A 230,686-nucleotide genomic window follows, 5' to 3' on the forward strand; every position below is an offset into this window, starting at 1 on the left:
ACCAATTGGGAACCAGTCAGACAAGCCGCAGTTGACAGCACTTAAGCTCAGAGAGCTCAAACTGATAGCAATTGCTGCTCGGTGGTGGATCTCGTCATTCAGCAATAACCATGATCCTGAAGGTATTGGCACAGCTTGGCCGCCAGCGATCACTATTTCATGCTCGAGGGTCTGCATCCCTTGCCAGAATAGTTCGCTATTAAACGAGAAATTATCAACCAGAATCAACAACACTTGGGTGTCGTCATTCACGATATCAGCAGCGATTTGTTGGCCGGCCTCATACAGGTCATCGGTCATCGGTTGCCAACTCGCAGCAAGGCGAGTGTTTTCAAACCAACTGATGATCACCGTGATACTGTGGATCTCTGCATCGGCATTGACGACGCCTTGCTGACTACTAGCCCCGGTGATTAGAGCAGTAGGAAGTTGCTGCTGGATTTGTTTCGCATACTGCTCAACATTACTGGTGTATTCATAGGCATATAGCTGCACCAAGACCGCAGAAGGATCTGCCGGCGCTTGCGCAGAGGCGACTTGTAACCATTGCTTGAGGTGCTCAATGGATTCTATATGACTCGATTGGGTATACACGATTGCTCGATCCCTAACACATCAACAGATTCTCAGTTGCGGATCATAAGCCGAGGATAAAAAATTGTGCAGTTGTGTGATCACTCTTTTGCCCGATTGTTATCAGGAAAACGCGCTAATCAATATCGCCATCACACTCTTGTGGTTTTGATATCGTTTTCGGTCTGAATTGCTATGGATCAACGTTTTGACCGGATGGAGCCTCTAGCTTCTCAGTATGCTGTTGCAATTATTAAGGAATAGGCCGATGTGGCGCCATAGTCGGCTGTTGTTTGCTCTTTGTAGTTTGTTTGTCGTCAATTTGTCGATTGGCTCAGCTTGGGCCAAAGAACCACCGATGTTAATGCCGACGGCAAAACAGTGGCATCAACATATCGAACACAATTTAGTTCGTTATTGGATGCAGCCTACCGCTTTCGGTGAACCAGAAGGCAATTTTCCAACTTATCGCTGTTTTGATGGCTCTTTGCCAGATCCCAAAGCCTTGTGTGAAGCGCTTGACCAGCCTTGGATCAAACCTTTGCTCGGACGCCAGTACACGCGGATGATCTCTAGGCAGGTCTACACCTATGGCGTGATTTATCACCTCACAGGCAATGAGCGCGCGTTGGCTTTAGCCAAATCAGGAATTGATTATTTGTTGGCGTATCACTACGACAGGACCAATGGCGGCTTTGTCAGTTATTTGGAACACGGTAAGCCGGGATTGAATTGGCGCCAAAGACCTTCTCAAGATCAATCGTACGCCCTGGTTGGGCTTGCTTTTTATTATTATCTGACTCGTGATTCCGAAGTTGAAAAAGTGTTGATCGACACTCAAAATTTCATCTTCGATAAGTATCGCAATGAGACCAACAATGAGCTCTATTGGGTGCTTGAGGACAGTGATGATAACAAAGCCAAGCAGCAAGAGTTAGTGGCACAGCTTGACCAAATAAATGCCTATATGTTGATGGCTGGGCCGTTGTTGCCGAAACAGCATGAGTTGAAATGGAAAACGGATCTGGCTTGGTTGACCGAGGTACTTGTCAACAATTACCACAGTACCGAACAAATGCGCTTCTATGGCGGTATCCATCATGCTGCGGCGAAAGCTAGTTTTGGTCGCCATAATGATTACGGCCACACGGTCAAAGCCTATTGGATGCTCTATTTGGCGGCCGATTACCTCGGTCGAGAGGATTGGATTGCACTGGCGACTGATGGTATCGAGTTGACCTTAGAGCGAGCTCTAAACTTTACTCCGATTCGGGCTCTTGCCGATACTGAAGCCAGACAACAATTGATCAGCCACTTTGGCGCAGATGGCGATACTTACTTTTGGCGTGGTGATGAGAATTCGATGTACGCTGCATGGTGGCAGTGGGCAGAGCTCGATCAAGCGGCCATGCTCTAGCTTTGGCCGATCGGTCGTTGCTGAAATATCTCAACCACACGGTTAATAACTTTGTTCAATTCAGGATGGATCCGCGCTATGGCGAAGATCGGTTCGGCAAGCAGCATCATTGGAAGAATGGATTCCATTCATTAGAGCACGCGCTGATTAGTTACATCGGCTTACAGCAACTCAGAGGTCAGCCGATCATCTTGTATTTTGCTTTACCTCAAAATAGTCCAGCGGACGTTAATCCCTACTACTTCAAAGCGGCTCAGGTGACGAGTGAGGCGGTCACTAATTCGACGTCGCAGCAGCAAAAACAACGATACCAGTTCTCCGGTGTGACTGCGCGTTGATGGTTGTCATCAAATAAAAAAGCACCTGATTGTAGGTGCTTTTTTGATTCTACTTTCGAGCTTCTGGGAAGCTGTTAATCCCAATCTGGATCGGAAGCTTCTTGGTAATCGAGGTAGTCGAAGTCAGCGTGTAAGTTTTGACCCGTAATATCGCAGGCAAATAAACCGACAAAGGTACCAGTAAAGCGAAACACATCCGGGCCACCTTCATCGGACATTGGTGTGCTATTGAGTTTCGGTCCGATCAAATACCATTGCTCGCCATCTAATGAGTAACTGAATTGATACCACTGTTTGTCGAGATTGACCTTCAAGTAAACTCGGCCATTGGATTCAATTTCTACCGCAGGTAATTCATCATAAGCATCGTCCTGATATTGGACAATTTGGAGGATGGTGTTGCCATCGTCATTAACAGTTTGCTTTAAAAAGTAGTGGCCTGTTCGTGAGTAATAAACCACTAATCCTGCCATTTGCATATAGCTTTGAGGGGCAAACTCCATTGCTGTTTCAGCACTAGCGTAAAAGCTTTGCCAACGACGCGCCACTAAGCTTTGTTGATAACGAGAGTATAGGTAGTGGCGCCCACGTAGTCGCAAAAAGCCCGGCCGTTCAGTTAAGCTCGCCCAACTCGGGTCCACTGGCTCGCGCAGAGTCTGTAGGTTGATGGATAACTCGGCACTATCAAAGTCATCTCGTTGTGGAGCCTTTGGCCAAGGGCAAGGTGGTAAATCGGGTGCGACAACTTCAACGAATGGGGTATTTCCGCCATCTTCCAAGTATGGCCAACCCTCATGCCAGCGTACTTTTTGTATGCATGATTCGCGACCAAGAATACTGCGACCGTTGCCCCATTTCGGGATGAACTGATAGCCCTCAGGATTTTTGATTTGTCGACCAGCAAGGTGGGTCATGTACCACTCGTCATTTTGAGTCGCAAAAAAGAAACCATGGCCTGCTCGTTGTAATCGCGCTTCCTCTTTAAAACGAGAAGTCAGCATTGGATTGTGCGGGTGGAGTTCGTATGGGCCCCAGATGTTTCTCGAGCGACAAACGGTGACTGCGTGGTAGTTTTCGGTGCCACCCTCGGCGGTAATTAGGTAGTAATAACCGTCTTTTTTGAGGATCTGAGGTCCTTCTGTGCAACCTAATTCGGTGCCTTTAAAAATAGTCTCAACGGGGCCAATTAACTGGCCCTCTGCTGGATCAAATTGCTGCATGATGATACCGCCAAAATAGTTGGTGCCTTTGCGGCCATCCCACACCATATTGACCATATACTTTTTGCCGTCGTCGTCATGAAACATTGATGGGTCAAAACCATAGTTTCCGATCGACACCGGCTCGCTCCATGGGCCTTCGATATTTTCTGCGGTCACCACATAGCAAGGAGTCGCCATCCAGCTGCCGCCCCGGCAACTGTGGGTATTGCTGAAACAGAGCCAAAACTTGCCATCGGCATAAGACAAAGTCGGCGCATAGACGCCCTCCGAGTTGTCCATGCCAATCATGTTCAAATGCGTCAAAGTACTCAGCGGGTGGGTGAGTAAGCGCCAGTTGACCAGATCTTTGGAATGGTGGATTTGAATACCAGGAAACCATTCGAAGGTAGAAGTGGCAATGTAATAGTCATCGCCAACGCGGCAAATGGATGGGTCGGGGTTAAAGCCACGAATGACAGGGTTTTTGATCAGCGTCATAAGAACTCCTTATTTTTATGATTATAAGGCTATTGCTTTATCTTGGCGATATATGTATCAAAGTGGTATGTTTATATAAATAAATTGTTGTTAAGGTGCCCTGGATGTGACGAATGTCAGCTTTGAGAACATTCATTTACCAGCCGCGACTCATTATGGGTTGCGTCATTACCAGTTACGGCCTGATCAGTGTTTCAGCATCGATGATCATTTTCATTTAATGTATGAGCTGATGTGGTTCCGAGATATTTCAGCCTCGGTCACCATTCAAGAACGCAGTTATTCTTTGCGAGCAAACAGTTTGCTTTTTGTGCCGTCTTTGATGGTGCATCGAATGAAGACTGAAGCCAAGCGTCAGGACTTTTTTTTGCTGCAATATGAAGCAGGATTGTATGCCGACCTCGATCTCCTGCCTCAGCAACAACCCATGTTGTTGCCTCTGATCACCGAGCTTGAGGAGCGTGATGCAGAGCGAATGAATCATCTAACTGGTTGGTTGGAGCAAGTTGAAGAGGGCCCACAGCAGTTGTTGCTCAAACAAAGCTTGATGCGGACCTTATTGTTGTTTGTGGCGCAATTGCAACACCAACAACGCCATTTGCAATCGAGTGAGTTTAGTGGCCACCGCGCTCAATCGGGAATGAACAAAGTATTCCCTTTATTGCAACGGTTGGAGTCGGATCCGAAATTGCAAATAAGCTTGGATGATGCGGCTTCATATTGCGGTATGTCGCGCTATCATTTTTCACGAACATTCAAGACGCTGCTCGGTCAGAATTTTAAAGACTACTTACTCAAACGGAAGATCAGTGCCGCCGTTGGCCTGCTGATTAATACAGAGCTTACGATTGCCGAGATCGCTTATCAGTGTGAGTTTACTGATAGCGCTTATTTCTGCGCCAAATTCAAACAGCAAATGGGGCAGACGCCACGGCAATTTCGCAATGGCGTGCTGCAAGCGAATGAGTTCGCTACCTCTGAGTGATGTTGCTAGCCCCTGTTACTTAGTTTCTGGCAACTGTTGCGGTTCCTCGGCAGCGGTATGAGTGTGATAAATGTGCACATCTCGTTGAGGGAATGGAATATTGATTCCCTCCTCATCAAACTTCAATTTGATTTGCCGTGTCAGGTCCCAATACACATCCCAATAGTTTTCTGTTCTGACCCAAGGCCGCACCCAAAAATCCACCGAAGACTCCCCTAAATTGGCCACTTTGATCACCGGTTCAGGATGCTTTAGCACATGCTCGTGAGCTTTAACGACGCTAGTGATCACCGCTTCAGCTTTGGCGATATCATCTTTATAGCCGATACCAAACACCAAATCGACACGCCGCACTCGCTCAGCGGTGACATTGGTGATGACGTCTTCCCAGATCTTGTTGTTGGGGACGATGATACGCTGGTTATCAATGGTTTTAATGGTTGCATTGACCAAACTAAGCTTTTCTACCGTGCCAGAGACGCCGCCTGCTTTAACCATGTCATTGACGTCGAATGGGCGATAAATCAGGATCATCAAACCAGATGCAAAATTTGACAGTGTTCCTTGCAAGGCAAAACCGATAACAATACCGGCCATACCAAAGCCTGCCAGTAGTGGCCCCACTTCGATTCCCGCTTGACCAAGTGCCACTAGAATACCGAACAGCATGATAATTTTATGGACGATGGAGGCAAAAAAGTCTTTCAGCAAGGCCGATAAATTGAGCTTTGAATTGTTGGTTGCTTTGAGCACCAACTTGCGTGCGGTTTTGGCTGCAAATGAAAACACCGCCAAAATAGCAATTATAAGCAACAGCTTGAATAGTAAGTCTGGGCCATATTCCAGTGCTGCCGACCAAAGCTTGGATGACCAGCGAGATATCAAACGGGATATCACGTTGACATTGAAAATGTCTTCGGTAACCGAACCGGTGCTAGCAATAAGCACCTCTTTGTATTTACTGGTATTGGTTCCAAGCTGATCGAGCAAATTTACCGTCAATTCCAGTGAACTGTTGTTACTGTCGATTTTTTGTTGGTAAGCACGAATCGCGGTATCGAGGTGTTCTTGTTCCGATGCCAGCGCTTCAGATTTCTCGCTGTCTAGTTCGGCAATCTGTTGTTCTGAATAGACCAATAGCAAGCTAATATCGTCGGCCCGTTCGACCAAAGCTTTGGAAAAGGTGACTCGATCACTGCTGGTGGTTAAACCCACTTTATCCTGCCAAAGAATGTTTTTCATGGTGAAGCTGAGCATGGCATCAAGCCGTTGCTGCAACTGAGCCATTTGGGTTTCCCATTCCAATAGCTTGTTGCTGTCTTCGGTCGTCCGATTGCTACGCTCTTCATTGATGTGGCGGTCAAGCTCAATCAATGCATCAGCAGATGCTGTCGCTTGTTCTTCTAAAATGTCTTTGATGGTTTCGAGTTGCTGTGCTGACAGTGCGGCAAGTGAATCCTCATCATTGAGCAATTCATTCATTTGTAACTCTTGCTCATCAACAATTTGCTTGACGCGTAGGCGAATCAGCAAGCGCTGTTCACCAGAAGCTTTCACTGGGTGAAGAATGTAGCGAGTTAAGCGTTCATGATTCGCTTCAAGTTGACTAATTTGTGGCGCCAGGTCGCTTGATGCGACGGCAGTTGGTATTAAACACAGTGCGATAATAATGAGGCAAAGCCGTTGGTAGCAATAACGAAGCATTGGGCATCCTTGTGGCAAGTCGTTTTTGTCTTAATCCAGTATCGAAGAAAAATGGCCAAAAAACGACACCAAACTCTCCATTTTATGTAGCGTATTTGTTAACTTCGGCCACTTGCTTTAATAATTGTCGAATAGGCAAGCGAACTCAGTAGTTGGTGGTAGAGCTATATGCGCGGATTTACTCTGATTGAATTAGTCGTCGTGATTGTCATTTTGGGCATTCTCGCCGTTGTGGCGGCGCCTCGTTTTGTCGACCTCAAATCCGATGCCATCGAAGCTGATTTGCAGGGCATGAAAGCTGCTGTCCAAGCGGGCAGTGAACTCGTTCACATGAAAGCACAAATCGCGGGCAAGACTGAAGGGGCCGATACGCTTGATATTGGCAATGGCGTTGTTATCAGCATTCATTCTGGCTATGCCACTGGGCATTGGAACAATGCGGTCAAGTATTTGATCAACCTCGATGCAACGACATGGACGCCGGCGAATACCGCGTGTCCCGACGAGTGGTGTGGTCGAGGCAATCAGCGTAATGTTCCAAGTGATGATCCAATCGCTGTTAGCGGCCGCGCCGCTAAGATTTGGCTTGGTGGTTATGAGTGGGGCGATTTGTGCGGTGTCCATTATGTCAACAATGAAGACGGCACCGCACCTATCATCGGTATTTCTACTTCTGAATGCTAACCATTGCCAATGAGTCGCCTACTGCGGCTGTTTTTCGTTGCTCTCCTGCTGCTCTTCCAGCTTAAGGTTGAGCTTTTTAGCCAACGGCTCTATCGCGCCGCCTTGGACAAAGATTGAGATGATGACGATAAAGAACACCATATGAATCATGATATCCGCCTCTTCCAAGCCCGCTGCAGCAGGAATTAAAGCAAATACGATTGGCGTGGCACCTTTGAGTCCGATTGATGAAATGAAAAGTCGCTTGCGCCAACTAGCCTGACGAAATGGCAAGTAACATAGCTGCACTGCCAGCGGCCTAGCGACAACGATTAATAGCAATGCTGGTAGTAGTGATTGCACCAACACTTGCAATAGTTCTTGAGGAAATATCTGTAGGCCCAGAACAATGAACAACAGCGCTTGCGCCACCCATGAAAGGCTGTTGAGAAAGTGACGACTTACTTCCATACCACGCTCAACGCCATTGCCAATAACAACCCCTACGACGTAAGAAGCGAGCAAAATATTGCCGCCAAGTTGTTCGCTACCGTAGGTCGCTAAAATAGCGCAGGCTAAGATAAACACCGGTATTAACCCATACTCACCGAGCTTGATGCGGTTTAACAGCCAACAGCACAACTTACCAATCAATAACGCGAAAACTAATGCCACAGTTATTTGCAACACTAGATCGATGCCGATGCTAGCTAGTGATGGCATGGTGCCCGGGGCAAGGGCCAATTCGGTCAACAGCACCACCAGAATCAATGCGACAGGGTCATTGGTTGCAGATTCAAACTCAAGAATGGTATCGGTTTTTTCTTTTAGCTTGAGCTTTTTCGATTCCAAAATCGAGAACACTGCCGCGGCATCGGTAGAAGAAACCACTGCGCCGAATAATAAGCAATGAATTGGCGGCAGCCCCAAAAGTAGATAAATGATGACGGCAAAAGCTATGGTAGATATCACCACTCCAAACGACGACAGCACACCTCCCTCTCGGTAGGCCACCTTAATGTTGTCGGTTGAGGTGTTGAGCCCGCCGACAAACACAATGATATTGAGCGCGATGGCGCCAACGGTGGACGTCAGCTGGAGGTTATCGTAAACAAAACCGAACTCGCCATTGCCAATGACCAATCCGACGGCCATGAAAATCAATAGAGAGGGCAATCCCAAATTGCGAGAAGGGTGATGCAGTAGGATGCCGATAGCGATAAGTAGCGCAAAGCCAAGAAGGGCCAATTCAAAACTCATGAGACGTCCTTATTTCTTCAGATCATTGGTAGTGTCGGCAACCGACGAGCCTTCCGGCGGATATTTGAGTGTCCCTTTCATGTCTGCTTTTGATTCACTGTCAAAATCAGGGAACGGGAAACGCTTTTCGTTGCGCCAGGTTTCGACTCGTTTGCTGGCCCGCTCTTGCTTGTCTGCTGCCAATTCAGGGGTCCGGCCGAGATATTCCTTTTGCGATGAAAAGGCGATTTGCGAGCCTGATTTTTCAACCAACTCTGCAACTAAAAATAAAATATCTTCTTGGATCGCCATAAAGGTATCTGTATCGCGACACGTCAGATAAATCATGAACTCGATATCCAGTGAGTATGGCCCGTAGCCAGCAAAGCGGATCCGAAAAGGCTCTTCTTCAACTTTTGGATGGCGCAGCGCCATCTTCCGCAAGTCTGCCAAGATCACTCTTAGCTGCTCCATCGTCGTGTTATGACGTAACCGAAGTATATGGCGCATGCGGCGCTTGTCGCGCTTCTCTAAATTGTCGAGTTGCTGCTGGGCAAACTCCGAATTGGGAATGGTGATCACCGAGCGTTCGAGGGTTCGTACCCGGGTTGAGCGCAAACCTATTTGCTCAATAAACCCCATTTGTTCGCCAAACTTTGTGAAGTCTCCGACCTTAACGCCGCCATCGGCGTAAAGAGTAAGGCCGCTGATGACGTTTTCCAGTAATGGCCGAATGGCCAGAGCAACAGCCAAGCCACTGATACTTAGACCTGCGACTAGTGGTGAGATAGAGAAGCCCATAAATTCGGTGGCGTAGATGACAATAAGAGCGACGGTGATGACGCCGAAAATTCGAGATAACACTCTGATAAGCGGCGCATTTCGGGCTTTAGCATTGTCTTCGTGATAGGACAGGGCAAGGGCTGCTCGGTCGAAACAAACCAAGGTAAACCAAGCAGCACAAATAAAGATCAGACACCAGCTAATGGCGGAGGCAATTTGATAAGCCATGCCATATAGCCACAACCCTTTGATCATGAAATTTAGTGCCAGAACGAGTAAGCCAATGACCGATAGAATCGCCAAGGGTTTACCGAATTGCCGCCAAGGCCTGCTGGCATCGACATGTTTGTCCCAATATTTGCCGACCGACAGCAATAGTTTCGCTGCCAAGTAAGTTGTAATGATCAATACTGTCAGGCTCAGCCACTGCCATAGCGGCAGAGTCAACAGAATGATTCGAGTCCATTCGGGGGCGCCCCAAATCAGTTGGTCGTCGATCCAAGGCCCCGGCTGCACCCTGAATCGATAAATCAAATCTTCTTCTGCTCCTTTGATATAGGGCAGGTGGCGCATCGCTAGCCATATATTTTCGAGCTCATTGACTGTTTTTTCGGTAAACAGGTATTGGCCCTTGCGATCACCCTCTTCGACTCTGGCAATCACGAGTTGGCCATTGGGCACCACCCAACGCTCTATGCCTTGCTCTTGAACTTGTTTATCGCCGGGTATTTGCTCCCACGGCGGTAATTCAATGCGGTTTAAGATGGCCTTCAACAGCATGATTCTTTCCATGGTAACCACGGATTGAGTGCGTTTGGGCAACTTGCCGTAATCAAGCGCTTGAGCCGCAAGCAAAAATGCCGCTTCTTTGCGCATATCGTTGGCGAGGTCGTAATCAAGTCCTCGACGTGTGTTGTCTAGGAAATTGCGCAGGGTATCGCGAGGACTGGAAGTGTCGGCACTGGCAAAATAATAGTGAGGTGGAAGATCTTGCTGATCCGATGCCATTAGCGGATTTGAGCAAGCCACCGCTAACATGATTGTTAGTAACGCCTTGTGTCCAAGCTTTGCCAGATGAGTGAACAACTGACATGCCCTCGATAAATTGCTTATGCCACTACTTCATCAACATAACTGGTTGTATATGGGTCTTAATGCGTTGACTTGAGCGTGACGTATCTTACGAAAGCGTAACGGTATTTTGGCTATTCGCAAGGTGGTCGCCAGTGTTGCTGAAGGCAAGCCCGGCGAGTTTGATAGTTATGGAGCAAAGATCAGAATCAAATACATAAAGAAAAGCGCCAAGTGAACAGCGCCTTGCAGCACACTAGTTTTGGTACCGCCAAAAGTAAGTGCGGCTGAAAACAGCGTCAATATGATTAATACAATGCCGGTTGGTCCTAGTCCCAACGTGACCGGTTGGCCTGCAAATAGTGAAATAGTGAGTACAGCTGGCACGGTTAAACCGATAGTCGCCAATACTGAGCCTAAGCATATATTAATGCTGCGCTGCAATTTATTGTTGCGGGCCGCTTTCAGGGCTGCTAATCCTTCAGGAGTTAACACGATTGCGGCGATTATGATGCCGCCAAGCGCCACCGGTAATTGCAACTCAACGGTGCCAAAATCCATGATGACCCCGAGTTTCTTTGACAACAAGACGATGGGGGTGATGGTGACCAGTAACATTAGCGTGTGATAGACCACTCCGTGATTATCGAGGTGGCGGCGCGAACTTTCTCCGGCTTGGTGATGCAACTGTGCAGCTATAGGTTGAACAAAATAGTGTTTTTGTTGGATCGTTTGCATTGCCAGAAAGACACCAAACAAAACAATGGTCATCAAGCCAAAGAGCATTTGCTGGCCTGTGGTATAAGTCGCTTCTGTGGTCGAAGTGGTAAAAGAGGGCAGTACCAGCGCAATCACAACCAGTGGCGTGATCACCGTCAGAAATGCTCGAGTTCCCTCCAATTGGTACTCCTGTTCAGAGTGCTTAAGCCCGCCCAGCAGTAGGGAAGCACCGACCAAACCATTCATCACAATCATCACCACAGCCATCATGGTATCTCTGGCGAGCAGAGGATTGGCATTGCCGGTCAGCATCACCGCTGCGATTAGCGATACCTCAATGACGGTGACCGTCAGGGTTAAAACCAAGGTGCCGTATGGCTCTCCCAGCTTTACCGCCAAAGCATCAGCGTGACGCACGACCTTAAATGCGCACCAAAGCATGGTGATCAGTAACCAAATAAAAAGTCCGATAGCGACCGAATGATCCGACAGATCGGCCAGCCAGTTGTCGCCAATGGTGAAGAAAATCACCATGGTCAACAAGCCAAATACCAGTGCTGCGTCTTGTTTGAACTGCTTTATCATACTGATTTCTCGAGTACTTGTACTGCTAACGGCAAGGGTAGGGAAGTATCTCTTTGATATTAGTTTCAATATCAACAATATAGTTCATTCGACTGTGAAAGGGTTGTCGGTGGAACTAACATTGCGACGTCACAGCCGAATGACGATTACTTCTGCTAATCGTCGTATCTCAACCGCTCGCGCTCAGATAAATGCGCTCAAAGTGATTGTTGAAGCGTTCTTTTGAGCTGTAATTTCTCCCTGCCGTTTAATTATCTTCGTCATCGATTTTGCGTTTTGAGTCTGGCTCTTGTTCCTCATCCACTTCCACTTGATTCGAATCACTGATTGCTTGCTCGACTTCGGCCATTGTTTTGCCATCGGGCGCCATTTCATCGCTAATTGGCGTTGCTCTAACTGGTCGAACAGCCTTTTCTCGAGCAGTGGGTGCGTGGCGTTCAGTCATACCAATATCCAACGGTCTCTCATTGTCACCTGCTAGATACAGAGTCTGGGTAGGGAACGCAAATTCAATTTTCTCTGCTGCAAATCGCTCCATGATTTGCATATTGACCCACTGCGCATGTGCAGAGTAGTCCCAATATTCTGGCGGGTGATACCAATAATTCACTGCGATGTTTAACGAGTCGGCGTTAAATTCATTGAAGAAAACTCGAGGTGGTAAGTCAGGTTGATTGATTGGCACGTTCGGGTGTTGATGGTCGTTTTGTTGATCAAAATTATCAGGCAGCGCGAGGATCTGTTGAATGAGCTCCACCGCGCGAGCGACTTTTGCCGGGGAAGTATCGTAAGTCACAGTGATGTGAAATGTTCTGCGGATATAGGGGCGCCTGCCGACGTTTTCTACCTTTGCATTGGCTGCGACTTCATTTGGAATTGTGATTTGGTGTCCTGTTAAAGTTCGCAGCCGGGTTGAGCGTAAGCCAACATCTTCGACGATACCATCCATGTCATCGACTTTGATTCGTTGCCCTTCGACAAATGGTTTATCCAATGATAACTCGATGCCAGAAATGATGTTCTTAAAGGTGTTTTGTGCCGCTAGTGCTATCGCTAAGCCACCAACGCCTGCACCAGCGACCAATGTCGCCAAAGAAAAGCCGATGCGTTGCATGCCTTCGATAACGACCACAACCGCGAACGCTAATGAGAGTAAACGACCAGCCAAACGAACGAGCTGCTGATTCATCGTACTACCAGTGTATCGCTCGGTTGATAGGATTAACTCAGATGACAAGTTGCCCAAGTTGATGATCCCGACAACCAAATAGAACAAGGTCAACGCGCGGGTGACAAAGACTGCTGATTGCAACACATCACCGGTTAGGAACACGTGATCGCGCAAAAACACCTCGAGAAAATAAGCCAAAATCAAACCGGACAAGGGATTAAACAACTCAAAAGTGCGTCGAACTAGCAAGCTACTCTCTGACGTGTGTTTACTGATTGCGCTTCTTAGGACTCGCAAAAGCACCAATGACAACACGGCAAGTGCGACAAAACACCATTGCCAAACAGTTTGTTCATAAAACTCCGAGTAAAACCAATTGGGCAGCGCCAGCATTAACTCGTGGGGTAACAGCGGGCCCGAGTAGAAAAAATAAGATTGATAAAGGCCGTTCACATATTGCTGCTTGGGAGCATAGGGCAGGTGTTTCACTTCGCCATACAAACTTCGGGCTTGGGCCAACGTGCTGGGGCGGAATTGATAGCGCCCAGTATCGCTCAAACCTATTTCAATGGGTGTGCCTGGCACACGGTAGATTGGCGCTTTGCCGATGGCGATGCGAGCGGCCATTTCATCTTCGTCTGGGATTAGCTTGAGCTTCGGCAGCACAACTCGGGCAAGAATTTCTCTAATGTGGACCGCTCCCTCCATTGCAACATGATTTCGAAAGTCTTCTGGTACTGTTCTTAAATCAAATAGCTTGTCGATTTGGGCGCTGAGGTTTTTGGTTTGCTCGGCGTTAGTCCAGGTATAACCGGTCTTTTGCACAGATTGCTGGTAAATGCGCATCACTCTGACAAAGCTCAGTAACACCATCCGAGGGCTGCTGGTATCGACCCTATACCAAAAAATCTCATTGGCAGCTTCGTCCCCCAACTCCAGCTCTAGCGACGATAGTGGGCTACTCGAAGGGACGGAAGCTTCCGCGCAAGGAGGGGCATATAGCGCAATGACCACTATTAACAAAATGCCAGCAAGTACTTTCACAGCCAAACTCCTTTTCGGTTGTTGCCATGTGCGGTTTGAACAAATGTTGTCTGTCGTTATGCCGATAACCAATCTCGGCCAAGCACCTGAATACCCAATCAATATAGCGCTTTTTACCAAGCTCTATTGCCGTGGTTGGAGGAAAAGGAAGTTAAATTGAGCTGAAACAAAAACACCATGTCGACTAAGAGTTCGAGACTCATAATTGTCATCCCTGTCCAATCTGACTAAAAGTAAAAGATTGTGATGGTTTTTGCGTGTTTGTGGTTGAGTCTGCCTCGGACCTCCGCGTACCATTGGCGTAGTGTTGATTTGACGTTAACCGGGATGTGGCTAGATACGCCACCAATGAAAGGAAGAAAGACGGATGAAAATGTTCAAGAATTTAGCCATTGCATTGGCTGTTGGCGCGATGAGCGTAACGGTATCGGCCACTGAGTTGGTGAAGCAAGTACCAGCGCTTACTTTGGATGGCGCCAAATTTGTTGCTCAAGCTGCTGTTGCTAAAGCTGAATCGGAAAATTGGAATGTTGTCATTGTGGTGGCCGATGCCGCTGGCCGCCCGATGTATCTCGAACACATGGATGGCGCCCAGCCATCAAGCCTAGAAACTGCCTTGAGCAAAGCCAAAACCTCGGTAATGTACAAGCGCCCGAGTCGCGTGTTTGCGGAGCGTGTTGGTGGCGGTGAGGTAGCGCTGATGTCGCTGACGGACATGCTGCCATTTGCCGGTGGAGTGCCCATTAAGTTAGATGGTCATGTCATTGGTGCTGTCGGAGTTAGTGGCGTGAAAGGCTTGCAAGATGAACAAATTGCACAAGCTGGCGTTGATGCGTTGCTGAAGTCGGTGAAAGACTAGCATTCCATCGGGAATAACCGGGTAGCTTGATGTCGAGGTTACCCGCCCCCAACATACAAAAAAGCCCCGACCAAATGGTCAGGGCTTTAAATTCTCTTAATCGCCACAGTTGATTCAATTGGGCTTTATTCCAAGCGGAATGCTCGTCTCGTCCTGAGACTCGGCCTTCGGCCCGCCCTGCGGGCGTCCAAAAACGTTCCAGACGTTATTGTCGAACCACGCTCGGCGCTTCTCATCCAGCCACAAATCGCACATACAAAAAAGCCCCGACCAAATGGTCAGGGCTTATTTGTAATGGTGCCCAGAGGCGGAATCGAACCACCGACACGGGGATTTTCAATGCGGTGTCGTTAGGAAATTCTTTAAAAATTAATTGATTATTTTACAATGAAGAGACTTTGCAAAAACTTTGCAGAAAAAGAGTTTCTTCATGGCGAATCAATTAGACAGACACGACATTTCTGACGAACTATACGTCTACCTTCAGGATAACAGCAAGCGCTGGTATGCCCGTATCAAGGTGGCTGGTAAGTGGTATAGCAAGACAACAAAGCAAAAGGAAAAAGAGAAAGCCATTGCGATGGCCTACCGACTGCAAATGGAGCTGGAAATTCTGTCCGAGAAAAACCAGTTAGTGAAGTCCAAGCGATTCAGGGACGTAGCCGAAAAAGCTATCGCCAGCATGCAGCAAGCCATCGATGATGGTGTTGGTAAGCAAATCTACCGAAACTATATCCAAGTACTCAACAAGTACCATATCCCTTTCTTTGATCGCATTTATGTCACGTCCATCGACATTACTAAGCTCAAGGAATTCAATACTTGGCGTATCGCTCAGATGAAGCGAGTACCAGCTAAATCGACATTGCTTAATCACAATGCTGCCATGCAGATGGTGTTCAAGGAAGCCATCGAAAACAAATGGATGTTGGCCAACCAAGTTCCCGATTTAAATACGTCAGAAGGGGAAGCACCTCAGCGCCGAGCCCACTTCACGCCACAAGAATATGAGCAGGTCATGGATTCCCTGTATGACATGATGGAAAACAGTCACAAAGAAGTAACTCGCCATATTCGACAGCTAACAGAAGACTATGCCGAGTTTGTGATTTACACCGGAATGAGGCCGGGCTCTGAGCTAGATAACCTAACTTGGGGAGATCTGCACATCGAGCGCCATGGTGACAAGGCAACGTTTCACATCTCAGTTAGAAAAGGTAAAACCACGCTCTACACTGGCACTCGAGAAATTGTGTGCAAGAAAGCCTTGGAAATGACGGTTAGGCATATGGTGAACCGATTTCCAAATCGCAAAGCAAGCGACAAGCTGTTTACTCTGCCTGATGGATCAACAACCTCACGAATTGGCCGCTCATTTGCTGAGGCGGTTAAAAAGGCTGGGCTGGAAAAATCACCGTCAGGTAATCGAACTCTCTATTCATTGCGACACTCTTACATAACGTGGGAATTGATTGCCCAAACGGTGCCGATTGAAGTACTTGCACGCCAATGCGGCACCAGTACCGAAATGATTGAACGGCATTACAGCCATGTTATTCCGCGAATGTATACCAAAGAGCTCTCTGGCGTTGACCTTCCTGCAAAAGAAGAAATCGAGAAGAAATGGACCAAACACAAGCAGGCTATTGGGGACAAATGGGTTGAAACGTACAAAACATGGGAAGCGAATTATAAGCAGCGAGGCTGTATCTAGCCTCCTTGGATTAGTCTGGACGTAATCTGGCACTCTTAGATTCGAGGCTAGATCCAACCTGATAAGTTGCTCTAACTCATTTCTGCCCCAAATCTTGTTTGATGTCTATCGTTTCCAAAATTGATTTTGATCAAATCAACCTACCCCTTAAAACTCCAGCAAAACGCCCACTTCATATACTCAACTGCGCAGTAACATCACGATTACCTAAAAGGAGAATTAGGATGTATGAGTCTATGAAGAAGTTATGCAAACGAAGGATTATGTGTTGTTTGTTACCTGTTGCACTGGCAGCTTGCGGTGGCGGAGATGGAAGCTCAGATAGCAATACTGTGAATCAAACCCCTTTGACTGGCGTGTTTGTCGGTCCTGTTGAGGGTATTCATTTTCGGACGGTAACGCAATCTGGAATGACTAGCGATGCAGGAGAGTTCCTGTATGAAGATGGAGAGTCAGTTACTTTTGCTATTGGCGGAATCGAATTGCCGGATACGCCTGCACAGTCCAGTATAACGCCTCTTGAAATATTTGAGGCAGCAGATATTGATGATCCTGAAGTAACTAATTTAGCACGATTGCTAATATCAATAGATGTTGACGGCGACACCGACAATGGGATAAACATTTCCCAAGAAGCTCACGATGCCGCCCAAAACATGACTGTCGATTTTGCTGATGAAGATTTCGACTCCGATGTAGTAGGTCTGGTGGCAAATAGTGGCTCACCCAATAGTGCTCTGGTTGATATCGATCAAGCCCAATCCTACTTGCTCGAAACCATACATGGCGTTGAGCTTCCTAGCCAATTTAGTTACGAGTGGCTTGGGGGACGAACTTTATACATCGTTTGGTTTGATGATGATTTAGGGGGAGTTGCAGAAGAGCTGACTGTAAGTGACGATGGCTCAGAGTTTTTTGTAACAGGGTTAATTAATAGTGATTCAGATTTTACACTTGAGATTTCAATAACTGAAGAAGGCTTGTTAGAAGTACATGACAATGAGTTTTTCAAAATAGTTTGCGGTAGTACAGAAAACTATCTCAAGACGCACTATATTGATAACGGTGAATATGGGGGCACAGATCTCTGGTTCTTTGACCGAGACGCGGCTCTAGATTTTTCCGTAGCTTTAACCGAAGATATTTCCCCTTGCGAATCTGCTTTAGAGTAGTTAGTTGAAGAGCGATTAATATCGATTTGAGCCAGCTAATAACCTAGCTGGCTTTTTCATATCTACTAAAAACCTCGTTAACACGAAAATGTCCAGAAATGAGTTCCGTCGTTTAGTGTGCCGGTTGTAAAGTTAGGTCACGCTGTGCAATCGACAGTGTCAGATCGTGTATGAGCTCGTACACCGCACTCTATTTTTTGGACGATTAAGTTTAGCCATTTTTCATCCCTGCTTGGCCTAGCATCTTCTGTATGCCAGAGCTCCACTACTTTCAGTTCCTTAAATGGATTTAGTAGTTGAGCCACTGTCGTCTCGTCCATATCTGTAAAGTCTCGCCCTCCTTTACTTCTCTCAGTATTTCCATACTTGAATGACAGATACCATGTTCCACCATTTTTCAGCGAGCGGGTTAATTTCTTGATGACTGTTGGTAGCTCTTTACGGGCGACGTGGAGAAGCGAGGCGCACGTCCAAATCCCATCATATTTTTCTGTTTCATCTATTTCTTGGAAAGTCTTATGCTCTACGTGTATTCCGGTATAAGTGCTAGCGTGCTTGACCATTTCAAGAGATGCATCCATTGCTTCGACGGTGTATCCCATAGCTATAAAAGCTTTCGAGTCTCTACCTGAGCCACACCCTCCATCTAGAATTAAGGCTCCTTCTTGTAATCGACTGCAAAATGGCGAGTACAAAGCTTGCATGTCTACATTGAGGGTACTTTCGACAAAAGCATTGGCGTTCTGGTTGTAGTAATCAATAGTCATTAGAAAGTCATTATGCCGCGTGGTTCAGGTTGCCACTCATGGATCAGTATGGATTTGGCTGAATCATATTGTTTTTGTAAAAAGCTCCTCCGAGCCAACTCTTCCAATCCCGTTTGCTGAATAAGCGTTTGTCGGAGCGGAAGATGGCTATTAATAAAATACTCATTTCTTTTGTGGAGTCGAGATAACAACTCAATTGTTGGTACTTTGGCAAATTTGCCGCCTTCGCCTCTGTTGCAGTCTTGGCATGCTAATACCAAATTCCAAACTCCGTTCACGTTATCAACATTCTCTTTCGCGGCCCACGGCAAGAAGTGATCGACATCCGCTAAGTTCGGTGATTTTTTATCAATGCTTATTTCGTCATAGCAATAAAAACAGCGACCTTTTTGATAGCCGTTCAAACTGTCTCTGCAACTGGTGATATCGACACGGCGCTCGCTGTCTGAGGTGAACAAGGTTTTCAATTTTGGATCGTATTGAACTGATACGAGGTTACGGGATACACCCATGCGCCACGCTTGTTCTACCAGTCGCCAGCGAGCTTCAGTTTCATAACGGAAATTTTCAAACTGGCCACTTTCGGTCAGTTGATAAAACTTATCCGTCAGTCGAATCCCTTTGTTTGTTCTGCGCTCGTCAATAAAAAATCGGTTAGGTAACTCTTCGTTGTTCACGTTGTGGAAGGCTTTGAGTACATGGTTAAAGCCCTGTTTTATCGTCGTATTAATTAAAGAGTCTTTTTCTATTTCCATTCGGTTATATGCGGAGCATGCATCGAGAAATTTGCTGGAAGAGGAGGTGCTTTGCTTAGGAGTGTGCTGGAGGTGGGTGCAAATATGTCGGCTAAATGGCTCAGCAAGTTTCTCCAAGGTTATTAGATCATTGGGCTTGGCATGCATATCGATGAGTGATTGCGCCAGTGCAAACTTGTATGTGGCAGAATTCTTTCCAAACAATATGATTGCACGCCAACAATTCTCATTGGTTACGTCGACCTGATAAAACTCCATTAACTCTAACTCGCACAATTTGACTGTTGATTATGCAGAGTTTACCAGATCTATACGGGGAGCCGATTAATGTTAATTTAATAGAGCATACAATCAGTTACTCGAGAGTTGTGCCAGCTGCTAATAGCTGGCTCTATTGAATAACAGTGAAGTTTTGATTTTATCCTATGGTGGTTTTAGTCAGGGGAAATCGTAAGAGTAAATGCCTTCATTTCCTGCCAATAGCTCAAGAAATTCGGCTCCCAGACCACATACATATCAGTTCCTTTCTCAATAGCACATTCGCCAATCACGGATTGGAAAATGCCGCAGCCAAAGTCGAAGTCGAGGCTTTTGGTCAGCTCCGCGAAGGGACCAATACCGACATAGCAGAACTCCGTAATGTACTGGATATGCCATTGGTTGAGATGGCGCTCTAGCCTGATTTCAACAGGTCGGAACCCACCTGATTCGGCATCATAGGATTCATCTCTGAAATTTAGGGTGACGGCATTGCTGGTGACGTCTTTGAGTTGCTCGGCTAAGAGGCTTGCGAATTGCTCCGATACAGGCAGTGGTAGTGAGGTGCTTACTGTGGTCATGGTGTGTTCTCTTGGGTGATTTAAGAAAAAGGCCAGTAGCGACAGTGCCGCTACCGGATTTTGAGTTGTTGGATTGGTGGCTTCGTTACTTGGTTGGCTCTAGGAAGTTATCCAGCTCGCCTGCCACAACAGCTTCAATGACTGTTTCGATAGTGGGAATGAGGTTTTCGGGTGAGCCCACTTCAAAGGCATGCATACCCTTGGCTATTTCCATAGGGGTATTGCCGCTTCGCACCTCGAAGTAGAGGCAGTTGTTGCGGGTGTAGAACCAAGGGCGAACGACTTTGGTGGTGGTTTTCGACACCATCTCGCCGGTTTCTTCATCCATGATGCGCTTGCTGACCTCACGCTGTAAGGGCTTACCGTCTAAGTGGCGTTTGGCCATGTCCAGTTGCGTGTTTAGCCGCTTTAACAAGCGCTCTCGGTTACGCAGTAACGGGTTATCTTTCAAATTCTCTGGGCGTGCAGATGCCTTGAGCTTACTCAATAGTTTTGTTGCCATGATGGGCTCCAGTTTGTGTTGGTTTGGGTGTGACTAAAACGTGTGGCTAGTTAATAAAGCCGATGGATTGGGGTTGTTGTTTTCGATTGTTCTCTTGCTCAAGGAGAGTCAATGCTTCTTGAGCGGTGAATGGTTTGGTTGCGTAGCGACTCCTTCTAGTCAAGATGGCGAAATCGCCGGGCGTTAAGTGTTTGAGCTGCTTTAGTTGGCGCTCTATTGCTGTGGTGGATTTGGATTTCAGCACTTGCTTGAACAAGTGAGCTGATTGCTCAGGCTTTAGGTATTCAAAGGCCAGCTTGAAATCGAATCGCCGTGCCACGGCATGGTCGAGGTTCTTGGCAAAGTTCGTGGCCGCAAAGAGCGGGTATTCAAACTGCTCGATTTGCTGCAAGAACTCATTTACTAGTTGGATTTCATGGCTTCGTTGCATTGAGTCTCGCGCCATGAGAAGGCTATCGACTTCATCCAAAAATAAGATGGCTTGGTTGTTGGTCGCTCGCTTGAACAGCTTGGCTACGTTTTGCTCGCTCTCCCCCACATACTTACCCAAAATATCTGAGCATTTGGCAGTAATGAGCTCTTGGTTAAGCGCATCGGCTAGGTAGTGGATATAACCTGTTTTGCCACAACCTGGGGGACCAGTCAGTAGTACCCGTATGTCCATCAATTGCGCGACGCCACGTTTGATTTGCTTGAGCTGATTAGGCGCTGTAGTCAGATTCACGTACCGCTCATCAAAGGCCATGGCATTTTTATATCGACTCGTTGGTGGTATGCCGGATGCCATATCAAGGTTATCCAGTACTTGACTGACAATGCCCTCAGCCGCTTTACCTTTTGAGCCAACGAATCGGGATACCTGACAGGCATTGGTGACGGTCGCAGGTGTGGCCGATGGGCTTTTAGCCAGCTCATTTACAAAGGGTTTCGATAACCTGAGTCCTTTGGCCGTGGATTGAATCAATTTGGCAATGGCATCGCGTGGAGGTTTATCAACGGCCATAACATAAGTGAATCGGCGCAAGTGGCTTGGCTCAAACACATCCACATCATTGGTTATCCAAATCGTCGGCAGCGCATTATCCTCCAACAAACTGTTGGTGGTCAGCTTTGATAACTTGGAGCCAAAGCGATATTCCGAGAAGATGTCTTCGCACTCATCGACAATCAGCATGCCTTGGGTTTGCGACGAGCAAAGCGATTGGATTAACTGCAAGTGCTGCAACCGTAAACAAGGGCTTGGCGTTAGCTCGTCATACTCTTGCTTGATGGCATTTGAGTCACCACCAATCGGGTGTACTTCATATAGCGGATAACTCAGAACCTCGGCCATGGCACGAACCAACTGAGTTTTACCTGTCCCAGCAGGACCATAAAGCAAGATGTTGAGCCCTTGGATGGGCTCGACTTTGGCCACTTCAAGCAAGCTTGCCATGATGTCAGTATCAACATGTTCAAAGTTGGATAACTGCAATTCCGCTTTGGGCGAAACCAATAAGATTTGCTGCACCAACTCATCATACGACTCAAACCGTTTGGTTGAGAGTTGTGCCACCAAGGCCGCATTTACTGGGTATAAATTGTCGAATGCAGAATTAGGCGCAAAGCGCTCTTTGTTGAACAATGGACATTGCTTAAGCTCGCGTGTTGCAGCAACGAGCGCCTCACAGGACAAGCTCACCGTATCGGCAATGAGCTGTGTCGCATCATCAGAGAGTGATGCGCGAGCAAGCGTATCGCCAAACTCAAAATTACAGCTCATCACAACGAGCAACTTGAGTAACTCAATACTTGCTGCTGAGAGCTTCATGTGGCGTCCTAGCAGCTCACAGTTGCTACTTAGCACATCAGTGTCATGCGTCTTGAAGCGAAAGCTTGAGAGCGTCTCTAGGAGCTTATCTTTGTCAAACAACTCGTCGTGCGAGAGTCGAACGTGATGACCTGTCATGCGCAAAAAGTCTTTGCAATTCACACTCTCAAGTGAATCTGCATCATAGTCAGAAGAGGTCAGCGCATTGATGAGATATTGAGTAATGAGCTGATGGTATTTGCGTGAAATAAACATGCCCTACCTCCGCTGACGACGATTGCTAGTGCCACCCGAAAAGCTCAGACCACGCCCTGATGCAATCAAGTTTTGCTCATCGCGTTTGTCATAGATTTGGGTGGTGGTGACACTTGAATGACCGGCCATCTTGCAGACCGTCAGCAAGTCCACGTTTTCATTGAGTAACTGCGAGATGTATGTACGCCGCATGTCATGGGGCGAGCAGCGAGAGTCCAACAAATCTTCGGTGGCCCGACTGACAATGTTGTAAATCGATGTGGCCGATAGCTTGCGATGCAATTGTGGCTCTTCACCTAAAAACGGGTTGAACAAGTAGCCCGATTCCAAACCGCGCACGTCAAGCCAGTTATCCAAATCATCTGCCGCCCACTGAGGCATGTACTGCACACGAGGTTTACCGCCCTTGCCGTGTTTGACTTCAATCGCTAACTCTTCAGCGCAGAAATGACAGAGCTTCAATGCCATTAGCTCAGAGCGTCGAAGGCCGGTCGATAGCAACATGGCTAAAATGGCGGTGTTGCGAACCGGAACCAATCGCTTGTTTTGTCGATACACCGACAGCAATTCACATACCTCATCAGCCGCTAACGCAGCGCCTTTGGTCGTTGGAAAGGTCTTCAACCGCTGGATACTTTGAACCTGTAGCCACTGCTTCTCAGTCACAAGGCCAGACAAGAACGCAATCTTGGTAATTGCCCGAATTGCACACAGTAAATGGTTAATCGAGCGAGCTGATGCGCCAGAAGTTATACGAGCTTGTTTCAGCGCTTCGATTTGAATGTAAGACAGTGAGTGAAACGGCTGTTTCTCAACAGGGCCGTGCCATTCAAAGAAGTCTCGCGCTTGCTTGAGCTGACTATTAATTGCTGCTCTGCCGGTCGCTTTTAAGCGCTCTAAATAGAGCAAAGTAGGGGATTTTTTCTGCATGAAAGATACCGCAAATCAATGAGTTGTTGATATAACGGTATCAGGAGGTATGAATGGTCTAAATGGCTGTTTTTGATGGGGATAGTAAAGTTGCTTGAGGGTGAACGGATCAAATTTGAGTGAATTTTTGATTGATGGGATCAATTTGCTTTTACTGTGAATTACTGTCTATATATACAGCTTCCTGTTGTCGTTCACTAAATGATGTGTTAGGGTTTGTTCATTAAATAATTAACTTAAGACATATTTTTATTTTTAACGTTCATAAATAAAAATGTACTTGTGAACTGCCGAGTTATTCATGACTTATGAAGAGTTTCAAAGACAATTGGGCAAAGCCGGTGTGACGATGAGAATGTTTGCTGAGCTGGTGAAAATGAATCATGTATCGTTAAGTAACTATTCAAAAAAAGGTACGGTGCCTACCCATATAGCCATCATCGCAGCATTGATGGGAGAGATGGCTGAGCATGGTCTTGACTATCGTAATGTGCTAGAAAATTTAGATATAAGCCGTAAGCGCCCAAGAGGTGCGGCTAGGAAAGGAAAATTTGGTGGGGACAAGCAAAGTGACCTTGATTTACCGCTGTAACTATCTGTGTATAAATAATGTTGTGGGGTGTTGTAAGTGACTTTCAATGAGAAAGCCGTTGAACCTGTGACTGGAAACGAAATTGCGAATTCCCCTGTATACGTTGGAGCCAGCAGGACCCGTTGTCACAAAATAGTTTCACTGTTTGCCGGTTGTGGAGGAATGGATTTTGGTTTCAAAGGCGGGTTTACCTTCCTGAATCACAAGTACCCAAAGCATCCTGTAGATATAGTTTGGGCGAATGAGTTGAATGAAGCTGCTTGTAGGACATATCGCCGAAATATTGGGGAGCACATTCATCAGGGAGATATTTGGGAAATGCTCGATGATTTGCCTCTCTCCGCTGACATCGTTATTGGTGGATTTCCCTGTCAGGATATTTCAGTCAATGGCAAAGGTGCTGGTATTGAAGGAAAACGAAGCGGGTTATACAGAGCCATGGTTGAAGCTGTGAGGCGAATTAGACCCAAGGCTTTTGTTGCCGAGAATGTTAAGGGCCTACTTATGAAGCACCATGCAGAGGCCTTGGAACAGGTACTGAGAGATTTCTCATCTCTTGGGTACAACGTCACGTATCATCTTTACCAATCTGCTGATTATGGTGTCCCTCAGACTAGGGAGCGCGTAATGATTGTGGGAACGTTACCTACTGTTGGGAATTTTGAACCACCTGCACCCACAACTCACAAGGGCAGTCACATAACTGCTAAAGAAGCTATTCATGATTTATCCAAACTTGATGAAGACGAAGGTTTTAATCACATTTGGAGTCGGGCTAAAAAGAGCCCAGAACAAGGCGACAGGCGACTTAAAGCGGATAGAGCTGGATATACAGTAAGAGCGGAGTGTCATGGTAACATTCACTGGCACTATGAATTGCCGCGAAGGATGTCAATGAGAGAAGCTGCGCGTATTCAGTCATTTCCAGACGATTTTATCTTTGAATCTAAGTTAAGAGAAACCGAACGACAGGTGGGTAATGCAGTTCCTCCAGTACTTGCTTGGCATGTTGCCAATGCAGTGCTGAACGCTTTAGATTAACTAAAAAAGGTGGACACAATCCCCACAAGCTCTTAGTCTAAATTAACCGATTTTAAGGATAAACTAAGAGCTTGTTTTTATTTTGAAAAGCGAAGAATTCGAAGAGCTGTTGGCTGCGATATGTAATCAATTAACTGACGAAGCTAGAGATACTCCTTTCATTAAAGCTAATGAGTTCGAGGAGAGAGTAAGAAAAGTTGCGGAACAGTTAGGCTCAAAAATACTCCCAGATATAGATTTCACTCCGCACCCACAAGCATTTCCTGACATAGACCTTGGTGATTTTGGGATCGAGGTTAAATTTACCAAAAACGACTCTTGGCGAAGTGTTGCAAACAGCGTGCAAGAGACCAATCGAATCGAAAGTGTTAAACATGTTTATCTGGTTTTTGGCAAAATGGGGGGGGAGCCAGAGGTTCGGTGGGGGAAATATGAACAGTGCGTAATGCATGTCCGAACTTCTCACGTGCCTCGGTTTGAAGTGGAAATCGGAGCTAAAGAATCACTATTCGACAGAATGGGGATCCAATACGATGAATTTCGAATTTCTGATATCCATAAGAAAATGGAGTACGTCAGGCTTTATGCTCGTGGAAGGTTAAAAAAAGGTGAGCGCCTTTGGTGGCTTGAAGACTCTGATGGTCAAGATCATACGTTGCCAATTCAAGCTCGCCTCTATACAAAATTGGAAGCCGCTGAAAAGAAAAAACTAAGGGCCGAAGCCGTGCTGCTATGCCCCCAGATAGTAAAAACAGGTAGGTCAAGAGATAAGTACGATGATGTCGTACTATACCTTCTTACTTATCATGGTGTTCTTTGCCATCAGGCACGGGATCTGTTTTCTGCTGGGAGTGTTGCCAACCCCAAAAACGATAATAAGGGTGGGATATACATACAACGTGCTATCGAGCTTCTTGAGGACGATATTTTGGTTGCAGCGCAGCAGATGGATGGTGCCCTCTTTAAAGAGTATTGGGGGAAGGATGTGGAGCCGCGAAACCGTATCAAAGAATGGTTACAAATTGCAGATTCACATGCTCGAGATTGGACCCCTTCGGAAGTGCTGTTTTTGGGGAAGTCTTAAGTCTTGGTGGCAATCAAGCAAGCCATCATGCTTGGTAATGTTATTTACGGGTTTCACAAACTCTGTGATCAACCATCTGTCTATGTGTGCAAGGGCGGCTTTGCTCGTGTTGATCTCAGCTAACTCTGTTAGCTCTAGTGCTAATTTTAACTCTTGGTTGCCCTCGCCAGACAGCACCAGAAGTACCTGCTCTTCGCTGTTACAGAATCTGCTGAAGCACAGCTCGTGAAGCTCAACCAATGAGTCGTATACAGAGCCTTCTAGTCTAAGGGAGTAGGTGTTGTCGTTTGACGACAATTTCATGAAAAGAGGGCGGTAAGGATCGCCTTCTGTACCACCACAATGGTTTATCGCATCGTTGATGGCGTCCTCAAATTTGCTGTTGAATTTGATCGGCAGGTTGTCTTGAAAAAGCTGATAGCGCATAGCGTAACTCGATAGTTGTTTTCACTAGCATCAAATTACTGTTTGCAAGTCGAGAGCTGAGCATTTTTAGAAATGCTGCTGAACAAGTGTAACTGCGCATTCAGAAAATAGGGTGACTTTAATGCACATTAAAGTCACCCATGTTCACAGTGTTCAACTGCATAGTACTCTTGAAAATAAAGATCTAAATCAATCAACAGTCAGTTGTCGTTGATTTTGAAAGGCTGTGGCGTACACTGGAACAAAGCGAAGGGATTCAATCAATTATACCTATCCGGCGAGGAACGCCAAAAGCGTGATAGGTATACCCTGTCTGAAAACCCTCCAAATATCCATTTAGGGATACATGTATACCTATTAAGAGTTGAGTGCCCACAAGGAAACTCATGGACGAGATTACCAAATATCACGAATTAGCCAAAGATGCCGGAAATAGGTTGCGAGCATATATTTTGTCTGTTTCATCAGGTGCTACGGGCATCTTCTTTTTGGCTCTAACTAAAACCGACAAAGCCCCTCTTTCTTGTTCAGAAAAGTGGCTACTTTCAATTGCGCTTGCTTCCTTTGTTTTAACAGTATTTTTGTGTCTTTATGAGTTGCGAATTGATGCTCAGCGCTTCTTTTCTTTAGCCAAAGAGCTTGGTAAACCAAAGGCTGAACAAAGCTGGGATAAAAATGAGCAATTCAAAAGCATACGGTATTGGCTTATTCATATGTCCTATGTGACATTAGGTGTTGCTATTGTCTCTACAAGTTTATATTTGGCTTCAAAGATCGTAGGCACTTAACAAAATGTTCAAGCAGGATGCCAAAACTATGCGGTGATTTAGTTTTGGTGCTTCGCAAGTTTAGCCCTAAATCGCCGCTACATTTTGTCACCCCCTAACAGGGAGTTATACGCACCAAGGAAGTCATGTGAAAAAAATCACATTAGATGAAAGGTTTGACGTAGAAATACGGCTTAATGAAAAGTTCGATAGCATTTATTCTCTTTGCTATGCGCTTATCGATCTTCAAGCAGTTGCAAACTCAACTGCCTACATCACATCTAAAAAAGAACTTAAAAATGAGAAAGTCCCAACCACTGTCAGATCTTTTGGCAAAAAATATAAGGATGAACTCAAGTTAAAGAAATTTTCAGAAGGCAGCTTTATCGCCACCGTCGCCGCAGGTGTTGCAACAGGCATTATTCTCAAGTTTCTCGATAAATACTTCGATAGCTCTCAAACTCGGCATATTCATAATCATGTTCATATACACAACGATGAACAACGACCTCCGATAGAAGTTAAATTTAATAATCCTCAGGTTGAGCAGCACATTAACGAGGTTCTAGATAGTGTTGAAATTGATCGCGAGAACGTTGAGGTCAGCCTAGAAAGGGCCATAGGTGCAATTAATGAGTCAGGTATTCTTGGTCAGCAACATATCGTGTATGCAAGCAACGGGCTAACTGTATTGGCGCATGACATTGAGCGGTTAGGTAGAAATATCAACATCAGCATTTAATAAATCAATCAACTACGCACGTTTGGCGCCGGAGCAGCCAAGATGCTGCCGGTTATTGAGGCGTAAAATGTCTTTTGGTGATTGTATAGCAATCAGGAGGAGCAATGGCTCTAAACATAACTAATATAACGATCAAAAATTACAAGTCATGCATCAATACTAGTTTGCAGCTTTCAGGGTTTACTCCTTTGGTTGGCTATAACAACGCTGGTAAATCAAATTGTTTATCGGCACTACAATGGTTACTTAGAAAGTCGAGTCTGTCTGAAAAAGACTTCAACGAGCCTGCCAATCCAATTGAAGTTGAGGCAGAGATTAAAGGTGTTTCACAGGCTTTGTTAGATAGCATGCCTGAAAAGCAAAAGAAGTCGGTCGAGAAGTACGTTGAAAATGATGTGCTTAGTATTAAACGAGTTCAGCTAGTGCCAGCAGCTAAAGCAGCTGAAATTAAACTATCAGTAAAAGACCCTGCCACTGGTCAATGGGTTGTTAACCCAACGGGAATAGACAATGCTATAAATGCATTACTCCCTGAACCTATCCGTATTGGAGCAATGGAAAACGCGGCCGAGGATGCATCGAAATCGAAAAATACTACAACCATAGGAAAACTATTAGCGCAGTTTCTTGAACCAGTTAGACAAGCTCATGAGCAAGATCTCAATACTCATTTATCCGAGGTTAGCAGAAGAATCTCAAGTGATGGTGACTTGAGGTTTGGGGAGTTGTCTAATATCGACACTACAGTTAATGCCAAGGTTGCTGAATTGTTCCCTGGAATGACTGTAAAGTTACATTTCGAAACGCCTACGATTGATGACTTAATCAAAGCTGGAACACTAAAGGTATTTGAGGGACAAGGTGATGGTCGAGACTTTGCGTCTTATGGCCACGGTGCACAACGGTCTATCCAAATGGCATTAGTCCAATACCTCGCAGAAATTAAACGTAATGTTCCTGAGCTAACTACTCTGCTACTAATCGATGAACCAGAGCTATATTTACATCCCTTTGCAATTGAGCAAGTTAGAGAGGCTCTATCTTCGCTGTCAAACTCAGGTTATCAGGTGCTTATTACGACTCACTCAGCACAGATGGTTACGCCTGAACTGGCTGAAACAACCTTACTTATGCGTAAGAATGATCAGCAAGGCACATATACTAGGTTGCGTCTATCTGACGCAATACAACAGGTTGTGCCAAATTCTGTTCATCAAATGGAGCAATTATTTAGCCTTTCCCACTCAACCCAAGTTCTCTTTGCTGAAAATGTTGTTCTTACTGAAGGCAAGACCGAACTTAGGCTACTTCCATTTTTGTATAAACAAGCCTGTTCCAAAACGATGGGGCAAGAGAAACATGCATTGGTAGCTCAAAGTGGTGTAAATGACACCAAGAAGTCATTAGAAATTTTGGCGGCAATGGATCTGCCCGCAAAAGCAATATGTGATTTAGACTATGGGTTAACAGGTGCTATTCGAGATGGTTTTGTTGGTGCAACATCACCTGAAGTAGTTGCAATTAAGTCGCGTTTAGCTCAAATCGCTCCTGCAAATAACATTGCTTTAAATGGTGTCGGTCTCCCTAAGAAAAGCGATCATTGTACAGCGGCACGAGCGTTTGAAATTCTGGCAAATGATGCCGTTGCAAAACCTCAAATACTCACTTTACATAATGCTCTAAAAGCTCAAGGGATTTGGCTTTGGACCTTAGGTTCAATTGAAGCTCATATAGGTATTCAATCTAAGGATGAAAGTGCATGGGCCCTATTCAAGAGTAATGTAAATCAAAATGGTTTAGCTGCGTCATGCCCAGATCACCAGTCAATATTAGATCTGGTTGAGTGGCTACGAAACTAGACATTTAACAAGTGACTTTGGCTTCCGCTCGTACTTCGATTTTGACCAGAAAAGAGTTTCAGAGGATTTGCTGCTCTCTGAAAGTTTCATAGATATCGATGAAGTAGGGTGACTTTAATAGAGATTAAAGCCACCTGAATTCCTTCTATCAATTATGCCGAGAGGGTCGTAGTAGCCCGCTTTGGTCAAGCCTAGTTATGCTATCAGCTCCGATGGCGCGTTCTTGTTTAGTCACTGGTTCTTAAACTTCTAGGAGGTGTTAAGCCAGCGCCCCATACATATGTTTTCTTGCTGGTAACATCTCGGATTTCACAGTACCGCTCAAATGCATCTTCAGCTTCTTCATAAGTATCGTATGATTTCCAGCTAGGCATTTGATATCCCGTTATATATTTCATAACGTTTCTGTAAGAGTTGTAAATTCCAGGCTTATTTCCCAAAAATACTACATACCACTTCTTTGGGTGGTCGTTATTTTCGTAAGAAGTACATTTCGACTGCATAGTTGCTCTCCTGCTATAGGTAGTTGCAAGGGGTTAAAATGATTCCCTTCAGCTGCTCTAAGACTTGAATCTGGCTACGCATAAGGGGTTGGTGGTTGACATGTAGTTGATACAAAGGCATCAGCTCTAGGACTGCTTGCCGTGTTTGCTCTTTAGCAATGACATGGAGCCAGTAAACAAACCCGTATTGGCGCACAAACTTGCGCTGCTTTTTGTTGAGTTCGCGCAATAGCGTTGGGCTGTAAAACTGAGTGTCACTCAGTATGTAGGGGGTTTTCTCAAGCGTATCGATAATGATGGCTTTGCCGCCGTTAGTCTTGTAGTGACGTTCAAAGCGAGTAATGTTGATATCGTTCCCATTGAAGCCTTTCAGTAAAGTGAATGGATAGTTGGCCTTAAGTAGCAGTTGCGTTGTTTTGTTATATGCCTTGCTATGGCTGCCATCCGTAGCTCCAAGAATTGCGGTGCCAAGCTCGACTTGCCCATCCGCTTGGTTATGCCAGATATCGATAATCTCTACTTTGGGCTTGTCCCAAAGTAATAGACAGGGTGGATAGCCAACGAGATCTAACGCCGTATCGATTGTTGTTACGTTGGCCTCAGCCATCACCTTTGCGTAATCAAACGCTCCGCAACTTTTCATCAATTGAAAAAAAAGGGCTAGCTGTAGTGAACTAAAGCGGGCGGGATTAAGAACTATCTTGCATAGTCGCTGGTGTGGGCGAACTTGCTGGGTTGTTTCGGATAGACCGGAATAGAGAATAATCTGGCTTTGGTTATCGCCTACCGTAAAGCGAATGTGATATTTGTAATGCTCTTTGTTATTCGGCAATACAGAGGCGGGCCCTCTGCCGACGATGTTTATCTCCGTATTACTTATGCTGGATAAAATAGCCTCTTTAAGATCTTCCAGCTGCTCCTCGGTAAGGTCAATAGTGAACGCTAACTTGTCTACAAAAGGAATTAAGCAATACTGCTCAGGGTGAGCAAATTGGGTTTGCTGTAAATCATGAAGTATTAGGGTTTCGCTGCGACTTCTCACGAAGTTAGCGGGATTGTTAGCCAACCAGCTGTCGAGCGCATATAGCTTGTTAGCTTTGTTAGAACTATCAAGAATAGAACGTGAAGCAGCCGATTTCAGTGGGTTGTAGGCTGACTTAATGTATTGTTCTAGACCCATTGAGAGTGAGCCTGTGGTTAAGAGTACTGATGATGTATTAGTACTTATAGCGTCTGTATTAATGCGTTGAATATTGTCCATTTTGCTCTGTCCTGACCGGTACATAATTGAAAAAGCGGTCACAGTACTCACAGCTCATTTGTGTGAGTACTGTGAGTTCTGATTAATCAGAGCCTTTGTTGATGTGTGGATTGACAACGTAACGCTCTGTGCGGCCAACGCGTTTACACTTAAGCCAGTTATGCTCAACGAGATAGTTGAGGGCAGACTGTGCACGTTGGGTATCGCGACGAATACCGCTGAGGTTGCGTTGGTTTACATCGCGGCGGGTGAATGTTCCTTCAAACGAATTCAGGGTTTCACTTAGGCGGATCGCATCTAGCTGAGATGTTGTTTGAGATGTGTCGAGTAGGTATTGCGCATGTTTAGCGAGGTATTCGGTAAAAGCGATAGCCTTTTCCAGCTCCGGTAGTGCTACATATTCGACCGGTTTGAAGTGACGTTCGGTGTAGTTATAGGATTCGATAACCGTAAAAATCAAAGCAATTTTTGCTGGCAACGGCTGGAACTTTCGAAAGTGAGCCTTGACTGCTCCCGACGAAATATTATCGAACTGCTTTGAGAAGTCCTCCCACCACTCATCGTATACTGCCTGTGCATCATTCGAGAATGGAACTACTCGCTCCTTGAACGGAGTATTTTCATCAAAGAAATGATGCTCCACCAAATCTTTGAGCATAGATTGAATTTTATTTATGACTTTTTGGGGGTTTTTGATGGAGCATGCTGAAGACCAATCATCGGCACTTGAATAAATCATTAGTTGAAAACGGTGAATAAACCCATCATTGTCTAGGCAGTCCTCTTGTGCAGACTGTAAATAGGGAACGAACTTTCCAGGTTGGATAGACCCTAGAATACAAACATTGGCATCTTGAGTTGATTGGTGTTCATGTGTTGCTCTGTCTACTTCGAAAATGCCGAATCCATTGAAAGCTTGTAGCAGTAACCCTTTTAGCTCTTCATTTCCCTTGCGACTGGCTTTTGCAAGAAGTCCAATGATTTCATCAACAAATAGCAAAATGCCGTTGGGGTTTTCGGTGAGTAAATTGAATAATGAGGCAAAGGTAAAATCGCTAGCAACTAAACGTTTCTTTGGGCAGGCAATTGCTTTTTGGTGTACTGGCTGAAGTAACCTAGCAGCTTCTCGCCGTGCTGCTTGAAGTTTTCTCTCATCTCCGAATAAAGCTGCTTCCTGAATGATTTCTTTGGCCATACTTAAGGTGATTTGATGCACTAATTTATGGACATCTTCGTTGCTTTTTTGCTTTTCTCGTTCGTGCTTATATACCTCCTCAATCTCTTCAATGACGGGTTGTATGAGATTGAGGACAGCTTCCATTGCAGGGGTTTTCTTGACGCCAGGGTCTGCAATTAGAACCCCCCAAAGGGTGCATGTAGCGATGAACGTAATGTCTGTCGTAGGCTGAATGTGTATTTTGTGACCGATTACTGCTCCCAACAGAGTCAGTGCAGAAATTGCAATAAACTCCGGTGGACATCCTACGCTGCTTGCTAGGCAGTTCGTTATTGCGGATAAAGGCTTAGGAGTATTGTTCAAACTGTAGCGGGGGAGGTTTGACGTGTTTTCAATGGGAATTGGATGACACCAAATGTCCAACTTATGCTTCTTTATGAGACTACTCGCACAAGTGACTTTGTCAGTATTCTCGGTAGTGTTGTATGCTCCATGCTTGGATAAAACGCCTTCTTCTGAGGGGTATGGAAGGTGCGAAGTTGGCTGTAGTTTGAACTCCCCCGCAGGGTCACAAAGCTCATAATCTAGCTTTTCAAGGTTCTCGACTTTTCTGATGTCTATTAAATAATACTCAGTGTACCTTTTGTTCGACCCATACTCTTTATAAGGAGTAAGTGAGCTAGCTCTTTCTAGGCTTGCGGCTTCGGCACTTGAAAAATCTCTCTTGTAAAGAAGAACCCCCCTTTCGAGACAGGATCTTTTGGGAACTATGATTCTAGGTAATTGCCCATCGGATTTATTCTGCTGTCGTTCCACCTCAGCCTGATGTATCGCCGATTTTGTGATTGTTTTACCGTTTCTAACTATTTGTATCCCAGCTGAAACGCCTACTAATGGCCCTTTAAGTAGCTGTTTTTGGGGAGCTTGGAGTTTTCGACTGTTTAGCGTTGTCATACTTGTATCTCTTTCTATTATTTGAATTTTTTGGACGGTCAAAGTTAAGTTTTTTGTCCCCAATAGAATGAGGGTATAACCTGTCCAGCTGGCAAAAGTGCTTGCTCAGTACTTCCGGCCTCACAAGAAGCCTGCTGATAAGGGTATTGGAATTAACTTTGAGAAACGCACACAGGCTAGCTAATTTGCTGATTTAATATAGGCATCAAATGGATGCTAATGGCATCCATTTGAATGACAAACGGGGGTGGGGTTATATGCTACTATTTAAGAAAAGTAGGTGGGGCAGAATTTCTAACTTAACTGCTCGCAGGTGAAGTGTGGTCGGATAACTAGAGGGTCTATTAGTGGAAAGCGAAGACACAAAAAAAGTTCATAAAAAAGCAACGCGGCTAAGACGAGTGCACTGTTATAGCCAAAGCAAATCTAGGGAAGCCTCAAAGTTTATTAAAAGTTTGATGTGGGCTAGAAATTACCCGAGCAGACCTAATCAGGAGGCAATAATACCTCCAGCAACTTTTCAATTTGGTATATACATTATTCAAAAATGGCTGGCTGCATCAAAGGATGTTCATCAGCCGCTGTTTCTTAGAGGTACTTATGAAGTCATAGCAGAGAAGTATGCATTTTACAGTGATTTTAAAGGGCATTACACAAAGTTTGATTGTGAGAGCAATATTGATGAGCGGGAAGATGCTCCTAGTAGGCAAGCCATTCAGAAGCACCTGCATACCCTTCGGGACTATCAATTCATCAAGTTTGAAAAAGGAAATCAAAAATATCGTAATGGTAAAGTCATGTGGGGTCTGGACATATACTTCGAATTTCAATTTAGGAAGTAGCTTTCATATGTTTTTTGGGCAATAGCTTACTGAGTTGGCCTTGATCGTTCATCCAAGAATTTTTGGGCTTCATCCACAGAGCCAAACAACTCAGTTAATCTGGCAACAGCGAAGAAGTCGTTCTGGTTAGCCAAGGTAATCCAGTGGCAGATCAGGTCGAGGGGAATAGCGTAGATGTCATCCATGATGTTTCCTTATCTTTGTTAGCCCATTCCTTGAGCTTGGAAGATTATAGCAGGTTAGGGTTGTTAGTTGTTCAAAAGCGATAGCATTGCTTGGGGCAGTTGGTTGGCCTGTGCCAGTACCGATGTACCGGCTTGCTGTAAGATTTGCTGTTTGACCTGTTCAGTCGTTTCCTTAGCAAAGTCAGTATCACGAATACGGCTGCGGGAGGCTTCGGAGTTTTCGGCAGTTACCGACAAGTTAGCGATTGTATGTTGCAGCCTATTTTGTACTGCGCCCAACTGGGCTCTTGTACTATCGACTTGTTGGAGCGCATCATCGATGACACCAATAGCATATTGGGCTCCGAAGTATGTCGATACATCAATATCTGACACGGAATAATCTTCAATTTGGTAATGCCCGTTTGGTGAGCCTTCTGCGAAGGTGAAGGGCTTATCGCTATCAAGCTCTAGTATGCCGAAAAAAGTCACTCCATACAGGGCTAGAGGGTACCCATTCACATTCCTAGTGATTTGATCGTGCCTTGGTGCAGGTTTTGCGTACACAGCAGTTGCGCTGGGAGGTTCTACTTGTGCTTGCGAAATATGCACGTTTTCCCCGTTAGGCTCATGAATTACAACGCCGGGATTTGATGAACCGATGATATTCGATTCATATGATGCGGTTATGCCTGATTCGGAAGAGTTACGGTTTATCTGATTAATAATGTCTTGATGGCTGGTGGCATTGACGACACTGGTGGTTACTGTGCCAACTGTAATGTCGAAGCTTACACTATCTGGATCGTTAACCGCGTTGCCGAATGCGTGTATGGCGACATCGGTGTATACAAAAGCCGATACGCCAGTACTTTCTTCGAATTGATTGATTTGATCTGCTAGGTAGCGACTGCTTGAATCAGTTATCTTTGGAACTGATATTTCGGCATCGCCTTTGTAGCCCTCGATCCAAAATGTTTGAGGATTACTGAGTGCCAAAAAAGGGTCAGGTAACAAACCTCCACTTCCCCAACCAGTTCTGGCTCCCCAAGCATAGGAGCCTAATTCATCTGCTGATTTATCGGGAATCGTGACATCGATAGTCTCGTTGGCATTGGCACCCACCTGAAATGCCTTAGAGCCAAATGAACCATCTAATAACTTCTGATCGCCAAATGTTGTGGTTTCGGCAATCCGGTCAATTTCCTTTTGTAGCTGAGCAATCTCTTCCTGAATCGCCTTCCTATCGCTTGCTGAGTTAGTGCCGTTTGCAGACTGCAAGGCCAAATCGCGCATACGTTGCAGAATGTTCGTTGTCTCTTGTAACGCCCCCTCTGCCGTTTGTGCCATCGAGATACCATCATTGGCATTTCTGATCGCCACACTCATTCCATTGATGTTGGACGTGAGCCGATTAGAGATCTGCATACCCGCAGCATCATCTTTTGCTGAATTTATGCGCAAGCCTGAGCTTAACCGAGTCATCGAGGTGTTCAGTGCATCACTCGTTGACCGAAGATTCCTCTGAGCGTTAATAGCTGCCGAATTGGTAATGATTGATGAGGTCATAGCTTAATTTCGAATTCCGTTTCTTGCTTCTCGTGTTCCGGCAGGGCATTGCCGCTTTTTTGACTATGGGTATTAAGAAGCAAAAAACATTCCGAATTGTACCGAAATGGTACATTTGTATTGATCGCATATTGTGCGCACATGAAAGCGATATACGATTCGAACTACAGAAAGCTAATTGGTTGGCTTGCGGCAGAGCGCAAATTTAAGAGCGTTACGCAAGAGGAGCTGGCTAGTGCTTTGAAATATCCGAGTCACAACTACATCAGCAAGATTGAAACGTTTGACAAGAAACTGAGTCTGGTTGAATACGTTCGCTTTTGTGAAGTACTCGAACTAGACCCCAGAGAAGGTATCGAGTTATTGATGACCCACCCCATACCTGAATTTCGTGCTGATACGAAAGCAGAAACCTAACTAAAAGCAATTTCCCTAGTACGTGTATCGATACTGCTCTTTGAAAGTAGGGCGGTAGTTTTGTTGTTCTTGGTCGTTATTAAACAGAGTAGGGGAGGGGTAAAAGCTTGCAAAGTTTAGATACAAAAAGGCCCCGTCCAAATGGACAGGGCCTATTGTAGTGGTGCCCAGAGGCGGAATCGAACCACCGACACGGGGATTTTCAATGCGGTGTCGTTAGGAAATTCTTTAAAAATTAATTGATTACTTTACAATGAAAAGACTTTGCAAAAACTTTGCAGAAAAGAGCTTCTTCATGGCGAATCAATTAGACAGACACGACATTTCTGACGAACTATACGTCTACCTTCAGGATAACAGCAAACGCTGGTATGCCCGTATCAAAGTGGCAGGTAAGTGGTATAGCAAAACTACAAAGCAAAAGGAAAAAGAGAAAGCCATTGCGATGGCCTACCGGCTGCAAATGGAGCTGGAAATTCTGTCCGAGAAAAACCAGCTAGTGAAGTCCAAACGATTCAGGGACGTAGCCGAAAAAGCTATCGCCAGCATGCAACAAGCCATCGATGATGGTGTTGGTAAGCAGATCTACCGTAACTATATCCAAGTGCTCAACAAGTACCACATCCCTTTCTTCGACCGTCTTTATGTTACGTCCATCGACATTACTAAGCTCAAGGAATTCAACACTTGGCGTATCGCTCAAATGAAGCGAGTGCCTGCCAAATCGACATTGCTTAATCACAATGCGGCTATGCAGATGGTGTTCAAGGAAGCTATCGAAAATAAGTGGATGTTGGCCAACCAAGTTCCCGATTTGAATACGTCAGAAGGGGAAGCGCCTCAGCGTCGTGCTCACTTCACGCCACAAGAATATGAGCAGGTTATGGACGCCCTGTATGACATGATGGAAAACAGTCACAAAGAAGTGACTCGCCATATTCGACAGCTAACAGAAGATTATGCCGAGTTTGTGATTTACACCGGAATGAGGCCGGGCTCTGAGCTAGATAACCTAACTTGGGGAGATCTGCACATCGAGCGCCACGGTGACAAGGCAACGTTTCACATCTCAGTTAGAAAAGGTAAAACTACGCTCTACACTGGCACTCGAGAAATTGTGTGCAAGAAAGCCTTGGAAACGACGGTTCGGCATATGGTGAACCGATTTCCAAACCGCAAGGCAAGCGACAAGCTGTTTACGTTACCTGATGGCTCAACGACTTCACGAATTGGCCGCTCATTTGCTGAAGCGGTTAAGAAGGCTGGGCTGGAAAAATCACCGTCAGGTAATCGAACTCTCTATTCATTGCGACATTCCTACATAACTTGGGAATTGATTGCCCAAACTGTGCCGATTGAGGTGCTTGCGCGCCAATGCGGTACCAGCACCGAAATGATTGAACGGCATTACAGCCATGTTATTCCGCGCATGTATACCAAAGAGCTCTCCGGAGTTGATCTTCCTGCAAAAGAAGAAATCGAGAAGAAATGGACCAAACACAAGCAGGCTATTGGGGACAAATGGGCCGAAACGTACAAAACATGGGAAGCGAATTATAAGCGGCGGGGCTGTATCTAAGTTGTCAACTCTTTCAATTGTACTAGAGTGCGGTTAATTAGATAGAACAAGGTCGGTCATACATGAATAACGTAGATAGAGAGCTAGCCAAAATAGCATTTGAGTTGATTGGATTAAATCAATTTACCAATGCAAAGGATGCTGTTCGGATACAGCCAAATACAGGGCCAGCAGAATGCCGATTAGCCATTCACAAACACCAAAGCCATTTCGAATTGTATATTCGAGGAAAGGCGGCTATCCAACAATTTGAACGCTTGAGCAGGCACATCTCGCAGGATTTATTGAAGTTAAACGACAAGCCTGTTTTAGCTTGTCGTCCTATTCATCCGTCTAGCTTAAACAAAGTTGTAGAGGAAGTGGTTATTGCTCTCAGAGCCCTAAATACATAATTTGTTAGGGGGCACTGAGCTATGATACGTAGCAGTTGTTTGTCTATATTTTGTTTTGTTCTGCTTTAACTTTAGTCAGAGCAAATCGTGAGACTAAAAGCTTCCATTTCTTGCCAATAGCTCAAGAAATTCGGCTCCCAGACCACATACATACCTGCTCCCTTTTCAATAGCGCATTCGCCAATTATAGATTGGAAAATACCGCAGCTAAAATCGAAGTCGAGGCTTTTGGTTAGCTCTGCAAAGGGTCCAATACCGACATAGCAGAACTCCGTAATGTACTGGATATGCCATTGGCTGAGATGGCGCTCTAGCCTGATTTCGACAGGTCGGAACCCACCTGATTCGGCATCATAGGATTCATCTCTGAAATTTAGGGTCACAGCATTGCTGGTGACGTTTTTGAGCTGCTCGGCTAATAGGCTTGCGAATTGCTCAGATACAGGAAGTGGCAGTGATGTGCTTACGGTCATCATGGTGTTGTCTCTTGGTTAATTTAAGGAAAAGGCCAGTAGCGACAATGTCGCTACCGGATTTTGAGTTGCTGGATTGGTGGATTCGTTACTTGGCTGGCTCTAGGAAGTTATCTAGCTCTCCTGCAACAACAGCTTCAATGACTGTTTCGATAGTGGGGATGAGGTTTTCGGGTGGGCCCACCTCAAAGGCATGCATGCCCTTGGCTATTTCAAGCGGTTGGTTGTTGTGTTTTACCTCAAAGTAGAGGCAGTTATTGCGGGTATAAAACCAAGGGCGAACGACTTTGGTGGTAGTTTTTGAAACCATCTCGCCGGTTTCTTCATCCTTGATGCGCTTGCTAACTTCACGTTGTAAAGGTTTGCCTTCGATATGAAGTTTGGCGAGGTCTAGCTGCTGATTGAGGCGCTTTAGTAAACGCTCTCGGTTACGAAGTAACGGGTTATCTTTCAAATTCTCTGGGCGTGCAGATGCCTTGAGCTTGCTCAATAGTTTTGTTGCCATGATGGGCTCCAGTTTGTGTTGGTCGTTTGGTGTGGCTAGTTAATAAAGCCGATGGATTGGGGTTGTTGTTTCCGATTGTTTTCTTGCTCAAGGAGGGTCAGTGCTTCTTGAGCGGTTAGTGGTTTGGTTGCGTAACGACTCCTTCTGGTTAGGATGGCAAAATCGCCGGGGGTTAAGTGTTTGAGCTGTTTCAGTTGGCGCTCTATTGCATTGGTGGATTTGGATTTCAGTACTTGCTTGAACAAGTGCGCTGATTGCTCTGGTTTTAGGTAATCAAAAGCCAACTTGAAATCGAATCGCCTTGCCACTGCATGGTCTAAGTTCTTGGCAAAGTTGGTGGCCGCAAAGAGCGGGTATTCAAACTGCTCGATTTGTTGCAAGAACTCATTCACCAGTTGGATTTCATGGCTTCGTTGCAGTGCATCACGTGACATGAGCAAGCTATCGACTTCATCCAAAAACAAGGTGGCTTGGTTGTTGGTCGCTCGCTTGAACAGTTTGGCTACGTTTTGCTCGCTCTCCCCCACATACTTACCCAAAATATCTGAGCATTTGGCCGTGATTAACTCTTGGTTAAGCGCATCGGCTAGGTAGTGGATATAGCCAGTTTTGCCACAACCTGGGGGACCAGTCAGTAGTACCCGTATGTCCATCAACTGCTCTGCGCCACGTTTGATTTGCTTGAGCTGATTGGGCGACGTGGTGAGATTTACGTACCGCTCATCAAAGGCCATGGCGTTTTTATAACGGCTCGTTGGAGGTATGCCGGATGCCATATCAAGGTTATCCAGTACTTGACTGACAATGCCTTCGGCGGCTCTGCCTTTTGAGCCAACAAATCGAGATACCTGACAGGCATTGGTGATGGTGGCAGGTGTGGCTGATGGGCTCTTAGCCAGCTCATTCACAAAGGGTTTCGATAACCTGAGTCCTTTGGCCGTGGATTGAATCAACTTAGCAATGGCATCGCGTGGTGGCTTATCAACGGCCATAACATAAGTGAATCGTCGCAAATGGCTTGGCTCGAATACCTCCACATCATTGGTTATCCAAACCGTCGGCAGCGCATTGTCTTCCAACAAACTGTTGGTGGTGAGTTTTGATAGCTTGGAGCCAAAGCGATATTCCGAGAAAATATCTTCGCACTCATCGACAATTAGCATGCCTTGGGTTTGCGATGAGCAAAGCGATTGGATTAACTGCAAGTGCTGCAACCGTAAACAAGGGCTGGGTGTTAGCTCGTCATACTCCTGCTTGATGGCATTTGAGTCACCACCAATCGGGTGTACTTCATAAAGCGGATAACTCAGCGCCTCAGCCATAGCGCGAACCAACTGAGTTTTACCCGTCCCCGCAGGACCATATAGCAAGATGTTGAGCCCTTGGATTGGCTCGACTTTGGCGACTTCAAGCAAGCTTGCCATGATGTCAGTATCAACATGCGCAAAGTTGTCTAACTGCAATTCCGCTTTGGGCGACACCAATAGGATTTGCTGCACCAGCTCATCATATGACTCAAACCGTTTGCTTGAGAGTTGTGCCACCAAGGCCGCATTCACAGGGTATAAATTGTCGAATGCAGAATTAGGCGCAAAACGCTCTTTGTTAAACAACGGACATTGCTTTAGCTCGCGTGTTGCAGCAACCAGCGCTTCACATGACAAGCTCACCGTATCGGCAATGAGCTGTGTCGCATCATCAGAGAGAGATGCGCGAGCAAGCGTATCGCCAAACTCAAAATTGCAGCTCATCACAACGAGTAACTTAAGCAACTCAATACTTGCTGCTGAGAGCTTCATATGGCGCCCTAGCAGCTCACAATTGCTACTCAGCACATCTGTGTCATGCGTCTTGAAGCGAAAGCTTGAGAGCGTCTCTAGGAGCTTTTCTTTGTCAAACAATTCGTCTGGCTTTAATCGAACGTGATGACCTGTCATGCGCAAGAAGTCTTTGCAATTCACACTCTCAAGTGAATCAGCATCATAGTCAGATGAGGCCAGCGCATTGATGAGATATTGAGTGATGAGCTGATGGTATTTGCGTGAAATAAACATGCCTACCTCCGCTGACGACGATTGCTAGTGCCACCCGAAAAACTCAAACCACGCCCTGATGCAATCAAGTTTTGCTCATCACGCTTGTCATAGATTTGGGTGGTGGTGACACTTGAATGACCGGCCATCTTGCAGACCGTCAGTAAATCCACGTTTTCATTCAAAAGCTGCGATATATAAGTACGCCGCATGTCATGGGGTGAGCAGCGAGAGTCCAACAAATCTTCGGTTGCCCGACTGACAATGTTGTAAATCGACGTGGCCGAGAGCTTGCGATGCAATTGCGGCTCTTCACCTAAAAATGGGTTAAACAAATAACCCGAACCCAAGCCTCGCACTTCAAGCCAGTTGTCCAAATCATCAGCCGCCCACTGCGGCATGTACTGCACACGAGGCTTACCACCCTTGCCGTGTTTGACTTCAATCGCTAACTCTTCAGCACAAAAATGAGAGAGCTTTAATGCAATTAGCTCAGAGCGCCGAAGACCGGTCGATAGCAACATCGCTAAAATGGCGGTGTTACGAACTGGCACCAATCGCTTGTTTTGTCGATACACCGATAGCAATTCACACACTTCATCAGCCGCCAACGCAGCGCCTTTGGTTGTCGGAAAGGTCTTTAATCGCTGGATACTTTGCACCTGTAGCCATTGCTTCTCAGTCACAAGTCCAGACAAGAATGCAATTTTGGTAATCGCCCGAATTGCACACAGTAAATGGTTAATCGAGCGAGCGGATGCACCTTCGACAAGTCGTGCCTGTTTCAGCGCTTCGATTTGAATGTAAGACAGTGAGTGAAAGGGCTGCTTCTCAACAAGGCCATGCCATTCAAAATAGTCTCGTGCTTGCTTGAGCTGACTTTTAATCGCAGCCCTGCCGGTTGCTTTTAAGCGCTCAAGATAGAGCGAAGTAGGGGATTTGTTTTGCATGAAAGATACCGCAAATCAATGAGTTGTTGATATAAAGGTATCAGGAGGTATGAATAGTCTAAATGGCTGTTTTTGATGGGGATAGTAAAGTTAATTAGGTGCTAAGTGCCTATTGATTAAGAAATGATTTGATCTAATTAAAGTTAATCAAAAAGATATTATCAAAATGATTGCATGCTTAAGTCTTACAAAGTACATTCATCCCATCAAAAACACCTACACAAAGTGCTCATATAGTGCTCGAAGATCTTAACTTTGCCCAGAGAGAGCGCCTTGCTTTCATTGATTTCTGCCTCCAATACTTTGGGCAGGTAGCTAGAGCTGATCTGGTCCAAAAATTTCGTACAGGCTTGGCAAGTTGCTCAAGGGATCTCTCCTTATATCGAGAGCTAGCGCCAAACAATGCAACTTTGGTTCATCAGAGCAAGCAGTATTTGAGGACGGCTGATTTTGAACCACTATTTGAGCATGACCCTGAGGTCATTCTTTCTGCTCTAGCGAGAGGGTTTGGAGATGGAATTTCAGGGGGAACTGAGTCATCTAAGCATTGCATTAATGCCATTCGCCTAATTCACCCTAAGTCTGAAGTGGTAGCTGCTATCATGCGTGCTATAAACTCGGGCTCAGCTGTCAAATGCCGATATCACTCCTTGTCATCAGGAGCATCAAGCCGCACCATCGTACCTCATGCAATTATCGACAACGGGCATCGTTGGCATGTACGAGCATATGACCGGAAAACATCGAGCTTTAGGGATTTTGTATGCTCAAGGTTTGAAAATATTGTAGAAGTTCATGCTCCTGTTAAAGCTCAAGAAACAGAAGCGAACGATACGGATTGGAACTCTATTCTAGAGCTTGAAATAGTACCTCACCCATCCATCAAACACCCCAAAGCTATCGAAATGGATTTTGATATGAAAAATGGAAAACTGCTTATCGATGTACGTGCAGCTCTTGCTGGATACCTGCTTCGTCAATGGCAGGTTGATTGCTCTTCTGTTGAGGCTACTTCAACAGAGGGTTACCAACTGCGGCTCAATAACTTGGAACAATTGGAAGGGATAGCCAGCTTAGCGATGGCACCTAGGCTCATTCATAAGGATATAGGCTGATGCTGAAGCTTGAAGATATTAAGAAGGATGCTCAACTCAACGGTGTTGAGCAAAATGAGATTGTTAAGATCGTCTCTGTTGATCCTGTGGGGGACGCGGCTCTAACGGTTGTCTACAAAACTAATCAAGGACGTTTGGGGGAGCGAATGTTGTTCCGCTCAGACGAAGCTACACTTTCTCTAGCTGAAGCAGGAAAACCATGGAGCTTCGATGCTCCAGGCACGGAGTTCAAGCTGGGCCTTGAAGCTTTTCGGATCAGCTTAGCGCACTTGTTTGATCCTATGATGGCTGTTCACACCTCCAGCGTTCAACCCCTGCCACATCAGATCTCTGCGGTATATGAACATATGCTGCCTAAACAACCGTTGCGATATGTACTAGCTGATGACCCAGGGGCCGGTAAAACCATTATGGCTGGCTTGCTCATTCGTGAGCTACTGATGCGTGCAGATGCTAAGCGTATTTTGGTGGTTTCCCCGGGCTCTCTAACCGAGCAGTGGCAGGACGAGTTGCTAGAAAAATTTGGTGTTCAGTTCGATATCTTTAGCCGAGAAAAACAAGAGCAATGTGCCTCTGGCAACTACTTTGATGAACAAGATCTCCTGATTGTTCGTTTGGATCAGCTTTCTCGCAATGAAGACTATCAAGAGAAACTTAAGAGTACCGACTTTGACCTTATCATCGTGGATGAGGCACACAAAATGTCGGCCAGCTATTTTGGTAGCAAGGTTAATGAAACCAAGCGATTCAAGCTTGGCAAGTTATTGGGTGAAGTAAGTCGGCACTTCCTGCTGATGACTGCTACGCCACACAACGGTAAAGAAGCAGACTTCCAACTCTTTATGTCTCTTCTTGATAGTGACCGTTTTTACGGGAAATTCAGAGAAGGCGCTCACAAGGTAGATGTTACCGATATGATGCGCCGTATGGTGAAAGAAGACCTTCTGAAGTTTGACGGTACCCCCCTGTTCCCTGAGCGCAGAGCTTATACAGTCAACTATGAGCTTTCGCCATTAGAAGCTGAGCTTTATGCCTTGGTGACGGATTATGTCCGAGAGGAGATGAATCGAGCTGATTCGGTAGGAGGTAAGCGTAAAGGAACCGTTGGTTTTGCATTAACCCAACTACAAAGACGATTGGCCTCCAGCCCAGAGGCTATTTACCAGTCCATCAAACGACGTCGCAAGCGTTTAGAATCTCGCCTAAATGAAGAAAAGATCCTTCACCGAGGCCATGGTGTAGCTGAAACTTATGGCAAGTACAAAGTCGATGTGCCTGACAATATTGATGATCTTGAGGATGAACTGACAGCAGAAGAGTATGAAGAGTACGCGGAGCAATTAGTCGATCAGGCTACGGCAGCTGAAACCATCCCTGAATTGGAAGCTGAAATCGAAATTCTCAAGGGGCTGGAAGACAAAGCCAAGCGAGTGGTGAACTCTGGCAATGATAGAAAGTGGGAAGAGCTTTCTAGCCTGCTTCAAGATCGCCCAGAAATGAAAACTGAGGCCGGTCATCGCCGTAAACTCATTATCTTCACCGAACATAAAGATACTCTGAACTACTTGCAGGCTCGTATCACAGATCTGTTAGGCAACACCAATGCGGTGAACACCATTTCAGGTTCTACAAACCGAGATGAACGCAGAAAGATACAAGAAGAGTTCCGAAGTAACCCTGAGCTACTCGTTCTAATTGCCACTGATGCGGCAGGGGAAGGTGTGAACCTCCAGAATGCGAATCTAATGGTTAACTATGATCTGCCTTGGAACCCTAATCGCTTAGAGCAGCGTTTTGGTCGTATTCACCGTATCGGCCAAACAGAGGTGTGCCACCTATGGAACATAGTCGCGCTAGGGACCAGAGAAGGTGATGTATTCCAACGACTGTTTGAGAAGTTAGAGGTTGAGCGTGAAGCTCTGGATGGCAGAGTCTTCGATATTCTTGGTGAAGCTTTTGAAAACGTCTCTCTAAAAGATTTACTTATTCAGGCAATTCGTTATGGGGAAGACCCAAGCGTAAAAGCCCGTCTTAACGAGAAGATTGAGGGAGCACTCGATACCGAGCACCTTAAAGACATTTTGAAGCGAAACGCTTTGAGTGAGCAGCATATGACAATGGAAGATCTCTATGCTGTGAAAGAGGAGATGGAAAAAGCAGAGGCTCGTAAGCTTCAGCCTTACTTCATTAGAGCATTCTTTACAGAAGCCTTTTCTCATTTAGGCGGAGAGATGCGCGCTCGTGAAGCCAATCGCTTTGAAATTCGTCATGTTCCGGCTGATATTCGTGCCAATGATCGAGTCATTGGAGAATCTCGCACTCCGGTACTTAAAAAATATGAGCGTATCTGTTTTGAGAAAGAGTGTATTCGGGTTGATGGCAAGCCTATGGCGGCTCTTGTGCATCCATCTCACCCGTTAATGCACGCAACAACAGATCTCGTCCTCTCGGCCCACCGAAGCAAGCTTAAGCAAGGCGCTGTGCTAGTGGACCCAACGGACGATGGCATTGAGCCTAAGGTTCTATTTACCATTGACCATAGTGTCCGTGAAGGTGAAGGGGAAAAACCTCTTACAATCTCCAGACAGTTAAGGTTTGTGAGTATCGACAAATCAGGGAGTCCAACCAATTCAGGATATGCCCCTCACCTCGATCTAGTCCCTATCGATGAGTATGACCGAAAGCTTGTACAAGATGTTGTGGATGCGCCATGGATCAGCTCTAACTTGGAAGCAATCGCCCTAAACTATGCTTCTCAGGACATAGTGCCTCAGCATTATGACGAAGTGAAAACTCGACGTAGCAAGCAATCAGAAAAGATACTTTCAGCCGTGCATGAGCGTCTGATCAAAGAGATTAACTACTGGCAGGATCGCTACCTGAAGCTAGATATGGATATGAAAGCAGGCAAGCAACCTCGTATGCAGCCTGAAATGGCAAGGCGGCGTGTAGAAGAGCTAACCACTAGGCTGGAGCAGCGTAAGAAAGAGCTAACGGCTATGGCCAGTGTGGTTTCAGCGACTCCCAACGTAATTAGTGGTGCATTGGTAATTCCGCAAGGGTTACTGGCCACGAGAAAAGGTGAGTCTCAGTTTACAGTAGATGCCGCAGCTCGCTCTCGTGTTGAGCAGGTCGCTATGAATGCTGTGTTTGAGGCAGAGGCGCAATTAGGCCACATCACCAAAGATGTTTCAGCCGACAAGTGTGGTTGGGATATTACTTCAAGGGTTCCCCCAAAGGCTCATGGTGGCTTAGAACAAGTGGCGCAAGATCGGCACATTGAAGTGAAAGGGCGAGCAAAAGGGCAGTCCACCATTACGGTGAGTCGTAACGAAATTATGTATGCGTTAAACCAGCAAGATAAGTTCCTGTTAGCCATTGTTATTGTAGATGGGGACTTATATGAAGGGCCGTACTATGTGAGAAATCCGTTTACCCAAGAGCCTGACTTTGAAGTTGCTAGTGTTAACTACCAACTGGATAACTTGCTGGAAAAAGCCGTTGCGGCAGAGCAAAGCGTTTAAAGAATTTTAGCCCTAAAGAGCAGGGCAACAGGAATACCAGAGAATTAAATGACAGATATAAAAATACCTAAAAAGCTCATCGAAGTTGCATTGCCTCTAGATGATATCAATGCTGCTGCTGCGCGTGAGAAGTCCATTCGTCATGGCCACCCAAGCACACTGCACCTTTGGTGGGCTCGTCGCCCTCTTGCTGCTGCCAGAGCAGTGATCTTTGCTCAAATGGTGAATGATCCTGGCTACCAACGTGAAATTGGTTATGGGGTTAACAAGCAGGAAGCTGAGAAAAAACGGGAAAAGCTGTTCGACATTATCCGTGATCTGGTGAAGTGGGAAAATACCAATAACGAAGAGGTGCTAAATCGAGCGCGTGACGCTATTTGGGAAAGCTGGCGAGAAACCTGTCATCTCAACCGAAATCACCCTCAAGCAAATGAACTGTTTAACCCAGAAAAGCTACCTGCATTTCATGATCCCTTTGCCGGTGGTGGTGCTATTCCACTGGAGGCTCAACGACTTGGTCTAGAAAGCTATGCAACGGATTTGAACCCTGTCGCTGTCATGATCAATAAGGCGATGATTGAAATTCCGCCAAGGTTTGAGGGGAGAGAGCCTGTTAACTCTCTTGGGAGAGAGACTAGACAAGCAAACTTGGTTAATGACTGGTCTGGCTATAAAGGTTTGGCAGAGGATGTTAGACGTTATGGAGGCTGGGTAAGGGACAGAGCATATGAACAAATTGGGGATTTATATCCAGATTTGGAAGTGACGGAAGCAATGGCATCGGGCCGAGATGACCTTACCGACTATGTTGGCAGTAAAGTTAAAGTTATAGCATGGCTCTGGGCTAGAACAGTAAAAAGCCCAAATCCCGCGTTCAATGATATAAGTGTGCCATTGGCTTCTAGTTTTGTTCTTTCTAATAAGAAAGGCCAAGAGGCATATATCGAACCTACGATATATGATCGCCAATATAAATTTGAAGTTAGAAGGGGAGATATTCCTCAAGGAGCTAAGAAAGGAACTAAAGCTGCTCGTGGGGCCAACTTCACATGTGTGCTGTCTGGAACTCCAATTACTGGTGATTATGTTAAAGAGCAAGGGCAGAAGGGGCAGATGTCTTCCAAGCTGATGGCTATTGTGGCTGAGGGGAAGAAGGGTCGGATTTTCCTTTCTCCAAATCAAGAGGCCGAAGATGTTGCTAGGAGTGCAAACCCCAATTGGATTCCTGAAACACCTATTGCTCCTGATAAAAGAGCCTTGTGGACACCTTCTTATGGTTTGGAGACATATGGTGATTTGTTTACGGCCAGACAGTTGGTTGCATTGGAGACATTTGCTGACCTGCTAAAGGAAGTCACTGAGCTAGCTTTTGCAGATGCAAAAAAAGCAGGTATGCAAGATGATGGACTGAAGTTACATGAAGGAGGAAGAGGCTGTACTGCCTTTGGAGAAGCGATAGCTGTTTATTTAGGATTCGCTCTAAGTAAGTTATCTGATAGCTGCAACACTATTGTCACATGGAAGCCGTCAATGAATCAGGCGATCCATATGTTCACAAGACAGGCGATACCCATGACTTGGGATTATGTCGAGCCAAATGTATTTGCAGGGTCAATGGGGGATTTTTCAGTAACGCTAAATAACATGATGCGAGTGCTTGACAAAGAAATAGGTAAAATTTCGACAGGCACTGTATGCCAGCAGGATGCTGCCACTCAGAAAGTTAGCATCAACAAAGTTATATCTACGGATCCGCCTTATTATGACAACATCGGCTATGCCGATCTTTCAGACTTTTTCTATGTTTGGATGAGAAAAAGCCTAAGAGGGGTATATCCTCAGCTATTTGCAACTATGGCGGTGCCTAAAGCGGAAGAGTTGGTTGCAACACCATATCGTCATGGTTCAAAAGATGCGGCGGAAAGCTTTTTCCTTGAAGGGATGACTAGAGCTATCGAAAACCTTGCTGGATCAGGACACCCAGGCTTTCCTATATCGATTTATTATGCTTTTAAGCAGTCAGAAACCAAAGGCGGAAGCACTTCCAATACTGGATGGGAAACGTTTTTAGAAGCGGTAATTAGTGCTGGGCTAGCAATTGATGGGACTTGGCCTATGCGCACAGAAATGGGCAACCGAATGATTGGCTCTGGCACAAATGCTTTGGCTTCTTCTGTTGTCTTAATATGCCAAAAAAGAAAAATAGGAATTGGGACTTTGTCTCGCAGGCAATTCCAACGTGAATTACGAGCTGAAATGCCAGAGGCCTTAGAGGCTATGATCGGCGGTGAAAGTGGCCAAACGCCTATTGCGCCAGTGGATTTGGCGCAGGCTGCTATTGGCCCGGGTATGGCTATCTACTCAAAATACGATGCTGTCTTAAACCAAGATGGCTCCAAGATGAGCGTGCACGATGCGCTTATTTTAATCAACAAAGAGATCACGGAGTTTTTAAACCCAGATGCTGGTTCTTATGACACCGATACTCTGTTTTGCTCCGATTGGTTCGATCAGTACGGTTGGAGTCAGGGGGAGTTTGGCATTGCAGACACTCTTGCTCGGGCCAAAGGTACATCGGTTGAAGGTGTGAGGGAAGCCGGTGTTGTTGAGGCTGGAGCAGGTAAAGTTCGTCTGCTTCGTTGGGAAGATATGCCGACAGGCTGGGACCCTAAAACAGATAACCGAGTCCCTGTATGGGAAGCTTGTCATCACATTATTCGTGAATTAAATCAAAGAGGTGAGGCCGCCGCTGGGGCATTATTGGCCAGAATGCCAGAGCAAGGCGAAGCCATTCGCCAGTTGGCTTACCACCTTTACACCTTGTGTGAGCGTAAAAAGTGGGCGGAAGATGCCAGAGCCTACAATGAGCTAATCACCGCTTGGCATGCCGTTGTGGAGGCTTCTATTGAAGTTGGCCATAAAGATGAACAAATCGGCTTAGATTTTTAGGAGGAGTGATGCTGAAGCAAATCGATATTAAGAACCTAACTGTATTTCCTGAAGCTTCGCTTAAGTTCTCTTCTGGGCTTAATGTGATTGTTGGTGAAAACGGCTGCGGTAAATCACATCTCTTAAAAATGGCTTATGCCACGATTGCCGCCAGTGCGGCAGAAGGCAAAAAAATAGGCGCATCTGCTCCCACCAAGAGCCTGATGCAAAAAGTGTATGCAGACAAATTGGTGAATGTTCTAAGGCCAGAATCTTTAGGACGTCTGGCTCGCAGAAAGCAAGGGAGAGAACGTTGTGAGCTTCGCTTTGATTTTGAAGACTCACGACAAGATATTTCATACAGCTTTGCGACTTCTAGTAAGTCTGAAGTATTGATTGACAGCATTAATGAAGGGTGGCAACCCAAAGCGCCAGTATTCTTTCCAACGCGAGAGCTGTTGACCATCTATCCCGGCTTTGTATCTCTCTATGATAATCATTACCTTGAGTTTGAAGAGTCGTATAGAGACTGCTGCATATTACTTGGTGCTCCGGCGTTAAAAGGGCCAAGGGAAAAGACTGTTGCTAGTTTGCTTAAGCCGTTAGAAGAGGCGATGGGAGGCAAGGTTGTTTTAGACAACAACGGTCGCTTCTACCTCTCTGTTCCCGGTCAGGGGAAAATGGAAATGCCATTGGTGGCCGAAGGCTTGCGTAAGTTAGCTATGGTGGCTCGCCTGATCAGCACAGGTTCTTTGCTGGATAAAGGTTACCTATTTTGGGATGAGCCGGAAACCAACCTAAACCCCAAGCTAATTAGGCTACTGGCCGAAATTATTTTGCACCTGGTTCAAAGCGGCATTCAGGTATTTATTGCAACCCACTCTCTTTTCCTATTGAGGGAGCTAGAGGTTTTATCCCTGGGCAGGAAAGCCAAGAAGTGTAAGAGCCGCTATTTTGCTCTTTCTCCTTCAGACAATGGGGTGAACATTGAGCAAGGGGATAGAGTGGATGAGCTGAATACGCTAGTGCTACTTGATGAAGAATTAAAGCAATCTGAACGCTATATGGAGGCGGAGTAATAATGCCCCCTATTCAGCCTATTGAATTAACCGAAGATAGTTTGAAATTTACGTTTGCTGTGGGTGTTGAAGCTACTAAGTACGATGACTGGAGCCACTACAGGAATCAGTTCAACTCTGCTTTTGGCGGCACTAAGGCCGTAGACCTGATTGCGATTGATAACGGCACAACATGGTTAATTGAAGTGAAAGACTACCGCGCCCACCGAAGAACTAAACCTATTGATTTAGGTGAAGAGGTGGCATTAAAGGTACGAGATACCCTAGCAGGGTTAGTGTCTGCAAAATTGCATGCCAATGATGCAGCGGAAAAAAGGTTTGCCAAAGAAGCGCTTAAACAACCCAGATTAAAAATTGCTCTACACCTTGAGCAACAGCGCAAGCCTTCAAAGTTGTTTCCCTTAGCCGTTGACCCGTCAAAGGTCAAAATGAAGCTAAAGCAGTGGCTTAAAGCGCTTGATGCACACCCAGCAATAGTTACTCAACAAACCCTGAAGCCAGAAATGAATTGGACAGTACAAGGATAATTTATGTACCTAAAACCATGGCGAGAACTTGCCCAACCGCACGAGGATGTCCGTTTAGGCAATTTCAAACAGTCCGAATTTGCGGCTGATATTACTCAAGTTGCAACCGGCACAGCGCCAGCTGAATACCAAGATGCTGCTCAGTTTTTCCAGCGCACCTTTATTACGGAAGGAATGCGTCTTCTATTGCGCTCTGTGGCCGAGCGACTTTCTGGTAAAGGTGGTGATCCTGTTATCCAGCTGCAAACAGCTTTTGGTGGTGGTAAAACACATACTATGTTGGCAGTTTTCCATTTGGCTAGCCGTAAAGTTGCTGTTAACCAACTTCAAGGTATCCCGCCTATTCTAGATGAGGCTAATATCTCGGAGTTGCCAATGGCGCATGTTGCTGTACTTGATGGCATTAAGCTTTCCCCCAGTCAATCTCAAAAGCACGGCAACCTCGAAACGAATACCCTATGGGGGGAGTTGGCCTATCAGCTGCTTGGAGCTGAGGGTTATGCGATTGTTGAAGGTGCTGATAAAGATGGTACATCGCCGGGCAAAGAGGCGTTAAGAGAACTAATCTCCAAAGCCGCTCCTTGTGTGATCTTAATGGATGAGTTGGTGGCTTATATTCGCCAATTAGATTCCGGCAAGAGCTATAAAGGCGGTACTTTTGAGTCAAATATCTCGTTTATTCAGGCTCTCACTGAAGCCATGAAGGCTGTGCCTGATGCAATCTTATTGGCCTCTTTACCTGAGTCAGAGGTGGAGGTTGGCGGAACCATGGGTAAGCTGGCTCTGGATTCGCTAGAGAAATATTTTGGTCGTGTGGAGTCGGTTTGGAAACCTGTTGCTACAGAAGAAGCATTTGAGATTGTTAGGCGTCGCCTGTTTGATACAACTGGAAGCCAGAACGATGTTGAGGCTGTTTGTCGAGAATTCACAAAGTTCTATAAGGACAACGCCGATAAGCTACCTGTTGATGTGCAAGACAACCACTACTATGAGCGTTTAGTCAGTTCGTTCCCTATTCACCCTGAAATCTTTGACCGATTGTATGAGGATTGGTCCACGCTGGATAAGTTCCAGAGAACGCGTGGCGTGCTTCAATACATGGCTATTGTGATCCACAGGCTTTGGCAAGAAAACGATAAAGATCCGTTCATTATGCCGGGCTCATTACCCATGTTTGATGCAAATGTGGTGAACAAGAGTATTCACTACTTGCCTCAGGGGTGGGAGCCTGTTATTGAACGTGAGATTGATGGGCCTAAGTCCATTCCTCAGGAAATTGATAGTGACTCACGGTTTGGTTCTATTCAGGCGGCTCGAAGGGCTACGCGTACTATTTTCCTAGGTAGTGCCCCTTCAAATGCGACTCAAGCTGTCCGTGGCATTAAAGAAGAACGTATCTTATTGGGATGTGCTATTCCTGGCCAGGTGATGGGAACATATGAAGATGTATTGCGTCGCCTCCGAGATCAGGAGCAATACCTCTATTCGGATCGTGACACTTATTGGTATGACACTAAGCCTAATCTCCGCAGAGAAATGGAGAGCCGCAAGGCCAACTTCAATAACAAAGATGATGTTTATCCTCACATTCAGCAAAATGTTCAACGGTTGTTTAGAGGAAGCCATAATTTTGGTGGTGTGCATGTTTTCACTGCCTCAGGTGATATTCCTGATGATGTATCACTGCGCTTAGTTGTCTTATCTCCTGATGCCGCAATGCGAAGAGGCAAAACAGATACGGCTGAAGCTGCGGCAAAGGAAATATTGTTCAACCGTGGCCAACAGCCCCGTCAGAAACAAAACAGGCTGATTTTTTTGGCACCTGATCTTGATGCCATCATGCTTCTAAAAGATCAGGCTCGAACATTTTTGGCGTGGCGTAGCATTGTAAGTGACGCGGAAAATGATCGTTTGAACTTGGATCGCCTTCAATTTAAGCAGGCTAAAACTAGTAAGGATGCGGCAGAATCTCAGTTGAATCAGTCCATTCGTAATTCCTTCAAGTGGCTGCTCTGTCCATTGCAAGAGGAGTTCAGAGGTCAACTGGATCTGGTTTGGGAGCACGATACTATTTCCCCAATGGCACAGGTTTTAGTTCAGGAAATAGAGAAGAAACTATATGAAAACGAGTGGCTGATCTCTGAGTGGAGTGCGCTTCACCTGAATAACACCTTGAAGCAATGGTACTTCAAAAATGGAGTGGTTGAGGTGCCGGTAGTGAAAGCTTGGCAAGACTTCTGTAATTACCTTTACATGCCTCGTCTTGCCAATGGAAATGTGCTGCTAAGAGCCATTCAGCATGGAATTGGTTACGAAGAGTATTTTGCATTTGCTGATGGCAAAGATGGAGATCGATATCTTGGCTTTGACCATAAGCATGGCAATGTTTTCACTTATGATGATGACAGTCTGCTCATCGAAGCTGAACATGCAACAGCGTACGCCGAAAGCCTTCAAAAACCAACCGATGAGCTTGGCGGGAATGAGGATGCTCCATCAACACCTGACGTTGGTGGAAATACTCCAACACCTACCACTGGTGGAACGAACGCTACTCCGTCTACACCAGAGCGACCGACTATAAGGCCAAAACACAACTTTTATGGCACAGTAAATATTAATCCTGTTCGCGCCAAAATGGACTTCTCTGAGGTCATTGATGAAGTGGTTGAACTATTCAGTTCTAAGTTGGGCGTGGAAGTTGAAATCTCCGTTGAAATCCAAGCGAAACATACCGGCTCAGGCTTTGATGAGTCAACTCAGCGAGCAGTGAAAGAGAACTGTAATGTACTGCGCTTTGGAAGTGCTGAGTTTGAGGAGCAATAATTCCTAGGCCAACTTCTTGACAGGAAGGCGAAGATACCACTTGAGCAAGAAAATACGAGCTGAAGTCCAAGGTAGACGACTAGATAACGCTTTGAAGTACTGATGCATATTAGCTCAGATCTAATTTGGCAGTTACCCAATTTTGATGCGGTGATTGCCAATCTAGATTTGAGCTAAGTTCTTTCCACCAATACAGAACATTTACGTTGAATTGCGGCAACATGTGACTCAGGAGCAGGATCTGCTCTTGATATAACATTGGCGGATTTACCGATCTCTTTATTCAGCCATTTGTCTATGTAGATTAAAGCAGACTTAGCAGTGTTGACCTCTGCTAGCTCTGTTCGCTCAAGGGTCAGACGCAAGTCTTCGATGCCTTCGCTAGATAGCACCAGAAGTACCTGCTCTTCGTCTTCATAGGCTCGACAGAAACAAAGCTCATGAAGCTCAACTAATGTGCCGTATACAGCACCTTGTAGGCTCAGCGAATAGATGTTGTCATTTGACAACAGCTTCATGAAAAGAGGGCGGTAAGGCTCTCCTTCTGTACCACCACAATGGTCTATCGCATCGTTGATGGCGTCCTCAAATTTGCTGTTGAATTTGATCGGCAGATTGTCTTGAAAAAGCTGATAGCGCATAGCGTAACTCGATAGTTGTTTTCACTAGCATCAAATTATTGTTATCGAGTCGAGATCTTCAGAAATGCTGCTGAACAAGCGTAATTGCGCATTCAGAAAAGCGGGTGACTTTAATGTGCATTAACGTCACCTGCCTTCGTGAAATCACTAGAGCTATGGGAAATTTACTTGTCCGCTTCCTCTAAGCTGAAACAGATTTAATTGGAGTTGTCTACAATGAGCGGTGAAAAAATACTCCAAAATAGTTTAAAAATTGATCGGCCTGTTCTAGCCTAAATTAGTAAACGGGACAGGGACGTTTAATTGTGGGACACTTTTTTAAAGTTGTAGGCTGGGCTATCTTGTCTGTCTGTATAGCCTCTTGCAAATCTACCATCGTTGATATAGCGCCCCTTGAAGTAGAATTTCAAGGGGAAGCTGCTTCGACACATATCAGTATTGATTCAATTTCGACATGGGAGTCGTATGTTGAGGAACTACAACCCGCATTTTCAATAAGTGAAAAAGATGCACTTAAGCAGGTTGTTCCAACAACTTTGCGATTTTAGGATGATTTAAAGACTGCGTTGGGTTTGGTTGCGAAAATTGCTCCTACAACTGACTCGCTCACTCGCTCACTCGCACAATCACCTCCAACAAAGACTCAATAGCAAAGGGTGAATATACCTAAAAACCAAGCATGGTTCTGCCCCAAGCATGTTTCGATTTCTTTCGTGCCAAGCCATCGGATGCAATAAGTCCATAAGGCTCCTATTAACGTAGGTTCAGTAGCTGTTAGTGATGGGTCTACAGGGGAAATAGGTCATAATCAAAAGGGTATATCGAGAAGAAGCTTAAGAACAAAAATATTTTGCGTAGACAGGGCTAACGGTTGAAGGTTTGGAGGCATGTTTCGAAACATGCCTCCAACAAATTTACTGATTTAGACCTTCAGCAGGGCAAATATCATCCGATACGAGCGCAAATGACGAAGTGTCGTCGTTAAAGCTATAATTTGCAAGGCTTGGGTGATCGCCTGACTTCAGAGTGAGTTTTGTACCCGAAAAGCTAACATCTTTAAATAAGTGAATGCAGCTACCCTCGCCAACTTCAACCGAAGATATTTTGTCCCTCCAGTCTCGATTAAAGTCTTCACTCTTAGAGATCTTGGAAGCTGAATAGCCGACTGGTAGTTTCATTGAGCCACCAGAGAAGTTTCCATTCACATAAAGCGTGGTCATAACACTTGGGTCGCAAACCTCACTATCAAAAATATGCAAAGATGTGATGGTATTTCCCCAGCCGCCCCAGTTATCGGTCAGTTTCTCATAAGTACCTTCAGTGAAGTATTCTGGAGAACGCTCGTAACCTTTGTCTTTAAAAACCACAAGACAAGTTTCAGATCCGATTACTTCTATAGATGAAATGCTATCATTCCAGCCTATTTGGCCTAATGCGGGAAGAGATGTACCGCTATAAACACTCATCGCTTTACCGTCCAGCTCGTTACCTTTATAAAGAGTAGCTTCGCCTGACATAGAAGATGCCGATATCATGGTAAATGTTATTAAAGAAGAAATTTTTAGAAAATTCATAATGCTTATCCATTAGCAGTTATTTAATACGAAAAAGTAGGACTATAGTCCTAGCAAAGAAATTTTATAGGCCGATAATACAGTATGTCAATACTGTTTAGGAATATTAACAATATGCGGTTAAAGAGGCGGAATGTCGCCTTTATGGATTTAAATACATATGATCGCCAACCTTCATGGCGAAACGATAGCTGCGAACCTTATATCAGCCACAGTGACGATATAAAGAATGCGAATGTGTTATCAAAGAGCCTCGACGATAAGTAATATGGCAACTAGAGCTACATCAGAAAAGCGCAACTTGCTGACAGTAGGAATGATGTTATGCACGGATTTTGCTTCTCATTTTCTAAACGTATTTATCTTACAGAAAAGAGACAATACCACGAGCGAAGCCCTGACTAGAAAATGAATAATTAATATTTAATTATCAATGGACTGGTTAACTGAGAGGCCTAAAGAAACCTAAAGACCTAGTGTCCTAGGTCAGGTGTTCTTTTATGGCAATATATTTATCTGATTCAAGGTGCTTAATAATTTGGCGGCGCTGCGCCATTGAAAACAGCTTAGAAAATTTATTTTCTGGTCGAAATATGCCTTTTGGGGTCTCATTTTTCCAAGTTTCTGTTGATAGTACGTGCGCAGTGTTTCCAGTTTCATTGTTAAGCATATTTGAGTAAAAATTTAGCCCTGTTTCATTGCATAGGCGCCTGAGTTCTTTTTCTGGATATGAAATGAAATCTTCAAATAGAACGAAACTGTGTCTCGGTTTTTCTATAAGTTTGTATTGAGTACTAATAGCTTTGTTCCACTGTTTGATAGCATACTGGCAGTTGGCTTGGCGAGGAAAATTATCTGGATATTTATTGGCTCTATCAACAATCGAAGCAACTACATCGGCCCCTTCCCGAACTACATGAATAATGTGCGAGTTTTCTATGTATAACGGAATTTTATGTGCGTGATAATAGTGTCGAGGGGTTTTCTCTAACCAAGCCGAACAACCTGCACTAATCGCGATAGAGTCGAGCTTTTCGCTTATAAGGCTCAAGGTGGAGCTGACCTTGAAGGCACTTGGGGTAGGTGATATCGGTAAGCCTAAACGTTCTTCTAGTTTATTAAGGCTTTTCCATTCTTTCCTTGAGCTTAGTCCAAACAGCGAAAAAATATTTGGTATTTCCCGCATTCCTAAAGCTTTTAATAGAAAGCCAGTTTCTGGAAACGTTTTTATTTCAGGGGAGCGAGCAAAACTACTCTGAACAACAGTTGTTCCAGAGCGAGAGCAACCTACAATAAATAATCTTTTCAACTTAAACTCTTAAATAGTTGAGATGGAGAGATTTCTACCAGTATGAGTTAAATAATTACGACTCATTGAGAAGCAATAAAACATGTGACAGCGATGTATTACCTTGAAGCATTAGAAAAATTAAATTCTAAGTCTTTAGTCTGTCGCGCCCACCAAGGCCTTCTTGTTATGTCAATAACTTGAATGATTGGCTTTTTGGCCTCCTCTGTCAGCATTAATTTTTGGAGTTTTGGACTATTTCTAACGGCCTCTAAGGCGAAGATCTCCGCACTTTCTTCGTCTTCAGCTACGATGGTTAAATCGACTTCGAACTCGACTAACTCGGGGAATTCATCTAGATCAAGCCTAAAATTCTCTCCCTTAATAGAGACTAAGTATTTCAAATCACTCACCTTTGGTGTTTACTCAGCTAACAAGCTGAAAGTTCAATAGGGATGTACTGTACTGGAAAGGAGTACCTTCTCTTATTGTAACTTGTTCACTGTACGCGTAGTAAAGTATTTTTCAAGAACTGTTTAGGAGTCAAATATATATTGTAGTAATGTTCTGAAGAGGTTGTGAATCAGTGAAAAAGTTAGTCTGGACTAGCTGCTTATCCTTGGAGGTGTCGTCGATATGTTGGTTGCGTAACGGAAAATGTTTGTCCATTGCGTAGGGAGCTCGGATTGTATTTACAGTTAGCTTTCTGGGCTCGGTATCTAAAAGGTTCGACCTTTACCTCATATTAGAGCTGCCTTGAGTTGCTTAATATTAAACGGCCTAGTTGTTTCTCAGCCCATTTTTAATTAACTTTTACTCACAATTATGTTTCCTTGCTAAATGTTATGGAGACCACATAAAAGTCATAGCAAAAGCAAAACCCCTACTAATTGCTTAACAGGGGTTTTGTAAAAGAGCCAGCCTAGCTGGAAGCTTTTAAGTTTTAGCTAAACAGCATCGGAAAAACTAGGGGTATACCACATCACCAGAGCAGTTCCAGCCCTTGTCGCTTACGATTTTCAATGAAGCATGATTACTGATTTCACTAGGAAGAGATGTCATAGAGCTCGTAGCTTGCAGAACAGGACCATGGTCGCCATAATCCTCGTGTTGATATAGCTTTGCGCATGCTCCACTGCCAACTTTTATGGATTCAATTTCGTCCGTCCAGTCGCTGTCAAGCTCAGAGGTATCGTCCAAACTGCTAATTGAAAAGCCAATAGGAAGCGCCATGTCATTTCCTCCATAATTAGTTTTCTTATAGAAGTAAGTTAATGAACTTTCGTCGCAAGCCCCCTGAACTACGTGGATCGCAGTTGCCTTATTATTAAAATCGATTTCGCCAAGATCAACGTGTGACTCTGAGAGGATAACGAGTTTTCCATCAAAGCCCTTATCACTAAACAACATTGCGCAAACGTTGTCTCCAACTACTTGGATTGAGCTAATCTCATCATTCCATGATGGTTTCATTTGGCCCAAACGCCCGACGGATTGTCCAGGATAGAATCGTTTTACTGCACCTTTAAGGTACGTATCGGAGTAGACATCTACATATGCGTAAGGGTTTGCGAGTGCATTTGCTGAAAAGAGGGAAGCTCCTAATAGAGTAGCTATCAATAAATTTTTCATAAAAAATCCTTATTTAAATAGTTCCTATAATTTCCGCAAAAGAGCGGAAACTAGAAACTACACGTTTTTTCGAGAAATCAATATGTCAGTGACGGGAAGTGTGAGATTTGTACCCCTTTTCGATGTATATCCAAAAGTTCGGCTGTTATTTTGATGTTTCGATGTAGCTGAGATGCACATTAGTGTATGGATAACTCAGACGATATGTATAAACCAAACAAGGAATGAATGATGAAGCACTATTCAAATTTAAAAAACGGACCCAGTCAGACAGGGAACCCATCAGGAAAAGGGCGGGGTAACAATCCCCCAAGAAAGTAACGGCTGACATCGAGTCTCGATTACGCTAACCATGTTTCAGTGGCGCCCTGATTTGTGGTTTATGGGTATCTAAACGGATATGTCTCGCCCTTTTTTTAACTGGCTAGAGTTCGCTATAGTTAAGCCTTTACCGATTCACACCTGTTATGGGTTGAAAGTGGCATTAGAGACGGAGTCCCGTTATGGGAAAAGTCTGGGGTAGCACCCGTTGTCACTCGATGTGAGCTAAGCTGCATAGTGAATCTTAATATTGGGAGTGTCTCGTATAGGGCACTCGGACCGAGTTCAACAGCTAATGGTTGGCATTCGGCAGTGATATTGAGATTAGTTATGCCTACAAAATGCACCCTTCCTGCCCCCAAAGCAAAGCAGTATTACAAAAGTATTTCCTACGAGACTCTGGTTGCCAGTTGGCTGATGAATGACGGCTGGGAAGTCTTCATGCCACTGACTGACCACGGAATGAAAACCGATGTGTTAATTTCCGATGGCAAAACCTACTACCGCATCCAAGTCAAATCCCTAGATAGTCCTGAAGAAAATTCGGTGGTTGAATGTAAATGGGGCAATGCCAAAATTGATTATGTCGTGTATTTCTCCCGTTGCCGTTCTTGGGGCTACATAGCACCACCATTTCAAGGTAGACGGAAATTGAATCATGCTCAGCATGTTCGGTTTCACCAAGAGCAGCGGAACTTCATCAAAGCATTCAACAAGTCTTAGTTTTGCCTTAGGTCGAGTAAAATTAGATAAAATGGATCTTGCTAAGCTTTGATAGCTAAAAGTTTCCTTGCCGCTGACGCATCAATGAACTTAGCAGGCTTCTAGGTGTGATATGGAGCCTTGTAACCACTGTTCCCATGTGATTTTATTGTTGCCAAATCGCTTCTTAGTATTGTTCGTGTTGAGATGCGAGGGAACAAAATGGAAGTAACAGGTTACGTTAGTTGTATTGATGGAGTAATTCATGACCCCAAGATTTTGGAAACTATCTCAAGGCAGAGAGTTCTTTTCGTTTGAAGAAATCTCAGACTCAATAGAAAAGGGCTTAGTATACGTTCACGCAGATACTCGAGCTAAAGGTAAATCCTCTGTATCGCAGGGAGAGCACTTTATTGAGGCCGAAATCGGAGACTATTTTTATCTAACACATGGTAATCGCGGAGTGTACTTATTGGGGCAGTTTACTGGTCCAGCAAATATCTTTAGCTCTAAGGGCTCAGGATGGGTAGACCGGCCTTTTCGAGTTATCCGCCACGCTATGGCTAACGGTGGCTATGGAGGCCCTCAAAAATGGTGGGCCCCAAATGATCGCTCTACTTTTACGTCGGTTCCTGAGAGTGAGTTGCCTGAGTTTGAAGAGTTTATTCTTGAGCCATTTTTTGGTATTTGCTTAGCTGACTATGGTGTAGAGGTCGTTTAGCGGCTTGGTTAAACATTACCTTCGTCTCTTGCTGTGTTCGTTGGCAGTACTCATTAGTTCAGAGGTCAACGAACACTAACTGCTCTAATTTCAACTATGCGTGAATGATTAGTTTCTTGAGGGCCTTCAGAACCTTAATTTGATGATATCCCAGTGCTATGTGATTGACGTCAATAATCTTTTTCGCCATCAGATAACTGTTTGCCCACTGCTTTCGGTTCAGCTCATGAAACCAGTATGCAAAACCATATTTCGTAACTCTATTACGCCGCTTAGTGCCCATTCGAAGTAACAATGTCGGGGAGTAGAACTGCGTAGATTTTAGGAAATAGGGCAGTTTGTCTAGGTTACCCAATGAAACAGGCACAGTATCAGCTGGGCAGAGCACTCGCTCGAAACGGCTAATCGACAAGTGATTATTACTGCTTTTGTATGAGAATAAAGGCACATGGCTGGGCCCAACATCCAGATACTTTCTCCTCTTATTGTAAATGGTCGAGTGACTAGAGGCAGGGTTCCCTAATTTTTGAGTGCCGACGAGGTGGTTCGATGCACTATTTAGATGGTAGTTGCGAGTTTCGGCACTGGTATGGTTAACCAGTAAGTAGTGGACAGGAATACCGAATAGATCCATCGCGATATCCGTGCGCGTGACGTTAGCCTTTTTCAAAAGCTGAGTTGCTCCTGAGCCTATGACTCGTTTCAACCAACTGAAAAACTCTACGATTTCTTCTTCAGTAAAGCGGGCTGGATTGAAAGCGACCTTCGCCAAGCGATGATTAGGCCTGTGCTTGCGTATTTCATCACTCATCCCCCAGTGTAAGGTGATCACTTCGTCCAATCGGTTTTTGAACATAGCAAATCGCAGGTATTTATCTTTGTTATTTTTTAGATAGCTAGAAGGCCCTGATTTCCATTTCTTTAATAGCTCACCTGTGTAGGCTTTCGCTTCTTGATGAAGTTGTTTTACCGTTGACTCTGATACATCAATGGTGAGATACAGCATGTCTACAAAGGGGCTTGAGCCATATTTGAGGGGATCTGCAAAGACAGCCTTCATGTACTTATCAAGTGCCCTTAGGCGGAGTTTGCAAAATAGCTCATCGGTAGGCTGATGTTTGAACCAAGACTTGAGTACTTTCTTAGTTCTACTTGATGGCTTCTCTAAATGCTGTTCAGCCTGATTGTGTAATCGGTTTGCTTGTTGATTGTGTTGCTGTACGGCATGCGCGTATGTAGTACCAGAGTAAACCCTAATCACACTGTTTTGGCTGGAATCATTAATGTTAGTCATGGCTATACCTTTAGTATAACTATATACAACCATTAGTAGTAAATACTGTTGTATTATAGATAGTTATAGTGATTTAAGACCGTCGTACAGTAGAGTTGTTAGTAGTGTGGATTCATCCATGATTGGCATGGTTTTGCTTTCAGCTGCTTCTATAGCTAGATCTACTAAATAGATAGCGGTTGTTGCGAATTCGCAAGATCAATTTTTGCGAATTCGCAACTAAGCTTATGCTTTAGGTCTCGCTCTATTTGGGCTCGTCCAGGATCGCGGTATTTAAGCTATCGAGCTGTTTGGTAATGTGTTTGAGCTGCTGGAGAACCATTCCTAAGCTTGCTTCTGAGCTGTTAGTGTTGGAGCTGGCAGTTTCCACAACATCACTTGCTTCATCTTCGATGTTATTGATGTCGTATTCGTCGTAGGATTTGAGCTCCTTTTTGGTCAATTCCGCTAAGGTGTTTTTTTCGCTCAAAGCGCCTTTAACTCGGCTTTCAAACTTTGCTACAGTTGGAAACTTACCTAAGCCATCTTCCCAATAAAGTTCTTCTAGTTCCTTTAAAAGCATATCCATAGGTACACCGTCTCTTCTCAGTTTTGCAATCTTGTCGAGCAGAGAATCTTTGATACACTCGATATCGGCATAATGAGGCTCTAGTTCGTTACGTACCTTACTTCTTCGAACTATCTTGCTAACTTGGTGAGCTTTAAGTCCCCAGAGTTTGCCAAAGAACTCACCTTGCCCCATGCCATATTTCTTAGGCAGATTATCCTTGACTGCCTTGGCGATGATTTTTTCAAGGCTTACCTTTCCGGCAAAAACGGCTTCTCGGATTGTTTCCCAGACTTCAGGGTCAAAGATTTCTGTTTCATCCATATAGCGTTCAGTGTTTGCCCAAAGTTCCTCCATCTCAAAGACGATTGATGATGCTCCATCATATAGATCTTTTGAACGCGCCATTAATTGCTGTTTATCAGAGGCGGTTTCACTAGGAACTGCATCTGAAACTATTTTGCTAATGCCCTTTTTCTTAGCATTTATTGGAGTTAATCTCCCTCGGGCAGAACTGTTCTTGGTTCTTCGTAATTGTTCTCGTTTTCTTACTGCCATGATTGACCTCTTAAACATCAGTTGTTTTCAAAATAGTTAGTTGAAATACAGGAGCTCACTGTTGTTCGAGAGGGATAATATGCTCTAGTCAGACCGCTGTCATTTCCTATCCAACGCTTGAAATGTTACGTTGCCTTTATGTTTGATTTGTTCTATTAAATCAGGTTGTTATTTGGTTTTTGCGGCGATTCGTTTTTGTGTGAGCCAATGACTTTGTTGCCTTGCCAGAAAAGAGGTTGGGTGATCAAAATTGGTTGTAACCTAAACCAATCAAGCAACAGAGAACGGTTAGTTCGTCAGGCTTTATTATGCCTTGTAGAAATTAGTGGGGTAAAATGTCTTGTAAACAAGTTAAAAAAATTTTAGACGCATGAGCGATAGGGTAGGAACAGAATTTAATAGGTGGCAGCTAGTCCCCGAGGACTGTGATCGGCCATTGCTGCCGGACCATACTGACTTCGACAAATTGAATCGTCATCCAAATATGGATGGTACTCAATTACCAAAAAGAATACTCAGCATTCAGCAAAACCATGAGCAAGATTGCTATGTAAAAAATGTATTAACCAATAGCAACCTTTCGAATGTCGAATTACTCCTCGCTATTTTGCTGTATCGAGAAATACAGTTTGAATTTTCTGGAGCTGTATTCACCATTTGTAGATCTGGTGTTGATTACTCAAGCAAGATTGAGAGCTGCTATGAGCATACGGAAGAATACTGTGGGGGGCTTATGGTAGAGCACCCAAAAGACTGCACTGACTATGATAGTGACGTGTTCTTTTTTGCAGAGGTGGAGAACTTGCTCACTCTATTTAATGAAGAGTCAGCTATGAGCATAGAGCCTAAAACATTAAGGTCGGCCTTAATAAATTTACATCAGGTCGGATATGTAACGGTGAGTCAGATGTCGGCTGAAAACAAAGTCACAAGCAACATCATTTCGCAAGGAACTAGGAAGGGGCCGCGCCCCTCGTTACTGCATGTCAGGCTTTGTTCATGGATGAGAAATCGGAACATATCGAAAAGTTGGAATAAAGTCCTTGTTAGAAAGAGGACAAAGAAGTTTGTCTTCGCATTGCGTCAATTAACTTCAGATATACCAGAGGTGGATCAGGAAGAGCTCGAAGCATTGTGCTTGCAACAATTTGGAACTCAATAGGATTGAGTGCAACTACTTTATGCGGGTGGTCTCTTCTGGCTATCCAAGAATTCCTGTGCATTATCTACTGAGCCGAACAACTCAGTTAATCTGGCAACAGCGAAGAAGTCGTTCTGGTTAGCCAAGGTAATCCAGTGGCGGATCAGGTCGAGTGGAATAGCGTAGATATCATCCATGATGTTTCCTTATCTTTGTTAGCCCATTCCTTGAGCTTGGAAGATTATAGCAGGTTAGGGTTGTTAGTTGTTCAGTAGCGATAGCATTGCTTGAGGCAGTTGGTTGGCCTGTGCCAGTACCGATGTACCGGCTTGCTGCAAGATTTGCTGTTTGACCTGTTCAGTCGTTTCCTTAGCAAAGTCAGTATCACGAATACGGCTGCGGGAGGCTTCGGAATTTTCGGCAGTTACCGCCAAGTTAGTGATTGTGTGTTGTAGCCTATTTTGCACTGCGCCCAACAGGGCTCTTGTACTATCGACCTGCTGAAGTGCATCGTCGATGACACCAATAGCAAATTGAGCACTGTCGGCATCATTCGGTAGAAAACCTGTTGCAAGTAAATCGATCATATCGACGGAGGCTAATGATGACGTCGAGTTGTTAATTGTAAATGCGCTGGGACTTTTGAAGTTAATTCTGGAGTGTATAACGACGTCCTGAACATTTAGCGGCAGTGGGCTTTCGCCGTTAGGGTCATATGGCTCATTACGATCTATGGGTCTAACATTTAGTGTTGAGCCTGAAGGCCCATCGAAATTACCAATGACTACAGTTCCTTCTGGCTCTCCTCGAACCGCTACATAGCCATCGTGAACATTAGCTTTATAGCCGATGTCAGCTTTGCTTATTTGAAATGCCAAATCTTCTAGCGATGAAGCTCCAGAAATATATGCTGTTTTGCCATCCACATGAATCTCAAATGATACAGGGTGAGTTTCAAGTGTTTGAGAGTGTAGAAAGAAGTCCGTGTACGAATATGCTTCAACACCAGTGCTTCCGCTTACCCCGTTGATAGTATCAATGATGCCTTTAGGAGTTGATTGGCTTAGTGGTGGAATATTGACTGTTGAAGTGCCTTGGTGTCCGGTGATTTCTAAAGTCGTGGCTGGTAGTGCTGGGTAAATCGGGGCATGAGTGGGGTAGGACTGTCTACCTCCCCAAAAGGGCGTAGCATCGTAGTGAGTTCCTAGTGAACTTGCGGACATCTCCGGAATCGTGACATCGATAGTTTCGTTGGCATTGGCACCCACCTGAAAGGCCTTAGCGCCAAATGAACCATCTAATAATTTCTGATCGCCAAATGAGGTAGTTTCGGCAATTCGGTCAATTTCCTTTTGAAGCTGAGCAATCTCTTCCTGAATCGCCTTCCTATCGCTTGATGAGTTAGTGCCGTTTGCAGACTGCAAGGCCAAATCGCGCATACGTTGCAGAATGTTCGTTGTCTCTTGTAACGCCCCCTCTGCCGTTTGTGCCATCGAGATACCATCATTGGCATTTCTGATCGCCACATTCATTCCATTGATGTTGGACGTGAGCCGATTAGAGATCTGCATACCCGCAGCATCATCTTTCGCTGAATTTATGCGAAGGCCAGAGCTTAATCGAGTCATCGAGGTGTTCAGTGCATCACCCGTTGACCGAAGATTCCTCTGAGCGTTAATAGCTGCCGAATTGGTAATGATTGATGAGGTCATAGCTTAATTTCGAAGTCCGTTTCTTGCTTCTCGTGTTCCGGCAGGGCATTGCCGCTTTTTTGACTATGGGAGTTAAGAAGCAAAAATCGCTCCAAATGTACCGAAAAGGTATATTTGTGTTGATCGCATATTGTGCGCACATGAAAGCGATATACGATTCGAACTACAGAAAGCTAATTGGTTGGCTTGCGGCAGAGCGCAAATTTAAGAGCGTTACGCAAGAGGAGCTGGCTAGTGCTTTGAAATATCCGAGTCACAACTACATCAGCAAGATTGAAACGTTTGACAAGAAACTGAGTCTGGTTGAATACGTTCGCTTCTGTGAAGTACTCGAACTAGACCCCAGAGAAGGTATCGAGCTTTTAATGACTCACCCCATACCTGAATTTCGTGCTGATACGAAAGCTGAAACCTAACTAAAAGCAATTTCCCTAGTGCGTGTATCGATACTGCTCTTTGAAAGTAGGGCGGTAGTTTTGTTGTTCTTGGTCGTTATTAAACAGAGTAGGGGAGGGGTAAATGCTTGCAAAGTTTAGATACAAAAAGGCCCCGTCCAAATGGACAGGGCCTATTGTAGTGGTGCCCAGAGGCGGAATCGAACCACCGACACGGGGATTTTCAATCCCCTGCTCTACCGACTGAGCTATCTGGGCAAAACTTTTTTTCAAAGATTCGTTGAAACGTCTTCTTTGAAACTTTGCAAAACTTTGCATGAAGTTTTGCGGTATTACTATTCGCTTTTTATAAATAACTCAGTAAGTTATCGCTTTTCAGGGCGAAGAGACTGTGTCTTTTCAATCCCCTGCTCTACCGACTGAGCTATCTGGGCAAAACTTTTTTTCAAAGATTCGTTGAAACGTCGTCTTTGAAACTTTGCAAAACTTTGCATGAAGTTTTGTGGTATTACTATTCGCTTTTTATTGATAACTCAGTAAGTTATCGGTTTTCAGGGTGAAGAGACTGTGTCTTTTCAATCCCCTGCTCTACCGACTGAGCTATCTGGGCGAATAAATGGTGCCGACTGCCGGAGTCGAACTGGCGACCTACTGATTACAAGTCAGTTGCTCTACCAACTGAGCTAAGTCGGCACACTAAAACTGGTTTGCTTTAGCAAGCTTTATTCGCTTGTCTTCACGGATGCGCTTTTCATCTGAAATGCTGTTCCGCTGCAACGGGGCGCTATTAAACTGATTTTGCCGGACTAAGTCAACAGCTTTTTTTACAGTTTTTTTTAAAGGTTCAAAGTTTGCGCATTTCTGCCGTTATTGCTGATGTTTTGTTCACATTTCGTAGTTGTTTTAGCCTAAGGTGAGGTAATGCTGGGATTGCGTTGGGGAAAAACACGGGTTTTAGGGCCTAGCGAATACATACAAAGTCGATGGCATGTTCCCAATACACGTTATGTTAGGCCCGTGCTAAGGGGGTAAACTCTATTTTAGTTGCTTCGCTCGCTTTGTTAGTTGGCATATACAGCAAGCACTTGGTTAATTTATTCGTAATAGTTTTTATCGTTCATCAAAATATGCTCCTCATTCGTAGCATGCTGACGATGCTTGCTGGTTATAGCATTAAAACCTTCTCTTGGTGCTGCATCAATAACCCATCAGCCGAAGCTAGAGACTATTCAGGAATTTGTTTTTAGCGTCATGTTTTTCGTTCTTATACAAATTTTGCATTGAAAACGATTTCACTGAAGTCTAATCTTATAGTCATTAAGAACTTTAATAGTCAAATTCGCTGATGAATGCCGAACAGTTAAAAACAGCCTTGTTGGAAGAAATGCGCGTCTGCATTCTGCCATTTTGGATGTACAAGGCAAGCGATCAGCAGCATGGCGGCTATTGGGGGACCGTCAAGAATAATGGCTACATTGACAAGCAAGCCGATAAAGGGGGCATTTTGCATGCCCGTTTGCTTTGGGCATTTAGTAAATCCTATCAGGCACTTGGTCATCAAAGTTATGGTGAACACGCAACTAGAACGAATTGGTTTATACAGCGCTACTTAACCAATGAATCGCACTCTGAATTGTATTGGAGCACCCAGCAACGTAGTCAATTCGGGTGTCACGAGGATTGGTTGATAACTCAGGCTTACTATTTATTTGCCCTGTCTGCTTTCGCTCATGTTGAGCCCACTGCTGTGCAAACTGCTCAGCAGGTATTCAACCACATCTTGCCTGCCATTGAACAAAGCGCCGAGCAATCTGGTAGCGCGGGTGAATTATGGCGTAGCTACCTTCATTTGCTTGAGGCGCTTGACGGTTACTTGCTTCTAATTCCTGATAATGAGAAAGCGAAAGCTGTTGTAACTCGGTTGCTAGAACGAGCCCTCGCTTTGCTCAGTGCCCTAACTGAAGACGACAAAGAGTTACTCAACTGGGGGCGTATCGGCGCTACATCTTGGCTATTGAAGCAGTTTGCTAAGCGCTATGGCTGCGGCTCTTTGCGGCCGAAACTGTTTGCAGAAAGTGATCACTTACAAGACTTGGTGGCGCAGCAAATTGCTGCTACCTCCAATCATGGGATTGCTCTGAATAGCACTGTTGAAGTGCGTTATGGCTGGGTACAGGCCGAAGCGCTTGCCAGTCTTTTTTATAACTGGCAAGCGAACCCCAGCGAAGAAAAGTGGCAGCGGCTAGTTAGCCACTGGCAGTTTATCTCCGACTTTATCAGCGATCGGCAATATGGCGAATGGCAATTGCGGGTCACAGGGCAAACGAGCCCGCATGTAGCGGCTGCTGGAAATCTAGAAAAAGCAGGTTTTTGGAAGTGCCCTTATCACAATTTTCGCGCCTGCCTAACGGTTTACAACGAACTTTCTCAATTAGACAGACAAGAACAAAAGGCAGTCACAAGCCGGAAAGCCGTGTTAGAGTCGCTGAGGTAAGAGTCTCTGAGCACTTTGCCGCCAAAGTCGGTTACTGGTGTTGGTTCGCTGCTCATTCACCCTGCTCAGCTACGCTTCGAACGGTGAGCCTGCAACCACAACACGGAGGAACAGAGCGATGGTATTTTCGTCGAGGAATGCTGTGCTCACGTAGGCGAAAATTAAGCCGTCATGGTAGCTTACGGCCACCATAGGTTTGAATGTCTTGCCACCTCCGCACCTGACATTCTAGCTCTGAATACAAGGAATACGACGCCCGCAACGTCATGTTTTGATTAACTTCATAGCGGGCTTCTACAACAACAGTTTAGGGTTGGAACGAGTTCATTGGGGGCTACTGATTAAATGGGCTGCCATTAGAACACTACAGATTTGCTCACTCAAAACTGACTAGGAAAGAACGATCCCGCTATGTAGTATTGATATATCAAACTATCTTGATAAACAAGAAATAGCGTGATAGCCCTCATGGACTGAGTAAATCAAACTTAACAAAGGGTGAGAAACAAAACTAATATCGACTTATCCTACGCTTTGCTGTTTACCTCATAATAATGAAAAAAAAGTCCTCCACGATTTACGATGTGGCTAGGCTCGCTGGTGTATCACCCAGTACCGTCACACGCTTTCTAAACCGCACTACTTATGTATCAGAAGAGAAAAGTGAACGCATAGAGGATGCCGTAAAAAAGACCGGTTATAAGCCCAGCTTCCAAATGCAACAGGATTTAAGTCGACGTTCTATGACCATTGGCCTGTTACTTCAACATCCTGATAGCCCATATACCTCCACCATCGTCAACGATATGGAAAAAACGCTGATCAGCAAGGGTTATTCTTTAGTTATGTCGTCTGGGCATTGGCAAAATAATATTGGAAATCATGCAGTTGATTATCTAACTAAAAGCAATGTTGACGGCATCATTATCATTACCGGCAACTTAGATAACCAAAAAATCCTCGCGACAGCCAAGCAGCTCCCTGTCGTCACTGTGGGCTACGACATAGAAGGAGACAACATCTGTTCACTCAACCTTGATAATGTCATGGGAGGTTATATCGCGACTCTTCATCTATTGCAGCAAGGTCATACAAACATCGCACATATTGGTGGAATATCTTCCCAGCCCGATGCAATTGCACGTTTTGACGGCTATAAACGGGCACTTGGTGAAGCTAGCATTCCTATCAATTCCAAACTGGTCAAAAGTGGCGATTTTGGCATGGAATCGGGCTACAGTGCAACAAAAGACCTGATCGAATCTAGGGTCTATTTTTCCGCAATTTTTGCCGCTAATGATCTCACCGCTTATGGCGCTATCAAGGCACTGCATGACAATGGCCTTAAGGTTCCCGAAGACGTTTCCGTGCTTGGTTTTGACGACTTGCCCACTTCAAAATACTTTACTCCTGCTCTCACCACACTAAGGCAACCTATTGAAGAGATTGGAACTATGTGTGCAAATTCTATTCTGAGCATGGTTTTGAAAGGCCAATATGAGGCTCGAGTGCCACCCATAGACTTAATAATCCGCCAGTCAACAAAGTCTATTTGGTAATACTGGTACTTTTTTCATACAGCTAGGGAACCAGCGATCAAGTCGATAGTATCGCTTAAACGAATTCGACGAAGTCGAATTATCCAAATATTCAGCTCTAAAACAGCCTGTTTCTCCTGGTATTCTGGCCTTTCAGCCTTTACTCCATGTTTTAGGCACACTTCACCTGCGAAAGCAGCATCTGGTCGACCCGCGCCAAGTTGGCCAGTCCGAATAACATGTCCAGTTGGTTGTCGTTTTTCTTCAGCCCTTTTTACCTTCTTTGGGCATATGCCCTTCTGAGGACGTTCAATTGTAATGCCGTTGGGTTTCTAGAGAAGACTTGTCGATTCAGTGCGTATGTCACAGTTAGGCTCTCATAACCCACGAATACATGCACGATGTTTCATGAAGAGCAAATACAAAGCGATTAAATTCACAATATAGATGAAGAACCCAAATGGTCGTTTGTCTAGTGATTTTTTTTCATTATCTTGGGGCAGCGATAAGAAACGTGAATTGATTGTCCGAATACTAGAGGAATGTGACATGATGGCTTTGAATAAAGTTCCTGCGACCCGCAGCCTAATTGCAAGATCTGTATGCGCAGCTGTAGCTATTTTAACCACTTCGGCTATCGCTGCTGAAGGTAACCCTCGTGTTAACCAATTAGGTTACCTTCCTCAAGCGCAGAAAATTGCCACTTATGCAACCAACCAAAACTCACCTTTAAACTGGCAACTTCGCCAAGGAAATACCCTCATTAGCAGTGGTCAAACGATCGTTAAAGGTCACGATGCAGCTTCTGGTGAGCACGTACACCACATCGATTTTACTAGTGTTGATGTCTCCGCTGGTGATTTACGCCTAATTGTCGGTGCTGACCAAAGTTATCCATTTAACATCGATGCAGATCAATTTACAGGTTTGGCGTACGATGCGATTAAGTACTTCTACCACAACCGTTCAGGTATTGAAATTAAAACAGAATTCACTGGTGGGGGGTTAGGCAGTTTTGCCAACTCATCAGAGTGGGCTCGCCCCGCTGGTCACTTGAACCAAGGTGCAAACAAAGGTGATTTTGGCAGTCAATGTTGGCCTGGTACTTGTAGCTACTCGCTAGACGTTCCATACGGTTGGTATGATGCGGGTGACCACGGTAAATACGTAGTAAATGGTGGTATCTCAGTATTTAAATTAGCAAATATGTTTGAAGCATCAAAACATCTACGCGGTACTGAGGCTCGTTTTGCTGATGGCACATTAAACATTCCAGAAAGTGGTAACGGCGTTGATGATATCTTAGATGAAATCCGCTGGCAGATGGAATTCATGTTAAATATGCAAGTACCAGAGGGCCAACCAAAAGCGGGCATGGTGCATCATAAAGTCACGGATAAGAACTGGACGGGTATTCCAACGCTACCCCATGCAGATACCCAAGAGCGTCTATTAACCCCTCCTTCTACAGCGGCAACACTTAACGTCGCAGCAACAGGAGCCCAATGTTACCGTCTGTTTAAAGATATCGACTCGGCATTTGCAAGCAAATGTATTTCGGTGGCTGAACGTGCTTGGGCAGCCGCAAAACAAAATCCAAATGTTGTTTTACCAGACGGTGTTTATAACACAGGTGGTGGTGAGTACGGCGATAGTAACTTGCATGATGAGTTTCAGTGGGCAGCGGCTGAACTTTATATTTCAACAGGTAAGGCACAATACGCAGGTGAAATTGACCTCGCCAGCATTACCTCTGGGCAATACAATTGGCAAGAGACTGGTATTGCTGGTGTAATGTCATTGGCTACAGTACCAGCCGTTCACACTGCAGGTCTAATGGCCGAAGCACGTCAAAAACTAAAAGATATTGCTGATTACCGTCTGGGCATTGCGCATACTCAGGGTTACTTAACACCAACTAATGAAAGCGAGTTCTATTGGGGTTCAAATAACGTTATTGCTAATCAGCTTTCCATTATCGGTCTGGTATATGACTTCACTGGTGATGACAGCTACGCGCAAGCGGTTGGTTTTGGTGTTAACTACCTATTAGGGCAAAATGCACTATCCAACTCGTACATTACTGGCCATGGTGAAAAACGCTCTGCACAACCTCACCATCGTTTCTGGGTAGGTGCGAAAGATAGCTCATTACCATGGGCACCTCCAGGTTCATTAGTTGGTGGTCCGAACGTAGGTCTTGAAGATGAGCTTTCTCGTAACGCGTTAAGTGGTTGTGAGCAATCTCGCCCACAGACCTGTTATCTTGATGATATTAAAGCATGGTCAACCAATGAAATTACGGTTAACTGGAACAGTGCACTGGCATGGGTAATGGCTTTCTGGGATGACTACGCAGGTAACGGCGCATTTGCTCCACAAGTTAGCATTGCCCAACCAACAGCTAACCAGAACTTCCCATCAGGTGCCGATGTGGTCGTCAAAGCCAACGCAAGTGACGAAGATGGTGAAGTTGTCGCAGTACGCTTCTACGTTGATGGTCAACTGCAAAGCGAAGACTTTACCGCGCCTTACGAGTTAGTCGCAACGGGTTTAAGCGATGGCTTACACAGTGTCACTGCAATTGCTGAAGATGATGACGTTCGTACCGCTGAAACTACAGTAGACTTCAGCGTGGGTGACCTACCACCAGAAGCTATCTTCACGGTTGACAGCGATGCGTTAACGGTGACATTAAATGCGGCTGGTTCTTTCGACCCAGATGGCAATATCATCAGTTACCAGTGGGATCTAGGTGACGGTAATGTTGCAACGGGTGTTGAAGTCGAGCATACCTACGCGCTAGAGGGTGAATACACCGTATCACTTGTGGTCACGGATAACGACGATGTGCAAGCAAGTTCAACAGCAACATTTGAAGTTAAAGAAAAACCACCGGTTACATTTAGCTGTGAAGTTGCTGGTCAACCTAAATTCGATATCTGGAATTCCGGTGCAATTATCCGTGATGTGAAAATTACCAACATCTCAGATACGGCTCTTGATGGTTGGTACGGTAAAATTGATACTCACGTAAATGTAACTATTGCTGAAGCATGGGGCGGTAGTGCATCAGTTGCTGGTAATGTCGTAACGGTAAGCGGTAACGACACACTCGCACCCGGTGAGTTTGCACTGACAACCATGAACATCAACCATGATGGAAACTTCAATTCTGCGGACTGTCTCCCATATGACGGCCAGAAGAAAGAAGATGATAAAGAGGAAGGTGATGAAATTGCATTTGTTGAAGCGGAAAGCTACACAGCGATGCAAGGTGTTGAAACTGAAACCACTACAGATGAAAACGGTGGTTTAAATGTCGGTTGGTTAGACAATGGCGACTGGATGGCTTATGCACCAATCACTATTCCAGCATCAGGTGAGTACATCATCGAATACCGCGTAGCGGGTGAGGGTACGATACAGTTTGAATTATTTGGTGGTGGCGCTGTATTTGGTCAAAAAGCCTTTGCTATCAACCGTGGTTGGCAAGGTTGGGAAACTGTTTCTCATACTGTAACCCTGACTGAGGGAACCCATGAGTTCGCTCTTGCCGTTATACAAGGTGGATTCAACATCAACTGGTTTAAAATTACGAAAGTAGAATAAGTTAGAACTTATTCAAAAAGTAAGTATTGAAGAACCTCACAGCAATGTGAGGTTTTTTCTATAAACTCACGAAGTCCCGCGCACCGAAGTGAGTTTGGGTAATTTCGTTGATATGAAGTTCTACCTAGGCTGTGGACCCTTGGTGCCGCTGTTAATAATTTACCGATATCACTAAAGCACTCTTTGTTTCCATAGGTCGAAGATTAATCTCTTTTCATCTTGATAGGAGTCTGCTTTGGTCGCCCCATTAAATTTTTACATGAAAACCAGTGCCCTAGAAAAGGCGTTGCTGTCGAAACATCACCAAAGACTTAGAAGCTGATGGTCAGAGCTGTGGAAAAAACAAGTCCTGCGACTTATCCTTCGTTGGATAAAGCGAGCCCCAATGGGCGGAGATTACGACACCAGTTCTTCACCTCTCAAAATACTTTTTTGAGGATTGCTTTTAGCTGTGTACTCGTGATTTAATCAAATGTAAACGATTTCATTTTTAAGTGGTAATATGAGAGTAATGAAGTGCCCCTTGATGGCAATGCTTTGCACAGTAGCATTTTTAAATGCTTGTGGTTCTGACAAACGTACAGATGGGCTTGAGCAAAAAATTGATAGCCTGCTGAACCAAATGACTTTAGAAGAGAAAGTTTCTTTAGTGCATGCAAACAGTAAGTTCACTGTAGCAGGTATTGACCGATTGGGAATCGAGGAAATGACTTTGTCTGACGGGCCTCATGGTGTGAGACCTGAAATTGAAAGGTATTCCTGGAACTATGCTGGTTGGGACAATGATCATGCGACTTATCTGCCTCATCTCACATCTGTTGCGGCCAGTTGGGATCCGGAAATAGCGCTTTTGCACGGACAGGTATTGGGGGCTGAAGCGAGAGAGCGTGGTAAAGACATTATACTTGGTCCCGGAGTTAACCTTGCCAGACTTCCATTGTATGGAAGAAATTTTGAATACATGGGAGAAGATCCTGCGTTGGCCTCAATACTGGTTGTGCCCGCGATTAAAGGCATTCAACAGAATGATGTTGCTGCAACCATTAAACACTTTGCACTGAATACTCAGGAGCTTAATCGGACAGGCGTTAATGCACAACCGGATGAACGAACACTGAGAGAAGTGTATCTTCCAGTATTTGAACACGCGGTCAAAGAAGCGGATGTTCTAGCAATGATGGGAGCTTATAACAACTATTACGGCACCAATGCAAACCAAAGCAAACACTTAGTGATGGATATCCTGAAAGGGGAGTGGGGATATGAAGGTGTGCTGCTTACAGATTGGAATGTGGATATTAATACATATGATGCAGCCGTTAATGGACTGGACATTGAAATGGGCACCAATGTAGAGAGTTTTGACGACTACTTTATGGCTGTTCCCCTCATTAAGATGGTCGAAGAAGATCGAGTGCCGGAAGCCGCTGTAGATGATAAAGTTCGAAGAGTTTTGCGCTTACAGCATAAAATAGGGATGTATGACGCAAATCGTAAGCAGGGGAGTCGAAATACCACTCAGCATCAGATGGCTGCCAGAAAAATCGCTGAAGAAGGCGTTGTTTTACTAAAAAACGAAGCTCAGTTGTTACCGTTAAAATCGGATGTGAAGAACATCCTTGTTCTTGGCCCTAATGCAGATGCGGTGCACGGTTTTGGTGGCGGCTCTTCCGAAGTTAAAGCCAAGTATGAAATTACGCCACTTGAAGGTCTAATGAACGAGTTTGGTCAATCAGTAGAAATTACCTACATGCGTGCAAGACCTGAAGGTGTGGTTCCTATTGCTGCAGATTATGTTGTATCCCGGCACTGGACTGGCACTCCGGCCTGGCATGTGGATTTTTTTGCAGATCCCACGTTGAGCAAGAAAGTTGACGAAGCCTCTCTGGCGAATTCGGAGTTTGATGCCAAAGGCAAATTACAACATTTAACCATGACTGGCTCGGTTAAAGTGTTGCATTCAGGGTTACATAAATTCACCTTGAAAGGGAATGGCGACTACCTTGTAAAACTCGACGATAAAACGATATTGCCAGCGTTAGACCGCAGTTCTGATTCGAGTAGCATTGAACTCGATTTGGTTGAAGGTGAAACTTATAAGGTTGCAGTGGAATACCACGGTAAAGACAAGTTTACCCTTGGTTGGGATACGCCTAAGAGCCTCTATGCCACTGAAAAAGAATATCTTGATGCAGCCAAAATGGCAGACGCGGTTATTTACTTTGGCGGTTTAAGTCATGCTGATGATCGGGAAGCCTATGATCGAGTTCATATGGGCTTGCCTAATTCTCAAAACGAAATCATCAGCAAAGTGCTGGACGCGAATGAAAACACCGTGGTGTTTTTAATAGCTGGTTCTGCTGTCGCCATGCCATGGATAGAAAAAGCAAAAACAGTTGTTTGGGGCTGGTACGGTGGTATGGAAGCTGGAAACGCTTTTGCCAACATTTTGTCTGGAGATGTAAATCCATCAGGCAAATTACCCATTACACTGCCTAAAAAATTAGAGCACACAGCGCCAATAGCATTAGATGACTACAATGCTAAAGATTCGTTTTATAAAGAAGGCGTTTTTATCGGCTATCGCTGGTTTGAAAAGGAAAACATCAAGCCTCTCTTCGCTTTTGGGCATGGCAAGTCATACACAGACTTTGACTATTCAGGTATCTCTCTTTCTGCAGACAAGTTCGATAAAGCAACTGGACTGACTGTAACCGCAACAATTAAAAATGTCGGTAAAGTTGCAGGTAGTGAAGTCGTACAGCTATATCTCCGAGATTTGGAAGCCAGTGTCGACAGGCCGCTAAAAGAGTTAAAAGGCTTTAAAAAAGTATATCTGGAACCAGGAGAAAGCAAAGTTGTTTCAATAGATCTGAAATTGAGGGATCTGTCGTTCTGGGATATCAATACTAATGATTGGTTGGCCGAGCCGGGAGAATTTGAAGTGCAGCTTGGGTCATCATCAGATGACATTCGACTGACTAAATCATTTGTCCACTGTGAAGGGAACAACTGTGGCAGAGCCAGCTTGAAAACAGATGAAACGGAAGTCTATGGTTGGACTTTAGTTTGGTCTGATGAATTTGAATCCGCTGGCCTGGACCCCGCGAATTGGAACAGACAAGTTGTTCCTGCTGGCCGCTTCAACAAGGAATGGCAGCGTTACACGGCTGAGCAAGATAATGCCTATGTAAATGATGGCATGCTTGTCATCAAAGCAATAAATGAATCAGACCAACACGGATTGGATCAATATACCTCTGCACGACTAAATACAGCGGGCAAGCATTCCTGGAAGCATGGAAAGGTTCAAGCGCGTATGAAACTTCCATATGGCCCTGGTTTGTGGCCTGCTTTCTGGATGTTGGGAGAAAATATCGATGAAAATGGTGGAGATACACCGTGGCCTGCATCTGGTGAGATCGATATCATGGAAATGTATGGTTCAAAAGGTGATGGAACTGTTGAGGCGAACATTCATTACGCTGGGCTTGATGGAAAGCATGCTCAAATGGGAGCCCATAGTTTCGAACTTGACAGGGGCCGTTTTGCCGACGATTTCCACATCTTCGAAATGGAGTGGGATGAAGAGAAGATCATTTGGTCTGTTGATGGGCAGGTTTATGCAGAACAGTCATTAACAGGCAGTGAATATACCGAGTTTCACAAGCCATTTTTCATTTTGCTAAACATCGCTGTGGGAGGCGAGTTTGCTGGTCGACCTAACGCTTCAACTGAATTTCCTCAGTACCTCTACACCGATTGGATTAGAGTGTACCAAAGAAAAGTGAGCTAATACCCATTGTATTCGCTTCACATCAGGGGCAGCGATTCTCGCTAACCGCTGCACCATGAAGTGGAAGGATAGTACCTAAGCTTAGACTTTTCTTTGAACCACGCATGAAAGGCATCCCCCATATGAATAAAACGCTGAAACGGCTTATAAGCTACTTACTACCTCTAACTTTCTTAGTGGCCTGCAATACTATTGTCGATAACTCATCCGATAAAGACGCTGATGGCATCAAAGACGCAAATGACAATTGCCCACTTATAGCCAATCCAAAACAAGAAGACCTTGATGATGATGGTGATGGCGATTTGTGCGACCTGGACATTGATGGAGATGGTTTTATCAATGAGCATGAAGTGATTGCAGAAACGGATACTAGGGATCCCAACTCGAAACCGGATTTATTTGCTGATGATGATCGAGATGGAATACCGAATAATCAGGATAAATGCCCTGCTTCGGGTATCGGCAAGAAAATAGACCAGACCGGGTGTGAAATTGCTGGTGTTCAGCAGATGACGGAGAACTTTCTGGATGAAATCAAACTCAATCCTCCACACACCGAACCAATGATTCCTAAATGGGGCTTTGGATATATGCAAAGTGGTTGGGGGGAAGATGGGTACGGCTATGATACCCAAAAGGGCTTCATCGAACATGCCAAAGCTTTGCGTGGCCTGGATAATATCTATGGTGACCATAAGTATCCGGCAGATGTGATGATCCTAGATATGTACTGGACCGGCAAGCAGTGGAGCTGGCCAGGAAATATGACTTGGGATCTGCAGAATTTTCCCGATCCAAAGGGCTTGATTGAACAATTACACGGTCTGAATTTTAAACTGATGATGAATTATCATGAGGGAGGCTTCGGAGAAGACTGGTTAGCACAGCTTCAGAGAGATTTAGACTATGGATTGGATCTCGTGTGGCTGGACTTTTGGCGGGGCGATTCCCAATACGAGAAACAAGTGTGGGAGCTTTTGCGCAAACACCACGGGGATAATAAACGACTTATGTTTATGGCTCGCCACTATGCTCGCCCGAATCATTTCAATCAGGAGTCCATACTCGGCGGAGACTACATGCGTGCGCCCGACGAAGAAGCATTTGAGAAGTCTATGCCGGTACACTGGACTGGTGATGTGCTGGGCAACTGGGAAGGGTTTGCAGAAACGATAGACGGGATCGTTTTCAGTGAGGACGGAGCTCTGGGCGGTTGGTCTTACCTGCACTCTGATACGCCAGGGCATACTATGGGCGAAGATCCTGAGCTGGCTTTACGTTGGATGCAGTTCTCAGACTTTACTAGCGGCACTCGAAACCACGGTACAACAGCACGTGATGTTTGGTCTTGGGGACCGAAAGTAGAAGAGCTTTCATATAATTCTCGCATGCTGCGCTATCGATTGTTGCCATATATTTACACCTATGCTTGGTATATTTGGGAATATGCAATACCGTTAACTCGACCTTTGCGCTTAGCTTATCCGGGGGAAAACGATGACAATCGTCGCGTTTTTATGTTTGGTGAAGAGTTGCTCGTTGCACCTGTATACCAGGCTGCCAAGGACTTTCCCAACAGTACTATGGAAATATACTTACCTAAGGGAAAAAACGAAGAGTGGATAGATTACTGGACACATGAAGTGATCAGTGGGGGGCAGACGATAAAGCGCGAGATCAGCGTAAAAGATCACCCCAATATGCCACTGTTTGTTAAACGGGGCGCCATTATCCCCATGGGGCCAGAAATATATTTTATTGACCCTAACCAGCATGCCGATCCGCTGACTTTAGATGTATACCCACTAAAAAAGGGACAATCAGACTTTGTCATTTATGATGATGATGGCGAAAGCCTCGGCTATCAGCGAGGTGAACAGAGCTTCACAAAGGTCGATGTAATTGCCAGTTCAGAGAATCTCGCGATTTCTATTGGGGCGGCAGTAGGTAACTATCAGGGTAAACCAGCTAAACAGAACTATTTATTGAAAATAAACCTCCAGACTAGCACCCCACAAACGGTGAAACTTAATGGCGAAGCGCTTGACTTGATTGAGAGGGCGGATATTCAAGAACGCGGTTTAACTGGTTGGGGGTACGATAAAGAGAATCACATTATTTGGGTTGGGTTTGCGACTCAGGCGGATAAAGAGAATGAAATTGTGATTCATTACCCTTGATTAATTTATATATAGAAACCTAGATGTGACTCATAGAGATCGTTTCAACCTGACGATCTCTAAATTACGCTATTTAATTGGTATGACTGCCGTAATTAAAGCAGGTCATTTGTCTGAAAGGCAAGCGAATAGAGAAACTGCTAGACAAAGCAAGAGCAGCGGGAGAAGTTTTTAAAAGAATCATGGTGTTAGCTGAAATGTAAATGTTTACATAAAATAAAAATACAAGATGCTACAAAATCAAACTGATGCTGAAAAATGACTTTTAGCCCATTTTTAACATTGGTTTTAGTGCCCTTGTTGACCCTCTGAAGTATTGATGAACCTTGGATTTGTGGTGCCTATGAAGCATATTGTCTGTATTTTATCGATGGTTTGTTGCCTTTTTTCCTGCCGGACAAACAATCCCGGAGAGGAAACAGAATTGGGCGATATTTACAGTCAGCCAAGGATAGGGCGAATTGCTGTTCGCAACACTTTCAAAAACGATTTTGAATTTTACGATAAGACAACAGGTAACGCATATATACCGAGAGGGACCAATTTTACTCAAATGCGGCAGATAAGCTACAACGGGACAGTCGTTATAGTTCAAAACAGTCCTCTGATAACGCACAATAATTTTGAATCGGCCCATTACCAAAGCAATGAGGTTGAAAGCATGTTCATTTTTCTGGAACGCTATGGCTACAATACGGTCAGGACGTTGTTGAACCCATTCTCGATAGTCGACAGTTTAGGAAACCTAAACAGTGGGAGTATGGACAATATTGCTGATTTTCTGGAACGAGCAGAGATGCATGGAATAGGGATCATTTTTACTATTCAATGGGCTCCACTGAATGTGTTTCCAGAAACTATATCTGAACCAGATGATCTAGCAGAAGCGCAGAATGCACATTACCTCTTTTCTTCTGGATATGTTCGTGAAAGCCACTTCTGGAAGGAGTTCATTAGGGCATTAAAACTACGATCAGCCCCTATGGATGCGATATTTGCCTACGGGATCCGCAACGAAATTCACTTTGATGTAACGGCTTCCCCCTTGAATCAAACCATTACTCCGGTGGTCTGTTGTAATGGCACTAGTTACGATCTATCGGTATCTGGGAACATGCAAAAATTGATTGATGATAGCTTCACGGCTTGGAGTTCTGCTGTCAGAACAGCGATCTTGGCCGAGGAGCCCGAAGCACTGGTTACAGCCGGTTTCTATTTAATCTATCCAGGAAGTCCGGGAATACGAATGCCCAGTATGGATGCCATTTTCTCCTCTGAGTTGGACTTTATTGACCTGCATATGTACCCCGACCTTGATCCTCAGGTGACGGTTGATAGTGTAGCGAAGTTTTTTACCCTAGATCAAAACAGGTTTAAGCCAGTATTAATGGGAGAGTTCGGCTTTATGGATAATGACAACCGCAGTTTAGATACGCTGGGCAGCGAGTTACTCACTTGGAAAAACCATATGATGAGTTATTACGAGGTTGATGGCTGGATACTATGGACTTGGGATAACGGTGAAGGGTTGAGTAAGCAAGACGAAGGACTCTTTCTTAAGCGAATGGCAAATCAACCCTAAGAGTATCCACTAATACAGGTTAATGTTCTGACAGTCGTTTGATTTCTTGCAACAATAGCGGATAAGCAGGCTCCTTCATATCGTGCCCATAACCGTCTAACTCATATAACTGAGTACTTTCATGGCCAGCCACCTCCATCATTCGCATGAGATAGGCATTTTCTTCATAACGACCTAATAACTCCTGTTCTCTGTCCCCCGTGATTAAAAGCAGTGGCGGTGCATCTTTGCGCACGTGAAAAAGCGGCGCTAAGTCGTCGATAATAGGCTGAGTACCTGCTATTCCTCTTTCTTTTCGGACAGTAAAATGAGTGATGGCGTGGCCACTAAATGGAATTATGCCTGCAATAAGGTTTGCATCTATTTGGTGGGCTAACAGCCAGCGCTTATCAAGGCCGATCATACTTGCAAGGTAACCCCCAGCAGAATGCCCAGATACAAATACTTTGGATGGGTCGCCATTGTATTTACTGATGTTTCGGAAAACCCAGGCAACAGCCGCCGCGGCATCCTGTATATATACCGGTGCTTTTACTTGTGGATTCAGTCTGTAGTTAGGGGCCACTACGCAAAGCTGCTGGCTCTTTAAAGCCTCTGGTATGTGTTTCTCCCCAGCACTTAACCCTCCACCATGGAGCCAAATAGCAACTGGTAGCGGGCTGCTGCTGTCAGGGCAATAGATATCCAGAACAGCCCTTTGTTTTATGTACACATCCTTCGCGACTTCTTCACTGTAGTAAGGAATGTTTTCCAATATTGTTCCCCCTGCGAGAGCAACATTGCTAAATAGCAGCCAAGCTAAGAGCCAAATCATGACTTGCCGGGAAATAGGCATTTAATTAATCCTTGTGAAGGTCTCTGAGTTTCTAACAATTTCGAATTCTCTGGCTATGCCATTATTATTAATGGGGAACCTCTCCTAGTTGATACCAGAATTCGGTTCTTTCAAGTGGCGTTTTTTCTGTTAGATAAGGATTTTCCAGTTGAATCATTGTTCTATCTTTGAGATTGCTTTTTTCGATCCCTTGCTTGACTTCATCGTCAGCATAGAACAGGCTTTTGTACTCGCCAGAAAGCGCCATAGACTCCAACTCTTTAAACAGGGCTTGGGCAAGTTCCTCATTTCCTTTGCGTGTAAAAAAATACATCGGAGCTGTGTATCTAATCAGTATATGAGGATCAACTGTGAGATTAAGTTGAGGGTACTTGTCTACCTCAGCCCACGGCTCGAATAATCCTCTTGGAAAATAGTCAAATCGCTCTCCTTCGAGCATAAAGAACAAGTTAGGGTACTTATGTGATTTAGTCACGTGCAGCCCATTTGATTCTAGAATCATAGTATCTGCCCATGTTTTGCCCTGACCAGGAACAAAGCGTTTCAAGTCGTTGAGATTCTCAACAGAAGATAAAATGTCTTTCTGATTTGCTTTGACTATGCTCAATCGCATACCCAGAATACCTCGAAACACCGGAAAATAGACGGGTTCAAACTCTTTCTCGAGGCGCTCTGATGTCATCGCCCACATAAAGTCCAGTTCCCCCGTTTTTACATCATTTTCAGTGCGGCTTTGTGAAATGTCCGCATCCTTTTCGTAAGGGAAACTATAAGACTTCCCCATTCTTTCCAAGGCTATTTTTAGGACAGTCGGTTCGAGCCCTGTGTCCTTGGAACTACTCATTATTTTGATTGTTTGGGCTGCAGTTGGTGTGGTAAGTGCGCACAACAAAAGCAGACATTTTGACGCTTTTAGCATTGATTCACCATTGGGGGTTTGTTAACGATTTTATAACAGAGCAATCGAAAGAACTTGCAAGCATGTTTTACTTCAATATCGACACCTTAAATTGAGACCTAAAGCGGTGTTGAGGTGGAGCGCACTGACTGATTTGGTTTTACTCGGTATTTAATAGCTAAATGGTCAGTATCTTTGTGCTACTCCACAACATATTGATGAACTAAGCTGGATCTGATGCTTGCTCTTTCCTACGTTGCATCAACTCTGCTGTCATGCGCTGCTGCTCTTGATTAGATATTGGATAGAGGAACATAAGCAATATGGCAATCGCTCCGAAGATTGCGGGAATCCAACTCATGAGTAAAACCATCCCAGGAAGAGACGAATCAATAGTTGAGGTATCCATTCCGTCATAGCCATAGCTTGCCAATATTATCAGCACCAATGCGCCGGCAAATCCACCTCCGGTTTTCTGAACAAAAGTACCTGCAGAGTAAATAAGGCCTGTGGCACGGCGACCGTTTTTCCACTCTGAATAATCTGCGGCATCACCTAACATCGAGAAAAACAGAGTTGGGGACATGGCGGCAAAGAATTCAGCAATGCAGCCAAGAATAAATATGAGAGTGATATTGTCTGATGGTATCCAAAAGAAGGCGCTTGTGAACAAACAACAACACGCCAATGACCACATGAAAAGCGGTTTTCTTCCGAACTTTTCAGACAGGTAAGAGGTACACAAAGCGCCGAAAATAGAAACAACTAGAAGAGCAATGAAGTACTTACCTACAAGCAGCTCATCACCGACATAATACTTGAAGTAATAAGCGACAACGCCGTACTTAATGCCATTAAACATCATGGTCAAAAAGCCCATGCCGAGCAGGACCAGCCACGGTTTGTTAGTCAGCAGGTCAATCATATCTTGCTTTGTACTGCTTCTTTCTGTGTCTGTTTGCTTAATCAGACGTCGAATGCCATAGATCATTATTACTGTGACTAGGGCGAAAAACAAACCACTGTATATGTCGCGGAAATAAAAAAACAAACTAATGGCAGACAAGGGAATTATGATGAAGGGGAGGTTTTTACTCAGGTCCAATAGTTCTTTTTTTAATGAGCCAGAATGACTCATATCCGGTTTAATGCGCTCTCGAGTCGAAAGGAAGGTAATTACCATTAGTCCAGTCAGCACTGCAGCAAACAAATACATTGTGTATTGGTAGCCAATTGCGTCATCCCCAGCACCAAAAAATGCGACAAAGTCTGGTAGGAATCCCATAACAAAAAGGCCTCCCATAAAAGCCCCTGCAAAGCGAAATGCAGAAAGGCGCGTTCTTTCTTCATCGCTTTCAGTCATTACGCCCATTAAGGCGGAGTAAGGAACATTATTGACAGTGTACGCAAGGGTTAAACCGATATATGTAAAATAAGCATAAGCCAGCTTGACGTTTGGAGATAAATCTGGAGTGGTAAAGCAAAGCACCATAAACAGCCCAAGAACTGGTGCTGAAAACAGTATCCAGGGCCGGAATTTGCCCCAGCGAGTATTCGTTCGGTCGGCAATCATACCCATTATGATGTCGGTGATACCATCGGATAGACGCACAACCAAAAAAAGTACTGCGGCGGATGACGCTGAAATACCAAAAGTATCAGTATAAAACACAGCAAGGTACGCTAGGGCACCACGCCAAACTAGATTAGCTGCTGCATCGCCGGTGGCGTAACCAATTTTTTCATATAGTGAAAGTTTTGACATAGTACGTTCTTAAGTCCGAAGAATGACATTGTTAACAAAATACGAGAGTATTGTAAACGTTTTCATTGGGGGTGTCATTGCACTGGATCAAATTTCACCCATGACAGCTTGAAAGTCAATATTTTAATTACGTTCTGGCGGCAGCTCCTCCTGACTACAATGTAGAATATGTACCGTAGTTACAATAGTGTGCACTCAATTAAACGCTGTCGACATGAAGTTTTTTCACGCTGAGTTCCCTTCTTTTGCATATCTTCAGCTAAGAGCAGTCATTTAGTAGTATTGAAAACGTTTTCTTTGAGAGGTAAAGGAAATTAACCATTCTAGCTCTTTGTGACGGTTGTTATTTTTTAAGCGGTTTGCTGCTTTTTGGTAAATTGCATGTTGACTTAGTTGAGTCGAGAGATCAGGGTAAGCTCGAGAACATCGATTGGCTAGTTCGAATTTGCCTTTCTTCGAGTGCTACCTATTCTTTTGAGAAAGTTGAGGTTTTATACTTGGTTATTTTATCTTATTTTACTGATAAATAAATAAAAAATTATCATTTATCTTCTTTGCTTTAGTTCTTTGGAGCCTTGGTTTTCGGCGACTATAGCCTGCTACTTTCAGTTTTGGTGTTAAAGTTAGTTAAGCCATTTTTGTGTTAAAAGATGCGATGTAGGTCAAAGTAAAGTTGTTATCCGATTGTTGACTAGTGTCGGCTGTTGTTAGAACATTCTAGTCAGGCAGGATGAAAACGATTTCAAAGTGATGGCTGATTTCAACATGGTGGCTGATGTCAGTGTGGTGATTGAGTATTCAACAAGAAAATATACTCGTTGCACACATCAAGTTTGAACAAGCAATGTATTGAATTTCGTTTTGCTGGTTGGTTGCTCTTCAGATTGGTCTCTAGTTAGTAACCTATAAAATAATTAAAGCTAGAAAGCTCAAATAACCTACCCCCCCGAGGAATATATGAAAGCATTGAAACCCAGTAAGAAAATTAAGTTTAAGTATTCGCTTATTGCTCTTGCTGTACTGGAAACAGCGTTTGCATCTTCACTTGCGAGAGCACAAGAAGAGCCTGTCGAAGAAGAGGCCGAAGTGATTGAGGTTACAGGCCTGCGCGGAGAGTGGCAGAACGCACAATCATTAAAACAAAACAGTGATACTGTAATGGACGCAATTACAGCCACTGATATTAGCGTATTGCCAGACCGAAGCGTTCTTGAAGCTATATCTCGTTTACCTGGTGTAGCCATGGGGCGCTTTGCAGGTTCAAATGATCCTGATCACTTCGGTACAGAAGGCAGTGGCGTTGTGGTCCGCGGGCTGACCCATGTACGCAGTGAGTTTAATGGGCGGGACACATTTACCGCGGATGCAGGGAGAGCTCTGAGCTTTCAAGATGTTCCCCCTGAATTAATGGGCTCCGTTGAGGTATATAAAAACCAGACAGCCGATATGGTGGTTGGGGGCATTTCGGGTACTGTAAACTTAAATACCAAGAAACCCTTTGATTCTGACAAAAGGCTTCTCGCTTTTTCCTTAGAGGCGACATATTCGGATTACATTGAGGATACAACACCGACATTCTCTGGGCTCTACAGTGATGTATTCGACACTGATTTGGGTAAATTCGGTTTGCTTGTCAACTACTCAAAGTCAAAACTAAAAGCCCAATCTGATGGCATCGGGATTGGTAAATACGCGGAGCAGGACTTATATCAAGTAAATGGCGAAACTATCCAGGCGCCAAAATTTGGCCGCTTCACTAGAAAGCAGGATGATCGCGATCGCGAAGGGGCTGCAGTTGTAGTGCAGTGGGAAAACCCAGATAACACAATTGTTGCCACCGGTGAATATATTCGTTCAGACTCAGAACTGGAGTGGTCAGAGCGCGTTATTGAAGGTGTCGATGGTAACGTGGCCTCAAGTACCATAGTGCCCGTTGGTGACACAGAGTTTGAAGTCGATGGCAATGGTTTTTTCCAAAGCGGTATCATGACCGACAATAACCAGTGGCGTGGTAACTGCGCTGAGCGCTGTGACAGTGGCTTTAAACACACCGCCAATACACGAACAAGGTTTACCGATAACCTCGTAGAAGATTTCAGCTTCAACATCAAATATACCCCAAATGATACTTGGGCGTTTAATTACGACTTGCAGTACATAGACTCAAAAAGTGATGTTGTCGATATGGCTGTTATGCTTGGTACATTTGCAACTGTGGGTATTGATTTGTCCGGTTCAGGCATGCCTCGTATGGACTTTTATCATCCGGATTACGCCGGTGGCAGCGATCTGGCTAGCGGTACCGGTCATTTTACTGACCCGGCAAACAGTTACTGGCGCTCAGCCATGGAACACTTATCCGATAACGAAGGCGACGAGTGGGCTACAAGATTCGACGTCAATTACACTTTCGATGAAGGTTTCTTTACCGATATCAAAGTGGGAGCTCGTTATGCCAAACGCCAGCAGACCACCCGTCAATCAACCTACAACTGGGGCGGCTTAACGCCAGAGTGGCGCGGGGCTGACGACATTGCTTGGCTCGACACCGCTGCTGGTCAAACCGTGCCGTATGAAGTAGTGAGCTTTAATGACTTTGGTCGCAGAGGTGCTATGAGTGCTGACGGTGGCACTAGCTTTCTTTTCCCGGCTTTATCATTAACCAAAAACTACCGGGGGGTTGAGGAACAGTTTGCAGCACTTAATCCAGACTGGCGTCCAATTAATCAAAGAGAGGGAGCAACTGGCGACTTCATTGACAATGAAATTAATGACACAGAAGAAGTAAATAAAGCCTTCTATGTTAGAGCAGATTTTGAAGGTTACCTGGGCGGGTTCGACTACAGAGGTAATGTAGGATTACGCTATGTTCGTTTGGAAAACGACACTGCTGGTTTCCTGACTTTCCCAGATGAAACACCTACTGGCCCAGAGGATGGAAAAAATCTACTGCCTGATGATCAAAAAGCATTTGGCAATGGTTACTCAGAGAGCACAGTAGCATCTAGTACTTATGACAAAGTTTTACCAAGTTTCAACTTGACAGTTGACGTAACTGATGAGGTGCTTGCTCGAGTTGGTATCTCGAAGGCCTTAGCCTTACCTTCATTGGGATATTTAAGAAACTATATCTCAATTACTGGCACAGATACTGAACAAACTTATGATCCAGAGACTGGAGAATTGATTGAGTACCGACACACCCGCTATACCGCTAGTTCTGGTAATCCCGATATTCAGCCTATGGAGTCTACAAACCTAGATTTGACCCTAGAATGGTATTTCAGTGAGGTCGGTTCATTAACTGGTGCGGTGTTCTACAAGGACCTTAAGAACTATTTTGTCAATGGCGTCCGTGAACAAGAGTTTACTAACAATGGTGTTACTCAAGTCGTTGAAGTTTCCGGTGCTGTTAATGGCGGGGAGGGCTCGATTAAGGGGGCCGAAGTTGCTTTCCAAACATTCTTCGATTTTCTGCCTGCTCCCTGGGATGGTTTAGGCTTCAAAGCTAACTACGCTTACATCGAAGATGATGGGTCTCCAAACTCTGGTTTGTCTGCAGATCACCCTGATTCAGGTGATGCTGGCGATATTGCTTTCGACAACTTGCCATTGGAGGGCCTATCTAAAGATAACCTCAATCTGGAAGGCCTGTATGAAAAAGGTCCGTGGCAGGCGCGCCTAGCATATAACTGGCGTTCTGAGTACTTGTTAACCACTCGAGATGTGATTACTCAATTACCAATCTTTCAGGAAGATAATGGTTATCTAGATGCATCGCTATTTTATGAGCTCGAAGATTATGGGCTAACTATCGGAGCTCAAGTGCAAAACGTTACCGATTCTGTCGCAGAAACATCAATGCAAATTGATAACGAGGGAACTCGTAAGTCCCGAGCCTGGTTTATGAATGACCGCCGATATAGCTTAATAGTTCGCGGCTCTTTCTAGACGTCATTGTTTGCTTAAAAGTGTAAACCTTTCGAAGGTCGTTTACAGGAGTAACGACCTTCGAGTTTCTTTTCAGTATGCGTGTTATTAGTTCATGCTAATACTTCTAGGTAGTCATATGAAGCAATACATCTGCTATTTAATATTGATATTTTTTCTAACAGCATGTGGCGGTGGAGGAACAGGTGAGCCAGCGGCAGTAACTGCACCTGAGCCTCCGGCGGTCACTTCACCCGAGCTACCGCAACAAGAGCAGCCCTTGCCTTTACCCAATGTAGTGCAAAATACATTATCTAACGAAATTTCTCCTCATCAGGCCATCTCTGAGATGAAAGTGGGTATAAATCTTGGTAACACCCTTGATGCTCCTACTGAAGGAGAATGGGCATTACCAGCCGAGCAATATTACTTTGAGGCTTTCGCTGAAGCCGGTTTTAAACATGTAAGGATCCCAATTACTTGGGATCAGCGCGTGGCAACCGAAGCGCCGTACCGTGTTGATGAAGATTTTATGAATAGAGTCGAGCAGTTAGTAGACTGGGCTCTAGCGCAAGATCTCTATGTGATCATAAACGTACATCACGATGACTGGATTAAGGAAAACTATCAAAGCGTGCAACATAGAAGCCGTTTTGACACCATTTGGATTAGCATTGCGGAGCGCTTTAAAGATAAGTCACCCAAACTTTTGTTTGAGATATTGAATGAGCCTCATGATATGTCGATGGCAGATCTCAATACACTTCATAAGCGTGCCCTCAGTATTATTCGAAACCAAACATCTAACCGCTTGGTGGTGTTTTCCGGCAACGGCTGGTCGGCTTTGGATGATTTAATTACCGATGAGTTAGATGTGCCAGATGTTAACGACCAGTTCTTAATTGGTAATTTCCACAGTTATGATCCTTGGAACTTTGCCGGTGCCTGTACGGAAGAATGGGGATCTGATGAAGATAAATCTGAATTAAAAGAGATTTATCAGAAAGCATTTGACTGGTCGCAGGTTAACAATATTCCTGTGATGGTTAACGAGTTTGGGGCTGCAAAATATGACCATGAAAAGCCCGAAAATGTGTGTGAACAGTCCCAGCGAGAAGAGTACCTTAGTAGCCATGTTACTTTCGCTAAAGAGTTCGGCCTTGCAGCAACGTTCTGGGATGATGGCGGTTCATTTGCTTCTTATAACCGTGAAGAAAATACCTGGGGGCCAGAGAAAGGCGTTTTGGTTCAGTAACAATTTTGACAATTAACGGGCGCAACGCGGAGAACTTAAGTTAGTAAATTGGCGCTCAGCTATCGCAGTGGCTAAAAGGCATCTCAAGGTGCTTTTTAGCCATATTAGCTTTCCATAAATGGATGCTGCGAAATGAGCCAGTTGTCAAGAAGATAAAGTCAATTAAAGGTTGTTTTATTTTACGTTGACTAACGAAGTAATAAGAAGCGTTGAGATCTGTTTGTTCCGTAGGAGAAAAATATGTTTAAAGGTCGGTTAAAACGACTTGGTGCCGCAGCAATTTTAGCATCTTCAGCATGTTGCCAGATCGCTTCTGGTGCAGAAACTAATGCCCAGGTAGAAGCCATTCTGAGCAAACTAACCCTGGAGGAAAAAGCTGGGCAACTTAATCTGGTAGATTTTGGTGGTGAATTAAATGAGTCTCACTACCAGTTGGTTCGTGAAGGCAAAATAGGAAGCGTACTGAAATCCAACGGTGCTGCACAAAACCTTAAACTGCAAAAAATCGCGGTGGAAGAATCCCGTGCCGGTGTGCCAATCCTGTTTCAGGAAGACGTGATTCATGGTTACCGCACTATCACGCCTATTCCCATGGCAGAAGCCGCCAGTTGGGACTTACCTGCAATTCGCAAGTCAGCTCAAGTAGCAGCCCGAGAAGCCGCAGCAGGCGGTATCCAACTGACTTATGCACCTATGGTGGATGTCAGTCGTGACCCTCGTTGGGGACGGATTCTGGAAGCTGCGGGAGAAGACCCTTATTTGGGCAGCCTGATAGCCGCGGCTCGAGTAAAAGGCTTTCAGGAGTCGGGCACTGATAAACAGAACATTTTAAGCACAGTAAAGCACTTTGCTGGCTACGGTGCATCATTGGCTGGGCGCGACTACAACATTCAGGATATCAGTGAGCGCGAGCTGCGAGAAGTTCACTTGCCACCCTTTAAGGCGGCAATAGATGCCGGGGTTGCTGCTCTAATGGTAGCTTATACCACCTATGATGGTGTGCCGCTAACAGCCAGTGAATTTATGCTCGATGATCTATTGTTAGGCGAGTTGGGTTATGAAGGCCTAATCATGACCGACTGGGAAACCATTCCCAACATGACCGAGATTGGTGTGGCTGCCTCTGATACAGATTCTACAGTGATGGCGATTAACAACCATATCCATATGGATATGCAATCGAAAAAGTATCTTGAATTACTGCCACAGCTGGTTAGAGAAGGCAAAGTGTCTGAACAGGTAGTTGATGATGCCGTGCGCCAGGTACTGTTGCTAAAGCAGAAGGCGGGTTTACTGGATGATCCATTGGGACGCTTCGAACCTGAAGTCGAAAAAGCCGAACTGCTGTCCAAGGAGAATATTGCTGCCGCCAAGGATATTGCCCTCAAGAGCATGGTGTTGTTGAAAAACGATGGCGTATTACCTCTTGCTGAAACTAATAAAAAAGTTGCTGTGATTGGACCCTTTGCCAAAGCTGATCGCGACTTGATTGGTTGGTGGCCCGGATTGGGTCTGGCTGAGGAAGTGGTGACCATTTATGATGGTTTGCAAAAAGAGTTTGGCGATAAGGCCGAGCTGAGCTTTGCTCCCGGCGTCAGTATCGACAAGTTCAACAAATCTGGTGCTGAGCTTATTCCCGAGGCTGTGGCTTTGGCAAAAGAATCTGATGCAGTGGTAATGGTGCTGGGTGAAGAGTATTGGATGAGCGGTGAGGGCGGTGGAACGGCTTCATTGCATCTTCCTGGATTGCAGGAAACCCTGTTGCAGGAAGTAGCCAAAACCGGCAAGCCAATTGTTACAGTAATTGTCGCTGGTCGTCCCTACGTCTTAACTGACGTGGAAAAGCACTCTAATGCTATTTTAATGGCATGGATGCCGGGTACTACTGGCGGTACAGCTGTTGCGGAGATCCTATCAGGTAAATTTAACCCGCAAGGTAAACTGCCCATGACCTTCCCTTATCATCAGGGGCAGGTTCCAATTTTCTACAGCTATAAACTGACTAGCCATAGCTTCTTTCCTGAAGATAAGGACGATCGTTACTCCACAACATACAGGGATGTGCCACATGAGCCACTTTACCCCTTTGGTTATGGTTTGAGTTACACCGAATACAAATACGGTGAGGTCAAGCTGAGTAGCAGCTCCATGAGTACAAATAGTAGTTTGAAAGCGAGCATTGAAGTGACCAACAGCGGTGATGTAGCTGGGCGAGAAATCGTTCAACTATATCTGCATGATAAGGTTGCGTCAGTTACCCAGCCTATGAAGCTGTTGAAAGACTTTACTATTTTGGATTTACAGCCAGGTGAAACCAAAACGGCCAGCTTCACTATCACGCCGGACAAATTGGCTTACATTGGTCGAGACCACAAATACACTATTGACCCAGGTGACTTCATTCTATTTATCGGTAGCAGCTCGGCTGAGCTGAAACAAACTGAATTTAAGTTAACCAAATAAGCTACTGTCGCTTTAAGCTGGCGAGCATCGACAACGGGGGAGAGTTAAGACTCTCCCATAGTTATTCCCAGAAGACTGATTATTCATAGTAGACGCAAGGCATTTTGTTCATTGAGCTTTGTATTGGTAACCTAAAGGAAAAAGTTTACAAAAATGTACAAAGCATTAGTGATTTTAGAAAAGGATAGCCTTTCTGTATATCGTGTGTTGTAGTCAGTCTTTATGGTTGTTCATAAATTTTTGAATTATATAGTAAGTTACACAATAACGTTAACCCTTGGGTTTTTTGAGTACTGGTTTGTAAAGCTGTGAAAGCAGACGATCCAGAGTTCTCTGCTGGCCCTGATTTTAAGCGCGATATGGTGAATGTTTGCGTCGGTATCATGCTGCAAACCTTTCTTGTCGTGCTGCCCACATATATCGTGATCCGTGAGGAGCAATCAATGTCGGTCCCGTCTTACTGTTGATTGTCTCTACCGTGATCCTGAAGAAAAACTGGTACAACAAAATAGAAGATTAATTATGACTGCATCAACTTTTGGCTACTTCGACGATGCCAATAAAGAATACGTCGTCACCACGCCGTTTACGCCATTACCGTGGATCAATTACCTAGGTAATGATGGCTTCTTCGGCCTGATCTCCAATACCTCGGGCGGCTATAGCTTTTATCGCGATGCCAAGTTCCGTCGCATCACTCGCTATCGTTATAACAATGTACCGATGGATAGCGGAGGACGTTACTTCTACATCAATGATAACGGAACAGTTTGGAACCCTGGCGGTCGCCCTGTTCGGACCGAGTTGGACCATTATGAGTGTCGCCATGGCATGGGCTATAGCAAGTTTATTGGCCGCAAGAACGACATTGAAGTGGAACAAACTACCTTTATTCCGCTGAAAGATTGGTGTGAAGTTCACCGAGTGACGGTCACCAACCAGAGTGCTGCGAAAAAGTCAGTGAAACTATTTTCATCGCTGGAATGGTGCTTGTGGAATGCAGAGGACGATGGCGCCAACTTCCAGCGTAATTTCTCAACTGGTGAAGTTGAATTAGAAGGCAGTGCCATCTATCACAAGACCGAATATCGGGAACGTCGTAACCACTATTCGTTCTTCTCGGTCAATGCGCCGCTGGCTGGCTATGATACTGACCGCCAGCATTTTGTCGGTGTTTACAACGATTATTCATGTCCCAAAGCGGTCATGGATGGCGCCTGTACAAACTCTGAGGCCCACGGTTGGTCGCCTGTTGCAGCCCATCAACTCGATGTTGAACTGGCCGCTGGCGAGAGCAAAACCTTTGTCTTTGTCATGGGTTATGTCGAGGTTGAGCCTGAGAATAAATGGCAAGCGCCAGGGGTGATTAACAAGCAGCCTGCCAAAGCACTGATCGCTAGATACGACACGGCGGAAAAAGCTAGCGCGGCTCTGAAAACGTTAACAGACTATTGGGATGAGCTCCTGTCGCGTTTCACCGTTAAGTCAGATGACGAGCGTCTCGACCGTGCGCTGAATATTTGGAACCAGTATCAAAATATGGTGACGTTCAATATGTCGCGCAGTGCCTCGTATTTTGAGTCGGGCATTGGTCGCGGTATGGGCTTCCGTGATTCCAACCAAGACACGATTGGCTTTGCCCATATGATCCCATCAGCGGTTAGAGAGCGGATCATCGATTTGGCTGCAACTCAGCAATCGGACGGTTCGGCATACCACCAGTATCAGCCGTTAACCAAAAAGGGCAATGCCGATATTGGCGGTAACTTCAACGATGACCCGATGTGGCTTGTTTTAGCTGTTGCCAACTATGTCAAAGAGTCTGGTGATGTTAGTTTCCTCAAACACATAGTGCCATTTGAAGATACTCCTGAAGTACCTAGCACTATCTACGATCACCTCAAAGCATCGTTCTATCATGTAGTGAATAATCTCGGCCCTCACAAACTGCCATTGATTGGTCGTGCTGATTGGAATGACTGCCTCAATCTTAACTGTTTCTCGACCGAACCGAATGAGTCGTATCAAACCACCCAGCGCGGTGATAGCGATGTCGCCGAATCGCTGATGATTGCCGGTCAGTTTGTGTTATACGGCAATGAGTTTATTGCCATTGCTAAGCTGCTTGGTTTTGAGGCCGATGCCGTTGATGCCCAGCCTCATGTCGATGCCATGGTCAGTGCGGTGAAAGAACATGGCTGGGATGGTGAATGGTTTCTTCGTGCGTATGACTCCCAAAGTCAACCAATTGGCAGTAGCAATAACAATGAAGGCAAGATCTTCATTGAGTCACAGGGCTTCTGCACCATGGCAGGCATTGGTTTTGATGATGGCAAAGCCAAGCAAGCGTTGGATTCGGTAGAGAAACACTTGGCTTGTGAATATGGCGTGATGTTACAGCAGCCGGCTTTCTCCGAATACAACCCGCTGTACGGTGAGATCACTTCATATCCGCCAGGCTACAAAGAAAATGCCGGAATTTTCTGCCACAACAATCCATGGATTGTTGTGGCAGAAGCCATGTTGGGCCGAGCTGACAAAGCATTGAGTTATTACACTCGGATCACCCCTGCATTCATTGAGCATTTGACTGAGCGGCACAAAACCGAACCTTATGTATACTCGCAAATGATCTCGGGGCGTGACGCTTACATTCAAGGCGAAGCGAAGAACTCTTGGCTAACCGGGACTGCTGCCTGGAACTACTACGCAGCTACCCAGTATATTTTGGGAATTCGCCCTGACTACAATGGCTTGCAAATTGACCCTTGCCTTGATGCGAGTCTGGGCGATATCAACATCACGCGCCAATTCCGTGATGCGGTTTACCATATTGAAATCAAACAAGGTGGTGGCACAGGTAAAGGCATTGCCAGTATGACTATTGATGGCGTCGACGTTGACGGTGATGTCATTGATTACCAGAAATTCAATGGCGAACATGAGATTAAAGTGGTGCTGAACTAAACATCGCTCATTATGTAAACGTTTTAATCATAATCGGAGGCCGTGGTTACCACGGCCTCTTTTTTATGACTGATAAAAAAGCCTCATTGGCTGGTGCCAGATGAGGCTTTTCAGTCGTGTAGCTATGCTCAGCAGCTATTCCGGCGCTGGGCCGGTGCTATCTCGGATCACTAATTGGTGCGACACATATTCGGTTGACGGTTCACTGTGTACGCCTCGCAGGCGAGCGATGAGTTTTTCTGCACACAGCCGCCCTATCTCCTCAACCGGCTGTGACACGGTGGTGAGGGCGGGGCGCACATAGGTCGAATAGAGAATGTTATCGAAACCAATCACTGACATATCTTCAGGAACTCGGTAATCGTTGGCTTGCAAGACATTAATGGCTCCGATCGCCATGTCATCATTGAAACAGAAAATCGCGGTTGGTCGCTGCTTTAATTGCAGTAGCTTTTCGGTGGCTTCAACACCAGCATCAATATGATAGTCACCTTCAATGATCAGCTTATCATCAACAATTAAACCAGCTTGCTCAAGCGCGTCGCGATACCCTTGAAGACGACCGTTGGCACTCTTGGTATTCATTGGGCCAGTGACGGCGGCAATGCGAGTGTGGCCAAGAGCGAGCAGGTATTGAACCGCTTCATGCGCCGCTTTAGCGTTGTCGAGCAGGACTTTGTCAATACCCTCTAAATCTAATTCTTCATTGGAGTTGACCATGGTCGGGATCTGATCGAGTAACGGTTTATCCGGGTTGATGTTAAATGGGTTGCGGCCAGAGAAATACAGCAATCCATCGGCTTGTCCCACTTCAACTAAATCAACGTATTGTTTTTCACTCTCTGGGCTACTTTGAGTATCGCCAAGCAGCACCGCGTAACCATGGCTGCTGGCGGTTTCTTCAATGGAGCGAATTAAGTCAGCGTTGAATGGGTTAGTGATATCAGGAATGACAACCATGATATTACCGGTACGTTGGGTGCGCAGGTTCATGCCCATTCGATTGGGCCTGTAACCCGACTCGGCCACCGCATCAAGGACTCGCTGGCGAGTGGCCTCTTGCACCAGATCTGGGGTTCGCAAGGTACGAGATACCGTTGCAAGCGACACGTTGGCGATTCGCGCGATGTCTTTGATACCAACTTTGGCCATGAAAATCCTCTGAAAACTTTCGTTTTTAATGAAAAACAATCAGGACAATAGAGAAAACCTGATTACTCCTCAATAGGCTATCACAAACATTTTGATATGAAATCGTTTTCAGTTGTTTTTGCGAGTGAGTCACCAAAATATTGAGAATTTTTCATTGTATCAATGCTGCCTAGGGAACTGAGCTGCTTACTCGACAGGGCTAATGTCGGCGACTGAATCTCGGCTAACCAGTGTCGGTAAGTAAGTCATCACCGGTGCACTGTTGGCGGTTTCAATGTTGTAGCAATTACTCAGCAAAAATTCAGTGGCTGCAATCGCCATGGTGTCCGCAGGAAAGTGCATGGTGGTCAGCGCAGGGAAGGTGTAGCTGGCAAAGTGGAGATCATCAAAACCTAAAATGGAGATCTGCTCGGGCACTGCAATACCATGTTTGCGACAGTAGGCTAGGGCGCCAAACGCCATTTCATCGTTGCCACAAAATACCGCCGTCAATTGCTGGTCGGCAAGCTTGGCCATGGCCTGATAGCCACTTGCTTCGGTGAATTCGCCTTCGACGCACCAAGCTGGATTTTGAATCAGTTGATGCTGCTGTAAAGCTTGCTGAAAGCCTTCAAAGCGTTCTCTGGCGTCTTGCTTGTTTTGGGGGCCAGTAATGCAGCCAATACGCTTGTGGCCCAATTCGATTAAGTGGCTGGCGCCAGTAAAGCTGCCTTGTAGATTATCTAAGGTGATGCACTGCGACTCTAAACCTGCGACGTGGCGATTGAGCAATACGACATTGGCCTCACGATTAGCAAGCTGCTTCAAATAGCCATCGTCAATTGCTTCGACGAGCAAGATCAGAGCATCACAGCGACACTGCAACAGAAATTCGATGGCGTCGCGCTCTTGTTCCGGGTCACAATGACCACTCGCGCCGATCAGCTGGATTCGATGTTGGCGGAATAGCTTTTCAGCTTCGCCAATGAAGCGAGCGTGAATCGGCGCGCTCATTTCAGGCACCACCATGCCGACAATTCCTGAGCGACCGGATGCCATGGCGCGGGCCAGAGTGTTGGGGCGATAACCCAAGGCTTCGACGGCAGCCATAACTTTGACGCGAGTTTTCTCAACCACTAACTCTGAGTTATTCAATACTCGAGAAACGGTGGCCGGTGAGACCCCTGCATGTTTCGACACGTCTTTGATGGTTGCCATAATTATTCCAACTCTGTTGCAGCCGCCAATTATCTAACAGTTTGTAATGAAATGCATGTTTTGACAGGGATTTGACGATGATCGTTAGTCTTTACAAGGTTCAATGTTGGCCAGCGTGGCAAAGCAACTCTGGCGAGCCAAGTCAATAAACGAGCCGATGTAGTCAGCATCAATTGGTGTTCGTACCGCAGCGTAAAGGGTGCTCCAAAGTGGCGGCTCGAACGGTATCGCAGTGATCGGTGCTTTGTTGGTGTATTCGTTAATGACCCATTCGGGCAAGGCGGCAACGCCACGACCGCTCAGTACCAATTGCACCATCATTAGCGTTAGCTCTGTTTGTCGAACTTGCGCCGGCGCCAGCCCTGCCGGCAATAGCAAATCACGATAGATAGCCAAACGCGTCGATTCGACTGGGTAGGTGATCAAGGTGCTGGTCGTTAAGTGTTCAGCACGGACCCTGTCCAACCTAGCAAGCTCATCGGTGTCCGCTGTGATTAGCATGTTTTGATAACGAAATAGCGGTATGTAGCTGAGCGCATCATGTTCGATGGGATCGGCGGTGATCACCAAATCGAGCTCGCCATCGGCCAGCGCTTGCAGGGCGTCAAAATGAAAACCACTGGCAAAATCGACCTCTACTTCAGGCCAGAGTTGGCGATACTGATCCAGCGCAGGGAACAACCATTGAAAACAGCTGTGGCATTCAATGGCCATATGCAGCCGACCGCCATGGCCCATGCTCCATTGCTTCAACTGCGTTTCAGTTCGTTGCACCAGTGGCAGTACTTGATCGGCAAGCCGCAATAATGACTCACCAGCTTGAGTCAGTTGCAATGGCTTGGTTTTGCGAACAAACACGGCCTGATCGAGCTTGTGTTCCAATTCTTTGAGCTGATGCGACAATGCTGATTGAGTGGTGTGCAGCAGGTTAGCCGCAGCGGCAACCGAGTCGGTTTGTTTGAGCGCTTGAATAGTTTTCAGGTGCTTTATATCGATCATAAGCGGTCAATTTCCTTATCCTTGCCGATTAACTTGCGAAAAATTCATGTTGAACGTGAAAAACATGAGATTGCTTCATGTTAAGTCGTTAGTCAAACTTTAGCCATCTAAACGTCTAACGGAATTTGGGGTTCAACATGGCACTTGCACATAATCTTGGTTTTCCACGAATCGGCGCGCAGCGCCAACTGAAACAATCTCTTGAAGCTTTCTGGCGCGGCGATATTTCACAGACTGAGTTACAGCAAACTGGCGCAGCGTTGCGTCATCAGCACTGGCAATGGCAACAACAAGCGGGGTTAGATTTGCTACCCGTTGGTGACTTCGCTTGGTATGACCATGTCTTGCAACTGGCACAGAGCTTTGGGGTAGTACCTAGCCGTCACCAGTCCATTGAACAACCGTTGGCGCAACTGTTTGCCATGGCGCGCGGTACATCAAATGACACCGGCAATGCCGCCGCCCTAGAGATGACAAAATGGTTCGATACCAACTACCACTATTTAGTCCCTGAGCTAGAAATAGACCAAGGTTTCTCACTGCAATCATCGTCGTTGATCGAGCAAGTGGATGAGGCATTAGAGCAAGGCCTTGATATTAAGCCTGTGGTGGTTGGGCCGGTTACGTTTCTGTGGTTGAGCAAGTGCGTTGGCGAGCAATTTGACAAGCTGGCGTTACTGCCACAGTTACTCAATGCCTATAGCCAATTGCTACAACAGTTAAATCAGCGTCGGTGCGGTTGGGTACAGATTGATGAGCCGGTGTTGTCGCTGGATTTGCCTGAGTCGTGGTTGCACGCCTTGGTGACCAGTTATCAGCAGTTAACTGCGGAGTTTGAAGGGCGAGTGTTAGTTGCTAACTACTTCGGTGGTCTAGCGGATAAGCTCACTTGGCTGAACCAAACCGGCGTAGCGGGTCTTCACATTGATGCCGTGCGGGCGGCCGATGAAGTTCAGGCAATCGCCATTCAATGGCCTGCTGACAAAGTGCTGTCCATCGGTGTTGTTGACGGCCGCAATGTGTGGCGAGCCGATTTATCTGCGGCACTGACACTACTCACTCCGCTACATGAGCAGCGCGGTGACAATCTCTGGATTGCTCCTTCTTGTTCTTTGCTCCATGTGCCAGTGGATAGTGATGTTGAACTTGAATTAGATGATGAATTACGCGGTTGGCTTGCGTTTGCGCGGCAAAAGCTAAGTGAAGTAGTGGCGTTGACGCGAGCGCTAAACGGTTGTCAGTCGTTCACCGATCGGGCGTTATTTACCGATTCCGATCAGATCCAGCGTCAACGTGCACATTCGAGCCGAGTGCTTAATCTGGCTGTGCGTCAGCGTTGTCATTCGGTACTACCCGAGCATCTTCAACGCCAGAGTCGCTTTGGTCAGCGCCAGCTAATTCAAGCCGATGTGCTGAAGTTGCCAAAACTCCCAACGACTACCATAGGTTCATTTCCGCAAACGGCTGCGATTCGGCAAAACCGCGCGGCGCTGAAAAATGGCAAGTTGTCGCAACCGGACTACGATGCCTTTATCGAAGCAGAGATCGCCGATGAGATTAAGCGCCAGCAGCAATTGGATCTGGATGTATTGGTGCATGGTGAACCCGAGCGTAATGACATGGTGGAGTATTTTGGCGAGCATTTACAAGGAGTTGCCGTTAGCCAATATGGCTGGGTTCAGAGTTATGGCTCGCGCTGCGTCAAGCCGCCGTTGGTCTATGGCGATGTTGCCAGACCGCAAGCGATGACTGTTCGTTGGAGCAAGTATGCCCAATCACTCACCGATAAACCGGTGAAAGGCATGCTCACTGGACCGGTTACCTTGTTGAACTGGAGTTTTATTCGCTCCGATTTACCTCGAGCCGAGGTTGCGCAACAGTTGGCTTTGGCTGTTCGAGATGAGGTCGCGGATTTAGAGCAGGCTGGGATTCAGATCATTCAAATTGATGAGCCGGCGTTGCGAGAAGGCTTGCCGTTGCGGCAGCGCGACCAGCAAGATTATTTGCAATGGGCTGTCGGCGCGTTTCGCCTCAGTGCCAATGGTGTTGCCGACAGTACTCAAATTCACACGCACATGTGTTACTGCGAGTTCGAGGATGTCATTGAATCAATTGCAACCCTTGATGCCGATGTGATTTCCATCGAAGCGTCACGCTCAGATATGACGTTACTGAGCAGCTTTATTGATTACGACTATCCAAATGCCATTGGTTTGGGGCTATACGATATTCATTCGCCTAATGTGCCAGAAGTCGCAGCAATGGTGGCCGATTTGCAGCGGGCGAAACAAACTTTCCCTGTTGAGCAAATTTGGGTCAACCCGGATTGTGGTTTGAAAACTCGTGGCTGGCCGGAAACAGAGGCAGCGCTCGCTAATATGGTTGCTGCCGCCAAGCAAAGTCGGACGGCGATTAGCGCCTAGCCGGAGCTGAGTTCAAGTGAGTCCAGTGCTGCTGCAATAGGTCCAGCAGCACTTGAACTTTAGCTGGTACGTGTTGGCGGTGAGGGTAAACGGCATACACGCCTACCGCCGGCAATTGATACTGAGACAGCAGTGGCAAAAGTCGTCCGGTAATCAAGTCATCGGCAATGACGTAATCGGCGATGGCTGATATGCCCAGCCCCTGTTTCGCTAAGGCCACCACGGCAGATACCGAATTGGCTTTAACACTGCTTTCAATCGTCACCGGATGACTCGCTCCTTTGCGATCGGTGAACAGCCACTTCAACGGGCTTTGCAGCAGGGTCAGTGCGATCCACTGATGTTGCGCCAACTCGATTGGCGTTTTAGGGCTACCGTGGTGGGCCAGATAGTTGGGTGAAGCGAACACGCGCATTTTCGCCTCGCCAATTTTACGGGCGACCAAACTCGAATCTTTTAGCCAGCCAACCCGAATCGCCAAATCGATTCCATGTTCCACCATATCAACGATCTGATCGTCTAACTGCAAGTCGATGTTGAGTTTTGGGTACATCGACTTCAATTGCTCAATCACTGGTGCCAATACCACAGTGCCGAAGTCAATGGGGCTAGTGATACGAAGCGTGCCGGTGGGTTGATTTTGATATTGACGCAATTCGGTCATTGCCAGATTGGCCCGTTGCAGTAACTCCAAGCTATGGCGGTAATAGATTTGTCCTGCCTCGGTGAGGCTGAGGCTGCGGGTCGAACGATTGAGTAAACGAACCCCTAATGACTGCTCAAGCTCGCGGATGTGTTTACTGATCACCGATTTGGCGACCCCTAGTTGACGCGCCGCGGCAGAAAAACTCTTCGCCTCGACCACACGGGCAAAGGTGTCGGCTCGTCTAAATTGCTCCATCAATCTGATCCTTTGGTTAAACAGCACAGCGATTCGGCGCCACTGATTTGATGCTTGTTGGCATTGTAAGTTTTATTGTTTCCATTTTGGAAACAGTTAAAGGCATTTTTGCTATCTAGACGACTTTTGGTGCGTCAATAAAATGGACTAAGTCGTGAATAAGCACGGCCACAGAGCCGTTCCAGAGGATCTTAAGATGACCACCAACAATGTTTTGTTTGAAGCTGTTAAATTGAATGACCAACTACAGCTCTCTAATCGCATCATCATGGCACCGCTGACGCGCTCAATGGCTGATGAGAACTTAGCTCCAACTGAGTTAATGGCAGCCTATTACGCTCGTCGTGCTGACGCCGGATTGATCATCTCAGAGGCCATACTGACGGCCCAGGAAGGGCAAGGTTATCCGCGTGGCCCTGGTATTTACACGAAACAGCAGCAACAAGCTTGGCAGCTCGTGACTGAGCGGGTGCATGAGCAAGGCGGCAAGATTTTTGCCCAGCTTTGGCATACGGGCCGGGTATCTCACTCGATATATCACAATGGTCAGGTGCCGATTGCACCATCAGCTGTTGCCCTTGATGGTCGTGTCTTTCAAACCGATGGTTTACGCTATGAAGTGCCGCGCGAAATGACTCAAGCGGATATTAAGCGGGTGGTGCAACAGTTTGCCGATGCCGCTGAACGGTCATTAGAAGCGGGCTTTGATGGCGTCGAAATCCATGGCGCTAATGGCTACCTCATTGATCAGTTTCTGCATTGGTCGAGCAATCAACGCCAAGACCAATATGGTGGCAACGCGGAAAACATGATGCGCTTTTTGTTTGAGGTTCTGGATGCCATCAAGGCCGTGGTGCCAGAGCAGCGCACGGGCCTAAGATTGTTGCCTTATCATGCCGCAGACATATTTATGCACAGTGAACCACGTGATTTGCCGGTGTTTGATTTGGTTTTAAGTGAATTGAATCAACGTCAATTGGCTTACCTTCACAAGGGCATGTACGAAGATGATCCGATTGATGCGTTAAACCAAACCGTCGGCCAGTATATTGCCGAGCGCTATTCGGGCATTCGAATTGCCAGTGGCGGTTACACCAGCGACACTGCTCAGGCTGCAGTGAAGTCAGGAGTGGCCGAACTGGTTTCGTTTGGTCGACCATTCATCACCCATCACGACTTTGTCGCGCGATTAAAGCAGCAACAAACGATTGAACCATACGATAATGATCAACTCGCTGAACTCTTTTAAGGGGCTAGTGATGATGGTACGAAATATCTATCAGCAACCGGCAGAAACGCTTACAGCATTGCACCAGGGAGAAGGTCAGTGCCAACAGCAAGTGATTTTTCGAGCCGAAGATTTTGCCGGTAGTTGGGATTTTGTCATTCGTTTGGTCATGCCGCCGCAATCGTCCATCGGTGAACACCGTCATGACGACAATAAGGAATTGTATTTGATTCTATCTGGCCAGGGTTGCGTTGTGGTTAATGGTGAACAGCGAGATGTATTCGCCGGGGATGTAGTGGTTAATCCGCCGTTCGGAAGCCATGGTTTAGTCAACGATAGTGATGAGCCGCTCGAATTGTTGGTGCTGCAAGCGTCAGTTGGCTAGCCAATCAAGCGTGTTTTGCAGCAACTGTTGCAGCTGGGCTTGTTGCCAACCAGCGGCAAAATGAGTTGGTGTTAGGCCACAGACTTTACCTTTGCCTTGCTGTTTGAACCAACCTGCGGGGTAAGTGCCGTAACTTGATTCGGTCTTTAGCACGATCTCTATTTGGGGATCTGTTATCACTACTTCATAGTGCTCATCCAATAGCGAAAACGCAGTGACGGAATTTGTCAAAGGATGGGCCTGAGTTGTGCGAGTGGTGACATCACAAGGCTCAGGGTGCTGGACAAAAGTCGCGCCCATCAAGTGGCACAAACGCGGATGATGATCATACTCAGCAAGACCTGAATGCAACACCCAAAGCTTGCCTCCTTGCTCAACATAGTCAACCAGCGCTTGTTCGATGACAGGGGTCATCCAAGGTTTATCATCGCTATCCGATAAGTGGTTGGCTTTGGCTAACAGGATGATATCGAACTCCTGCAGCGAGTCGATGCTTGATTGCTCAATGGCATTGCGCCAATCAATGCTGTGGCTATAACAGTCAGCAAATGCGTTCTTCACCAATTGCTGCGGATGCCAGCAATCGCCGGCCAGCGCCAATGTCTTCGGGCTTGTTGATGTCATCAGTGATCGCTCCATGCTGTCAGGATGATAGCTAAATGGCTGTCGGTGCTTATGACGTCGTTGTTGCAGCGAGCATTGACCCGCGACCGTGTTGACGGCACTGCTCAATAGCTCGGCTTAGCAACTCCAGAGCGGTTTTGTCACAAGGAGGTAGCGCTGCATCGCTCACTTGTCGCGGCGTTACTCGCTGTCCCCACTTGATGAAGCCCGCCCCCCAAGTCAGACCGGCACCAAATGCGGCGGTCATGATATTGTCTTGCGGTTTAATGCGGCCGGACTCAAGTGCCTCACATAGAGCGATAGGGATGGTTGCTGCAGAGGTATTGCCGTAGTTTTGGATATTAATCAGCACTTGCTCTTCACTAGCACCAAGACGTTTTGCTAGTGATTCGATGATGCGCAAATTAGCTTGGTGGGGGAGGACAAAGTCGACATCCTCTTTGGTTAAACCGGCGGTTTCCATCACTTGGCTGACGGCTGCTCCCATGCCGGTTACGGCGCGCTTAAAAATCTCCGGGCCAACAAAATTCAAGTCGTAGATTCCCGCTGGCTGAGCAAACCGATCGGCACTGGTGCCGTAATCCGAAATGTAGAGAATTTCGCGCGCTTCGGTATCACTGCCAAGCGTTGATGATAGTAAACCAGCTTGTTGCTCACTGGCGGATACAACTACCGCACCAGCGCCATCGCCAAACAGGACGCAGCTATCGCGTTTGGACCAATCGAGGTAGTGGGTCAGACGCTCTGCGCCAATAACCAGTACGTTGCTGTTCATGCCAGAACGCACCAAGCCGGTGGCCAAATGCAGGGCATACAAAAAGCCAGTGCACGCCGCGTTGATGTCCAATACTGCGGGCTGTTTCATTGCTAGGTTTTTAGCTACTTTGGCTGCTGCTGATGGGATCAGAGTATCGGGACTAGCAGTGGCGAGGATCACCATATCAATGTCATTGGCTTCCAAGCCAGCGGCAGCCAGCGCGTGTTGGGCTGCTACGGTTGCTAGGTCGCTGGTATCAACATGGGCAATGCGGCGCTGCTGAATGCCGGTGCGGCTGGTGATCCACTCATCTGAAGTATCGAGAAAGGTGCTTAGATCGTGATTACTCAAGATTGCTGGCGGTAGGCATTTGCCCCACCCAGTAATTTCAGCGTATGTCATTAGCTACGGCCTATGGAAACTGCGGAAAAAGATGTTGCGTGCAGCTTACATTATTCCTCAGCCAAACTATTTATCCCAGTAGTTTGACTGCTAGATAGCAACTAAAGGTTGTGACCGAGCTTGGAACTTAAGCGAAAAGTCGACAACCAAACAAGCTATCGGCGTTGCTGAAAGCGTTCACGATTTTGCTGTTTTGCTTCGGCACTTTTACTGAGCAAGACATAAACCGCGCCAAGGCCGCCATCGGCCTTTTGGCAGGAATGAAAAGCCATGACTTGTGGTAATTGGCGTAGCCACTGATTAACACAACTCTTGAGTTTTGCTGGCGGATTGCCTTTTAAACCTAAACCATGAACGATGATTGCCGAACGTACCTGCTGTTGTTGGCATTTAGCGATGAATGATACGACCGCTTGTCTTGCCTCGGCCACCGTATGCCGATGCAAATCCAGCTTCATGTGGCTTTGATAGTGGCCTAAACGCAGCTTCTTCAATACGCCGTGTTGGACGCCGGGGCGGTGAAACTCCAGCATGTCGAGCGGATCAACCAATTCAATGGCTTGCTCATCGCTTAGTGGATTATCATCCTTGGCCGACACTGCCATAGCGGCTTGTTGGCGCGCCAAGGCTTGTTGACGGGCCATTTGCCGGTGTTGATCAGGGATGGTGTCAGACGATGTTAAGGGCTTCACGCCGTCTAAAAAATCAGCAAATTGATCGTCATCTTTCATTACAAGCTCTGTCCTACAAAAGCCAGTTGTCAATCTAACTACGTCTTTTACAACGCAGCGGTTTGCTGTGCAGCCACGACGTGGTGAATTTGTTTCACTTCGAAGTCCGACTCTTTGAGAAAATCCAACACGCTGTCATTGGCATGGATATGCATGTCACCAACGACCATCATGTAGGTTTTGCCAGTCGGAAGCAGAACAAGTTGATCGCGCCAATTTTTGTTGCGGTCACGGTTCAGTTTGCTCATAAAATCGGCTTGTTGTTGGCGTTCATCGTACTCCTGATAAAGACTATTCAGACGCGCGGCGTCACCATTGCGCCAAGCCGATTCAACTGCCTGTAACCAGTTTTTGGCGTAACTCAATTCATTGACAAAGTCTTTGTAAAGCAACTCTGGCCCAAGTTCATCCATTGACGCCAGAATCTCAAATTGCTGCTCGAGGGTTTCAAGTCCTCGCATTGGCTTACCGGCACTGGCCGCTAGGGTAGAAAAATGTTGGTCAACGCCTTGATCAGCGGCTAAGCCCATTTTCTGGATGGTGGCCACGGTCAGTTGAATCAAAATCGCCCAATCCCGCATAAAGATCAATTGATGGGCGGGCAAACCAGCATCGGCGATCACCGTTTTAATTTGGTCATAGGTCGCAGAGGTCATGCGATCCTGTAATGGTTTAGGGCTGCTCAACACCCCGAACTTCATCATCGCCGCCTGCAACTGCTGCGGCGTCATTTGATCTGGAGTTAACTCCAGTAGCAATTCATCGGCATCCTGAAACGCCTGTTGGATATGCGAGGCTAATGGGTAAAAATCTTCTCTACCGGCGTGAATACTGCCCAGAAGATAGATTTTAGTGTCTCCCTTTTGTGCTAAATACAGTGCTGGTGAAGCACCATTGCCAGCATGAGCTAAATAGCTTGCCGTTAAACACAGTAATACCGCGAATGAATTATAAAGTTTGCGAATAGCGCTGTTCACCAACATATCGATTAGTCCCGTCCTTGTTTGAAACCTTAGAATAGACGAGCAAGGCGCACTGTTTCAATCACTTGCCTGACTTTGTCTGCATTGATGTTTTGTTGTGTTAGCGCTCTTTTGAATTGGCCTGCTGAGGAGTATGCTTGGGCAAGTTTTTTACTCCCGAAGGAAACCATAATGACAGTGAATGTTGAACTCGCTGCGCAGGAGTTGCTCGCGCGCCGCGTTCCAGGAACCAAAGCCGGTTGCTTAGCTGATGAGCAACAACCGCACTCAATCGATGATGCCCTTGCTATTCAACAAGCCATGTTGGCTGTTAAACCTGCTACCGGCTGGAAGTGTCTATTGCCGCCAGCAGAAGGACAGATCATTGCGGCGCCAATTTTTGCCGATACGGTGCAACGTGGCGATCAAGTTGAGCTATTCGAAGATAATGGCAAAGCCCGCATTGAGCCCGAGATTGCCTTTATCTTGCAGCACGATTTGCCAGCATCCGAGCAAGGTTATAGTGAAGAGCAAGTACATGCCGCAGTTGGCTCTTGCCATATGGCCCTTGAGTTGATGCAGGCACGTTTTGCCGATGATTGCGATGCAAGCTTTTTCGAACGGTTAGCCGATTGCATGGTTAATCAAGGTCTTTTCATTGGCCCCGAGATCGACAAACAAAAAGCTTATGCCGCTGCGACTATTGATTTGACCGTGAGCCAGGCCAGTGGCGAGCAAGGGTTTGCTGGTAAGCATCCCAATCAGTTACCGCAAAATCCATTGGCGTGGTTTATCAACTTCATGACCAAACGCGGCCAATCATTTAAGGCCGGAGAAGCCATCATTACCGGCTCTTATGCCGGCATTGTCGAAGTTGACTTCGACCAGCAAACCACCATCAAGTATGACGGTTTGGGCGAGTACAAAGTGACGTTTAGCGTTAAAGCTTAACGCCAAAACAAGTCCAACAGGTATTGCTTACCAAGTCCGAAACTGGCGCAGATTGTGACGTTTTTGATACACATCTTCTGCATAGGCGTCGATATCTCGCCAGTGGTACGGCATACCGTGATTATCAAAATCTTGCGCTATTTCTTGCGCTAAGGCTTCGATAAAAGCTGGCATGTTGTCGGGATGGCGCTCCACATAACTGAAACGATGCGGCGGGGCGATGAAAAACCATTCGCGCCGGTGGTCAATGCGATGATCTTCCAGTCGAGCGTGGGCGATGGTCTCTGCCCATCGCATATCGGCCACTTGCCAGATGTAAGCCAGTCGAAGTGGCGCGGGTTGCCACCAAACAGCTCTTCGCCACGGCGCACCGGCTCGTTAGAAAAGCCCACTTTGATCAGATTGTCGTCAACGCCATGACGCAGGATATATACAAAGCCTTCCATGTTAATACCTGGAGCTAGTCTAAGCCGGTCACAGAGACCATGTCTCTGCCATGTTGCTTAGAGAAATACAGCGCCTGATCGGCGCGATTAACAAACTCGGTAAATGGTTCGCCAACATAGAGTTCGCTGACCCCAAAACTCGCCGTTACTTTCAGCCCTTCTGGCCAATCTACTGAACGCATACCATTGCGGATTTTGTTGGCTAACATTTCTGCGAACTGCAATTCAGTCTGTGGACAGAAAATAGCAAACTCTTCGCCGCCCCAGCGAACCAGCAAGTCTTGGTGGCGAATGTGTTCATTGCAATATTTGGCGAGCTGAATCAACACGGCATCACCTGCGTCATGGCCATGGTTGTCGTTGATTGCTTTGAAGTGATCAATGTCGAACAGCACCAGCGATAAGCGGTCGTTATGCTGTTCGACCCGCTCGATCCAATTCTGGGCTCTTTCTCGTAACGCGGCGCGGTTATAGAGTCCTGTCAACGCGTCGCGTTGTGACGCTTGTTGATAGGTCTTGGATTGCAATTGCAAAGCATCGTTAATTTGCTGCAGTTGGTCGGTTCGGCGTTGCGACTCATTCAGCTGTAGCTGGGTGCTGCGCCAGTGCATCACAACATACACAAGAGCAGACAAACCCCACATCGCGATAATCAGTAGATACAGTGTTGCGCGGGAAATGATCTTGCCGGAAAACACCGCTTGTTCAAACCTGATTTGATAATCGCCTGGGACACTGGCAGAGCTTGTACTTATTTGCAGCGCCAATACATTGGCCAAATTTACTTCTGTATCAAACAAGTTTTTACCATAGGCATCGAGCCACCATTGAGCGGTTTTAAAAAGATGCAATGGAATGGTGATGTCGTTATTGAAATCTGAAGGGGCGATTTCGACACTGTAGTACTTGCGCATTTCATCGCCCATTTGAATTGAGCTGCTTCTACTCGCGGTTAGGTATATCCGCAAATCGTTGTCAGGTCCGTCAATCGACAATTTCAAGCGAACGTTTTCATAGCTGGTTAGGTCCAGCCCCTTAGTGGCGGTTCCTAGAACGAAATTGAGATTGCAGTAAGGGTACGCATAGCCGGTATTGTCCAAGGTGCATGACAAAGTCAATTGCTCATTCTGTCGGTTGAGCGCCACGCTAGACGTGCCAGCGTTACTAACTGCATCAGAACCAACCTGAATTTCATGGCCACTTTCTGAATTAATGACGAGATGTTTGTTAAACAGTGATGCATAGCCGAGTGCGAGCACCGCCGTCACTACGAGTAACGCCAATGCATGCCAGAGGAAATATTTCATAAAGTGGCCTAATTACGGAAAATTTCTTATTAATATTATTTAAAAGCAATGTATAGCGGCGCTTTCCGGGCGCAATATCGATCCTTGTAACGACTGATTTTTGAGATTACTTTTGTTAACACATCTAGCGTCAGTGTAACCGATTAAGGTGCATCTTATACATGTTTGGCAACGCATAATTTTCACCTCTGTGAGCTAGGTAAAAAATCGGTTCAGAACTTCATTCTCTCAGTCGATGAAACATTTTGTTGCAACTGGTACCGTTCACTCGTTGAAAGATTATTTGTCGGCCCTCTGTCCTCTCGAATAGCTGCCATGAAGCAGACAAATCACTTGGTTTTTGACGAGGAGTAAGCCATGAACAAATTATTCGCTGGGTTGGTGCTGTTGTTCGGTTTGATGACTGGAATTGCATCAGCGCAACCTTTTGACGAGCAAACTTACAAGCAGCTTCAATCTGACAATCAGCTCGTACTGATTGATGTAAAGGCCAGTTGGTGCCCGACCTGTGCCAAACAAGGCAAAATCTTGAAGCGATATTTTGACAACAATCCTGACTCAAAAATTACCTTGTTAGAGGTTGATTTTGATGATCAGAAGCCGTGGGTCACCCACTTCAAAGCACCGCGGCAATCAACTTTGGTGTTGATGCAAGGAGAGCAGCGGTTGTGGTTAAGTGTTGCCGAAACCCGCGAAGACAAGATCGTTGCGGCATTGCAAGCGGCAGAGATGAAGTAATGGAGTTAACCGCAATACCGCTGGCCTTTTTGGCCGGCTTACTGAGTCTGCTGTCGCCGTGTGTGCTGCCGATGATCCCAGCGGTGACCGCCTCATCAATGCAAGCATCAAAAACTGGGGTGATTGCGCTGGCGCTGGGGATTAGCTTGGCTTTTGCATTTGCTGGAACGGTATTAACATTCGCACTGTTGAGTTTCGGTTTATCGACTGAATTGCTGCGTTATTTCTCCATTGCCTTAATGCTAACCATGGGCGCTGTGTTATTGATTCCCGCATTGAACCAGCGCTTGTCATACGGCTTATCATTGTTTGTCGGTCGGTTTGGTCACACTCAGATCAATGGTTCTGGCAATGGCGCTCAGTTTTTAATTGGCGCTTCGTTGGGGCTGGTGTGGTTGCCTTGTGTTGGCCCCACATTGGGCACCGCCATTGCACTGGCCTCAACGGGTGAAAGTTTGCTGATGGCATTTGTCGTGATGTTGACTTTTGGTATTGGTACGGCGATTCCATTGGTGCTGATTGGCTATTTTTCTGGCTTGAAGGTTAACCGCCTTAAAGGTGCCTCAAGCTGGGGAAAAAACTTGTTGGGTGTCACTTTGATTGCTTTAGCATTAATGATCCTGTTTGGCCTCGACCGTCAGCTTGAAATGCTTGCACTGGAAATCTTGCCTGACTGGGTGACATCTATTTAACCATTGTTGCCATACACCAGCAGCGCAGTGGCGCTGCTGGTTTACTTGCTTTGTCATCTCCTTTTGGTGGCCTTTTCTGCTACAATGCCCGGCAATTTTTTCAAGCCCTGTGTCGATCATCCTCTGATGGTTGGTACATTACTCGTAACGTATTCATTTTATGTCTGATTTAGCATTTCTTGAGGAAGTGGCGAAACGACGCACATTTGCGATCATCAGCCACCCTGATGCCGCCCAGCCTTTCAACGCTTAAAACCACCTTTCATTGCACACCACAATCACATCTCTACGTACTGAATTTAAAGGCTTTTTGTCTTTTTCTCGTTTCTTTGCTTTTCAATGATGTTCAAACGTAACCTCGGAAAGTGTGTACAAACTTGAGTACAAATCACCATATTTACCGTTTTTAGCCAAATTCCATGACACAAACCTAGCTGTAGGCCTTGTGGTTACTGGGTTCTGGCCAAAACTTACCTATATTTTTCCTGCTAAAAATCGAGAAATGATGGTAAGACGTTCGCGATTATCTCTAATTGTTTGCCGGTTGAATTGGTTAATGGTTGCTTTCCTGCTGTCCTAAAAGTTCATTTGTATGGACCTGATCTTCTGAACAAATCATGCATCTTTCTGACCATCAACAAGTGATGAATCAGGCGATGATAGCTTTACATTGATTTTCAGGAGAATGCAGATGACAGCAGTAGCGCACCAAGTAACCCCTTTTCTCACGTCTTACGAAGTTATGGCTCGATACCACATTAGCTATACGACGCTCTGGCGAAGAATAAAAGATGGCAGCTTGCCGCAACCTCGTATCAACCGAAATACACGAAACAAGCTTTGGCACATTGAAGACTTGGAGGAGTATGAGAACAGTGAAGGTTGAGCAGGGTTTAAGTGTTAAGGGCAAAGTTCCGCCCTTAACCTCTTAACAATATTATTCGTTAATGTTGTCAGGCTTATCGTGATTTGGATTGTTTCGGGCGTACTCCACACCATTGCGCTTGTAAATGTGCGTGTCTGGATGTTTACCTTCCTTAACTTCACGAACCAGTGTTTTTCGACTTACTTCGCCGCGCCCTGTAATTGTGTAGCTATCATTTCCACCATTTTTACCGCCATTGCCGTTGATACTTGAACCTTTCGCCATTTGGAATCCTCAATAAATTGAATCTAACTGGTTGTGCATTCAAGAACAGCAATGGAACCCAGGGGGTCACTTCCTAAAGCACTACAAAATAAATGTGGTTTCAAACTGAGAAACTCAAGAGTTCAGGCTGAAAAGCGACCAGATTAAACCCTGATGATAGCTATGCGGCTTAAGCCTAGTTTTAAAGCGACCAGTCAAAAAACAACATTGAGAAGGTTTTTGACATGGTCGCAATGAGAAATACCAATCTACTGGTAGCGACAAATCCTTACTGTCCGAAACGCCAGTTGAACGGAAAGCCTGTCGGCTCGATGATGGTTTCTAGTTGTTGATACCAAACGTCGTAAGCATGACGCATTTCATCCAGGTACTGATATTGGTTGTAGATAGCATCCAGCCCTTTTTTGCTGTGGCCAATCATCAACTCGGCAACTTCTTGCGTCGTGATGGCAGACATTCGCGTTCGCATCGTTCTGCGAAGATCATGCATAGACCAGTGTTCCATCTCAATACCAAGCGATCTGCGAGCCCAGATTTTCACATTGTTAGGAATAGTGGTATCAAAGCCATTTGTGGCAAGCTCTTCTTGTCCGTTCGCGGGAAACAAGTAAGTTGATTTGCTCATCTGCATCGCCAGTTCAATCAGCTCAATAGCTGGCTTAATCAATGGCCGCATGATCGGCGCTCCAATTTTCTCACCTTGTTTGCGGATCTCTATGGGCACTGTCCACATTGCAGATTGCAAGTCAAAGTGATGCTTTTCAGCTTGAATGAGTTCGCCCTTGCGCCCTCCCAATAAGAGAAGCAGTTTTATGTAGATGCGATTCTTCTCAGTGATTTTTGACTCATGCAAATAGCGCCAAAGTATCCTGATTTCGTTGTCGTTTAGCACCCGAGTTCGTTTGCCTTTCTTACCGCCGACCTTTTTTGCAGTGATCCCAGCGGCGGCGTTAATTTCCAAAATCTGTTCATCTATCAGCCAGTCATAAAACTTATGCAGCACAGAAACTAGGCGTTCTGTGTTTGAAGGGGACGACTCCGAAACCTCACGAAGACAGTTACGCAATGATAATTCATTGATGTCAGTTAATGGGTACTTGCCAAGTCGGGGTAGCAAATATATTTCACTGCTGCGTTTTTGATAGTGCCACGTTTTCTCCTTTAGCCCTTGCTTACCGGCAGAGTCTATCCAGTCTCGAAAAATCGATTCGAAGCTTTGATTAGCAGAATACTTAGCCCGTTCCTGCTGTAGGTAGAGCTTGGGGTTTCGGCCTTGATCAAGTACTGCCCTTAACCTATCCAGCTCATTCCTGGCTTCAGCAAGCTTCATAAGGGGGTAAGTACCTATGTCTACCCGCTGTTGCTTGCCATCGAACCGATAACGAAACTGAAAAACAATTTTGCCCTTGGGCGATACCCGAGCACTTAGCCCATCTCGGTCGGCTTTTACTACGGTTTCTTTTGCTTCTTTATTTAACCTGGCATCGAGCCAGCTAACTGATAACGCCATGTTATAAGCCCAGCCCTAGTTTTGATTTTAATGATTGTTTACGTGTTTCTGCTTTGGGTTCTGGCGCTGTACTCATAGAAGTAACGTCACCATCTGGTGCAAGGCCATCCACCGGTACAGATGTCGTTAATAGATTGGGTTGGCTCATGTGAATTAACCCAAATGTGGCCAGCATCCTCAGACGCTCAGCACGTTCCCGTGGCGGCGTCTTTTCCAATTCTTTGAGTAGTTCAGGGTGGCTCCCTGGGGGAATGTTGACGACGACTCTCATGATCACGCCCCATAAAACCAGAAGCCTCGGACGTTCGCCAAAACAGACTGTTCCGGCACGATAATCTTGCTTCGTGAAAAAATCTCTTTGGCCGCTTCCTTATAAGCCAAGGCTCCCCCACCGGCGATCAAAACCAAGTCCGCATTGATGCTTTCGTCACGCATGGATTGGCGCATGGCTGTAAGAGCAACAGGCGCTACCTTTTTCATGGCAGCATTTAGATAAGGTGAAATATCGACTTTTTCTCCAAATAGCAGGACCTGTAAGTCGCCGGTTCTCATGGCTTTTTCAAGTCGATCCATACCTACTTTTGCACCGTGATCTTCTGAAATCAGCTTATCGATGGTTTCCAGTAGCACGGACATTGCCTGAAGACTGGTTCCTGATGAGCTGTAGCGAATTTCTCCGGCCTCAAGGGCAACCCAGTCAACAGAAAAAAAGCCGGGATCTATGACGACGACGCGACCTTCTTCAATCAAGCCCAAATCTCCACCTGTTTGAACCAGATCCATATAGGCACCGGCAGGCTGCGGCAGCACTTTGACGTCATGAACGGTGATGCTGCGCTTAGGCGTCACTTGATGGACACCTTTTAAACGCTTCACAAGATCAGATTTACGTTGTGGTTCATGAAACTGGGAAACCGGTAATCCAGTGACAACCAAATCGATGGATTCTGTTTCAGCCATTAACAAGGCGGCATGAAAAAGTGCCTTATAGGTTTTTGTGGTGGGATATTCCGGGTGAAGCTCTCGTTCCCAGCCTTGAAGGCGTCCAGCAGGAACACCAGCGGCCCAACGCTCATTATCGACTGACACATACAAACAAGTTTCATCATCGCCTCCACCGATACGCTCTGGCATACGATCCGCAGGACCGGCACCCGCAGGCAGAATAATGGTTTTCGGTTCACTGCCTGATTGGCCAATTGCCAGCTTCAGGTTTGAGTAACCGATATCTACGCCTAGTACAAACATACTTATCTCCTGTGCACTCAAAGTGCTCTAACGGTTTTCAATCAACCGCACTGGCCACGCTTGGGTATTTCCAAGTGCTCTGGCGGTTCACTCAAATGTCATTATCAGGATTCGGTGCACTGGCGGTGGGCAGAAAGGTGACAAATCCTTTCATCTATCTGCCTATTGCATTTTCGCAAAAGTATGAGAATAGGCTCTGTTTGGCGGCGGATGACCTAGTCAAAAAAATCGAGACGCCAAACGTCGTTTGCATTCTGGCCTGAACTCGCCAAACGGTTTGTATCTTCATGACGATACGTCTTTTTAGGCGTTTTTAAGTGAAATCGGGCTGTATCCCTTGTCAGGTATGGGATTGCGCGAGTTGATTTATATCGAGACGCCAAACAGTGATTGTTACGGCAGTTTTACGTTTGGCGTTTCGATCCAAAAGCCAAACGGATAGTGGTTTTGGCTTTTGGGGTTAATTGGATGGGGAAATTGGTTTGGTAGAAATCGTCAATGAACAATGGAAAGCAGAGGTATCAGATTTACTTCAGCAAGAAACAGACAGGCTAAAAGCGCTGGCACGAGCTGAAGTTGATGACTTTTGGGTTACCCATTACAAGGTTCGTGAGAATGCGCCCTTTAAAGATTGGGGGCTGCTTGGTGTCCGTATCAGAGACTTTAAGTATGGCTTTGGCATAGAGTGGTACATCAACAGCTTTCACGGTCAACGAGGCAAGCGCGTGGTCTTTAGCAAGGGACTGCGTATTTCAAAGACGAAGCTGAGATACGCATTTTTGGACTGCCAAGGTCTAGCCAAAGAATGGGAGTTAGCGCTGGCCATGGAGAAAGAAGAATTCTTCAGTAATATTCGACGCCAGGTTGATAAGCTCAACATGCTGCGTCGCAGAGTGAATGCCTATTGAGTTAACTGCGCTACTTCACTCGCGGCAACTGGTCCCAGCGTGTTGTGTAGGCGGGAGACAAATGCTCTCGCTTCATCGACCAATCTTTCTTCGTACCTTGTCCAGCAAAGAAAACCTTTCCGGCACCGCTTTGATTAATGGTGTCCAATACAGACATTAACTGTTGGCTATTGGAGCGGGTCGATACGTCATCGAATAGTCCTGGTTGAAACATGCCAGGATCGTAAAAGTCAGACAGCATGACGCCCGCTTTGGCATAACGAAAACCATCCTTCCATATCCGCTTGAGTAAGTGATTGGCCAGCTCGATAAAATCCCGCGTATCGCAACTGGGGATCAGCAACTCACCCGATGCGGAATTGCTGTATTGCGGCTCGTTGTCCTTAAAGGGGCTGGTTCGTATAAACACGGTCATCACTTTGGCTTGCTGCTGTTCTTTGCGTAGCTTCTCAGTGGCGCGGGTTGCGTATTCACATACGGCCTCACGTAACAATTCAAATTGCGTTACTTTTGCGCCAAATGAACGGCTACAGACGATTTGCTTCTTAGTTGGCGGGATCTCTTCAAGTTCAATGCACGACTCACCATTGAGCTCTCTGACGGTTCTCTCTAAAACCACCGAGAACTGGTCTCTGATAGCTCTAGGAGAGGCATTGGCTAGGTCTAAGGCTGTGGTGATACCCAACGCATTTAACCGCTTAGAAAGCCGTCTACCAACGCCCCAAACATCATCAACCGGAACTAATGCGAGCAATCGACGTTGCCGATCTGGATTGGTCAGGTCTACAACGCCCTGAGTGGCTGGATACTTTTTGGCGGCATGGTTTGCCAGTTTGGCGAGTGTTTTAGTTGGTGCAATGCCTACACAGACGGTGATCCCAATCCAGTGGCCTATGCGCTCTCGCACTTGTTGTCCGAACTCGACAAGAGATATGGCAGACTCAATACCGGTTAAGTCCAAAAACGCTTCGTCAATGGAGTAAACCTCTACTCGTGGTGCCATCTCCTCCAAAGTGCGCATCACTCGACTGCTTAAATCCGCATACAGCGCATAGTTAGACGAGAATGCCAAAATGCCATGGCGCTGCATTTCAGCTTTGATCTGAAAGACGGGTACGCCCATTTTAATACCGAGTAACTTAGCTTCACGTGACCGTGCAACCACGCAGCCGTCGTTATTGGAAAGCACCACAACCGGCGTATCTTTTAAATCAGGACGAAACAGCTTCTCACAACTGGCGTAAAAGTTGTTGCAGTCCACCAAGGCAAATACAGGCATGGGATAGTCACGACTTACGGCGCATGTTTCGCACCACATTGGTGACCACACCAAATATCTCCAACTCTGTTCCTTCAGGAATATGGATGGGCTCATACGCCGGGTTTCTTGGGATCAGCTTGACGCACGGCCTTAGTTGAAGCTCCTTTACCGTGAGTTCTCCATGGATTCCCGCGATGACAATGTCACCGTGTTCTGCATGGACAGAGCGATCAACTACCAGAATATCATCTGGGTGAATCCCGGCATCAATCATAGAATCACCTTCAACACGCACAAAGAACGTTGCAGCCGGTCGTTTGATGCAAAGCTCGTTAAGGTCGAGCGTTTGCTCAACATAATCCTGCGCTGGTGAGGGAAAACCAGCAGAAACACGTTCCATAAACAATGGAATACGAAGGCGCTTGGCTTTGATGAAGGCAAGTGCGCCGCTACGGCCTATCAGCGAGACACTCATGACGAACCTCGAAAAATCACAATTAATACTGTTTGTTTATACAGTATCTAATGCTATGCTGATTTCTACAAGTAAAATTGTAGGTAAAACTGTAGTTGTTCGAGTAAGACGCTGTGTTGTCGGTGATTTATTTTTTGTGATGAAAAACTAGATGTGGGGATAGCTCACCCTCGTCAAAGCCTGCAAGGCTTGGACAATACTGCTTCTGCCTACTGCTCTTGTTTCTGTTACTGATCCTGTTACTGCTACTGGTTAACACATGGGTCAAGTAACCGTCAAACAAGGCTTGTTGAACCCTTTGCAAAGGGTTTGAAAACAGTTGGTAAAATTCTGCTTCGTATTGAATTTACTGGCTTAAAGCGAAGTCAGGAGCATCATTAAAATGCTCAGTCGAACTCAGTTAAAGCCTTTTTCAACCGTTTGAAAAGGGGTTGGCTAAGCCATACGTAAAGGGTATCGGTAAGGGTTACCTAAACGGTTTAGCTAAGGCTTTCTGAAAGGCTTAGTCAAAGCCTTTCTACATAGGTTCACCCAGTAGAAAGATCAAAAAAACGCTGAGGTATCCAAGGTGCATTTTGTACAACCTGTGGCACAGTGAAATAACCCAAAGCGAACAATAGAATTGAAGAGGAACCATCAATGACAAGAGCCCCTGCGCCATTTCCGATAGAGCGCCTCGCGGATATCCCAGCAAGACCAGAAGATTTTAGATTGCTGGAGCGTATTCCATTAACCCGTGAGCCGCAGTCCTGGCCACTTGAACTTTCTCCTATGGTCGGTGATGAACAGCCAATGGTGCTGCTCGATACAGAGACAACCGGACTGTCTGCCGATGATGAGTCCATTATTGAGCTTGGTATGGTTAAGGTGCTTTACAGTCCCTCGGCTAAGCGGATTGTGTCGATTGTTGATGTGATCAGTTTGTATGAAGATCCCGGCAAGCCAATCCCCGAGCTGATTACAGAGTTAACCGGTATTACCGATGACATGGTGCGAGGCCAGCGCATTGATGATTCACTGGTAGCGAGTTGGTTATCCGATGATCCGCTGGTGGTTGCACACAATGCACAGTTTGATCGTCCTTTCTTTGAAAAGCGGTTTGCTGCATTAGGCCATCTATCTTGGGCCTGTTCAGCCAGTGGCATAGATTGGAAGGCGCTGGGTTTTGAAAGTCGAAAGCTTGAGTACCTGCTGCTTCGCTTAGGTTGGTTTTATGAAGGACACCGAGCCGCAACCGATTGTTTGGCGATGGCCTGGTTGTTCCATTTGTTGCCCGAGACCGTTGCAAACTTGTTGTCTGAAGCAGACAGGCGAACTGTGTTAGTTCGTGCGTTTGGTGCGCCGTTTGACGTAAAGGACTATTTAAAAGAACGTGGTTACCGTTGGCATGACGGCGTTAAAGGTGCCAACAAGCATTGGTGGCGCGAAATCAGCGAAGACGAGTTGCCGCAGGAACAAACTTACCTGGATGATTTGTATCATCGTGGCTCAGAACATGCCCACTATGACTACAAAGATGCCCGTAATCGATTTAAAGCTTTGTAGCTCTCTACAAGGTAAGCCTTGCATATTTGAAAACATCTGGAAAATGGAAAGTGAACTTACGTTATACCCAAACTACTTGGTGTTGCAGCTAGGCGGCAAGTGAGCGAATGCCCATGAGCATAGATCTTCTATGTGATTGGGGTGAGCGAATGCAGGTAACACCGCTGCGGCTGCAAGTAGGCAGGGTATATAACCAACAAGAGGAATCTTTCCATGTACCAAGACACCTACATTGAATACTGGGGCGAAATCTTCATCTCTGCCCGCATCATTGAATTTGGCATCACGTTCGAGCGCTTTCTTAAAGATCCATGGAAGCATTTGATGTCCTGTGGCCAAGAGTCTGCCCCAGACGCGATCGCTGAAGGGATGTTGCCATTGCTACCATCCCAGGCGGAAGTTGCTAGGCGCATTCGGGAAAGTGAGCAACGAGCCCAGATGTCTACAGAGTCGGACAAAGGGGTATCTCATCGTGGCAACATCGTGGTGCCATTGGTTCGGGTAGCGCATTGATAGCGGCTATCAGCAATGGCATGAAACAATGTCTTCACGCCCATACCTGAGCGGCAATTGCAATCTAGATCAAAAAGTTGCCGCTTAGCCTTCCCTACAAAATAATTTGTGATAGGATGATACCTAATAAAATTAATTAGGTTGAAGCCTATTCAGTGTTTTATGGCTATCTGTCCAGCTTCAACCGGTAGAGATTGCTAAGTCATTGCGGATAAAGAGCAGCATTGAGTGACACTATTCAATGTGATTAAGCGATGTCTGACCGTACTTTATAAACAGAGTTTTAAGAATCTGGTTGAATTGGATAAACAAGACGCATGACAAATGATGGTCTGAAACAAACGGTAGTGGCGAAGCCAGATAGGCTTTCGCAGATCGCGCAGTTGCCACAAGCAACCAGGGATCGCATTGCCCATATCGATTTCACCTTGTTGTTTAAGGGAGAAGCGGTACGGGCAGACTTAGTAGATCGGTTCAGCATTGCCGCCGCACAAGCAACGAAAGACTTCACCATGTACCGAGAGCTTGCACCAGGCAACATTGAGTATGACCAAAAGCTCAAGTTGCATAAGCGCGGTGAAGCTTTTGAGCCCTTGTTCGACTATGACGTTGTGAGAACGCTGGCGACGATTAGCCAAGGGTACGGAGATGGCTTCACTGGCAAGGTAAAACCACCACTGGCTTGTGAAGCGCCTTATCACCTTAACAAGCCGAGTTTATCGATAGTAGCGAAAGTCACCGAGGCCATTCACAAAGGCAAAGCCTTGCGTATCACCTATGTGTCGTTATCGAGCGGTGAAACCACGCGTGAAATTGTGCCGCATACGCTGGTGGACAATGGCCTGCGTTGGCATGTTCGTGGTTTTGACCGCAAGCATGGTGAGTTCCGTGACTTTGTACTGACCCGAATTAAAGCAGCGGCTGTGCTTGAAGATTCCACTTTGTCTGAAACGGAACTCGAAACCCAAGACCGGCAATGGAATCGCTTTGTAGAACTAGAGTTAGTGCCGCACCCACGCATAGAGCACAGCGAAGCGATAGAGCTGGACTATGGCATGACGGGTGGCGTTCTAAAGGTTGAGATTAGGGCTGCAACCGCTGGGTATTTGCTTCGCCAATGGCATGTGGATTGTTCCAAAGCACACAGCCTTCAAGGCACTGAATACCAACTTTGGTTAAAGAATACTCCGACACTCTACGGGGTCGGAAATTTGAATTTAGCTCCAGGGTTTAACGAATGATGTTCGACGACAGTGAATATTGCATAACCCATAAACGAATTATGACGAATTAAAAGCAGGAATTAACAAATGACAAGTTTACAACAACGTGCCGAACTTCAACGCCAAATATGGGCGATTGCCAACGATGTAAGAGGCTCAGTGGATGGTTGGGATTTTAAACAATATGTACTGGGTACGCTGTTCTACCGTTTTATCAGTGAAAACTTTGTCAACTACATCACAGGCGGCGATGAGAGCGTTAATTATGCTGCCATGTCTGACGATGATGAAAACATCAAGTTTGCTAAAGAAGATGCCATTAAAACCAAAGGCTATTTTCTTTACCCTAGCCAGTTGTTTAGCAATGTAGCGGCTAATGCACACAAAAACGAAAATTTAAATACGGATTTGGCAGCAATTTTTGCTGCAATAGAAAACTCAGCCAATGGCTATGATTCAGAAAAAGACATCAAGGGCTTGTTTGCGGATTTTGATACCACCAGTAATCGTCTGGGTAATACGGTAGAGGCAAAAAACAAACGCCTGTCAGCCGTGTTAAAAGGCGTGGCAGGTTTAACCTTCGGTAATTTTGAAGACAACCAAATTGATTTATTTGGTGATGCCTATGAGTTCCTGATTTCAAACTATGCCGCCAATGCGGGTAAATCCGGTGGCGAATTTTTCACCCCCCAGCACGTTTCAAAATTGATCGCGCAGCTGGCCATGCACGGCCAAACCAGTGTGAATAAAATCTATGACCCTGCGGCGGGTTCGGGCTCGTTGCTGTTACAAGCTAAAAAGCACTTTGATGCGCATATCATTGAAGATGGTTTTTTTGGTCAAGAGCTCAACCACACTACCTACAACTTGGCGCGTATGAATATGTTTTTGCACAACATTAACTACGACAAGTTTAATATACAGTTGGGTGATACCTTAACCGAACCACACTTTTTAGATGACAAACCGTTTGATGCCATTGTCTCTAACCCCCCTTATTCGGTGAAATGGATTGGTAGCGACGACCCAACCCTAATCAACGATGACCGCTTTGCGCCCGCTGGCGTATTGGCACCCAAATCAAAAGCCGACTTTGCCTTTGTGCTGCATGCACTGAGTTACCTATCAAGCAAAGGTCGTGCAGCCATTGTTTGCTTCCCCGGTATTTTTTACCGTGGTGGTGCTGAGCAAAAAATTCGTCAATATCTGGTTGATAACAACTACGTTGAAACCGTGATTTCACTGGCACCAAACCTGTTCTTTGGCACCACCATTGCGGTGAATATTTTGGTGTTGTCGAAACACAAAACTGACACCACCACCCAGTTTATTGATGCCAGTGGCGAAGCTTATTTCAAAAAAGAAACCAACAACAACGTGCTGACTGAGCAGCACATTGAAGACATCATGAAAGTGTTTGCCAGCAAAGAGAACGTGGATCACTTTGCTAAATCGGTTGATTTGGACGTCATAGCAGGCAATAGCTACAACCTTTCGGTAAGCAGTTATGTGGAAGCGAAAGACAACCGCGAGCTAGTGAATATTACAGAGCTTAATGCCGAACTTAAAACCACCGTTGCTAAAATTGATGCGCTTCGCAGTGATATTGACGCCATTGTAGCGGAAATTGAAGGTGAGGAGGTTGAAGCATGAGTCACTTGAACTATTTAGAGAAGCTATTAGAAGGCGTGGGTACTGAATGGCAAGCTTTAGGTGATTTAGTAACATTACGCCGAGGGAGAGTTATGTCAAAAGGGTTCCTGTCTGAAAATACAGGAATATTCCCTGTTTATAGCTCTCAAACAGCAAATGATGGAATGATTGGCTCAATCGACACTTACGATTTTGATGGTGAATATATTAGTTGGACCACCGATGGCGCTAATGCGGGCACTATATTTTATCGTAAAGGGAAATTTTCAATTACAAATGTTTGTGGTCTCATGAAGATCATAGATGAAAACCTTTTAAACTATAAGTACTTGTATTATTGGTTGACAACTGAAGCTAAAAAGTACGTTTACTCAGGTATGGGTAATCCGAAGCTAATGAGTCATCAGGTTGAAAAAATTGCAGTCCCCATTCCATGCCCAGATAACCCAGAAAAATCGCTGGCAATACAAGCTGAAATTGTACGCATTCTGGATGCATTTACCGCCATGACCGCCGAGCTGACCGCCGAGCTTAACCTACGGAAAAAACAATACAACTACTACCGCGACCAGTTGCTAAGTTTTGACCTGTCTGCCGATCAGGCAGGAGAGGGTGAAGTTGAGTGGAAGACGTTGGGTGATGTTACTAAAAAATGGTATTCAGGTGGAACACCTAAGGCCGGCAATCCAGAATTTTACGAATACGGTGATATACCATGGCTTAGAACTCAGGAAGTAAAGTTTGCTGATATTTTCGACACAGATGTAAAAGTAACTCCAGCTGCTTTGCAAAACTCATCAGCCAAATGGATACCTGAAAATTGCGTGATAATTGCTATTTCTGGAGCAACTGCTGGTAGATCTGGAGTAAATAAGATTCCTCTAACAACTAATCAGCACTGTGGATGTTTGGAAATCGACGATAAAAAAGCTCTATACAGATACGTCTTTCATTGGGTTAGTTTCAATTATGAAAACATAAAAGCTCTAGGACAAGGTGCAAGAGGAGATCTAAATTCGACAATCATTAAGAACTTTAAGTTACCTGTTCCTTATGCAAATGATCCTGCGAAATCATTGGCCGAGCAGGCGCGAATTGTAGCGATATTGGATAAATTCGATACCTTAACAACTTCGCTGCAAGAAGGTCTCCCCCGCGAAATTGAGTTACGCCAAAAGCAATACGAGTATTATCGTGATCTGTTGTTGAGCTTCCCGAAATCTCATTCAGATGAGGCAGCTTAATGAGTAAAACGCTAACGGAAATAGCAGAGTTGTTGCAAGCGTCCGATAAAAAGGTGCAGTTGATCTATGCCTTTAATGGCACGGGTAAAACGCGTTTGTCGCGTGAATTTAAAGAGATCATCGCGCCAAAGGAAGATGGACTTGATGATCTTGATGGTGCAGAGCAAGCGCCACTGTCGCGTCATAAGATTTTGTATTACAACGCGTTTACGGAAGACCTGTTTTACTGGGATAACGATTTAGATGCTGATGCAGAGCCGAAGTTAAAAATCCAACCTAATACGTTTACCGATTGGATATTAAAAGTGCAAGGTCAAGAGCCTAATATCACCAGGTTGTTTCAGCGTTATAGCAACGAGAAGTTGACGCCTCATTTTAATGAAGACTTTACTCAAGTAACGTTTTCATTTGAGCGAGGTAATGCGGAAAGAGCACAGCATGTAAAAATATCTAAGGGCGAAGAAAGTAATTTTGTCTGGAGTATTTTTCATGGGCTTCTAGAGCAAGTTGTTAGGGTTATGAATAATCCTGATGAAGAGGATGATGAGAGCTTCAATCAGCTAGAATATGTGTTCATTGATGATCCCGTCAGCTCATTAGATGAAAACCATTTAATTGAACTTGCAGTTAATTTGGCGGAACTAATCAAGTTAAGCAAATCTGAGAAGCTTAAATTTATCATATCGACACATAATCCGCTATTTTACAATGTGTTACACAATGAGCTTAATTCGAAAATCTGTTACTTATTGCAACGATTTGAAGATGGGACTTTTGATCTAAAAGAAAAAAAAGGTGGCGCGAATACCAGTTTTTCATATCACTTGTATATCAAGCAATTGATTGAACAAGCTATCACTAAAAATGAAATACAGCGTTTTCACTTCAATTTGCTGCGCAACCTTTATGAGAAAGTCGCAGCATTTTTGGGGTACGCAGATTGGACAGCGTTATTACCCGAAAGCCGCGAGCTATACGCCAAACGAGTGATGCACTTTTATAGTCATCGTTCATTATCAAACGAAGAAGTTGCAGAACCTACCGAACCTGAGAAGCAGATTGTTAAGTTTCTACTTGAACATCTATTAAATAATTATGGTTTTAAACTGCAAGGAGCACAGAATGACTAATACAACAAAGCCGATTGCAGAATCAAATAATTTTATTGTCTTAGACAAATACACAAAGCAAACGCAGGTAAGTGAAAGCTACCAGAGCGAAGGTGATTTAGAACGTGAGCTGATTCAGGACCTAAGCAACCAAGGCTATGAGTATTTACCTACGCTAACGACGCCAGACGCCATGCTGGCGAATGTGCGCAAGCAGCTACAAGCCCTCAACAAGGTCCAGTTTAACGATGCCGAGTGGACTCGCTTTTGCGAGCAATACCTAAACACACCCAGCGACAATATTCTTGATAAAACCCGCAAGGTGCACAGTGACTATATCTTCGATTTTGTCTTTGATGATGGCCATATAGAAAATATATACCTGTTCGACAAGAAGACCATTGCTCGTAACAAAGTGCAGGTCATTAAGCAGTTTGAGCAAACGGGAAGTCATGCTAACCGTTATGATGTGACGATTTTGGTCAATGGTTTGCCTTTGGTGCAAATTGAACTGAAAAAGCGTGGTGTGGCTATCCGTGAGGCATTTAATCAAATTCATAGGTACAGCAAAGAGAGCTTTAATGCAGAGAACTCGTTGTACAAGTTCTTGCAGCTGTTTGTGATCTCTAATGGCACCGACACGCGCTATTTTGCCAACACGACCAAGCGCGACAAAAACAGCTTCGATTTTACGATGAACTGGGCGAAGTCAGACAATACGCTGATCAAGGATTTAAAAGACTTTACCGCCACTTTTTTCCAGAAAGAGACCTTACTTGAAGTGATCTTGCGTTACTCGGTATTTGATGTCAGCAATACCTTACTTGTAATGCGCCCCTACCAGATTGCGGCCACTGAGCGCATTTTATGGAAGATAAAGAGCGCGTTTAACGCTAAGAACTGGAGCAACACCGAGAGCGGTGGATACATTTGGCACACCACAGGCTCAGGAAAAACACTCACTAGCTTTAAAGCGGCACGTTTGGCCACCGATTTAGACTGTATAGATAAAGTCTTTTTTGTGGTGGACCGAAAAGACCTCGACTATCAGACGATGAAAGAGTATCAGCGCTTCTCACCTGATAGTGTGAACGGTTCAGACAGTACCGCAGGGCTTAAGAGTAATCTGGATAAAGACGATAACAAGATTGTTGTTACCACCATCCAAAAGCTCAACAACTTAATCAAAAGCGAAAGTGATTTAGCGATATACAACAAGCAAGTGGTTTTTATTTTTGATGAGTGTCATCGAAGCCAGTTCGGTGAAGCGCAGAAAAACCTGAAGAAGAAATTCAAAAAGTACTACCAGTTTGGCTTTACCGGTACGCCAATTTTCCCTGAAAACGCCTTGGGCGCAGAAACCACGGGCAGCGTGTTTGGCCAGCAGTTGCACACGTATGTGATCACTGATGCCATTCGTGATGAAAAAGTACTCAAGTTCAAAGTGGACTATAACGATGTTCGTCCGCAATTTAAGCGCATTGAGACTGAGCAGGATGATAAGAAGCTTAGTGCGGCGGAGAACAAGAAAGCATTCTTACATCCAATGCGCATTCGTGAAATCTCGCAGTATATTCTGAGTCATTTTAACCAGAAAACGCATCGAGCCTATTCTGGCGCTAAAGGGTTTAACGCCATGTTTGCGGTCAGTAGTGTTGATGCGGCTAAAGCCTACTATGAAACCTTTAAAACATTGCAGACCGAGGCTGAGAATGACCCTACGAGTAAGCCTTTACGCATTGCAACTATCTTCTCATTTGCAGCCAATGAAGAGCAGGACGCCATTGGTGATATTTTAGATGAGAGTTTTGAAGTAAGTGCCATGAACAGCAGCGCGAAAGAGTTTTTGAGCGCCGCGATTACGGATTACAACGCCATGTTTAAATCTAACTATGGCGTGGACAGTAATGGCTTTCAGAACTACTACCGTGACCTTGCCCAGCGCGTGAAGAATCAAGAGATAGATCTGCTCATAGTGGTCGGTATGTTTTTAACGGGCTTTGATGCGCCTACGCTTAACACCTTGTTTGTTGATAAGAATTTGCGCTATCACGGCTTGATGCAGGCATTTTCTCGCACTAATCGCATTTATGATGCAACGAAGACCTTTGGCAATATTGTTACCTTCCGGGACTTAGAGCAGGCAACCATTGATGCTATCACCTTGTTTGGTGACAAAAACACCAAAAACGTGGTGTTGGAGAAGAGCTACAAAGAATACATGGAAGGCTTTAACGATATTGCTACTGGCCAAGCGCGTCGAGGTTTTGTTGATATAGTAAAAGAGCTGCAAGAACGCTTTCCAAACCCAGAAAATATTGAAAAAGAACAAGATAAAAAAGAGTTTGCCAAGCTGTTTGGTGAATACCTAAAAGCAGAAAATATTTTACAAAACTACGATGAATTTGCTGGCTTGAAAGCACTGCAAAGCCTAGATACCAGTGATGAACAAGCTGTTGAAGAGTTCAAATCAAAGTACTATCTGGACGATGTTGACATCGAGGCAATGCAAACCATCGATATGCCGAGCGAACGTGCTATTCAAGATTATCGCTCTACCTATAACGATACCCGCGACTGGTTGCGACGCGATAAAGAAGGTCAGGACAAAGATAAGTCAACGGTAGACTGGGACGACGTGGTCTTTGAAATTGATTTGCTTAAATCCCAAGAAATAAACCTCGATTACATTCTTGAATTGATTTTTGATCACAATAAGAAGAACAAGAGCAAAGAAGGCTTGATTGAAGAAGTCCGCCGTATGATCCGCGGTAGCCTTGGCAATAGAGCGAAAGAAAGCTTGGTGGTTGATTTTATTAACCAGACAAACCTAGATGAGATCAATGACAAAGCCAGCATTATCGACGCTTTCTTCAAATTCGCCCAGGCGGAGCAGAAGCGCGAAGCCGATGCCATTATTGCCTCTGAAAAGCTCAATATCGATGCTGCCAAACGCTATATTGCGTCATCACTTAAACGTGAGTACGCCTCTGAAAATGGCACTGCACTTAATGAGGCGCTGCCCAAACTTAGCCCATTGAACCCACAGTACCGAACCCAGAAGCAAACGGTGTTTCAGAAAATTGCCGCTTTTGTTGAAAAATTCAAAGGTGTGGGTGGGCAGATATAAGTGTTATTACGTGCTGTTCAGGAACGAGGTCAAATAGCGCAAGTGTCTGAAATTTATTAATTTCTAGGCTGGTTATCTTTTACGTGGAAGGTGAATTAAAAAATGGAAAATGAAAACATAGTAAGGTTTTTGTCATCAGACATAAAAAGGAACACCGCGTCTTCGAAGAGAGAGCCAATCGAAATTGATCTTTCTAATGATGACTTAGATGACGAGCTGGCCACATTTTTTCGTTTTATCAATAAAGTTTTAGATACTGATAACTTAGTCATACTGGCTGGTTCAGGCACGTCTTTAACATTTAATAAGCTTTCTCAGCAGAACAAAGCGCCTATCGCTCCAAGTATGTGGCACCTTTGGGACTATTGTAAAAAAGCAGATGAGAATCTTTTTCAATTGGTTTTGAAGGCAACAAATTATGATGCTCTTCAAAAACATCGTGAAGAAAATGGAGATGCAAAGCCTGACATTGAACTATTATTGTCTCTTTGCGATTCCTCTTTAGCCGTTGGAAACCTTTCAAATCAAAGAAATAATCAAGTAAGTAAGTTCCTTGAGCAAGCCAAAAACATAATTTTAGCTAAAACTACCTTTACTGAATCGATCCCTGAATCAGACTGGGTTAGTCATGATAAATTTATGCGTGCAGTAGGTAGAAGGAGTGCTCAGCAACAACGACTTAAACTTTTCACGACTAATTATGACTTGGCTTTTGAGCACGCTGCATCAAATACTGGGTTTGTTGTTATTGATGGTTTTGAGTTTTCTAACCCCTCTTTTTTTAATCCTATGTGGTTCAAGTATGACATAGTGAACCGTGGGCACTCCAAGAGTAGTGAAGGCGCATACATATCCAATGTGGTTCAGCTATACAAGATGCATGGCTCTGTGGACTGGAGAAAATTTAACGGCAGAGTTAGAAAGCTAGGTGCTGATAGCAAAATTGGTGAACCTGTTTTTATCTATCCAAGCAGTAGCAAATATCAGACATCTTATGATTCTCCTTACTTAGATATGATGACTTCTTTTTTAGAAGTAGTTAAACAACCCAAAACGGCTGTATTGTGCCTAGGTTTTGGTTTTAATGATAAGCATATAAATAATGCGCTAACTATGGCGCTTAGGACTAACCCTGAGTTTATGCTGATGGTTGCAACGAAAGACCCATTCAGTGTAACGGGTTCATTTAATAATGAGATTAGAAATCTGCTAATGGCAGCTATTGACCATGGGGATGGCAGAATCGCGATAATGGATTCAACGTTTAAACAGTTTTCTAGTCTGCTACCTGAGCGAAGATCAACAACTCCCGAGGATGAACTTTTCAAAGCATTTGAGAAAATCACAGCGAGTATTAAATAAGGGAGACTATTCATGGAACGGAAAAACTGGTTTTCCCCGTACGATCCAACAAGACGGATTGGTAGCGTCATTAGCGTATCTGCAACCGAGCTTATCATTAACTTATCTAAAGCGGGATCTGGTGAGCCCAGTTGGTCATTCGGAAATCGAATAGCCGCTGGAGAAGTAAATGAATTTGTATTCATCGACATAGGTGAAACAGCGATACTTGGGCGCTTAGTGAAAGTGTGGATTGAGGGCGGAGAGAGATTAAGTGTTGACGGTTTGGCTGATAAACCATCCGAAAATCATCCAATTGGACTTGTTCAATTATTGGTGAGTTTGAACCCAGCTAATGGTCGTAACTACAAAGGAATTAAGCAGCATCCGAGATTAGGTAGCCAAATATATTCAGCTCACCCGTATCTGGTATCAATAATCGCTGAAGGTAAACAAGATGAGGAGCCTGGCCAAATCCATTTACCGTTAGCCTCACTTCCGCATGATGAATCCGTAACTGTTCACGTTACCCCAGAAAAATTATTTTCACGCCATTGCGCTATTTTAGGAGCAACAGGTGGCGGGAAAAGTTACTCGATGACAAACATCATCGAGCAAGTGATTAAGGCCGGAGGCAAAGCAATTATTATTGACCCTACGGGGGAATATGAGTCACTTGGCTGTGACAGTTACTATGTTGGGAATCATGCAAAAGCAACTCCATTTAATCAGTTAACTTTTCCACATTGGCAGTTTACAGACTCAGATATTAGAGCCTTTTTAAGGCCTTCAGCGCAAAGCCAAGCGCCTAAACTGGAGGCTGCTATCGAGAGTCAAAGGCTTGTTTCACACTATTATCAGAATAACTCTTTTGGATTGGGTATTACTTCAGAGTATTTGCTGAATAAGTCAGGACAGCTAAAAGCGACTTATAAATCTGCTCTCGTACAAATGAATAGCCATAATCAGGCTTCACCATGGTCATTTGCACTTACAGCAGAACAAATTGAGTGTGAGTGTGTATATCCAACAGCAAATTATGGGAAAGACCCCAGTAAGTGGGGAGATAGGTCTGAGGCTGACGTTGGTCATTGTCTCAATCTAATTTCTCGTATGAAAGCTTACGCTAGTAATACAAATTTAAAATGGATGATTGATGCTGCTGGTGAGCTAAAAACGTTGCCTGACTTGATTGATGAATTCTGCTCATCAAACCAAAATAACAACGTAATTAGACTGGATTTGTCGGCAGTTCCATTTGAAGCAAACTCAAGAGAAATACTTGTTAATGCCATTGGTAGAAAGTTGTTATCTGTAGCCAGGCAAGGTGCAATAAATCATGGTGCACCTCTATTAGTATTTATTGATGAAGCTCATCAATTTCTCAATAAGCGAATTGGTGAAGAAACGAACAGGTTTGAGTTGGATGCCTTTGGTAATATTGCTAAAGAAGGTAGAAAGTATGGTTTAAATACCATCATTGCTACTCAGCGCCCACGTGACATTCCTGAAGATGTTTTAAGTCAGATAGGTACACTTATTGTGCATAGGTTGACCAATCAGCTGGACCAAGAAATTGTAAAAAAGGCTGTTGGCGCTATTGATCAACGTTCAGCATCTTTTCTCCCTGTCTTGGGTCAAGGAGAAGCGTTGTTGTTAGGAGTCGATTTCCCATTTCCTATGACTGTGAAAATGAAACGTCCTGCAAATGCGCCAACTTCGAAAAGCGCTGGCTTTTCTAAAAGTTGGAAACCTTTGCAAAATTAGTTTCAATTAAGACAAAACTGCTTCGCCACTTCCTAGTCAAATAGATGCGGTTCTTTTACATCTAATTCACCGCCGGTGAGTTTATGAACCTCCACACTATCGTGTCGGAGGTTCACAATGTTCAAAAACCTATTTTTTCAAACCAAAGCACTACCAGAGCGGTCATATCAACTCGATGCAGAAATCCCACGCTACCCGCCATTCCTGAAGGGGTTGCCAGCTGCATCACCTGAAGATTTGCAGTCCACACAAGACGAGCTAATTGCCAAACTACGCCAGGTACTTGGCTTTAATCAGCGTGATTTTCAAAGGCTAATCCAGCCCTGCATTGATCATCTGGCTGCTTATGTTCACTTGTTGCCAGCTTCTGAGCATCATCATCACAGTGGTGCGGGTGGTTTATTACGTCATTCGTTGGAAGTTGCTTTTTGGGCGGCACAAGCTGCTGAAGGGATCATCTTTGTTGCCAGTGGCACCCCGGTTGAGAAAAAAGAGCTAGAGCCAAGGTGGCGTGTTGCGGCGGCATTAGGCGGTTTGTTCCACGATATTGGTAAGCCCGTTTCAGACCTGTCTATCACAGACGAAGATGGACGCTATCAGTGGAACCCTTTTTTAGAAACCTTATCTCAGTGGACCACTAATAACAGCATTGAACGCTATTTCATTCGTTGGCGTGACGGACGGTGCAAGCGGCACGAGCAATTTTCAATTCTGGTTTTAAACCGGGTGATGACACCAGAGTTGCTCGCCTGGTTAACCCAGCCAGGCCCTGAGATTTTGCAAGCCATGCTGGAGGCAATTGGCAATACCGATCCCGAGCATGTCCTGTCTAAATTGGTTATTGAAGCTGACCAAACCAGTGTCCAGCGAGACCTGAAAGCTCAACGAATTTCCGTTGACGACAATGCCCTTGGTGTCCCAGTCGAACGCTATCTACTTGATGCCATGAGGCGATTGCTTGCCAGTTCGCAATGGCTGGTCAATCAGCGAGATGCCAGAGTCTGGGTACGAAAATCCAATCAATCAACCCATCTTTACTTGGTTTGGAAAAGCGCGGCTAAGGACATCATTGAGTTATTGGCCAAAGACAAGATACCTGGCATCCCAAGAGATGCCGATACCCTTGCGGACATCCTCATTGAGCGAGGATTGGCCACTAAATCCGCCTCAAATGAGCGATATGAAAGCCTTGCCCCTGAAGTGCTGATCAAAGACGACAAGCCAATCTGGTTAGGCATGCTGCATATAGTTGAGGCCGATTTATTGTTCAGCTCGAATGTACCAAGTGGTGTGACACTGTTTAGTAAACCTGAGTGGGAAGCAACACAGCAAACACAAGCAGAGCCACAGAGTCGTTCCTGTGAGCAGCCAGGCTTGTCTGAAGCGTCATCATCAATCGAACATAGCAGTTCGGCTGAGTCGCTATCGACAAAATCGTCCGAACAAGATGATGAACTTCGTCATGCCAGTGATGTTAGTAACCCCCAGGCAACTGAAAATGCTCCAGGTGATGAATGCGAAAAGCCTAACAATTCATATGATGGCGCTATCTCAAATAACGTAAACCAGCACGATACAGAAGCATTGAATCTCCCTGAATCTTTGGCGTGGCTCCCAGAGGCCAGCAGTGCGTTGGTTATGGTTGGTGAACAGATACTGATCCGCTATCCCGATGCCGTAAGACCTTGGTGTGCCCCCCGAAAACTGCTTGCTGAACTCAGTCGATTAGATTGGCTTGAACTAGATCCGGCAAACCCGACGCGTAAAGCCAGAACTGTGACTACAAATGATGGAGTTCAGGAGCAAGGATTACTGCTGAAAGTATCGATTTCTAAAGGGCTAACTGCACAGATTGACCTCTCCAAACAAGATGCAGAACCGGCGGCAGCAATTCAGAACGAAGAGGCTTCACAGCGTCCGAGTCGAACTGAGACAACCAGTCCCCAAGCAAAAGAGCTCGCCACAAGAGCGGAGCGTAAGCAAAAGCCGATTGCGCCCAATGCGAACTCAAGTACAGACCTCAAACACGCGCAGCGGCAACAGATGGTTAATTTTGTGAAAGATTTGCCCATCTTACTGACCGATGGCGATTACCCAGACGTGGATCATAGTGCCGATGGTATTCGCGTCACGATTCAAACCTTACGCCAAGTCGCCAATGAGCATGGCATTCCAGCCGGACAGCTGCTTCGGGGGATCTCGGCCAGTGACCAATGCCAGTTTGATGAGGGGGAAACGGTTCTGTTTACCGCTCACGCTGAACGTTAATCCATTTGAAATTAATCGGATTGCAAACGGTTATTTTGCGGAGCATGAATGAAAGAAAACGCATACGAGATGCCCTGGCGCACGAACTATGAAGCCATGGCAGCAGCAGGTTGGCTGGTTGGGGCAACTGGGGCAATTGCCGCAGAAATGCTGACTGAGCTACCACCTGAGCCATTTTGGTGGATGACAGGGATTTCCTCGGGCATGGCGTTGTATCGCCTGCCTGAGGCTTACCGTCTTTATAAGTTGCAGAAGGGGCTAAAAGGCAAACCTTTGGCTTTTATGGCGCTTTCGCATTTGCAAAAAGTGATGGCAAAACATCCTGATGAATTGTGGTTAGGGTATGGCTTTGAGTGGGACCAACGTCATGCCCAACGCGCTTATGAAATCCTAAAGCGGGATAAGCAAACCTTGCTTAACCAAGGTCACGGCAAACAAATGGGTTCGACCTGGATTCATGGTGTCGAGCCCAAAGAAGAAGATGTGTACCAGCCAGTTGGTCACACCGAGGGGCATACCTTAATTGTCGGAACGACCGGTGCGGGAAAAACCCGATGCTTTGATGCGATGATCACTCAGGCCATTTTGCGTAATGAAGCCGTGATTATTATTGACCCTAAGGGAGACAAGGAACTTAAGGATAATGCGCAGCGAGCCTGTATTGCCGCCGGTAGTCCTGAGCGCTTTGTGTATTTTCATCCGGGTTTTCCTGAGCATTCAGTACGTCTTAATCCCTTGAGGAACTTTAACCGGGGTACTGAAATTGCCAGCCGTATTGCGGCACTAATCCCATCTGAAACCGGTGCTGATCCATTTAAAGCCTTTGGCCAAATGGCACTGAATAACATCGTGCAAGGTTTGTTGCTTACTTCACAGCGTCCTGATCTGAAAACGCTGAGACGATTCTTGGAAGGTGGCCCAGAAGGCTTGGTAGTAAAAGCCGTCACAGCCTGGGGGGAGCAGGTGTATCCGAACTTTAGTGTGGAGATCAAGCGCTTTACCGAAAAGGCCAATACCTTGGCTAAACAAGCCATGGCGATGCTGCTTTTCTACTACGAACGCATTCAGCCCGTTGCCGCCAATACCGATTTGGAAGGCCTTTTGAGTATGTTTGAGCATGACAGAACCCACTATTCCAAGATGGTGGCCTCATTGATGCCGGTGCTCAATATGCTCACATCAAGTGAACTAGGCCCATTGCTATCACCGATTGCAAATGATGTAGATGACACCCGGTTAATTACGGATTCTGGCCGTATTATCAACAATGCCCAAGTGGCGTATATCGGCTTGGATTCATTGACTGACGCCATGGTTGGCAGCGCCATCGGTTCGTTGCTTTTATCCGATCTCACCGCCGTGGCCGGTGACCGCTATAACTATGGTGTTGATAATCGTCCCGTAAATATCTTCATCGATGAGGCGGCTGAAGTCGTCAACGATCCCTTCATTCAACTGCTCAACAAAGGCCGTGGCGCAAAAATGCGTTGTGTGATTGCTACTCAGACATTTGCTGACTTTGCAGCTCGTACAGGCAGTGAAGCTAAGGCTCGCCAGGTGTTAGGTAACATCAACAACTTGATAGCCCTTCGGGTGATGGACGCCGAAACGCAGCAGTACATTACCGACAATCTGCCTAAGACTCGGTTGCAGTACATCATGCAAACTCAAGGTATGTCGTCCAACTCGGACAGCCCCGCATTGTTTACCGGCAATCATGGCGAACGCTTGATGGAAGAAGAAGGCGATATGTTTCCACCGCAGTTATTAGGCCAGCTCCCAAACCTAGAATACATCGCCAAGCTTTCAGGTGGCCGCGTGATCAAAGGCCGCATTCCTATTTTAACCAGCTCTACACAGGCAGCATAAGGAGTCTGTATGCATCATTCTGTCTGTCTGAAAATGACAACACTTACCAGTAAAGAAATGCTCGCTCAGTGGCAGCAACATAACCCTCAGTTCAAGGAAACCTTAAGACTACTTGAAACCGACTGGCCTCATGCGTTGGCCTCGGTGTATTGCTTGGCGGACTATTTAACGGATGCGTTCACCTTAGATGGCCATTCCATCTTTGATTTGTGCCTTTGTAATGGCTTGGGCAGTTATGAAGAAGTTAGTTGTGATGATGACAGTGTACGCCTTTGGCATTTCATTGAGGCACTGACCTGGACTGCCGCCAGTGCTTTAACGGGGATTCGCCTGCGTGATCCTGACCATTTCGAGTGGGCCGCCGTGGATGGTGTGTATTTCCACTCCTGGATTCGTAATCGTCCAAATCGAATGGCGTATTTGGCTGAAGGACGCATCGAGGTGCGTTATGTCAGTGGTCATACGACGACAAAGCGGCTTCAACAAGTGATTAAAGCCCGGATTATGACGCCAACCGTTGCAGCCATGCTGGCCCGAGTAGAAGAGGATGTTTGGCATGAGCAAGCATAAGTCGGTTTGGCTGCTGTGTCTGGCACTGATGCTGGAGATTATTGCCATTGGCGTATTAGTGCCCGGTGATTGGACTGGCCGGGTTATTAGTAAAGAGAAGCAGATGATCCAAAATCAATTGGGCGCACAAACAAGCTATTGGATTGGTCAAACTAGCCATGGCTGGTATCAGTCATGGATTGTGGATACGCAGATGGAGCAATCTGTGCGAGATTTTCTAATCCCCACTGAAGAACAGCGACTTCGTTCTAAAGGGATGGAGAACATGGGAGGCTTTTGGTTTGTCTGGGTAGAAGACCGTATTCAGGCATTTTTTGATGTGTTGTACCAGGTGTTCACTCGATTTGCTTTGCTGATGGTCTGGTTGCCCTTTGCGCTTATTCTCATGTTACCGGCGCTGTGGGACGGCTTGATGACCTGGAAAATTAAGAAGACAACCTTTGATTTTTCGAGCCCTATCATTCACCGCTACAGCATGATTATCCTGGGCTCAGGCGTCATTTTGCTGTTTATGGGATTGTTCGCCCCGCTGGCTATTCCACCGGTGGTACTACCGTCGATGATCATCGGCTTGGCGTTGATGGCGGGGTTGGCGTTAAGTCACTTGCAGAAGAAGATATGAGGCCAGTTAGGCCTCATCTTGTAGAGCTAAAACCTTACGCCTACTGCATTGCCATTCTCGTCTTCCGCTGGCAAATGATAAGTATCAATAAGGTGACCTTGAAGCCAAATATATTGCGGCATCCAAAACGAGTACTGTCGTATAAGAGCCAATACTTCTTTCAGCGGTTTGTTTGCATGAGGCTCGGCAAGACGAAAGTACATGAATGAGCAATAATCTCGAAAATACTCATGAAGCTCTGAATCCGATAGCGTTTCTTTTAGCGGCCTGTTTTGTTCGTCGTCCTCATCAGGGGAATTGGCATAAATTTCGAATAGCTGCTTTTCAGTAAGCATTTCCAAGAAGTGGTCTTCAATTAAAACCCCATCACTGGTATCGACATCCATACCATCTTTGACATCAAAAGCCATGACACATCCTGAAGATAATGCCACTTCTGATGGTTTCAGTGCGTCATTAGCTTGTACAACCTGATGCCAATGATTAAAACCAGCAGATACTGCAATTTCATCGAGTGCTTGAGTGTGTGGAATAGATTTTTCACGTTTAAGCTTTCGTGCTTTTTGCTTTAAACGTTCAACCGTGGCAGAGGAAATGATTTTAGTAATTTGCATTGAGTTTCTCCTATTAGCGAATACGGTGCCCACTGCCGAGGTCGCAGAAAAAACCTAAGCAAAAAATAAATTTGATATGCATGTCGTCCCGTCCGGGTTTGCTAAAGTGGGCAGCTGGTCTCGACACGACCAATACCCCATCATATCAACCGCATCAAAAAGATCAATTGTTAGTATTGTCTGAGTAGAACCCTTAAAACCTTCAAGAATTCGGCATCTAGCTGACCACTGAACCTGCCAATCCCAAGGCATCCTTCACTTCTCAATTCAAACAACGAGGAGTGACTATGGAACCTGTAAATATTCCATCCTATATCGATGACCCGCCGCACTTCCTGCTTTGGAGTGCCGATGAGATGGCTCCCATTCTGTTGGGGCTAGTGATCGGCATTTTTACCGGTAATGCTTTGGTTTTATGCCTGTTGGGGTTGGTGACAACCAAGCTCTATCGGCGTTTTCGTGATGGTCGCCCAGATGGTTTTATTCTTCACGCCATCTACTGGGCTGGGCTGTTGCCAACCAAAGCCAAGACGATCCCTAACCCATTTATCAGGAGCTATCTGCCGTGAAGTTCGACGTGTTTTTAAAATCATGGCAAGGCACGCAATTAGAGAACCGATGGCAGCGGTTCCTGATTGCAGTGCTGGTGCTATCTAATTTGCTGCTTGCGGTAGCGGCATTTTCTCGCAATACCGTGGTAGCTATTCAACCACCAACCTTGTCTGAAACGGCTGAAGTGTCACGAAACCAAGCCACTCAACCTTACCTTGAATCCTGGGGACTCTACCTGGCTGAGCTTATGGGCAACGTGACGCCGGGTAATGTGTCTTTCATCCGGGTTGCCATTGAGCCGCTACTTTCTCCAGCGGTGTACCAGCAAGTAGTCGATGCACTGGAGATTCAGGCAAGACAAATCCGCGAAGACCGAGTCACGCTCAAATTCCAACCCAGACAAGTAGAGTATGAGTATGAAACCGGCCATGTCTTTGTGACCGGTTATTCCTTGGTCTCTGGACCATCTGGAGATGAACAGCGCCAAACTCGCACCTATGAGTTTGACATCGATATTGAGCAATACCGTCCAAAGCTCAGTTGGATGGATACGTATGAGGGGCAAGCTAGAACGAAGCGCGTTCGTGAAAAGTTGACCCAAGAGCAAAACCGGAGGGTGAATGATGCGAACCAAAATTAGTCGATGGGTGACACCAAGCTTAATCGCAATGAGCTTGAGTGGCGTCCTGTTATCTCAAGCGTCGTATGCAGACGTGGAATTGCCGATTGTGCCAGCCAGTGTGATGAAGCAGCCCGCTACAGCAAATCCACCTGTTCAAAGCAATACGGTTTCAAAGGATGTGCCAACAACGTTACAGATGACACCGGGGGTTAATGAACTGATCCCTGTAGCACTTGGTCATCTGAATCGGATTGTGACGCCGTTTGAATCGCCTCAGGTGAGAACAACCAGTGATGCTCAGACGCAAATCAAGGGGAATGTTGTATATGTGGCCACGGACAAAGAATCACCGGTTTCACTTTACATCACTCCGCCTGGTCAGGAAGCGCCCGCATTATCAGTCACCTTAGTACCCCGTCGTATTCCACCGCGTGAAATCACCTTAGCTATTGATGGTCAGCAGTGGCCTATTAAGGGCGTAGTGAACCGAAAAGCCGCCACTTGGGAAACGGCTCAGCCATACGTCGATAGCTTACGTGATTTACTCAGACGCCTTGCACTAAATGAGTTACCACAAGGCTATGACATTCGTTTGGCCTCTCAGAGTGATACCAGCCTGAAATGTTTTCAGCCGGGCTTAAAGTTTGGTTTTAAGCAGGGGCAAATTGTGACGGGGCATTACTTCACCGTCTTTGTAGGACTGGTTGAAAGCTTTGCCGATGAGCCGATAGAAGCCAGTGAGATAGCCTGCAACGCACCAGATATAGTGGCAAGCGCCTACTGGCCTCGCAATATCTTGTTGCCGGGTGAAAAGACTGAGTTGTATGTGGTTGTTCGCAATCATCGTGAAGAAGCGGTGGAAAGTCAGCGACCTTCGCTTCTTGTGGGAGGTGAATAACGATGAAAGCACAATGGGAACAAATGAGCCCGAACATGAAGCGGGGTCTATCGGTTGCTGGTATTGCTGGTGGTCTGATCCTTATGGTGATGGTGTTTTCACCTAATCCTGATGATGGCTCAAGCAGTCGGAACCGGCAGGAAACGATCCGGCACATTCTTACGGATACCAATACTCGTGATGTTGGGGTCGATAGTTTGGCTGCGAACGTAAAATTACTCAGTGAGCGCAATGAACAGTTACGTCGTGAAGTTGAGCGCTTGCGTCGTGACGTCGATTCAGGACGGCTAAGCCCAGGTTCGCCTTCTATTCCAAGTGAGGTCAATGCGGAGTTGGCCCGCCTTAGAGCGGAACTTGATGATGTTCGCGCTGGAGGTGATGCAGCAGTTGAAGGCACAAATAGTCGTTTTGAAGTGCCTTTATCTGCCATGGAATTGCCTAAAGAAGAAAAGCCACTGCCGTCTAACCCAGACGACTATTTTGCCAATGCGCCGCTGCCAGATCCGCTCTATCAGCAGCCAGCCAGTGGCCAAGGTTCACGAGCACGGGATGTTCCATTGCCGCCAATCACGATTCGTATGATTGAGTCTGAAGTGGTTGCTGAACCAGAGGTTGTTGTGCAAGAAGCGCCGCCTTTGTATTTACCGGCGGGCAGCATCATCTCAGGTACTTTGATCACAGGTTTGGATGCACCTACTCACGAGTCCGCAAGACGCGAACCTTTTCCTGCATTGCTGAGGATTCAAAAGGAAGCCATTTTACCCAACCGATTTAGAGCGGATATCAAAGAGTGTTTCTTGATCGCCGCAGGTTACGGTGATTTAAGCTCTGAGCGTGCTTATTTGCGAGGCGAGACCATTTCATGTGTGAGAGAAGATGGTGGCGTCATTGAAACACGACTGGATTCTTATGCTGTGGGTGAAGACGGCAAAGCCGGTATTCGTGGCCGATTAGTGTCGAAACAAGGCCAACTGGTGGCCAAATCAATGATGGCCGGGTTCCTTCAGGGGTTGGCTGGCGCATTTGATGTAAATCCTGTTCCGACGATTCAGACGGGTAATGCCGGTGATACCCAGCTGTACCAGCAAGTCATGAGCCAAGAAGCATTACAAGGTGCTGCGATTAAAGGCACCGGTAAAGCATTGGATCGAGTGGCCAAGTTCTATTTGGACATGGCTGAAAATATGTTCCCAGTCATAGAGGTAGACGCTGCAAGGAAAATTGAAGTCATAGTCACTCGTGGTGCCTCGTTGTCGTTGGCCACTTCGCAAGGGGGAGGTGCAAGAAGATGAAAAAATCCTGCATGTTGCTAACCGATCGAAGTCCGTTTCAGACAATAAGATGTGTATCCAGAGGAGAGTTAACCATGACGACATCAATGCAGAACAACCCAAAGCACCAGTCAAAACAGTGGTCTAAAGCTGGATTACTTTTATTGGCAGTCGGCTCAACCTTATTGTCTGGCTGTAGTTCATTGGGTCTCGGGAGTAGTGAATATGGATGCCCAGGTATGCCTGACGGTGTGCGCTGTTTATCCGCTCGTGAAGTCTATGAGCTGACCAGTAATGGCGCTGCACCCAAGACGATTGATGCTGTGGCGACTCGAATTGGTTCTCCCTCTGGGTATTCACAATCTGATTTAGAGACAGGACTGCTGAGCCATCCAGCATTACCTGAGACGCAGCAATCTGCACCTATTCGCATTCCTTCAAGGGTAATGCGGATTTGGATTGCGCCTTGGGAGGATGATCGTGGGGATCTGAATTTATCCAGCTACGTGTTTACCGAAATTGAACCGCGCCGGTGGGATATTGGGGTGTCAGCACCTCGAACGGTTTCGCCAGTGCTACGTCCACTTCAGACTCAAAGCGATTCAGCCTCAGCGGGAGTTGATGGTAAGCGCGATAACTTGAGTATCTACGGAGAAACTAACGAATGACAAATGCAGTTCGCACCATTCAAACTCATCGCCTAATGACCATTGGTGCGCTTGGTTTAATGGCGTTAATGATTTCGGAGCCCTCATTTGCGGGCACCGGTGGTGATGCTTTCACTGATGTGTGGGATACCCTAAAAGATTGGACCCAAGGTACTTTGGGACGGATCGTAGCGGGAGCCATGGTTCTGGTGGGTATTGTGGGCGGTATCGCTCGCCAAAGCTTGATGGCTTTTGCCTTGGGCATTGGTGGCGGTATGGGTCTCTACAATACGCCAACAGTCGTTGAAAGTGTTATGTCTGCAACCTTACCTGTTGTTGCTAGCACTCAAGAAGTCATTGGCACAACAGTTCCAGCAATCAGCGCCGTTTTACTGGGCACCTGAATGTGAGCCACAGTAGGCAGTTCACTTAAGGTAATCAAACGAGGTCTACACAACATCGGGTTATTGGTGATGTTGTGTAGACCTTTTCATTTTAACAACGCCGCATTAGCGGGCTTGGTTTACGGTATTTGGTATATTAATACCTAAAGTGTTAAAATCACTGTCACAATAAACTATATGGTTTATACTGTTCGTGATATTCATACTTTGGGTGTTAAAATGTCATCTAAAATAAACTGGCTTGTTGCTCATACTTCTCCTGGTGCGCTAGTACTTCAGCAATGGCTGACTGAAAACGGCGTGAGCTACTCGTTGGCTCAAAAGTACGCGCAGAACGGTTGGCTAAAGAAGCTTAGTTCTGGTGTGTACTATCGTCCAAATGCGGAGGGCGATATAAAGCCAACTTGGGTTGATGCCATTCAAGCATTAGATGTGCAATTGGGCGTTTCAGTTCATTTGGCTGGATTGAGCAGCTTAACTCACCAAGGACTGAGTCACTATTTACAGCTGAACAAAGAGCAAGTTTGGATTTGCGTTAAAAACAAGTCGTCCTTACCGAAATGGTTTCGTGAATTCCCTTATCAGAATTGGTTTTACTGTGGAAACCATAAGCTTGAAGTGAATCCCGAGAAAGATTTGAAAAGGATCACGGTTAAAGAGAAAGAACTCACTGTCAGCTGTGCAGAACTTGCTGCCTATGAAGTGGTAGACGCGATTGGAAAGCTGATTTCATTTGAGCATGTCGCAGAATTATTTCAGGGTTTAGTCAATCTTAGTCCTAGAAAAGTACAAGATATTCTTGAACGAAGCAGCTCTGTTCAGGCAAACCGAATATTTCTATTTCTGGGTCGATACTACGATCACCAGTGGGTCAATCGCATAGATGAAACAAGAATTGAGTTGGGTGCAGGAAAGCGGCAGGTTGTCGAAAAAGGACGTTTTGATGAGCGATATCAAATCACAGTGCCAGAGATATTAAGCGTCAAAAAAGGTGAACAACATAATGGATAAAGATAGCCCATATTACAAACAGGTTTCCTTGCTCATAAGAATGCTGCCTGTGGTAGCAACAGAGACGGTTTTTGCACTTAAAGGTGGCACCGCCATTAATTTATTTGTGAGAGATTTTCCTCGGTTATCTGTAGATATTGATCTTGCTTATCTTCCACTTGAACCAAGAGATGAGGCTTTGATTAATGTCAGGGCTGCATTGCAGCGCATTACAGACAGAATCAATACTCAACCAGATATCAGAGCGGCATTTCAGGATAATAAAGCTGATGAACTGAGAATAGTTGTATCAAGTCCGGTTGCGACGATCAAAATTGAAGTGTCGCCCGTCGCCAGAGGTACATTGCATAGTGCAGAAATAATGCCAGTTCAAGAGTCTGTTGAAGACGAGTTTGGTTATGCTGAGATTCAGGTAGTCAGTCTTCCCGATCTGTATGGTGGGAAATTGTGTGCTGCAATGGATCGCCAACATCCTCGCGACTTATTTGATGTGCGTATGTTACTTGGCAGTGAAGGGATTTCGAGAGAGATTTTGGTGGGTTTTTTAACCTATACATTAAGTCACCCTCGGCCTATCAATGAAGTCATGTCGCCAAACTGGCAGCCTCTGAATGAGAAGTTTCAGGCAGAATTTGACGGAATGACTTTTGAAAAAGTTGAATGCGAAGACTTAGCCTCTGTTAGGCCCATGATGTTAATTGAACTGCAAAAACATTTCACAGAAAGGGATCATGCTTTCCTTATGTCATTCAAAAGAGGGCAACCTGACTGGGCTTTGTTTGACTATCCTAATGCAGCGGACTTGCCAGCGATTCGTTGGAAGTTGCAGAACATTAAAAAATTGGCAAAGAATCAAACAAAACATCAAGAGCAATTAGATAAATTGAAGCAAGTGCTTGATGATTGGCTTGTTAACGCAAACGCTGAGTAATTCGTTTATAACAAACCTCAACGAGCTATAAGCCCCCTAGTTAGATTGCGATTTCTTCAATCTATCTAACCGAGTCCACATAGGACAACTGCATAGACTGGAGCCTCGATTTACATTAACGAGGACTCCTCATGCGAAAACTATCTCCAATCATTCTGGCGCTTGCGCTGTCTCCTTTGGTTCAAGCTGAACCTGTGTCTGAAGTGTCGCCCGTTGGCAAAATTGACGGCATGGTTTCTTTACCTGTCACGGGTATGAAAGCGGTCGAAAGCAATGGCCGCATTGTTTTCATGTCAGACAGTGGCCGGTTCGTCATTGATGGCACGCTCTATGATGCCTGGTCCAAAAAGCCGCTTACCAGCCTTGAAGAAATTCGTGAAGCGGGGAACACGCTGGACTTAAGTCGTCTTGGCTTAAAAATGGATGATTTGAACCCACTGACGCTGGGCGAAGGCAAAAAGAAAGTGGTGGTCTTTGTTGACCCCCGGTGCCCGCATTGCCATGAGCTTTTGAAACAAGCCTTACCGTTAACCAAAGAATACACCTTCCAAATACTCCCTGTACCAGTGCTTGGTCCTGATTCAGAGCGTCAGGTTCGCCAGCTTGGCTGTGCGCGTGACAAGAAAGCGGCCACCGATGCATTGCTCAATGGCCGGATTGGTAACCTAGAACAGGATGATGCCTGCAACTTAGAGCCAATGCAGCGTACCTTGGTGACGGCTCAAATCCTGAGCATTCAAGGTGTGCCTTTCATCGTCGCCAATGATGGTCGCATCAGTCGAGGCCGTCCTTATGATCTTTCTGCTTGGTTGGAGGGGCGTTAATGAAAGCCTCTCTGTATTCAGGGCAACGCGCTTCAGAGCTCTTGCCAGTATTGGCCTATTCAGACGATGAGCAACTGTTTTTCATGGAAGACCAGAGTGTTGGCTTTGGTTTTCTATGTGACCCATTGCCGGGTGGTGATGAGTCTGTTGCAGACAGGGTTAATGTTCTACTTAACAACGACTGGCCAAAAGACACTTTGCTACAATTTGGCCTGTACGCCTCGCCTGATATTCAAACCGACCTTCAACGCATGATGGGCTTACGGCATCGTCAATCCGATCCATTGCTCAGGGCGTCGATACGCAAACGTGCGGATTTCCTCGATGGGGGCACGGTTCAACCGATAGAAGAATCGACCCAGACTCAGGTACGCAACTTTCAACTGATCGTCACCTGCAAATTGCCTTTGGAAAGTCCTATACCGACGGAGCGTGAGTTGAGTCGAGCATCCGCGCTTCGGGCTTCTTTCTCGCAAGCGCTGGCAACGGTTGGTTTTCGCGTCACGGAGATGACTGACCGAAATTGGCTCGCAGCATTAAGTGCGCAGCTTAACTGGGGAAAAGATGCTTCCTGGCGCAATCCATCACCAATCCGCAGTGAGGCTGATAAACCACTTCGAGAGCAAGTGTTGGATTATGACCGAGCTATCAAGGTGGATAGCCAAGGTCTAATGTTGGGTGATTACCGAGTTAAAACCTTATCGTTTAAGCGCTTGCCTGAGCGGATTTGGTTTGGTCATGCCGCAAGTTTTGCGGGCGATATGATGACGGGCAGTCGCGGTTTACGCGGAAGCTTTTTGCTGAATGTCACCATTCACTTTCCTTCAGCTGAGGCGATGCGATCTCGTCTAGAGACGAAGCGTCAATGGGCGGTTAATCAGGCCTATGGGCCGATGCTCAAGTTTGTGCCGGTGCTTGCAGCCAAGAAAAAGGGGTTCGATGTTCTTTTTGAAGCCTTGCAAGAAGGTGATCGTCCTATTCGGGCAAATATGACCTTAACGCTGTTCTCACCAACGGAAGAGGCGTCCATCAGCTCTGTTTCAAATGCTCGAACCTATTTCAAAGAGCTCGGATTTGAGCTGATGGAAGACAAGTACTTCTGTTTGCCCATTTTCCTGAATGCCTTGCCATTTGGTGCTGACCGCCAGGCGATGAACGACTTGTTTCGATTCAAGACCATGGCGACACGGCATGTCATCCCTCTGTTGCCTTTGTTTGCGGATTGGAAAGGCACTGGCACGCCGGTGATTAACTTTGTTTCCCGTAATGGTCAGATCATGAGTGTGTCCCTTTATGACTCGGGCAGTAATTACAACTGTTGCATCGCGGCGCAATCGGGGTCGGGTAAGTCATTCCTAGTGAACGAAATCATCTCCTCCTACTTATCAGAAGGCGGGCAATGCTGGGTGATTGATGTTGGCCGGTCTTATGAAAAGCTGTGTGAAGTCTATGACGGTGAGTTCTTACAGTTCGGGCGGGACAGTGGCATTTGCTTAAATCCGTTTGAAATCGTTGAGGACTATGACGAAGAAGCGGATGTACTGGTTGGGTTATTGGCCGCAATGGCCGCACCTACGCAGTCATTAACCGATTTTCAGATGGCCAACCTAAAACGTCAGACCCGTGAACTGTGGGAGAAAAAAGGTCGTGCGATGTTAGTTGATGATGTGGCAGAGGCTTTAAAAAATCACGAAGACCGACGTGTGCAAGACGTGGGTGAGCAGCTCTATCCGTTTACGACACAGGGCGAATATGGCCGTTTCTTTAATGGTCACAACAATATTCGCTTCAAAAACCGTTTCACTGTTTTGGAGTTAGAAGAGCTCAAGGGGCGCAAGCACCTACAACAAGTGGTGTTGCTTCAGCTTATCTACCAAATCCAACAAGAGATGTACTTAGGTGAGCGGGATCGTCGCAAGATTGTGTTTATCGACGAAGCCTGGGATCTGCTGACTCAAGGTGATGTCGGTAAGTTCATCGAGACGGGTTACCGGCGATTTCGAAAATATGGCGGCAGTGCTGTAACGGTAACGCAGTCGGTCAACGATTTGTATGACAGCCCTACAGGTAAAGCCATCGCTGAAAACTCGGCCAATATGTACCTGCTTGGCCAAAAAGCTGAAACCATCAACGCACTCAAAAAAGAAGGCCGCTTGCCACTAGGTGAAGGCGGTTATGAGTACCTGAAAACCGTTCATACCGTCACTGGTGTCTATTCCGAAATTTTCTTTATTACCGAAATGGGCACCGGGATTGGCCGCCTCATCGTCGATCCGTTTCACAAGCTGTTGTACTCGTCCCGTGCAGAAGATGTAAACGCGATTAAACAGTTAACGCGCAAAGGCCTTTCTGTTGCTGATGCCATCTCTCAGTTGTTGAAGGAGCGAGGCTATGAATAAAACCACGCTTTGGCCATTTATGGCCTCTATTACTTTGTCTATTGCAGGCAGCGGTTTAATGACCAGCTGGCTCTTAATGAAAACACTCGAACCCATCCACAGCCAGTTGGCTTTAAGTACGCCCATTGCAGTCGTAGATTTTGGGGCGGCGGTGTTGTCACTGGGCCCCAATGCCAGCGAACAAGACATCGAATCCAGGTTGCTTCAGACCAATCAGCAAATTGAAAAGTTAAAAAAAGCCGGTTTTATCGTGCTGGATGCCCAAGCGGTGGTGGGTGCTGATGATTCCGTATTTGTGCCAGTAGGCTCAAAGGAGGTGTCTCATGCAGATACTCCGTAAAAGAATGCCTTGGCGGCCATACCTCATCCGGTTGACTGTTCTTGCGTTAATCATGGCCTTGGTAGGCACCTACGCCATGATGCGCTACCGAATAGGTATTGATACCCAGCAAGAGCGCTGCCTGCCTGATACCACGGTGTATCTGATTGACCTATGGAATAAAGAGCCCGTTAAGGATGGTTTGTATGCCTTCCACTCAAAAGGACTCGCTCCGTTATATAACGACGGTACTCGGATGCTGAAACGCCTAACAGGGATGCCTGGGGATGAAGTCAATGTGACGCCTGAGCATGTGCTGGTGAACGGTGCTGAAGTCTCTACCGGCATGGCATTAGCCCAGCGTCTTGGTGTGGCCGAATCACAATTTAGCCGCTCATTGACGCTGCAAGAAAACGAATATTGGTTTTCCGGCGAGGCTGCAACGAGTTTCGACTCCCGCTATTGGAATGCCGTTAAGCGCGAGCAGATTGTCGGTCGCGCTTGGCCGCTTTGGTAGGAGGTAGATGATGCAAAGACTATGTCTCTTATTTTTGTTGGTTGCTCCATTGTCTTGGGTTCAAGTGTCCTGGGCACAAGAGCCTTTTCTGTTGTCTGACGAAGACAAAAAGATCGTCGAAATGAGCCGCAGCATTTTACAAAGTGCTGTGGATGGTTCATCTGAATTTATTGAGCCTTTTGCACCGGTTGAACAACCTGTGTCGCTCAAACACAGCGATGAATGGTTGATATTTGCGTCGTCCTCACTGGGGGATTCCTCACTGAAGCAGCTATTTAAAGAGGCCAGTGCTACCGGCGCTATTGTGTTGTTTCGGGGAATTCCTGAAGGAAAGACCTTGGGGGCGGCTATCCGTGATTGGCATATGCTGATGACGGGGCTTGATCCTGTTCCTCAGGTTCGAATTGATCCGAAAGCCTTTGTGCACTGGCGGGTGACTAGCGTGCCTGCCATTTTCCGCATAGAAGATGACAAGGTGACTGCAAGTGCACTAGGGGTTTACAGCAAGGACTGGTTGCAGCGTCAAATTGAAACAGGCAATACCGGTTCATTGGGTCAACGCGGTCCAATTCATTCGATTTTAGAACCGGATTTGATGCAAGTGGCGATGCAGCGTTTACAGTCGCTTGACCTGGGCGCGTTAAAGAAAAAAGCCATTGAGCGCTTCTGGTCTCGCCAAACATTTACTGAGTTACCCAAAGCCACGCAGTATCGGATAAGAACAGTTGATCCAACCATCGTCATGCAGCGGCCACTATTGGATGCCAATGGCCGAACATTGATCCCAGCAGGAACGCGTATTAACCCGCTCAAAGCCTTGCCATTTACTCAGCAGCTCGTGGTGTTTAATGCGTCGAACGCTGAAGAAGTGGACGCAGTAGCGCATTGGCTTGAGACGCAAGATAGGACACTGCGCCGCATTACGCTTATCACTACGCAGCTCGACCGTGCCCAAGGCTGGAATCGCCTCAATGCGCTCGAAAAGACATTGAACAGTCCGGTTTACCTTCTCAATGCCTCGCTAAAGCAGCGCTTTGATTTGCAAGTCACCCCTTCGTTTGTTCAAGCAAAGGGACTCGCGTTTGAAATAGAAGAAATTCCAGCAAAGGAGCTTGTTCATGCAAAAGCTCAATAATACGAATCGTCTGTTGCGGACTCTCGTTGTCATGTTTGTCCTAAGCGCATCTATTCCTGCAAAAGCCGAATTGACCTGCCCAGACGCTGGGTTATTGTCCGGCAAGTTGCTGACGGATGTTTGCTGGTCATGCATTTTTCCTATCCGGGTTGCCGGTCTTCCTCTTGGCTCTGGCAATGTCCCAAGCGGCGCATCAAACAAGTCATTTTGCTTATGTGAAGACAACTTAGGCGTGCCAAGGCCAGGTATTGTTACCAGCATGTGGGAGCCAGCGCGTTTGATTGAACTGGTCAGAACGCCAGGTTGTTCGCCTTCCCTGGGAGGGATTCGTTTACCGTTAGGTGATAGACGATTGCAAGGTGGTCATGGTGAAGGTGAATACGATACCGGTGATCTTGCGTTCTACCATTACCATTATTACGCCTTTCCGCTTTTGGTCATGCTCGATTTGTTCATGGATGGCAATTGCAATGCCGATGGTTACATGGACTTTGACTTGATGTATTTGTCCGAATTGGACCCAACATGGCTGAACGATGAACTGGCCTTTTTTACTCAGCCTGAAGCTGCTGCCGTTGCCAATCCATTGGCTATTTCGGCTTGTACCGCTGACGCTGCTTCATCAACGCTTGGTAAACCCATCGACCAGTTGTTTTGGTGTGCTGGCAGTTGGGGCCATCTCTATCCCTTATCTGGCCACACCTTAGCCTTTGGCTCATTAGCAGAAAACACCAGCCATTTAGCGGCGCGTGCAATCGCGGCTCAACACAGACGTGGTCTTGCAAGGCGAACAATGGGGAACAGTGCGCTATGTCGACCTGTTATCGAACCCATGCTACCGAAATCCCAATACAAGATGAGTATGTTCTTCCCTGTACCAGAAACTGAAAGTGCGCATGTCATCGGTGAAAGCACCATGAAATGGGGAGAGTGGCGAACGATCCCCGGTGCCGGAGAAGATGCGCTCTACATTTTGTGGCGCTGGCAAGACTGCTGTAACTCGGGAGGTTAACCATGAAACCAACACTTTTTACCCGAGTTTTAGCGGGTGTTTTATCAATCACTATGGCGTGCTTGCCCTTACATGGTGTGGCCGCTGATGTGCAGCGCCAATCCGGCTTAAGCGGACAACAAGAAGGAAAGCAATTGCTGCAAAACTGGGCGATGCCCGCACTCAATGGCAATACATTGTCGGTGCCGAATGGCAGTGGTAATGAGACGATTAACTTGCAAGAGCTTTTCCCTGGTATGGATCAGGGCTCATTGGATGTCTTAACGGGCGTTTATGGCTCTGATGCCAGTATGAATCAATTGGGGACGCAGCGCCAAGAGAGCATGGCATCCGAAAATGGCGCTACGGGTGAGGCGTTTCGCTCGCTACAGCAAATCAAAGACAGGTCTCGGCCAGATATGGTCAATGATCCGCTTTGGGCATTAACCGATGCGGTTCAAACTGACCCAAATCTATTGACGCAAAGCTTCCCAGGCTGTGAGTCTCAAGGTGAAGGCAGCCCAAACTACCAGCAATGTGACAGGCTCAATACAGCGGTTAACAGCTGCACTATCACTCACGATTACACGGCAGGTATCATTGAGCATGTTTCAGGGCCGATGAACCTTCGCTCTTGTGGTGAAGGGTGTCTTGAAGTTTGGATAGGACGAATTGGTGACAACTACTGGAGTGGTCGTTGTAAAGTGTTCGAACAGGCCATCACACTCAAAGTCGTGAATCCCGATGCGATTACCTCAGCCGTACTTGAGTACGCCAAATGGGATGACTACATGCAAGTGTGGCTTGGTGATCAGAAAGTCTGGTCTGGGCCGAACAATAACTTTCCACCAGAAACGGCAGGTCGCTGCGAGCTTAGTACCAGTTGGGAGCGCAATCCAAATACCGATCTCACTGCCAGGCTAAAAGCGGTAGAACCAGGTTTAGAAGTGCCGGTAAAAATTCGCGTATCGGTTACGGGTAGTGGTGAGGGGTATGCACGCATCAAGGTGCGCTTTGATCCAACCAAGGTGGTGATGAATGATAGTTGGTCGCCGCAATCCTGTATCGAACAAGCAGCTGATATTCCGACGAAGTTTTCAGACTACAGCATTCAATGCACGGATCAGCCGTCTTCAACCAACGGATGTACGGTGGTCAATGGTGTTTCAGTTTGTGAATCCTACTTTGCCCCAAGCCCTGTGGCTGGCATATCGCCTTTGTGTCGGCGTGTACAAGTGAGTGTGGATGACGAAAGCTATAAGGGGATTGAAAATCAGGCCTGCCATGTGCTTGAAGCGAACCCTTCCTGTGGCTTCATGTCGTCAGAATGTGCCGAGACCAATGATAAAGGTGAATGCATTCGTTTTACCGATACCTATGACTGTGGATTGCAAACCAGCGATCCAAAGTGCGTGGTATCCAATCTTATGCCGAGTAGTTTTGAAGCCTGTGAGCCTACTCAGACGATTACGCCATTTACTGAAACCAAGCATGTACCGGATTACCAGGTGTGCGAGAAGATCAGCACGCTTACTCAGTGTCAGTTAGAGCGACGTGTATCCGCTGAAACCCATCAACAAAGCTGGTCCATTGAGCGTGGTTGCTTTAGCTCCGAAACGCTCAGTTTTGTTCCACAGCACAGCAGTACTATGCAAACTGGAAGCGCTACGCTGAGGATTTTTGATAATCAAAATACTGAGATAAAAATCACCGAGTCGCCATCCAAGGCAAATGGCTGGAAAACGACACTCTCATTGACGGGCAATAAGGAGACGGTGACTGAGACGAAACCGTCCATTAAATACCCTGAAATGACCTGTCCAAAAGGAACCTTGGTTGGCTCATTATGTAAAGTCGTCAATGGTTCGATTATTTCGTGGCATGAACCCCAGGAGGTCACTCGTTCCAGATGCGATTCCGGCTGGAACAAAGTCGATTTCGACACTTGCAGCCGAGAAGTTCAGAAGTGTTTGGCTCCTGCGAAACTGAGCGCTTCATTGGGCTTCTCCGGCAAATACTTAGAGCAGGACGTTGTTCATCAATCAAGTGATCCAGGCATAGACCAATGCTTGATGCAAACGGATCAGTTTACAGCCGTGCAGTGGCAGTGTTTGGATACGGGCACAAAACGAATCGACGGGTTAACGGTTGGTAGTGGCGAGTTGGCCAATCTTGGAAGCCTTTATCCGGCGGTTGTTTCGTCTCCTGCTCATTTAACCAGTCGCGGCAGTTCTGATGGACTGGGGCTCTCATGTTGGAGGGCAAGAGCGACCTACAATGCTTCGACTGCTCATCCAGAGTTCAACATGGGCAGCTCAGATAGCTGGGTAGATGCCAATGGTAATACACAAACCATCGTCAATAACGGACAAAACACGACCACCAATACGTGTGCCGCGCTAGAGAAAAAACCTGCCTGCCAGTATGTCAGAACCGAATGCACTGAAGGCGGGGCTGGTCATGAAGGCTTCTGTTATATCCAAAGTTTGGTGTATGACTGCGGACAAAGCGTTGAAGTGCAAAATGCACGAATGGAAACTCAATACAACTGTGAGGGGCCAGTTCGCTGTATGGGCACAGATTGTTTAGAGCCAGAGTCAATCAAGCAGGCTAACTTTGCAGAAGCCGCTGCGATGCTTAATGCGGCGCAGTTTATGACTAATGATATGTCATGTACGGGAGCTGATGGCCAAGATAACGTTGAGTGTACGGTCTTTAAAGGTAATGCTGGCCAGTGCAAAAAAGCCGTTGGAGGCATAGTAGATTGTTGTGAAAAGCCAAGTGGCGTGTCGTTATCGGATTACATCACAATGATTGTGGCAGTTAACAAGCTTGATACGGCAGTCATGGCCATGAATCCGTCTTCTGCAATCTATGGTTCGTGGAATACGCTTAGGGAACCGATAACGAGTACTTGGAGTGCGGTTAAAGAGCCTTTTGTGTCTGCATGGGACTCTCTCATGGGGGCTGGGCCATCAACGGCTGCTGGCGCGGGAGCGGAGCAAGCTGCGACTGGCTTCATGCAGGTATTGACCAACAAAACGGCTGAGTGGGTAGGCTCTACCTTTGGTTCGGGGGCGCAATCGGCACTGTTTAGTAACGTTGGTGGCGCTGTTGGAGCCGATGGTGTTGTTTCGGGTGGTAACTTCGCGCTGGGTGGCGCTGCTGGCGCGGTTCTGAGTACGGTTATGACGGCCTACATGATTTATTCAGTCACCATGATCCTCATTCAGCTTATCTGGAAATGTGAGCAGAGTGAGTTTGAAATGAACGCCAAGCGGGTATTGAAGAGTTGCCACTATGTAGGCTCTTACTGCAAGTCTAAGTTCTTAGGTGCCTGTGTTGAAAAACGGCAGTCATATTGCTGCTTTACTTCGCCACTTTCACGGATCATTCAAGAACAAGTACGTCCTCAATTGGGCCTTGGTTGGGGCAGTGCGAAGTCACCAAACTGTGAAGGTTTGACCGCGAGTCAGTTAAACCAGGTAGATTGGAGCCAAGTCAATCTGGATGAATGGATAGGTATCTTGTCGATAACAGGCAACCTACCCGAAGTACCGTCACTGGATCTGGAACGACTCACAGGCTCAGGAAGTACGCTAAACGTTGATGGAAACCGTCAAAGTGCCGCAGATAGAGCCATTGAAAGGCTAAACGGAATGGATGCTCAGAAATTACGCCAGGAGGCGACGGAAGAAATTTCGGGGAATAATTGAGCGTCCTCTTAGAAGGCTTTGTACTGTAAAGCCTTCTAAGCAATGATGGCAATCACAACGTTGTTCGCCCAAATCCAGATTAAGCTGATGGTATTCTTGTCTAGCTACGTTGAACCAATAGCTATCTGAATTTGGTCCATAATGGTATCATCAGAAGGTGAAACCTTTTTGTTGTAGTTAGGATTTTTGAACTTTGTAGTTTCAGCGTAACATAAGCACTATGATCAAACTGGACAAAGCCTCTTTATGGTAAAGCTGATAGAGGATAAATCGAGGAATCGAGTTCTGAGCTTGTAAAAAGTGATATGGGAATCAGACTTTTATAATAACAAAATATTGGATTGGTAAAATGGGGAAGCAAGCAAGAAATTACTCGCCACTTACGATAAAGAAGCTCTATGCCTTATCTGGGAATGAATGCTCATTTCCAGGTTGTTCAAAGCAAATGGTGAGCCAAAGTAATGCTAAGAACTCTAATATTTGTCATATTGAAGCTGCTAATCCAGATGGGCAACGCTATAGAGAAGATATGACGGATAAAGAAAGGGCTGACTATGAAAATCTGATTTTACTTTGCGTAGATCATCACACTGAGACAGATGATGTGCATAAGTATACTGTGGCAACGTTAAAAAAGATGAAAGATGAACATGAAGCAAAAATTGCTTCTAGAAATCTTGGTCGTTCTCCTTCCATGTTGAAAGTTGCTATCAATAAAATATCAGAAATTGGACTAAGTGGCTTAAAAGATACGGATGCTTCCAAAAGTTTTAATATAACGACTAAGTTAGACTATAACGGCGTAACCAACAAGCGCAGATTAATTAACGACTTAAAGGTTTACTATCATAAGTTGAATACGCTTTATGATGAATTAGATCGCGCAGGATCTTTGAGAAAAGAGAATTTGTTAGACAACATTCGACATATCTATTTAGATGTGTCTGGACGATATATAGGTCAAAGTGATGATTATATGCCCATTATAAGGCAGCATTCAGATTCTATTTTTGAAGAGGTCTTTAATGAATTGCTTCAACTTGTTGATTTTGGAGATGTAAGTTTAGAGGAACTTTCACCAGCTTTAAGAGTTGTTATGGTTGATGCATTTATGAGATGCAAAATTTTAGAAGAACCGATTTAAATAAGGGCCAGAGTTAGATGATTATTAGTAAGAGTACCAACCCAGACAATGATTTATATGTGATTGGTGCGCATATTATTGATATTCTTCAATCTACGGGTGAAAATTCGATCGATTATTTTGAGCTTCATCAAAAACTTAAGGTTCATGTTGATGTTTCAATGCAGATATTTTCTCTTTCGGTAAGCTGGCTTTTTTTGTTAGGTGTTGTAGATAAAAATGACGATGGAGCAATAAAAAAATGTTTTTAGATTCATTAATCGTCAAAAATGGTGAGCAGACAATTAGAGAAATTAAGTTCCACAAAGGTATTAATTTGATTGTGGATTATACTGCGCCTAACTCAAAAAAAACAGACTCAGGAAACAGTGTTGGAAAAACTACGGTTTTGAGATTGATAGATTTCTGTTTGGATGGTAGTGCAAAAAATATATACAGTGACCCAGAGTTCAAAGATTCTAATGAAAAAATCAAGGGTTTTCTAACTCAGCAGAATATTTGCATAAATTTAAATCTGATTGAAGATATTGATAATTCTGATTCAAGAAGAATTTCGATATGTCGAAATTTTTTGCAGCGTTCAAAGAAGATTCAAACAATAAATGGAGAGAAGTATTCAAACGATGAATTTTCTTCAAAATTAAAAAGCCTTATATTTAAAACTGTTTCTGAGAAACCTACTTTTAAACAGTTGAAATCCAAAAATATTAGGGACGAGAAGAATAAGCTTGTAAACACTATTCGCGTGCTCAGTCCATATGATACAGATGTTGCCTACGAAACCCTTCATCTATTTTGGTTTGGCATAGACATCAATCAAGACAAAGATGAGTTGGTGCGTAAGCAAAACTTAGAAAATAGGCTGCAAGCGCGTCTGAAAAAGGAAAGTACGCTTTCTCAAGTCAAGCAAACACTTCTAATAGTAGATAGTGAAATTGAAAGACTTACAGTCAAGAAGGATAATTTTAATCTAAATCCCAATTATGAAAGTCAGTTAGATGAACTAAACGCTGCAAAACAGCATGTTAATGCTCTTAGCGAAAATATTTCTCGTTTAGAATTAAGGAAAGAGCTTATTCTTGAAAGCATCGATGACTTAAATAGAGGATTTTCGAGAGCAAGTGCTGAACACATAAAAAAAATGTATGAAAAAGCGAAGTCGTTGATTCCTAATCTCCAAAAAAGTTTTGAAGAAACGCTTGAATTTCATAATAATATGATTAAAGAAAAAATTGACTTTATAAGCCAGGATTTAAAGCAGCTGGATGAGGAGCTGTTTGCAGATAAGAAAAGTCTTACATATTATTTGCTTGAAGAAGAACGACTCTCTAAAGAGCTTAAAAAGTCGGGAGCTGTGGAAGAGCTTCAAGATATAATCAGTGAATTGAATGGTTTTTATGAGCAAAAAGGAAAATTAACTGAACAGAGATCAGTATGGGAGAAAAGTAATAAGGAGCTTGAGGAGATTGAGAAATCTTTAGTAAAAATGTCTAATGAAATTGAATCGAAAGACATGTTGATTCAAGAAAAAATTGCTGATTTCAATAAGATTTTTTCAAAATTTTCTAGCAAACTAGATGGTGTACATTCCTTGCTGAGTGCCGAGCCTGACAATGGTATTTATAAGTTTTCAATATCTAATATTGAGGGTAATCCTGGAACAGGCACAAAGAAAAGTCAGATGGCATCTTTTGATTTGGCATATATAGCCTTTGCTGATGAAAACAAAATCCCTTGCTTGCACTTTGTACTTCAAGACCAAATTGAGAACGTGCATGCAAATCAGATAACTAACTTGTTCACTGACTTAGTGAATCAAGTTAACTGCCAATATGTTCTACCTGTGTTAAGAGACAAGCTACCAAATGATATTGATATTACGCATTTGGAAGTGCTTTCACTATCAAGCAAGGACAAGTTTTTCAAGTTGTCGTGATATCCTCAATGAAGAAACTAATCTGGTTCAGTGGAGTGCAAATTCAACTTCGAAGAGCCCCTTCGAAAGGGGCTGGTTGATGGGAGCCTAGTTGGCTAGTTGGCGGGGGTATCTGTTTCCTCTTCAGTGATATCGTCATCGGTTGAAGGCACCGCTTGTTCAACTTCTGCTTCTTTACCCTTAGCTTGGGCTGATTTTCGTGCTCGAATTTCGATATCAATAATGCGCCGAGCCAGTTTGATAATGCGCTGTTGCCATGCGTAGTTGCCATCAACACGTTGCTTGTTGCTAAGCACGCTAGATAACCAGAGTGTGTCCATTGAGATCATCAACGCATCGAGTTTGCGCACTAAGCCAACAAACTGGCCAACCTGAGGTGAGCTGATTTTGGCGTTGAAGGTAATCGGGTCGGTGTAGTCAGGTACTTCATCGATACCGTTGGACTCCATCAGTTTGTCCAAACGAGCTTGTTCGTTGTCTACCGCCTTAGCGCAATCCTCGATCAACTGGCTAATGATCTGTTCCACTTCATCAATTTCGTTCTCATCGCCAATGATGCGTAGGATGACATCGATTCCGTAAAGCGCACTGACCGTTCGTCTAAAGACACGGTCAACGACACGTTGCGCCTGTAAGCTATTAATTGTGAATGATTGTTCAAAGATGGGTTTTGAGTAATTGGGTTTTGCTTGGGCCATAAGTTTGCTCCTGATATGACAATAATCAGTCCCTAGCCTAATCCTCTGTGAGGTAATGGCCTTTCAGCTAGGTGGAAGAATTGAGCATCTTTCTGACTATCCTGTCTGGATAAGACGGTTACACTGACTATCAAATATTGCTGATCTGTTTCAGTGATATCTGCGCCTGAGAGCATGAGCTCAAAGGAAGCCCACCGCTGAGTTTTCTCAGTGGCACTAAGAGGTAGCTAGCCTCCTTAAACAAATAGCCTGCATGTTTTTACATGCTCAACCATGCGTTCCTTACGGTTCGCCTTTTCACCACCCAACTGGGGGAGTTCTCCCCAGTTGGGGGTGACTCCTTCACAACCAAATTAAGGAGTCACCAATGGAATATATCTTCGGATTTATTATCCAAATCGCAGGCATTATGTTGCTTGCAAAACTGAGCTGGTCGCTTTTGCGATTGCTTGCTCGTCAAAGCGTGCGCCCGTTTCGATTTGTACTTACTCAAATCAAGCGATTGCTCACACCAACACCAAAACGTCGTCCAATGGTAGTGCCTAAAGCTCCTGGTATGCCCCGTTTGACATCTGCGTTTTACAAAGAGCCACATCAGTACGACATGGCTTTACTCGAAATACCAACCTATCTGCGTCGTCAGTCTTCTTTGCCCAGCCGGGTAGAAGCAACTGTGTGCACAGAGTTCAACTAAGACGAGGAGAACATCATGAAAAACCAAGTAACACTCATAGGCTACGTTGGCTCTGAGCCAGAGACGCGAGCCTATCCATCAGGTGATTTGGTGACCAGCATTTCACTGGCCACTTCTGAGAAATGGCGCGACCGTCAATCCAATGAGCTCAAAGAGCATACGGAATGGCATCGGGTTGTTTTTCGAGATCGTGGTGGATTTAAGTTAGGGCTAAGAGCAAAAGATTTGATCCAAAAAGGAGCGAAGCTTTTTGTTCAAGGGCCTCAGCGCACGCGATCATGGGAGAAAGATGGCACTAAGCATCGATTGACCGAAGTGGACGCGGACGAGTTTCTGCTTCTTGATAGTGTGAACAGAGCATCTGAGCCATCACCGGCGGATGATGCAGGCTCCCAAACTAATTGGGCACAAACTTATCCTGAACCAGATTTTTAACCGAGCGAAAACGCTTTAACCCAGCCGGGAGTACTTTCCCGTCAGGGTCAGACTCCCACTTTGATTGTCGGAGTCCACAATGGAAAAACCAAAGCTAATCCAACGCTTTGCTGAGCGCTTTAGTGTCGATCCAAACAAGTTGTTCGATACCCTAAAAGCAACAGCATTCAAGCAACGTGACGGTAGTGCACCGACCAATGAGCAGATGATGGCGCTCTTGGTGGTTGCAGATCAGTACGGCTTGAACCCTTTCACCAAAGAGATTTTTGCGTTCCCTGATAAACAAGCTGGAATTATTCCAGTGGTAGGTGTCGATGGATGGTCTCGCATCATCAATCAACACGACCAGTTTGATGGCATGGAGTTCAAGACTTCAGAAACCAAAGTCTCACTGGATGGCGCGAAAGAATGCCCGGAATGGATGGAATGCATTATCTATCGGCGCGACCGTTCGCACCCAGTCAAAATCACTGAGTACCTGGATGAAGTCTATCGACCGCCTTTTGAAGGTAACGGCAAAAATGGCCCTTACCGTGTGGATGGTCCATGGCAGACGCACACTAAGCGAATGCTAAGGCATAAATCCATGATCCAGTGTTCCCGCATTGCGTTTGGCTTTGTGGGAATTTTCGATCAAGACGAAGCGGAGCGAATTATCGAAGGCCAAGCAACACACGTTGTTGAGCCGTCTGTGATTCCACCCGAGCAAGTTGATGATCGAACCCGAGGGCTTGTTTACAAGCTTATCGAGCGGGCGGAAGCTTCAAACGCTTGGAATAGTGCATTGGAATATGCCAATGAACATTTTCAAGGTGTTGAACTGACGTTTGCGAAACAAGAAATATTTAATGCACAGCAACAAGCAGCCAAAGCGCTCACACAGCCTTTAGCTTCTTAGCGCCACGCATTCATTTTACGAACCCTGGCGGGATTATTCTCCCGTCAGGGGGAAGGTCTCGTCTTTTTTTTGGAGATCTTCCATGACTAAATCAGCCTCACTTTTTCGCTTGGTATTGGTTGTTGCCCTTGTCATAGGTTCGATTCAAGCCGGTATAGCGGCAATTGATTCGGTTCAAGCAAGTGTTGTTCAGCACCAAACAGCGTTAGCACAAGCTGCAAAGTAACCACTTAACCCTGAAGGGGAGTTCTCTCCTTCGGGGGAGTCTCCCCTCAAAGGAGGCAATATGAAGGTTATCGACCTATCACAACGTACTCCTGCATGGCACCAGTGGCGCATTGCAGGGGTTACGGCATCTGAAGCCCCAATTATTATGGGGCGTTCACCCTACAAAACACCTTGGCGATTATGGGCAGAAAAAACTGGATTCGTATTACCGGAAGACCTGTCGAATAATCCTAATGTGCTTCGCGGTATACGGTTGGAGCCTCAAGCAAGGCGAGCATTTGAGAATGCACATAATGACTTTCTTCTGCCGTTATGTGCAGAAGCCGATCATAACGCAATCTTTCGAGCCAGCTTTGATGGCATCAACGATGCGGGAGAACCCGTTGAACTGAAATGTCCTTGCCAGTCAGTTTTTGAGGATGTGCAAGCTCACAGAGAACAAAGCGAGGCGTACCAGTTGTATTGGGTGCAGGTACAGCATCAAATACTGGTCGCCAATAGCACGCGTGGTTGGTTGGTTTTCTATTTTGAGGATCAACTGATTGAGTTTGAAATACAACGAGACGCGGCCTTCTTAACTGAGTTGCAAGAAACAGCGCTTCAGTTTTGGGAGTTAGTACAGACCAAAAAAGAACCGTCAAAATGCCCAGAGCAAGATTGTTTTGTTCCCAAGGGTGAAGCTCAATACCGCTGGACATCGTTGTCTCGCCAGTATTGCTCAGCACATGCCGAAGTGGTCCGACTGGAAAATCACATCAAATCTTTGAAAGAAGAAATGCGAGACGCTCAGTCGAAATTGGTCGCTATGATGGGTAACTACGCTCATGCCGATTATGCTGGGGTCAAACTCAGCCGCTACATGATGGCGGGTACGGTGGACTATAAGCAATTGGCCACCGATAAATTAGGCGAGCTGGACGATCAGGTTTTAGCTGCTTACCGAAAAGCGCCACAAGAGCGGTTGCGTATCAGCACCAATAAGCCAGAGCAGCCCGTTGAAACACCAATCAAAATCAGCCTTGAGCAAGAGATCTTGGTTCTGCCAGGTGACTCGCCGAGCTCATTTTACTTTTAACGTTCACTTGGAGCCGATTTCGGCTCCTTTCTCATGCACTTACATCGAGTGCATCAGAAAGCAGTTTCACTCGTAGCCAATGCTGGGTACGAATGATAGAGCGAGCTGAACTCTTACATACACAGCCATACCACAATCAACACACCACCCGACGGGGACTTCATTCCCTGTTGGGGCATGGGGCCTCGTCAAAACTGATGAGGTTTACCATGACTGAACAATCCCCATTTTTGGTTCAAGTGAATCAAGCGTTTAATGTCCCGGCTCCTGATGCTTTCGTTCTGGAAGGATTTAGTGCCGACACTACCCACCCAAACATTCCCGTTCGCAAGGACGAGTATGTTTTTAGAAAAGAAGACTTACGTGACGTATTGGCGTTTTTGTCTAACCCAGACGGTGACGGTTTGTATATTACAGGCCCCACTGGATGCGGTAAGACCTCGCTAATTTGCCAAGTTGCTTCTCGATTGAATTGGCCTGTTCAGCAAATTACTGCGCACGGTCGATTGGAGTTGTCCGATCTTATCGGTCACCACACGCTGGTTAATGGCAACATGACCTTTGTGTATGGACCGCTAGCACTGGCTGTAAAGCATGGCCATTTGCTGATCATTAATGAAATGGATCTTGCTGAGCCTGCTGAACTGGCTGGGCTCAATGACATTTTGGAAGGTGCCCCGTTGGTCATCGCACAAAATGGCGGTGAGATCATCATGCCACATAACAAGTTTCGTTTTATCGCAACCGGCAACAGTGCGGGCAGCGGTGATCAAACGGGCTTGTATCAAGGTGTGCTTCAACAGAATTTGGCTTTTCTTGATCGCTTTAGAATCATCGAAGCGACCTATGCAGAGCCTTCTGTAGAGGAAGCCATTTTGGAGAACGTTGCGCCGGGCTTGCCAGAAGTCTTTCGCCAAAAAATGGTGAAGGTGGCTGGTGACATTCGTCGTCTTTTTATTGGGGGCGCGGATGGCGGTGCGGAGCTTAGTATCACCATGTCCACTCGGACCTTGGTGCGCTGGGCAAAGTTAACACTTGCTTTTAAAGGTGCTCCTAACGCAGTTGAGTATGCACTGGTTCGGTCTTTGACGGCTCGTGCTGAGTTGGAGCAACGAGAAGCCATTCACCGTATTGCTGCTGATGTATTCGGTGATCACTGGGAGGATTGATGATGGAAAAGTGCTTTGCTCTTTACCGTTACAGTCATTCTGATGGGACAGCCAAAGAATGGGCCATTTATGTTGGATCAGATAACCAGGAGATTGAAGTTCGGTTTGGAAAAGCCGGTCAATTGTCGCAGCAGCGATTGATTGATTCGACTGATCCTAACGCTGAAGCAGACCGACGAATCAATGAGAAAATCAACAAGGGTTATCGATTGGTTGGACAAGTCGGCATTGATCATCAAGGGAGGCCATTTGAACTCTCAAATGCGCTAGATAGCGTCGCGTGCGCCAATAACGTCAGTTGGGAGTTTCGTACTCGCAAGGACGTCAATGGCCAAATCTCGCTGGCGCAAAAAGCGTTGTTCGATATGGCAAAGCTGCTTGAAGCCTATGGCTTGGCTGTCATTGATGATAACCAGGTCAGGATTGGAGAATGGTCATTAGGGTTTTGCAAAAGCGGATTACCTAGTACCAATCGAATCAGCATGGTGTCAGGTGAAGGCGCTGGCATTGTTAACACTGATGATGGCCCGTGGCCATTGTTGCTGTTACTGGCCTTTAAGCGTCAATTACCAGCATTGTGTTCGCTCACAGTAGCGAGTCCTGAAGGGATAGAAGTATCCGACCAACTGAAGTTGGAAAAAGATGTATTGCGGTTGCTAGGCAGTGATTTAGAGCGGGTTCGCCCGATAGCTGAAGCACTGGACTTAATGCCTGTGAAAATCGATCTCAACCATTCGTCGCCTGATTCGCAAAATTACTATTTTTGATAGTGATGTTGCCATTAGCGCGTCAACTACTACCACCCAAACGGGGGCCATTGCTCCTGTTGGGAGTGGTGCGTCCCCCTCTCGCATGAGGATGCACTATGAGTATTCAAACCCTCGACAAACTCTTGATTTGTCACATCGACTGTTCCATCTGGAGCGGTAGAAAAAAACTAAGGCCTGAAGATTTCAGACTAGCCAATGGCAGCCAACTTCCACCGAAGGATGTTGCCAGCTTAGGGAGTAAAAAAATTTGCGACCCTGAGGCATTGGCGAACTTTGAAAGGCTTAAGAAAGAAGCGCAACGCTTGTGTGAGCAAGTCGGTGTGCGGTTTTTAGGTGGCTATGCCGTCCCTGAAGACCGAATTGATCAGATTGTTCCAGAGCTTGACCGGATCGGTCAGGAGTTTGCGCAGTGCAAGCAGTTGTTCTTGGACAACTATGATCAGGTGACGTTTGACTGGGTTGCAAAACACCCGGAATTTGCAGATGCAATCCGGCGTGCGCTGTCACCCATCGAAGACGTGGAACAACGGCTTCAGTTCGATTATGCCATCTATCGAATGCAACCGGCTGAACAAGCTGGTGGCTTAGATGACAAGGTCAATGGCATGGGACACACCCTCTTTAGGGAGGTGGCTCGTGATGCTAATGAACTGTTTGAGCGTTCCGTTGCAGGAAAGAATCAAATCAGTCAGCGTGCCCTTAATCCTCTTAAGCGGTTAAGAGACAAGTTGGATGGTTTGTCATTCCTGGATCATCGAGTTCAGCCGATGGTTGAAGCGATGGACAATTTATTTGTTCGTCTGCCGAAGACTGGCCCTGTGACAGACAATCTCTATCACGAACTGATGGCGACCATTTTAATTTTGTCTGATCCAGACAAGATGAGAATGCACGGTGAAGGTCAATTGGATATCAGACAACTGATGCCCAAACCTGAACCTAAACCCGCACAGCCAGTATCTGCTCAGGCAGATAACTTACGTGCAATACCACAACCAACCGTCAGACCAAACCTTGGTTCGACTGTACCAAACTCATTTTATTTCTAACGTCCTTGAGGGCATGTTGCCCTGAAGGGCGCATGTCCTCTGAACTATGTAAGAGGAAATTATGCAATCAACCATCCATAACCCCAGCCAACTGAACCAGTTTGAAGCACATTTTCGTGGTGTGACTGATGCGGTTGAAAGTGAATCGATACCAGAAGTGGCGTGTTGTCGAACGTTAGTACAACGGTCGTACTCAACACATAGTGTCGTGATCCCCAAGAACCCTGTTTTGATCGCAGATGCGGACGCACAAGGAGCTTGGGTAACGGCCATGGTATTTGTTCCAAACATGGCATTGCAGCAAACCGCTTTTGAGCGGGCCTGGCTGCAATATCAACACGAGGTGTCTACTCAGTTACAAGACCAGTACGGTCTGACATTGGATGACATCCTGAGTTTAGACCAGCTTAAAACGTCATTTGAGCAGCACGAGAGTCCAGCTCAATTGGTGGCTTGGTTAGGTCAAAAATACGATCTGGATAAGCTAAAAGCACAGGTTTAAACACTTACATTCCCAGCGGGGAAACGCTCCCGCTGAGGGAGTATTCCCCCTAATGATTAGGAGACTCCCATGAATCATCCATTAAAAAACGCACTGCCAATCGTTGCCGCCGCTTATGGCGAAAAGTTTGGTGTGAAGGTGCTTATTCAAGGACAAGATGCGTTTACCGATGGTGAGCGGATTGTGATTCCAACAGCAAACCCAGACGACCCACACTATCAACAGATAGCTTGGGGTTATCTGGCTCATGAAGCGGCGCATATTCGGCATACCAATTTTGACATGGTGCAGAAGGCGTCGTCCAAGCCGATCCGTAAGGCACTTCTCAATATCATTGAGGACGTTCGCATTGAAAACGAATTGGCAAAGGATTACCCCGGAACCCGGCGCAGTATTTCGCAAGTGATTGAGTACATGGTGGACACACAGCAAATGTGTGTACCTGAACAGCTTGAGCCTGCATCTAACTTGCAAGCATGGTTGTTGTTCCGCTTGAGATGCCATTTTCTCGGTCAGAAAGCACTGACGCCTTTGTATCAAGTTGTTGATGAAAGAGTCAGACAACTCTTTCCTGCCGCAGCGATGAGCCGGTTAAGCGCCATGCTGACAGCAGTGCCTAGCTTAGGCTCTACAGGTGAAGTGCTGAAACTTGTCGATGCCATCGTTGCCATGTTGGAAGAAGAATCTCGTCCACCACAGGATGAGTCGGATGCTGATAACGGTAATGACATTGGACAAGATGCGAGTAATGACAGCAATAACAGTAGTGACAGTCAAACCCCGGAAGCAGACTCGTCTGCAATGGGGGATGCTGCTCAAACGGGGGATTCAGATAACTCTGATCAAGCTGACAATTTGCGACAAGCCTTAGAGGCCAGTGCCGCTCAGTTTGAACCCGATACCTTTGCCCAAGTGGCAGAAGTGTTGTCGGAACAAGCTGAAGGACATCAGGGTGTCACTCCACTCAGTTTGCCCCAAGCAGAGCACGCTATGTTGGGTGATGAGGCCATCTTGACCTTATCGGCGTCTGAGTCCGCTCAAATTCGAGCCCGACTTAGGGGCATGGTTCAGTCCAGTCAGGACAATCGGAATCATGCCAAAAGGCACGGTCTTCGAGTTGCAACCCATCGTCTTGCCGCTTCACAAGCAGGTGAGTCGAGATTGTTTATTCAAAGGCAACCTCGCATTGCGCCTAATGCTGCTGTGCACTTGCTGGTCGATATATCGGGTTCAATGGGTAAACCCATTGGCGAAGGTAATCGAAAGTACTTTCATGTTGCCAATGAAGCCGCTTTGGCTTTGGCCATGGCACTGGAAGGCATACCGGGTGTTGTACCTGCGGTCAGTTATTTTCCTGGTATTCATCAGGAAGTTTCTATCGCGTTATTGCCCAAGCAATCGGTTCGACATCGGGCCGCCTGTTTTGACCAAAAACCACGAGGTTGTACGCCTATGGCACAAGCAATGTGGTTTGCGGCAAACAGTTTGTTAGCACAAAAACAGAAGCGAAAGCTAATGATAGTACTAACCGATGGTGACCCAGATGATTGGGCTGCTACGCATGACATTGTTGACCGGTGCAGACGAAGTAGCTTTGAGCTGCTGGGGATAGGGATTCAAACACGCAGTGTTGAGAAATTCTTTCCTCAAAGCATTGTGATTAATGACGTCAAAGATCTAAAGCGTGAGTTATTCGAAGTAACACAACAACTGTTAATTCAGTAACCACATAAACTTTACCACCCTGCGGGGACGATTCCGTCCCCGTCAGGGCATGGGTTCGTCTCCGCTTTTTTTTGGAGACTCCTATGAAAAACAAAAAGTTCTTAGCTGGCGAAGAAGCCGGTACTTACATCGTTCCTGAGCAAGTGACTGAAGCAGATATCTTAGATATGGCGCTCAAGCTTGCCCGTGGTCGATTGAGTAAAGGTCGCAAAATTGAACAGCCATCATCGGCGTTCTCATACCTGCAAACACTGATGCACGAGTATGAGCACGAGGTTTTTGGTGTGCTGTTTCTTGATACAAAGCATCGCGTCATTCGATTTGAAGAGCTGTTCAAAGGCACTTTAGATGCGGCGAGCGTGTATCCAAGGGAAGTAACAAAACGAGCGCTAGAACTTAATGCGGCAGCAGTGATACTGGTTCATAACCATCCATCGGGTGATCCTGAACCGAGTGAAGCTGATAAACGCATTACTCATCGACTTCGTGACGCCTTGTCACTTGTTGATATTCGAACGCTTGACCATGTTGTGGTCGCATCCGAGGGCTGTGTTTCGCTTGCCGAACGCGGTTATCTTTGATGAATGGGCGCATTGCCCATTCTCCTCCATCACAAAAGCAGTCCCATCAACACACATCATCACAGCTCGAATTTCTATTTGAGTTTGATGATGCCCCAGTCACTTGGTCTGACACGGAAATCTGGCAGTTACGCGAAGGCATTCTATTGGATGCGATCCGTGTATTGCTGGATGGTCGCGTCAGTACTCGGTTGCGCAAGGATGTGTTGTCGTGGATTCAAAATGACGAATTAGCGCCATTTTGCTTTCGTGTTTGCGCAATGGCTGCGGTTGTCGATCCTGATGTGCTTCGTGATTCCATCATGTGGCTATTAAGACGACATGGTATCCAGCTTGACTAACGTTCCTGCATTAACCAAACGGCTGAATGCAGGACCCAAGCTGACTTTTACCACCTGCGGTAGGAGTCGGCTTTTTACTTAAGGAGGTTATATGGCGATACCTTTACAGATTGAAACAGTGAGGCCATATCTTAATGGTCAATGGCTTCAGGTATTGGCGGCATTGGTGCCAGAACTTGATGCCGCTATTGCTCGAAAAGGCCGTCATGTGGCTTGCCCTGTTCATGGCGGTCGTGATGGCTTTAGGCTGTTCAAAGATGCTGAATATACCGGAGGTGGCGTTTGTAACACCTGCGGTATCTTTCATGATGGTTTTGAACTGTTGTCTTGGATCAATGGATGGAACTTTGCTCAGTCTATTGAGGCAATCGGCCAGGTTCTTGGTATTCAACCCGGACAAATACAAGCGCCTACTCGGCCAATACCGAGTAACGCTGTTGATTGGAAGGCTAAAAAGCAGGAAGAGGACAAAGCGATTATCTATCGCTTGAATCAAACCTGGGGAGAAACGTTTTCTCTTGCAGATACTCGTGCGCAACCAGTTTGGAACTACTTGCATCGTCGTGGCATTGTGACGCGGCTTCGTCCTGAATGGGATTCGGTGCTGAGGTTTCATCCAAGCTTGCCTTACCATGATGAAGATGGTCTGTTTATCGATAGCTACCCAGCGCTGCTAGGTAAAATCGTTACTCAGCAAGGGCGTTCGGCCACGTTTCATCGGATCTACCTAAGTGAAGATGGATTCAAAGCGCCGGTTGAAAAGCCTAAAAAGATGATGCCGATACCAAGTGACAGAACAATCACAGGTGGTGCCATTCCGATAGGTGAGCCTGGTGAAGTACTAGGTGTTTCTGAAGGTATAGAAACGGCCCTAGCGGTAACCAGAGCAACGGGGCAAACATGTTGGTCGGTTGTGAATGCAACGCTACTGGCTAGGTTTGAACCACCAAGTAATGTGAAAATGCTGTACATCTGGGCAGACCACGATCTCTCTGAGACCGGCCTGAATGCAGCGAATGAACTCAAGAAAAAAGCCTGGCAAAAAGGCATTCTGTCACAAGTCTTGATCCCTCCGATACCAACGTCACTCGGCGTGAAAAGTTGGGATTGGAATGATGTGCTGAATGTTTACGGTGCCATGGGCTTCCCGAAAGTTCATATCTGATCCAAGGGGCTTCGGCCCCTTTTTTTGCGCCTTGCATATTTGAAAAAACATGGAGAATGAAAAAAAGATAACCAATAGGAGAAACAAACATGATGGTATTAACCCTGTTAACAAAGCAGATTGATGGTGAGTTTACGGTTTACTGGAAGACCGGCCTTCGAAGAGGTGGTGAGCTAAAGGTCGATTTAGGTGAGCAATACGACATGCTACCTGAGCAGCAAAAGCCAATTGCAGCTGAGCTTTATGCTATTCATCACCTACTGTCAGTGAAAGAGGTGATGGGGAGTAACCGAAGCGGTAATGGGCTTCAAATCCGGGTCAGTAAAGGAGCTATCAAAAAGTTACAGAAACAACGCTCAACTCAGCATTCACTTTACATCTTGACTAGGTTCTTGCTCACCCGTTACCAAGAAGCACAGATATCGGTAGAGAAGAGGGACGATTGGCTCTCACATTCCTTCGAAGAATACAGCGTCGATAATGCTACAGTGAGAGAAATCGATGAGGTCATCAACGTTCCGAACATTGGACCTGTCGTGGTGACTCGTCATGCACTGGAACGGTTTGTGGAACGGCTTTCAGACGGTGCTCCTAAGCATCCTTGGAAGGCTTTGTGCGCCAAATTGTGTAGCACAGAATTGGCAAAATCATTATTGCCAGAATATATAGCTTCAAACAAAGCCAAAAAATACTTCGTACAGGCTGAGTTTTGGTGTCATGGCAGCTCTGGTATGCACTTTGTTATGGTGCCATCAGCTAACGTACTTACGTTAGTAACAGTGTTTAATAGATAGTCAGAAACACACACGATTCCTTCATCTATCTGGCCAATCGCTCTTATGGGGATCTTTAGCATGTAGCTCTATGAAATTTTCTGGAGCTGACAATGAGAACCCCCTTGTTACCTTGGTTCATCCTATGGGTGACCATCCCAATCATTATTTTCTTTCTATTCATCTTGCCCGCCCATGCCAGTGATGGGCCATTCTATCAGCGTGGTCAGGAAGGCTGGTTTTGGTATCAGGTCATTCCTGAACCTGAGCAGCCTGATGAGCTGATAGAGCCGGAAGCTGGTGTCGTGGAGTCCAGTCAGAGCGAACTAAAGCCCTTCAGTGCCGCCTGGTTTCGTGAGCACATGCAATCGTTTATGGACAAGGCAATTGATGAGCCAACGAGTGAGAATGTCAGAGCCTATCTTTATCTTCAGCGCGTCATGATGGATAAGGGCTCACTATTTGCTGATGTTAGTCAGCAGGTGGTCATGGGCGATCCTGTTTTGGATGAAATCAGTCGCAGACCCTTGGCGACCTACGCTGCTAATCGGATGGACCGAGAAGCTGGCGCTCAACGGGATGTTGCTTTAGGTGAAGTAGCAAAGCGAGCAGGCTTGTTCTTTTTCTATCGTTCGGATTGCCCTTACTGCCACGCTCAAGCGCCTATCATCGAATCAATGGCTTTAAACTACGGTTTCGAGGTATTTGCTATTGCTGTCGATGGCTTGCCTTTACCGGGTGGAGAGTTTCCCAATTTCAAAGTCGATTCAGGACAAGCACAATCATTGTCCGTTACGACTGTCCCTGCCGTGTTCTTAGTTGATCCACCTAATGTCATCACTCCCATTGGCCAAGGTGCAATGAGCCTTGATGAGCTCAATAATCGAATTATTCTCGCAGCCCATCAAGCCGGTTGGATTGACGATCAAACTTACTATGCCACCAGACCTGTTCAACCCGGCGTGTCACTCGCGATGTCAGCCCAAGAGCTTAACGAAAAGATATTACAGGACCCTGAGTTCCTTGTTCGCTATCTGCGTGCACAAGGAGGGTTATAACGATGAAAAAAGTATTCCGAGTATCGCTAATCGCCTGTGCGATTGGTTTTTCATCTATGAGCCAAGCAAGCTTGCAACAGGAGATGAACCAGTTGTTTGGTTCAATGACCAACACCACTGCGCCTGGTGTATTCGAGAGTCAACGGCGTGGTGTGATATCTGGCGGAAGCGTTGTTGTTCGTAACAGGATCATGAACGAGAACCTCGTCTCTATGGTGCCTCCGTCATTCCAAGCCGGTTGTGGCGGCATTGATATGTTCGCTGGAAGTTTGTCATTTGTTAATGCAGATCAGTTTGTTCAATTACTTCGTTCTGTTGCTGCAAACGCCAAGGGATACGCATTCCAATTGGCGCTCAGTGCTATGTGTGAGAAATGCTCTCAGCACATGGAGACACTGCAAAAGAAAATCCAGCAGTTGAACGAGTATTTCGGCAATTCCTGTCAAATGGCTCAGGGAGTCGTGAACGATACCCTGGCTGCTTTTGGTAAAAAGGGGCAAACAGAAGCCAGCATGTTGAGCTCACTTAAAGGGGCTGGAGACGTTTTTACCAGTTGGAGTGAATCCAATGGTAAGAACCCATATGAGAACGCTTCGAGTGTCGCGGCATCTGATGTGAACAAAACGATTAAAGGTAATTTGGTTTGGCGAGCATTGAAACGTCACTCGGCATCAAGCTGGTTTGCATCGGGGGATGACCGTTTCCTTGAAGCGGTTATGTCGGTGACTGGTTCGATCATTGTTGGTGATCTTGCTAATGCCGCTGATGGCCAAGGTAAAGCCCCAAAACTGACCAGGCTGAATGGCAATAAAGTGACTATTGAGCATCTAATTCATGGCGGTAACGTCGCTATGTACCGATGTGACACAGTGACGCAAGACGGTTGTCTGAACCCAACAATCACTAACGTGACTCTTACCGGGTTATCAACTCAGGTAGAAAATTTACTTCTTGGTACAGGTTCTAGTAACGGCATTATTTTTAAGTTTGCTCGAAATACAGGGGCTGCTAGCACCACCGAAAAGGCTTTTATGACCTCGGCTCCTGCCAGCATTGGGGGCATGATTCGAACTCTTTCTGCATTAAATGAAGGGGCCGCTAGATCGTTTGCTTCAAGAGCGGCACCATTTATTGCTGTTGAGATGGCCCGAGCATTGGTTGAAGACATGCTCAATGCAGCTAGAAGTACCTCCGGTGTGGAAGATCATGCCTATGCGAAGTTATTAACGGAAGACCTTGAACGTGCACGTCGCCAAATCAATGAGGAGTACGCCGCGTTGCAGCGAAGATACGGCTCAGAGCAAGAGTTGCTGGCACATTTTAACCAGGTGATTCAGACCATTCGCAAACAGCGTTATTACACCGTTAAATCTACGGCGCTGGGGGAATAGGTCATGTGGGAAATCTATTCCATCGGGGATTCGGCTTTTTTAGAGCAGGTCCTGAACGCTGTCGCGATGATCACTGGTACAGGCGATTTTACTTCAATGGTTCGGATTGGCTTGCTCATTGGGGTATTGATGGTCTCTGTTCAGGCCTTAATGCAAGGTGGTCGAGGGATTAACTTTCAACATGTTTTAGTCTCATGGCTAGTCTTTGCAACCATGTTTGGGCCCAGTACCCGAGTGAGCATTGAGGATGCGTACACGGGACAAGTTCGAGTGGTTGATAATGTGCCCATCGGTGTTGCTGCCGCAGGCAGTACGATTTCGACTGTTGGCTTTCAAGTCACGCGATTGTTTGAAACGGCGTTCTCAACTCCCGCCATGACGGAATACGGCTTTGCATCCAGTTTACAGTCACTGATTAAAGTGAGAAAACAGGTGATGGATCGCTCTGGTTTGGGTGATGCAAATCGTGTCGCCGGTTCGGACATCGAGCAATCGTGGTTTAACTACATCAAAGAGTGCACCTTGATTGGTATCGACATTGGCCAAAAGAACCTCGATCAGGTGCTGAGTGATCCTAACCCGATGACTGCGATTAGGTTTGATTCGCGCATTTATGGCACTCGAATCATGCTCAGTGGTAGCAGTAGCGATCTGGACTGCACCGATGCCTATAGCCAACTGAAACTCATGACAGAATCAACCTTCATTCCAAGGCTTAAACAGGTTCTGTCAGCCTCATTGGGGACTTCGTCAGCAACGGACACTGATGACGTGATCCGAAATGCACTGAATAACCTTGGTTTGGCTTCAGTAAACACCCAAGAGTACATGACCGCGTCGGTGCTTTTGCCTATTTATGAGCAAAGCGTGACGGGCAAATATATGGATGATCAAGCTTTCACCGCAGCCGTTATGGTTAATCAAGCGATTGAGCAGCGCAATACGCAATGGGCGGCGGAGCAGACCCTGTTCCAAAGTATCGTTCGTCCGATGATGACGTTTTTTGAGGGGTTCATTTACGCCATCACCCCTTTGATGGCCTTTGTGATAGCCCTTGGCCAAATCGGGATGCGAATGGCCGGGAAGTACTTGTTAATCCTGCTTTGGATTCAACTTTGGATGCCTGTCATGGCCATCATTAACCTGTATATTCATTTAACCGTTGCTGGGAAAATGTCGTCGCTTGATGCCTTTGCAGGTACAGAAGTGCCATCTTTTGCTGGGATGATGCAGATGGATTCAGTGCTGCAAACCTGGATAGCTACTGGCGGCATGTTGGCGTCGAGTGTTCCGGCGATTTCGCTCATGCTCGTGTATGGCTCAGCAATAACCGCTACCCACTTGGCTGGACGTCTTCAAAACGGTGATGCCATTGATGAAAAGATGGCAAGTCCAGATGTCGCGAAAAATGCCCCGGTAATGCAATCACAGTCAATGTTCCAAAATTCAGCCCTCACTGGTTCTGCTATGACCGGCGCGTCAAACCTACTAAGCAGTTTCTCTGTCGGAAACGCAGTGGGTTCAATGGTCGGCTCTGCAAAAGAATCCATGACTCAGGCAACTCAAGCCTTTAGTCGTCAGGTTGGCAATACCATGAGTCGAACCTTTGGTGAAAAGCTAAGTTACGACAACCTTTCTTCGGTTGGACGTCAGATCGGCTCATCTAACTCAGCATCTAGCGCCGTTGTTAATCAGGTTACTGATGACCTGCAAACTCGGTATGGTTTTGGCGACGATAAAAAAGATGCTGTACGTGGCTTGGTATCTGGCGTGTTATCGGGAGGCTTAAGGGTCGGTGGCGATGGAACCATTACAAATCCCGGTGAGAAAGAAGTTGCTGACAAGGGTTTTCTTGGAAGGCTTCTTGGTACTGGCGGCAATGATTCTCCACAGGGCAACTTGCCAGGAGTGGATAAGCCAGACTCATCTCGTGTACCAAAACTATCAAGGGTACGAGCAGGCTTGGATTTAGGTGGTAACTTTAGTGGCCAAGTTGAGTCATCAGAGGGCAGTTCTCGATCTACGACCGCAAATACGCTCACTGGGGAGATGCAAAGCTTGGCATCAAGTAATTCACGACGTGCTGAGTTTCGCGATGCGATGGTTAAGGACCTTTCAGATTCAAGACGCTCTGGCGTTGAGATGTCGTTGTCTAATCAAGACTATCATTCACTTCAGAGTTCAGCACAAGACGTTATCACGGCATCAAACCGCTTTAGTGAGCTTGATCAGGCCAGCTACAGTCTATCAGGACAAAGGAACACGGATGGTGCGACGTTAACTCGATTAGCAGCGGATAATCCTGAAGTCATGGATTATTTAGGTCGCTATATGAACCAGCATGTTGAAGCAGGTAACCGATTACGTGAAAACCTTCCAATGTATCAGCGCTTGCTACCTGATGATAATCAGGCGTATGTGGCCGCAGCTATGGAGTCTTTAACCTATAGCAACTCCTCGACGCCCGCTGAACGAGACAATGACTATCAAGCAGCAATGACTGTTATGGCCATGGCTACCGGAGCCGATTTACGATCTATTCAGCCACGCTCTAATGAAGGCTTGTCATCAACTGCACCTACTTTTGGTGGCACTCAAAGCCAAGTTGAATCCGGTGTTCTGGGAGGCTATGAGGATGCTGCAACAGTTCAAACGCAGTTCAATTCGGCTCAATCTGCTTACCAAACCAATCTTTCTGGTGTAGATGGACAGCTGAATGCGCATCAGCAACAAGCCCAGCAGGCCGTAGCTTCTGACACAAGTACCTATCAATCTGGACTAAACAGTGAAGCTGGCTCTCAGTGGCGATCTCGCATTATGGCTGATGATAGCGGAGTCTCTGGTGCTGAAATGTTCTTCAACAGCGCCAGGGCTATTGGTGATTTCAGTGGCAAGCATACTGATGCAGCACTGCATACCTTGAATCATTTTGGCGAAGACTATGAGAGTTACAAGGAGCAAGCCCTTGCAGAACCTGGCTCACGAGGTTTCTTGCACAATGCAACGGTGGCCAGCAAATCAACATGGGATGGGTTAAAAGCAGCCGTTGACGCCGGAACCTCTTTGGAAAATCCTTTGACGGCGTTTAATGATGCATACAGTGGATCGAGTTCGCAGTATGCCTCCGAAGTTAACTGGGGCACTAAGTCTGAAGCCATGTTGGCTGGGGCATTCGGTGCGGCAGTTAACAATCGATACGGTGAGTTCTTAGAACAGTACGCCGATGATTTTAAACAGGAAGCATACAGCGAAGGGCAGAGAATGGGATTGACCCCGATTCAAAGTCAAGTGTTCGCTCAAGCTTTCAATGAAGGTTTGGCGGGGCGCGTATTCAACTCTGAAGACTCATCGAGTTGGTCGCCTGAAATGCTAGGTCTAAGGGAGCAAATGCTAAATGAGTATCGTCAAAAGGATGAGAGTGACGCTTACATTCCTGACAGTGTGTCCGAAGAAGATAAAGCATTTGTGGATAAGCAGATAGCGGTGATCTCAAATGCATCCCTTGCGGGAGATTATGCTCAGAACAACTTGATTGATATTAGGGCCTATAACCAGGCATCAGGAAGGAACTGAAAATAGAAGGTAGCCAGCTTGTGGTTGGCTGGCTATTTTTTTGGCTTTTTGGGATACCTTGGATAAAAGCCATCAAAAAACGAATGGAGCTTATACCAATACCATTTTTCTTCAATGCTCAAAGTTCTACCCGAATCTTTAACTTGGTTACTCAAGAATCTAATTCCAGTACAAATAGCTAAGAAAAAGAGTCCCAAACCAACAATTGTCCAACTCGCTTGCCAATATGCGATTGCTACAAGCATAGTGATTATGGCTATAAGTCCGATGGGATTACAGGTCGCTTTGAATCCCAAGTAGCTGAAAAAAAAGACGGTGCAGAACAGAAATGGCAAAGCCGCTAACTTGGCAGATGTCGTTAATATTTCTGATGGAAAAAAATGAGCCGCAGCCAAAGTCGCCAGAAAAAGCCCCAGTGATATAAACCAGCAGCGTGCTGGTAAAGATTTAAGTAAGTTTGTCATCTTCTTAGTACTCTCAAAGTGCACGGGCGGTGCACAATCAAATCATGCATCAGCATGTTAGTTCTCAAAAAGTGCTCTAGTGGTTTGCTCGGCCATAATCTCACACACAGGGCATTTAAGCTGAATGCGCTGTTGTGATACCGTCAAATACAGACTGCCGCATCGACACCGGTGTAAGGATGCAAGCTGTGATCTTAAATCACGAGCTAGAACCCAACCTTCATTGATGGTTAGTTTTTTCCAGGGGATCTCAGCTGGAAGATCTGCTTCTTCTCTTGCAACCAAGTACGCATCGTAAGCCTTCATCAAAGCATCGATATTTAATTGCTTGTAGACATTATCACCACCAATATTGACATAAAGCGCCATCAGCAGAGAGCCTTCAACTAATGCTCTTCTGCTTTTAACGATGGCATCAGATTCTGGCAATTGACCAGGACAAGGTGACTTGCCGGTCACTTCTTTGTGGAGCCTTCTGATAATGTGGATTGGCAAACCTGTATCGAGCGCGATAATGGTTGTTCTAAATCCGTATTTAATAAGCAGCGAGGCTCGGGTAAACAGCTCACTTTTGGACAGGTTATCAATCATGCATCCCCCTTGTTGTTTAGGGTTGATAATAAATAAGCGATTCTTGGGATACCTGTGCCTTTGCTCTTCACCATCTCAATCAGTTGGCTTTGGTTACCCCTTGGTTGAAACAGCATGAATGATGAAGTCGCCACTCGTTGCAGGTCGTCAACACCAGCATTAATCAGTGCATCCACCACGTCGCGTGTAAGTCCAAAGCGCAAGACCGCCTCTTGCGGATCAATTCGCGCTAATTCTCGTGCTGCGTGTAGGTACGCCAAATTTAATTGATAGAAGTCTTGTTGATTGGTTGTCATTGACGGACCTCCAGTTCATGTAAAATATTGCGATAGATAGAAAGCACTCTTTGCCCATACCAGCGTGCACGCTCTTCGTTCCAGCTGTGATAGCGGCCTATGCCAAGCTCTAAATCGTTTGGTGAAGACTTGATTGCTTCGGCCAAAATACTGGAGCCGACAGTTAGGTTGGTGATGGGGTCTAGCAGTTCTGCTGCTGAACTCACCCGATGTCCGTGCCAATGCAAATTGATTTGCATTAGGCCAATATCGAGCTGGTATTTTTCACTCTCTTGCAGTGCTTGGTTTAACAGTTGCTCTGCTTCTGTCTTAGATTTGGCGTAGGTTGCATTTGAACCATTGCGAATTGCGTATGGCCATGGGCTGGTCATGTTGAGACCACGATGTGAGGCGGACTCAGCCAAGGCAACGGCGTAGAGCATGACTGGATCAATACCAACGCTTTGTGCTGCTTTTTCCCACTGATAGCCCGGAAAAGCATAGACTGAAGTGCTTGCGGACATGGCTATCGCTAGGGCAATGGTTTTTGCTTTAATCGTTTTCATTTTTGTCCTCTAATTGATTTCCGAGAAGCGCCTGAATGGCTTTCGGGCTTATTCTTTTTAAAGGCACTGCGCTAAAGTCGGCGATGCCTCTCGTATAAACTTGTGCCGCTTTTGACCAGTCGCCCACGGCAACAGGCGCTTGCATATCAAATCCTTTTTGCTGGTTCTGATGGTCTGCAATACCCTGTAATAGCCTTGGGTATTCACCCACTTCGTCCCGCAGCAAGTAAGCCTGGTAGCGTGTTAAAAACTCTTTTTGCTTAAAGGGGTATTCCCTGTCATCTACCTTGCAGAGTTCAACCCATCCCCCCATGTCTGAAATAACGCGGTGAATAAGCGCATCGTCAAACATCACGGATGTCCAAGCGCCAACCTGACGAACAGCCTTGTCAACTTTGTTCCAAGCAACCATGGCTCTTGAACCCGAGTTGCCATCGATATGCTTGATGACGTCAGCGGGCTTTGGAAAAAATTGCCCAGTATCCGGTGATTGAATATGCCGAGTCAGACCGATTCGCACTTCTTCAATGCTATAAGCACGAAGGGCTTCAAATGCGATGGATAGCAATTGTGGTGATACGCTTTTGCCATACATGGCCCAAGCTGCTCCCCAAACTTCAGCAAACTCGCGTTTATCAACCTCCTGCACTTGAACGAACCTCCCGAATACCTGGTCCGGCCCAGCTTTCAGCAATGCGGCGATTGCTTTCTTCAATGTTCAATTGGTGATTGCTGCCCTTTAGGCTCGTCGATGATTGCTGTACTTCATCAATGCGAACGTACTCGTCTTCCCATTGCCGGTTTAAAAGCCAGTTATGTGGCATAGGGGTCTTAGTCCGATCTTGATACTGCAATCGGTTGTCTCGTTGCTCTTTCCAGCGTGTTAGCACTTCCAAGGCGAGTTCATGGTCTTCATTGAGGCCCATGCGAAGCCATTCTTCTTTGGCTTTCGCTTTTTTTTCTTTGCGTATTTGTACATCCCAGAAGTCTTCAAACTGTATGTGGCCAACAGTTTTAATTGTTGGTTTATTGCTTCTCTCAGAGTCATCCGACCGTTGAGAGTCCCTTACCGGGTTGCCATCAGGCATAAACAATGATGAAAATTCTTCTGGTAGCCGAGCTTGAAAAGCGGCAAGAGATTTCAAAAGCGATGCCATACCAACGAAGTCGGCAGGTACATCTTTAAGCAACCGAAAGGCGGCCTTACCTTGGTTCGGGTTTTCGATTGGGTTGTGCTTCAGAAAGCTCCGAATCAAAGTCCAACCGGATTCCTCGCAACGAATGAGGAAATGATCTTGTTCTAACTCATTTAGAGCCTTGGCAACCTGTTGCTCATCCCAGTTCAAGTCAGAAGCAACGTAACCAATCGGCAATCGAAAGCAGCCAAGCAAATTACAATGTGGGCATGTAAGCAAATACAGTCCTAGCAACTTCGCTGAGTCACTCCAGGACAAAACGTTTTGCTTTAGCCAAAAGCGGGTATAGACCTTGCCATAATCACGCATGGAGGAACTCGCTTTTGTGTTTACGTAAAATGCTGACCATTATTTGCCCTTAATCCTACTGGTTACTGGCTTTCAGCTCGCTTGGGCATTCGGGATAGATGTCCGGTCTTAACTGGGATCGGGTTACCTGTCCTTGCGTAGCTTGTTCGATGGGTAAAACGAATTCAGCGGGAACACGCCCTGATTTATTCAACCAAAACCAGACGTTTTGCTGTTTTGAGTTGATGGCTCGTGCTAATGCTGATTGCCCGCCGACCAAGTCAATGGCACGGCGGAGATGTTTTTGTGTCGTGTTGAACACTTCCATACCGTCTCCTGTTACAATAATAACTGTTACAAGATTGAATGTTACAGTTTAAACTGTAGTTAAGTCAACAGTTAAAATTGTTGAAAGGCTACAGTTTTATTTGTAGAATACGGGCTTATGAAAACTTTATCCGAACGACTAAACCATGCCTTGCAGCTTACTGGGGTGACTCAGTCTGAGTTGGCTCGTCGCATTGGTATCAAACAGCAGTCGATCAGCCAGATTTGCTCTGGTAAATCGGCTAGGTCTCGTTACACCATGCAGATCGCGGAGGCGCTTCGCGTGAATGCTCATTGGCTCGCCACAGGTGATGGCGAGATTGGCTTGGGGGTCGGTAATGTAGAAGTCGGGCCTGATATTAAGGGAAGAATTCCTCTCATTAACTGGGTTCAGGCCGGTGATTGGACTGAAATAGCGGAGGGATTTGCCCATGAAGATGCTGAGGAGTGGCGTGAAGTCACTGGGAAAGCACATGAGGGTTGTTTCGCACTTCGCGTAAAAGGCGACAGTATGGAAAATCCAAGCGGAAAAAAATCCATACCTGAGGGAGCAGTGATCGTTGTTGATCCTGAGTTACCTTACTCTTCAGGTTCATTGGTTGTTGCGCGTTTGGATGATTCGAAAGAAGCAACCTTTAAGCAGTTGGTTATTGATGGTGAACAGAAGTATCTAAAACCTTTGAACCCGCAATACCCGGCAATACCGATCAACGGCAACTGCACCATCATCGGTGTAGTACGACAAGCTATCATCGATTTCTGGTAGCGAAGGAATTTGTGGTTTAGCCACAGTTGTTCATGAGCTGAAGAAGCAACGATTGCAAACAGCTACAACTGAGCATTGGCGCACGCTGAGAGTAAATGGTAACCGATTAGATAACCATTGATTGTTTATAAAGTCAAGATCAGCGAAAATAGCGGCCAATTACGATTAACACGACGGATTTGACAAGCGAAGAACTGAAAAGAGAGTACTTCCAAAAGTGTGTACAAATCCGTGTACAAACTAAAAGAATTTATACATGGCAAACCAAGATTTTCTTAATGAAATCAATAAGCGAAGGACCTTTGCTATCATCTCTCACCCTGACGCCGGTAAGACCACGATTACCGAAAAAGTGTTGTTGTACGGAAACCTGATCCAAAAGGCCGGAACGGTGAAAGGACGCGGCTCCGGGCAACATGCCAAATCCGACTGGATGGAAATGGAAAAAGAGCGGGGCATTTCGGTCACGACTTCGGTAATGCAGTTCCCATATGGTGATGCCTTGGTCAACTTGCTCGATACACCGGGTCACGAAGACTTCTCGGAAGATACTTATCGTACCCTGACTGCGGTGGATTCTTGCTTGATGGTGATCGATGCTGCCAAAGGTGTTGAGGACCGGACCCGCAAGTTGATGGAAGTGACACGTTTGCGCGATACGCCGATTGTGACTTTCATGAACAAGCTCGACCGTGACATTCGCGACCCGATGGAGTTGCTCGATGAAGTTGAGAATGAACTCAACATCATGTGCGCGCCGATTACTTGGCCGATCGGTTGTGGTAAAGAGTTCAAAGGTGTTTATCACCTGTTGCGCGATGAAGTGATTCTTTACTCCAGTGGTCACGGCCACACCATTCAAGACTTAGAAATCGTCAAAGGCCTCGATAACCCTGAACTTGATGACAAGATCGGCGATGGTTTAGCTGAACTCTTGCGCGAGGAGTTGGAGCTGGTGGTTGGTGCCTCAAATGAATTCGATCAGGAGTTGTTCGATTCGGGTGAGCTGACGCCAGTGTTCTTCGGTACTGCATTGGGTAACTTTGGTGTCGACCACATGCTTGATGGCTTGACCGAGTGGGCACCAACGCCGCAGCCGCGTCAGACCGACGAGCGACAAGTGGAAGCCAGCGAAGAGAAGTTCTCTGGCTTTGTCTTTAAAATCCAGGCCAACATGGATCCAAAGCACCGTGACCGTATTGCCTTTATGCGCATTTGCTCAGGCAAATACAGCAAAGGCATGAAGATGCGCCATGTCCGAATTGGTAAAGATGTCAGCATTTCTGATGCCGTGACCTTCTTAGCTGGTGACCGTAGCCATGCCGATGAAGCCTACCCTGGCGACATTATTGGCCTACACAACCACGGTACGATTCAGATTGGTGATACCTTCTCGCAAGGCGAAGCCTTTAAGTTTACCGGTATTCCGAACTTTGCGCCGGAGATGTTCCGCCGTATTCGTTTGAAAGATCCGCTCAAGCAAAAGCAATTGCTCAAAGGTTTGGTTCAGCTTTCAGAAGAGGGCGCGGTGCAGGTCTTCCGGCCGATTGATAGCAACGACTTGATTGTTGGTGCGGTCGGTGTGCTGCAGTTTGACGTCGTTGTTGCGCGACTGAAAACTGAATATAAAGTTGATGCGATCTATGAGTCGGTGAGCGTTGCGACGGCTCGGTGGGTTACTTGTGATGACGCCAAGAAGTTGGATGAATTCCAACGCAAAGTGTCGACTAACTTAGCGCTCGATGGCGGCGACAATCTGACTTACATTGCGCCGACCATGGTCAACTTGAATTTGGCGATGGAACGCTACCCAGATATTCAATTCCACAAAACCCGCGAACACTAAGCTCCTCTGTGGCTGCCTGATACTTCAATGTCAGCGCAGCCAATAAGTAGCACCATTCGGTGACGCTCAAGTCCATCCTTGGAGCGCTCTACAGCCAGCTTCCATGCTGGCTGAAGCACCTCACACCGCTACTTATTAACTGCTTCAGCAGATTTAGCTGCGCCGAATTTTACTCTTAGCGGGCTAGCAATTTCTGGCGAAGGCCTTCTGCAGCATGGATGCTGCAGCAGAGCCTACATGGAAGTATTTACGGCGTGTCTGAGTCAGAGGTTGGTGGCCCGCGTAGCTAGAGGTGCTATCATGGATGATTTCACGGCGTCACGCGCAATGAACTTTCACTTCGGCTTAGGGCTCTGCTAGCTGAATGGCACAGCAGCTAATAAGCAGCGCCATTCGGTGACGCTCAAGTCCATCCTTGGAGCGCTCTACAGCCAGCTTCCATGCTGGCTGAAGCACCTCACTCCGCTACTTATTAACTGCCTTAACGAGCTATTGAGAGCTGCTACTGACGGCGATAGACTTCGACCGATAGCGCAGGCTGCAGCAAGCTGGTTGTGCCGCTGCTAGCTGCGGTAATCGAGCCGCTGGTCGCAGGATACACTTCCTGCCATTCACTATCGCTATCCAAGTTCAGCGCAATGGATTGTGAACTCGAGCTGTAGTTCAGCACCACCAACAGCTCCTCATCGCCTTCGGTACGAGTGAAGCTCAATACCGAATTTGAGTTGCTCGACAGTAGCGACAAGTCGCCGGTTTGCAAGGCTGGTTCAGCATTGCGAAGTGCAATCATCTGCTTGTAGAAGTTGAGTAGTGAGTTGGCATCAGCTTGTTGAGCTTCAACATTGTAATCAGCAACGTTGTTGGCTAAGTCTCGGTATGGTGAGCTTTCAGTAAAGCCGCCAGTGCGGTTGTCACCGGTCCAGCTCATCGGGGCTCGCAGATCCCAATCATTGCCCTGACCATTGTGATTCATGCCGATTTCTTCACCGTAATAAATAAACGGAATGCCCGGCAAGGTTAGCAAACTAGCCACCGCCATTTTGTAGCGTGATTCATTGCCATTGAATTGTTCCATCAGTCGGGCGCCGGCAAATCGGTCATGGTTTGCCAGTACCAATGCTGTGTTATGGAGATTTGGCTGATTGAGGTAGCCGTTAAGGGCTGGGTCTAGCCTGCCTGTTCGTGCGGTATTAACCAACGCATAGTTCAAGCCAAAGCCAAAGGCCGATCCGCAGACATCATCACTTGCCATTTCAAACGAATGACTTGGAGATTCACAGACCATATAGCGGTTTTGGTATTGGCCAACGTTGTCCTGAATTTGCTTCAGAATCGAGAAGGTTTCTGGGTGGCCTTCTAATTGACCATCGTCACCTTCGACCAAATGAGACACAGCATCAAAACGAAAACCATCAACTCCGAGGTTGAGCCAATAGCGCTGTGAATTGTAGTGATAATCGAGCACATCGGGGTTTTGTAAATTAAAGTCTGGCATTTGATCCCAGAAAATCCCGAAGTAATATGCGCCATTGCGGCTATGCCAAGTATCTCCCGATCCCCAGGGTTGTGGCCAATAGACGTAGTCATCGCGCCACATGTACCAATCACGCTTATCTTCAATGCTGTCGACTGAGTCCAAGAACAATGGGTTTTGTGCCGCACTGTGGTTAATCACATAGTCGATGATGACACCGATACCACGGGCATGGGCTTCATCTAAAAAGCGCTTAAAGCTTGCAGCATCGCCATAGTCTTGTTCATAGCCGCGATAGTCAGTGACCGCATAGCCATGGTCACGATCCTGGCTGCTCATGGTTGGCATCAGCCAAATACCTTTGACCCCCAACGATTCGATGTAATCGAGCTTTGCCGTCAAACCGTCAAAGTCGCCATAGCCATCACCATTGCTATCGAAATAGGAGCGCACGAAGATTTCTAGAAATACCCCTTTTCGATACCAATCGGCAGGCAACCCCGTATCGTTATCTTCAAAAGCCACAGCGCTCATATCGAGGCTGTCACTTTTTGGGGTTGTAGGATTAGCTGGCGAGGAGCTTGAGCCGCCCCCGCCGCAAGCGGAAATTAAGGCAGCCGAAACCGCCAAAGCAACTGCGGGCAGTCGCCATGTTGTGTTATTACCTAGCATTTTTGTTACCACGTTATTTTTGTTTATATGAACAACAGTCTTTGTGCTGTTGTTTCTAGCCGTGGTTATGATTACTTAGTTGAAGCGTTTTATCTATTGAGGGGGTCACAGACGGGCGATTGCGATTACTTGCCAATGCGGCCTTCGTCGAGTCGCAGGGTGTAGTGATCGAATTGGCTGATTCGGCTAAATCCGCAGCTTTCGTATAGGCTTTTGCCGGCGTCATTATCGGCAGCAATAGCAAGTTTGAGGGCTAATGCGTTGCTTTGGCCACCAAACTCAACAACCTTATCTAACAAGGCTTTGGCATAGCCACTGGCTCGGTAGGTTGGATCAATGAAGACATCGTTGAGGATCCACACTCGGCGCATCGACACGGAAGAATAGGTGGGATAAAGCTGAGCGAAGCCTGCAGGCTGGTTTGAGCTACTCATGACCAGGAAAATGACCGACTCTTCATTCCATAGGCGATCGCGAATAAACCGCTTAGCGGTTGAGAGATCGCCATGTTGGCCATAAAATTGTCTATATTTGTCAAATAGTTCGCCTAGATCATCGATGTGACTGAGATCGGCTCTGACTATTTTCATACAACAAACTCCTGTGACGTCGCGCACATTTTGCGCGTATTACTGCCATGAATCAAGTCCTTAAACAGAATGCTCTGCTGCAGTTGTTTGACAGCCACTGCCATTTCGATTTTCCAGCGTTCGATCATGATCGGGTGCAAGTGCTACAGCAATGTCGCCAGTCTGGAGTGGCGAGTATGCTGATTCCCGCGGTGCATAGCGGCAGCTGGCAACAGGTGATTGAGTTGTCTCAGAGAGATGATTTAGTCTGCGCGTTGGGCCTCCATCCATATTGGACCGAGCGTCATCAAGACACCGATATTAAGCTGCTTGCTAATCAAGTTGAGCGACTCATGGCTGGGTCCAATAATCCTCTAGTTGCCATTGGTGAATGCGGGTTAGATGCGATTGCGGCACCACATCTAATGAGCAAGCAAATTGATTTACTGATTGCACAGTTGGCATTAGCCAAACAGTTTGAGTTACCGGTGGTACTGCATGTCCGAAAAGCGCACTCAGAGCTACAACAACTACTGAAACAGTTTTCTGGCCTCAGAGGCGTTGTCCATGCTTTTTCAGGCAGTGTTGAACTTGGTCAAAGTTATATTCGATTGGGGATGAAGCTAGGAATTGGTGGCACCATCACTTACCCTCGCGCCAACAAAACCCGGCAAGCGGTTAGTCAACTGCCGCTGGAATCTTTGTTGTTGGAAACCGATGCGCCAGATATGCCAATGCAGGGGCGACAAGGTCAGCGTAACTCCCCGCTTTACTTACCCACGGTGCTCGAACAATTGACCGATTTGAGGCCTGAGTCGATGGTAGTGATTGCTGATCGTTTGTGGCGCAATAGTCAGGAATTGTTTGGCCGCATCAGTTAACGTTATGCCAGCAAGCTGTGACGATGAACGCCAAATTCAGCGAGTAGCGACCAAAGACTTTCCGGATCAGCATAGTCTTCTAAGGTGTGACAAACGCCCAGCGAGCGTAAATTTTCGGTTTCTGCACCAACGCCAATAAAGTGGTAACCCAGTTCTCGCGAGCAGCGCACATCCCAACTACCATCGCCAATGTAGATGACACTATCAAAGCGATTGATGCCATAACATTGCGCCGCTCTTTTCTCGGCGAGTTGCATTATTTGTTGACGACTGTGAGCATCAGAAGCTGTCGCCATTGGAATGCCATCAACCACTACGCCACTGTGTTCTAATTTGATCAGAGCGCTATCGCGCCAACAACCGGTGGCGATGGCCAATGCAATGCCTGCCTGTTTCAGTTGTTGCAACATGACGGGTGCGCCAGTAAGTGGCGCGAATAAGCTCGGATCATTTGCTTGCATGGTCCGCAAACGAATAGCGAAGTGGCATTCAGCTTCGGTTGCCAAGGTCAGTGGTAGTTGATTGTTGCTGAGGATTTCTTCTGTCACCGCGGAGTCGGTCACATGGGTGTAGTTTTGCCAGTCAGTGTCGACATCCAATCCGGTGATGTGTTTCATGGTGGCGGCATAGCATGCCTGATCGTATTGACATGAGCGAGTCAGGGTTCCATCAACATCAAACATGACTAAATGCATGGTATAACTTCCTGGCAGTTGAAAATTCAACAAGCCCTAGACTATCGATTTTGACGTTGAAGACAAGCGTGAAGGATGAAAATTGCTATGACCAAGGGCAACGAGGAAATACAGTGAAAATATGGGTAGATGCCGACGCCTGCCCGGGCGTGATCAAAGAAGTGTTGTTTCGTGCCGCAGAGAGAACCGCAACTGAAACCACCTTAGTTGCCAATCATTCGATGCGGGTGCCTGCTACCAAGTGGGTCCGACTAGTACAGGTGGCCAGTGGTCATGATGTCGCCGACCATGAGATTGTCAGGCGCTCAGAAACTGGTGATCTAGTAATCACTGCCGATATTCCACTGGCAGCAGAGCTTATCGACAAAGGCGTGAAAGTGCTGAATCCAAGAGGCGAGTGGTATAGCGAAGCCAATGTCAAAGCGCGCTTAAACATTCGCGATTTTATGGACACAATGCGGGCTTCTGGAGTGGCAACTGGTGGGCCACCGCCAATCTCGCAGACCGAAAGGCGAGACTTTGCTAATCACCTTGACCGTTGGTTAGCGCAGAATAAGCGCATCACCTAGATGAACATGGGTTGATATCTACAGCGTTTGCTAACATGATTGAAAACACTCATAAAATCTTGATGTTGCATGTAACTTGAGCTGGGATGGGCGGCGATGAAACCGATCTACTTGGTTGATTGGGGCGATACCTTGATGACCGATTTACCGGGCATGGTTGGTAAAATGTGCGATTGGCCTCGGGTTGAGGTGATCGAAGGAGCAGAACTGGCGCTAAAGTTTTTGTCCGAGCGAGGCGACGTCTACATTGCCTCTGGGGCGAAAGAATCGACGCCCGCAGATATCCGTCAGGTATTTGAGCGAGCAAACTTGGCGCACTTTATCGCAGGTTACTTTTGCCCAGTCGATGTTGGCCTGCAAAAGGGCTCACCGGCTTTTTTGCTGCGTATTATGATTCGGCTCAAATGCCCGCCAGACATGATTACAGTGATTGGTGATAGCCTCAGGCGGGATGTACAGCCGGCAACAGTGATTGGCATGAAAGCCATCTGGTTCCGCCGTAACCGAATGGAGCCAGCGCCAGCAGATGTGCTCACTATCGACCGCTTGGAACAGCTTACTCAGCTTTACTAGGGCTGGGTACTGATTGCTATCGATTGATTCATGGGAGAAAATATCTAGCACTCCAAATTGTTGCAACAGCCAACCCGGAACTCAGATTGAACAAAGCCATTCGCCAACAGTTTCCAGCACTTCATCAACGAATCAACGGCCAACCGCTTGCCTACCTTGATAGTGCCGCAACATGCCAAAAACCTGCGCCAGTCGTCGCAACAATCCAGCAGTTCTATCGTCGCGATAATGCCAATGTGCATCGCGCTGGATACACGATTGCGGCGCGAGCAACTGAGCAATTTGAGCAAGCGCGGGCCACCGTTGCTAACTATTTTGGCATGCCGGCAAAGAATCTGGTTTGGACCAGAGGATGTACTGAGGCAATTAACTTGGTTGCTTTCAGCTGGGCTATTCACCACGTCAATGCTGGCGACTTAGTGCTTGTCAGTGGCCTCGAGCATCATGCCAACTTAATTCCTTGGCAGCAGGTGTGTCGTACCAAAAGCGCTGAGTTAGCGATCATTCCAGTGCTGGCCAACGGCGAATTGGATCAACAAGTGTTTCAGCAGCAATTACGGCGCCGACCGAAATTGGTGGCACTCACTCATGTCTCTAACGTGTTGGGCACCATTAACCCAGTTGCTGAAATGGTCGCTTTGGCTCATCAGTATGAAGCTCGTGTGTTGATTGATGGGGCTCAGGCTGCCGCTCATTTGACTCTCGATGTCGCCAAATTAGCCGCCGACTTCTATACCTTCTCTGGCCATAAAATGTATGGCCCGACCGGGATTGGCGGGGTGTTGATGAGCGATGAAATGCTTGCTCAATGTCAGCCTTGGCAAACGGGCGGCGAAATGGTGGCCGAGGTTAGCTATCAAACAGCAAGCTGGGCTGAGCCACCTTATTGTTTTGAAGCCGGCACACCAAATATCGCTGGAGCGATTGGCCTAGCCAGTGCTATCTCATTTTTGCAACAACTACCCGACGGCTGGCAACAACACGAAGCCGAGTTACTCAGCTATGCCAAGCAGCGCCTGGCGGCTATTGATGGCATCAGCTTGATTGGAGAGCCTGATGAACAAGTGGCTGTGCAGTCGTTCATTAGCACCAAAATTCATCCACAAGATCTGGCCCAGTACCTTGACCAATATGGCGTTGCTGTTCGCCTTGGTAAGCACTGCGCGCACCCATTGTTGAGCGCGCTTGGAGTGGCAGCGACATTGCGATTGTCGCTGGCCTGTTATTCCAATCGGCAAGATATTGATCAGCTGGTCGCGGCGATTGAAGCAGCTCACCAAGACGATGTCGATATTACCTCGCTGGCCGAGGCTGAGCGTTGCGATCTGGATTCAGCAAAAGTCGAAGTGGCCGAAGCTAAAAATTGGCAACAAACACTCACTGCGTTAATCACCCTAGGCAAAGCGTTGCCATTATCACTACGAGCTAAGCGGCAACCCCAATATCTGGTCCGTGGCTGTGAGAGTGCAACTTGGCTCGAGGTCAGGCAAACGGAAGCCGGTTGGCAATGCCTTGTCGACAGCGAGGCCAATGTTGTCCGCGGTATTCTGCATTTGCTAGCGATGGACTTTAATCAGCAAGCAGTTAGCGAGCAGCAATGTTTCGATGCCGAAGGCTGGCTAGCGCAGCAAGGGTTTCACAAACAGTTATCAATGACTCGGCAAAGTGGCGTTGCTGCTGCTTTGTTGCAGCTCCAGCGCCAACTAGTGCAGTAGTCGCTACAGTTCGGTTTGTTGGCGTTGACGCTTGGCTAATAGCTTGTCAATGCCGCGAGCCGCAGCCATTAGGCCAAAGGTGGCTGTAACCATGGTTGCGGCACCGAATCCAGCACTGCAATCCAAGCGGATGCTGCCATCTTCACTACTGCTGTTTTTGGTTGCGCACACGCTGCCATCGGCTTGTGGATAAACCAATTGCTCGGTTGAGTAAATGCACTCAACACCGAACTTGCGTTTGGGGTTCTTGGTGAAGTTGTGCTCACGGCGCAGTTGATTGCGGATCTTGGCAAGTAATGGGTCGTGAGTGGTTTTAGCCAGATCGCCACTCGTGATTTGTCGAGGATCGGTTTGCCCGCCAGCACCACCAGAGACGATCAGTGGTATTTTGTTTCGTTTACAGTGAGCAATAAGAGCGGTTTTCGCCGCAATTGAGTCAATGGCGTCAACGACCAGATCTAAACCATCATGGAGCAAGTCGCGCTGGTTGTCGGAACTGACGAACTCGGCGATTGGATTGACCAAACAGCTAGGATTAATCGACAGGATACGCTCTGCCATGGCATCCACTTTGACCATACCTTGGGTTTGATCGAGTGCGTGAATTTGACGGTTGGTATTGCTAATGCAAATGTCGTCCATGTCGATCAGAGTGATTTGGCCGATTCCGGAGCGCGCTAATGCTTCTGCAGCCCAACTGCCAACGCCGCCAATGCCAATGACACACACATGTGCCAGGCTTAGCCAGTCAAGTTGCTGTTGACCATATAGTCTGCCAATTCCACCAAATCGTTGGGCATTATCCGGGGTTATCATGCTGTCTCGCCTTGCCAAAAATCGCTGGCTATTATACGGAGTAGAGGGCAGTGACCCAAACAATCCGTTTTTACCTTTAAATTCGGCTAGTTGCATTTATTATTGATAGGGTTCGAAACAACTTTTGAGGAGAGTAGCGATGTCGGAGTTCGATGCCTTGGCACGCAAGGTCGTAGGTTTGATGGATTTGACCGCTTTAAATGACACCGACACAGACGCAACGGTGGTTGAATTGTGTCAGCGGGCAAAGTCGCCAGTCGGCTTAACAGCCGCCGTGTGCGTTTGGCCTCAATTTGTCCACATCGCAAAGCATGCGCTGGCAGTCAATGATGCCAGTGCCATCAAAGTGGCAACTGTAGTGAACTTTCCCCATGGCCATAATGACATTGCCCAAGCCGTTGCTGAGACTCAGGCAGCAATGGCTGCCGGTGCTGATGAAATTGATCTGGTTTACCCTTACCAAGATGCCGTTCAGGGCAATTTTGAAATTGGCCGGGAGATGGTTGAGGCCGTCAAAGCAGCGTGTGGTTCAAAAGCGCAATTGAAGGTCATTCTCGAAACTGGCGAATTAAAGAAACCAGAATTGATCCGCCAGGTGTGTCAGCAAGTGATTACGGCTGGCGCTGATTTTGTCAAAACAAGTACCGGTAAAGTTGCAGTGAACGCGACATTGGAAGCAGCGCGTATTATGTTGGAACAAATTCGCCACAGTGGTGGCAAGTGCGGTTTCAAAGCAGCGGGTGGTATTCGAACGTTGGAGCAAGCTGATGCTTACTTGGAGCTTGCCGAGCAGATTTGTGGTCGCAGTTGGGTGGTGAATTCGCATTTTCGCTTCGGTGCATCGGGCCTGTTGGATGATGTCCTGCGCCACTGCGGTGACTCGAACATTCATAGCATCCCGTCTGGCTATTGATCATGGCTGATGAGCAAGATTGATTTGTCAGTCATGTAGTCATGTCACCCTGTGCTTGTGAGATATATCTCACAGCGATGTGCGATTTACCATAGTGTTACTACATGATTTTTCTGTTGGTTTTATTTTAATTTATTGAATAAAAAGATTTATTTTTTTGTTGCGGGTTGTTGGTTGGTATTTTCTGCATTTTTTTTTCATATCGCGACATTGTCCTTTTTCATCATCGGCGTAGATTAATAAGCGTTGGCAGGATGCTGACACAAGGAACTAAGACTAGGATGGTCTGCAGGATGCAAAAGGAAGTTGATGGCATCAGGAAGATGCTTTGAAAGGACTCTGGACACGTACAAGGAGTACGAGGAACGTTCAAGGAAGAGCGAAGCAAAGGAATGTGTAAGGGATTTCTACAGCAAACGGAAACTTGCACAATGCTACTCGGCCCCGAACCTTTGAGGTTCGGGGCCTTTCTTTTTTTTGCCCCGACTGAAAATTTACTTTGCTCGTCATAAAAGCGACAACAAAAATCACTATTAGCTTCACCGAACTATCAAGAACTTGTCACTTTCTCCCCTTAGTTTGAGCGTTTAAGACTGGCTGAAGCCAGCATTCCTTTAAACGCTGGAGAGAATTATGAGCAAGGAAATTTTTAATCCAACTCGTTTTAACAAAAGCAAAAATCCCGATTTTGACCATGTTCTTGAAGCCCACCTATCGCGCCGTGGTGTACTCAAGGGGGGCTTAGGTCTCAGTGCCATGGCAACCTTTGGTGCATTTGGTCTTGCAGGTTGTGGTTCGAGCAACAACTCTGGAAGCAGTGCGGCAGCCGTATCAAAGGCTAGTCTTGGTTTTGATTCAATTGCTGGCTCAAAAACGGATGCTGTTAGCGTTCCGCCTGGATACACAGCTCAGGTGCTTGCGCCTTGGGGACAGCCGATCACTGCAGAAGGTTCAGCGTGGCAAGCAGATGGCACCAACAATGCCACCGACCAAGCCAATGCCATGGGTATGCATCATGACGGTTTGCATTTCTTTCCGTTGAATGACGAAGGCACCGATGGTCTGCTGTGTGTGAATCACGAATACATTGACCAAAATGCGTTGCATCCAAATGGCAGCGACAAAGATGCAGATGGCATTCGCAGCAGTGTTGATCAAGTCCGCAAAGAAATTAATGCCCATGGTGTTGCGGTGGTAAGGATCCAATTGCAAGGTGGTCAGTGGCAAACCGTTGATAATGACCCACTCAATCGTCGCTACACTGGTGCGACGACAATGGATATCTCAGGGCCGTTGGCCAACTCGAGCATGTTGGAAACACCGTTTTCGCCAGATGGTAGCCAAGCTCGCGGCACCCTCAATAACTGCGGCAATGGTTATACCCCATGGGGCACGTATCTGACTTGTGAAGAGAATTGGCCGGGTTACTTCATTAATAAAGGGGCGACAACAGCTGATCAAGACCGTATTGGCATCGATACATCAGGTACCACGCGATATGGCTGGGAAACAGTCGCGGGCTCAGATGAAGAATTGGTCGATGAATTTACTCGCTTTGACGTCACGCCAACGGGAAATAGTGCCTCAGAAGACTATCGTAACGAAGCCAATGGCCATGGCTATATCGTTGAAATTGACCCATACACGGCTAACTCTCGAGCGGTAAAACGCACTGCACTGGGCCGTTTCCGTCACGAAGGTTGCACTTTTGGCAAACTAGCCGAAGGTCAACCAATCGTCTTCTATTCGGGCCATGACTCACGCTTTGAATACATGTACAAGTTTGTATCTGATGCACTTTGGGACCCGGCTGATGCGGAAACCACAGATCGCATGGCGATGGGTGATAAATACATGGATGCCGGAACGCTGTACGTTGCTCGTTTTGATGCCGATGGTGTTGGCTCTTGGTTGCCGCTGACTCTGGATAGCATGACCACTGACGGTGGTGTGCTTGCCGATCATTTTGCCACTTTAGCAGACATCATCCTCAACACCGCCGGCGCAGCTGACTTGGTTGGCGCAACACCAATGGATCGCCCGGAATGGTGCGCGGTTGACCCATTCACTGGCTCGGTGTATCTGACTCTCACTAACAATACTCGCCGTGATGAAACCACGGGTACTAATCCGGCCAACCCTCGACTCAACAATAAGTTTGGTCATGTCATCCGCTGGGATGAGGGCGAAGCGCACACTGAGTTCACTTGGGATATTTTTGTCTTTGGTTCCGATGCGGCGGGTGACGCCAATACCAACTTGTCTGGATTAAATGAGTTTAACCAGTTTGCTAGCCCAGATGGCTTGGCATTCGATCAACGCGGCATTATGTGGATTCAGACTGACAATGGCGCTGATGAAGTTGAGAACTACACCAACGATCAAATGTTGGCAGTAGTACCTTCTCAACTAACCGACGCCGATGGCAACCTTGATGTTATCAATGCCGACAACCAGGCCCAATTGCGTCGCTTCTTTGTTGGCCCAAATGGCTGTGAGGTCACAGGTTTCACCATCACGCCAGACTACACCACGATGTTTGTGTCAATTCAGCATCCAGGAAACTGGCCCTACAGCAGCAATGCCGCAGAGCAAACTCCTGCTGGGATGAGTCTGCGGCCACGAGCGTCTGTAGTTGCTATTCGCAAATCAGACGGCGGTGAATTGGGTGTTTAAACACCAATAATTCTCTCGATAAGGCGGTCAGCATTTGGCTGCCTTATCGGTTTGTGTACATCTTTTTATTTCCGCATCAAGGATAAGTTATGGCAGGAGTTAGTGTCTGGCAGCTGGCGATAATCGCCGTCATTGTTGCTTTGCTGTTCGGGACCAAGCGTCTTCGTGGTTTTGGTGGCGATTTGGGATCAGCCATTAAGGGCTTCAAACAAGCCGCAGCCGAAGAACCCAAAACAGGTGCCACAGAGCTTGGTGATGATGAACAGTCTCGTCTTACTGGTAATTCAACAGCCAATAGTTAGGAGACAGCCATGGTCGACATGGGTTTTTGGGAACTAGCGCTGATTTCTATCGTCGGGATAATTGTCGTTGGCCCTCATCGGCTACCCGCAACCATTCGCTCGTTGCTTGCTCAATACCGAAGTGCAAAACAATGGCTTGGTGACTTCGTCGCTAAGCTGGAGGACGAGTTGTCGCTTGGTGAAATAGCGCAACAGTTGCCGAAGCAGCGATTAGCTAAAGGGCCGAGAGTTCGAAAGCGAGTAAATGGGAGTGATTGACCGAGAACATATCGCTCCTGCACTTGCTACTCTAGTCACCCGTTACAAGTGCTACCGATAGCTTCATATTGTTTTTGCAATTTCGACGATAGGCTCCCTTTCCATATCAAGCAACCTGACAAGTCAAAGCTGTTCTCCATTTGCCTTTAGGATAATTAGACACCGTTCTGTTGTCGCGCGGTGTATAGCGTCTCATCTTGCCGCCAAATCTCAAGTTAAGTGACCCGCAAGATTCATGTTAAGAATGCATAGAGATTTGCCATTTGCTTGTGAGATATATCTCACAAGCATGTGCGTAAAACTATACTTGAGCTGCATAATATTTGTTCGGAGTTTTTATTATTTATATATTTAACAATTGGTTATATTGTTCTTTGATTTATTTCAATTTAGTGTCTTGTAAATCAATTGTTTCAGAGCGATTGCTCACAAATAGCAATGCTGTATCTTTAATCCCCGTTGGCAGGACGCTAACCGGGATGCGGGCTTAGGATAGCCAGCAGGACGCAAGGAACAAGATGGCTCAGGATTGAGCTTTGAACGGACTCTGGACGATCTTGGATTGATCAGGAAAGATTCACGGAAGAACATCGCAAAGGAATGTAAGAGGGAACGACTCGCAAACAGGAACTTGCAAACGATGTAAATAGCCCCGGCACGAATGTGTCGGGGCTTTCTTTTTTCTAGCAACTCACCGTTCGAACATGACTATTTACTACTTGGAAATGACTCAGCCTGAATCACTGCGGCCCAAGTTGGCGCCATCTGAAGATGCCCAAGTGACGGAATGCCAACAGCAGCAGTTCGAGCTCAATCGTTTTTTTTACCAATACGTTGGCTCGGCTTGGCAGTGGTTTGATAAAGCGCAGTGGAGCGACCAACAATGGCGAGATTATGCTCATAGAGCACAACTACGGTTATTCATGTTGACTTGGAAGGGGTCTCCTGCCGGCTATTTTGAGCTTGAAAAGCAAGCCGATGATAGCGTCCAAATCGCTTACTTTGGCGTTGCTCCAGGCTTTTTGGATTTGAAGTTAGGTGGTTATCTACTGACTCAAGCGATTGAGCAAGCTTGGCAATGGCAAGCAACGCGAGTGTGGGTTCATACTTGTGATTTGGATCACCCTCATGCGCTGTCGAATTATCAAGCTCGCGGCATGATGGTTTATAAAACCGAGCAAGATTAATCCGGCGGCTATCAGTCCTTTGCTGGTTCCGATGGCTTTGGTTCTGGTGGTGCAGGTGCGGTGTAAATGCGCTCCTGACTGCGTAAACGGGTTGCTGCCCGAATGCCTCGGCGAATACTGCCTGAAAAAAGAAACCCAGCCAACGCTGCTAAGATCAGCGCCAGTCGCATTTGATCATCGAGCTGTCTGATTTGTCCTCGCGTATCATGCTGCAGGGCTGCATAGGACAAGGTCAATTGCATGAAACCAACGACCTCACCTTCATCGTAGATTGACGTTACCCGGCTGCTTAATTGTTCTGCTTGATCAGCAGTTGTTAGCTCCGGTAGCCGTTCTCTTAACGATACGTAATCGTCGTTGGTGGCCAGTAGCAGGCCTTGGTGATCATAAACAGCAACATCATAGATAGCGGGGTTTTGCACCAGCACATTGGCCATTTCGGCCAGCGCAGTATCGTCCTGATTGCGCATGGCTGGTAACGTCGCGGCGGCACTTTGTTCGACAATGGCCCTTGTCAGGCTGCGTGATTGTGACATCAGCATGTCGTGTCGGCCAAGTTGGTAAACTTGCATAATCTGAAACACAACCAACAGTAAGCCAATCGCCAACAGCAGCTGAATGAAGCGGCTGCGGCGTCTTGGTGACAAACGAATGGTCGAATGAGGCATAGTGTCCAAATCTTAAAGGTTTACGCACATAGTTAAGCCTACTACCATATCGCCACTGAATAAAACATCTTCTGTGGAGTTAGCTTTTGAACTTCTGTTATCAGCTTGAAATCGATGCGGCCGAACAAACTCAATCGGCCTCCCTTTGTGAGATTATCGAGCAATACCAACCTTGCGCAGTGACTGCCTGTGATGGCGCTCAACTCACCATCGTAAGCCAAACTGAGCAACAAGGCGCATCGCAATCTGCTACTGATCTGGCCCAAGAGCGTTGTCGATTAGTGATTCAAGGGCTAATCAATGTGCAAGATCTTAGCGATATTTTGGCGTTGCTACCGGTCGCGACAGTGCGCACTGATTGGGTCGCTAGTCTTTATCAACCTGAGAGTATGGGAGCTCTAGTGCTTGGCCTAGCCGCCGTGCCAGATGACTTGCAACGGCTGACAGATTTAGCCGCCGACAAGGCGTGGGAATGCAACCTATTGACTCAGGCGCCAACCGTTCAACACCCAGGGTTGCTATTGATGGATATGGATTCCACGGCGATCGAGATTGAGTGCATTGACGAGATCGCCAAGTTGGCGGGAGTTGGTGAACAGGTCGCGGAGGTCACCGAATTGGCGATGCAAGGCAAGCTTGATTTTGCCGAAAGCCTTCGCGCACGTGTTGCTACCTTGACTGATGCTGACGAGGTTATTTTGGCGCGGGTTCGTGAGCAATTGCCGATGTCTCCTGGGCTGCCGGAACTAGTGACTGCATTGCGTCAAAAAAATTGGCGCGTGGCCATCGCATCTGGCGGCTTTACCTATTTTGCCGATTATCTGAAAGAGACGTTGCCACTGGATGCGGCGGTGTCAAATGTACTGGAAATTAATGACGGCAAACTAACCGGTAAAGTACTTGGTGGTATTGTTGATGCCCAACGTAAGGCGGACACCTTAATCGAGTTAGCCGAACAGTTTGATATTCAACCATCACAAACCGTTGCTGCCGGTGATGGTGCCAACGATTTAGTGATGATGGATGCCGCAGCCTTGGGGGTTGCTTATCACGCTAAGCCGGTCGTTGCAGCCAAAGCGACTACAGCCCTTAAGTTTCATGGTCTTGAAGGCATTTATTATTTATTAGCAAGCGCCACTAGCTAACTGTTTAACTGGCTTCTTTGGCATTTGGGGCAGACTGATGCAGGCCTGCCCGAATCAACATCTCATCAGTAATATCGATGATTTCGCCAATGCCCATGATGGAAGCCAACTCTTTCTCAAGCGCCTGTGCCTTATGTGTGGCGTAATCGCTGATGTAATGTAGTTCCTTGTTAATCGACATCATATCCGGATTGCCATAGCGCGATAGCGTCAGTCGTAGCGCAAATAAGTCAGATTTTTTCTTCGCGGCTTCGATGAATGCTCGAATCTGCTCAGGTTCGGTATTGTTCATGACATACAAACAATCAATTTGGTTGACATCGCCTTTGTAGTTTCTGACTGCCGCAACCAAACATTCCACATAGCAAATACCGCCCCCCTCTTGCAGCACTCGCAAGGGCCGCAAGATGGTTTGATTAAAGCGCTCGCCACGCTGCAAAAATGTCAGGTTGACGCCGTCTGAAAACTTGGCTTCGGTTTGGCCGAATAACTGCTGCAGAAAACTCACTAGGCCATTATCGTCGTTGCTGCTGGCGATGTGGCTGATATCGATCTTCTTGTCAACTCGGCTAATAAACATGGTCGGATGCGGTAGTGTTGGGACCAGCATATTGCGCAAACTACTGACATACTCAGGCAGAGCTAAGTTTTCTGCCGCTCGTTTGAGTTTCTTATCATTGGTCTTTAACAACTGCTTGAGAAATGGCACCACGGTTGGATGCACTGTATCCGAGTTGATACGCATGCTAATTAAGGTTTGCGATTGATTCATCGCTACCACTCGATAAGGCACTTCCATTAACTTCACTTTGCTGTTGAGCTTTTGCAATTGCGGAAGCGATATCGAAATTGGGTCACCAACGGCCAACGGCAATGGTTTCTTGAGCTGCACTTGCAGACCTTTACCTGACAGGTTCAAGGTTGTTCCGGTTGCTGCCCGCTCGGCGATTTTGGCATTGATCGGTGTGCGGTATAGGTATCTGACTTCACTGCGTTGATGACGAAATTCAAATGCCTCTTCATGGATGGTCATTTTACCAGTGGCGATCTGAAAGCGTTTTAGATCATTCGGGTTTTGATCCGATGCGCTGTAATTGCTGCGGTAGCAATGAGTGCCGGTGCGACTGGTAACATCAAATAGATAGATCACTCCCTTAAGGGGCTTGAGTCTCGCTCTGGTGGCACGGTCGATTGGCTGATGCTTGTATTCTGGTAGATCATCGGGCAGTGATAATGGTCGCTCCGCATCATCTACCGACAAGGTATGAATCGATGCCGAGAATACCCGCCAGCTGTCTCGGTGGCTTGCGAAGCCAAAAAACAAATCGAGTAGACCTTCTTTGACCAACTGCTGGTGGCTGGCGACATAGTAATGCAATTTGCCACCGGACAGATGATTGAAACAATAAAACAGCGTGGCTTGGCCGTTGCGGGCATTGGCGGCCATTTCACGGAGTCGTGCCGGGGTAAATACATCGCCGAGCCAGACATTGCCATCGAGGCCTCGCCAGAAATCGAAAATGGCACTGTTGGCTTCGCTGCGCAGTGCGACTTGCGGTTCAAGGCCATTGTCGCCAAGCCCTATAAGAACTGGAACCGCTGACATTTGACGGAAATAGGCATCCTCAAAACCTCGGGCTCTTACGGACTCGACGGATGCATCGGTATCGACGGTGAGGCGTTTATGTTGGGCCTCAAAGTAGCGTTGAATTCGCTCACTCAATAGGGCGTCATTGTCGACACGCTGTAATCGAAGCCACTTGTACAAATTGTTTTGCTTGTGAATGCCCAGCAGCCGATAGGTTGCTTGCCAATGATCACTTTCATGATCATCGCGAGCGCGCATGAAGCTCAAATCAATACTAATTTGTGCGTTTTCAATCAAATAAATGTGCGCATCTACTCGCAGTTTCATCCCCTGTATGGAGAAATCCGAGATCGAGGCTTCGATTTCGCGATCAGCTGGCAGTGTGGCGGTTACCTTGGCGGAAAGAATGAGTCGTTCCGACTGACGTTTGACAGATTTGCCGAGATGTAACAGCGGGAGGTTATACATCGCACTGACGACGCTTTGTTGGTCATCGGTTTGTTCGTCAGCGACAGCCGACATCTGCATTTTCGAAGCGGCACGCAGCGCTTTGTCTTTGTCAATTACCGCTTCGTAAACTCCCATGGTGTAACGCCCAAATATCTTCATCTGGGCATCGAACACCGCTTGGGTTGCAGAATCAAGGTAGTGGGTAATGCTACCAGCTTGAACTTCACGGCAGGATTCGCCGGCACGACTTCGAACGTCCAGCACTCGAATGCAAGGCTCGGCAAGTCGCTTTAGCTCCATTTTGATGAAAAACTGCTTCTTCGTTGGCTCAGAACGGAGAAATCGAGCGAGTAAATCCTCAAAGTCTGGATCTTTGACTAAGGGTTTGAGCTGCTCAATCAGAGGGCGGTAATCTTCAATATTCATCCAGCAAAGCCCTGCTTGGGTGCAGGTGTCAATTAATTGTTGTGCATCGATTAGTTAAGCACTTAGTATGCCAGCATCATAGCGGAGATAACATATGGCGAAAACCAAGACGGCTTACGTTTGTACTGAATGTGGCGCGGATTTTCCTCGATGGCAAGGCCAATGTAGCGAGTGCAACGAATGGAATACTATTTCGGAAGTCCGTTTAGGCTCGACAAAAAGTAAAGCCAGTTCAACAGGTAGACAGGGCTACGCCGGTGCAACGGCTGCCAAAGTTCAAACCCTAGCAGAGATTGATCTTCAGCAGGTTCCACGGTTTACCAGTGGTTTCAATGAACTTGACCGGGTACTTGGCGGTGGGGTGGTGCCGGGTTCGGCGATTCTGATAGGCGGTAGCCCTGGCGCCGGTAAGAGTACCTTGCTGCTACAAGTGATGTGTTATCTAGCGAATCAACGTAACGCTTTATATGTGACGGGCGAGGAATCGCTCCAACAGGTAGCAATGCGGGCGACGCGTTTGGGGTTACCGAGTGATAAGTTGCGCATGTTGGCTGAAACCAATGTCGCTGATATCTGTGCGCTGGCTGAAACCGAAAAACCAGACATTATGGTCATTGATTCGATCCAAGTGATGCACTTAGACGACATTCAATCGGCGCCAGGCAGCGTATCGCAGGTGCGAGAGTCGGCCGCTTACTTGACCCGTTTTGCGAAACAAACTGGAATCGCCATTGTGATGGTTGGCCATGTGACCAAAGACGGCTCTTTGGCTGGCCCGAAAGTACTTGAGCACTGTATCGATTGCGCCATTATGCTCGATGGCTCTGCCGATAGTCGATATCGAACATTGCGTGGCACTAAAAACCGATTTGGCGCCGTTAATGAGCTTGGTGTTTTCGCGATGACCGGGCAAGGATTGAAAGAGGTTTCCAATCCTTCGGCGATTTTCTTGTCACGAGCAGAAGAACAGTCAGCTGGCAGTGTGGTGATGGTGGTCTGGGAGGGAACAAGGCCACTGCTAGTTGAAATTCAGGCGCTTGCCGATAGTTCGCAATTGGCAAACCCAAGACGAGTGTCGGTTGGTTTAGAGCAAAATCGGCTGTCAATGCTGTTAGCTGTCATGCACCGGCATGGTGGCCTGCAAATGGCTGACCAAGATGTCTTTGTCAATGTCGTTGGTGGCGTCCGAGTGGCTGAAACTGGAGCTGATTTAGCGTTGTTGCTGGCTTTGGTTTCCAGCTTCCGAGACCGCATTATCCCCCATGATTGGGTGGTATTCGGAGAGGTTGGCTTATCGGGAGAAATTCGCCCCATAGCCAATGGCATTGAGCGCATTCAAGAAGCGGCCAAGCATGGCTTCAAAAAAGCAATTGTGCCTCTTGCCAATGCCCCGAAACAGTCCGTTTCGGGGATTGATGTGGTTGCCGTGAGAAATTTGTCAGAAGCGCTTGAACAAATATAAATGGCTCAATGGTTATGCCCATGATCGGCGTGATCATCGCCATCTGAGATCGGCGGTATCAAGAAGTCATCATCATGAGTGTCGGGTAACGGAGGATTTTTGTAAACCACCCCCTTTCCGTCGACAGTCGTTAATGTGTAGGTGCCATCTGCCGTGGCAATGGAGCCGAATGTGCCGTTTGGTCCTTGGGTTACAATCACTGGATAACTTTGGTTACCGTCGATAGTTTTTCCTTGCCAAGAATAATCACCGTTTTCGTGGAGAGTCTCGGCTGTCACTTCAACAGTAATCACTTCTCCCGCCTCGCTTAGCGGCAGTTCAATCACATCACCGATACTGATTTCGCTCTCCATTGCTGGTGTTATGGTGACCAGTTGAAAGCTGGGTGCTGCAGCAATTTCATCTGGAATGGCGATGTCATAATTATCGTGAGCCTGCCAAGGCTGAGTGTCAGTATCTAGGTTCTGCTCTGATACTTCGAGTACGGCTGTGTCTTGCGGATCGATAAGTTGAATTGGTTTCACCGTCTCCGCGGGCGCGAGTGGTGCCAGTGGCTTAAAGTTACCGTCAGGTGATTTTGTGCTTGTTTGCGCGGCGGTGGCATTAGACTCAGAGCCTGCAGCTGGCAGATCATCTCCGGTCATTAGGTAACTAACCGCAAAGCCTACAGCCAAAACGATTGGCAAAACCAAGAAAACTGCGCGTTTCATAGGGCATCCTCAAACAAAAAGGCTGAGAGCGAACTCTCAGCCAATCATGTTTCATGACTCAAAATACAATAGCAAAATTAGGCTTTTGAGTTGATGTAGTTCTGTTTGGCATTTTCAACCACTACCTTCTGGTCAACGACTGCCGCTTTAGCCGTATTAAAAGCTGTGACCGCCGCATTGTATGCGTTGAGTGCCGCTTGATACGCTGGCGTCACCGCATTCAGTTGTTGAGCAGTGTCGTTAACCACTTGAGTTGCGGTGTTATACGCATCAGTATGTTTTTGTACTTTAGCCAACAATTTTTGTTGATAGCTAAGGCTTTCACCTGATGAAGCATTGTATTGGGCTGTTGCAACGTTGACTTTATCCAGATATTTCTGCTGTTTGTTAAGCGCAGATTGATATGCTTTCAACGCAGTTTTATAGACTAAATGAGCTTCTTTATACGGCGTTTTGGCAGCCAGCAATTCCTGTTTCTTTTGATCTTTGACTAATTTCAACGCCGCCAAGGTTTCTTTTTCTTGGATGAAAATTTGCTTGAGTTGTTCAGGTGAGCCGGCTGGAGGGGGAGTGCCACCACCATTATCTGAGCCACCGCCTGACGTCGCTGCGGTATAGGCTGCAATTTGTGGCGCCACTACTTTCAGCGCAGCAACGGCATCAGCAGCTCCCGCTTGATTCTTTGGTATGCCACATGGAGAGCCATAGCAGTCCAAGTCTGGATTTGAGAAGTTGTAGGCTTTGCGAGTGTCGTTGCCAAACACCCACGCATATCCCATGATGGTCGCGAAGTCGTTGGTTTTACCATGACCCCAAGCCCATGAGTATGTACCACCTCTAGCATCTTGCAGCGATGAGTGGGTCAACCCCATGTTGTGGCCCAACTCATGTGACGTCACCCAGTCTGCACAAGGACCATCGAGGCCAACGACACTCATGGCTGTTTCACGCCAAACCTTGTTGCTAAAATCGCCGTTGGTGCCATTACCACCAACCCAAGCGATGCCACAGACGCCATTATGAGCGCTCTTGTATGGACGCATGAGTACGACCATGTCCGCCCCATGTTGGTCACGCAAGCTATCAACTGAACTAAAAGCACTACCTCGATTACACTCATTGTGAGTCTGAAAACGAGTCAAGTCGCAGGACAATTCTTCGAGTGCAGTTTGCGGGTGGTTGTTGTCGGTATAGCTAATTTTTTGGCTGTGGACTAGACGCAATTGCAAGTTCAAAGCGCTATCGCTATAGACCTGGTTAGATACACTAATGACTTGATTGATACGTGAGTCTACGCTAGCACCATAACGCGAAGTGATACCGTCGGTGTAGAGCACCATTACATCGACTGTGGTTGCTAAAGCAGAAGAAGAAAAAGCAATTGTTGCAGCGATGGCACAAGAACAGATTTGTGCCAGTTTAGTTTTTGATTTGCCCATGACGGGTGCTCCTAAACTTTACGTAGCAACCTTTCCATGGTTATCCAAAATTGGCGCGCGTCCATTAAAGCTAGGTATAGGTATTCGAATTCTTTTCGAATGTGACTGCAATGTTAAAGAGATGTTTTGTTGAAAGCAACTCAAGATAACAGCTCTCCAATGCTCGCTGTATAAGCTCTAAGTGAGTTAATCGTCTGTTTTTTCACCAGCTAACTCGGCGGTCTGGCGACACATAATCAACAAATAAATGATTAAAAGTGTGATTTTTGTCACTTTTTTGGCATGAGCCCGCTGCTGGTTGCTTACCGCCAAGACCGGCTCTGCGCGCAAGAGTTAGATAACGGTCACTAATCAACTTCGTTGTGGATGAAACCCTCAACAGCTTTCGAGTAGACTTTCAGCTCCTTTCGCCTACTTGGCAAAACTACGGGTAGTTGCAGTATTTATGTATATCTATGTCGCAAGACAACCCATTGTTGATGCTGACCGCAATTTGGTCGGTTACGAGCTGTTGTTCAGAGATAGCTTGAACAATGTTTTTCCTCGTATCAATGCTCACGAGGCAACATCCAAGTTGGTTGCAGGAAGTCATCTCCACCTCGGCTTTGAAGAACTCATTGGCGATGCGCCAGCCTTCATTAACTTTCCCGAGTTGTCGCTCCTCGTTCGTGTGCCTGAATTACTGCCGAAAGAGCGAGTCGTGATCGAACTGCTTGAGGATATTGAGCCGGGTCCAGAACTCGTCAGTATTTGTCAAAAACTAAAGCAACTTGGCTACCGAATCGCACTAGATGACTTTGCATACCAGGACGCTTGGCGCTCAGTGCTGCCCTTTGTCGATATGATTAAAGTCGATATTCAGGCCAGTACGCCGAAGCAGATTCTGGCAATTAAAAAGCTAAAACTCGATTTTGATATCGAGCTGCTCGCTGAGAAGGTGGAAACGCCAGAAGAATACGAGAAGATGCGGCAAATGGGATTTCAGTATTTCCAAGGCTATTTCTTTAGCCGGCCGGAAATCATCCAGCGTCGTGGTTTAAACCCTTCACAAACCAACTTGGTTGAACTTTTGGCGAAGTTAGCGCAGCCAGAATGCGATTTTTCCGAATTGAATACCATTATTCAACGCGATGTGTCGTTGACCTATAAGTTGCTGCGGTTTGTGAACTCCTCATTCTTTGCCCACCCTTCGGATATATCCTCGATTAAGCAAGCGCTGGTGTATTTAGGGGAAACTGAACTGCGCAAGTTCTTGGCGCTTATTGCCGCAGCTAATTTGGCTCAGGACAAGCCCGATGAGTTGCTGCGCTTATCCATTACTCGCGCACGTTTTTGCGAGCTACTGACGTCCAAACAAGAGCAAAATCATGCGCCTGCGGCGTTCTTGGCGGGGCTGTTTTCGTTACTTGATGCGATATTGGATCAACCGATTGATGTGATTATGGAAAAGATTCCGGTCTCAGAACACATCAAGGATGCAGTGATCCATCGGCGAGGAGTCATTGCGCCGTACCTGAATTTGGCTTTGGATTATGAGCGAGCGATCTGGGAGAGCATCCCGGCAATGTCGGATCGTTTGGGGTTAGCGGATGAATCGCTTCCTGCGTTTTATCAGGAAGCGATTGGTTGGAGCAATGCCTTACTTGGCTCGACTACTGAAAGTAAAGACGTCAGCTAGCTTTAACGCCGCCATAACCGCCGTAGGCTCAGTCCAGCGAGTGCAAGCAAACTCAACAAGCCGGTACTGCCGCCGCCACCAGAGCTACCGCCATCACTACCATTACCACCACTTGTTGGTGGTTTGGTGGTTGCTGGTGGTAGCAAATCGAGATTGGTATCTTCATTGGGATCAATGACGGTAATCGACTCGATGATGACGTAATGCTCGTCGGTGAGCGGCTCATCGCTGGCTGGCTCTGATTGCAACGGCAACGCGTTCAGTGGTGAGCCCGCATTGTAAACTGGTAGATCGGCAATGGCGTCGATCACTTCCATTCCGTCACCCATGACGATACCAAACACGGTGAAACCGTCATTTTGGTTGTCCAGATTTGCCGCGTTGTTGCTCAGATTAAAGAACCATTGCGACGTTGCACTGTTGGGATCGGAACCAAGCTTAGCCATGGCGATGGTGCCACGTACATTAGACAGCTCAGGCTCGTTATCAACGGCAGGATCTTGCTCGACCACTTCGAGCATGCCCGACTCAGAGTTATATGAATAGCCACCGGATTGAACGACAAAGCCGGGTACGGAGCGATGAACGATGATATTGGAGTAAGCTTCACGCTCGACATACTGCAAAAAGTTATCAACCGTTTTCGGTGTGGTGTTGTCGAACAGGTTAATATCAAAATCGCCTTGCGAAGTTTTGACATGAACGACAGTGGCATTGGCGATTGGCGCTGCAAGGCTACAGCATATTGCTGCAGGGAGGAGCAATTTCGAAAGTGTATTAGGCAACATAAATACTTCTACTACTTGTTACGTTGTTTGAAGGTTGCAGCGGGCCGACGAAGCCCGAGCGGCTGGCGATTATGGCACAGTTAGATGACCGTTCGGGACTGATCTTGGCGTTAATTGAAGTACAGCACAAAAAAAGAGTGTTTTGTTAACAGTTTGTTTTAGCTTTGTGCCGCGGGATGAATCAACTCCGGTGCTGCGACTACATCTGTTGCCAGGTTTCGGTACCAGCTAAGTTGTTTCGGCGGGATGTAACCGGCAACCGATTCAAGTTCCGACAATTTACATCCCTGCTCAGTAATGAAACAGAGGTAACTGTGCCGCACTGTATCCAGCGACAGTTGATTAGCTTGTTGTAGCTGGATGTCTTCCGCGGCGATTGACAGCATGGCATCGATATCCGCGAGATCCATTTCGCCATCTTGATGCTGAGGCCACAACGGAGCCTGTGGTGTGAGATTCAAGGTGTTAATCAGCTGTATCAGTTGTGACGGTAGTTTCAGAGACCGTTGAAAACGGCCAGATATGTGGAGCATTTGTTGTTCGAGGTCGAACTGCTCTTCATTAATCGCAAGCAACTCAGTTGGTGCTACGCCACTCAATAGCAGCGCTATGGCGATTTTGGCATCTTGAGGCGCCTGAGCTTGTAACGCGACCAATTCCTCAGTCATTAACTGCCGAGGCATACCCGCAGCAGGGGCAATGGTCGCAGCAGGCGTGCGCTGACTTATGGCTTGTGGTTGGGGGGCTTCTGTAAGGCGTTGGTGCGGCGGCTGATGCTCAAGTTGCTGATTCATGGAACTGCCGAGCGCGGCGCTGGCTGGAGCATTCTGAACGATGGTGTAATTTGCCGTAGTGGGCCCGGTTGGCCGCTTTACCGAAACAAGGGCAAGTACCTGCAAACTAATCAGGGCACCGAGCACTGCTGCAATCAACACAAACAATGAGTGGAGCCAGTAATTTGGACCAATAGGAAAAGTTGGTGCCGACGGATATTCCAATACATCAACTCTGGGCACATCAGATTGCACAACTTCCAAGTCAATGAGTTTGGCTTTGTGTGCTCTAATCTGATTCTCTAGCAGGACTAATTCCTCATTCATAATTCGATAGTCGGCAAGTCGTTCCTTGGCCGCCATCGTTTCTGCTCGGAGTTGTTCCCGTTGTGCTGTAAGCGCTGTTACTTTGCCTTTGGCATCGACTAGGCTTTGTTTGGTATCGGCCTCGTACAATGCAGCACTATTACTGGTTAAATTGGCAAGTTGCTGTTTTTGCTCTTCCAGTTTGCGAGTTTTTTTAACGATGTCTGGATCGAGCGCCATGTACTTATCGGTGAAACGCTCACTCAGTTCAGCAAGCTGCTGTTCGATAGTCAATATACTAGCGCGCAATCGTTGCGCTTGTTGTTTGGCATCAGGGCTGGCGATTGGAGAGCCTTGTTGTTTGGCCTGTTCAATGGCTTTTAACTGCGCTGCAGCTTCAATCTGTTGCTTCTCGGCTTCATTCAATGCTTTAGTGACATTTTTCATTTTATTCAGCGCGCGATTTTCATCTTGCTGAATCGAACTGACATCATGCTCAGCACTAAAGGTCGCTAGAGTTTGTCTGCGATCGGCCAATCGTGCTTCTAAATCAGCTAGTTTGTCGTTGGTCTGGTGTTGATTCTTGTTTGAGCTTTGGCCTTGCTGTTGTTGATATTCTTGCAGATAAAGCGCAAGCCAAGCGTCCATTACTGGCAAGGTAAGCTGCGGATCGTGATCGCGTACATACAGAGTAAGCATACGCTGAGAAGGTTCGCCGTCACTACTCAGCATTGCTGACAGTCGCTCACCATCGATGCTAAAGCCGGAGTCATTAAGGGTATGTAGTAGTGAATTTTGCAGACCTTCACTCTGAAGTTTGCGTTCACTGACAGCGAATGCTCGCTCAGCCATGGCTTCAGGAGCCACTGTTCCTATGTCCGGAAAAGTCAGTTGGACCAATGCTGAGCTTTGATAAATCGGCGAACGAATCCAAACCGCGATCAAACCGACAATCAGAATGGAAAAGAAACTACCAAACAGTACTCGCTTGCGGGTGTTGGCATCCGCCTGAGCTTGCTGCTGTTGTTGGAGGTTTGACGATGCTGCGGTGACATCGATTTCCGGTCCGAAAGCCATTCGATTCAGTCCTTTTCCTTACTGCCCTGGAGTTTGGCACGAGTCCTTGATGACGAATGTAACAGCTCAATAAAAAAGAGGCTAGCGTAGCGCTAGAACCATGAGGCTTTGTGCGTTGCCCCCGCGCTTAGCGGGGGAGTAGATAAGCTCGATTATCCGACGTTGACGAAAGGTTGGCGTGTATTGGCGTCACCATCGAGGTTGCGCATCAATAAGCCATGGCTGACGTCGATTTCTTCCGGTACTGGCAGATAAACGGTATAGCCATTGCCTGGCGCCACTTCCATGGATTCGCCTTTACCATTTTCGATGTGATCCAGGGTAAAGCTTAGGTTACCTTTTGGTGTCATCAATTCGACGTGATGACCTTTATCGAAGCGGTTTTTCACCTCTACCTCGACCAAGCCATTGGCCATGCGCCCCTTAATTTCACCGACAAACTGCTGACTGGTGCTCACTGAATAGCCGTAGTCATAGTTTTGGTAAGAATCGTGAGTGTGGCGACGCAAAAAGCCTTCGGTGTAACCTCGGTGTGCCAAGTGTTCCAACGATGCCAGCAAGTTGGGATCAAACGGCTTACCGGCAACTGCATCATCAATGGCTTTGCGGTATACCTGAGCAGTACGAGCACAGTAATAAAACGACTTGGTGCGACCTTCAATTTTTAACGAATGAACACCCATCTTTGTTAGACGCTCAACGTGCTCGACAGCACGCAGGTCTTTTGAGTTCATGATGTAAGTGCCATGCTCGTCCTCGAATGCTGGCATGTATTCGCCTGGGCGATTGCCTTCTTGCAGCAGATACATCTTGTCGGTCGGTAGCCCTTCGCCTAATGTCGCTGGCGCTTTGGCCAATTCGCTCTCAATATGCTGTTGCGCATTAGGGTCGATGGCGACGACATCACCGACTTCGTTCTCAGTTGCTTCATGGGCGTCATATTTCCAACGACAGGCGTTGGTACAAGTGCCCTGATTCGGATCGCGCTTGTTGATATATCCCGACAGCAAACAACGGCCAGAATAAGCCATGCACAAGGCACCGTGAACGAACACTTCAAGTTCCATTTCAGGGACACGCTGACGGATCTCTTCAATTTCGTCGAGCGATAACTCGCGCGACAAAATGGTGCGGGTGATTCCCATCTGTTGCCAGAATTTCACCGTCGCCCAATTGACCGCATTGGCCTGTACTGACAAATGAATTGGCATGTCTGGAAAATGCTCTCTAACCATAGAAATCAACCCCGGATCAGCCATGATCAGTGCATCGGGCTTCATATCAATGACAGGTTGGAGGTCTTTAATAAAAGTACGTAACTTTGTGTTATGCGGGGAAATATTGTTGACCACGTATAACTTTTTGCCGAGAGAGTGCGCTTCATCAATACCTTTTTTAAGGTTTTCATGATTGAATTCGTTATTCCGAACCCGCAGACTGTAGCGAGGCTGGCCTGCGTAAACGGCGTCAGCGCCGTACGCGAATGCGTAGCGCATGTTTTTTAGGGTACCGGCAGGTGATAGCAATTCTGGGCTAAACATGTGGCCTCACTTTTGACAATGATGAACTATAGTAAACGGCGCGCGATTTTACGTCTGTAGCCGTCACCATGCAAATTTGCTGATAGTTTAACCAGTCCAAATGGCCGACTAATTTGTGTTTTGACGATGGATTTAGCTATCAGTCAGCTTTTTGAATAAAACGAAAACAATAACTTAAGGGACTTATGTCTACTGAAAGTGCTTTGCTCGGAATACTCACCGAGAAAATTAGACAAGATGCCTTAGTGCTTCCTACGCTGCCAGAAGTGGCCGTTAAAATTCGTGATGTGGCAGATGACCCTGCCAGTACACTCCATGATATTGCTCGCGTGGTGTCCACCGATACCGCTCTATCTGCTCGGATTATCCGAGTGGCTAGCACTGCCTACAACAGCCGCTCTGCAAATATTGATTCAGTCTCGACAGCGGTTTTCCGAATTGGTTTGCGTGCGATTAAGAATGTCGCTATTGCGATGGCACTTGAGCAGTTGTTTATTTCCAATAACCAAACGGTGAAAAACTGTTTGCGCAAAATATGGCACCAGAGCATTTCGGTGTCATGCGCGGCGGTGGCGTTGTCAGAAGAATACCTGAACACCCATAAACGCTCCGCAATTTCTCGTGACCGATTGGCGCTGGCAGGTTTACTCCATGAAATTGGCGCCTTGCCGATTTTGACCGAGATTGAAGTTCAAGCGCCCGATATGATTTCGGCCGCTTTCTTGGACAACGCCATTGAACAGCTAAGTTGTACGGTTGGGGTTCATATCGTCCGTCATTGGAACCTTGGTGAAGATTTTGCTCGAGTAGTGTGGCAATGGCGCAATCAGAGCTTCCAAAGTGATGACGTTGAGTACTTGGATTTTATCCGTCTTGGTCACCTGTATATGCAATACAGTGAGCAGCAAGTTGATGTCAAAGATGAGTTGGAATATTACGTTGATAAAGGTGTGATCAGCTCTACCGATGTGTTTTTGTGTCCAGAGTTTATCAACAAGCTGGCGCAAGAGCGGACGCTTTACGAATAAGCTGTGATACCCGCCGCATTGAAGCGGCGGGTGTCAATTTAACGTTGTTCTGGCAGTAATTCTCCGCCCATGGCATTGAGCAGGGCTTTAATTAACACCCGAATTTCACCGCACATCAGGCTGAAATCAGCATCCAGTCGAGCGAGTGGGTCTTCGTCACCGACCTCATCATTCTCATCTGTTACCAGCTCAGTGAATTTCAAGCGCTTGATGGTTAAGTCATCTTGGACAATGAGCTCCGCTCGCTCATCCAGCATTAACGACAACTTCACTACTTGCTTGCCTGCTTCTAAATGAACCTTGATTTCGTCGCCATCGAGAGCTTGGCGTTTAAAGCGGACAACTGCACCATCATCACCAATTTCAGACAACTCCGCTTCGTCGGTGATGGTAAATGGGGCAGGGCAGGTGCCGTTTTCTAGCCATTGAGTCATCACGTACGCCGGCGCTTGCATTACCTCAACTGGTAAAACCGGGAGGGTGCCAAGGCTCTTGCGAAGCAAGGCTAATAGCTCCTCTGCTTTATTGTGGCTGGCAGCATCAACGACCAATAACCCTTCTTTCTTATCAATGAAAGCTGATGTGCTGGCGAAACGGCTAAATGCTCGCGGCAACAAGGTAGTAATGACTTCGTCTTTGAGCTGTTGCTTTTCTTTGTTGCTGACTTTTCGTTGTTCTGCGTCGGCGATCTGAGAGGCTTTTTCTTCTACTTCTTCTTTGACAACTGCTGCTGGAATGATTTTCTCTTCTTTGCGAGCAGTGACCCAGAAGCAGTCATTGGCAACGTGCAGCAGCGCATCGTGATGCTGACCAAAAGGTGAAGTCCAGCCATATTGGCTGATGTCTTGAGAACCACATGGGTGAAATGCAAATTCACTAAGAGCTTGCTCGAATTTTTCATCAGAGAGCTCGAACGGTTTGGTGAAACGGTAAAAAATCAGGTTCTTAAACCACATGAGGTGTCTTCGCTTATTGCCAAAAAAGGGGACGATATTGAGCCACAAAGTCGATTGAGGAACAAGCGTTGCCGCAAGGATAATGCGGCAACGCTAGCTAACGTACTAGCGAATATAAGGATTCTGTCGTTGCTCCTGACCGACCGTGGTGGTTGGGCCATGACCCGGCAACAAGGTGGTGTCGGCTGGCAATGAAAGAATTTGTTGCTGAATCGACTCTATTAATGTGGCGTGGTCGCCTTTGGGAAAATCGGTTCGGCCAATAGAATTTTTGAAAATGACATCACCGACAATGGCTAGCTGATTGTCATGATCAACAAAAATGACATGGCCCGGAGTGTGTCCAGGGCAATGACGTACTTCCAATACTCGTTTGCCTACGGTGATTTGATCGCCTTGTTGGAGCCATCGCGTTGGGGTAAACCCGTCGACTTTGGGAAAACGAAACATTTGACTCTGCTGCGGTAACGCATCAATCCAGAATTTGTCTTCTTGGTGTGGACCTTCAATATCGCAGGTTAAATCTGCAGCCAGTTTGGCCGTGGCACCAGCGTGATCGATGTGGGCATGAGTAAGTAGAATTTTGCTCACTTTGAGTTGCCGTTGTTCGACTGCGGCGATGATTTGCTCCATGTCGCCACCAGGGTCAACGATGGCCGCTTCCTTGCTTTGTTCACACCAAAGTAAGGTGCAATTTTGCATGAAGTCAGTAACGGGAATAATCTGATAGTTCATAAGGTATGGCAGCTAAATGGTAACAATGTGTGGTCGCAGCTTAACAAAAATAGGGCTGCTCTGTAGACTAATACCAATCCATGTAGACATTTGCTCCACTCAGAGCGAAGTCAGAGTCGCTAGTTTCAGGCATTTTAAGTTAGGAATATTTATTCTATTTCAACTTGAAATAACGCAAAAATAGCAGTTCTGACACGCTCCCTTCGGGCTTTAAGAAAAAGCAGTCACTCATCGTCATCGAACTTACTACGTAGAATCACTACGCTGTAAATCCGCTTTCTTGATTGACTGCTTTTTCGTAACGCTGAGAGGGTAAATGTCTCCATGGATTGGTACAATCAGGTCAATATTAAAGGAATCAAGGAATGATTAAAGTACAAGGTTTGTCGAAGCGATTTAGGGTCGACAAAAAGGCTAACGTGCCCACTAACCGACTTAATGGAAAATGGTTTCAGGCACTTTCAGATATCAGTTTTGAAGCTCAAGCTGGCGAAGTGATTGGTTTACTTGGCGCCAATGGGGCTGGCAAAACAACTACGCTTCGATTGCTCAGTGGCATCCTGAAAGCAGATCAAGGTACGGTCGAAACCGATTTGGCTGATGTTGATTCTGACTCTCAAGGCTATCGCCGCCAGCTTGGTTTCTTGAGCGGTAGCAAAGGGCTTTATGAGCGCTTAACTGTCCGAGAAAACCTTAATTTCTTCGCTCGCAGTTATGGCCTTGCTTCAGAGCAAGTGCGACAACAAATCGAATTACTCTCCGAACAACTAAAACTTGAACAGTTTCTTGATCGCAAAGTGTCGGAGTTATCCACTGGCATGCGACAGCGCGCTGCTATTGCTCGAGCGCTGGTACACGATCCGCAATTAGTGATTTTCGATGAGCCAACCACTGGGCTTGATATCGTTGCCACCGAGCAGGTACTGAGCTGTATTGAACAACAGAAGCAGGCAGGAAAAACAGTGTTGTTTGCAACGCACCACATGGATGAAGTGCAGTTGCTATGTGACCGGATTGTTGTCATTCACGAAGGTAAGCGCTGTTTCTTTGGTTCTTGTCCTGAGTTTCTTGAGTATTTTCAGGCCGATTCACTCAATCTGGCATTGCGTCATTGCTTGCAACAAGGAGGAGCAGCCTAATGTGGCATCTGTATCAAAAGGAACTACTGGAGTTAACCCGTGATCGGCGAGTCATGATGACCATGATTCTGACGCCGCTGCTCATTATGCCAATCATTATGGCGATCAGCATGGGGGTTACAGCCTCTGTGGCTACAGCTAAACAACAAGAAACCATTCGCTATGACGTTCGCGGTGAATTTTCCGATTATTCTGTTGTTGCCGCATTGAACAAACAGCAAGGTTTATCTCGAACAACACTGGCGAGAGATGTCAGCCCTCAGCAAGCGTTAGCCGAAGGACAAGTTGACTTGGTGCTTGAAGTACAAGGAGTGATGCCAAACGCCACCTGGATCCTGCATTACAACGGTGCCGAGGTGTTTTCACGCTCGACTCGACTGATTAATACAGTGAAAGCGGAACTTGCTCGGCAATGGCAGACGACTCAACTGTTGAGTCAGGGGTTGGATGAATCACAGCAACAACGGTGGCTGAATCCTATTACCCTTGAGAAACAGTCAATTGCCGATGAGCGTGAAACCATTGGTGAGGCTGTTGGCGGATTCTTACCCTACCTCATGTTAATTATTGCTCTGTCTGGGGCGATTTATCCGGCAGTCGATATTGGCGCAGGTGAGAAAGAGCGCGGTACGCTCGAAACCTTGCTGATGTTGCCGCTGTCGACCACTGAAATCGTGTTGGCAAAAATTGCATTGGTCTCAACCACCGCGTTTATCACTGCTTCACTAATGCTTCTCAGTATGGCGGGTTGGGGCGCAGCGGCAGCATTCGGTTTGAACATCGACGTGGTCAAAGAAGCAATGCAAAGTTTTCATTTCCATGACTTTATTTTAATTCTGTTGTCTGTGATCCCTGCATGTATCATGTTTGGAGCTTTAATGATGGCGATCTCTTTTTATGCGCGTAGCTTTAAAGAAGCGCAAACCTACATGGGATTTGCCTTTACCCTGCCATTTTTACCGCTACTACTGGCCTCGCTGCCCGGTATTGAAATGAATTTCTGGTGGGCCATGGTGCCGCTCTCCAATGTGGCTTTGGCGATTAAGGAATTAGCCAAAGGAACCTTAGCGTGGGGCTACTTGCTGCTGATCTGGGCCAATGCTGGCTTTGTCGCTTGGCTTCTGACTCGACTTGCTGTCCGTTGGTGTCAGCGTGAGCAAGTGCTATTTCGTTAAAATCTAGGCCAGAGCACATTTGTTGATTGCTTGTTGTTTGTGCTCTGGCTGTACCTTTTATCAATTATTGCTGCCCGACAAATAGCAAAAGTCCCTGTTAACCATAAGCTTATGCAAGCTGTCAGAAGTCGACGTGATGTCAACAAAGGAGTCGTTTATCGTTGTTGACGACTCGTCGCTGTGTATTGAAATAAAAATGTCACATTGTTCTGACACCATTTGCGCCAAGTTAGAGATTCGATTTGTATCTCTTCTTCTTTTTTGACGAAACAATATACGAGTAATGTGCGATGAATCTGATCAAATCCTCTGCGGCCTTGGCCGTTGCGGCTACTTTGGCTGCGCCTGCGTTTGCCCTTGAGCCAATTACTGTCTACGGCAAAATCAACACTTCACTCCAGAGTTCTGATGACAAAGGCACTGATGGCAGCGAAGCTGAATTGAAATCCAATGCGTCACGCTTTGGTGTCAAAGGCGGTATGGCTGTTAACGATTCGCTGGATGTTATCTACACCTTGGAATTTCAAGTGAACATCGCTGATTCCGAAGGCGATAACATTGATGCGCGTAACCAGTGGATCGGCTTGCAAGGCGATTTTGGCCAGGTACTTGTGGGTCGCAACGACACTATGTTGAAACAATCTCAGGGTAAAGTGGACCTGTTTAGCGATCTGGAAGGTGACGTTAAAGCCTTGTTCGAAGGCGAAAATCGTCTTGACCAAACGGTGACTTACAAATCGCCAAAGTTCAATAACTTCCAGTTTGGCGTCACCTACGTGACTGAAAACTCAAACAAGCAAAAAGATGAAACTGGCTTCTCCACTGCGCTGATGTACGGTGATTCAAAACTGAAGAAAACACCGATTTATGCCTCTGTTGCCTACGACAGTGAAGTGGATGCACACGATGTCATTCGCGCCACAGTTCAGGGTAAGTTAGGTAACTTCGTGTTGGGCGCAATGATCCAAAACGAAGAGCCTGTTGATGGTAGTGACGATTACACTGGCTACATGGTCAGCGCGGCTTACAAGATGGATGCTTGGACCTTTAAAGCGCAATATCAAACCATGGAAGAGGCGAGTGCCGATCCAACCTCAATCAGCATTGGCGCAGATTACAAGTTGGCTAAACCAACTAAGTTGTATGCCTTTGCAACGCTGCGTGACCTAGATAAAGATGTGACGAACGATGGCGGTAAGACCATTGACGAAGAAACCTATGTTGGTTTGGGTATTGAACACAAGTTCTAAAGCTTAAAACAACGGCCGTTTATTCGGCGGAAAGACAAGCGGAGCCTAGGCTCCGCTTTTTTGTATTCGCTTGATACTTATCAATGGCAACAGGGATTTAGTCGATAAACTGTGGCCACATTTAACAAAAGCGAAACATAATTATGAAACAACTTTGCAGCGCTCTGATGCTTGTCAGCCCTCTTGCGATGGCTGCGCCAGCGGATCTTGACCCAACGGTATATGGCAAAATTAACGTTACTGTCCAAAACACCGATGAAGCCGGTGATTCCACAACCGAGGTGAAAAGTCATCACTCTCGTTTTGGTTTGAAAGGTGTCGCACCAATTAATGATGATTTGTCTGCGGTTTATCTACTTGAGTTTAAAGTTAACATTGATGAAGACTCTGACAATATCAAAGCTCGCAACCAGTATGTTGGCTTGCGTAGTCAAAAGATGGGTGAATTGCTATTAGGTCGCAAAGACAGCGCCTTCAAGACGTCGCAAGGAAAAGTTGACCGTTTCGGAGATATCAATGGTGATATCGCTGGTTTGTTTGCCAGTGAAGACCGAGTTGAAGAAAGCGTTCATTACACCTCTCCAAAGTTTGGTAAAGCGCGCTTTGCTGCAACATATGTGCTTGAAGGCAACTCCAAGCAATCTGATGCATCGGATAACGGTGCTAGCTCAGACGCTTTCTCTTTAGCGGTAAGTTACGGTGATTCGAAGTGGAAAAACGGCAATTGGTACGCATCTGCGTCATATAACAGTGAAGTCTTTGGCATCACCAGCTACCGTGTGACTGCATATGGCCAGTGGAACAATATCCAACTTGGCGCGATGTTCCAGGATTCTGAGTCAGACCGCGACGACAAAGAAGGCAAAGATGGTGACGGCTACTTAGTAAATGCCGGCTATAAGTACAATGATTGGTTGTTCAAAGTTCAGTATCAAGATACCGACATGGCGTTGAACAAGAAGTCATCTGCCGGTGAAGCCATCAACCTAGGGGTTGACTACAAACTGGCTAAAAGCACCACGCTTTACGCGTTTGGTACTTCATTTGATCTTGAAGACAAAGAAAACGATGACGAATACGTGGGCGTAGGCATTATCCACTTATTCTAATTGAATCGCTGCTGTTCGCAGCTCTGCGTTCATCTAAGCCTTGCTAAGTGATCTTGGTAAGGCTTTATTTTTGCCTAACGTTTGACGGTACCAAGGCAAAAAAATGGCTGCCAAACGCGATTGCCGTCCATGATCGGACGTTGTAAATAGCCAATTGACTCACTAGTTTCATGGTGATTAAGAAAATCTGTAACAATTGTCATAAAAGTGACATTGTTCAACCGAATAATACGCGTTGGATTATAGACTGCAGTCAATTTAGACTGCGCTCAATTGCTGAGGCTGAGTGACGTATTATGGCTAGACGAGTGCTAGTAGTTGAAGATGAAGCACCTATCAGGGAGATGCTGACATTTGTTCTGGATCAGCATGGTTATCAAGCCGTTGAAGCGGAAGATTTTGATGAGGCGCTTCAACAGTTAACCGAGCCATATCCTGATTTAGTTCTGTTGGATTGGATGTTGCCGGGTGGCAGTGGCATCCAGTTGGCGAAAAAATTGAAAAAAGACGAGTTCACTCGTCAAATTCCAATCATCATGTTGACCGCTCGTGGTGAAGAAGAAGATAAAATCCGTGGTTTAGAAGTGGGCGCTGATGATTACGTCACTAAACCATTCTCGCCGCGGGAACTGATGGCACGTATTAAAGCAGTGATCCGCCGAGTCAATCCTACCGGTCTCGATGAGCAGGTTGAAATTCAGGGACTCCGGCTTGATCCGGTGAGTCATCGTGTCACCTGTGGTGATGATGCGCTTGAGATGGGGCCGACTGAATTCAAGTTGCTGCACTTCTTTATGACTCACCCTGAGCGCGTCTACAGTCGCGAACAATTGCTCGATCAGGTGTGGGGCACCAATATTTATGTTGAAGATCGGACCGTAGACGTTCATATTCGTCGCTTACGCAAAGCGATTGAAACTAACGGTCACGACAAAATGATTCAAACAGTGCGTGGCGCAGGGTACCGTTTTTCAGCTCGCATCTAATTATCATTGGATAGCTAATGAGAGAACGCTCAATTGGTTGGGGAACACTCACCACCGTCATATTGATGTTGGCGGTGGCCGGGATCTTCGGCCTGCTGTTTGACGCGCCGCTATTGTTTGCCGGTGTTTGCGCTTTGGCATTGCTGTTTTGGCATTATCGCCACATGAAGCAATTATCCGTGTATCTTTGGCGAGATAAGCGTTTTGCTCCGCCAGCCGGATCCGGCTCCTGGGGAGTGATTTACGATGGCCTTTATCGCTTGCAACAGCGTAATCGTCGTCGCCGCAAAGATTTGGCTCGTCTGCTCAAGCGGTTTCGGCGCGGTGCCGAAGCGCTTCCAGATGGCGCTGTGGTGATCCAAAAAGATCGCTCCATTGTTTGGTCTAATCAGCTTGCTCAACGGTTATTGGGACTACGCTGGCCTGAAGACGCGGGCCAACGCATCGACAACCTAATCCGTAACCCTGAATTCATCGAATACATCAATGCAACTGATGGTCCGGATCTGATGGTGTTTCCATCACCAGCGGAGCCGATGCGAATGATCGAATTCCGTCGCATGCCCTATGACAAGAAACAAATCCTGCTGGTGGTTCGTGACGTCACCCAATGGTTGCGATTGGAGCAAATGCGGCGCGACTTTGTCGCCAATGTCAGTCACGAGCTGAGGACCCCGTTGACCGTTGTCCAGGGCTACATTGAAATGCTGCAAGACCCACAATCAATGCCTCCGGAAATGTGGCAAAAAGCACAGTCAATGATGCTTGAGCAAACTCACCGAATGGACTCGTTAGTTTCTCAGCTGTTAACGCTGTCAAAAATCGAAGCGAACGATCGCCCAGATACCAGCCACGAAATCGATGTTCCTGGCTTGCTATCGACTATTGCCGAGGAGGCAAAAACGCTGGCGGAAGAACGAAATCTATCGATTCAGCTATTTGTTGAGTCTGGCTTGATGATGAAAGGTGATCTGATGCAAATGCGCAGCGCCTTTTCTAATTTGATCTTCAACGCGGTGCACTACACTCCCGACGGTGGTCATATTAAGATCCATTGGCAGCGCTGTGCGACTGGTGCTGAATTTGCTGTCCGTGATGATGGTGATGGCATTGCCGCAGAACACTTGGCGCGGCTAACCGAGCGCTTCTATCGGGTCGACAGGGCGCGATCGCGTAAAACTGGTGGGTCGGGTCTCGGTCTTGCTATTGTCAAACATGCCTTGAGCCATCATCAATCCAGTTTGAATATCGAGTCGGAATTGACCTTCGGTTCGACCTTTAGTTTTATCATTCCAACATCACTAATCTATATAAAATAAACACTTAGCTGTTATCTTTTACTGAAATAAAAATGTCATAAAAGGTTAATCTAACTGTCATGGCAGGGCGCAATACTGAGCGCGTTTTTTTTGAAATGGATTATTTCCAGACGGAGTCCCTATGAAACTCAAACAAGTTGCTGCAACTATTGGCCTGACTGCCGCTGCAGTATTTTCTGCCAACGTTGTTGCTTTGGATAAAGACCTTCCTGACTACAAGCAGGTGAGTGGTATTTCTGGCAAGATCTCATCAACTGGTTCTGACACATTGGCAAACATGATGTCTCTGTGGACTCAAGAATTCCGTGATGATTTCTACCCAAGCGTTACTGTGGAAGTAACTGCTGCTGGTTCATCTACTGCGCCACCAGCTCTCGAAAAGGGCACTTCTAACTTTGGCCCAATGAGCCGTAAGATGAAAGCTGGCGAGATTGAAGCGTTCGACAAGAAGTATGGTTACAAGCCAACTCCTGTTCGCGTGGCAATCGACGCCTTGGCAGTATTCATCAACAAAGACAACCCAATTGATGGCCTGACCATTAAGCAAGTTGACGCGATCTTCTCAAGCACTGGCAAGTGTGGTGGTGAAGCAATCAAAAACTGGGGCGACCTAGGCTTGACTGGTGACTGGAGCTCTCGTGACTTCCAACTCTATGGTCGTAACTCGGTATCAGGCACTTATGGTTACTTCAAGAAGAAGGGCCTGTGTAAAGGTGACTTCAAATCTTCTGTCAACGAGCAGCCTGGTTCTGCATCAGTTGTTCAGTCGGTTTCTGCCTCACTGAACGCTATTGGTTACTCAGGTATTGGTTACCTGACTTCTGGTGTTAAAGCCGTGCCGTTGTCGAAAAAAGGTGGTCCATTCGTTCCTGCGACTATGGAAAAAGCTTTGACTGGTGAGTACCCACTGTCTCGTTACTTGTACGTCTACGTCAACAAGCATCCAAATCGTCCATTGGCTCCGTTAGAAGCTGAGTTCGTTCGCTATATGTTGTCTAAGCAGGGCCAAACTGTTGTAGAGAAAGACGGCTACATCCCAGTACCAGCGAAAGTTGCAAATGCTGACCTGAAAAAGTTGGGTCTGCTGTAATCCTCAAATGGGATTGCAAAGTGAACTTGAAAAACCGGCTTCGGCCGGTTTTTTTTTGCCTGTTAGACGCTAACAGCAGAGATCACAAGTCAGATGATCACAGGACGTACCTGTCTGACCAATTTGAACTCATTTGATTTCGATCAAATAGGTCGACTGGTGTAACAAAAGCCCCTTTTCTATGGTGAATGTAGTCATACTAAAAAATAAAAGGACGCATCTTATGACCACACCACCTCAAGAGTTAGTAACGCACCTCACTCGACTAGCCGAAATCTTTGCGGTTTTGCGCCGTAAACGGCAACAGTTTGTTTCACCCCAACAAGCATTGCCAAATCTCGAGCTAGCGCACCAGTGTAGTCAAATCGCAAGGATATTCACGGCATTGGAGTCGACCAATGAGGCGCGCATTGATGGCGCTCTCGACAAGCTTGAAACCACCTACTTTAATCTTGGCAAGCTTGGCTTAGCAGCAGGGCTTCGCTCAGCAAGGCATAATTTTCATCGCCACTTGGCAGAACAGCACACTTATGCCGCTTGACTATTCGCCCTAGTCACTCAGCGGACGTGCGGCCAAGCCGCCGTTGGCTTGCATCGAAGCCAATGTAGAAATCTTAGCTCTAAGCCTGATCTCACCTATGCAGTGAGTTCAGGCTTGCGTTGGGTGTTCGACTAATTGTGGTGAATTTGGTGAGTTGAACGCTAGCTTGTTCTAATACCCTTACTTTTTATCAATTTATTGTCATAATATAGCCCCAAAAAGCAAAGGTGTACTCGTTGGTGGATGTTATCTAACTGAATCTAAATTGTTAATGTGTTGTTTTATTATCATTTGTTTATCAGTTAATTACGTTTTTTTCTGATGATTTATTTTTTTCTACTTGTGATCTAAATATGCTTTTTCGCACTATTGTTAGTGAACCCGCATGATAGGAGAATAAATCTGATGTTTTCCAATCCACCACCTTCACTGATCCATGATGTGTCGAAGTTAGCGAAGCTGTTTGCCAACCTACGTAGCAGTAAACAACGCTTTGTTAGCCCTAAAGAAGCAATTCCAAATTTACAGTTGGCCCACAATTGCTCTCAAATTGAACTGATCTCATCGCGTCTTCGTGGTATTGCGCCACGAGTGATACAAGCGGCTTGTCAGCGTTTGGAAGATTCATATGATCATCCGGGGCAGGGCAAAATGCGGGGGGCGCTCAGGGCTCTAAAGCATCACTTGAAGCGCCGCAGCTTGCTTGAGCCGACGCGCTAGTTTGGGTTGTTTATCGACACTGAAGCTCTGCCATGGAGCTTCAGTACTTTGCTTCGATCACTCGAATATCAACTTGAAGCCGGCCAGTTCCAGCAGCTGAGCTTCCCTATCTAAGTCGACGTATAGCAACTGCTGATTAGTCAAGGTGTCGGGGGCAAACGTAAGTGTCATGGTTTTGCCATCAACCGTCACTGACTGAGGCTGCTCATAGCCTTTGCGACCCAAGTTTAACAATACCGCGATTCGCAATATCCGTATTAGTCGAATCAAGGTCTTGTCTTTGAACAGTTCTTCAATTGGCAGAAGTTGGTTCAATTGCAATTTTTTTCGATGGAACCGTACTAAGTTGGCCAATACCAGTTGTTCATCGCGGTTGAAGCCAGCTAAATCGCTGTTTTCAATGATGTAAGCGGAGTGGCGCTGAATGGCTGAGGAGTTGATATCTAAACCCACTTCGTGCAGGTAAGCTGCATGACGAATCAAACTTAGCGATGAATGCGGCAAAGCCCAAGGTTTCTGCAATTGTTGCCACAACCAAATGGCTATTTCAGCCACCCGTTGCGCTTGAATGCCATCGACATTGTAGCGAGCCATCAGACTCTCTCGCGCACGGCGCCGGACATCACTGTGTTCCATACCGCCATGCATTTCATAGAGTACGCCCTCACGCAAAGCAGCAGCTGAATATCGAATCTCGTTAATCTGAAATGCTGACACAATGGCAGCCATGACAGCTAGGCCACCGGCTAGTACCTGAAATCGCTCTTCTGATATGCCTTTAATTTCGATATCAGTTTGCTTTTCAATCAACAGTTTTTGCAGGTCTTTTAGGCTGTCCGCAGTGATTGCGCTATGGCCCATTTCCTGAGCGCAAGCAGCAAGAGCTGATGCTGTGCCTGATGTCGCCAGTACTCGGCCCCAACCAACACGGCAAAAGCTGTCAATGACTGGCTCCAAACGTTGTTGGGCCGACAAGATGGCTTTTTTGAATGCTTGTTTAGTGATGCCGTTAGCGAAATATTTTTTGGTAAAGCTGACACAACCCATGGTGCGACTGGTCAGTCGCAGCACTTGGTGATTCTGTCCCAATGCTAATTCGGTGCTGCCGCCACCAATATCAATGACCAAGGTTTTGTCTTCAGTCATCTCTGCGTTAGCTACCGCTTTGTAAATCAAACGAGCTTCTTCGTGGCCAGAAATCACTTCCACTGGGTGTGATAGCACTTCTTCAGCCTTGGCCAGAAAATCTCGTGCATTGGTTGCTTTACGCAGCGTGTGGGTCGCGACGATGCGAACGTTTGCGGTATCGAATGGCTGCAGCCTTTCATTAAAACGACTGAGGGATTCAAGACCGCGTTGAAAGCCCGCTTGGTCAAGCTGGTTATTGTCATCAAGCCCGGCAGCAAGCCGGACTTTTTCTTTGTGGCGGGTGAGAATTTGTAAATTACCCTCAACGATACGGGCAATCACCATATGAAAGCTGTTAGAGCCGAGGTCGAGTGCGACCAGCACATTGTCTGAATTTGTTACGTCGGTTGAATTACTTTCCACGTCCTTTTGACTTCTCTTCATATGCTTTTAAGTAATCGTGAGTGACGATCTGTGAGCGAATTTTCTTTTTGTTGCCTCTAGGTTTATAAGGGTTTGTTTGCTCAATGTCGATAACTCGCGCTTTGGTACGATCACTCCATTGCAATTCGAGGATATCTAGAATCAGCTTTTTCATTTTGTCATCGTAAACCGGCACACCCACTTCGACCCTGTTTTCAATATTGCGGGTCATCCAATCCGCCGACGAAATGAAGGTCTCGTGCTCGCCATTGGCGCGAAAGCTAAACACCCGCGGATGTTCGAGAAACCGGTCGACAATGCTGATCGCTTGGATATTGTCGCTGTAACCTGGAAGCCCTGGCACCAAACTACACATACCACGGACGATAATGCGGATCTTGACCCCGGCATTGCTAGCGGCATAGAGTCGGTTGACGATTCCGACATCGACTAAGTTGTTTACTTTGATAAAGATCTCAGCCTTCTTACCTTGCTGGGCATAGTCAATTTCTTGGTCAATTAAGCGATACAAGCGGCGGCGAGTATCGTTCGGACTGACCACCAAATGCTTAAAGCGATAACGCTTATAAGCATGCTGAATGAAGTCGAATACATTGTGTACTTCGTCATTGATCTCAGCATGTTTGGTGAACAGGCTGAAGTCAGTATAAATTCGAGCGGTTTTCTCGTGAAAGTTGCCAGTACCAATGTGGCAATAATTGACGTCCTCGCCGTCTTCTGTGCGGGTGATCTGGCATAACTTGGTGTGACATTTCAACGCTGGGACGCCAAACTCAACTTTAATGCCAGCCTCAGTGAGGGTTCTGGCCCAATCAATATTGGCCTCCTCATCGAACCGTGCTCGGAGTTCAACCACTACCGTGACTCGTTTGCCATTCTCGGCCGCATCAATCAGTGATTTAATGACCTGACTGTTTTTTGCGACCCGGTAAATACTAATCTTGATGGCCTTCACTGTTGGGTCAAAGGCGCCTTGGCGAAGGAATTCGGTGAAGTAGCGAAACTTATGATATGGGTAGTAGAGCAGAATATCGCCTTCGCTAATGGCTTCAAAGGCGGTGGTATGGCGGTCGAAATGAGCACTATCCAATGCTCTTAGTTTGGGGTTTTCTAAGTAGGCGCGGCCAACATTTGGAAAGCCTATAAAGTCGCGAAAGTTATGGTATCGGCCGCCTGGAATCACCGAATCATAGGATGAAATACCTAATTTGTACTTGATAAACTCGACCATGGCGGTGGGCATTTCGCGATCATGAACGAAGCGCACCGGTTTGCCGGTGAGACGCTGCTTCAACCCGCCGGACATTTGCTCGAGAATCGACTGATCGACATCTTCACTTAAATCAAAGTCGGCATCTCGAGTCATTTTGATCGAAAAAGCCTGTGCCTCATCGTACTCGAAAAAGCCCTGGAAAATGTCATCGAGACAATAGCGGATCATGTTGTCCAGCAAGATCATGCTTTTCTTCTTGCGGCCCTTTTCATCGGGCAAATTGACAAACCGTGATACCCGATCGGAAGGTACCTCAATTAAGGCATAGCGGATGCTATCGGCTGACTTCAGTTCAACCACCAAATAGGTCAAGTCGTCTTTTAGCACTCGAGTGAGATCGACTTTCTCGCTAACGATAATCGGCGCCACATGAGGCAATACATTGTCTCGGAAGTATTTGCGTAGCCAGCGGCCGTGCGCGTCGGAAACTTGCTCTTCGTTGATCAAAAAGATGTTGTGGCGCGCTAAACCGATGATGATATCCATGTAAGCTTCATCAAACCCTTGATTCAGCTTGAGTACCTTTTCTTGGATCGCGGTCATCAGCTTTTTGGTTTTTTCACTCTTTGGACCCGCGCCTTCAATAAGAATGCGGCGCCTCACATTGGCGACCCGAACGCGGAAGAACTCATCAAGATTATTGGAGAAAATCCCCAAGAAGCGCACGCGCTCAATGATAGGAACTGTTTTGTCGGCCGCCTCCTGCAACACTCGCTCATTAAATGATAACCAGCTTAATTCCTTTTCTACGTGCAGTTTGGGGTGGCTCATACTGTCCTCAATGAGTGAAAGTTTGTCGACCGTATGTTACGGCCTTAATCCGAAAAGTGATGTGACACTTTTATGTCAGAACGAGTTCTAGACGATGTCTTGGTCGATCATTAAATCATCTGATAGTGCTTCAAGGGCTGCCCACACATCCTCTGCTGTCAGTTGCTCTGGCAATGCCGCATTGATTCTGGCGTGGAATAAATTGCCTCCGAAATGGGCGGCGGACTCACATTCGGTTTCAAGGAGCAAAACATTGATGTTAAGTTTTGCCAAACAAGAAGAGACTTGTTGAACGATACCGGGCCTATCGTTGGCAGTAACGACAAATTCCAGCGTTGACTGTTCGGGTTGCGGTTGAGTCGAACCATCGGCAACGTGAATGGTTAAGTTGCTGAGCAGTTGAAGTTGTTCGGTTAATCCCGCCAATTGTTGTTCGGGAAGGCTGGCTTCAACAATACCAGCAAACTGTCCAGCCATAAGACTCATACTTGAGCCCAACCAGTTTCCGTGATGGTCAATAAGGCATGTTGATACCTCATCAACAATACCAGAACGATCAGGGCCAATAATGGAAATAACGATGGTTTTCATCAATATTGCTCCGCTGCTATCTATCGAACATAAGCTTTATTCGGCATTTGAGGGATGCCGGAGTGGCGGCAAAGTAAACATTTCGCCACAGTCTGCAAGCCGGAGAGCTTGTCACTCATTCCAGTCTAATAGATTTGGTAATAAAATCAGCATGATTTAGCGCTCATTTTGATTTGCACAGGCGCTAGATGAATAAACTTTGGTTACAAAGCACTTTGTAACAAATCTGTCATATTGCAAAAATATAATCGCCCCAGCTTTATTCACTTTGAGGTTCAAAATGGCCGACTCCGCTCATAACTTGTTAGCGGCCAGTCGTGTGCGCCTATTGAAAGATCGTATCGCCCGCTACGGTGTAACCGCTGGCGGTGTTATGGTTTTGGTGGCACTACTGCTGATCTTCTTTTATCTACTTTACGTTGTGTTCCCTGTTTTTCGTCCGGTGACGATGGAACAGCACGACACATATGCCGTTCCTGGCATTGGTGAAACTCTGGCTCTAGGCATAGAAGAGCAGAACGAAATTGGTTTTCGTTTGACCTCTGAGGCGTCAGTGGTGTTCTTTGCTGCTCGTCAGGCCAATAAAGGTTTCAACCCTGGCGATATCATTAGCACCGAACAACTCTCCGGTTTAGACGGTGAACTCAATGTCACTATGTCGACGCCTTCGAGCCAAACCTATGCGATTGCTGATGAGCAAGGCAAAGCGTTAGTGGTTCGTCCAGATTTTCGTGTCACCTTCCCAAATGATGTGCGCCAATTGACGCCATTTGTCAGCTATCCGCTTGGCGAGGAACCATTGCAGGTGGACCAGCAAGGAAAGGCGCTCAAGTACTTTGTCTTTGAACGTGGCGAAACGGAAGCAACATTCGCCGCAGTGACCGTCGATAACCGTCTGATTGTCACTCGTTTGATTGGTGAAGAAGATTTCATGACCGAGGAAATTGAGTGGCAAGCCGAGTATTACGCGGTTAACACCCAAGCGCGAGAAATCGATCAGTTGCGAGTGACGCCAGACCATCGAATGATGTTTGTGCGCCACGCCAATTTGGTTGATATCTACGATATCAGTCAGCCAGACTCGGGCATCAGCCGTTTGCAAACCCTTGATTTCGGTAACAAGAAGCTTACTTCGATGGATCTGTTGTCAGGTGCGTCGTCGGTCATGATCGCCGAACAAGGCGGCATTATCAGCCAGTGGTTCCAAGTGCAAACTGAGCAAGGTCGCGAGTTTACCCGTATTCGAGATTTTGATGCTGGTGGGGACGTCAGCGTAATGACGTCAGAGTTCTTCCGTCGCGGCTTCATGGCGGGTACGGAAGATGGTCAATTGTCGCTGTTTCATTCCACGGGTGATACTCGTCTTGTCACTAAACAGCTCGCTGAAGATAGCATCGACCAGATTGTCTTTTCGCCTCGTGCCGACTCCGCTTTACTGCAGGAAGCTGGCCAAATTAGTTATATCGAAATATATAACCCGCACCCAGAAGTCACCTGGAGTGCGTTGTGGCAAGAGGTATGGTACGAGGGTTACAAAGAGCCTGACTATATCTGGCAGTCGACCTCTGGTAGTGATGACTTTGAAGCGAAGATGTCATTAGTGCCTATTTCCTTCGGTACCATCAAAGCGGCGTTCTACGCGATGTTGTTTGCGGTGCCGCTGGCATTAGCTGGCGCGATTTATACAGCGTACTTCATGGCACCTGAAATGCGTACTTACGTCAAGCCAACCGTTGAAATCATGGAAGCGCTGCCGACAGTGATCCTAGGTTTCCTCGCTGGCCTGTGGTTGGCGCCATTAATTGAAGGCAACTTGCCTGGCGTCATGACATTACTGATTGTTTTGCCGGCCGGATTCTTGGCTGCCGCATGGGGCTTCCACAAATTGCCGAAAAACATCAAACAACGGATGCCGGAAGGCTGGGATGCCGCGTTGCTGATCCCGGTTGTGGTGTTCCTTGGCTGGTTCAGTTTTGCCATCAGTCCAACACTGGAGCTGTGGCTAATGGGCGGTGATGCACGTGGTTATATCACCAACGAAATGGGCATCAGTTTTGACCAGCGCAACTCATTGGTTGTTGGTATCGCCATGGGCTTCGCGGTTATCCCGACAATTTTCTCCATTGCTGAAGACGCTGTGTTTAGCGTCCCTCGCCACTTATCGAATGGTTCGCTGGCGCTAGGCGCAACGCCTTGGCAAACGCTGACTCGAGTCGTGTTGCTAACTGCAAGCCCAGGTATTTTCTCTGCGGTGATGATGGGTCTTGGTCGCGCCGTGGGTGAAACCATGATCGTGTTGATGGCAACGGGTAATACGCCATTGATGGACTGGAGTATCTTCCAGGGCATGCGGACGCTGTCGGCCAATATTGCGGTTGAAATGCCGGAATCTGAAGTGGGTAGCTCGCACTATCGAGTGCTGTTCTTATCAGCCTTTGTACTCTTTATTGTGACCTTTGTGTTCAACACCATTTCTGAATTTGTCCGCCAGCGTCTGCGTGACAAATACAGCAATATGTAAGCTGAGCGAGACGGAGAATTATTAGATGAAAACTTGGTTTAAGTCTGGCTCACCTTGGGTATGGATGACAGCTGGTACTGTCAGTATCAGTTTGGTTGCTGTATTAGGCTTATTGCTGCTCATTGCTTGGCGTGGTTTGGTTTATTTCTGGCCTGCGTCTGTCTATCAATTTGAAGTGCGTGATCAGTTCGGTAATGTCAGTACCGTTGTGGGTGAAATTCACGATAGAGAACAGGTGCCAGTATCACAGCTGCGAGAAGCCGGCCGCGATATTCAAGGTGCCCCTACTGATTTGGTGACGCGCTACTTGGTGAAAACCGGTAACCGTGAATTCGTCGACTTGGATTTCCGCTGGATCCTTGAAACGGATATCATCGAGCGCACCAAACCCGCCAACATCGCTCGTGTTGAGCGCACTAAAAACGGCAACTTCTACGGCGAAGTGTTGCAAGTTTTGGAAGGCCAACAGCCCGTTGCTGGCGATGTGGCTGAAGTGTTGCAACAGCGCATTGATCGCGTCGGCGAGCTAACCGACGGCATGGCTGATATTCAGCACGGTGATATTGGCGGCATTAACTACAAGCTGGAAAAAATCCGTTTGCGTGAACGTGGTGATGAACTGCGTGATCGACTGACCCAAGAGCGGATTGATGACTACAACGCGCAGCGTGAAGCCCTTCGCACTGAGTACCTTGGCTATGAGAAAGAGCTGTTTGCTCTGCGTGAAGAAACTGAGCGCGATACTGTCGTTATCAAAGATATGCGTGGTGAGTCAGTCCACATCTCAATGAAGTATGTGTTGGATGTCATTTACCCTAACGACATGAGCGTGTTTGCCAAAGCCGGTCACTGGTTCGTGGAAGTGGGTAAATTCATCAGCAGTGAGCCGCGTGAAGCAAACACTGAAGGCGGGGTGTTCCCAGCGATCTTTGGTACCGTCTTCATGGTGATGCTGATGGCAGTGGTGGTGACACCATTTGGTGTGGTCGCTGCGATCTACTTGCACGAATATGCGGGTAAAAATGCCCTCACCAAGATTATTCGTACCGCGGTAATCAACCTAGCTGGTGTGCCATCGATTGTTTACGGCGTATTTGGCTTGGGCTTCTTTGTTTACGTCATGGGTGGCAGCATCGACCAATTGTTCTACCCGGAAGCGCTACCATCGCCAACATTCGGTACCCCCGGTATGATGTGGTCGGCATTGACGCTGGCAATTTTGACCCTACCAGTGGTCATCGTATCGACCGAAGAAGGTCTATCGCGAATCCCTTCGACTGTGCGTCAGGGCAGTTTGGCGTTGGGCGCGACTAAGGCTGAAACTCTGTGGCGTATCGTATTGCCGATGGCATCGCCTGCAATTATGACCGGTTTGATTCTGGCGGTTGCTCGTGCTGCTGGTGAAGTTGCGCCGCTGATGTTGGTTGGGGTGGTGAAAATGGCGCCGACCCTGCCGGTTGATGGTAACTTCCCGTTTATTCACTTAGACCGTAAGTTTATGCACTTGGGCTTCCACATCTATGATGTTGGTTTCCAAAGCCCCAATGTTGAAGCGGCTCGCCCCCTTGTTTACGCCACCTCATTCTTGTTGGTGACCGTTATTGTGGGCTTGAACATTACCGCTATTGGCATTCGCAATCACTTGCGTGAAAAATACCGCTCGCTTGAGCACTAAGAACAGTATTTGATTAGAGGACATCTCCTGATGATCACAGTAACACCAACTGGCTCAACAGCGACCCGCGACTTATCGGCGTTGACCGATGCTGAAACTGCGTTGGAAATTAAAAATCTAGATTTGTACTACGGTAGTAAGCAGGCGTTGTACAACGTCAGCATGAAGATCCCAAAAAACCAAGTGACGGCCTTCATTGGCCCATCTGGTTGCGGCAAATCAACATTGTTGCGCTGCATTAATCGTATGAATGATTTAGTGGATATTTGCCGTATTGAAGGCGAGATCTTGCTCCATGGCCAAAACATTTACGACCGTAAGGTCGATGTTGCATCGCTGCGCCGTGGCGTTGGCATGGTATTCCAGCGACCTAATCCGTTCCCAAAGAGCATCTATGAGAACGTGGTTTATGGTCTGCGCCTTCAGGGTATCAAAGATC

General features: G+C 46.4%; 197 protein-coding genes, 2 tRNA genes and 2 pseudogenes (2 of these 201 only partly in view). 121 read left to right on the forward strand and 80 right to left on the reverse strand.

The annotated features are described in order from the left end of the window. Positions 1 to 594: the start of a bifunctional diguanylate cyclase/phosphodiesterase gene (locus CBE68_RS02105; protein ID WP_087504426.1), read on the reverse strand. It extends 1,953 nt beyond the left edge of the window; only the first 594 of its 2,547 coding nucleotides appear in the window; the start codon lies at positions 592 to 594; its stop codon lies off the left edge, out of view. Between the two features lie 247 nt (positions 595 to 841). Here CBE68_RS02105 and CBE68_RS02110 point away from each other — a divergent pair, with 247 nt between their 5' ends. Beyond that, complete coding sequence (locus tag CBE68_RS02110) at positions 842 to 1,990, forward strand: AGE family epimerase/isomerase (RefSeq protein ID WP_087504427.1); 1,149 nt, start codon at positions 842 to 844, stop codon at positions 1,988 to 1,990. 65 nt (positions 1,991 to 2,055) lie between these two features. Continuing rightward, on the forward strand, positions 2,056 to 2,328 hold the full coding sequence (locus CBE68_RS02115) for a hypothetical protein (protein ID WP_087504428.1): 273 nt from the start codon (positions 2,056 to 2,058) through the stop codon (positions 2,326 to 2,328). 74 nt (positions 2,329 to 2,402) lie between these two features. Here CBE68_RS02115 and CBE68_RS02120 read toward each other — a convergent pair whose 3' ends face one another. Then, positions 2,403 to 4,028 carry a glycoside hydrolase family 43 protein gene (locus CBE68_RS02120; RefSeq protein ID WP_087504429.1) on the reverse strand — a complete coding sequence of 542 codons (1,626 nt, stop codon included), beginning with the start codon at positions 4,026 to 4,028 and terminating at the stop codon, positions 2,403 to 2,405. Positions 4,029 to 4,134: 106 nt separating this feature from the next. Between CBE68_RS02120 and CBE68_RS02125 the strand changes: the two genes are divergently transcribed. Beyond that, positions 4,135 to 5,013 carry a helix-turn-helix transcriptional regulator gene (locus CBE68_RS02125; protein ID WP_087504430.1) on the forward strand — a complete coding sequence of 293 codons (879 nt, stop codon included), beginning with the start codon at positions 4,135 to 4,137 and terminating at the stop codon, positions 5,011 to 5,013. A gap of 15 nt (positions 5,014 to 5,028) precedes the next feature. On the opposite strand, the gene CBE68_RS02130 is transcribed toward CBE68_RS02125, so the two are convergent. Next, positions 5,029 to 6,717, reverse strand: coding sequence for a mechanosensitive ion channel domain-containing protein (locus tag CBE68_RS02130; protein WP_087504431.1), 1,689 nt, complete (start codon positions 6,715 to 6,717; stop codon positions 5,029 to 5,031). A 168-nt stretch (positions 6,718 to 6,885) separates the two neighbouring features. Here CBE68_RS02130 and CBE68_RS18985 point away from each other — a divergent pair, with 168 nt between their 5' ends. After that, on the forward strand, positions 6,886 to 7,401 hold the full coding sequence (locus tag CBE68_RS18985) for a type II secretion system protein (protein WP_087504432.1): 516 nt from the start codon (positions 6,886 to 6,888) through the stop codon (positions 7,399 to 7,401). Between the two features lie 18 nt (positions 7,402 to 7,419). On the opposite strand, the gene CBE68_RS02140 is transcribed toward CBE68_RS18985, so the two are convergent. From CBE68_RS02140 to CBE68_RS02155, 5 genes and pseudogenes are all read right to left on the reverse strand, one after another. Then, a complete protein-coding gene (locus tag CBE68_RS02140) occupies positions 7,420 to 8,640 on the reverse strand; it encodes a potassium/proton antiporter (protein WP_087504433.1) in 1,221 nt (406 codons plus the stop codon). A gap of 9 nt (positions 8,641 to 8,649) precedes the next feature. Then, the gene (locus tag CBE68_RS02145) at positions 8,650 to 10,440 is read right to left on the reverse strand and encodes a mechanosensitive ion channel family protein (RefSeq protein ID WP_087504434.1); all 1,791 of its coding nucleotides are present in this window, start codon (positions 10,438 to 10,440) and stop codon (positions 8,650 to 8,652) included. A 222-nt stretch (positions 10,441 to 10,662) separates the two neighbouring features. Continuing rightward, positions 10,663 to 11,211, reverse strand: coding sequence for a hypothetical protein (locus CBE68_RS19050; RefSeq protein WP_408633811.1), 549 nt, complete (start codon positions 11,209 to 11,211; stop codon positions 10,663 to 10,665). Positions 11,212 to 11,214: 3 nt separating this feature from the next. After that, positions 11,215 to 11,778 (reverse strand): annotated as a pseudogene (locus tag CBE68_RS19055) (calcium:proton antiporter); the annotation flags it as partial. A 247-nt stretch (positions 11,779 to 12,025) separates the two neighbouring features. Further along, complete coding sequence (locus CBE68_RS02155; RefSeq protein ID WP_143824461.1) at positions 12,026 to 13,993, reverse strand: mechanosensitive ion channel family protein; 1,968 nt, start codon at positions 13,991 to 13,993, stop codon at positions 12,026 to 12,028. Positions 13,994 to 14,360: 367 nt separating this feature from the next. On the opposite strand from CBE68_RS02155, the gene CBE68_RS02160 reads away from it, so the two are divergent. The 3 genes from CBE68_RS02160 to CBE68_RS02170 all read left to right on the forward strand — a co-directional run bounded on the left by CBE68_RS02160 (position 14,361) and on the right by CBE68_RS02170 (position 17,738). Beyond that, positions 14,361 to 14,852, forward strand: coding sequence for a GlcG/HbpS family heme-binding protein (locus tag CBE68_RS02160; RefSeq protein ID WP_087504437.1), 492 nt, complete (start codon positions 14,361 to 14,363; stop codon positions 14,850 to 14,852). A 430-nt stretch (positions 14,853 to 15,282) separates the two neighbouring features. Then, on the forward strand, positions 15,283 to 16,566 hold the full coding sequence (locus tag CBE68_RS02165; protein ID WP_087504438.1) for a tyrosine-type recombinase/integrase: 1,284 nt from the start codon (positions 15,283 to 15,285) through the stop codon (positions 16,564 to 16,566). Positions 16,567 to 16,790: 224 nt separating this feature from the next. Next, positions 16,791 to 17,738, forward strand: coding sequence for a hypothetical protein (locus CBE68_RS02170; protein WP_143824462.1), 948 nt, complete (start codon positions 16,791 to 16,793; stop codon positions 17,736 to 17,738). A gap of 137 nt (positions 17,739 to 17,875) precedes the next feature. On the opposite strand, the gene CBE68_RS02175 is transcribed toward CBE68_RS02170, so the two are convergent. The 6 genes from CBE68_RS02175 to CBE68_RS02200 all read right to left on the reverse strand — a co-directional run bounded on the left by CBE68_RS02175 (position 17,876) and on the right by CBE68_RS02200 (position 23,596). Continuing rightward, a complete protein-coding gene (locus CBE68_RS02175; RefSeq protein ID WP_087504440.1) occupies positions 17,876 to 18,505 on the reverse strand; it encodes a class I SAM-dependent methyltransferase in 630 nt (209 codons plus the stop codon). Continuing rightward, on the reverse strand, positions 18,505 to 19,518 hold the full coding sequence (locus CBE68_RS02180; protein ID WP_087504441.1) for an HNH endonuclease domain-containing protein: 1,014 nt from the start codon (positions 19,516 to 19,518) through the stop codon (positions 18,505 to 18,507). Before CBE68_RS02180 ends, CBE68_RS02175 begins: the two co-directional genes overlap by 1 nt. A gap of 176 nt (positions 19,519 to 19,694) precedes the next feature. Further along, the gene (locus CBE68_RS02185) at positions 19,695 to 20,099 is read right to left on the reverse strand and encodes a DUF2787 family protein (protein ID WP_087504442.1); all 405 of its coding nucleotides are present in this window, start codon (positions 20,097 to 20,099) and stop codon (positions 19,695 to 19,697) included. A gap of 85 nt (positions 20,100 to 20,184) precedes the next feature. Beyond that, on the reverse strand, positions 20,185 to 20,601 hold the full coding sequence (locus tag CBE68_RS02190; RefSeq protein WP_087504443.1) for a hypothetical protein: 417 nt from the start codon (positions 20,599 to 20,601) through the stop codon (positions 20,185 to 20,187). A gap of 46 nt (positions 20,602 to 20,647) precedes the next feature. Beyond that, positions 20,648 to 22,666, reverse strand: a complete 2,019-nt coding sequence (locus CBE68_RS02195) for an AAA family ATPase (protein WP_087504444.1) — start codon at positions 22,664 to 22,666, stop codon at positions 20,648 to 20,650. A 3-nt stretch (positions 22,667 to 22,669) separates the two neighbouring features. Continuing rightward, on the reverse strand, positions 22,670 to 23,596 hold the full coding sequence (locus tag CBE68_RS02200) for a tyrosine-type recombinase/integrase (RefSeq protein ID WP_087504445.1): 927 nt from the start codon (positions 23,594 to 23,596) through the stop codon (positions 22,670 to 22,672). Between the two features lie 301 nt (positions 23,597 to 23,897). On the opposite strand from CBE68_RS02200, the gene CBE68_RS02205 reads away from it, so the two are divergent. The 3 genes from CBE68_RS02205 (at position 23,898) to CBE68_RS02215 (ending at position 26,313) form a co-directional block, all read left to right on the forward strand. Next, a complete protein-coding gene (locus tag CBE68_RS02205) occupies positions 23,898 to 24,188 on the forward strand; it encodes a DNA-binding protein (protein WP_087504446.1) in 291 nt (96 codons plus the stop codon). Positions 24,189 to 24,224: 36 nt separating this feature from the next. Beyond that, the gene (locus CBE68_RS02210) at positions 24,225 to 25,229 is read left to right on the forward strand and encodes a DNA cytosine methyltransferase (RefSeq protein ID WP_229744617.1); all 1,005 of its coding nucleotides are present in this window, start codon (positions 24,225 to 24,227) and stop codon (positions 25,227 to 25,229) included. 82 nt (positions 25,230 to 25,311) lie between these two features. Continuing rightward, entirely contained in the window at positions 25,312 to 26,313 is a 1,002-nt protein-coding gene (locus CBE68_RS02215; protein ID WP_229744616.1) for a hypothetical protein, read from the forward strand. Here the strand turns inward: CBE68_RS02215 and CBE68_RS18620 are convergent. Further along, positions 26,260 to 26,739: a hypothetical protein gene (locus tag CBE68_RS18620; protein WP_143824463.1), complete on the reverse strand. Its 480-nt coding sequence runs from the start codon at positions 26,737 to 26,739 to the stop codon at positions 26,260 to 26,262. The genes CBE68_RS02215 and CBE68_RS18620 overlap by 54 nt on opposite strands. Before the next feature lie 386 nt (positions 26,740 to 27,125). On the opposite strand from CBE68_RS18620, the gene CBE68_RS02220 reads away from it, so the two are divergent. The 3 genes from CBE68_RS02220 (at position 27,126) to CBE68_RS02230 (ending at position 30,107) form a co-directional block, all read left to right on the forward strand. Then, positions 27,126 to 27,527, forward strand: coding sequence for a hypothetical protein (locus CBE68_RS02220; protein ID WP_087504449.1), 402 nt, complete (start codon positions 27,126 to 27,128; stop codon positions 27,525 to 27,527). Between the two features lie 127 nt (positions 27,528 to 27,654). Beyond that, positions 27,655 to 28,248 carry a hypothetical protein gene (locus CBE68_RS02225; protein WP_087504450.1) on the forward strand — a complete coding sequence of 198 codons (594 nt, stop codon included), beginning with the start codon at positions 27,655 to 27,657 and terminating at the stop codon, positions 28,246 to 28,248. Positions 28,249 to 28,352: 104 nt separating this feature from the next. Beyond that, positions 28,353 to 30,107, forward strand: a complete 1,755-nt coding sequence (locus CBE68_RS02230; RefSeq protein ID WP_087504451.1) for an ATP-dependent nuclease — start codon at positions 28,353 to 28,355, stop codon at positions 30,105 to 30,107. 227 nt (positions 30,108 to 30,334) lie between these two features. Here the strand turns inward: CBE68_RS02230 and CBE68_RS19060 are convergent, their stop codons facing one another. The 3 genes from CBE68_RS19060 to CBE68_RS02245 all read right to left on the reverse strand — a co-directional run bounded on the left by CBE68_RS19060 (position 30,335) and on the right by CBE68_RS02245 (position 34,002). Next, positions 30,335 to 30,610 carry an RNase H1/viroplasmin domain-containing protein gene (locus tag CBE68_RS19060; protein WP_087504452.1) on the reverse strand — a complete coding sequence of 92 codons (276 nt, stop codon included), beginning with the start codon at positions 30,608 to 30,610 and terminating at the stop codon, positions 30,335 to 30,337. Positions 30,611 to 30,623: 13 nt separating this feature from the next. Further along, positions 30,624 to 31,871: a hypothetical protein gene (locus CBE68_RS02240; RefSeq protein ID WP_087504453.1), complete on the reverse strand. Its 1,248-nt coding sequence runs from the start codon at positions 31,869 to 31,871 to the stop codon at positions 30,624 to 30,626. Positions 31,872 to 31,953: 82 nt separating this feature from the next. After that, a complete protein-coding gene (locus tag CBE68_RS02245) occupies positions 31,954 to 34,002 on the reverse strand; it encodes a DUF3987 domain-containing protein (RefSeq protein ID WP_143824464.1) in 2,049 nt (682 codons plus the stop codon). Between the two features lie 347 nt (positions 34,003 to 34,349). On the opposite strand from CBE68_RS02245, the gene CBE68_RS02250 reads away from it, so the two are divergent. Continuing rightward, on the forward strand, positions 34,350 to 34,844 hold the full coding sequence (locus CBE68_RS02250; RefSeq protein ID WP_143824465.1) for a hypothetical protein: 495 nt from the start codon (positions 34,350 to 34,352) through the stop codon (positions 34,842 to 34,844). A 26-nt stretch (positions 34,845 to 34,870) separates the two neighbouring features. Here the strand turns inward: CBE68_RS02250 and CBE68_RS18685 are convergent, their stop codons facing one another. Next, a complete protein-coding gene (locus CBE68_RS18685) occupies positions 34,871 to 35,029 on the reverse strand; it encodes a hypothetical protein (RefSeq protein WP_158100469.1) in 159 nt (52 codons plus the stop codon). A 63-nt stretch (positions 35,030 to 35,092) separates the two neighbouring features. Next, positions 35,093 to 36,577: a flagellin gene (locus CBE68_RS02255; RefSeq protein ID WP_087504456.1), complete on the reverse strand. Its 1,485-nt coding sequence runs from the start codon at positions 36,575 to 36,577 to the stop codon at positions 35,093 to 35,095. A gap of 141 nt (positions 36,578 to 36,718) precedes the next feature. Here CBE68_RS02255 and CBE68_RS02260 point away from each other — a divergent pair, with 141 nt between their 5' ends. From CBE68_RS02260 to CBE68_RS02270, 3 genes are all read left to right on the forward strand, one after another. Beyond that, the gene (locus CBE68_RS02260; RefSeq protein WP_087504457.1) at positions 36,719 to 36,994 is read left to right on the forward strand and encodes a helix-turn-helix domain-containing protein; all 276 of its coding nucleotides are present in this window, start codon (positions 36,719 to 36,721) and stop codon (positions 36,992 to 36,994) included. A 295-nt stretch (positions 36,995 to 37,289) separates the two neighbouring features. Then, a complete protein-coding gene (locus CBE68_RS02265) occupies positions 37,290 to 38,573 on the forward strand; it encodes a tyrosine-type recombinase/integrase (RefSeq protein ID WP_087504646.1) in 1,284 nt (427 codons plus the stop codon). 62 nt (positions 38,574 to 38,635) lie between these two features. Beyond that, positions 38,636 to 38,965: a hypothetical protein gene (locus CBE68_RS02270; protein ID WP_087504458.1), complete on the forward strand. Its 330-nt coding sequence runs from the start codon at positions 38,636 to 38,638 to the stop codon at positions 38,963 to 38,965. A gap of 71 nt (positions 38,966 to 39,036) precedes the next feature. Here CBE68_RS02270 and CBE68_RS02275 read toward each other — a convergent pair whose 3' ends face one another. From CBE68_RS02275 to CBE68_RS02290, 4 genes are all read right to left on the reverse strand, one after another. Continuing rightward, the gene (locus tag CBE68_RS02275) at positions 39,037 to 39,441 is read right to left on the reverse strand and encodes a DUF2787 family protein (protein ID WP_087504459.1); all 405 of its coding nucleotides are present in this window, start codon (positions 39,439 to 39,441) and stop codon (positions 39,037 to 39,039) included. Between the two features lie 85 nt (positions 39,442 to 39,526). After that, positions 39,527 to 39,943: a hypothetical protein gene (locus CBE68_RS02280; RefSeq protein ID WP_087504460.1), complete on the reverse strand. Its 417-nt coding sequence runs from the start codon at positions 39,941 to 39,943 to the stop codon at positions 39,527 to 39,529. A gap of 35 nt (positions 39,944 to 39,978) precedes the next feature. Beyond that, positions 39,979 to 41,997, reverse strand: a complete 2,019-nt coding sequence (locus CBE68_RS02285; protein WP_087504461.1) for an AAA family ATPase — start codon at positions 41,995 to 41,997, stop codon at positions 39,979 to 39,981. Between the two features lie 2 nt (positions 41,998 to 41,999). Beyond that, positions 42,000 to 42,926: a tyrosine-type recombinase/integrase gene (locus CBE68_RS02290; RefSeq protein WP_087504462.1), complete on the reverse strand. Its 927-nt coding sequence runs from the start codon at positions 42,924 to 42,926 to the stop codon at positions 42,000 to 42,002. A gap of 236 nt (positions 42,927 to 43,162) precedes the next feature. Between CBE68_RS02290 and CBE68_RS02295 the strand changes: the two genes are divergently transcribed. The 6 genes from CBE68_RS02295 to CBE68_RS02320 are packed head-to-tail and all read left to right on the forward strand — an operon-like array spanning position 43,163 to position 54,925. Next, entirely contained in the window at positions 43,163 to 44,041 is an 879-nt protein-coding gene (locus CBE68_RS02295) for a WYL domain-containing protein (protein WP_308477805.1), read from the forward strand. Next, positions 44,041 to 47,565: a helicase-related protein gene (locus CBE68_RS02300; RefSeq protein WP_087504464.1), complete on the forward strand. Its 3,525-nt coding sequence runs from the start codon at positions 44,041 to 44,043 to the stop codon at positions 47,563 to 47,565. The genes CBE68_RS02295 and CBE68_RS02300 overlap by 1 nt, the downstream gene beginning before the upstream one ends. Positions 47,566 to 47,613: 48 nt before the next feature. Continuing rightward, the gene (locus tag CBE68_RS02305; protein WP_087504465.1) at positions 47,614 to 50,514 is read left to right on the forward strand and encodes a DUF1156 domain-containing protein; all 2,901 of its coding nucleotides are present in this window, start codon (positions 47,614 to 47,616) and stop codon (positions 50,512 to 50,514) included. An 8-nt stretch (positions 50,515 to 50,522) separates the two neighbouring features. Then, the gene (locus CBE68_RS02310) at positions 50,523 to 51,572 is read left to right on the forward strand and encodes an AAA family ATPase (protein ID WP_087504466.1); all 1,050 of its coding nucleotides are present in this window, start codon (positions 50,523 to 50,525) and stop codon (positions 51,570 to 51,572) included. 2 nt (positions 51,573 to 51,574) lie between these two features. Further along, on the forward strand, positions 51,575 to 52,099 hold the full coding sequence (locus CBE68_RS02315; RefSeq protein WP_229744614.1) for a cysteine--tRNA ligase: 525 nt from the start codon (positions 51,575 to 51,577) through the stop codon (positions 52,097 to 52,099). A 3-nt stretch (positions 52,100 to 52,102) separates the two neighbouring features. Further along, a complete protein-coding gene (locus tag CBE68_RS02320) occupies positions 52,103 to 54,925 on the forward strand; it encodes an ATP-binding protein (protein ID WP_087504467.1) in 2,823 nt (940 codons plus the stop codon). A 173-nt stretch (positions 54,926 to 55,098) separates the two neighbouring features. Here CBE68_RS02320 and CBE68_RS02325 read toward each other — a convergent pair whose 3' ends face one another. The 5 genes from CBE68_RS02325 to CBE68_RS02345 form a co-directional block, all read right to left on the reverse strand. Beyond that, positions 55,099 to 55,566 (reverse strand): hypothetical protein, encoded by a 468-nt coding sequence (locus CBE68_RS02325; protein WP_087504468.1) that lies wholly within the window; start codon positions 55,564 to 55,566, stop codon positions 55,099 to 55,101. A 914-nt stretch (positions 55,567 to 56,480) separates the two neighbouring features. After that, a complete protein-coding gene (locus CBE68_RS02330) occupies positions 56,481 to 57,140 on the reverse strand; it encodes a beta/gamma crystallin-related protein (RefSeq protein WP_087504469.1) in 660 nt (219 codons plus the stop codon). Between the two features lie 481 nt (positions 57,141 to 57,621). After that, entirely contained in the window at positions 57,622 to 58,449 is an 828-nt protein-coding gene (locus CBE68_RS02335; protein WP_087504470.1) for a sulfotransferase family protein, read from the reverse strand. 98 nt (positions 58,450 to 58,547) lie between these two features. After that, positions 58,548 to 58,832, reverse strand: a complete 285-nt coding sequence (locus CBE68_RS02340; RefSeq protein WP_143824466.1) for a hypothetical protein — start codon at positions 58,830 to 58,832, stop codon at positions 58,548 to 58,550. Positions 58,833 to 59,394: 562 nt separating this feature from the next. Further along, positions 59,395 to 60,060 (reverse strand): hypothetical protein, encoded by a 666-nt coding sequence (locus CBE68_RS02345; RefSeq protein WP_087504472.1) that lies wholly within the window; start codon positions 60,058 to 60,060, stop codon positions 59,395 to 59,397. Positions 60,061 to 60,711: 651 nt separating this feature from the next. Between CBE68_RS02345 and CBE68_RS02350 the strand changes: the two genes are divergently transcribed. Together CBE68_RS02350 and CBE68_RS02355 are read left to right on the forward strand one after the other, a co-directional pair. Continuing rightward, a complete protein-coding gene (locus CBE68_RS02350) occupies positions 60,712 to 61,104 on the forward strand; it encodes a group I intron-associated PD-(D/E)XK endonuclease (RefSeq protein ID WP_087504473.1) in 393 nt (130 codons plus the stop codon). Between the two features lie 244 nt (positions 61,105 to 61,348). Further along, complete coding sequence (locus CBE68_RS02355) at positions 61,349 to 61,804, forward strand: hypothetical protein (RefSeq protein ID WP_087504474.1); 456 nt, start codon at positions 61,349 to 61,351, stop codon at positions 61,802 to 61,804. Positions 61,805 to 61,898: 94 nt separating this feature from the next. Here CBE68_RS02355 and CBE68_RS02360 read toward each other — a convergent pair whose 3' ends face one another. Next, positions 61,899 to 63,098: a hypothetical protein gene (locus CBE68_RS02360; protein WP_143824467.1), complete on the reverse strand. Its 1,200-nt coding sequence runs from the start codon at positions 63,096 to 63,098 to the stop codon at positions 61,899 to 61,901. 244 nt (positions 63,099 to 63,342) lie between these two features. Beyond that, a complete protein-coding gene (locus CBE68_RS02365) occupies positions 63,343 to 64,203 on the reverse strand; it encodes a type 1 glutamine amidotransferase family protein (RefSeq protein ID WP_143824468.1) in 861 nt (286 codons plus the stop codon). Positions 64,204 to 64,573: 370 nt separating this feature from the next. On the opposite strand from CBE68_RS02365, the gene CBE68_RS02370 reads away from it, so the two are divergent. Next, positions 64,574 to 65,365 carry a hypothetical protein gene (locus CBE68_RS02370; protein ID WP_087504477.1) on the forward strand — a complete coding sequence of 264 codons (792 nt, stop codon included), beginning with the start codon at positions 64,574 to 64,576 and terminating at the stop codon, positions 65,363 to 65,365. 17 nt (positions 65,366 to 65,382) lie between these two features. Here the strand turns inward: CBE68_RS02370 and CBE68_RS18690 are convergent, their stop codons facing one another. After that, positions 65,383 to 65,541: a hypothetical protein gene (locus CBE68_RS18690; RefSeq protein WP_158100470.1), complete on the reverse strand. Its 159-nt coding sequence runs from the start codon at positions 65,539 to 65,541 to the stop codon at positions 65,383 to 65,385. Positions 65,542 to 65,604: 63 nt separating this feature from the next. After that, complete coding sequence (locus CBE68_RS18990) at positions 65,605 to 67,056, reverse strand: flagellin (RefSeq protein ID WP_087504478.1); 1,452 nt, start codon at positions 67,054 to 67,056, stop codon at positions 65,605 to 65,607. A gap of 140 nt (positions 67,057 to 67,196) precedes the next feature. Here CBE68_RS18990 and CBE68_RS02380 point away from each other — a divergent pair, with 140 nt between their 5' ends. Continuing rightward, a complete protein-coding gene (locus CBE68_RS02380) occupies positions 67,197 to 67,472 on the forward strand; it encodes a helix-turn-helix domain-containing protein (protein ID WP_087504457.1) in 276 nt (91 codons plus the stop codon). 161 nt (positions 67,473 to 67,633) lie between these two features. Here the strand turns inward: CBE68_RS02380 and CBE68_RS02385 are convergent. Together CBE68_RS02385 and CBE68_RS02390 are read right to left on the reverse strand one after the other, a co-directional pair. Beyond that, positions 67,634 to 67,709: transfer RNA gene (locus tag CBE68_RS02385), tRNA-Phe, on the reverse strand. Between the two features lie 359 nt (positions 67,710 to 68,068). Next, positions 68,069 to 68,144: transfer RNA gene (locus CBE68_RS02390), tRNA-Thr, on the reverse strand. Positions 68,145 to 68,796: 652 nt separating this feature from the next. Between CBE68_RS02390 and CBE68_RS02395 the strand changes: the two genes are divergently transcribed. Both CBE68_RS02395 and CBE68_RS02400 read left to right on the forward strand, forming a co-directional pair. Continuing rightward, positions 68,797 to 69,945 (forward strand): AGE family epimerase/isomerase, encoded by a 1,149-nt coding sequence (locus CBE68_RS02395; protein ID WP_087504480.1) that lies wholly within the window; start codon positions 68,797 to 68,799, stop codon positions 69,943 to 69,945. Between the two features lie 554 nt (positions 69,946 to 70,499). Beyond that, positions 70,500 to 71,504 carry a LacI family DNA-binding transcriptional regulator gene (locus CBE68_RS02400; RefSeq protein WP_087504481.1) on the forward strand — a complete coding sequence of 335 codons (1,005 nt, stop codon included), beginning with the start codon at positions 70,500 to 70,502 and terminating at the stop codon, positions 71,502 to 71,504. A 151-nt stretch (positions 71,505 to 71,655) separates the two neighbouring features. On the opposite strand, the pseudogene CBE68_RS18910 reads toward CBE68_RS02400, so the two are convergent. Then, positions 71,656 to 71,757: pseudogene (locus CBE68_RS18910) on the reverse strand (IS5/IS1182 family transposase); the annotation flags it as partial. Between the two features lie 173 nt (positions 71,758 to 71,930). Here CBE68_RS18910 and CBE68_RS02405 point away from each other — a divergent pair. The 4 genes from CBE68_RS02405 (at position 71,931) to CBE68_RS02420 (ending at position 82,656) form a co-directional block, all read left to right on the forward strand. Further along, entirely contained in the window at positions 71,931 to 75,095 is a 3,165-nt protein-coding gene (locus CBE68_RS02405; RefSeq protein ID WP_087504482.1) for a glycoside hydrolase family 9 protein, read from the forward strand. A gap of 526 nt (positions 75,096 to 75,621) precedes the next feature. After that, positions 75,622 to 78,891, forward strand: a complete 3,270-nt coding sequence (locus CBE68_RS02410; RefSeq protein ID WP_308477804.1) for a glycoside hydrolase family 3 C-terminal domain-containing protein — start codon at positions 75,622 to 75,624, stop codon at positions 78,889 to 78,891. A gap of 104 nt (positions 78,892 to 78,995) precedes the next feature. Beyond that, the gene (locus tag CBE68_RS02415; protein WP_087504484.1) at positions 78,996 to 81,074 is read left to right on the forward strand and encodes a TIM-barrel domain-containing protein; all 2,079 of its coding nucleotides are present in this window, start codon (positions 78,996 to 78,998) and stop codon (positions 81,072 to 81,074) included. A 343-nt stretch (positions 81,075 to 81,417) separates the two neighbouring features. Beyond that, complete coding sequence (locus CBE68_RS02420; RefSeq protein WP_158100471.1) at positions 81,418 to 82,656, forward strand: cellulase family glycosylhydrolase; 1,239 nt, start codon at positions 81,418 to 81,420, stop codon at positions 82,654 to 82,656. A 19-nt stretch (positions 82,657 to 82,675) separates the two neighbouring features. Here the strand turns inward: CBE68_RS02420 and CBE68_RS02425 are convergent, their stop codons facing one another. The 3 genes from CBE68_RS02425 to CBE68_RS02435 all read right to left on the reverse strand — a co-directional run bounded on the left by CBE68_RS02425 (position 82,676) and on the right by CBE68_RS02435 (position 86,154). Then, positions 82,676 to 83,491, reverse strand: coding sequence for an alpha/beta hydrolase (locus CBE68_RS02425; protein WP_229744613.1), 816 nt, complete (start codon positions 83,489 to 83,491; stop codon positions 82,676 to 82,678). A 67-nt stretch (positions 83,492 to 83,558) separates the two neighbouring features. Further along, a complete protein-coding gene (locus CBE68_RS02430; RefSeq protein WP_087504486.1) occupies positions 83,559 to 84,410 on the reverse strand; it encodes a type 2 periplasmic-binding domain-containing protein in 852 nt (283 codons plus the stop codon). A 202-nt stretch (positions 84,411 to 84,612) separates the two neighbouring features. Further along, complete coding sequence (locus tag CBE68_RS02435) at positions 84,613 to 86,154, reverse strand: MFS transporter (protein ID WP_087504487.1); 1,542 nt, start codon at positions 86,152 to 86,154, stop codon at positions 84,613 to 84,615. Between the two features lie 957 nt (positions 86,155 to 87,111). On the opposite strand from CBE68_RS02435, the gene CBE68_RS02440 reads away from it, so the two are divergent. The 5 genes from CBE68_RS02440 to CBE68_RS02455 all read left to right on the forward strand — a co-directional run bounded on the left by CBE68_RS02440 (position 87,112) and on the right by CBE68_RS02455 (position 96,769). After that, complete coding sequence (locus CBE68_RS02440; protein ID WP_087504488.1) at positions 87,112 to 90,105, forward strand: TonB-dependent receptor; 2,994 nt, start codon at positions 87,112 to 87,114, stop codon at positions 90,103 to 90,105. 118 nt (positions 90,106 to 90,223) lie between these two features. Continuing rightward, a complete protein-coding gene (locus tag CBE68_RS02445; protein WP_087504489.1) occupies positions 90,224 to 91,339 on the forward strand; it encodes a glycoside hydrolase family 5 protein in 1,116 nt (371 codons plus the stop codon). Positions 91,340 to 91,579: 240 nt separating this feature from the next. After that, on the forward strand, positions 91,580 to 93,802 hold the full coding sequence (gene bglX, locus CBE68_RS02450) for a beta-glucosidase BglX (RefSeq protein WP_087504490.1): 2,223 nt from the start codon (positions 91,580 to 91,582) through the stop codon (positions 93,800 to 93,802). Positions 93,803 to 94,110: 308 nt separating this feature from the next. Beyond that, on the forward strand, positions 94,111 to 94,269 hold the full coding sequence (locus CBE68_RS18695; protein ID WP_158100472.1) for a hypothetical protein: 159 nt from the start codon (positions 94,111 to 94,113) through the stop codon (positions 94,267 to 94,269). A gap of 55 nt (positions 94,270 to 94,324) precedes the next feature. Beyond that, positions 94,325 to 96,769: a GH36-type glycosyl hydrolase domain-containing protein gene (locus CBE68_RS02455; protein WP_087504491.1), complete on the forward strand. Its 2,445-nt coding sequence runs from the start codon at positions 94,325 to 94,327 to the stop codon at positions 96,767 to 96,769. 135 nt (positions 96,770 to 96,904) lie between these two features. Here CBE68_RS02455 and CBE68_RS02460 read toward each other — a convergent pair whose 3' ends face one another. The 3 genes from CBE68_RS02460 to CBE68_RS02470 all read right to left on the reverse strand — a co-directional run bounded on the left by CBE68_RS02460 (position 96,905) and on the right by CBE68_RS02470 (position 100,117). Continuing rightward, positions 96,905 to 97,921 carry a LacI family DNA-binding transcriptional regulator gene (locus CBE68_RS02460; RefSeq protein ID WP_087504492.1) on the reverse strand — a complete coding sequence of 339 codons (1,017 nt, stop codon included), beginning with the start codon at positions 97,919 to 97,921 and terminating at the stop codon, positions 96,905 to 96,907. Positions 97,922 to 98,107: 186 nt separating this feature from the next. After that, complete coding sequence (locus CBE68_RS02465; protein WP_087504493.1) at positions 98,108 to 99,118, reverse strand: LacI family DNA-binding transcriptional regulator; 1,011 nt, start codon at positions 99,116 to 99,118, stop codon at positions 98,108 to 98,110. 84 nt (positions 99,119 to 99,202) lie between these two features. After that, a complete protein-coding gene (locus CBE68_RS02470; RefSeq protein WP_087504494.1) occupies positions 99,203 to 100,117 on the reverse strand; it encodes a LysR family transcriptional regulator in 915 nt (304 codons plus the stop codon). A gap of 137 nt (positions 100,118 to 100,254) precedes the next feature. Between CBE68_RS02470 and metE the strand changes: the two genes are divergently transcribed. Next, complete coding sequence (metE, locus tag CBE68_RS02475; protein WP_087504495.1) at positions 100,255 to 102,540, forward strand: 5-methyltetrahydropteroyltriglutamate--homocysteine S-methyltransferase; 2,286 nt, start codon at positions 100,255 to 100,257, stop codon at positions 102,538 to 102,540. Here the strand turns inward: metE and CBE68_RS02480 are convergent. After that, positions 102,530 to 103,441, reverse strand: a complete 912-nt coding sequence (locus CBE68_RS02480; RefSeq protein WP_087504496.1) for a LysR family transcriptional regulator — start codon at positions 103,439 to 103,441, stop codon at positions 102,530 to 102,532. The two genes, metE and CBE68_RS02480, sit on opposite strands and share 11 nt — an antisense overlap. A 196-nt stretch (positions 103,442 to 103,637) precedes the next feature. Here CBE68_RS02480 and CBE68_RS02485 point away from each other — a divergent pair, with 196 nt between their 5' ends. Together CBE68_RS02485 and CBE68_RS02490 are read left to right on the forward strand one after the other, a co-directional pair. Further along, the gene (locus CBE68_RS02485; RefSeq protein ID WP_087504649.1) at positions 103,638 to 104,690 is read left to right on the forward strand and encodes an alkene reductase; all 1,053 of its coding nucleotides are present in this window, start codon (positions 103,638 to 103,640) and stop codon (positions 104,688 to 104,690) included. A 10-nt stretch (positions 104,691 to 104,700) separates the two neighbouring features. Continuing rightward, positions 104,701 to 105,054 carry a cupin domain-containing protein gene (locus tag CBE68_RS02490; protein WP_158100473.1) on the forward strand — a complete coding sequence of 118 codons (354 nt, stop codon included), beginning with the start codon at positions 104,701 to 104,703 and terminating at the stop codon, positions 105,052 to 105,054. Here CBE68_RS02490 and CBE68_RS02495 read toward each other — a convergent pair. The 4 genes from CBE68_RS02495 to CBE68_RS02510 all read right to left on the reverse strand — a co-directional run bounded on the left by CBE68_RS02495 (position 105,043) and on the right by CBE68_RS02510 (position 108,551). After that, complete coding sequence (locus CBE68_RS02495; protein WP_158100474.1) at positions 105,043 to 105,678, reverse strand: ThuA domain-containing protein; 636 nt, start codon at positions 105,676 to 105,678, stop codon at positions 105,043 to 105,045. The genes CBE68_RS02490 and CBE68_RS02495 overlap by 12 nt on opposite strands. A 49-nt stretch (positions 105,679 to 105,727) precedes the next feature. Further along, the gene (locus tag CBE68_RS02500) at positions 105,728 to 106,837 is read right to left on the reverse strand and encodes a ketoacyl-ACP synthase III (protein WP_087504499.1); all 1,110 of its coding nucleotides are present in this window, start codon (positions 106,835 to 106,837) and stop codon (positions 105,728 to 105,730) included. A gap of 155 nt (positions 106,838 to 106,992) precedes the next feature. Further along, positions 106,993 to 107,568 (reverse strand): DNA endonuclease SmrA, encoded by a 576-nt coding sequence (gene smrA, locus CBE68_RS02505; RefSeq protein ID WP_087504500.1) that lies wholly within the window; start codon positions 107,566 to 107,568, stop codon positions 106,993 to 106,995. 47 nt (positions 107,569 to 107,615) lie between these two features. Then, positions 107,616 to 108,551 carry a TraB/GumN family protein gene (locus CBE68_RS02510; RefSeq protein ID WP_087504501.1) on the reverse strand — a complete coding sequence of 312 codons (936 nt, stop codon included), beginning with the start codon at positions 108,549 to 108,551 and terminating at the stop codon, positions 107,616 to 107,618. A gap of 171 nt (positions 108,552 to 108,722) precedes the next feature. Here CBE68_RS02510 and CBE68_RS02515 point away from each other — a divergent pair, with 171 nt between their 5' ends. After that, a complete protein-coding gene (locus CBE68_RS02515) occupies positions 108,723 to 109,481 on the forward strand; it encodes a hydratase (protein WP_087504502.1) in 759 nt (252 codons plus the stop codon). Positions 109,482 to 109,508: 27 nt separating this feature from the next. Here CBE68_RS02515 and CBE68_RS02520 read toward each other — a convergent pair whose 3' ends face one another. Further along, the gene (locus CBE68_RS02520; protein ID WP_087504503.1) at positions 109,509 to 109,778 is read right to left on the reverse strand and encodes a hypothetical protein; all 270 of its coding nucleotides are present in this window, start codon (positions 109,776 to 109,778) and stop codon (positions 109,509 to 109,511) included. 163 nt (positions 109,779 to 109,941) lie between these two features. Further along, entirely contained in the window at positions 109,942 to 111,234 is a 1,293-nt protein-coding gene (locus CBE68_RS02525) for a GGDEF domain-containing protein (protein ID WP_087504504.1), read from the reverse strand. A 357-nt stretch (positions 111,235 to 111,591) separates the two neighbouring features. Between CBE68_RS02525 and CBE68_RS02530 the strand changes: the two genes are divergently transcribed. The 3 genes from CBE68_RS02530 (at position 111,592) to CBE68_RS02545 (ending at position 113,550) form a co-directional block, all read left to right on the forward strand. Further along, on the forward strand, positions 111,592 to 111,972 hold the full coding sequence (locus tag CBE68_RS02530; protein ID WP_087504505.1) for a thioredoxin family protein: 381 nt from the start codon (positions 111,592 to 111,594) through the stop codon (positions 111,970 to 111,972). Then, on the forward strand, positions 111,972 to 112,664 hold the full coding sequence (locus tag CBE68_RS02535) for a cytochrome c biogenesis CcdA family protein (RefSeq protein WP_087504506.1): 693 nt from the start codon (positions 111,972 to 111,974) through the stop codon (positions 112,662 to 112,664). The genes CBE68_RS02530 and CBE68_RS02535 overlap by 1 nt, the downstream gene beginning before the upstream one ends. Before the next feature lie 691 nt (positions 112,665 to 113,355). After that, positions 113,356 to 113,550 carry a helix-turn-helix transcriptional regulator gene (locus CBE68_RS02545; RefSeq protein ID WP_039995236.1) on the forward strand — a complete coding sequence of 65 codons (195 nt, stop codon included), beginning with the start codon at positions 113,356 to 113,358 and terminating at the stop codon, positions 113,548 to 113,550. Positions 113,551 to 113,601: 51 nt separating this feature from the next. Here the strand turns inward: CBE68_RS02545 and CBE68_RS02550 are convergent, their stop codons facing one another. The 4 genes from CBE68_RS02550 to CBE68_RS02565 all read right to left on the reverse strand — a co-directional run bounded on the left by CBE68_RS02550 (position 113,602) and on the right by CBE68_RS02565 (position 116,572). Continuing rightward, positions 113,602 to 113,814: a hypothetical protein gene (locus CBE68_RS02550; RefSeq protein ID WP_040132767.1), complete on the reverse strand. Its 213-nt coding sequence runs from the start codon at positions 113,812 to 113,814 to the stop codon at positions 113,602 to 113,604. 268 nt (positions 113,815 to 114,082) lie between these two features. Next, on the reverse strand, positions 114,083 to 115,324 hold the full coding sequence (locus tag CBE68_RS02555) for a tyrosine-type recombinase/integrase (protein ID WP_025441390.1): 1,242 nt from the start codon (positions 115,322 to 115,324) through the stop codon (positions 114,083 to 114,085). A 1-nt stretch (position 115,325) separates the two neighbouring features. Further along, on the reverse strand, positions 115,326 to 115,595 hold the full coding sequence (locus tag CBE68_RS02560; RefSeq protein ID WP_039995235.1) for a hypothetical protein: 270 nt from the start codon (positions 115,593 to 115,595) through the stop codon (positions 115,326 to 115,328). A 2-nt stretch (positions 115,596 to 115,597) separates the two neighbouring features. Beyond that, positions 115,598 to 116,572 carry a ParM/StbA family protein gene (locus tag CBE68_RS02565; RefSeq protein ID WP_008305551.1) on the reverse strand — a complete coding sequence of 325 codons (975 nt, stop codon included), beginning with the start codon at positions 116,570 to 116,572 and terminating at the stop codon, positions 115,598 to 115,600. A gap of 482 nt (positions 116,573 to 117,054) precedes the next feature. On the opposite strand from CBE68_RS02565, the gene mobI reads away from it, so the two are divergent. Next, on the forward strand, positions 117,055 to 117,480 hold the full coding sequence (gene mobI, locus CBE68_RS02570) for a conjugative transfer protein MobI(A/C) (RefSeq protein WP_443093999.1): 426 nt from the start codon (positions 117,055 to 117,057) through the stop codon (positions 117,478 to 117,480). Between the two features lie 10 nt (positions 117,481 to 117,490). Here mobI and umuC read toward each other — a convergent pair whose 3' ends face one another. After that, complete coding sequence (gene umuC, locus CBE68_RS02575; RefSeq protein WP_087504509.1) at positions 117,491 to 118,759, reverse strand: translesion error-prone DNA polymerase V subunit UmuC; 1,269 nt, start codon at positions 118,757 to 118,759, stop codon at positions 117,491 to 117,493. Between the two features lie 7 nt (positions 118,760 to 118,766). Then, entirely contained in the window at positions 118,767 to 119,216 is a 450-nt protein-coding gene (gene umuD, locus CBE68_RS02580) for a translesion error-prone DNA polymerase V autoproteolytic subunit (protein ID WP_087504510.1), read from the reverse strand. 639 nt (positions 119,217 to 119,855) lie between these two features. On the opposite strand from umuD, the gene CBE68_RS02590 reads away from it, so the two are divergent. The 13 genes from CBE68_RS02590 to CBE68_RS02650 all read left to right on the forward strand — a co-directional run bounded on the left by CBE68_RS02590 (position 119,856) and on the right by CBE68_RS02650 (position 138,070). After that, complete coding sequence (locus tag CBE68_RS02590) at positions 119,856 to 120,761, forward strand: 3'-5' exonuclease (RefSeq protein ID WP_087504511.1); 906 nt, start codon at positions 119,856 to 119,858, stop codon at positions 120,759 to 120,761. Between the two features lie 213 nt (positions 120,762 to 120,974). Then, positions 120,975 to 121,274, forward strand: a complete 300-nt coding sequence (locus CBE68_RS02595) for a hypothetical protein (RefSeq protein ID WP_087504512.1) — start codon at positions 120,975 to 120,977, stop codon at positions 121,272 to 121,274. 317 nt (positions 121,275 to 121,591) lie between these two features. Then, entirely contained in the window at positions 121,592 to 122,515 is a 924-nt protein-coding gene (locus CBE68_RS02600) for a WYL domain-containing protein (RefSeq protein WP_087504513.1), read from the forward strand. A gap of 69 nt (positions 122,516 to 122,584) precedes the next feature. Continuing rightward, entirely contained in the window at positions 122,585 to 124,150 is a 1,566-nt protein-coding gene (locus tag CBE68_RS02605) for a type I restriction-modification system subunit M (RefSeq protein WP_087504514.1), read from the forward strand. Continuing rightward, positions 124,147 to 125,394 carry a restriction endonuclease subunit S gene (locus CBE68_RS02610; protein WP_087504515.1) on the forward strand — a complete coding sequence of 416 codons (1,248 nt, stop codon included), beginning with the start codon at positions 124,147 to 124,149 and terminating at the stop codon, positions 125,392 to 125,394. The genes CBE68_RS02605 and CBE68_RS02610 overlap by 4 nt, the downstream gene beginning before the upstream one ends. After that, positions 125,394 to 126,524: an AAA family ATPase gene (locus CBE68_RS02615; protein ID WP_087504516.1), complete on the forward strand. Its 1,131-nt coding sequence runs from the start codon at positions 125,394 to 125,396 to the stop codon at positions 126,522 to 126,524. The genes CBE68_RS02610 and CBE68_RS02615 overlap by 1 nt, the downstream gene beginning before the upstream one ends. After that, entirely contained in the window at positions 126,517 to 129,633 is a 3,117-nt protein-coding gene (locus tag CBE68_RS02620; protein ID WP_087504517.1) for an HsdR family type I site-specific deoxyribonuclease, read from the forward strand. The genes CBE68_RS02615 and CBE68_RS02620 overlap by 8 nt, the downstream gene beginning before the upstream one ends. Positions 129,634 to 129,735: 102 nt before the next feature. Beyond that, on the forward strand, positions 129,736 to 130,995 hold the full coding sequence (locus tag CBE68_RS02625) for an SIR2 family protein (RefSeq protein ID WP_087504518.1): 1,260 nt from the start codon (positions 129,736 to 129,738) through the stop codon (positions 130,993 to 130,995). Positions 130,996 to 131,007: 12 nt separating this feature from the next. Beyond that, on the forward strand, positions 131,008 to 132,741 hold the full coding sequence (locus CBE68_RS02630) for an ATP-binding protein (protein ID WP_087504519.1): 1,734 nt from the start codon (positions 131,008 to 131,010) through the stop codon (positions 132,739 to 132,741). 117 nt (positions 132,742 to 132,858) lie between these two features. Beyond that, positions 132,859 to 135,009 (forward strand): MobH family relaxase, encoded by a 2,151-nt coding sequence (gene mobH / locus CBE68_RS02635; protein ID WP_087504520.1) that lies wholly within the window; start codon positions 132,859 to 132,861, stop codon positions 135,007 to 135,009. Between the two features lie 48 nt (positions 135,010 to 135,057). Further along, positions 135,058 to 136,878, forward strand: coding sequence for a conjugative transfer system coupling protein TraD (gene traD, locus CBE68_RS02640; protein ID WP_087504521.1), 1,821 nt, complete (start codon positions 135,058 to 135,060; stop codon positions 136,876 to 136,878). A 9-nt stretch (positions 136,879 to 136,887) separates the two neighbouring features. Beyond that, positions 136,888 to 137,448, forward strand: coding sequence for a conjugative transfer protein (locus CBE68_RS02645; protein ID WP_087504522.1), 561 nt, complete (start codon positions 136,888 to 136,890; stop codon positions 137,446 to 137,448). After that, entirely contained in the window at positions 137,435 to 138,070 is a 636-nt protein-coding gene (locus CBE68_RS02650) for a DUF4400 domain-containing protein (RefSeq protein ID WP_014703138.1), read from the forward strand. The genes CBE68_RS02645 and CBE68_RS02650 overlap by 14 nt, the downstream gene beginning before the upstream one ends. A 26-nt stretch (positions 138,071 to 138,096) precedes the next feature. On the opposite strand, the gene CBE68_RS02655 is transcribed toward CBE68_RS02650, so the two are convergent. Beyond that, positions 138,097 to 138,684, reverse strand: a complete 588-nt coding sequence (locus CBE68_RS02655; RefSeq protein ID WP_087504523.1) for a P-loop NTPase family protein — start codon at positions 138,682 to 138,684, stop codon at positions 138,097 to 138,099. 287 nt (positions 138,685 to 138,971) lie between these two features. On the opposite strand from CBE68_RS02655, the gene traL reads away from it, so the two are divergent. The 18 genes from traL to CBE68_RS02750 all read left to right on the forward strand — a co-directional run bounded on the left by traL (position 138,972) and on the right by CBE68_RS02750 (position 158,001). After that, on the forward strand, positions 138,972 to 139,253 hold the full coding sequence (traL, locus tag CBE68_RS02665; protein WP_000433889.1) for a type IV conjugative transfer system protein TraL: 282 nt from the start codon (positions 138,972 to 138,974) through the stop codon (positions 139,251 to 139,253). After that, positions 139,250 to 139,876, forward strand: a complete 627-nt coding sequence (locus CBE68_RS02670) for a TraE/TraK family type IV conjugative transfer system protein (RefSeq protein ID WP_000667170.1) — start codon at positions 139,250 to 139,252, stop codon at positions 139,874 to 139,876. The genes traL and CBE68_RS02670 overlap by 4 nt, the downstream gene beginning before the upstream one ends. Beyond that, on the forward strand, positions 139,860 to 140,756 hold the full coding sequence (locus CBE68_RS02675; protein ID WP_087504524.1) for a TraK domain-containing protein: 897 nt from the start codon (positions 139,860 to 139,862) through the stop codon (positions 140,754 to 140,756). Before CBE68_RS02670 ends, CBE68_RS02675 begins: the two co-directional genes overlap by 17 nt. A 2-nt stretch (positions 140,757 to 140,758) precedes the next feature. Continuing rightward, complete coding sequence (locus CBE68_RS02680) at positions 140,759 to 142,048, forward strand: TraB/VirB10 family protein (protein WP_087504525.1); 1,290 nt, start codon at positions 140,759 to 140,761, stop codon at positions 142,046 to 142,048. 74 nt (positions 142,049 to 142,122) lie between these two features. After that, the gene (traV, locus tag CBE68_RS02685; RefSeq protein ID WP_140372854.1) at positions 142,123 to 142,695 is read left to right on the forward strand and encodes a type IV conjugative transfer system lipoprotein TraV; all 573 of its coding nucleotides are present in this window, start codon (positions 142,123 to 142,125) and stop codon (positions 142,693 to 142,695) included. Further along, positions 142,692 to 143,078 carry a TraA family conjugative transfer protein gene (gene traA / locus CBE68_RS02690; RefSeq protein WP_087504526.1) on the forward strand — a complete coding sequence of 129 codons (387 nt, stop codon included), beginning with the start codon at positions 142,692 to 142,694 and terminating at the stop codon, positions 143,076 to 143,078. The genes traV and traA overlap by 4 nt, the downstream gene beginning before the upstream one ends. A gap of 219 nt (positions 143,079 to 143,297) precedes the next feature. Continuing rightward, positions 143,298 to 144,089 carry a type IV toxin-antitoxin system AbiEi family antitoxin gene (locus tag CBE68_RS02695; RefSeq protein WP_087504650.1) on the forward strand — a complete coding sequence of 264 codons (792 nt, stop codon included), beginning with the start codon at positions 143,298 to 143,300 and terminating at the stop codon, positions 144,087 to 144,089. Continuing rightward, complete coding sequence (locus tag CBE68_RS02700; protein ID WP_087504527.1) at positions 144,082 to 145,020, forward strand: nucleotidyl transferase AbiEii/AbiGii toxin family protein; 939 nt, start codon at positions 144,082 to 144,084, stop codon at positions 145,018 to 145,020. Before CBE68_RS02695 ends, CBE68_RS02700 begins: the two co-directional genes overlap by 8 nt. A 131-nt stretch (positions 145,021 to 145,151) precedes the next feature. Further along, positions 145,152 to 145,844, forward strand: a complete 693-nt coding sequence (locus CBE68_RS02705) for a DsbC family protein (RefSeq protein WP_087504528.1) — start codon at positions 145,152 to 145,154, stop codon at positions 145,842 to 145,844. Then, positions 145,844 to 148,243 carry a type IV secretion system protein TraC gene (traC, locus tag CBE68_RS02710; RefSeq protein WP_024008831.1) on the forward strand — a complete coding sequence of 800 codons (2,400 nt, stop codon included), beginning with the start codon at positions 145,844 to 145,846 and terminating at the stop codon, positions 148,241 to 148,243. Before CBE68_RS02705 ends, traC begins: the two co-directional genes overlap by 1 nt. Continuing rightward, positions 148,236 to 148,583 (forward strand): plasmid-related protein, encoded by a 348-nt coding sequence (locus tag CBE68_RS02715; RefSeq protein WP_087504529.1) that lies wholly within the window; start codon positions 148,236 to 148,238, stop codon positions 148,581 to 148,583. Before traC ends, CBE68_RS02715 begins: the two co-directional genes overlap by 8 nt. Continuing rightward, positions 148,567 to 149,079, forward strand: coding sequence for a S26 family signal peptidase (locus CBE68_RS02720; RefSeq protein WP_188708039.1), 513 nt, complete (start codon positions 148,567 to 148,569; stop codon positions 149,077 to 149,079). The genes CBE68_RS02715 and CBE68_RS02720 overlap by 17 nt, the downstream gene beginning before the upstream one ends. A 10-nt stretch (positions 149,080 to 149,089) precedes the next feature. Further along, the gene (locus CBE68_RS02725; RefSeq protein ID WP_087504651.1) at positions 149,090 to 150,214 is read left to right on the forward strand and encodes a TrbC family F-type conjugative pilus assembly protein; all 1,125 of its coding nucleotides are present in this window, start codon (positions 149,090 to 149,092) and stop codon (positions 150,212 to 150,214) included. Continuing rightward, complete coding sequence (locus tag CBE68_RS02730; RefSeq protein WP_087504530.1) at positions 150,198 to 151,226, forward strand: TraU family protein; 1,029 nt, start codon at positions 150,198 to 150,200, stop codon at positions 151,224 to 151,226. The genes CBE68_RS02725 and CBE68_RS02730 overlap by 17 nt, the downstream gene beginning before the upstream one ends. A 2-nt stretch (positions 151,227 to 151,228) precedes the next feature. Continuing rightward, on the forward strand, positions 151,229 to 154,921 hold the full coding sequence (gene traN, locus CBE68_RS02735) for a conjugal transfer protein TraN (RefSeq protein ID WP_087504531.1): 3,693 nt from the start codon (positions 151,229 to 151,231) through the stop codon (positions 154,919 to 154,921). A 349-nt stretch (positions 154,922 to 155,270) separates the two neighbouring features. After that, positions 155,271 to 156,065, forward strand: a complete 795-nt coding sequence (locus CBE68_RS02740; RefSeq protein WP_087504532.1) for an ABC-three component system protein — start codon at positions 155,271 to 155,273, stop codon at positions 156,063 to 156,065. A 17-nt stretch (positions 156,066 to 156,082) separates the two neighbouring features. Next, a complete protein-coding gene (locus CBE68_RS02745) occupies positions 156,083 to 156,316 on the forward strand; it encodes an ABC-three component system middle component 6 (RefSeq protein WP_087504533.1) in 234 nt (77 codons plus the stop codon). Next, on the forward strand, positions 156,307 to 158,001 hold the full coding sequence (locus CBE68_RS02750) for a DUF2326 domain-containing protein (protein WP_087504534.1): 1,695 nt from the start codon (positions 156,307 to 156,309) through the stop codon (positions 157,999 to 158,001). The genes CBE68_RS02745 and CBE68_RS02750 overlap by 10 nt, the downstream gene beginning before the upstream one ends. Positions 158,002 to 158,096: 95 nt before the next feature. Here the strand turns inward: CBE68_RS02750 and CBE68_RS02755 are convergent, their stop codons facing one another. Continuing rightward, on the reverse strand, positions 158,097 to 158,699 hold the full coding sequence (locus CBE68_RS02755) for a hypothetical protein (RefSeq protein WP_025574392.1): 603 nt from the start codon (positions 158,697 to 158,699) through the stop codon (positions 158,097 to 158,099). A 367-nt stretch (positions 158,700 to 159,066) separates the two neighbouring features. Here CBE68_RS02755 and CBE68_RS02760 point away from each other — a divergent pair, with 367 nt between their 5' ends. The 17 genes from CBE68_RS02760 (at position 159,067) to CBE68_RS02835 (ending at position 176,126) form a co-directional block, all read left to right on the forward strand. Then, positions 159,067 to 159,393 (forward strand): plasmid-related protein, encoded by a 327-nt coding sequence (locus CBE68_RS02760; RefSeq protein ID WP_087504535.1) that lies wholly within the window; start codon positions 159,067 to 159,069, stop codon positions 159,391 to 159,393. Between the two features lie 15 nt (positions 159,394 to 159,408). Continuing rightward, complete coding sequence (locus CBE68_RS02765) at positions 159,409 to 159,828, forward strand: single-stranded DNA-binding protein (RefSeq protein WP_024008821.1); 420 nt, start codon at positions 159,409 to 159,411, stop codon at positions 159,826 to 159,828. A gap of 79 nt (positions 159,829 to 159,907) precedes the next feature. Further along, positions 159,908 to 160,726: a phage recombination protein Bet gene (bet, locus tag CBE68_RS02770; RefSeq protein ID WP_014703121.1), complete on the forward strand. Its 819-nt coding sequence runs from the start codon at positions 159,908 to 159,910 to the stop codon at positions 160,724 to 160,726. Between the two features lie 82 nt (positions 160,727 to 160,808). Then, positions 160,809 to 160,952, forward strand: a complete 144-nt coding sequence (locus tag CBE68_RS18840) for a hypothetical protein (RefSeq protein ID WP_023584058.1) — start codon at positions 160,809 to 160,811, stop codon at positions 160,950 to 160,952. 60 nt (positions 160,953 to 161,012) lie between these two features. Further along, positions 161,013 to 162,029 (forward strand): YqaJ viral recombinase family nuclease, encoded by a 1,017-nt coding sequence (locus CBE68_RS02775; RefSeq protein ID WP_085627044.1) that lies wholly within the window; start codon positions 161,013 to 161,015, stop codon positions 162,027 to 162,029. 209 nt (positions 162,030 to 162,238) lie between these two features. Continuing rightward, entirely contained in the window at positions 162,239 to 163,198 is a 960-nt protein-coding gene (locus CBE68_RS02780) for an AAA family ATPase (RefSeq protein WP_007104990.1), read from the forward strand. A gap of 2 nt (positions 163,199 to 163,200) precedes the next feature. Beyond that, a complete protein-coding gene (locus CBE68_RS02785; protein WP_443093998.1) occupies positions 163,201 to 163,965 on the forward strand; it encodes a hypothetical protein in 765 nt (254 codons plus the stop codon). Between the two features lie 98 nt (positions 163,966 to 164,063). Continuing rightward, positions 164,064 to 165,017 carry a DUF3150 domain-containing protein gene (locus CBE68_RS02790; RefSeq protein WP_000027441.1) on the forward strand — a complete coding sequence of 318 codons (954 nt, stop codon included), beginning with the start codon at positions 164,064 to 164,066 and terminating at the stop codon, positions 165,015 to 165,017. A gap of 61 nt (positions 165,018 to 165,078) precedes the next feature. Next, on the forward strand, positions 165,079 to 165,519 hold the full coding sequence (locus tag CBE68_RS02795; RefSeq protein WP_024015929.1) for a hypothetical protein: 441 nt from the start codon (positions 165,079 to 165,081) through the stop codon (positions 165,517 to 165,519). A 69-nt stretch (positions 165,520 to 165,588) separates the two neighbouring features. Continuing rightward, positions 165,589 to 167,244: a VWA domain-containing protein gene (locus CBE68_RS02800; RefSeq protein WP_087504537.1), complete on the forward strand. Its 1,656-nt coding sequence runs from the start codon at positions 165,589 to 165,591 to the stop codon at positions 167,242 to 167,244. 83 nt (positions 167,245 to 167,327) lie between these two features. Further along, entirely contained in the window at positions 167,328 to 167,825 is a 498-nt protein-coding gene (gene radC, locus CBE68_RS02805; RefSeq protein ID WP_000791199.1) for a RadC family protein, read from the forward strand. After that, complete coding sequence (locus CBE68_RS02810) at positions 167,825 to 168,166, forward strand: plasmid-related protein (protein ID WP_087504538.1); 342 nt, start codon at positions 167,825 to 167,827, stop codon at positions 168,164 to 168,166. The genes radC and CBE68_RS02810 overlap by 1 nt, the downstream gene beginning before the upstream one ends. 91 nt (positions 168,167 to 168,257) lie before the next feature. Further along, entirely contained in the window at positions 168,258 to 169,331 is a 1,074-nt protein-coding gene (locus CBE68_RS02815) for a DUF7146 domain-containing protein (RefSeq protein ID WP_087504539.1), read from the forward strand. A gap of 89 nt (positions 169,332 to 169,420) precedes the next feature. Then, on the forward strand, positions 169,421 to 170,125 hold the full coding sequence (locus tag CBE68_RS02820) for a hypothetical protein (protein WP_023584066.1): 705 nt from the start codon (positions 169,421 to 169,423) through the stop codon (positions 170,123 to 170,125). Positions 170,126 to 170,217: 92 nt separating this feature from the next. Beyond that, on the forward strand, positions 170,218 to 171,162 hold the full coding sequence (locus tag CBE68_RS02825; protein ID WP_087504540.1) for a thioredoxin family protein: 945 nt from the start codon (positions 170,218 to 170,220) through the stop codon (positions 171,160 to 171,162). Positions 171,163 to 171,164: 2 nt separating this feature from the next. Beyond that, positions 171,165 to 172,553, forward strand: a complete 1,389-nt coding sequence (locus CBE68_RS02830) for a conjugal transfer protein TraH (protein WP_011788529.1) — start codon at positions 171,165 to 171,167, stop codon at positions 172,551 to 172,553. Positions 172,554 to 172,556: 3 nt separating this feature from the next. After that, positions 172,557 to 176,126, forward strand: a complete 3,570-nt coding sequence (locus CBE68_RS02835) for a conjugal transfer protein TraG N-terminal domain-containing protein (protein ID WP_087504541.1) — start codon at positions 172,557 to 172,559, stop codon at positions 176,124 to 176,126. 32 nt (positions 176,127 to 176,158) lie between these two features. Here CBE68_RS02835 and eexS read toward each other — a convergent pair whose 3' ends face one another. Genes eexS through CBE68_RS02870 form a run of 7 tightly spaced genes read right to left on the reverse strand, consistent with a single transcriptional unit; the run spans position 176,159 to position 179,834 of the window. Continuing rightward, positions 176,159 to 176,590 carry an entry exclusion protein EexS gene (gene eexS, locus CBE68_RS02840; protein ID WP_087504542.1) on the reverse strand — a complete coding sequence of 144 codons (432 nt, stop codon included), beginning with the start codon at positions 176,588 to 176,590 and terminating at the stop codon, positions 176,159 to 176,161. A 57-nt stretch (positions 176,591 to 176,647) separates the two neighbouring features. Next, positions 176,648 to 177,181: a FlhC family transcriptional regulator gene (locus CBE68_RS02845; protein ID WP_000566753.1), complete on the reverse strand. Its 534-nt coding sequence runs from the start codon at positions 177,179 to 177,181 to the stop codon at positions 176,648 to 176,650. Further along, positions 177,178 to 177,477, reverse strand: coding sequence for a flagellar transcriptional regulator FlhD (locus tag CBE68_RS02850; RefSeq protein WP_000210563.1), 300 nt, complete (start codon positions 177,475 to 177,477; stop codon positions 177,178 to 177,180). Before CBE68_RS02850 ends, CBE68_RS02845 begins: the two co-directional genes overlap by 4 nt. Further along, on the reverse strand, positions 177,474 to 178,022 hold the full coding sequence (locus tag CBE68_RS02855; RefSeq protein ID WP_087504543.1) for a lytic transglycosylase domain-containing protein: 549 nt from the start codon (positions 178,020 to 178,022) through the stop codon (positions 177,474 to 177,476). The genes CBE68_RS02850 and CBE68_RS02855 overlap by 4 nt, the downstream gene beginning before the upstream one ends. Then, positions 178,009 to 178,671: a DUF6475 domain-containing protein gene (locus CBE68_RS02860; protein WP_007105460.1), complete on the reverse strand. Its 663-nt coding sequence runs from the start codon at positions 178,669 to 178,671 to the stop codon at positions 178,009 to 178,011. Before CBE68_RS02860 ends, CBE68_RS02855 begins: the two co-directional genes overlap by 14 nt. After that, complete coding sequence (locus tag CBE68_RS02865) at positions 178,658 to 179,527, reverse strand: hypothetical protein (RefSeq protein ID WP_087504544.1); 870 nt, start codon at positions 179,525 to 179,527, stop codon at positions 178,658 to 178,660. Before CBE68_RS02865 ends, CBE68_RS02860 begins: the two co-directional genes overlap by 14 nt. A 55-nt stretch (positions 179,528 to 179,582) precedes the next feature. Then, entirely contained in the window at positions 179,583 to 179,834 is a 252-nt protein-coding gene (locus tag CBE68_RS02870) for a helix-turn-helix domain-containing protein (protein WP_000451746.1), read from the reverse strand. Between the two features lie 117 nt (positions 179,835 to 179,951). Between CBE68_RS02870 and CBE68_RS02875 the strand changes: the two genes are divergently transcribed. Next, positions 179,952 to 180,599, forward strand: a complete 648-nt coding sequence (locus tag CBE68_RS02875; protein WP_000854920.1) for a LexA family protein — start codon at positions 179,952 to 179,954, stop codon at positions 180,597 to 180,599. Positions 180,600 to 180,855: 256 nt separating this feature from the next. Then, positions 180,856 to 182,445 (forward strand): peptide chain release factor 3, encoded by a 1,590-nt coding sequence (gene prfC / locus CBE68_RS02880; protein WP_087504545.1) that lies wholly within the window; start codon positions 180,856 to 180,858, stop codon positions 182,443 to 182,445. Between the two features lie 502 nt (positions 182,446 to 182,947). Here the strand turns inward: prfC and CBE68_RS02885 are convergent. Together CBE68_RS02885 and CBE68_RS02890 are read right to left on the reverse strand one after the other, a co-directional pair. Next, positions 182,948 to 184,453, reverse strand: a complete 1,506-nt coding sequence (locus CBE68_RS02885) for an alpha-amylase family glycosyl hydrolase (RefSeq protein ID WP_158100476.1) — start codon at positions 184,451 to 184,453, stop codon at positions 182,948 to 182,950. Between the two features lie 263 nt (positions 184,454 to 184,716). Continuing rightward, positions 184,717 to 185,181 (reverse strand): GNAT family N-acetyltransferase, encoded by a 465-nt coding sequence (locus CBE68_RS02890; protein WP_087504547.1) that lies wholly within the window; start codon positions 185,179 to 185,181, stop codon positions 184,717 to 184,719. 47 nt (positions 185,182 to 185,228) lie between these two features. On the opposite strand from CBE68_RS02890, the gene CBE68_RS02895 reads away from it, so the two are divergent. After that, positions 185,229 to 186,041: a TatD family hydrolase gene (locus CBE68_RS02895; protein WP_229744612.1), complete on the forward strand. Its 813-nt coding sequence runs from the start codon at positions 185,229 to 185,231 to the stop codon at positions 186,039 to 186,041. A gap of 2 nt (positions 186,042 to 186,043) precedes the next feature. Here the strand turns inward: CBE68_RS02895 and CBE68_RS02900 are convergent, their stop codons facing one another. Continuing rightward, positions 186,044 to 186,736 (reverse strand): HAD family hydrolase, encoded by a 693-nt coding sequence (locus tag CBE68_RS02900; protein ID WP_087504548.1) that lies wholly within the window; start codon positions 186,734 to 186,736, stop codon positions 186,044 to 186,046. A 113-nt stretch (positions 186,737 to 186,849) separates the two neighbouring features. Between CBE68_RS02900 and CBE68_RS02905 the strand changes: the two genes are divergently transcribed. From CBE68_RS02905 to CBE68_RS02915, 3 genes are all read left to right on the forward strand, one after another. Beyond that, entirely contained in the window at positions 186,850 to 187,305 is a 456-nt protein-coding gene (locus tag CBE68_RS02905; protein WP_087504653.1) for a YaiI/YqxD family protein, read from the forward strand. 96 nt (positions 187,306 to 187,401) lie between these two features. Next, entirely contained in the window at positions 187,402 to 187,878 is a 477-nt protein-coding gene (locus tag CBE68_RS02910) for an HAD family hydrolase (protein WP_087504549.1), read from the forward strand. An 86-nt stretch (positions 187,879 to 187,964) separates the two neighbouring features. Then, complete coding sequence (locus CBE68_RS02915) at positions 187,965 to 189,593, forward strand: SufS family cysteine desulfurase (protein ID WP_158100477.1); 1,629 nt, start codon at positions 187,965 to 187,967, stop codon at positions 189,591 to 189,593. A gap of 3 nt (positions 189,594 to 189,596) precedes the next feature. On the opposite strand, the gene tcdA is transcribed toward CBE68_RS02915, so the two are convergent. After that, positions 189,597 to 190,409 (reverse strand): tRNA cyclic N6-threonylcarbamoyladenosine(37) synthase TcdA, encoded by an 813-nt coding sequence (gene tcdA, locus CBE68_RS02920; protein ID WP_087504550.1) that lies wholly within the window; start codon positions 190,407 to 190,409, stop codon positions 189,597 to 189,599. Between the two features lie 139 nt (positions 190,410 to 190,548). Here tcdA and deoC point away from each other — a divergent pair, with 139 nt between their 5' ends. The 5 genes from deoC to CBE68_RS02945 all read left to right on the forward strand — a co-directional run bounded on the left by deoC (position 190,549) and on the right by CBE68_RS02945 (position 195,745). Next, positions 190,549 to 191,322 (forward strand): deoxyribose-phosphate aldolase, encoded by a 774-nt coding sequence (deoC, locus tag CBE68_RS02925; RefSeq protein ID WP_087504551.1) that lies wholly within the window; start codon positions 190,549 to 190,551, stop codon positions 191,320 to 191,322. A gap of 633 nt (positions 191,323 to 191,955) precedes the next feature. Further along, complete coding sequence (locus CBE68_RS02930) at positions 191,956 to 193,998, forward strand: PhoX family protein (protein WP_087504552.1); 2,043 nt, start codon at positions 191,956 to 191,958, stop codon at positions 193,996 to 193,998. Between the two features lie 89 nt (positions 193,999 to 194,087). Beyond that, positions 194,088 to 194,300 (forward strand): twin-arginine translocase TatA/TatE family subunit, encoded by a 213-nt coding sequence (tatA, locus tag CBE68_RS02935; RefSeq protein ID WP_087504553.1) that lies wholly within the window; start codon positions 194,088 to 194,090, stop codon positions 194,298 to 194,300. 9 nt (positions 194,301 to 194,309) lie between these two features. Continuing rightward, positions 194,310 to 194,558: a Sec-independent protein translocase protein TatB gene (tatB, locus tag CBE68_RS02940; protein WP_087504554.1), complete on the forward strand. Its 249-nt coding sequence runs from the start codon at positions 194,310 to 194,312 to the stop codon at positions 194,556 to 194,558. A 704-nt stretch (positions 194,559 to 195,262) separates the two neighbouring features. Then, complete coding sequence (locus CBE68_RS02945) at positions 195,263 to 195,745, forward strand: GNAT family N-acetyltransferase (RefSeq protein ID WP_087504555.1); 483 nt, start codon at positions 195,263 to 195,265, stop codon at positions 195,743 to 195,745. An 11-nt stretch (positions 195,746 to 195,756) separates the two neighbouring features. Here CBE68_RS02945 and CBE68_RS02950 read toward each other — a convergent pair whose 3' ends face one another. Further along, on the reverse strand, positions 195,757 to 196,413 hold the full coding sequence (locus CBE68_RS02950; protein WP_087504556.1) for an AhpA/YtjB family protein: 657 nt from the start codon (positions 196,411 to 196,413) through the stop codon (positions 195,757 to 195,759). Between the two features lie 86 nt (positions 196,414 to 196,499). Between CBE68_RS02950 and serB the strand changes: the two genes are divergently transcribed. Next, positions 196,500 to 197,558, forward strand: coding sequence for a phosphoserine phosphatase SerB (serB, locus tag CBE68_RS02955; protein ID WP_229744611.1), 1,059 nt, complete (start codon positions 196,500 to 196,502; stop codon positions 197,556 to 197,558). A gap of 4 nt (positions 197,559 to 197,562) precedes the next feature. Here serB and CBE68_RS02960 read toward each other — a convergent pair whose 3' ends face one another. Next, positions 197,563 to 200,022, reverse strand: a complete 2,460-nt coding sequence (locus tag CBE68_RS02960) for a PilZ domain-containing protein (protein WP_087504557.1) — start codon at positions 200,020 to 200,022, stop codon at positions 197,563 to 197,565. Between the two features lie 94 nt (positions 200,023 to 200,116). Here CBE68_RS02960 and radA point away from each other — a divergent pair, with 94 nt between their 5' ends. Beyond that, complete coding sequence (radA, locus tag CBE68_RS02965; protein ID WP_087504558.1) at positions 200,117 to 201,484, forward strand: DNA repair protein RadA; 1,368 nt, start codon at positions 200,117 to 200,119, stop codon at positions 201,482 to 201,484. Positions 201,485 to 201,489: 5 nt separating this feature from the next. Here radA and CBE68_RS02970 read toward each other — a convergent pair whose 3' ends face one another. Both CBE68_RS02970 and CBE68_RS02975 read right to left on the reverse strand, forming a co-directional pair. Next, positions 201,490 to 202,194 (reverse strand): hypothetical protein, encoded by a 705-nt coding sequence (locus CBE68_RS02970; RefSeq protein WP_087504559.1) that lies wholly within the window; start codon positions 202,192 to 202,194, stop codon positions 201,490 to 201,492. A 77-nt stretch (positions 202,195 to 202,271) separates the two neighbouring features. After that, positions 202,272 to 203,633, reverse strand: a complete 1,362-nt coding sequence (locus CBE68_RS02975) for a reprolysin-like metallopeptidase (protein WP_087504560.1) — start codon at positions 203,631 to 203,633, stop codon at positions 202,272 to 202,274. Between the two features lie 445 nt (positions 203,634 to 204,078). On the opposite strand from CBE68_RS02975, the gene CBE68_RS02980 reads away from it, so the two are divergent. After that, positions 204,079 to 205,311 (forward strand): EAL and HDOD domain-containing protein, encoded by a 1,233-nt coding sequence (locus tag CBE68_RS02980; RefSeq protein WP_087504561.1) that lies wholly within the window; start codon positions 204,079 to 204,081, stop codon positions 205,309 to 205,311. Positions 205,312 to 205,313: 2 nt separating this feature from the next. Here CBE68_RS02980 and CBE68_RS02985 read toward each other — a convergent pair whose 3' ends face one another. From CBE68_RS02985 to trhP, 3 genes are all read right to left on the reverse strand, one after another. Continuing rightward, positions 205,314 to 206,099, reverse strand: a complete 786-nt coding sequence (locus CBE68_RS02985; protein WP_087504562.1) for a peptidylprolyl isomerase — start codon at positions 206,097 to 206,099, stop codon at positions 205,314 to 205,316. Positions 206,100 to 206,257: 158 nt separating this feature from the next. Further along, positions 206,258 to 208,255, reverse strand: coding sequence for a GumC family protein (locus tag CBE68_RS02990; protein WP_087504563.1), 1,998 nt, complete (start codon positions 208,253 to 208,255; stop codon positions 206,258 to 206,260). A 152-nt stretch (positions 208,256 to 208,407) separates the two neighbouring features. Next, positions 208,408 to 209,796, reverse strand: coding sequence for a prephenate-dependent tRNA uridine(34) hydroxylase TrhP (gene trhP / locus CBE68_RS02995; RefSeq protein ID WP_087504564.1), 1,389 nt, complete (start codon positions 209,794 to 209,796; stop codon positions 208,408 to 208,410). A 185-nt stretch (positions 209,797 to 209,981) separates the two neighbouring features. Between trhP and CBE68_RS03000 the strand changes: the two genes are divergently transcribed. Continuing rightward, a complete protein-coding gene (locus CBE68_RS03000) occupies positions 209,982 to 210,824 on the forward strand; it encodes an HDOD domain-containing protein (RefSeq protein ID WP_087504565.1) in 843 nt (280 codons plus the stop codon). A 38-nt stretch (positions 210,825 to 210,862) separates the two neighbouring features. Here the strand turns inward: CBE68_RS03000 and rdgC are convergent, their stop codons facing one another. Continuing rightward, the gene (gene rdgC / locus CBE68_RS03005; RefSeq protein ID WP_087504566.1) at positions 210,863 to 211,780 is read right to left on the reverse strand and encodes a recombination-associated protein RdgC; all 918 of its coding nucleotides are present in this window, start codon (positions 211,778 to 211,780) and stop codon (positions 210,863 to 210,865) included. Between the two features lie 105 nt (positions 211,781 to 211,885). Further along, positions 211,886 to 212,515 (reverse strand): MBL fold metallo-hydrolase, encoded by a 630-nt coding sequence (locus CBE68_RS03010; protein WP_087504567.1) that lies wholly within the window; start codon positions 212,513 to 212,515, stop codon positions 211,886 to 211,888. Positions 212,516 to 212,880: 365 nt separating this feature from the next. Here CBE68_RS03010 and CBE68_RS03015 point away from each other — a divergent pair, with 365 nt between their 5' ends. The 9 genes from CBE68_RS03015 to CBE68_RS03055 all read left to right on the forward strand — a co-directional run bounded on the left by CBE68_RS03015 (position 212,881) and on the right by CBE68_RS03055 (position 221,844). After that, positions 212,881 to 213,654 carry an ABC transporter ATP-binding protein gene (locus CBE68_RS03015; RefSeq protein ID WP_087504568.1) on the forward strand — a complete coding sequence of 258 codons (774 nt, stop codon included), beginning with the start codon at positions 212,881 to 212,883 and terminating at the stop codon, positions 213,652 to 213,654. Continuing rightward, positions 213,654 to 214,829: an ABC transporter permease gene (locus tag CBE68_RS03020; RefSeq protein ID WP_087504569.1), complete on the forward strand. Its 1,176-nt coding sequence runs from the start codon at positions 213,654 to 213,656 to the stop codon at positions 214,827 to 214,829. The genes CBE68_RS03015 and CBE68_RS03020 overlap by 1 nt, the downstream gene beginning before the upstream one ends. Before the next feature lie 290 nt (positions 214,830 to 215,119). Continuing rightward, the gene (locus CBE68_RS03025) at positions 215,120 to 216,079 is read left to right on the forward strand and encodes a porin (RefSeq protein ID WP_087504570.1); all 960 of its coding nucleotides are present in this window, start codon (positions 215,120 to 215,122) and stop codon (positions 216,077 to 216,079) included. 143 nt (positions 216,080 to 216,222) lie between these two features. Beyond that, positions 216,223 to 217,188, forward strand: a complete 966-nt coding sequence (locus CBE68_RS03030) for a porin (RefSeq protein WP_087504571.1) — start codon at positions 216,223 to 216,225, stop codon at positions 217,186 to 217,188. Between the two features lie 296 nt (positions 217,189 to 217,484). After that, the gene (phoB, locus tag CBE68_RS03035; protein ID WP_087504572.1) at positions 217,485 to 218,174 is read left to right on the forward strand and encodes a phosphate regulon transcriptional regulator PhoB; all 690 of its coding nucleotides are present in this window, start codon (positions 217,485 to 217,487) and stop codon (positions 218,172 to 218,174) included. 17 nt (positions 218,175 to 218,191) lie between these two features. Further along, the gene (phoR, locus tag CBE68_RS03040) at positions 218,192 to 219,493 is read left to right on the forward strand and encodes a phosphate regulon sensor histidine kinase PhoR (RefSeq protein WP_087504573.1); all 1,302 of its coding nucleotides are present in this window, start codon (positions 218,192 to 218,194) and stop codon (positions 219,491 to 219,493) included. A gap of 121 nt (positions 219,494 to 219,614) precedes the next feature. Continuing rightward, on the forward strand, positions 219,615 to 220,583 hold the full coding sequence (locus CBE68_RS03045; RefSeq protein ID WP_087504574.1) for a PstS family phosphate ABC transporter substrate-binding protein: 969 nt from the start codon (positions 219,615 to 219,617) through the stop codon (positions 220,581 to 220,583). 223 nt (positions 220,584 to 220,806) lie between these two features. After that, positions 220,807 to 221,124 carry a hypothetical protein gene (locus tag CBE68_RS03050; protein ID WP_087504575.1) on the forward strand — a complete coding sequence of 106 codons (318 nt, stop codon included), beginning with the start codon at positions 220,807 to 220,809 and terminating at the stop codon, positions 221,122 to 221,124. A 405-nt stretch (positions 221,125 to 221,529) separates the two neighbouring features. After that, complete coding sequence (locus CBE68_RS03055; RefSeq protein WP_087504576.1) at positions 221,530 to 221,844, forward strand: hypothetical protein; 315 nt, start codon at positions 221,530 to 221,532, stop codon at positions 221,842 to 221,844. Positions 221,845 to 221,901: 57 nt separating this feature from the next. On the opposite strand, the gene CBE68_RS03060 is transcribed toward CBE68_RS03055, so the two are convergent. The 3 genes from CBE68_RS03060 to CBE68_RS03070 form a co-directional block, all read right to left on the reverse strand. After that, positions 221,902 to 223,395 (reverse strand): Ppx/GppA phosphatase family protein, encoded by a 1,494-nt coding sequence (locus tag CBE68_RS03060; protein WP_158100478.1) that lies wholly within the window; start codon positions 223,393 to 223,395, stop codon positions 221,902 to 221,904. After that, complete coding sequence (ppk1, locus tag CBE68_RS03065) at positions 223,385 to 225,460, reverse strand: polyphosphate kinase 1 (protein WP_087504578.1); 2,076 nt, start codon at positions 225,458 to 225,460, stop codon at positions 223,385 to 223,387. Before ppk1 ends, CBE68_RS03060 begins: the two co-directional genes overlap by 11 nt. A gap of 87 nt (positions 225,461 to 225,547) precedes the next feature. After that, positions 225,548 to 226,051, reverse strand: a complete 504-nt coding sequence (locus CBE68_RS03070; protein ID WP_087504579.1) for a glycine cleavage system protein R — start codon at positions 226,049 to 226,051, stop codon at positions 225,548 to 225,550. A 373-nt stretch (positions 226,052 to 226,424) separates the two neighbouring features. Here CBE68_RS03070 and CBE68_RS03075 point away from each other — a divergent pair, with 373 nt between their 5' ends. The 3 genes in view from CBE68_RS03075 to pstB are tightly spaced (at most 30 nt apart) and all read left to right on the forward strand, a layout consistent with a single transcriptional unit that may run on beyond the window. Beyond that, positions 226,425 to 228,572 carry an ABC transporter permease subunit gene (locus CBE68_RS03075; RefSeq protein ID WP_229744622.1) on the forward strand — a complete coding sequence of 716 codons (2,148 nt, stop codon included), beginning with the start codon at positions 226,425 to 226,427 and terminating at the stop codon, positions 228,570 to 228,572. A 25-nt stretch (positions 228,573 to 228,597) separates the two neighbouring features. Further along, the gene (pstA, locus tag CBE68_RS03080) at positions 228,598 to 230,247 is read left to right on the forward strand and encodes a phosphate ABC transporter permease PstA (protein WP_087504581.1); all 1,650 of its coding nucleotides are present in this window, start codon (positions 228,598 to 228,600) and stop codon (positions 230,245 to 230,247) included. 30 nt (positions 230,248 to 230,277) lie between these two features. After that, positions 230,278 to 230,686, forward strand: partial view of a phosphate ABC transporter ATP-binding protein PstB gene (pstB, locus tag CBE68_RS03085; protein WP_087504582.1) — the 5' portion only. Its footprint extends 407 nt past the window's final position; the window shows 409 of its 816 coding nt (coding positions 1–409); the start codon lies at positions 230,278 to 230,280; its stop codon lies beyond the right edge, outside the window.

This window comes from Neiella marina (assembly GCF_002165625.1).
Lineage (GTDB): Bacteria > Pseudomonadota > Gammaproteobacteria > Enterobacterales > Neiellaceae > Neiella > Neiella marina.

Excerpts from the sequence above, each read along its gene's own strand:
- CBE68_RS02330 (WP_087504469.1), bottom strand. The coding sequence starts at position 57,140 with ATGAATTTTCTAAAAATTTCTTCTTTAATAACATTTACCATGATATCG.
- tatB (WP_087504554.1), top strand. The coding sequence starts at position 194,310 with ATGGTCGACATGGGTTTTTGGGAACTAGCGCTGATTTCTATCGTCGGG.
- CBE68_RS03010 (WP_087504567.1), bottom strand. The coding sequence starts at position 212,515 with ATGAACTATCAGATTATTCCCGTTACTGACTTCATGCAAAATTGCACC.
- umuD (WP_087504510.1), bottom strand. The coding sequence starts at position 119,216 with ATGAGTGTCTCGCTGATAGGCCGTAGCGGCGCACTTGCCTTCATCAAA.
- CBE68_RS02240 (WP_087504453.1), bottom strand. The coding sequence starts at position 31,871 with ATGGACAATATTCAACGCATTAATACAGACGCTATAAGTACTAATACA.
- CBE68_RS02675 (WP_087504524.1), top strand. The coding sequence starts at position 139,860 with ATGCGAACCAAAATTAGTCGATGGGTGACACCAAGCTTAATCGCAATG.
- traV (WP_140372854.1), top strand. The coding sequence starts at position 142,123 with ATGACGACATCAATGCAGAACAACCCAAAGCACCAGTCAAAACAGTGG.
- CBE68_RS19050 (WP_408633811.1), bottom strand. The coding sequence starts at position 11,211 with ATGCAAACGATCCAACAAAAACACTATTTTGTTCAACCTATAGCTGCA.
- CBE68_RS02245 (WP_143824464.1), bottom strand. The coding sequence starts at position 34,002 with ATGACAACGCTAAACAGTCGAAAACTCCAAGCTCCCCAAAAACAGCTA.
- CBE68_RS02160 (WP_087504437.1), top strand. The coding sequence starts at position 14,361 with ATGAAAATGTTCAAGAATTTAGCCATTGCATTGGCTGTTGGCGCGATG.
- CBE68_RS02170 (WP_143824462.1), top strand. The coding sequence starts at position 16,791 with ATGTATGAGTCTATGAAGAAGTTATGCAAACGAAGGATTATGTGTTGT.
- CBE68_RS02870 (WP_000451746.1), bottom strand. The coding sequence starts at position 179,834 with ATGGAAGTGTTCAACACGACACAAAAACATCTCCGCCGTGCCATTGAC.
- CBE68_RS02705 (WP_087504528.1), top strand. The coding sequence starts at position 145,152 with ATGCGAAAACTATCTCCAATCATTCTGGCGCTTGCGCTGTCTCCTTTG.
- CBE68_RS02555 (WP_025441390.1), bottom strand. The coding sequence starts at position 115,324 with ATGGCGTTATCAGTTAGCTGGCTCGATGCCAGGTTAAATAAAGAAGCA.
- CBE68_RS02780 (WP_007104990.1), top strand. The coding sequence starts at position 162,239 with ATGACTGAACAATCCCCATTTTTGGTTCAAGTGAATCAAGCGTTTAAT.
- CBE68_RS02600 (WP_087504513.1), top strand. The coding sequence starts at position 121,592 with ATGACAAATGATGGTCTGAAACAAACGGTAGTGGCGAAGCCAGATAGG.
- CBE68_RS02630 (WP_087504519.1), top strand. The coding sequence starts at position 131,008 with ATGGAACGGAAAAACTGGTTTTCCCCGTACGATCCAACAAGACGGATT.
- trhP (WP_087504564.1), bottom strand. The coding sequence starts at position 209,796 with ATGTTTAGCCCAGAATTGCTATCACCTGCCGGTACCCTAAAAAACATG.
- CBE68_RS18685 (WP_158100469.1), bottom strand. The coding sequence starts at position 35,029 with ATGGATGACATCTACGCTATTCCCCTCGACCTGATCTGCCACTGGATT.
- CBE68_RS18985 (WP_087504432.1), top strand. The coding sequence starts at position 6,886 with ATGCGCGGATTTACTCTGATTGAATTAGTCGTCGTGATTGTCATTTTG.
- CBE68_RS02205 (WP_087504446.1), top strand. The coding sequence starts at position 23,898 with ATGACTTATGAAGAGTTTCAAAGACAATTGGGCAAAGCCGGTGTGACG.
- umuC (WP_087504509.1), bottom strand. The coding sequence starts at position 118,759 with ATGCCTGTATTTGCCTTGGTGGACTGCAACAACTTTTACGCCAGTTGT.
- CBE68_RS02990 (WP_087504563.1), bottom strand. The coding sequence starts at position 208,255 with ATGGCTTTCGGACCGGAAATCGATGTCACCGCAGCATCGTCAAACCTC.
- CBE68_RS02280 (WP_087504460.1), bottom strand. The coding sequence starts at position 39,943 with ATGGCAACAAAACTATTGAGCAAGCTCAAGGCATCTGCACGCCCAGAG.
- CBE68_RS02370 (WP_087504477.1), top strand. The coding sequence starts at position 64,574 with ATGAGCGATAGGGTAGGAACAGAATTTAATAGGTGGCAGCTAGTCCCC.
- CBE68_RS02845 (WP_000566753.1), bottom strand. The coding sequence starts at position 177,181 with ATGATTGATAACCTGTCCAAAAGTGAGCTGTTTACCCGAGCCTCGCTG.
- CBE68_RS18690 (WP_158100470.1), bottom strand. The coding sequence starts at position 65,541 with ATGGATGATATCTACGCTATTCCACTCGACCTGATCCGCCACTGGATT.
- CBE68_RS02430 (WP_087504486.1), bottom strand. The coding sequence starts at position 84,410 with ATGCTAAAAGCGTCAAAATGTCTGCTTTTGTTGTGCGCACTTACCACA.
- CBE68_RS02140 (WP_087504433.1), bottom strand. The coding sequence starts at position 8,640 with ATGAGTTTTGAATTGGCCCTTCTTGGCTTTGCGCTACTTATCGCTATC.
- CBE68_RS02365 (WP_143824468.1), bottom strand. The coding sequence starts at position 64,203 with ATGGCAGTAAGAAAACGAGAACAATTACGAAGAACCAAGAACAGTTCT.
- CBE68_RS02195 (WP_087504444.1), bottom strand. The coding sequence starts at position 22,666 with ATGTTTATTTCACGCAAATACCATCAGCTCATTACTCAATATCTCATC.
- CBE68_RS02680 (WP_087504525.1), top strand. The coding sequence starts at position 140,759 with ATGAAAGCACAATGGGAACAAATGAGCCCGAACATGAAGCGGGGTCTA.
- CBE68_RS02510 (WP_087504501.1), bottom strand. The coding sequence starts at position 108,551 with ATGTTGGTGAACAGCGCTATTCGCAAACTTTATAATTCATTCGCGGTA.
- CBE68_RS02165 (WP_087504438.1), top strand. The coding sequence starts at position 15,283 with ATGGCGAATCAATTAGACAGACACGACATTTCTGACGAACTATACGTC.
- CBE68_RS02455 (WP_087504491.1), top strand. The coding sequence starts at position 94,325 with ATGACTGCATCAACTTTTGGCTACTTCGACGATGCCAATAAAGAATAC.
- CBE68_RS02855 (WP_087504543.1), bottom strand. The coding sequence starts at position 178,022 with ATGAAAACGATTAAAGCAAAAACCATTGCCCTAGCGATAGCCATGTCC.
- CBE68_RS02395 (WP_087504480.1), top strand. The coding sequence starts at position 68,797 with ATGAATGCCGAACAGTTAAAAACAGCCTTGTTGGAAGAAATGCGCGTC.
- CBE68_RS02275 (WP_087504459.1), bottom strand. The coding sequence starts at position 39,441 with ATGATGACCGTAAGCACATCACTGCCACTTCCTGTATCTGAGCAATTC.
- CBE68_RS02320 (WP_087504467.1), top strand. The coding sequence starts at position 52,103 with ATGTACCTAAAACCATGGCGAGAACTTGCCCAACCGCACGAGGATGTC.
- CBE68_RS02795 (WP_024015929.1), top strand. The coding sequence starts at position 165,079 with ATGCAATCAACCATCCATAACCCCAGCCAACTGAACCAGTTTGAAGCA.
- CBE68_RS03055 (WP_087504576.1), top strand. The coding sequence starts at position 221,530 with ATGTTTTCCAATCCACCACCTTCACTGATCCATGATGTGTCGAAGTTA.
- CBE68_RS03015 (WP_087504568.1), top strand. The coding sequence starts at position 212,881 with ATGATTAAAGTACAAGGTTTGTCGAAGCGATTTAGGGTCGACAAAAAG.
- CBE68_RS19060 (WP_087504452.1), bottom strand. The coding sequence starts at position 30,610 with ATGCAGTCGAAATGTACTTCTTACGAAAATAACGACCACCCAAAGAAG.
- CBE68_RS02605 (WP_087504514.1), top strand. The coding sequence starts at position 122,585 with ATGACAAGTTTACAACAACGTGCCGAACTTCAACGCCAAATATGGGCG.
- CBE68_RS02785 (WP_443093998.1), top strand. The coding sequence starts at position 163,201 with ATGGAAAAGTGCTTTGCTCTTTACCGTTACAGTCATTCTGATGGGACA.
- CBE68_RS02185 (WP_087504442.1), bottom strand. The coding sequence starts at position 20,099 with ATGACCACAGTAAGCACCTCACTACCACTGCCTGTATCGGAGCAATTC.
- CBE68_RS02615 (WP_087504516.1), top strand. The coding sequence starts at position 125,394 with ATGAGTAAAACGCTAACGGAAATAGCAGAGTTGTTGCAAGCGTCCGAT.
- CBE68_RS02885 (WP_158100476.1), bottom strand. The coding sequence starts at position 184,453 with ATGAGCGCTGTGGCTTTTGAAGATAACGATACGGGGTTGCCTGCCGAT.
- CBE68_RS03070 (WP_087504579.1), bottom strand. The coding sequence starts at position 226,051 with ATGAAAACCATCGTTATTTCCATTATTGGCCCTGATCGTTCTGGTATT.
- CBE68_RS02620 (WP_087504517.1), top strand. The coding sequence starts at position 126,517 with ATGACTAATACAACAAAGCCGATTGCAGAATCAAATAATTTTATTGTC.
- deoC (WP_087504551.1), top strand. The coding sequence starts at position 190,549 with ATGTCGGAGTTCGATGCCTTGGCACGCAAGGTCGTAGGTTTGATGGAT.
- CBE68_RS02360 (WP_143824467.1), bottom strand. The coding sequence starts at position 63,098 with ATGACTAACATTAATGATTCCAGCCAAAACAGTGTGATTAGGGTTTAC.
- CBE68_RS02525 (WP_087504504.1), bottom strand. The coding sequence starts at position 111,234 with ATGAAATATTTCCTCTGGCATGCATTGGCGTTACTCGTAGTGACGGCG.
- CBE68_RS02200 (WP_087504445.1), bottom strand. The coding sequence starts at position 23,596 with ATGCAGAAAAAATCCCCTACTTTGCTCTATTTAGAGCGCTTAAAAGCG.
- CBE68_RS02560 (WP_039995235.1), bottom strand. The coding sequence starts at position 115,595 with ATGAGAGTCGTCGTCAACATTCCCCCAGGGAGCCACCCTGAACTACTC.
- CBE68_RS02345 (WP_087504472.1), bottom strand. The coding sequence starts at position 60,060 with ATGAAAAATTTATTGATAGCTACTCTATTAGGAGCTTCCCTCTTTTCA.
- CBE68_RS03025 (WP_087504570.1), top strand. The coding sequence starts at position 215,120 with ATGAATCTGATCAAATCCTCTGCGGCCTTGGCCGTTGCGGCTACTTTG.
- CBE68_RS02420 (WP_158100471.1), top strand. The coding sequence starts at position 81,418 with ATGAAGCATATTGTCTGTATTTTATCGATGGTTTGTTGCCTTTTTTCC.
- CBE68_RS02300 (WP_087504464.1), top strand. The coding sequence starts at position 44,041 with ATGCTGAAGCTTGAAGATATTAAGAAGGATGCTCAACTCAACGGTGTT.
- CBE68_RS02315 (WP_229744614.1), top strand. The coding sequence starts at position 51,575 with ATGCCCCCTATTCAGCCTATTGAATTAACCGAAGATAGTTTGAAATTT.
- radC (WP_000791199.1), top strand. The coding sequence starts at position 167,328 with ATGAAAAACAAAAAGTTCTTAGCTGGCGAAGAAGCCGGTACTTACATC.
- CBE68_RS02120 (WP_087504429.1), bottom strand. The coding sequence starts at position 4,028 with ATGACGCTGATCAAAAACCCTGTCATTCGTGGCTTTAACCCCGACCCA.
- CBE68_RS02755 (WP_025574392.1), bottom strand. The coding sequence starts at position 158,699 with ATGGCCCAAGCAAAACCCAATTACTCAAAACCCATCTTTGAACAATCA.
- radA (WP_087504558.1), top strand. The coding sequence starts at position 200,117 with ATGGCGAAAACCAAGACGGCTTACGTTTGTACTGAATGTGGCGCGGAT.
- CBE68_RS03000 (WP_087504565.1), top strand. The coding sequence starts at position 209,982 with ATGTCTACTGAAAGTGCTTTGCTCGGAATACTCACCGAGAAAATTAGA.
- CBE68_RS03075 (WP_229744622.1), top strand. The coding sequence starts at position 226,425 with ATGGTTTTGGTGGCACTACTGCTGATCTTCTTTTATCTACTTTACGTT.
- CBE68_RS02650 (WP_014703138.1), top strand. The coding sequence starts at position 137,435 with ATGAGCAAGCATAAGTCGGTTTGGCTGCTGTGTCTGGCACTGATGCTG.
- CBE68_RS02445 (WP_087504489.1), top strand. The coding sequence starts at position 90,224 with ATGAAGCAATACATCTGCTATTTAATATTGATATTTTTTCTAACAGCA.
- CBE68_RS02465 (WP_087504493.1), bottom strand. The coding sequence starts at position 99,118 with ATGGCAACCATCAAAGACGTGTCGAAACATGCAGGGGTCTCACCGGCC.
- CBE68_RS02790 (WP_000027441.1), top strand. The coding sequence starts at position 164,064 with ATGAGTATTCAAACCCTCGACAAACTCTTGATTTGTCACATCGACTGT.
- CBE68_RS02655 (WP_087504523.1), bottom strand. The coding sequence starts at position 138,684 with ATGCAAATTACTAAAATCATTTCCTCTGCCACGGTTGAACGTTTAAAG.
- CBE68_RS02900 (WP_087504548.1), bottom strand. The coding sequence starts at position 186,736 with ATGCATTTAGTCATGTTTGATGTTGATGGAACCCTGACTCGCTCATGT.
- eexS (WP_087504542.1), bottom strand. The coding sequence starts at position 176,590 with ATGACAAACTTACTTAAATCTTTACCAGCACGCTGCTGGTTTATATCA.
- CBE68_RS02415 (WP_087504484.1), top strand. The coding sequence starts at position 78,996 with ATGAAAGGCATCCCCCATATGAATAAAACGCTGAAACGGCTTATAAGC.
- tcdA (WP_087504550.1), bottom strand. The coding sequence starts at position 190,409 with ATGATAACCCCGGATAATGCCCAACGATTTGGTGGAATTGGCAGACTA.
- metE (WP_087504495.1), top strand. The coding sequence starts at position 100,255 with ATGGCACTTGCACATAATCTTGGTTTTCCACGAATCGGCGCGCAGCGC.
- CBE68_RS02500 (WP_087504499.1), bottom strand. The coding sequence starts at position 106,837 with ATGACATACGCTGAAATTACTGGGTGGGGCAAATGCCTACCGCCAGCA.
- CBE68_RS02975 (WP_087504560.1), bottom strand. The coding sequence starts at position 203,633 with ATGGGCAAATCAAAAACTAAACTGGCACAAATCTGTTCTTGTGCCATC.
- CBE68_RS02440 (WP_087504488.1), top strand. The coding sequence starts at position 87,112 with ATGAAAGCATTGAAACCCAGTAAGAAAATTAAGTTTAAGTATTCGCTT.
- CBE68_RS02355 (WP_087504474.1), top strand. The coding sequence starts at position 61,349 with ATGACCCCAAGATTTTGGAAACTATCTCAAGGCAGAGAGTTCTTTTCG.
- ppk1 (WP_087504578.1), bottom strand. The coding sequence starts at position 225,460 with ATGAGCCACCCCAAACTGCACGTAGAAAAGGAATTAAGCTGGTTATCA.
- traD (WP_087504521.1), top strand. The coding sequence starts at position 135,058 with ATGAAAGAAAACGCATACGAGATGCCCTGGCGCACGAACTATGAAGCC.
- CBE68_RS02470 (WP_087504494.1), bottom strand. The coding sequence starts at position 100,117 with ATGATCGATATAAAGCACCTGAAAACTATTCAAGCGCTCAAACAAACC.
- CBE68_RS02480 (WP_087504496.1), bottom strand. The coding sequence starts at position 103,441 with ATGGAGCAATTTAGACGAGCCGACACCTTTGCCCGTGTGGTCGAGGCG.
- tatA (WP_087504553.1), top strand. The coding sequence starts at position 194,088 with ATGGCAGGAGTTAGTGTCTGGCAGCTGGCGATAATCGCCGTCATTGTT.
- CBE68_RS02820 (WP_023584066.1), top strand. The coding sequence starts at position 169,421 with ATGATGGTATTAACCCTGTTAACAAAGCAGATTGATGGTGAGTTTACG.
- CBE68_RS02765 (WP_024008821.1), top strand. The coding sequence starts at position 159,409 with ATGAAAAACCAAGTAACACTCATAGGCTACGTTGGCTCTGAGCCAGAG.
- CBE68_RS02175 (WP_087504440.1), bottom strand. The coding sequence starts at position 18,505 with ATGACTATTGATTACTACAACCAGAACGCCAATGCTTTTGTCGAAAGT.
- CBE68_RS02425 (WP_229744613.1), bottom strand. The coding sequence starts at position 83,491 with ATGCCTATTTCCCGGCAAGTCATGATTTGGCTCTTAGCTTGGCTGCTA.
- CBE68_RS02850 (WP_000210563.1), bottom strand. The coding sequence starts at position 177,477 with ATGACAACCAATCAACAAGACTTCTATCAATTAAATTTGGCGTACCTA.
- CBE68_RS02895 (WP_229744612.1), top strand. The coding sequence starts at position 185,229 with ATGAATCAAGTCCTTAAACAGAATGCTCTGCTGCAGTTGTTTGACAGC.
- bet (WP_014703121.1), top strand. The coding sequence starts at position 159,908 with ATGGAAAAACCAAAGCTAATCCAACGCTTTGCTGAGCGCTTTAGTGTC.
- CBE68_RS02325 (WP_087504468.1), bottom strand. The coding sequence starts at position 55,566 with ATGCGCTATCAGCTTTTTCAAGACAATCTGCCGATCAAATTCAACAGC.
- CBE68_RS02485 (WP_087504649.1), top strand. The coding sequence starts at position 103,638 with ATGACCACCAACAATGTTTTGTTTGAAGCTGTTAAATTGAATGACCAA.
- CBE68_RS02610 (WP_087504515.1), top strand. The coding sequence starts at position 124,147 with ATGAGTCACTTGAACTATTTAGAGAAGCTATTAGAAGGCGTGGGTACT.
- CBE68_RS02460 (WP_087504492.1), bottom strand. The coding sequence starts at position 97,921 with ATGGCCAAAGTTGGTATCAAAGACATCGCGCGAATCGCCAACGTGTCG.
- rdgC (WP_087504566.1), bottom strand. The coding sequence starts at position 211,780 with ATGTGGTTTAAGAACCTGATTTTTTACCGTTTCACCAAACCGTTCGAG.
- CBE68_RS02835 (WP_087504541.1), top strand. The coding sequence starts at position 172,557 with ATGTGGGAAATCTATTCCATCGGGGATTCGGCTTTTTTAGAGCAGGTC.
- traL (WP_000433889.1), top strand. The coding sequence starts at position 138,972 with ATGGAACCTGTAAATATTCCATCCTATATCGATGACCCGCCGCACTTC.
- CBE68_RS02740 (WP_087504532.1), top strand. The coding sequence starts at position 155,271 with ATGGGGAAGCAAGCAAGAAATTACTCGCCACTTACGATAAAGAAGCTC.
- CBE68_RS02310 (WP_087504466.1), top strand. The coding sequence starts at position 50,523 with ATGCTGAAGCAAATCGATATTAAGAACCTAACTGTATTTCCTGAAGCT.
- CBE68_RS02930 (WP_087504552.1), top strand. The coding sequence starts at position 191,956 with ATGAGCAAGGAAATTTTTAATCCAACTCGTTTTAACAAAAGCAAAAAT.
- CBE68_RS02490 (WP_158100473.1), top strand. The coding sequence starts at position 104,701 with ATGATGGTACGAAATATCTATCAGCAACCGGCAGAAACGCTTACAGCA.
- CBE68_RS02545 (WP_039995236.1), top strand. The coding sequence starts at position 113,356 with ATGACAGCAGTAGCGCACCAAGTAACCCCTTTTCTCACGTCTTACGAA.
- CBE68_RS02810 (WP_087504538.1), top strand. The coding sequence starts at position 167,825 with ATGAATGGGCGCATTGCCCATTCTCCTCCATCACAAAAGCAGTCCCAT.
- CBE68_RS03020 (WP_087504569.1), top strand. The coding sequence starts at position 213,654 with ATGTGGCATCTGTATCAAAAGGAACTACTGGAGTTAACCCGTGATCGG.
- CBE68_RS03045 (WP_087504574.1), top strand. The coding sequence starts at position 219,615 with ATGAAACTCAAACAAGTTGCTGCAACTATTGGCCTGACTGCCGCTGCA.
- CBE68_RS02960 (WP_087504557.1), bottom strand. The coding sequence starts at position 200,022 with ATGAATATTGAAGATTACCGCCCTCTGATTGAGCAGCTCAAACCCTTA.
- CBE68_RS02130 (WP_087504431.1), bottom strand. The coding sequence starts at position 6,717 with ATGCTTCGTTATTGCTACCAACGGCTTTGCCTCATTATTATCGCACTG.
- CBE68_RS02145 (WP_087504434.1), bottom strand. The coding sequence starts at position 10,440 with ATGTTAGCGGTGGCTTGCTCAAATCCGCTAATGGCATCGGATCAGCAA.
- CBE68_RS02945 (WP_087504555.1), top strand. The coding sequence starts at position 195,263 with ATGACTATTTACTACTTGGAAATGACTCAGCCTGAATCACTGCGGCCC.
- CBE68_RS02700 (WP_087504527.1), top strand. The coding sequence starts at position 144,082 with ATGGATAAAGATAGCCCATATTACAAACAGGTTTCCTTGCTCATAAGA.
- CBE68_RS02550 (WP_040132767.1), bottom strand. The coding sequence starts at position 113,814 with ATGGCGAAAGGTTCAAGTATCAACGGCAATGGCGGTAAAAATGGTGGA.
- traC (WP_024008831.1), top strand. The coding sequence starts at position 145,844 with ATGAAAGCCTCTCTGTATTCAGGGCAACGCGCTTCAGAGCTCTTGCCA.
- CBE68_RS02290 (WP_087504462.1), bottom strand. The coding sequence starts at position 42,926 with ATGCAAAACAAATCCCCTACTTCGCTCTATCTTGAGCGCTTAAAAGCA.
- CBE68_RS02180 (WP_087504441.1), bottom strand. The coding sequence starts at position 19,518 with ATGGAGTTTTATCAGGTCGACGTAACCAATGAGAATTGTTGGCGTGCA.
- CBE68_RS02815 (WP_087504539.1), top strand. The coding sequence starts at position 168,258 with ATGGCGATACCTTTACAGATTGAAACAGTGAGGCCATATCTTAATGGT.
- CBE68_RS02190 (WP_087504443.1), bottom strand. The coding sequence starts at position 20,601 with ATGGCAACAAAACTATTGAGTAAGCTCAAGGCATCTGCACGCCCAGAG.
- CBE68_RS02750 (WP_087504534.1), top strand. The coding sequence starts at position 156,307 with ATGTTTTTAGATTCATTAATCGTCAAAAATGGTGAGCAGACAATTAGA.
- CBE68_RS18990 (WP_087504478.1), bottom strand. The coding sequence starts at position 67,056 with ATGACCTCATCAATCATTACCAATTCGGCAGCTATTAACGCTCAGAGG.
- phoR (WP_087504573.1), top strand. The coding sequence starts at position 218,192 with ATGAGAGAACGCTCAATTGGTTGGGGAACACTCACCACCGTCATATTG.
- CBE68_RS02970 (WP_087504559.1), bottom strand. The coding sequence starts at position 202,194 with ATGAAACGCGCAGTTTTCTTGGTTTTGCCAATCGTTTTGGCTGTAGGC.
- CBE68_RS02950 (WP_087504556.1), bottom strand. The coding sequence starts at position 196,413 with ATGCCTCATTCGACCATTCGTTTGTCACCAAGACGCCGCAGCCGCTTC.
- traN (WP_087504531.1), top strand. The coding sequence starts at position 151,229 with ATGAAACCAACACTTTTTACCCGAGTTTTAGCGGGTGTTTTATCAATC.
- CBE68_RS02230 (WP_087504451.1), top strand. The coding sequence starts at position 28,353 with ATGGCTCTAAACATAACTAATATAACGATCAAAAATTACAAGTCATGC.
- CBE68_RS02565 (WP_008305551.1), bottom strand. The coding sequence starts at position 116,572 with ATGTTTGTACTAGGCGTAGATATCGGTTACTCAAACCTGAAGCTGGCA.
- CBE68_RS03050 (WP_087504575.1), top strand. The coding sequence starts at position 220,807 with ATGACCACACCACCTCAAGAGTTAGTAACGCACCTCACTCGACTAGCC.
- CBE68_RS02435 (WP_087504487.1), bottom strand. The coding sequence starts at position 86,154 with ATGTCAAAACTTTCACTATATGAAAAAATTGGTTACGCCACCGGCGAT.
- CBE68_RS02985 (WP_087504562.1), bottom strand. The coding sequence starts at position 206,099 with ATGTTGCCTAATACACTTTCGAAATTGCTCCTCCCTGCAGCAATATGC.
- mobH (WP_087504520.1), top strand. The coding sequence starts at position 132,859 with ATGTTCAAAAACCTATTTTTTCAAACCAAAGCACTACCAGAGCGGTCA.
- CBE68_RS02220 (WP_087504449.1), top strand. The coding sequence starts at position 27,126 with ATGGACGAGATTACCAAATATCACGAATTAGCCAAAGATGCCGGAAAT.
- CBE68_RS02380 (WP_087504457.1), top strand. The coding sequence starts at position 67,197 with ATGAAAGCGATATACGATTCGAACTACAGAAAGCTAATTGGTTGGCTT.
- CBE68_RS02255 (WP_087504456.1), bottom strand. The coding sequence starts at position 36,577 with ATGACCTCATCAATCATTACCAATTCGGCAGCTATTAACGCTCAGAGG.
- CBE68_RS02890 (WP_087504547.1), bottom strand. The coding sequence starts at position 185,181 with ATGAAAATAGTCAGAGCCGATCTCAGTCACATCGATGATCTAGGCGAA.
- CBE68_RS02760 (WP_087504535.1), top strand. The coding sequence starts at position 159,067 with ATGGAATATATCTTCGGATTTATTATCCAAATCGCAGGCATTATGTTG.
- CBE68_RS02110 (WP_087504427.1), top strand. The coding sequence starts at position 842 with ATGTGGCGCCATAGTCGGCTGTTGTTTGCTCTTTGTAGTTTGTTTGTC.
- CBE68_RS02590 (WP_087504511.1), top strand. The coding sequence starts at position 119,856 with ATGACAAGAGCCCCTGCGCCATTTCCGATAGAGCGCCTCGCGGATATC.
- CBE68_RS02260 (WP_087504457.1), top strand. The coding sequence starts at position 36,719 with ATGAAAGCGATATACGATTCGAACTACAGAAAGCTAATTGGTTGGCTT.
- CBE68_RS02305 (WP_087504465.1), top strand. The coding sequence starts at position 47,614 with ATGACAGATATAAAAATACCTAAAAAGCTCATCGAAGTTGCATTGCCT.
- CBE68_RS02745 (WP_087504533.1), top strand. The coding sequence starts at position 156,083 with ATGATTATTAGTAAGAGTACCAACCCAGACAATGATTTATATGTGATT.
- CBE68_RS02520 (WP_087504503.1), bottom strand. The coding sequence starts at position 109,778 with ATGCGATGGGCAGAGACCATCGCCCACGCTCGACTGGAAGATCATCGC.
- CBE68_RS02405 (WP_087504482.1), top strand. The coding sequence starts at position 71,931 with ATGAAGAACCCAAATGGTCGTTTGTCTAGTGATTTTTTTTCATTATCT.
- CBE68_RS02350 (WP_087504473.1), top strand. The coding sequence starts at position 60,712 with ATGCCTACAAAATGCACCCTTCCTGCCCCCAAAGCAAAGCAGTATTAC.
- prfC (WP_087504545.1), top strand. The coding sequence starts at position 180,856 with ATGGCAAACCAAGATTTTCTTAATGAAATCAATAAGCGAAGGACCTTT.
- CBE68_RS02910 (WP_087504549.1), top strand. The coding sequence starts at position 187,402 with ATGAAACCGATCTACTTGGTTGATTGGGGCGATACCTTGATGACCGAT.
- CBE68_RS02865 (WP_087504544.1), bottom strand. The coding sequence starts at position 179,527 with ATGCGTGATTATGGCAAGGTCTATACCCGCTTTTGGCTAAAGCAAAAC.
- CBE68_RS18620 (WP_143824463.1), bottom strand. The coding sequence starts at position 26,739 with ATGCGCTATCAGCTTTTTCAAGACAACCTGCCGATCAAATTCAACAGC.
- CBE68_RS03030 (WP_087504571.1), top strand. The coding sequence starts at position 216,223 with ATGAAACAACTTTGCAGCGCTCTGATGCTTGTCAGCCCTCTTGCGATG.
- CBE68_RS02115 (WP_087504428.1), top strand. The coding sequence starts at position 2,056 with ATGGATCCGCGCTATGGCGAAGATCGGTTCGGCAAGCAGCATCATTGG.
- traA (WP_087504526.1), top strand. The coding sequence starts at position 142,692 with ATGACAAATGCAGTTCGCACCATTCAAACTCATCGCCTAATGACCATT.
- CBE68_RS02265 (WP_087504646.1), top strand. The coding sequence starts at position 37,290 with ATGGCGAATCAATTAGACAGACACGACATTTCTGACGAACTATACGTC.
- smrA (WP_087504500.1), bottom strand. The coding sequence starts at position 107,568 with ATGAAAGATGACGATCAATTTGCTGATTTTTTAGACGGCGTGAAGCCC.
- CBE68_RS02800 (WP_087504537.1), top strand. The coding sequence starts at position 165,589 with ATGAATCATCCATTAAAAAACGCACTGCCAATCGTTGCCGCCGCTTAT.
- CBE68_RS02715 (WP_087504529.1), top strand. The coding sequence starts at position 148,236 with ATGAATAAAACCACGCTTTGGCCATTTATGGCCTCTATTACTTTGTCT.
- CBE68_RS02595 (WP_087504512.1), top strand. The coding sequence starts at position 120,975 with ATGTACCAAGACACCTACATTGAATACTGGGGCGAAATCTTCATCTCT.
- CBE68_RS02270 (WP_087504458.1), top strand. The coding sequence starts at position 38,636 with ATGAATAACGTAGATAGAGAGCTAGCCAAAATAGCATTTGAGTTGATT.
- CBE68_RS02980 (WP_087504561.1), top strand. The coding sequence starts at position 204,079 with ATGTATATCTATGTCGCAAGACAACCCATTGTTGATGCTGACCGCAAT.
- CBE68_RS02515 (WP_087504502.1), top strand. The coding sequence starts at position 108,723 with ATGACAGTGAATGTTGAACTCGCTGCGCAGGAGTTGCTCGCGCGCCGC.
- CBE68_RS18840 (WP_023584058.1), top strand. The coding sequence starts at position 160,809 with ATGACTAAATCAGCCTCACTTTTTCGCTTGGTATTGGTTGTTGCCCTT.
- CBE68_RS02410 (WP_308477804.1), top strand. The coding sequence starts at position 75,622 with ATGGCAATGCTTTGCACAGTAGCATTTTTAAATGCTTGTGGTTCTGAC.
- CBE68_RS02825 (WP_087504540.1), top strand. The coding sequence starts at position 170,218 with ATGAGAACCCCCTTGTTACCTTGGTTCATCCTATGGGTGACCATCCCA.
- CBE68_RS02875 (WP_000854920.1), top strand. The coding sequence starts at position 179,952 with ATGAAAACTTTATCCGAACGACTAAACCATGCCTTGCAGCTTACTGGG.
- CBE68_RS02830 (WP_011788529.1), top strand. The coding sequence starts at position 171,165 with ATGAAAAAAGTATTCCGAGTATCGCTAATCGCCTGTGCGATTGGTTTT.
- CBE68_RS02530 (WP_087504505.1), top strand. The coding sequence starts at position 111,592 with ATGAACAAATTATTCGCTGGGTTGGTGCTGTTGTTCGGTTTGATGACT.
- CBE68_RS02695 (WP_087504650.1), top strand. The coding sequence starts at position 143,298 with ATGTCATCTAAAATAAACTGGCTTGTTGCTCATACTTCTCCTGGTGCG.
- CBE68_RS02725 (WP_087504651.1), top strand. The coding sequence starts at position 149,090 with ATGCAAAGACTATGTCTCTTATTTTTGTTGGTTGCTCCATTGTCTTGG.
- CBE68_RS02775 (WP_085627044.1), top strand. The coding sequence starts at position 161,013 with ATGAAGGTTATCGACCTATCACAACGTACTCCTGCATGGCACCAGTGG.
- CBE68_RS02645 (WP_087504522.1), top strand. The coding sequence starts at position 136,888 with ATGCATCATTCTGTCTGTCTGAAAATGACAACACTTACCAGTAAAGAA.
- pstA (WP_087504581.1), top strand. The coding sequence starts at position 228,598 with ATGAAAACTTGGTTTAAGTCTGGCTCACCTTGGGTATGGATGACAGCT.
- CBE68_RS02400 (WP_087504481.1), top strand. The coding sequence starts at position 70,500 with ATGAAAAAAAAGTCCTCCACGATTTACGATGTGGCTAGGCTCGCTGGT.
- CBE68_RS02535 (WP_087504506.1), top strand. The coding sequence starts at position 111,972 with ATGGAGTTAACCGCAATACCGCTGGCCTTTTTGGCCGGCTTACTGAGT.
- CBE68_RS02285 (WP_087504461.1), bottom strand. The coding sequence starts at position 41,997 with ATGTTTATTTCACGCAAATACCATCAGCTCATCACTCAATATCTCATC.
- phoB (WP_087504572.1), top strand. The coding sequence starts at position 217,485 with ATGGCTAGACGAGTGCTAGTAGTTGAAGATGAAGCACCTATCAGGGAG.
- bglX (WP_087504490.1), top strand. The coding sequence starts at position 91,580 with ATGTTTAAAGGTCGGTTAAAACGACTTGGTGCCGCAGCAATTTTAGCA.
- CBE68_RS02625 (WP_087504518.1), top strand. The coding sequence starts at position 129,736 with ATGGAAAATGAAAACATAGTAAGGTTTTTGTCATCAGACATAAAAAGG.
- CBE68_RS02495 (WP_158100474.1), bottom strand. The coding sequence starts at position 105,678 with ATGACATCAACAAGCCCGAAGACATTGGCGCTGGCCGGCGATTGCTGG.
- CBE68_RS02720 (WP_188708039.1), top strand. The coding sequence starts at position 148,567 with ATGCAGATACTCCGTAAAAGAATGCCTTGGCGGCCATACCTCATCCGG.
- CBE68_RS02730 (WP_087504530.1), top strand. The coding sequence starts at position 150,198 with ATGCAAAAGCTCAATAATACGAATCGTCTGTTGCGGACTCTCGTTGTC.